This window comes from Haladaptatus sp. CMSO5, from assembly GCF_036689885.1.
Classification (GTDB): Archaea; Halobacteriota; Halobacteria; order Halobacteriales; family Halococcaceae; genus QDMS2.
The window spans coordinates 224,093-447,682 of the sequence record NZ_JBAHVW010000001.1; the positions used below are offsets into that span (position 1 = coordinate 224,093).

Consider the following 223,590-nt stretch of genomic DNA (forward strand, 5'->3'; position numbering starts at 1 on the left):
CAAGTCGTCCCACTCGAAGGTTGCGGGCACGACCGTTGCGCGAGCGGTTCGTTCGAGCACGGCGTAGTCGATGCTCACCGGCTCGACGGCGTCGAAGTTGTGTGGATTTTCGACCAACGGAGCGAGCGGCGTGTCTCTGGCTTCGCGGAGCAGGGCATCTGGCGTCCACGCGAACATCCCGGCGTTCCAGAGAAAGCCGTTTTCGACGTAGTTCGTGGCCGATTCGGCATCCGGCTTTTCGTGAAACGAGGCCACGTCGAAGTAGTCGCCGTGGTCGGCTCCCGGTTCGATGTAGCCGTAGCCGGTGGCCGGGCGCGTTGGCTCGATGCCGATGGTGACGAGCGACCCGGTTTCGGCGGCGACGCGGGCGGCCGTGTTCGCGGTTTCTGTAAAGTCGCCAGTGATGTGGTGGTCGCTCGGGACGCAAAAGAGCACGCAGTCACCGACCTGCTCGCGGATGCGGGCGGCGGCGTAGATAAGCGCGGGGCCGGTGTCTTTGGGTTCTGGTTCGGTGAGCACGGCGGCTTCGGGCGCGTGCTCGTGAATCTCGTCTGCGAACGTCTCGCGCGTGAGGACGTAAAGTTCGTCGGCAAAGGAGAGTCGGTCGACGGTTTGGGCGAGCAGCGAACCGTCACCGAAGTCGAGAAACTGTTTGGGGCGGTGGCTCCGACTCGCGGGGTAGAGTCGTGTGCCCGTGCCGCCTGCGAGGACGAGCGCGACGAGAGGCCGAGTCATGCGAGAACGTCAACGCGGAGGGCGAAAAGTCCTACCGACTCACCTTCAATCACCTGCCGACCTCACTCGTTCGAGAGTCGGCTTCGAACCGAAAGCCCGCCGCGTGACCGGAGCCGACTGAGCCATGGAATGTGACTGCCCTCAGGGTCTATGACACCCAGCCTCGCCATGGCGAGATAGGTTCCAAGCGCAAGCACGTAGACGAGTGGCGTGATGGTTAGTTGCCAGAGCAGGGTCGCGGGAAGGGGAAACCCAATCACCGGAATCCAGAACTGCTTCGTCGCGTGGAGCAGGTAAAATACCGGCAGGTGAAGGAGGTAAATTCCGAGTGCATGTCGGCCCACCGTGGGTAGAATCGTATTCTTCCCCAGCTGTGGGTTCGAGAGCGCGTACGCGAAGATTGCGAGGACGAGGAGTACGGTGGAGATGGTGTACTCCGTCAGATAGACCGTCTGCGTGAGCACGTTCTCACCGATGATGTAACCAATGGCGTACTGCTCTATGAGTTGGGCGCCGAGGAAGAAGCCGACTGCGCCGAGATACAGATGGCTGTGGTTCTCCTTTGGTGTCCACTCCGTTGTTCTGATTGTGTATCCGAGTGCGACGTAGAAGAAGCCAAAGAAGAGAGCGTCTCGGATGCGGAACGGAACGTCCAGAACCATCGGATAGTTCATGCTGAGGATGCCGACGACGTGAAAGAGTGCGGCAACCGGCAACAGATAGCGAATCTTGTCGAATTTGACGAATCCCGAGACGAGTACGATGGAGAAAAACAATGCCGAGAGGAACCACAGCGGGACGGCCTGTGCGTCACCGTAGTACAGGAGGGAGGCTGGAGAGAAGTTGAAAAGGGCATCGCTGAGTTCACTCATCACTGAGGAACCGACGATGGCCGCGACTGCGACTGCGGCTGTGACAGAGACGAGTTTCCCAAACACAAAGATTGAACCGAGTTTCCGACCGGTTCCCCTGACAATGGATTTGACACTGGTGGTGTGCAACTTCGCCCCCAGAAAGAAGCCGGACGTGACGAAAAAGAACGGCACGTCGAATTGGCCGATAGTATCCAACACGAAAAAGACGAGATTTCCGTGCGTTCCAAAGCCGCGAAATGGCTGCACGTGCGCGATAGTAATGAAGAAAATAGCGATTGCTCGCAGTGTGTCGATGCTGTGAATACGTTCTCTCATTGGTTTCAAAAGGTGTACTGAAACGTCACGCACCTCTATTTAAAAGGAGCACGATTCACAAGGAGAAATTATCAGTTTGGATTCATCAAGAGCCGTGCCATAGAGACACACCCCAACCAAAAGACTGCTATCGAATACCATACGCAAATAGATTCAACGCACGCGTTTTATCACGATTTCCTTATGTTTTCGAGGGTAGCTTCGAGACAGCCTCGCGCTCCACGCTTCCCGGACAGAGCGGCGCAAACGTGCCAACAGCGTCAGTCCGCGCCAACAGCGACGTTTTCAGTCAAACTGACGCGACGGCCGCAAGAAGACTCGCTTGACGTACCGAGACCGTCGCCACGTCCATGGTATCAAATTCGGTGTCACGGCCTTGAGACGGGGTGATTGCTGCTCCAGCCATTTGCTGAGGGAGGACGTATGACAGAATTATCAGATCGTCCAACCCCGGAATTTGTCATCAATTGTGTTTTAATGGATAGTCTTTACTTATTGGTTGCTGATAGCATTCAACACAATGGGGCAGAAGCTGAATGCGAGTGGACTCGTCGTCGCCGGTATTGGCTTCTTTCTCACCCGATTCACCGTCACGCTCGCACTGTTCGAGAACCCCGTCCAATTCTATCTCGCAGGTGTGTTGCCACTGACGCTCGGCCTCGGATTGGCCGCCTTCGGCGTCGCACTGGCCGTTTCCGACATCGAACCAGCGCTGGTTCGGACGACGGCGCGCTGGTGTGTCATCGGTGCGGGAACGATGTTGATTCTCGTCATCCTGACGCTGTTAGGCAGGTCCCCCGATGGTATCCCGAGCGTGACGGTGATTCGGTCGCAGGCATATCTGTCGAACTTCCTCATCGGCGGGAGCGTCGGGGGAACCCTCACCGGTTTGTACGCGGCACGAACCCACCGACAGCGCGGGGAACTAGAACAACAGACCAACCGCCTCGTGATACTCAACCGGCTGCTTCGCCACGAGGTACTCAACTCGGTGACGGTGATTCGCGGGTACGCGACGATGAGCAGGGACGAGCATTCAGGGGTTCAGAACGTAATCGAAAAGCGGCTGACTGCCATCGAGCGGACGATAGACGAGGTGAAATATCTCACCCGACGAGCCGGGCAGACCGATGGGTCGATGGAACGCATCGACATAGAACAATCCTTGCAGCAGAGCGTCAAGGCGGTAACCGACCGTCATCCCGAGGCGAGGATTACCATCAAGTCGATTCCAGAACACGCGAAGGTGGTGGCAGACGAACAGCTCGTGCAGGTGTTCACGCACCTTCTCGAGAATGCAGTCGTCCACGGCCACGATGAGACTCCCACCGTCGAGGTGGTAGTGACGAGAAACAGCGTTCGGGTGTCCGTGAGAGACGATGGCCCTGGGCTTCCAGAAAGCCAACAGGCATTGCTTGAGACCGCCGCTATCGAGGAATTCGACGACCCGACGACCGGCTTCGGGCTGAAAATCGTTCGCCTCCTCGTCGAGAACTACCGAGGAACGATAGAGACTGAGAGTGGAGCGCGTGGGACGAAGGTAACCATCGCCCTCCCCCGTGCCAACGAAGCGGCTGCGGGGCTGGAACCAAGCAAAACGGGCGGCGACACCGTACGCCCGACCATCCAGCACCTGCTCGTGACGCTCGTGGCGTCGGTAGCTGCGGGCGTGGTGTTCGGCATCGCGGCGATACTGCTCGGCCGGTCGGTCGCAGGCATCGGCGTCTTTTACGGGAGCGTAAACGGTGTCATCGGCTGGCTCACCCACGAGTTCCACAGCATCGTCTTCGGGTTCGTCTTCGTCAATCTCGTCTCGATGGCCCCAGAACGCTATCAAACCAGCGTTCCTGCCTACGTTGCCATCGGAGCCGCGTGGGGGCTCGTCCTCTGGGTCGTCGCCGCCGGGATCATCGCGCCGATTTGGTTGCGGCTCCTCGGAATCGCGGCACCGATTCCAAACCTCACATTCTGGTCGTTCGTGGCACATCTCGTCTGGGGCGTCTCGCTTGGCGCGCTCACCGCGTGGGGATACAAGTACCTGACCGCGAGGGAGAGCGCAATTCGATAAAGAATAGCTGTAAGTATCGGAGAGAATCAGAAGTCTTCTCTCGTGCCAGAAGGACCCAGAAGACATGCGCGGTCGTGTTGAACCAGCGAGTAAGTCGGTCAACTCAGCAGCAAGCGTTGACCACTTCTACGAACATCTGGCAACCAATCAACGATGGTGAGATTACGATACTTATCCAAGTGGGCCCATTCTGAGATATGGCCCGTCATCGTCTCCATCGCCGTCCTCGTCACCGACGTTAACTGAGATGTGGAATTGGGTCGGCGCGGTTTCAGTGTCAACCTCCCACGTGTCGCACCGCTCTTTAGCCCACTCAGTGGAGACACACACCTGATACTTACCAGGGTTAGGGAACACGTTTTCGACGGTTGTATCCACGCTGTTTGCAGCCAGTGAATAGTGCTCTGTCAGTACGTCAGCTCCCGTGCTCGTCTCTGTGATAGTGACCGTAAGTTCTCGGTTGGTTGCGTCTCGATTCCGTAATTGTAATTGCGGTGATGGGGCTGTAGAGAGGCAGCCGCCAGCAACCGTGAGTGCTGAGGTTCCAAGAATGGAAAGGAGAGGGCGACGTTTCACACCAATTTCTCGAAACTCGATGTATAAGTGTTTTCCAGTGACTGCGGAGAGAACAAATCGTGACGACAATAGTTCGCACAGCTAGTGTCATAGATACACCCGCTGTCTTCGAAACAATTGCTACAACGAATCAATCTCGGCGTCGGTTTACCCACCGCCCTACCACGTTTCGATGATGCCTTCACGGATGTCTTCAAGACAGCCCTGACAGTCCACGCTCTCTGCGTCGAAACAGTGTGGGCGCTGGTCGGCGTCGAGGGTGACGGTGCGGCGTTCGGCGTAGCGTCGGCAGACGAGGTTCATCTCGCGGCCACCGTCCGTCTCCGGAGCGTCCGGAGCACGCGAACGCTCCCCTCGCCCTTCACGATACTCGTGGCGTGCCCGCCCCATCTGGCGGCCCGCCTTGCGAAACTGCTGGCGGATGAGTCGTTCGATGCGCCGCCGATTGCTCATGGCCGGTGATTGGACACGGAGCTACAAAGCGTCACGGGGCGGAGAACTTGTGCGGTGCACTTCCTCGGCTTCGAGCGATGCACTTCGGCTCATCGCCATGGCCCATCGGAGAAGGACCAACTGTCCAGATTCATCGACCCGCCGCCGACGATGTACGCGAGCAGGAACGCGAAGATAGCGACCGTAATGATTATCAGGAATTTGACGAGGGAGGCAGGGATGATGTCAATCACGGGGAACATGGGCAGTGCTCCCACATCCTGTTTCGATGATAATAGGTTTTCAGGTGCTCGTTCGGCATTCGGGCTGCACGGGACAACGCTTTTGGGTCTGCTCCATGAGGTGTCAAACAGGTACCCGATGCTCGTTTCCACCTGTTTCTGACTGGATTCACACTCGACGCCCGAGTTGTCTGCATCCCGTCTGCGCACGTACCGTTTTCAGACCGAGTCACAACCACCACTATGTCACGAACACCGTATTTGCAGACCGAACGCCTCGAGCTTCGACCCGTCACCCGCGACGACGAGGCGTTCCTCAATTCCCACCTGAACCACCCGAAAATCCGCCAGCACATCAGCATCTTCCACACGCCGTACAGCGAGATGGAACAGGCAGACTCCTACGAGGAGTTCCACACCGGCGACGACGTCGTCTCGCTCGTCCTCTGGGACGGCGACGAACGCGTTGGCCACGCCGGACTCATGCCCTTCCACGACCGGAACAAACTCGGCAACCTCGGCTACTGGATTGCGCCCGAATACTGGGGCGAAGGCTATGCCACCGAAGCCGCCGAGACAATCATCCAGTTCGGCTTCGACGAACTCGGCCTCCACCGTATCGACGCGTGGATAGAAGCCCCGAACGAAGGCTCTCGGCACGTCGTCGAAAAGCTCGGCTTCACTCACGAAGGCACCAAGCGAAAGTCCGAATTCACCGGCGGCGAGTGGGTCGACCAAGTCATCTACGGCCTACTCGCCTCTGAGTGGGAACCGGAGGCTTAAGTCCCAAAACGGAATCGCACGAGGGAATCACTTTCAGCCCACTCACCTAACCTTTTATACCATCGGGAACCAACCGTCGTATGTCTCCCATTGAAAACAGGCGGAGACAGTGAAACCCCATGACAGATGTGCACCAGCACGCAGTAGAGATACACGAGCAGTTTTCAGACAAACTAGAGCTGACGGTCGAAGACGTAGCAGAACGTCTCGAAAAACTCGTCGGCGAGTACAAGGTTCCCATCGACGAGGCACGCCGCAGCGTCACGAGCCACTACCTTGACGAAGCGGGCATGGAGCGCGAAGACCTCCGTGGCTCCGGTGGCAACCAAGAAATGCAGATTTCGGAGGTGGACGAACCCGAACAGTGGCTCGACCTGACCGCGAAGGTCGTCGACCTCTGGGACCCGGGCCACGAGTCCATCGGGCAAGTTGGCTTGCTCGGTGACCCGACCGGCACCATCAAGTTCACGAAGTGGGCGAAATCCGACCTCCCCGCTCTCGAAGAAGGGAAGGTCTACCGCTTTTCGAACGTGGTGTCCGACGAGTACCAGGGCCGATTCTCGGTCAAGCTCAACCGGACGACCGGTATCGAGGAATTAGACGAGGACCTCGAAGTCGGTGACAACGAATCCGAAATCGAAGGCGCGATGGTGGACATCCAGAGCGGCAGCGGACTCATCAAGCGGTGCCCCGAGGAGGATTGCACGCGCGTCCTCCAGAACGGACGCTGTTCAGAACACGGCGAGGTCGAAGGCGAGTTCGACCTCCGCATCAAAGGCGTCGTGGACGACGGCATGACCGTCCACGAGACCATCTTCAACAAAGAAGCCACCGAGGAACTGACCGGCATCACCTTAGAGAAGGCAAAGGAGATGGCGATGGACGCACTCGACACGACGATTGTCGCAGACGAGATGCGCGAGAAAGTCCTCGGACGCTACTACCGCATCAGCGGCCCGACACTCGGCCGCTACGTCCTAGCGAATGACTTCGAAGAATTGACCGGCCCAGTCGATGCCGAAGCAGTCCTCATCAAAGCGAGGTCGATGTAACAATGAGTTCCGCACCAACCCGAGAAGTCGCTCGACGGGTTTTCGCCCGCGAGTTCAACGACGCTGGCTACACATTCAAAGAATCGGACGACGAACGCGCCCCAGTCTACCTGCTGCTCCCGACGGGCGAACGCGCAAACCGCGTGTTCATCGTCGGCACGCTCACCGAGAAAGAAGACGTCGGTGAGGACAGCGAGTACTGGCGCGGCCGCGTCGTTGACCCAACCGGGACGTTCTTCGTCTACGCTGGCCAGTATCAGCCAGAAGCCGCGAGCGTCCTCCGTGACGTGGAAGCACCCGCCTACGTTGCGATTGCGGGCAAGCCACGCACCTACGAGACGGACGATGGCTCGATTAACGTCTCCATCCGACCGGAGTCCATCTCCGTCGTCTCCGCCGAAACGCGCGACCGCTGGGTCGTCGAAACTGCAGAACGCACGATGGACCGCATCGAAGCGTTCGACGACGAGACCAACGAGTACGCACGCATGGCAAAAGAGCAGTACGACCTGCCAGTCAGCCGCTACAAACAAGAAGTGCTCACCGCCCTCGAAAGCTTAGACGAGAGCGAAGCGCTCGAAGCCGACGCCGCGTAAGCTCTCGACACGCCTTGGCTGACACTGAGGCTGTGTCGACTTTCGGCCTATTTTCTCGAATCGAGAACTCCCTGTCGCCACGCGACCTCCTGATTGCGGCTACGGCCCGCGCTGCTGGGAAGGAACTCGTCGTCTCTGACGCGGATTTCGATACAGAAAGCCTCAGTATGCTACTCTCCGTCCGGACATTCGGTCCAGAGTAACCGCGGAAACAGCAACTATATTTGCAATGGTGTGACCACACCCAATTTCTCCAACCGTTTTCGAAGCCGTGTGCGGAATACAGAGCCTGTATCCATCATGTCGGATGTATTCAATTCCTCAAGAGCGACCCGACTCACTCGTACCTGAGGTCGTGAGGCCTGGTCAGAGTGAGAGGAGAAACTCAGTCAGGACTCGGTTGAACCGCTCAGGTTCCTCAACGGTGATACAGTGCCCACTCTGTTCGAAGAGTTCGAACCGTGCGTCGGGGATGAGCTCGGCTGCGTATTTCACATTGGCGACACCCCGCCATTTCTCGTCCGCCCCCGCACAGACGAGGGTTGGGACATCGATCTCGGGAAGCACGTCTCGATAGTCTCGCATCAGACCAAGGAGCATCGAACCCTGCACCGACGGGGGCGTTCGGGTTTCTTCGTCGAACATCATGTTCCGGAGGTCCCTCGATGGCGGGTCTTTGAGCAGTGCCTTTATCGACTCGTCAGTGAGTTCCACTGGGTTCGATTGTATCCCATCGAGTGCCGTTCGCATTCCTTCTATCGTGTACGTCCCGAACTCGTATCCCTCTCGCTGAAACGGTGAGGGTTCCATATCGATATCGACCAGCGCACGTATCCTCTCGGTGCCAAACTGATCGACGTACTCCCAGGAGACGAGCGCCCCCATCGACCAGCCGACGACCGTGACGTCGGTCAGATTGAGCTGTTCGAGCAACGCTCGGAGATCGCGGGCATGCTGCGGGAGTGTGTGGCCCGTCTCCGTCTTCTCCGACCTCCCGTGCCCTCGGAAATCGAGCGCAATTGTTCGAAATTCATCGCTGAGTCCGACCAACTGCGGTTCGAAATACCGCAGACCGGCGAACGCTCCGTGAAGAAACACGATCGGTGGCCCCTCGCCAAGTTCCTCGTAATACAGGTCGGCCCCATTACACTGAATGACTGGCATGCTTCATACACCCGTTTCGCCTATACGTAGGTCAGGGCACTCCATAGGCTTTCAGACGGCTTCCTGGATATTAGCCATGTGTCCAGCACATCCACAAGAACCGCCATAATCGCTGTCAGAAGCTGCGTGCAACGTACCGCAGATACATACAGCGAATACATGCATCATTGCAGTTTCGATGCACTGGCCGGCCGATTGTCGGTAGTTCTACTCACGTGATACGTTCGTTGTTCGAGACGCAACACGCGAGTCTTGTTTCGCAATAGTCTCCGAAGCGTGCTATTCGCTCTCAACTCCACTCTGCAGGTGGGCAACCTAACCGTTGTCCAACGGTAGCGCTGAATTCGTGAGCGCTGTTTACTTCTCGCTCGTTGAGCCGGTGATGAGTGACCAGCCACCTTCCACGATGTTGAGCGTCACCAGCAAGCTGGCCACAAGTCCGAGGAACACGACAGGCTCTATGGGTTGGTTCACGATGGACAGGGTGACGAGCGCCGCGACACCCAGCCGGAGAACCACCGACCGGTCTCTCACCGGGTCGAACGTCGTCCGATGGACGGCGATGGTCCCAAGGAGGTAGGTGACAACGCCGGCTACGAGCACCGCCGCGTGGTTCCAGTCAAGCGCATGTCCTGCCGCCGCGGCTTCGACGGTGAACGCGATGCCGATACCGGCAGCGACGATTCCAACATAGACCAAGTAGTGGCTCAGGACGTGTAGCAGCGAGTACTCGCGGACACGTGACCACGCCCCTTTGTCCTCGATGAACGCCCGGTGGAGGAACCATTCATCGACGTGACGGAAATAGGTCCACCACAAGGTCAAGACCACGATGAACCCAAATCCAGCGACGAGCCCGGAGCTGAATCCCCAGTCAGTACCCGAGGTTCCCACGGCGATCGCGATGACGGTCTCCCCCAAGACGAGGATGGTGAACAGGCCGAGCCGTTCGGAGTAGTGAGAGGTGGGTTTCGGTATGGCCTCACTCCCGACGTAAACGAGGGTGGTCGTCGCCAGACCGACCACGAAGGAGAGCCCCCAGATGACGAACCGCCAGGGCTCGGCAACGAGCAGCGATGATGCCCAGACCACGGCACTCGCCGATGTCGAGAGCACGACCGCCCTCGTGAACGGCCGTGAACTACCCCACCCTATCGCTCGCCTAACGGCTCGCGCATGAGGGTGGGGCTTCCTGTTTCCACGACGCGCTTTGCAGACACAACGGTGTCCACAGGGAGCGCAGTCTCCACAGGCGTTGATTCGGAGTGAACCACTCCTACTTCTGCAAGACCGCGAGAAAGGATGTTCCACGCCGCGTTCGCGTCTCTATCCGCCTCAAACCCGCAGGCAGGACAGGAGTGTTCACGGACCCACAGCGGTTTCTCGGTCGAGACACCGCAGGAGGCACACTCTTTGGTCGTCCCGCGCGGATTCACCGCGACAACGTGCGTTCCTTCGCGTTCGCACTTGTATTCGAGCATCCGTAGGAACGTCCCCCACGCCGCTCCCGCCCGGTTGCGGGAGTTGCCCGGCAGTTCGACCAAACCCTTCGCGTCCAAGTCCTCGACGGCCACGAGGTCGTACTCCCGAGCGTAGTAGTTCGAGAGTTTGTGGAGAAAGTCACGTCGTTTCTGTTTCAGGTCGACATGGCGTTCGGCCACCACTCGGCGCTGTTTCTCCCAATTCGCAGAGCCGTGTTCCTTCCGCGAAAGGTCGCATTGGGCGCGTTCAAGCCGCTCCCGCTCGTCGGACAGATCGAGCGATTCGACGGCGGTTCCGTCGGTGTCGTGGGCGTACTTGAGAATCCCCACGTCGATACCGACGCACTTCTCGAGATTCTCCGATTTCGCAGGCGGGTCGTCGGGGGTTTCGACGCCGAGGACAGCGTACCACTTGCCGGTGGGTTCCTGCTTGACCGTGACGGTCTTGACTTCGGCGTTGTCGGGGAGGTCGCGGTGGAAGGTGATGGGAATTTCTCCGAGTTTCGAGAGCCACAGTCGGGTCCGACCGCTCGTGTTCTTGAGCTTGAAGCCGGATTGACTGTAGGTGAAACTGCGGTACTCACCCGGTGCCTTCCACTTGAGCGTCCCGACGCGGTAGCCGTTCTCTTTCCGACCGCGAAGCGTTGAGAGGTTGTCGTACAACCGCTGAACGACTTTCTGAAGCACCTTCGAGTGAACGCCTTTCAGGTCGCTCCACCATTTCTTGAGACTCGGCAGGAGTTTCTGTTCGCTGTATGCTGAGGTGTCGTCGGAGCGGTTGAGCCGGTGGAGGAAGTGGTTGTAGACCTGCCTACAGGTATCGACAGTCCACGCTAACTGTTCTTCGAGGGCGTCTGACGGTCGGAGTCGATACCTGTAGTTGTAGTTCACGAGCGTTCTTTGATGAGTTCGTCAAGTTTCTCTTGGACGAACGAGGACAGACTCAGGTGGTTTTCCTGAATCCACTCCTCTTGGTCGTCGCGGATAGAGATGGTCTTGCGCGTTGCCACACCATAAGTTATGTAAACTGCGTACTAAACGGTTGCGATTGCGTGAGCCTGTGGACCGAGCGTCGAACGTGTTTGAGAGACGTGCGGCGCTGTATCCCCTCCCTACTCGCTCGCTTCGCTCGTTCGTTGAGGAAGGGGCCTTAGCGCCTCAATTCAGGTAATGGTCACCAGACAGGATAACTCCGTGGTACGATGACACCCGCGATGAGAAGACCGTGCGAGACGAATGCGCTGACACTCGTCTAGCCGAATTTATCTGTTTTTTATAACTCTTCGCGGCTGAGTTTCACGCGGCGCTCTTCGAACTCGTCGTCGGAGAGCTCGCCGCGTGCGTACGCCACGCGCAACTCCTCCATTGCGGGATTTCGAGACGCCTGCGATTCAGTTACGCGGCGGAAGACGAGGTAGCCCCCACCGAGCAGAACGAGGAGAAAGACCAGTGGGACGAACATCCCAACGAGTGGCCACCAGCCGCTGGTCGTCCCGTATCCGCCCATCATTCCACCGTAGCCCATCATCCCGCCGAATGCCAGCCCCATCATGAGCAAGGGCAGGACAATGATCGCCCCGAGGATGAGGAGGACGATGGTCGTGGTGTCGAGTCGGTTCGATGACATCGCTATTTACACCGCCGACGCGGATTCGAGTTCGTCAACGACACTGTCTAGGACGCGCTCGAACCGATCGTGAACTTCGGTCGCAATCGAGTCAAGCGCCTCGTTGTCAGCAATGCCAACCAGTTGTTGCGGATCGACCGCGCTCACCACGACCTCGCTATCGTCAGTTTCGTACACGATGACGTTGCAGGGGAGGAGTGCACCGAGTTCGATCTCTTCGGTTAGCCCCTCAAGCGCAAGCCCCGGATTGCACGCCCCGAGAATGCGGTACTGTCGAAATTCTTCGCCGAGTTTTGCTTCGAACGTTGCCTGCACGTCGATATCGCAGAGGACGCCGAATCCTTCGTCTTTGAGCGCGTCAATCGTCGTCTCGACTACTTGGTCGAACGCACCGGCCACGGACACCTGTATTGTGTACCCCACACAATACTCAACACGGTTGCGGGACTTAACTGTGGGGTTTCGACGAGGTTAGCCCGGATGGAATTCGAGACGACACCTGCGGGATTATTTAGCAGGTTCCAGCTGTGCACGCCGCCGTTCGAACTCATCGTCTGAGAGGTCACCGCGGGCGTAGCGTTCTCGAAGAATGGACAGCGGGTCTTCGCTGCGTCCAGCTTCTCGACGCTTCCCGAGCATGACGACGAGGGAGAGTGGAATTGCGAGCAACAGCCCAAGCCAGAGGAGTCCCCAGAGACCCATCGTCCCGCCGAAAACTCCCCAACCACCACCCATCATTCCACCCCCGGAGCTTCCGCCCATGGCAGCCGCCGTGCCAGTCGTCGCGACCAGTAGTGGGACGGCGAGCATCCCAAGTCGACGAGCCGTGCGTCCGATGTGAGCAGTGAGTTGCGTCATTAGTTTGTGTGAGTTGCAGTTTGGATTGAAACGAGCGAATCGAATTGAACGGTTAGCAGTGACCCTGTCCGTACATGCGGCCGTCGTGGCCGTTTTCAGTCATGCCCTGTGCCATCTCGTCGACGGACACACCCATGTGCGATTCCATCCACTGGATGGCACCAGGGCCCATGTGGTCGGTCATCTGCGCTTCCATCCAGGCCACCCAGCCGTCAGCAGTTGCGTCGGAGTGGGGTGCGTCGTCTGCAGCCGTGTCGTTGCCGTGTGCGCTGACCACGGGAGCGGCGAACGCGAGTCCGACGAGTGCGAGCGCCACGAGCAGCCAGCGGCCGAGTTTGAAGTTGGTCATTGTGTTTCTCCTCAAGTACTCGTAGGGCGACTCAGAGGTTATCACGATGGGTGTAAACCCACATAGGAAATCGTCCGAGAGCGTGTATAGACCGTTCTAATCGTTTTTCAGGAATAGAATCGTTCATGCCCACTGAAATCACCGGAGTTGACCTGAATCAGGCGTTACCGAGTGATTCGGCGCTTGAGAGTCGCCAGTAATCCGGGCTGCGTCCTCGATCTCTGCACTGAGTCGCTGCGGTGGGATTTCTCGGTTCCCGAGTCGTCGGCGTCGAGCCGCGCCGCTTCGTAGTCCGCGATCATGTGGGCGACGTGGCGATTACACATAGGAGTAGATACGACGTCCACCTACAAAACTGGTCGACTGGCCTTGTTGGAACTCTCAGCAGGTAAGATACGTTAGCGATGGTGCTGCATACAGGGCCATAATCAGCATGTTCAGTCGAAAGAAGCGTTCGGATTCGCGAACGTGAGGTCACTGGCCTACTGAGAACGAGAGGTGAGAAACTGCGGAAGGACAACACCAACACCGATCAGAACGAGAAAAGCGATGATGAAGGCAGTCTGTTCTCCGACATTAATGGATTCCAGAAGCACCTGTGCGAGATAGGCTATCGGGAGGGCGATAACGACAAAGAGTGCGGTTATCACAGTTTCACGCGAGACCATACCTACAGATAGCGAATAATTGCACTTGTATCTGTGGCCTGGTTGTCATCTAGACGGCTAGTTGGGTCCGACGCGACTCCGCCGCTCTAAGTGGCTCTTACTCGAAGTGAAAGCAGAGGCAAAGCTGCAGACACCCTCTGTATCTTGTCCGTTATTCAGGCCAATCATCGAGAGGCTCAACAGAGCCAGCAGACGACACTAAGGCTAGCGCCTGCTTTGCTGGAGGTCGTCGCTTGGATAAATACGATAGGTCCGCCCCTGGCGCTCGCGGTACAACAGTCCACGTTTCTCGAGGGCACTGACCGTTTGACTGACCTTGCTTTTCGAGAAGTCAGAGCGGTCGCGCAATGCAATCTGCGTAATGCCGGGCGAGGAGAGCACCGGTTCGAGGACACGGCGTTCGTCCTCCGGAAGGAGGTCTAAGATGCGAGCCTCTGGCTGTGATTCCGGATTGGTGAGCCCAGCTGGTTGAGTGTCCGTTTCCGATGAGTCGGCAATCGCAGAACTGGTTTGATTTGCTCTCGCAGTTTGTGAACGGTCGATTCTGTCTATACCAGTGAGGTCGTTGCGAACTGCGAGATATCCGCCGCCGATGACCGCCGAGACGAGGAGGGCCCCAAAGACGTACCAGAGCGGATTCGTGCCGTGAACCACTCCCATCGACGTGCCCATCATCGACCCCATCTCTTCGACCGCTCGTTGCTGCTGATACGCCTGCCAGCTAAGCGCACCACCGACGAGGAGAACGGCAGCGATGAGAAGTCCAACGACTGTGTCGGCACGGCGTCGGTTCATCCATCCCACCTCGATCTGCCGAGAGACTCGTTCATACCTACACGTTGGCGAGACAGCGGTGTAGCAGTTGTGATTGGGAGGGGCAATACTCATAGAGTTGGCCAGAGCAGTCCACACTCCCTTCAAGGGAAAGTCGGGGAGTGCCATCGCCCCATTCAACACGGGCTAAAGCAGCCCACCGTTCACACGCAGGCAGGCTAACGCACCACGGCTGGAATTGCTTCGATTTCAAAGCTAGTGTACCCTACAACCACGTATTCAAAGGGAAAACGCCGATAAAAGTGGGGCGCGTACGTATTCCTGTATGACGACGACCATCACCGTAGAGGGGATGTCCTGTGGCCACTGTGAACAGACCGTAACAGAAGCACTGCAAAGCGTCTCTGGCGTGACCGATGCCACTGCCGACCGTGAGACAGGGCAGGCAAGCGTCGATGGCGACGCCGACGTCTCAGCCCTCGTACAGGCCGTCGAGGACGCTGGCTACACTGCCCACGCCTGAGACCGCACAGAACGTTCGCGGACAATCACCCCGGTCGTTCTCTTTCGAATCACCTCAATCGTACAGTGTCAGGGTTCGGACAGAATAATGTGGAGCGGTACCAATACACAAGCTATGAGCAATCATCCAGATGACGAGCACTCCGGACAAGCGTCACACGAACACGGTACTCACGACTCGCCAGACGAGACCAGCACCAAGCCGGAACGAACGGACGACAATACGCACCACGCGCACGAAGCGCAGTCAGGGCACAGCCACACCGAGATTGAACACGGGAACACCGACGAAGTCGAGCACCCCCACGACGCACGCCACGGTGGGCACATTGACGAGGGGAGCCACACGGCGCACACAGATCACACCGGCCACGAACGGATGTTCCGCCGCCGATTCTGGGTGTCTCTCGTTCTCTCGATTCCAGTCATCTTCTTCAGCGAGTTCATTCAGGATGTCTTTGGCTACACGGCACCGATATTCCCGGGCAGCGTCTGGATCACGCCCGTCCTCTCTGTGATTATCTTCGCCTACGGTGGCGTGCCGTTCCTTTCGATGGCCCGGACGGAAGTCAAGAATCGTGAGCCGGGAATGATGCTGCTCATCTCGCTGGCCATCACCGTCGCGTTCGGCTACTCGCTCGCCAGCCTCGTCCTCCCGGGGACGACGCCCTTTTTCTGGGAACTCGTCACCCTCATCGACATCATGCTGCTTGGCCACTGGATGGAAATGCGCTCGGTTCGGCAAGCTTCCGGGGCGCTTGACGAACTGGCCAAACTCATGCCCGATACCGCAGAACGCCTCACCGAAAGTGGTGAGACAGAGGACGTTCCCGTTTCCGAACTGTCCACGGGCGATGTCGTCCTCGTCCGTCCCGGTGCCTCCGTTCCTGCGGACGGCGAGGTCGTGGACGGCGAGTCATCGGTAGACGAATCGATGATCACCGGCGAATCTCGGCCGGTTGACAAAGAACCTGGCGTAGAGGTCGTCGCTGGCACAGTCAACCAAGACGGCAGTCTCCGCGTTCGCGTGACGAAAACCGGTGACGAGACCGCCCTCGCGGGCATCATGCGTCTGGTCGACGAAGCGCAGCGATCAAAATCCCGAACCCAGTTGCTTGCCGACCGCGCAGCAGGCTGGCTGTTCTACATCGCACTCGCTGTCGCGGCCATTACGGCTGTCGCCTGGGTTCTCGCCACTGGGTTCAACCTCACCGTTCTCGAACGCGTCGTGACCGTCCTCGTCATCGCCTGTCCCCACGCACTCGGCCTGGCCGTCCCGCTCGTCGTTGCGATTAATACCTCCACCGCCGCCCAGAACGGGATGCTCATCCGCGACCGCATCGCCATGGAAGAGGCCCGGAATCTGGATACGGTCATGTTCGACAAAACGGGCACCCTCACGAAAGGCGAGCAGGGCGTCGTCGCCGTTGAGACGGCAGGCGACTGGGATGAACAGCGGGCGTTTGCAGTCGCCGCTGGCGTCGAAGGCGACTCAGAACACATGATTGCCCGCGCCATCCGAAACGCCGCCGCAGAACGTGAGGTCCAACGAGCCAACGTCTCGAACTTCGAAAACCTCCGCGGCCTCGGTGTCAAAGCGACCGTCGACGGTGAAACGGTCCATCTCGGCGGCCCAAATCTAATCGAAAAACTCGGCAGCAAGCGGTCCGCCGAAATCAGCGCATTTGCCAACGACGCTGGCTCGAACGCCCACACGGTCATCTATCTCATCCGCGAGGAGTCCGAGGTCGTAGCAGCGTTCGCGCTCGCGGACGTGATTCGCGAAGAGAGTCGGCAGGCCATCGAGGCGCTGCATGGAATGGGCATCGAGGTGGCGATGCTGACCGGTGACTCCGAAGCCGTCGCGAAAGCGGTTGCCGAGGAACTCGGCATCGACCAGTACTTCGCGGAAGTGCTGCCCGAGGAAAAGGACACGAAAGTAGCCCAACTCCAAGCCGAGGGGAAACTGGTTGCGATGGTCGGCGACGGCGTCAACGACGCGCCCGCGCTTACGCGAGCCGACGTTGGCATTGCCATCGGGTCGGGAACCGACGTTGCCATCGAATCGGGTGACATCATCCTCGTCGATAACAATCCGATGGACGTCGTTCGCCTCATTCGACTGTCGAAGGCGAGCTACCGGAAGATGCAAGAGAATCTCGTGTGGGCAACCGGCTACAACGTGTTCGCGCTCCCGCTCGCCGCCGGGATTCTCGCCCCTATCGGGATTTTACTGTCGCCAGCCATCGGCGCGGTGTTCATGTCGCTCTCGACCATCATCGTCGCCATCAACGCCCGGCGACTCAAGGGGGTCGACCTCACGGCATGACACCTAGTGCAGTTTCAGTCGGTGGACACACAATCGATGCAGGGGAAAAGCGAACATTTCGCTTCGCGTGTAGTGAGACGTATCACGACGACACGCTCGAAATTCCGGTGACGGTGATCAATGGCGAGTCCGAGGGTCCGCGCGTCTTCCTGACCGCAGCCGTCCACGGCGACGAACTCAACGGTGTGAAAATCATCCAAGAAGTCGCAGACCGGTACGAGCCGGCAGACATTCACGGGGCGCTTGTCTGTCTCCACGTACTGAACGTCCCCGGCTTTCTCGCCCAGCAGCGCTACATCCCCATCTACGACGAAGACCTCAATCGCTCGTTCCCCGGTAACGCCCAAGGGACGATGGCAAAGCGGCTCGCAAATACGATTTACGAGGAGTTCATCTCGACGTGCGATCTCGGGCTTGACTTCCACACCTCGACGCGCAACCGCACGACGATGTACCACGTCCGTGCAGATATGCATGACCCGGCCGTCGAACGTCTTGCCCGGGCGTTCGGCACGAGCATAATTCTCGACGGCAAAGGGTCTCGAGGGACGCTCCGACGCGTGGCCTGCAATGCCGGAATCCCGACTGTCACCGTCGAGATGGGGCGCTCACACCGTTTCCAAACAGCGCATCTCGACCGGGCACTCCACTGCATCGCGAGCGTCCTCGCCGAATACGAGGTCTTACCGGACAGACCGGTCTCCTGGCCCGGTTGGACCCGCGTGGTCGCCCGAAATAGTGAGAAAACGTGGCTCCGCGCCGAAACCGGCGGCCTCGTCGAAATGGAGTGGGGGCCACACCCGCTCGTCGAGAAGGGTGCACCACTATTTTCAATCTCTGATCACTTCAAGCAGAGCGTCGAGACGATTCGTGCGCCATCGACCGGGCTCGTCGTTGGCGTCCTCGAAAATGCGGTCGCGTACCCGGGCCACCCGCTGTGTCACTTCGTGAGCGTCGACGAGGAAACCGCCGACATCATCCGCGACGATATCGAACGAGGCGTGTTCGACATCTACCGAGAAGGCGGCTTCCAGTGGCCCGAACCACACTGGTACGCAGAACACGGCAAGCAACCGACCACTGAACACACTAGTGAGACCCCTAGCTCGTGACGGTTGTGTGACCGTCTGACAAATAGTTAAATAGTCTGGACGTTGACCTTCGGTCAATGGGCAACAAGAACAAAACCATCTCGTTTCGCGTCAACGAAGACGCCTTCGAGACGCTTCGGGAGATAGCCGAAGAGCGCGATATCTCGTTGTCTGCGGTGTTTCGCGACTACGTCCAGACGCTCGTCGCCCACGACGGACAGGTGCGCGTCGTCCCCGAACACGAACTCGTAGACAAGACCTCAGACAAAACGACGTTCCCCCCACGCGTCGAAGTGCCAAAGAGCCTCATCCACGACCACGAACGCCTCGAACTGGAGAACAAGCACCTGCGCGACCAACTCGACGACTACAAGCAGTACATCACGCAGCTCCACCAGAAAATCGACGAACTCAACCAGGAGGACGATGAGGAAGTCATCCTCCTCGACGACTTAGACGACGACTTAGAGCACGACCACGGCGAGACGTTCCGCCTCAGCTAATCACTACCGCGACAAGTCGCGCTTTGCCTGACTGAGTTTTGTTTCCATCTCCCGGTTATTCTCAACCCCTGCGAGTTCCTCGGCCGCTTCGAGCGTCCGCACCGAGTCATCCAGAAACGAGAGGATGTCGCCCGCATAGGCGTAGAGCATGTAATCGTCACCCATCACGTCCACAATCGAATCCGGGCCAAGCCCTTGCGCCCGCAGTTCGAGCAAATACGAGATGAACTTGCGCTCAGGATGCCCACAGTACGGATTCGTCTCACAGCCACAATCCAAGAAATCTTCGGCGAAGTCGAGGACGCGCTCCTGGGTCGCATCATCGAGCTTCATGAGCCCCTCGCCCTGGAAGAGAATGTCGAGGGTCGCACCGCTAAACGCGCTCTTTGGGATGTTCGTTCCCAGTTGGGAGGCAATCTGGCGGTGGTTCTTCAGATAGATTTTGTCCGTGATGGCCACGCGTAGTCAGCCGTAGGCGGTTCGAGGCAAAAAGCCACACGGAGTCCGCCCGGAGTCGTAACGTATTTTAGCAAACCAGAATTAGAAAGAGATGCGTGTCCGGGTTGGGGTAGTGGACTATCCTTCAGCCTTGTGGAGGCTGAGACGCGGGTTCGATTCTCGCACCTGGACCTGTCAGCTTTTTGATACAAACTAAGAAGAAGAGAAGAGCGCTACGTCATGCGATTTTCACTCAATCACACTCCGATTAACCTGAAAAGATACGCTGACATATATTAGGTATTAATTCACACACTTCCTTGGAGTGAGCGGAGATTTTCCCGCGAAATATGCCCAAAATCGGCTTTGCGATGGCATGACGGACACAGTGAAATCACGTTATCGAGAGTGTGAGCGTCAGCTCTGGAGTGGTCTTCAGATTCAACGAACCACCTAACAGGGACAATGTGATGCACGTCGGGGTTTCTCCCGAGTTCACCTTTCCCAGTCCCGCAGTGTTTACATTCACTGTCATCCCGTTCGAGTGCCTGCTTCCGAACACGATTCCACCCTGTTCCGTAGTTCCCGAGTGAACCACCGTTCCAGTTTGGGTGTCCCTCACCGCGAAAGGATTGAGAAAGCCACTGACGTCTACACTCCTCACTACAAACGACGACCTCGCCGATGTTACTTGGGTATCGTTCGACTGTCTCAGTACAAACGTCACAGGAGACCGTGCGCTTTCCACCGGTCCAGCGAGGATTTTCAGAACCGCTCAGTGAGGGTGTCGTCTGCCACGAACCGTTTTGAACACAGTCGGGACAGTACAGGCCCCTCTTCATGGAAGGGTAGTAGGTGAATGCAGCATCGCAGAGACGGCAGGTGGCCTCCGATTTCCCGCCTTTGTAATTCGGATTGTTTTCACCTGCGAAGGAAACGCCCTCGTCGTGGCACGCTTTCGAGCAGTATGCTTTCTCGTAGGGAGAATGAAAATCGGTTCCGCAGTGCTTGCAGGTGTTGTTCGGCAGTTTTTCTCCATGGCTTAGTGCATGATGTGCTTTCATACCACGGGAGGTAGAGAACATGCGACCGCAAGTGGGACACGGTGTGTCCGTCATTGCGAGCGTCTCCAGGTTTGGTGGTTGTTCGTAGTTGGTACTCTAGTTCGTTTGTCGTTTGTTACTTCCATCAGGAATCAACAGGCTCGAGTCAACGCGCCTGCACCCCTTGCAGGCGCGTGAAAAACTGGCTCAGAACAAGCACCCGTTCTCCCCCAGCCAAGCGAGGTTCACTCCTGTTGTTTTCTCGCTTAGGTGAATGTCATTGAACGAGGGATTGATTCTGGATTTTCTCGTTGAGCTGGACTTAGAACTCTCCAGAGGCACTTTACCTGAATTTGAACCGCCACAGCCACGAGATTGGCTATTCAACTGTTCGGCTCCGGTTGAGCGAGTTGTAGAAACACGGCCCTTCACACGGCGTCTCGTTGAGAGACGCACCATCACATCCTGCTACTCAAAACCGTTCCTTTGGTTCCAGGGACATTTGGGCAGAAATCTTATGCGTCGCACTGTGGGAGTGTGATTGTGACACAGAACCTCACACGACGACGCGCCCTCTCCAGGCTGGCCGCGATGGGTCTGGTGGCGGCTGGCGTGAGCGTCACCGACGCGGGTACGGTCGCCGCAGACGCATCGTACACGCGAACCGACTTCACCACCGCATCCTGGGACGGTACCGACCTCGTCGGGTCGCTCTACGTCCCCGATTCGGACGGTCCCCACCCTGTCGTCCTCGGGACGCACGGGTGGGGCGGCGACCACGGGAGTCCTGCCGTCGCACGACGGGCTGACGTGTTCGCGAGGAACGACTACGTCTTCTGTGCGTACGACTCACGCGGATTCGGCGAATCGGGTGGCGAGGTCGGCGTAGATGGCCCGAACGAAGTCGCCGACGCGCTTACCTTGCTCGACCAGCTCGCACAGGGTGACGTGGGCGGTGTCTCGGTCGACGTCGAACGCTCCACGAACGGCCCGGTCTGTGCGATGGACGGACTCTCATATGCCGGTGGCATCCAGCTCAACACGATGGCTGTCTCGTCTCCCGACGCAGCCGACGTGTTACTTCCCGATTCGGCTACGTTCGACACCATCGACTTCACCGAAGGGAGTCCGCTCGACGCCGCCGTCCCGCGCTGGGCGTGGCACGACCTCCGGTTCTCGCTCGCACCGCGTGGCGTCGTGAAGGTTGGATGGGACTCACTGTTACTGGCGACGGGTATTGCCGGCGCTCGGGGGCTCACCTCCGGTGACGGCCAACCGTCGATATACGACTTGGAGTACGGCGTCACCGAGGAGGTGCCCGATGCGTTCGTCACGTCGACTGCACAGAACGAATTCGACAGTGAGTCAGCGGCGTTCTATGCGTCCCGTTCGCCGGTATCGAAGACGGCCCTGCTCGAGACGCCGACGCTGCTCATCTCGTCGTGGACCGATACGTTGTTCATCACGAACGAAGCGATCTGGAACTACCACGCGATCCGCGACAACGGCGTGGAATCGAAGTTGGTGCTGTTCCGCGGTGGACACACGTTCGAGGAGACCGCCGATTCGGAGATGAACGCACGGCTCGACTCCCGGGCACTCGAGTTCATCGATGCGCATCTCCGGCGCGACGAGGAGTCTGGCTTCCCGCAGGTGGAGTACTACGAGACCCAGCGTGACACGTGGTCGACGACGAACGACATCGACCCACGGAACACCAAGGAGTGGACCGTGACGTTCTCGGACGCAAAGCTCGACGACCAGACGGTGGTGTACAACAGTATCGCCCCCAGCTCGACGAGTCAATTGACGAGCGAGGAGGAAGATCTCCTCGACGGTGTGACGGCTGTCCACTTCGACTATCTCGTCACAGAGGCCCGTGAACTCCTCGGCGCACCCACCCTCGAACTTGACCTCGAGCCGCTCGGGACCGATCCGCGGCTGTTCGTGAAGGTGTACCACCGCACAGCTGGCGGCGAGACACTCATCCACGACCAAGTCACTCCGGTTCACCAGACCGGCGATGAACGGCGAACAGTCGAGGTGGAGATGACGGCTCTCCAGCGCCGCCTCGCCGTCGGTGACACGCTCCGGGTGACGGTCGCTGCGACCGATGCCGGGTTCTACTCCTCGCGGACGGCCGCCGGGGCACGAATCTACCACGGGAGCGACGACGACTCGCGAGTGACGTTCCCGGTGCAGCCGAGCTGACCTCGGCCCACGACGTTTCGTGCAGACCCGCGACAATGCTTAGCAGATGGAGCGCGCTGTCGCGACCGTCGGCGAACACCCACAGAATCGTTTACAGAGGCCAGGCTGTGAGATTCTATCTCCGACGTTTTCTGACGATTTGACTCGAGACGCGAGTGAGCGGACTATCAGACAAGTTGGGTTGTAGATGGCTGACGACGACGCTGGCACCCACTGTCTTTTCGAAAATCGGAGGCTGGCGATGCCTACTCAGATAATAGGAGCCAGAATATTAGAGTTTGAACTATAATAGTTTGAACTCTAACTTTGAAGTCAAGATGCATCTCCCGAGATAACTGGGAGCGTGGACCGAAATCCAAAAATCGGACGACGGAACTCAATCGGTTCTAGACCCACCCCATGTGACCATTGTATCGTCTTCTGGGTCATGCAAGAGGATTAGAGATACTGAAGTTCCACCATGAAATGACGAGTACGTAAATCACCACCAGCTATCCAATTCGAAAATAGTATGGGCAGAACCTCAACCTATTTGCGTTTGATTTGACCGGAGGGGTTGTAGAGTGTGTGGATTCATTTTCGGATGTTGTACATTACGGGTCGCTTCTCAGCATTGTCATCGGGATTTCTGGCATTGCGATAATTTTCCTCAAAAACTACATTGAGTAATCTTGATTGAGGTCTCAGGGATATAGCCGACTGAAAAACGCTAGCCAATCACTATCAGAGAGTCAGTGGCCACATACATATTTCTAACCCACTGGATATATAGTAGGAGAGGGCGTACTTCCGAATATGCCTGACGATAGCCACGAGACCACCTATCCACAGACTTCAATGACGCGAGGTGAGCGGATTCGTGCCGCTGCACGGACGCTTCGAACCCCCCGCACTGCCTCATGGGTTGCCACAGAAACGGAAGTCTCGGTCAAAACAGCGCAAAAATACCTCGACCAACTTGTTGAGGACAACGTTCTACGAACGATAAAACAAGGTGACCAAACGCTCTACTGTGTCGATCAGCTCATGGCAACCTATCGTGAAATCGCCACACTTCAACGAGAGCAGAGTCGTGAGGAACTGACGAGGGCACTTGAATCGATGCGTGCCAAAATCACCGACTGGAAAGAATCCTACAACGTTGAGACACCTGGCGAACTTCGAGCGAGTATCGCAGATGTTTCCGATGCCGATGAGAGCAGGATGCGGCGCGAAACCGCAAGCGAGTGGGAGCACCTCGCTGACCGCATCCCGGTCGTTCGGGCGGCACTCAACGAATACGACTGGGCGACAGACCGGGACGCCATCCCTGTGTGAGTAGATGGGCCTTTCAGGAACAACCGACAGCTCGGTCTATGAAGGGCTCAGGGATGTCCTCCAGCGGCATCCTGCAATCACGTCAGTCGGATAGGAGCCAGATAGTATCGTCAAGAAATTTATCCGAGCACAAATCGACCCAACCCGTGTTGTGCCGATGACTGGTCCTGAATCACCGCTGCTTGACGTCGAATGGCGATTTTTCCGTGATACACAGCACTTCCGAGTCCACTACGCAGATCCGAACACTGGATTCAACTGTGGATGGCATTGCGATGACGATCATCCTGAACTGGGACAAGTGCACTTCCAGTATAAAAATCCAGAAACGGGAGAGATGAGCTATGAGCGGGCGACGTTCAAGAAATCTGTTCCAACAGAGATACTCTGGGTTGTGCTCGTCCAACTGTTCCAAGATCAAATCCCTCGTCTTACAGGGAAGTACCAAGAGGATTTCTCTGAAGAACTACGTTAGAGTCACACTGCACTCGAAGATAGCGCGTGAGTCAGACGGGGTTTCATAATCGGATTCGTCGCCAGAGCCGCTTCGAGAGTCGTTCTAGACGGGTTTGAATCACGCATCGAGCGTTCAAAATCGGAGTATTTTCCCGCAAGAGATGGGAGAGCCGAGATTCGAGACGTAACTATGAACGGAGTGTGGGAGACAGAAGAAACCTGAAATTGAGGGTTTTCAGGCCACAAGACACCTGAGTAGGGATATGGTAGTACTCAGACGCAACAAAGATGCACTGCGAAGAGATTCCCCAGCCGGAAATCGACGAAATTCACACTTGAAAACCGCCTCGACACGCCGTCTAATGAGTATTCAGCCTGAGCCGCAACTCACTTTTGGACAGGAAAACCACCAGACGTAAACCGATTATGAAAAATTGAGCGGGAAGCCTAACGGATGAGTACAGACCTAATCACAGCAAAACCGCCGTTATAGACCCCACATATACTGATTTCGAGTATACAAGCCACATCCATTATCACGGTATATCTTACTAGCTCCCATTACCACAAACCACACTGCCCTCTACCGGGGAAAACGACCGATTTTGAACATGCAATGAAGCCCTGAGCAACGACTAGCGAACGCACAACCCGATTCTGACGGGTATCACTGATTCTGAAATCGAATCGTCCATCCGTCCAAAGTACGCCAGAAACAGGGCAACCAAACGCTGTTGAGACAAACCTACTCCTCAAATTTCCACAATCGGTTTCCCTCTGGTGGTTTCCCAACTTCGAGCGGAATCACCGAACGTGGAGAGTCCGCAAAACCACCATCCCGTAAAGCCGTTTCACGGGTGTTGAGTCAGTCGCTTTCGGGAGTTTTCAACCTCACAATCGGCGAAGAATCCGGAAGGGAAGAAGTCACAGAGTGAGTGAGCCGAGTGTGGAGGAAAGAGCGTGGAATTGCTGAGGAGGAAGGTATAACCCTAAATATGCTATAGAGCCGTCGAAACCCGAGAATTCGAGTGATCATCCGAGTGTGGAAATGAGGTGTGACCACTCACTTGTAGCCGTCAAACGTACGTTTGAAGTTCCACAATCGGTTTCAGTCGTGCGGTTTTGGGAAATAGCGTCGAATGAGGGGGTAGCGTGTCTGTGACGTGGAGCGTTGTATCATCCCTCAAACCCTGAAATACACCACCTGAACACCTCTATCGTCAAAATTCGAAATATCGAGTTCTCCACTTCTCTCGCAACAATAGGTTCCACACTCAGACCAAAACGCCAACCACACACCTTCTAGCGGGGTTTCAGGCCGATTGTGGAACTCGCCTCGCTGGTCGAGCGGTCCGCACTGGCGCGTTGGGCCGTGTTAGGGGCTTGAAACCGAGTGTGAGAATCGGTACTCGTTCTCCGACAGAGAACCGGTCTGTGTATCGCTCCCGAAACGGTCGTTGAGTGGGTTTTCGAGCTCGCCGTGGGTGGTGTGAATGCAATTACTCAGCCGGTATAGCCCCAGAACTGCTCGTACATGATTCGCTCGGGAGGGACGCCCATCAATTGAAGGATATCCCACAGTCCGCGAACCATCTCAGGAGTGCCACAAAGATAGAAGATAGGAGTCTCTAGTTCGCTCGCAACTGCTTCGACGAGAGACCTATCGACACGCCCCCTGCGACCCGTCCACTCGCTCGCTTCGGGTTCGCGGGTGAGTGTGTGAATCACTTCGAACTGTGGGTTTGACTCGACCAGTGTATCCAGTTCGTCTCGGTAGGCGATTTCATCCGCGGTCCGATTGCTGTAGATGAGCCGGATGGGAATGTCGAGTTGTGTGTCGGTCGCATACTCGGCCATGCCTTTGAGTGGCGTGATGCCGATGCCACCGGCGATGAGGACGGTGTCTCGCTCCGGGTTCAAAATGAAGTGGCCACGAGGACCTTCGACAAGAACCTCGTCTCCGGGTCCGAGGTTCACGAACGCTTGCTTGAAAGCACTCGCTGAAACACGGACGCCGTATTCGAGGTAGTCTCGGGTTGGCGAACTGGCCAGCGACATGGGTCGAGAGTCATCGAATCGCCCTGAGTCTGTAGACGTGTTGAGCGAGAGTCTCGTGAACTGAACCGGTTCGTACACGAATTGGGGATGGCGGCTAGTGCGGATGTGGTGGCTCGTCGGTGTCAATGGTCGAGATTCGAGGACCTCGGCCACGAACGCAAACCCGTGCTCTGATTGTCGAAGTGAGCTGTCGTCGTTCATTACGCTAGAATAGCGCACCGATGACGAAGGACTTGTCTCGGACAGCGGCGGGAAGTCTCCTGGCCGGCGAATGCGAGAGATGAACCCCAGGAGACGAGAATGGAGGCTGTAAGCATTCAGACTCCGCAAGCACGTTCGGGAATAAAACGCCAGGAGATTCACCGTTGGTTCGAGCGAGACGGCCGAATGGCCGCTTTCGGGATGACGGACAGTGGGACCGTGAGTCGAGGGAGGGGACGGAGATATCGCGCTGTTGCAGACACCCTCCCGCAAACGTACAAGCCACGATACGGCGTAAGCATCGGTACTAATGGCAGACGATACGCCAACTCGAACCCTGTTCGCAACCCACTTTATGACGCTTGATGGGGTTGTCGAGAACCCCTCGTGGTCAGCCCCGTTCTGGAACGACGAGATTGCGGCTTTCAAGCAGGAAGAAACGGATCGAACCGACGCCCTGCTGTTGGGTCGAGTGACCTACGAGCAATTCGCAGATGCGTGGCCAACGAGCCCGGATCCGGGTGCAGCGTTCTTTAACCCGGTGAAAAAATACGTCGTTTCGACCACCCGCACCGAGGATATCTGGGAGAATGCGACGTTCATCGGTGATGATGTCCGTGAGACAATCAGCAACCTCAAGGAAGACGGGGGCGGTGACCTGGCGGTTCACGGCAGTATCTCGCTTACGAAGTGGCTCCTCAAGGAGGGTCTCATCGATGAGTTACGGCGCCTCGTCTATCCGGTCGTGCAAGGGAGCGGTAGGCGATTATTCGACGACGTGCCACAGGCTGCGTTTGTCCTCGAACGCAGCGATACCACCAGCAACGGCGTCCTGGCGCTCGTCTACCGACCCAAGAACGAGCGCAGGTCGGCAGAGTCCAATGAAGAATCCAGTGGGACAGACTCGGTTCGCAGATAGCGCTTCAGGCTGGCCTCCCGCGTGTTTCCACGTTGCGAGTGACACAGATCGAACGGCTGTTTCAGTAGGGAAGGTATCGAACCAAGCGGAGTTCAACTACCGCAGTCACAGGCGTGCGCGAAGCGTAAATCAGACCTCTGTCTCAACCATCCGCTCGAAGCGGTCGAGTCCGAGTTCGATGCGTTCGAGGTCGTTCGCGAAACTGAAACGGAGGTATCCTTCTCCGGCGTCGCCGAATGCGCTTCCAGGCGCAGCGACCACGTCGTATTCGAAGAGCAGTCGCTCTGCGACTTCGAGGCTTGACCCCGGAAGCGCGCTCACGTCGACGAACGCGTAGAAGGCGCCTTCGGGTGGCGTCATCGAAACGGTGGGATATTCGTGAATCCGCTCGACGACTGCGTCGCGCCGCCGTTCGAAGGCAGCCTTCATCTCACGAACCGGCCCATCAGGACCGGTGAGCGCGGCGAGCGCAGCGTACTGGGCAGGTGTGTTCACACACGAGGTGGTACTCTCGTGGATCTTCGTTGCGGCCGCGGTCACGGGTTCGGGGCCGCTCAACCACCCGACACGCCACCCCGTCATCGCGTACGTCTTCGAGCAGGAGTCGATGGTCACGACCCGTTCCGGATACTTCGTAATGGCGGCGAGACTCGGCTGAGAACGCTCGTAGGTGAGTTCATGATACACCTCGTCGGCGATGACGTAGGCATCGTGGCTGACGGCCGCCTCGACGACACGCTCCATCGCCGAGACATCGAATACCCGACCGGTCGGGTTCGACGGCGAAGTTAGGACGACAGCGCCGGTTCGGTCGGTGATGGCGTCGATGACTCGATCAGCGTCGAACGCGAAGCCGTCGCCGGAAGCCAATGGGACCTCGACTGGGACGGCGTTCGCCAACCGCGCCTGTGAGAGGGGGTTCGGCCACGCTGGCGTGGGCACGACAACTTCGTCACCAGGGTCGGTTACTGTCAACAGCGTCAGGTAGAGTGCCTCCACGCCGCCGGTGGTCACGACCACGCGGTCGGGCTCTGCGTCGATGTCGCGACTGCGGAGTCCATCGGCGATTGCCTGTCTGAGCGCCCCGATACCGGCGTTGGGCGTGTAGTTCGTCCGACCCTCGCGTGCCGCCGTCACTGCTGCGTCGACGACGTGCGCCGGCGTGGGAAAATCCGGTTCTCCGACTTCGAGGTGGACGAGATCGTCAGCGTCGTGTTCATCTGCTAAGTCGAACAGTCGACGGATCTGTTGGGGCTCAATCTGTGCGACTCGATTCGACACGCCACGATCGGTCATTTGTCATACTGTGTGAACCAGTGTCTTGTCTATTCGGATATCCAGCAACCCGTGACTGAGAAGCCCTGTGTTTTTCCGCTCGCTCGTTGAGGAAGGGGCCTTAGCGCCACACTTCAGGTAATCCGTTACGTCTTCAGGGGACGCGAATCATCAGAAAGACGTGATAATGCACGCCGGAGAAGCGGAGGCGTCATGATCGAAGTGACAATAGCAACGAGAACAATAACAGTATAGAGTGTTGGTGTAAGGACTCCGATGGCTAATCCGACGGCAGCAACGACGATCTCCATTGCTCCGCGAGCATTGAGCCCAATTGCGATACAGAGCGTTTCCGCCCGAGAAAGATCTGTAACCATCGCTCCAAGCGCGACACCCAGAAATTTTCCGAATACGGCGACGACAAGTGTGAGCGCTGCGAGAAGCAGCGTCTCCGGCACGAATAATTCACGTAGCGTCGCCTGTAACCCCGCTGTCGCAAAGAAGATGGGTGCGAACAAGCCGAGCGTCACCATCTGAAACACTCTCGAAGTCTCTGCGTCCAACCGGTCTTTGACGAGGAGTCCGGCGAGGAATGCGCCAAGAACGGGTTCCAGGCCAACGCTGAGAGCCGACCAGGACAACGCGAATCCGAAGACGAGGACCATAGAGAATCCCGTCAATACGGGTGAGCGTGCATGAGCGGACACCACGAAGAGCCTGTTGACGATGCGAGGGCCGAGGACAGCGGCAGCCACGACGAATGCGACGAGGACAACAACTGTTCGAGAAAGTTGGGCGGTGTCGAAATGTCCTACTCGAGCGATGTCTGAGACCACCGTGAGCGCGATCCAGCCGGCGGCATCGATAATGACTGCGGCAGTCACGGTAAGCTGCCCGACCGTTCGATCCATCGCATCAAGGTCGATGAGTACACGTGTCGCGACGGGAACAGCCGAGATGCTGAGCGCTGTTGCAAGAAATAACGCGAGTGAAAAGCGGTGCTCTGCAGCAACGAGATAGGTTTCAGGCAGAAACCAACCGAGAGCGAATCCCAGAAGAAAGGGGACAAGAGAGGCTCCCGCGGCAAGAGCGATTGTCGGCCGCACGTACCGGCGTATCACTGACACGTCGATTTCTGTCCCGGCCAATACGAGAAGGAGGATGAGGCCAATAGAGGCAAGTGCAGACAGGCCTTCTGAAATCGGCACCACAATGGAGGTTACCGAGGGGAAGAGGAGTCCGAGGACAGAGGGACCCAACACCAACCCCGTGAGGAGCTCCCCCACGACTGGTGCGAACCCGAGCCGGTCGGCTGCGATTCCAAGCGCGTGTGCAGTGACGAGCAGGAGAGTGACACCGGAGAGAAAAAGGTAGAGTGTACTCATCTCGCTGGCCATAGGACTAGTAACCGAGTATGAGTGAAATCACTTCGCTCCGACCTGCCAGCTGAATCCAGTGGTGTCCATAACACATACTGGAGCGTCTCCTGTACGATATCGATGCAAGAGTTCTCGTGTCCGACTCGCCGAGCACATACACGTCCTTTTGAGACAGCATCGAAACTAAGACGGACAGCGTTCAAATTCAGAACAGGTTCAATCTATGGATATCACCAGAAGCTGTTCACAACATTCGAAAGTTGCACCGGACGACTACTTCACTGGCGACGTTCGGTTTGACTCGCTATTTGACCCACAGGACGAAGCCCGCGCGGCCGCAGCGAGCGTCACCTTTGAGCCGGGTGCTCGCACTGCGTGGCACACCCATCCGCTGGGACAGCGACTCGTCATCACGAACGGGTGCGGGCTCGTCCAGCGCGAAGGCGGCGAAATCAGGCAAGTCCGTGCAGGCGACGTCGTCTGGTTCCCGCCGGGCGAAAAGCACTGGCACGGCGCGAAACCGGAGAAAGCAATGACCCACATCGCCATCCACGAGGAACTCGATGGGGAGGTCGTCAATTGGCTCGAGCACGTCACCGACGAGGAGTACGACCCAGCGGCAGATAGCTAATACAACTACCACAGCTAGACTGTCGTGCGGTTTTGGAAAATACGTACGAGTGGCAGCCGACATTGTGTGGCTCAGCATACCTGTCGGCTCATATCTTGTCCAGAGAAATCCTTCCAGACGCCCGTTATCGACAATATTCGAGTTTCACATCGGTTCACTCACCCTCGGATTCAGCCTTCCACACGCACCACCAAACGTCGCTCATGACGCTTCGAAGTCGAAGCGAATCACTGTGTTTTCGCGAAGAGGTCGCCCTGTAGGTACTTCAGGCCGGTATCGCAGGCAACGGTGACGACCACGTCGTCTGGGTCGCGCTCGCGTGCGATTTCCACCGTCGCGGCGAGGTTCAACCCCGTGGACAGCCCCGCGAAGAGTCCGTCCGTCTTGGCGACTCGCTGTATCATGGCACGGGCCGCTGCCTCGGATGGCGCACGAACGTCGTCGTAGGGCTCTGTCTCGAAGATGGGTGGATGCACGCCAACGGCGATTCCCTCGATGTGATGTGGTCCAGAGTGGCCCGCACTCAGAAGTGGGGATTCAGCCGGTTCGACGGCGGTTATTCGAGCACCCGCTGGTTTGAGCACCTGTGCGTTCCCGGTCAAGCAGCCACCCGTCCCGTAGGACATCACGAAATCGGTCACGTCGGGACAATCTTCGAGAATTTCTGTGCCCATCTTTGTGTAGCCCTCAAGGAGATACGGGTTCTCGAACTGATGGGTGTGGTACGCGCCGGTTTCTGTTTTCACGTCTTCGACGTATTCCATCATGTCGTCTACGATACCTGGATAGACGCTTCCGTCGGGCGTTTCGTGGACGATGACTGCTGCGCCGAACGCTCGCATCGTCCGAATCTTTTCCTGGGCGAAGCAGTCTGCGGTCACCATCGTCGTCGGATGGTCCATGACGGCGCAGACGAAGGCGAGACTGGAGCCCGTTGACCCACCAGTATACTCGACGACACGTTGACCGGGTTCGAGCAGTCCGTCACGACGTGCTCCTCGAATCATCGCCAGCGCGAACCGGTCTTTCATGCTCCCCGTTGGATTCCCCCCTTCCCACTTCACGAAAATGCGTGCGCCACCCTCTGGACGGATGCCGGGGAGTTCGATGAGCGGCGTGTTTCCAACGGCTTCGATGACGGAGTGGGCGTGCATGCTAGGTACTCGATGCGTGCGCTGAAAAAGACAGGTCTCGGTTCCATCGCATACGAGACACGCCTCGCGTTCGCGGTCATGACGACGTGTGTAGCACGCCAAAACGGAAGAAGGAACCCGAATCTATCACCTTCATCGCGGTAACTGCGACGTTGGGAGGGCGTCTATGCGGTCAGCCTACTGCGTGCACCGGTACCGCTTGCGGAGTGCAACAACGCCACCATCTGCAGCATCCACTTCCTGACAGATGATGGTCAGGTTTCAGTGACCGTGTTGCATACAGGGTGCGTCGTCAGCAACGGGGCCGAACCCTTCGAGAGTCGTTCACCGACGTTCCATACCGAGATACAACACCAGTGTGGCACCCAGATACAGTACCATCCCGCCGACGACACCCCAGGTCAGTATGTTCGACGTGTCGAAGTTATCCCAGGCTCTGAGGACACCAATCAGGACCAGCGTGAATCCCAGCACCTGACTCTGGAGCAGGATCCGGGCAGCACTCCAGCGCGCATCGAGGGCGACAGCGACGTTCACGACACCGAAGAGCGCGAACCACCCTGCCAAGATTCGAGCCGTAAACGGGGAGACGGTCCACGGCCAGACCTCGATCATCAGTTCGGGGATGACGAACAGGGCGACGGCACTGGCTGTGACGACGAGTCCGAGGCCACCACCGAGGACGCGGACGGCTTGAGGAAGCGTGGGCTCACCGGCCGTCAATTCGCCAGTATCGGTCCACCGGTTGTGCGCCCAAACAACGGGAATGAGTACCGGTGTTACTGCGTAGAGAACTACCCAGAGGACGAATGTGAAGTGATTGTGATTGAAATTTTCCCAGTGGAGCACAGTGGCGATTGCCATGAGCCACGTGAAGACGGCGATGCCGAGGAAGACTGGAGCGACAGCGTGCCACGTGTCAACGGTCGAAACGCGATAGAAGAAGTACACGCCTGCTCCGTAGCCAGCACCCATGATGATGGGCGTCATCTCGGGCCGGATCGTCCACGCGAAAAACTCGGTGGTCCGAGCTGGGAGTCCAAATAAGACCAGAAACGCCGCAGCCAGAAACGGGATGATAACGCGCGCAATCCAGCGAGTACTGGGGAACACGCGATCGTCTTGGACCGCGCCATCCCTTCCGCTTCGAAGTGCCGATTTCCAATCGCTCATCGTCCCCTATCCATTCGACTATTGATTGCTTACGTGTTCGCCTCCTAACGATGGATAGAGACTCGGTATTCAGCAGAGAGGTTATATTGCCATCTGAGGGTTTCACGCCGGGTGTAGAACATTGAGAGGCAGGTATCTCCCCGTGACGTGCGTCGAGTGCGACGGAGACTGCGTCTGCTTTTCGGAGGGGCACGACCATCCGCGAATGGGAGTATGGCGTTCGGGGTTGCGCTCACCGCGGCTGGGCTCTCGTCGTCGCTCGTGGCGACGATGGCGGGACAGACGGTCATGGACGGCTTTCTCGATTTGAACGTGAACGTCTGGCTTCGACGGTCGGTAACGCTCGTTGTAGCGAGTAACTAGCGGGTGGAGAGCCTGAATTTGTAGATGACCGAATGGAAAGTGAATAGAGAGGGGCGCAGACAGCGTGCCAGCACGCAGTCGCAACGAGACGCTGACGCAGGGGGAGTCCTCTTTGGAGCCGGAAACCGACGCTAACCGATTGAGCGCTCAGAGCATCGGTGAAGTGACTTCTGCGTGGTAGCTCTCACGCCAGTTTGCGTATTCGACCAGCGCGTTTCTCCCGGCGTCAGTAATCGTGTAGTAGTTCGTGCGGCGGTCGATTGCACCCTTTTCTACGAGTTGCATTTCGACCAGCGTATCGAGGTTGGGGTAGAGCCTGCCGTGGTTGATGTCGCCGAGGTGGGTTTCGAGTTCTGTCTTGATGTCTTGGCCTGAGGGCTTCGTGTGTCCTGCGATGACGGTCAGGAGGTCGCGTTGAAAGCCCGTGAGATTGTGCATTTGCACCATGATACAATACCCATGGTAATGACGATGCTTTGTTAGGAGGGGGTTTCAAGCGCCGTGAGTGTGTTCCAATTCGTTCCATTCGTGGAACGGTTAGTCAAATTACAAGATGGTTTAAGTGGATATCCATGTGGAACAATCCCCGCCAGCGCTGGAATTAACGCAGAAAAAACGGAGGACGCGACTGCCAAGACATTCTTTTGGCCGATGAGAAATCGTATAGATAAGAAGTATGACATTTAAGCCCTCAGCATGCATCTAGGCGTACGGGTGCCACACATGGCAATCAAACAAGCAGATACAGGGGTTCGGGCGGCGTCGGACAAATTCTACAAGGCGTTAGGACAAATGGCAGCCGGTAACGCAGAATCGATGGCAGAGATCTGGTCACATCGAGATGATGTTACGACCATGCATCCGATTGGCGGCCGTGAAGTCGGCTGGGAAGCCGTCAAAGAGCCGTGGAACGCAGTCGCGGGCCTTGCTGAGAAGGGGACGGTTACGCGCAAAGACCAGTTCATCCGCGTCATGGGTGACGTTGCCTACGAACTCACGACCGAGCAGGCTTCGATGACGCTCGGCGGCCAGTCGCTCGACGCAGAATACCGGGCGACCAACATCTACTCCCTCGAAGATGGTGAGTGGAAAATCGTCCACCACCACGCAGACCTAGACCCGAAGTTTGTCGAACTTCTCGAAGGGCTTGAGCGTGGTATATAAGTCAGTCGAATGCATGAAGCGCGTCCGCAGTCTTTTTCGATAGCAGTGAGCCTGAAGGGACAAACTAACCGTTTGAAAAATGAGCGGCCCGCGAGGCGTGACCGGTTACTTGCCGTTGTTGCGCGAAGGCGTCACTTTGAACGTGTAGATGCCGGTCGTCATGTCGCTTGCAACAACGAGGTCACGCGCTTCGTTGTAGTTTGCACCCCACGCGTTCGGGGCCGAGCCGAGCCACGCTGCACCGTTTGCTTCGGCTGCCTTGTCGTCGGTTTCGTAGATATCGACCGGAACCGGGTCGGTCGGGTCGCTCATGTCGTAGACGACCACGCCTTCGTGGTAGCCGCCGTCAACGAGGAGCGTCGTGTCGTCTTTCGAAATAACGTCGTGGTTGTGGGTCGTCCAGTCGTAGGTTTCGCGGTCGTCGTCGCCTTGATATTCGGCGTTCGGTGAGTAGGTGAACCCGATGTGTTTCGGATTCGCCGGCGAGCCGTCGCCCCACCCGATGTCGAAGATGTGCTTGCCACCGGGCCAGCCGTGGCCGATTTCGTCGCCGACGACGGCGAGTCCGCGTTCGGGGTCGTAGTTCGCGTAGTGACAGCTCTCGAAGCCAGGTTTGCCCTGTTCGAGGCGTTCTTCGCTGTAATCTGGCAAGCCTTCGTAATCGAAGCGACCGACTTCCGTGGGTTCTGTCGGCGTGCTCACATCGACGATGACGTAACCATCGAGGCCACCGCCGATATACGCACAGTGCATGAACTCCGTGTCCGGGTCGATGACCAAATCGTGGAGGGCACCAGCCGGGCCTCCTTCACCGAGTTTCGTTGGGTTCCACGGGTCGCTCACATCGAAGATATCGTATCCCGTGTTTGCTTCGTCGTCGTGTCCGCCGTGGGCGTTGGTCGTGTAGACGATGTCCGCATTGGGATGACAGAAGATATTGTGCGTATCTTCTGCGTCCAACCGACCGATTACCGCAGGGTTTTCAGGAGTGGCGTCTCCGTAGCCGTAGTCAATGATTTCGACGCCGCCAACGCCTTCGTCGTCGTTAGGCTCTTGACTGCGATAGTAGAGCCCGTCTCGCGTGTCGAATTTGACGTCCGCATTTCGCGTGTGCTCGGAAGATGGCACACGATGAACCTCGGTTGGCTGTGTCGGATTCGTAATATCGACAAGGAAGCTACCACCTTCGCCAAGGAAGCTCCCGAGGACGGCGAAGTGGCCGTCGCCTCGGACGTCTACTTCGGCGTAGCTTCCGGGTGGGTCAGAGAGCAACGAGTGGCCTAACTTCTTGATGTTGCCTTTTGGCTTCGCTGCGCTGGCGCTCCCGATGCCGAATCCGAGTACACCGCTCGCACCGAGGAGCTTGAGAACCGTTCGCCGTGATGCACCAGTCATGTTATATCTCTAATCAATAGACTCTGGATAAAAATGGTTTTGGGCGAAATGATCCGTGTCGAGTGCTGGCGTGGCGTCGCCCCGGAACCGAAACGAATCGACCCGCGTCACGGAGTGAGATTGGCGTTCTAGCGCCCTGCGTCGGAGAGTTCCATCCCGTGTGGGCGAATGTCCAGATAGAGGCTCGGGGCACCGTTTTCGGAGACGGTCCACGAGTAGGTCTCGTCGAACGTGTCTTCGACAATCACGTGTATCTCGTAGGAACCAGCGGTATCCATCGGATTTAGCATCTGTTGTGACTCACCAGTGGCGAGCCTGATCGTCTCCTCGTAGGCGAGCGACTCGTCCGTACTGTGGTGCACTTCGACGGTGACCACGATCTCTCGGTCGAAGCCGTTTTCGACGGTCACAGTCGCAGGTTCGTCATCGAGGAAGCCGGTACAGCCAGCGAATGTTGCAGCGAACGCTGTCCCTGAGAACGCGAGGAACGTCCGTCGAGTGAGAGTTGGCGTCACATCGACCGTGACGCCTCAAGAGAAGATATAGATTATCTTACACCTAACGTCCATTTCACGATACGTGTGAACATAGGGCGTGAAGATGACGGGGTACAGAACCTGGGTGAGCCATCCAAATGGCGGATATCCCACCGATTTCTCGTTAGGAAGCGGAACAAACCGATTCAGCCGACGTGGCTATACGGGAGAAACCAGTTCAGCAGGTGGTTCGGGGCGGGTCTCCGCCGCCCGCTGAAGCTCGATGATGAACGTTGCCCCCTGTGGCTCTGTATCTTCGATTTCGATGGAGCCGTTGTAGACGGTCATCATCGAATCAGCGAAAAAGAGGCCAAAGCCACTGCCTGTCGATTTGACGTGGCCAGTTTCGCCTCTGCGAAAGATGGCTTGCTTTCGCTCGTCTGGAACCCCCGTGCCGGTGTCAACGATGCGGGTCGTGACCGTGTCGTCGTCAGCCTCCACGCTGACGGTGATGTGCAGGCCTTCGGGGTCGTTGTGTTCGACGGCGTTCGTGAGCAGGTTGCCAATCACTTCGCTCAACAGTTCGTCTGCCCTGACGAACACCTCGTCTTCGACGTGAACCTCGAAGGTTGTGGCCGGATATGTCGATTTGAGTCGGTCGACTTCTGTGTGAATCGTCTCTGAGAGTTCGATTGCGGTGAGTTGGGGTTTGCTGTCCGAGGTGAGCGCGTTGAGAATCGACCGGACGCGCTGGACGATTGTCACGACATCGTCGCTCCACTTGAGAATCGTTTCCGCCTGTTTGCGGTGGTCACCGTCGTCCAGTTCCTCATAGAGGATTTCTGCCCGCCCGCCGACGACGGTCATGCCGTTTAACACATCGTGGCGAAGGATGCTGTTGAAGAACTCGAGTTGGTCGTTTTGATACTCAAGTTGCTCTGCGCGAATGACGGCCCGCTCTGCGAGGCGTTCGCGTTCGATGGCGCGTGCCTCGATGACCCCAATGAGGAGACCGCCCCCAGCGCCGAGACACGACATAAATCGGCCCCATTGGATGTACCCACTGACCTCGTCAAGTGGCGGTGTGACAAACATGACGATGATATTAATCCCGAGGATGACTATCATGCTCGCGAAACACCACAGCACGATTCGCCAGTAACGTTGTGGGTCTATCCAACTCCGTTTGAGCCAGTAGCCACCGAAAAACAGGCCCAGAATTATTGGCATCGTAATCGCCGTATTCGTGAGCAGTTGATAGACCGGCTCCGTTTCCCCCATCGCGTTTACAATCATCCACTCGGCAGGAAACGAGAGGAGAAGCCCTCCACTTAGTCCCATGATGAGATACGGGACTTTCGTAGCGTGTGGAAGTTCCGAGAGGGGAGTGCGAGCCATCGTATGTCATAGTTACCGGTCTGACACATGTACTTTTCCACTATTGTGAAGTTCAAAATTATTTGAATGAGCGCGCTTCGAAAGAACGAGCACGGCAGTCACCAAGCACGACGGCGACAGCACACGGGAGCGCCGGGCAGTTGCCAGAGAGGTTTTAAGCGACGAATTGCTTACTTCGAGTGTGGCGTCCCCGTTCGATATTCTCGGGATTGAGTCGGATGCAGACGAGGCGGAGATTGTCGAAGCGTACAGAGCGCGAGTCAAAGAAGTCCACCCAGACCGTGGTGGCTCTGTCCGCGAGTTCAAAGCCGTCCAGACAGCGTACGCACAGATTGAGGCGGGCTACGATCCCACGACCGAATCAGACAACGAGCAGGCTCCAGAGCCGGCAGAAGACGAGCGCGAAGAGACGAAAGTCGAGTTTCTCAACTACGAGGTGTTCGACGACTTCGGCTGGGAGATTACCGACGCAGAACTGTTCTCGAAAGCCGCGAGTGAAACGCTCATGCCAGCGGATTACGGCGAGCTACTCGCCCACCCGCGCGATTCGCTCTTAGAAAGCGCAGAAGAAGTCGGCTTCTCGTGGCCGTTTGCGTGTCGGGGCGGTGCCTGTGCGAACTGTGCAGTCGCGGTCATCGAAGGCGACATGGAGATGCCGCCAAATCACGTCCTCTCGCCGTCGATGATGGAAAACGGCATTCGCCTCTCGTGTGTGGGGCGGCCGTGTACTGACGAACTCAAAGTCGTGTTCAACGTCAAACACCTGCCCGGGCTCGACGAACTCAAACTGCCCTCACAACGCTTCGAAACAGCAAAAGCAGAGGAATGACGCGTGCTTAGGCGTCGGTTCGGGTGGTGTCTTTTACGTGCTGGCGCAGGCCGTAGAGGAACGGCGCGCCGAGGACGGTTGCGACTCCGCCCGTGACGACTTTCCCAAGCGGCGAGAGCACGGGGTCTGGCCCGTTTCCGACGAGGACGACCCCACGCATACCCTGTTCGCCGTAGGCCGTACACTCGTAGGTGCTGAGGCCGTGGCCGCCGAACTCAACGGCGAAGCGATTGCCCGCGCCCGTGAGGAGGTCGCTGTGATACCCGAGGTCGGGGTCGGCCACGTCGTATGCTTTGTCGCCGACCCACTCCCAGACGACAGTGGTTCCAGGATCGACGTGGATGGCTGCGGGTTCAAAGGCGAACGCGCCGCCATTTCCGTCCGCACCAACGTCGACCGTCACCTGCTCTTTGCCGCGCATATCGACCACTTCGTCGTAGTTGTCCGTCCCCGAGAGCCACCCGTCGAAGGTCTCTTTCGGGGCGGCATCGCCTCCCGCCTCGCCAGCGGCCGCGCCGAGTGCGGCGTCTGCGTCGCCAACGACGAGCGCGCCTTTCATCCCCATCATCTCGTGGGGCGCACAGGCGTAGCGAGTCACGCCCGCGGCGTCGGGGACGAACTCGAACGTCTCGCCCGCGGTCGAGTAGAACTCAGATTCGAACGATCCGTCTTTGGCGACCACGTTGTGCATCCCGCCCTCGCCGGTCCACGTCCAGCGAACGGTGGTTCCGGGGTCTACGCGGACGGCTGCCGGTTCGAAACCGAACGACCCGCCGTTTCCGGCCGAACCGACCGCGATATCGACCGTTCCCTTCCCGCGCAAATCGACGAGTTCGGTCACGTTGTCGGTGTTCGCAAACCACGTTTCGAGGCTCGAATCAGCCTGCGCGGCGACCGGCTGGCTGAGCAGATTCACGCCGAGCGCGCTCCCGGCCGCGACGCCCGCGGTTGCGGCGAGAAAGCGGCGACGGGCGACGGGCAGTTGCGTGTTGTCGGACGCCATCTCTCTCACCCCTCGTACCCCGCGTACTCCATCAGACTGCGGAAGATGTCCGTGTCCATCGCGTCTGTGTAGACGATACCCGTGAGCATGCCGCCGGGGTAGCTGTCACCGTTGCGGACGTGGTCGACCTTGTGGCAGTGGACGAGGTAGATGCCGGGGTCTGCGTCGGCCTCGAACTCGATGGTGTAGCGCTCTGCGGGAGCGACGTTCACCACGTCTTGGAGGAACTGGAGCACCTCTGGCATCGGGCTGCCGTCCTTCTCGACGATCTTGAATCGGTGGTTGTGGATGTGCAGCGGGTGGCTCATGAAGCCCGCGTTCACCCAGTGGATGCGCACGGTGTCACCGGGTTCGACGATGAGCGGCGACCCCGTCTCGGGGTGGAGCGTCGCGGGCGCGGACTTGCCGTTGATGGTGAAGGCATCCGCGTGGCGCGACGAGAGCGAGTACTGGACGTTCTCGCCGCCGTGCTGGCGCGAGAGGCGGGTGTCCCACTCCTTGACCGTCATGAAGTACTCCTTGTCGGCCTCCTCGTACCCCTTCGGGTCAACGCGGAGAATGCCGTACATCCCCATCTCCATGTGCATCGGCGTCTGGTAGTGGCAGTGATAGAGGTGGGTTCCCGGGACGTTCGCCGGGATGGTGTAGGTGTGCGATTCGCCGGGCATGACCGTCACGCCCGTCGTCGTCGGGACGCCGTCGTTCTCCCACGATTTGCGTACGCCGTGGAAGTGAAGCGTGTGGGGAACCTGCATCTCCGAGTTGTCGAGTGTAATCTTCAGTTCTGCACCCTCGGTGCACCGAAGAATCGGGCCGGGAACGCTCGGGACGCCGTCGTCTGCCTGAAACGCCCACGTGACTGGGAGCGTGATGGGGCCGTTCATCGTCTCGCCGGGGTGGATATGGTGGCGCGCCATCACGGACTTGATGGTGACCTCGTGGCCGCGCTCATCTAAGTTCACAACTTCGGGCTTTCCCGTCTCCGGCAGGTCGGGATACGCGCTATTTTGTGAACTCGTGAGCGGAACCGTCCGCGCGGTGGGCTGTGAAACCGCCGTACAGCCCGCGGTTGCAAACAGCCCGGCACTACCGGTCGCGGCGAGGAATTTTCGACGGGAGATGCCAGTTCCAGGTGCACCAATTCTGTCACTCATACAGGTTATTCTACGAAGAAGAGGGTCTTAATCGGGGAAACTGAATCTCAGGGCCTGAGAATAGCGAAAAGCGTGACAGTCTCTTGCACGGTCGGGCGTGGGTGCAGGCTGTGCCCTCACTGTGAAGAGGGTGGTCGGATAGGATTGTATCAATTAACCACAAATTAGCAGTACAGTTTTTGTGACCCTCCACACTGATGTAAGGCACATGGACAACGGCAGGAGTCGGTCGGAGAACGCCTTGTCACCGCCCAGCGAGTGGGTCGCTCCACCGAGCGCGTTCGTCGCACAGGCGAACGTCACAGACGAGGGCATCTACGAAGAGTTCGAGGAGAACTGGCCTGCGTGCTGGGAGCACGCCGCGACACTCCTCGACTGGAACCGTCCCTACGAGCGCGTCCTCGACGACAGCGACGGGTTTCGCTGGTTTCCCGGCGGAAAGCTGAACGCCTCGTACAACTGCGTAGACCGCCACATCGAAGCCGGTCGGAAGAATCAAGCGGCGCTCACCTGGGAGGGCGAACTCGGGGAGACGCGAACCTACACCTATCAGGCGCTTTCGCGCGAGGTGAACGCCTTCGCGGCGGCACTACGAGAGTTGGGCGTCGAAGAAGACGACGTTGTCACCCTCTACATGCCGATGATTCCCGAGTTACCGATTGCGATGCTCGCGTGTGCCAGAATCGGCGCACCGCATTCGGTCGTCTTCGCCGGCTTCTCCGCGGACGCCCTCGCCACGCGAATGGAAGAATCCGGCTCGGAACTCATTGTCACCTGCGATGGCTACTACCGCCGAGGCAACGCCATCACGATGAAAAACACCACGGACAACGCCTGTCTCGCCGTCCCACAGACAGTCGAACAGGTCGTGGTCACCCGCCTCGGCAACGACGATACCCTCGACCGCCACCACGACTACTCCGCGCTCGTCGACGCCCACGAAGGGGAGCGCGTCGAACCCGTCGCCCGCGACGCAGACGACCTCCTCTTTTACATCTACACCTCGGGGACGACCGGCGAGCCAAAAGAGGTGCGCCACACCACCGGCGGCTACCTCTCACACGTCGCGTGGACGGCGCGTTCGGTGCTCGACATCAAACCCGAGGACACCCACTTTTGCTCTGCGGACATCGGCTGGATTACCGGCCACTCCTACATCGTCTACGGCCCGCTCGCCCTCGGCGCGACGACCGTCCTCTACGAGGGCACGCCGAATCAAGCCGAGAAAGACCGGCTCTGGGAGATTATCGAGCGCAACGCGGTGGACATCTTCTACACCGCATCGACCTCCATCCGGACGTTCGTAAAGTGGGGTGCTGAGTACCCAGAAAGCCACGACCTCTCCTCGCTGCGCCTGCTCGGCACCGTTGGTGAGCGCATCGACGCCAACGCGTGGCACTGGTATCACGAACACGTCGGTGGTGGTGCGTGCCCCATCGTTGATACGTGGTGGCAGACCGAGACCGGCGGCATGATGGTCACCACGCTGCCGGGCGTAGACCGGATGAAACCCGGTGCAGTGGGCCGACCACTGCCGGGTATCGACGCCGACATCGTTTCCGAACGCGGCGAGACGGTCGCACCCGGCGAACCCGGACGCCTGCTCATCACGAAGCCGTGGCCGGCGATGCCACAGGGGTTTTGCGATGACGAGTGGGCAGTCACCGACCACGACGCCTACGAGGCGGGCGCGTGGCACTACGTCACCGGCGACCGCGCCGTCGAGACCGACTACATCCAGTTGCTCGGCCGCGAAGACGACGTGGTGAACGTCTCGGGGCATCGAATCGGGACGAAAGAAATCGAGTCGGCCATCGTCGATGTCGAGGGCGTCGCGGAGGCCGCCGCCGTTGCCGGACGACGCGACGTACAAGGGCGAACCATCCACGTCTACGTCACGCCAGAGCGGAACGTCGTCGGCGACGAACAGTTAGAGCAGGCGGTGCGGGATGCCGTTGCGGACGCAATCGGTGAGATTGCCATCCCAGAACGGATTACGTTCGCGCCCGCACTCCCGAAAACGCGATCGGGAAAAATCATGCGTCGGCACTTAGAAGCCATCGCCAACGGCGAGCAACTCGGTGACACGAGCGCGCTTCGCAACCCCGAAGTCGTCGGTGAACTCGAATCCATCGTCGACGAGTGAGCGTTTCGGAGAAATAGAGAAACGCGAAGGAATTTTCCGAGAACGTTCGGGAGAAGCCGCGCGAACAGTCGCAAAACCCGACTGTGGTCCAACAGAATCAGGGAAAGAATTAACTGCAGCTCTTTTGAAAAAGGTGAATGACAGTATGTCCCGCACAGCGCGTTCGACGGTGCTCACGCCCGAGGCGTTCGAGCGGCTGAAGCGAGCGACCGAAACCTACCGCGAAGACCTCGTCGTCACGCTGATGGGGGACGCCGGACTCAGGCCGAGCGAGGTGGTCTGCGTTCACCCGAGAGACCTGTCCACGCGCGAGCGCGGCGGCGGGTCACACGCCCTTTTGACCGTCGGAACCGACCAAGAGAGCCGGGTGGTGTATCTGCGCCCGGCCGCGGCTCACGACCTTCGGAAGTACATCTCGGTGAACGACATCGGCCGAGACGAACCGGTGTTCGACGTGAGCGCACGACGCATCCAGATGCTCGTCTCGGACGTGGCCGCTCGGACGGACGACGCGCGCTTGCAGTCGGTTTCCTCGCGTGATTTACGCCAGTACTTCGCCCATCGCTTGCTAAAAAGAGAGCGCATCCACCCCCAAATCGTGCGGGCGGTCGGCGGGTGGAAGAGCCTCGAAAGCTTAGACCACTACTTCGAACCGCCGAGCGAGGCGGCGATTATCGACGCCTTCACTGCGGAATCGAGGGGCCAGCGCCAGCCCGACCGCCCACCCGCCACACCGCAGGCCGGGGGCGATGCGGAGTTGGGCGACTGCATGGCGACGCTTGGCGCGTCTCTGACGGAGGCGACGACGCGTACGGAGGTCGAACGGGCCACCTGTGAAGCGCTCGCGGGCGTCTACCACACGGCGTGGGTGTGTGACGAACAGGGCGTTCCACGAACCTACGCGAACCACCGCGACGAAGGCGACGTCGACTTACGCGAGGTGGTAGACGAGGCGGGCGGGTTCGACAGCTTCGAACAGGAGGCAGAAACCGTCGTCCTGCGAAACGTCATGACCCACGTCAGCGGGCGGTTGACCGGGTGTGCACTCGTCGTCGCGCCACTCAAATCGAGCGACCGCGTCCACGGCCTGCTCTGTGTGGCCCACCAGACGGTCGAATCCGGAGACCGCGAGTTCGTCGCAGACGTCGGCAGACGAGTTGGTGAGGCCATCACGTCGCTCGAACGCAAACGGCTGTTGCTCGCGGATACGGGCGTCGAGTTGACGTTTCGCAGTACCGATACCGAGGACTTTCTGGTGGCGACCTCCCACGACCTCGGCTGTCGGTTCGAGCTCGAAGGCGCGGTGCCCGTCGAAGCAGACGCCCTGCTGTATTTCGTCACCGTCCGCGACGCGGACGTGCGCGCGGTGCTCGACCGTATTTCGAGCGCGTCGGGCGTCACCGAAGGCCGGCTGATTGGCGACCACAGCACGGGCGCGGTGCTCGAACTCGTCGTGCGCGACCAGACGTTCATCTCTGCGCTCGTAGACCGAAGCGGCACGGCCCAGAAACTCACCGTCGAAGACGGCGTTGCGGAGATTGCGGGCGTGTTCTCTCGGCGCGTCGATATTCGCTCGGTGGTCGAAACCCTCACACAGGAGTTCCCCGAGTCAGAACTGGTCGCAAAACGCGAGATAGAACAGCCGACCCAGACCACGGCGGGCGTCCGACAGGTGATGGAAGACAGTCTCACCGAGAAACAGCGCTCGGTGCTCCGGGCGGCGTACTTCGCTGGCTACTTCGAGTGGCCGCGTGGTTCGACCGCAGAAGAACTCGCGGCGTCGATGGGCGTCTCCTCACCGACACTGCATAACCACCTGCGAAAAGCCCAACAGAAGGTACTCACCGCGGTCATCGAAGATACAGACAGCACCGTCCGCGACGCCTGAACACATACGCAAACCAGACTTTCTTTCGCAGACAGGAAACGGACACTAACTACTTAGAGACGCGACGGCGGGAACGACAGCGCGTCCGTGGCTGTGACTCGCCAGAACGCCAAAAACGACCGCGAAAGCGCCGCATGCGGTTGTGTGTGAACAATTGGGATAGTTAGTTACACCACTTATTAGGGAACATAATGGTTGTTAACTCGGCTCACCATGTCGCACGACACAGACGCCGAACTGGAGGCTCGGTTGGCAGAACAAGAGCGATTCAGCCCGCCTGAATCGTTCGTCGCACAAGCGAACGTCACGGACGAGGGCATCTACGAAGAGTTCGAGGAGAACTGGCCCGAGTGCTGGGAGCAGGCGGCGGCGCTCCTGGACTGGGACGAACCCTACGACACCGTGCTCGACGATTCGAACCCGCCGTTTTTCGAGTGGTTCACGGGCGGCTCGCTCAACGCATCTGCGAACTGCCTCGACCGACACCTCGATGTACGCGGCGACGAAGCCGCCATCGAGTGGATTGGCGAACCGACCGAGGAGGAAAATCGCACCTACACCTATCGGGAGTTACACCGCGAAGTAAACGAGTTCGCCGCCGCACTCAAAGACCTCGGTGTAGCAGAGGATGACGTTGTCACCCTGTACATGCCGATGATTCCCGAGTTGCCGATTGCGATGCTCGCGTGTGCCAGAATCGGCGCACCGCATTCGGTCGTCTTCGCCGGCTTCTCCGCAGACGCCCTCGCCACGCGGATGAACGCCGCAGACTCGGAGTTCCTCGTCACCTGTGACGGCTACTACCGCCGGGGCGACCCCCTCGAACACAAGGAGAAAGCCGACGAGGGGCTTTCGGGCGTCGAACACGCGGTCGAAACCGTCGTCGTCGACCGGCTCGATGACGACTACGACCACCCGATGGAGGCGAATCACCACGACTACGACGACCTCGTGGAGGCACAAGCAGGGATGACGGTCGACCCCGTCTCCCGCGACGCAGAGGACATGTTGTTCCTCATGTACACCTCGGGGACGACGGGCCAGCCAAAGGGCGTCAAACACACCACGGGTGGCTATCTCTCGTGGGCGTCCTGGACCGGCCAAGCCGTCCTCGACATCAAGCCCGAAGACACCTACTTCTGTGCCGCAGACATCGGCTGGATTACCGGCCACTCCTACATCGTCTACGGCCCGCTCGCGCTCGGGACGACCACGATGATGTACGAGGGGACGCCAGACTACCCCGAGAAAGACCGCCTCTGGGAGATCGTAGAGGAGTACGAAGCGAACCAACTCTACACCGCGCCAACGGCGATTCGCGCGTTCATGAAGTGGGGGTCCCAGTACCCAGAAAGCCACGACCTCTCCTCGCTGCGCCTGCTCGGCACCGTCGGTGAACCCATCAACCCACGCGCGTGGAAGTGGTACTACAAGTACATCGGCGGCGAGGAGTGCCCCATCGTCGATACGTGGTGGCAGACCGAGACCGGCGGCATGATGATTACGACGCTGCCCGGCGTCTCCGAGATGTCGCCCGGGTCTGCCGGACCGCCGCTGCCCGGACTCGACGTGCGCATCGTGGACAACGATGGCGAACAGGTCAAACCCGGCCGCGCGGGCTATCTCACGGTGAACAAGCCGTGGCCCGGCATGCTCCGGACGCTGTATCGCAACGACGAGCGCTACATCGACGAGTACTGGCGCACCTATTCTGACGTAGACAGCGACGACCCGGACGACTGGGTGTACTTCCCTGAAGACGGCGCGAAGATTTCTGAAGACGGCTACATCACCGTCCTCGGCCGCGTCGACGACGTCATCAACGTCTCCGGCCACCGCCTCGGGACGATGGAAATCGAATCGGCTATCGTCGGCGTCGAAGGCGTCGCAGAGGCGGCGGTCGTCGGCGGCCACCACGACGTGAAAGGCGAAGCCGTCTACGCATACGTCATCACCGAAGACGGCTACGAGGGCGACGACGCGATGGCAGAACGCATCATCGAAGGCGTCAACTCGGCCATCGGCCCAATCGCCCGCCCAGAGCAGGTCGTCTTCACCCCCGAGTTGCCCAAAACGCGCTCTGGGAAAATCATGCGCCGCCTGCTCGAAGACATCGCAAACGGCGACGAACTCGGAAACACCTCGACGCTCAGAAACCCCGAGATTGTCTCTGAAATCGCGGCGAAGGTAAAGAACGACTGACTCACCAGTCGCGCTTTTTTCACACAATCGGCTCACACGACCACTGCACACTACGACCTATGGAAGAAAAACACACACATGATACGGCGGATGCACCGCGGGTCGAACCCGACGGAGGCACGCTCACGCAGGCTGCAAAGAAACACCGGAACACAGACTACCTAGACGAAGAGGTGAACCTCCTCAAACCGAGCACGCCCTTCATGCGAGACCACCTCAAAGTGGTCTGGGCCAGTTTCGCCATCTGGGCGCTCATCGTCTTCGGCCCGGTGACGGCGACGGCACTCGCCCCTGAAGCGATGACGGTGACGATGCCGGTCATCGGCTTCCCGCTGCACTACTTCCTCATCGCCTTCGGTGCACCGACGGGCGCGCTCATCCTCGCGGCCATCTACGCCCGTCAACGCGATAAACTCGACCAAAAATACGGAATCGAGCACGGCACCACCGGGACCAAGCAGACAAAAAGCAGCAAACAGCGCGATGTAGAGGCCACTGACGGCGGTGTCGAACAATGATACTGCCACTGCAAGCAGAAGCCCTCGACATCTCGTTCAAGCTCGTTCCGGCCATCATCGTCTTCCTGATGATGGCGTCGTTCCTCGTCATCGGCTACATCTTCAAAGTGGCAGACACTGAGGGGATGTGGGTCGCTGGACGGGGCATTGGCAACATCGAGAACGGGATGGCAATCGGCGCGAACTGGATGTCGGCTGCATCCTATCTCGGTCTCGCTGGACTCGTGGCGTTGGCTGGCTTCTACGGGCTCGCGTTCATCGTCGGCTGGACGACCGGCTACTTCGTCCTGCTCATCTTCCTCGCCGCGCAGATGCGTCGGTTCGGGAAGTACACGGCACCCGACTTCGTCGCAGACCGATTCAACTCACCGACGGCGCGTGCGCTCGCAGCATTTACGACGCTCCTCATCGCGTACGTCTACTCGGTCGGACAAGCCCGCGGGATGGGACTCGTCGGCCAGTACGTCTTCGGCCTTGACATCATTCCGATGATTATCGTGATGATGACCATCACGGTCGGCTATCTCGCGCTTTCGGGGATGCTCGGCGCGACGAAGAACATGGCCGTCCAGTACGTCATCCTCATCGTCGCGTTCCTCGCGGGCGTGTACGTCGTTGGCTTCACGCAGGGCTACTCGACGATTCTCCCGCAAATCGAGTATGGCCTGCTCATCAACGAACTGGGTCGCCAGTTCTCAGAACCGTTCCAGAACGCCTCGTACTACATCTGGGTTGCGACGGCGTTCTCGCTCATCTTCGGGACGTGTGGGCTACCCCACGTCCTCGTGCGCTTCTACACGGTCAAAAGCGAGCGGACGGCGCGCTGGTCGACCGTCTGGGGGCTGTTTTTCATCCTCCTGCTGTACTGGGCCGCGCCAGCGATGGCGGCGTTCGGCGTCGACCTCTTCGCAAAAGTCAACAACATCTCGCCTGATGCCGTCTTCAGTGGTGCACAGGCGATGTCCGGCGCGGAAGGCGACGTCATCGTCGTCCTCGCCGCGCAGTTCGCCAACCTGCCGCGCTGGTTCGTCGGCCTCGTGGCTGCCGGTGCGATGGCCGCGGCGATTGCGACCACGGCAGGCCTGTTCATCACGGCGTCGTCGGCGGTTGCACACGACATCTATTCCGAACTCATCAACCAGGACGCAACCCAGCGCCAGCAGGTGCTCATCGGTCGGGCGACCATCATCGGGATTGGCGCACTCGTGACCGTGACCGCGTTCAACCCACCGGCGCTCATCGGTGAGCTCGTCGCCTACGCGTTCTCGCTCGCCGGAACCGTGCTGTTCCCGATGTTCTTCCTCGGTCTCTGGTGGGAGAACACCAACCGAGAGGGCGCACTCGCCGGGATGACCGTCGGGCTGCTCCTCTGGATAACGTCGGTTATCAACAGCGTGCTCCCGGCCTACGTACCGTTCCTCGCAGACATCGCCGGTGGGTCCGGAAACGCGCTCATCCCGATTTACGCCCAGTACGTGCCCCCGATTGGGGCCGCGCTGGTCGGCACGCCGCTCGTCTTCCTCGTCACCATCGCCGTCTCGCTGGTGACGCCGGAACCATCGCTTGAGACGAAACGGATGGTTCGCCAGTGTCACAGCCCAGAACCGATGGGCCAGCAACAGAGCGCAGAAGACATCGTCTCAAGCAGCGGCGGTAAAACGCCCGCTGACGACTAACCATGTACGAGAACATCCTCATTCCGACTGACGGAAGCGACACGGCGAACGTCGCGGTTGCCCACGCCGTCGACCTCGCTGCAACCTACGGTGCCCGACTGCACGCCCTGTACGTCGTCGACATCGACGCGGTGAACTTCGGGCTCGGTACCGAACAGGTAGACCGCATCACACAGGGCAACTTCGGTGAGATGACCGAACTGCAAGAGAAGGCAGACAAGGCGACGGGAGCCGTCGCCGCAGCAGCCGCTGACCACGACGTAGAGGTTCACGAGGAGGTACGCGTCGGCGCGCCACACGACGTCATCGCGGGGTATGCCGATTCGAAGGACATCGACCTCGTCGTGATGGGCAGCCACGGCCGGTCGGGCGTCAAGCGAGCGCTCCTCGGGAGCGTCACCGAGCGCGTCCTCCGAACGACCCACCGCCCAGTGCTCGTCATTGACGAACGAGGTGACGACTGATGGGCGAGGAGGTTTCGGCGAACGGTGGGCTGGTTGCGACCGTCCGAAATCACGTCCACGAGCACCGTGACGGGATGGTCGTCGACCTCGCGTTCGCGCTCTGTTGGGTCACCGTTGTGACCATCCTGTTCGACGTGTTGCAGGGGCCAGAGTGGGCCTACCAACTGTGCCTGCTCTCCGGCGTGATTGCCTACTTCGGCTTTTTCGCCTCGCTCTCGGTCGCAAAACAGGGCCAGTAACCACCACACGCGCTCTTTTTCGGCCGCATTCTCCACTGGAACCGAAGGGGTTCACTGGGAGGGTTTCCCGACCGCTTAACCCGCTCGCCAGACCAGATCTGGGTATGCAAGTCGCACTGTTGACCGTCGGCGACGAACTCCTCGCCGGCGATATCGACAACACGAACGCCTCGTGGCTGGCCCGGCAGTTGGGCGAGCGAGGCGTCTCAGTCGTGCGGATTCTCGTGGTTCCCGATGACGAGGAAGTCATCGCAAACCAGATTCGAGCGTACAGCGACGCCTTCGACGCCGTCATCGTGACCGGCGGCCTCGGCGGGACGCCAGACGACGTGACGATGGCGAGCCTCGCCCGCGCGTTCGACCGCGACCTCGAAGTGAACGACGAGGCGCTTGAAGCGGTCGAAGCGCGTCTCGCCGCAATAGCCGACAAATATCCGGATTTGGACATCGACGCGACCGCAGAGGCGTCGATTCCGGCTGGTTCGCGGGTGCTGATTAACGACGCCGGACTCTCACCCGGGTGCGTGTTGAAAAATGTCTACGCCGTCCCCGGCATCCCCTCGGAGATGAAGGCTATGTTCGAACAGGTCGCAGCCGAGTTCTCGGGTGACATGCAGACGCGGACGCTCTACACGCCGACGCCGGAAGGGCAGTTGCTCTCGGTGCTCACGACGGTCAGAGACGAGTTTGGCGTCGCCGTCGGGTGTTATCCGAATCGCGAGGAAGGGCGAAACCGACTGAAGTTGCGGGGAACAGATGAGAAAGCGCTCGACGCCGCGGCGGCGTGGTTACACGAGGAAATCGAGACGGTCTGATTACTGGGATGGGTCGTCGAACATCTGTGACGGCGGGTCGACGGCGGTTTTGCCCGGGCGAACCTGCGTTGGTCCGCTCGACTGGATGATGTCGAAGGCGGTCATGAGGTCTGTCCGCGAGATGAGGCCGTGGAACGTGCCCATTTCGTCCACGACGAGCAGGCGGCCGATGCCGTGTTGTTGCATCTGCTGGAGCGCGTCAAGGGCGTTGCTCTCAGGCAGAATCGTGTGGAGTTCGTCGCTCATCACATCGGACACCGTATAGGCGTCGCGTTCGACTTCCTTCACTTCGCGGGCGTCAGAGAGCGTGACCATGCCGACGAGGTCGGTGTTTCGCATGACGGGGTAGCCCGTGTGGCGTTCTTCGAACATCCGGCGGAGCAGTTCGGTCACGGAGTTGTCGGGACTCACCGAATCGACCTGGTCTTTTGGCGTCATGATGTCGCTGACACGGACGCCCTCGAAGGCGGCTTTCATCGTCATCTGCTGGCTCTCTGAGGAGGCGCCGATGTAGATGAAAAACGCGATGGCGACCATGAAGATGCCACCGCCACCGAACAGGCCGATCAGGGCGAGGAAGATGGCGAACGCCTTGCCCACCTCGGCGGCGATGCGGGTGGCTTGGGCGTACGGCCGATTGCGCGCGAGCAGAGCACGGAGGACGCGCCCGCCGTCCATCGGAAAGCCCGGCAAGAGGTTGAACGCCGCGAGCGCGAAGTTGGTGAGTGCGAGATAGCCAATGACGAATTTGACCGGGTCGCTGAAGCCGGGAACCGCGACGAGAATGAGGTAGAATATGATGCCCTGTGCGATGCTGACGATGGGGCCAGCGATGGCGATGAGGAGTTCCTGTTTCCAGTTTTCGGGCATCTCGGTGAGTTGGGCAACCCCGCCGAGCAACCAGAGTTTGATGGAGGCGATGGGGAAGCCAAATCGCATGGAGACCAGCGAGTGGCCGAGTTCGTGGAGGACGACGCCGATGAACAGGCCAACCGCGCTCACCGCACCGAGAATCCACGGCATCTGGGTCCCATCGAGGTTTGCGGGGTCGATGGCTGTCCCCCAGAGGCTGTTCAGCGTCCCTGCCCACAGTCCGACCTGCGTCCCGATGAGCCAGGCGAACACGGGAAGTACCAGCAGGAATGTCAGGTCGAGTTTGATCGGGATGCCAAACAGCCGCCCGATCTGGAAACTTCGCATGACTGGGGGTAAGCGCGCAAGCCCCTTAAGAGCGCGTGCCGTGTGACCAATTCTTATCTCACAGGCGGGGCTAAATGGGGTATGACAGACCAGCCAACCCCACTCGTTCGACGCGCCGAAGACATCACCTACGAACCTGTCGGAGCCGCAGCGGGAATGGCAAAAGGCGTCCTCATCAGCGACCAGGAGGGCGCACCACATTTCGCCATTCGCCGGTTCACCCTTGACCCCGGCGCGAGCGTTCCGAAGCACACGAACGAGGTCGAACACGAACAGTACGTCTTAGAGGGCGAGTACGTCGTCGGTATTGGCGACGAGGAGTACACCGTCACTGCGGGCGATTCGCTGTTGATTCCGGCCGGAACGGTCCACTGGTATCGAAACGAAGGCGACGAGCCGGGTGCGTTCCTCTGTGCGGTGCCAAATGGCGACGACACCATCTCCCTCACCGAGTAGCGAGTGACTGAAGTACCCGGGCCTGCGTACATTCGACCGTGTCACAGCAGCTCGCCCGGGTCGACACGCTGTTCCTCCACGAGATTGGCGACTACTATCTCGTCTCCGTCATGCGCGACGGCGAGCGGGTATTTCGCGCCCGACTCGAACTCAAGGAGACGAACGCAGGCCCTCGACCCGCCCGCTTTCGGGTGATTCGCGGCTCCAACGAAGAGCCACGCAGCCCCGACCAGTTCGTCGAAATCGCCCGGCGAGCCAGCCGCATTCGCATCTCAGAGCAGACCTCATCGCACGCCGAAGCAGAACTCCTCGAGATGCTTGACGGCTACCAACTCGAAGCAAAACGCGTGCGAACCTGCCGCATTTGCGCCGGAGAGGGGCGCTATTCGCCGCTCACGAGCGAGACGGCCATCGAAACCGACCGCGAGCACATCTGTCCCGACTGTGCAAAACGCGAGCTAGAGCGCGAACTCTCCTTCCAAGGTGAGTTGACCGCGACCGCCGTCGAACGCCTCGAAGACCTCCTCCTGTCGGTACAGAACTTAGAGCGGATTACGAACCTCCTGAAGGGGAACTTAGACCCCGACCTGACGAAGTTCGACGAGATTTCGGCCACCGTCGAGGACGTAGACCCCGTGACGACAGAGTCACTCAAGATGCATCCGGGCATCAAGAACCTGCTCACAGACCGCTTCGAGACCCTCCTGCCAGTCCAGAGTCTGTCGGTGAGAAACGGCCTGCTCGACGGGAACGACCAGCTCGTCGTGAGTGCAACCGCAACCGGGAAAACGCTCATCGGGGAGATGGCGGGCATCAACAACCACCTCAACAACAAGGGGAAGATGCTGTTTCTCGTCCCGCTCGTCGCGCTCGCAAACCAGAAACACGAGGACTTCAAGAAGCGCTACGGCCACCTCGGCAAGGTCACGATTCGGGTCGGTGCGAGTCGGGTACAGGACAACGGCAATCGCTTTGACCCGAACGCGGACGTGATTGTGGGCACCTACGAAGGCATCGACCACGCACTGCGGACGGGCAAGGACTTGGGCGACATTGGAACGGTCGTGATCGACGAAGTCCACATGTTAGAAGACGAGGGCCGGGGCCACCGCCTCGACGGCCTCATCTCGCGGCTGAAGTACTACTGCGACGAGCGCGCCAAACGCAAGAAATCGTACTCAGGCGCACAGTGGATTTACCTCTCTGCGACCGTCGGAAACCCGAAGTGGCTCGCCAAACAGCTCAGAGCAACGCTCATCGAGTTCGAAGAGCGCCCGGTCCCCATCGAGCGCCACGTCACGTTCGCCTCAGGCGCTGAAAAGCCGCGCATCGAGAACAAACTGGTGCGCCGCGCGTTCGACACGAAATCCTCGAAGGGCTATCGCGGGCAGACGATTATCTTCACCAACTCGCGGCGACGCTGTCACGAGATTACGCGGAAACTGGAGTACAACGCCGCACCGTACCACGCGGGCCTCGACTACAAGCGTCGCAAGAAAGTCGAGAAAATGTTCGCAGAACAGGAACTGGCCGCCGTGGTCACGACCGCGGCGCTCGCGGCGGGGGTTGACTTCCCCGCCTCGCAGGTCATCTTCGACTCGCTCGCCATGGGCATCGAGTGGCTTTCCGTCCAAGAGTTCCACCAGATGCTCGGACGTGCTGGGCGACCTGATTACCACGACAAGGGCGTCGTCTACCTCCTCGTCGAACCTGACGGCTCCTACCACGGCAGCATGGAGCGCTCTGAGGACGAAGTCGCGTTCACGCTGCTGAAAGACGAGATGGAACCCGTCGAAACCCCCTACGACGAGGACGCCGCCGTCGAAGAAACGCTGGCGAACCTCGTCGTCGCCGGAAAAGGCGCAAAGCGACTGAACGACCGCATGCTCGGCGACATTCCGACGAAACACGCGATTGGAAAGCTGTTGCAGTACAACTTCATCGACGGGTTCGAACCGACACCCCTCGGGCGTGCGGTGGCACGTCACTTCCTCTCACCGGGCGAGGCGTTCACCATGTTAGACGGCATTCGGAAGGGCCTCAGTCCGTACGAAATCGTGGCGAACATCGAGTTGCGCGACCCGGAATCCTGACGACCGCACTCTTTTTCCCAGTTGCACCTGACATAGGTGTGTGGTACTTTCAGCGTTGACACCGGGAGCCATGGTGGTTTTTGCCATCATCCTCATCGCACTCGTTCTGTTTGCGACCGAGCCGGTTCCCGTCGACATCACCGCAATCGGCATCATGGTCGCGCTGATGGTACTTGGGCCGCTGACCGGCATCACGCCCGAAGACGGGATTTCTGGCTTTGCGAGTCCGGCAACCGTCACCGTACTCGCGATGTTCGTGCTGAGTTACGGCATCCAGCGAACCGGGGTCATCCAGATGCTCGGGGCGTGGGTGGCGAAGTTCACCCGCGAGAGCGAAGGGCGACAGCTGTTTGCGACCGTCGGCATCGTCGGCCCAATCTCGGGGTTCATCAACAACACCGCGGCGGTGGCGATTCTCCTGCCGATGGTGACGGATTTGGCCCACAAAGGACGCACCTCGCCCTCAAAGCTCCTGATTCCGCTTTCGTATGCCTCGATGTTCGGTGGGATGTTGACCCTGATTGGAACCTCAACCAGCATCCTTGCTTCCGACCTGTCGGCGCGACTGCTCGACCGCCCCTTTACGATGTTCGAGTTCACGCAACTCGGCGCGATTGTGACCGTCGTTGGCGTGCTCTACTTGCTCACAATCGGGCGATTCCTGCTCCCAGAGCGCATCAAACCCGAAGAAGACCTCACCGAAGAGTACGAGATGGCCGAGTACCTGACCGAAGTGGTCGTCCGAGAGGACTCACCCATCATCGGCCAGACGGTGCAAGAAGCGCTCAAAGAGACCGATTTCGACGTTGACTTGATTCAGTTGATTCGCAACGACGCCGTCTTCTTAGAACCGCTCGGCCCGAAGATGATTCAGGCGGGCGATATTTTCGCGGTGCGTACCGACCGACGGACGCTCGTCCAACTGATTGACGCAGAAGGGTTAGACCTCCTTCCCGAGGTGAAAGTCACCGACGAGGAGCTGGAGCAAATCGGTGAGGGGCGCAACCTCATCGAAGTCGTCATCGCACCCTCGTCTGCGCTCGTCGGCCAGTCGCTCTCGACGGCGAACTTCCGACAACGGTATGACGCGACCGTGCTCGCGCTGCGCCGGGGTGGCGAACTCATCCGCCAGCGGATGGACAACTCGCCGCTTCGCGTGGGTGACACGCTGCTCGTCCAAGCGACGGCCGACAGCATCAACCGCCTCAGCCGGAATCGCAACTTCATTATCGCCCAAGAGGTCGAGCGGCCGGACTACCGCGAGTCGAAGATTCCGATTGCCGTCGGCATCGTAACGGGCGTCGTCACCCTCGCCGCCCTCGGCGTGGTGCCCATCGTCGTTTCTGCGCTCGGCGGGGCGGTGGCGATGGTCGCAACGGGCTGTCTCCGCCCGCCGGAGGTGTACGAAGCGGTGCAGTGGGACGTCATCTTCCTGCTCGCGGGCGTGATTCCGCTCGGCATTGCGATGGAGCGCACCGGTGCGGCTGAGTTGCTCGCCAACCTCATCGTGATGTCCGCAGACGTGTTGCCCGCGATTGGCGTGCTCGGGGTGTTCTACATCGGAACCGCACTGCTCACGAACATCATCAGCAACAACGCGAGCGTCGTGCTCATGATTCCGGTGGCGATTCAGGCGGCGGGCGACATCGGCGCGAACGCGTTTTCGTTCGTGCTCGCGGTGACGTTCGCCGCCTCGACGGCGTTCATGACGCCCGTTGGCTACCAGACCAACCTGTTCGTCTACGGCCCGGGCGGCTACAAGTTCATGGACTACGTGAAAGTCGGGACGCCTCTCCAACTCTTGTTCGCCGTCGTGACGACGGTGGGCATCTACATGATCTGGGGCGTGTGAACTACTCGCTAATCGCCCGACGCATAACGAAACCCTTTACAACTGCTGCCGATAAGCCAGTATTGCGGGACCATGGGGTAGCTTGGTATCCTTCAGCGTTTGGGACGCTGTGACCCTGGTTCAAATCCGGGTGGTCCCATAACTTATTCCGCGAACAACACCGACGAGCACCGCGAGGCGTGTGCGAATCACGCCGTGAGAGGATATGATTTTGAAGAGCAGTCGGTTTGAATCCGACGAGACCGAACGTAGTGAGGTCTCGGCTTGGTTCAAATCCGGGTGGTCCCATAATTCTCTCGCGAGCAAATTGGCGAGCGAGAGCTTTCTGATGAGCCGCGGATTTGAAGCAGAGAGCGAGCGATAGCGAGCGACCGTGGTTCAAATCCGGGTGGTCCCACTGAACTTCTGTCGCGAACAAACTCGTGAGCGGAGGTGTTCGTGACGAGCAGCCGATTTGAACGAAGGAGCGACAGCGACTGGCGTTCAAATCCGGGTGGGAACACGCGTGAGAGCGACGATTTGAGCAATCCACTCAGAAACCCGGTTCGGTGCGCTCTACAAGGCCGTCGAAATCAGTATCAAAACTCAACACGGCGTCAATGCCGCGTGACTCGCACTGTGCGAGTATCGTCGCGTCGGTGAAACTCAGGTCGTGGTCGTCGTAGCGTCGGAAGGTTTCGAGCGCTGCCCGAACCTCGTCCGGTTCGACGTGAAGCATGTCGAAGACGGAGGGAAACGGGTCTTCGCCGAGGATACGACGGGCGACGGTGTCCGCAGCGTCAAACGACCCGGTCCGAACACGCGTGAGTGTCACGGTTTCGTCGAGCACGTAGTCATTCGTATACGGTTGTCCGTAGGCTCCGTCGAGCAGGTCCTCGAAGGCTGAGACTGCGCTGTCGTGGCGGTCTGCGTCCGTATCGTGGTGCGCGAAGAACACGCCGGTATCGACAAAGACGCTCATCCGTACAGTACGTCGTCGATGTCATCTTCGGTCGTTGTGACCCCAGAGGAGACCATTCCCGCGTGGAACTGCTCGCGTTCGGAGTCGGTAAGGGGAACGCGTTGCTCACGGAATGAGTCGATGAGGTCTGCTTTGGACTCGATGGCACGTTCGACAAGCCGTGCCAGAATCTCCTGTTGGGTGACTCGGTTCCCAGTTTTCAGCCGAATCTCAGCCTGAAGCCGTTCAAGCTGGGATTTGGTGTCGTCGTCCATCTTTACCGAGGTTGCCATAGTAGTAGTAGTAGTAGAACGTTCTACTGGGTAAATGTTGCTACCACCATTGTGAGTGAGAGAGAATGGGATAGAGACGTCTGCGGTAGAGAGCACCGTGTTTGTGGCCGGGTTCACGTCTGGGAACGTCTGAGCAGAGAGACTACTACGTGGGAGACCAATCATAGAGCATGACAGACCCAGACCTGCTCATTCGACTCGATGTGCTCATCTCGCTGGTCGCCACTCTTGTGGTGTTGTTCACCGTCACGATGCTGTTCGTGGTGAACTTCTACGTCTGGGTGCTGACGGTGCTGTTCGTCGGCGGCTTCGGATACTATACGTACACCGGATACAGGGGCGGAATCGAAGAAGGGAAACAGTCCAGTCAGCTCTGAGCCGCCCGCCACTCGTCTTCGAGGACGCCGTACAGCAGCAAGTCCACGTACTCGTGGTCGATGAACCCGCCGTCGCGGAGGTGGCCTTCTTTGGTGAAGCCGAGGTTTTCAAGCACGCGCTGTGACCCGGTGTTAAAGTCGTAAACGTAGGCGATGAGTTTGTGCAGACGACGGTGGCCAAAGCCGTAGTCGCAGATGAGCGAGACGGCTTCGGTGGCGTAGCCATTACCCCAGTGGTCGGGGGCAATCCAGTAGCCGAGGGTGCCAGAGCCGTGGACGGTGTCGAAGTCGCTCAGGCTGATGAAACCAACGGACTCGCCGTCGACACGAATCAGGAGGCGCACGTCGTCGCTGTCGCTCCACGATTCGTACCACTGTTCTTCCTGTAACTCGTTTACGGGTGCGGCTTTGGCGAGCGAATGCCAGACGCGCGGGTCGTTTGCGTGTTGCTGGATGAAATAGAGGTCGGCGCGCGACACGGTGTGCAACGAGACGGTGTCACCGGAGAGAAAGGCGGGGCCGGGCATCAACGAATCACTGCATGTGGCGAGGTCGGCTTCGTATATAGTGATTCGCCCGAGTGAGATTCACTTTCAGTCCGCCCTTTGCCAAACTACTTAGCCGATGGTGGGGTACATTTCAGTTGAATGGCGCACGCGGAAAACGCAGAGCTCATTGACCGATTCGAAGAGTTCTACCGGAACTACTACCGCGACGCAATCGGGGAACTCGCACAGAAGTACCCCAACGAGCAGCGGTCGCTGTATCTGGATTATCAAGACCTCTACCGCTTCGACCCCGACCTCGCAGACGACTATCAGTCACAGCCGGGCCAACTCCAGCAGTACGCAGAGGAGGCGCTTCGGATGTACGACTTGCCGGTGGACGTGGGTCTCGGCCGGGCGCACATCCGCATCCGCAATCTGCCGGAGGCGACGGACATCCGGAAGATTCGCGCCCGGCATCGTGGCCGACTCATCGCGGTGCAGGGTATCGTCCGAAAGGCAACCGACGTGCGGCCGAAGATTCAGGAGGCCGCCTTTGAGTGTCTGCGCTGTGGGACGCTATCGTTCATCCAGCAGGCGGGTGGCGATTTCCAAGAGCCCCACGAGTGTCAGGGCTGCGAGCGACAGGGGCCGTTTTCGATCAACTTCGACCAGTCTGAGTTCATCGACGCCCAGAAACTCCGGGTACAGGAAAGCCCCGAGGGACTGCGCGGCGGTGAGACGCCCCAGAGCATCGACATCCACATCGAAGACGACATCACAGGGAAGGTTACGGCGGGCGACCACGTCCGCGTGACCGGGATTTTGCACTTAGAACAGCAGGGGAACAATCAAGAGAAGTCCCCGATGTTCGACGTGTACATGGAGGGAAGTTCCATCGTCATCGAAGACGAGCAGTTCGAAGACATGGACATCACCGAGGAGGACAAGAAAGCCATCATCGAACTCTCACAGGATGCGGAGATTTACGAGAAGATGGTCGGTTCGATTGCCCCCTCGATTTTCGGCTACGACCAGGAGAAGTTAGCGATGATTCTCCAGTTGTTCTCGGGCGTGACCAAACACCTCCCCGATGGGTCTCGCATCCGCGGTGACCTGCACATGCTCCTGATTGGTGACCCCGGGACGGGGAAGTCCGCGATGCTCCAGTACATCCGAAACATCGCGCCGCGGTCGGTGTACACCTCCGGGAAGGGGTCGTCCTCTGCGGGTCTCACGGCCGCGGCGGTGCGCGACGACTTCGGCGACGGCCAGCAGTGGACGCTCGAAGCCGGGGCGCTCGTCCTCGCAGACAAGGGGATTGCGGCGGTGGACGAACTCGACAAGATGCGCCCGGAAGACCGCTCTGCGATGCACGAAGCGCTTGAGCAGCAGTCATATCACCCGAGTTCAGAAATCTTGCTTGCTGATGGACGACGTGAGAAAATCGGCGAGTTTGTTGATGCCAAGATGGCAGCCAATCCAGATGCAGTCGTCGATGGAATCAACTGTGAGATTATTTCGGTTGATGATACTCGAGTCCATTCTGTTGATTTCGAGTCGAATAAGACGACGAAACACCCTGTTGACCGAGTCAGCCGCCACGAGGCACCTGACGAGTTCGTGAAAGTGCAGTTTTCGAACGGACGCGAGGTATTGGTCACGCCAGAGCATCCAATGTTCATTGCAGGAAGTGACATTGAGACGGTCGAAGCGCGCGACATTTCGGTCGGTGATTTCGTCCCCGCGCCACGAAAGCTCCCAAACTCTGCGACTGGTGTCACGCTAGCTGACGAACCACTACAGGGGAAAGAAAAAGATGTGCGACTCCCCGAGTCACTTACACCAGATCTCGCCGAACTTCTTGGACTCCTTGTTGCCGAGGGACACTCATATGCTGGCTCAAGCCACGAAATCGGATTCTCAAATCAGGATCAACGGTTACTCGAACGGGCCGCAACACTCGCACGAAACGCGTTTGCAATCGAAAGTACCGACGCAGTAAACGGTGCCGGAACGGTGACAAAGCGGTGGGTCTCAACCAAATTGTACCGATGGTTTGAGGCGAACTTCCCTGAATTCATGCACACGGCCCGCGACAAGAGAATTCCAGCGAAGGTGCTCGGAGCGTCTGAGGAACACATTCGTCGGTTCCTCGTCGGTGCATTCGCAGGTGACGGTGGGGTCGAAAGCGAGGCCATGTCATTTTCGACGGCATCAGAAGGGCTCGCAGAAGACTACGCGGATGCGCTTGCGAAGATCGGCGTTGGTTCCCGCATCCACCATGATATCGCCGAAAATTCGTGGAAAGTATACGTGATGGGCGATTCAACCCGTCAATTCGTCGATGCGGTAGTCGAACAAACAGACAACCGATACGACGATGCTGTGGCGTTTGCAGACCGAAGCGAGGCCACTCCGAGACACCATGACGTAATGCCAACAGACGTGGCACGAGAGATCCGTAACCTGCGGAAACTCGTCGGTCTCAATCTCACCGGGAAGTTCGGTCCGACGCTTGATGAGGGATTCGGCATTCGAGTGGAAACCGTACAGGATGAGATTGCAAAGATTCGCGACCGCGTAAAAGTAGTCAAACGAGAACTCGAAAACGCAACTACCCTCGCTACGATTCGGATGACAATCAACTGGTCCGGTCGTCAGCTCGCAGAACGGTTGGACGGCGTGACGACGAGCACAATTCACTACGCAGAAGCGGGTGGCTATGACGAGCAAGCGCGGGAACAACTGACAAACCGTGCATATGCTACTGTGCAACGAGCTCTCGAAGAAGCTGAACAGCGAATCAGCAAGCTCGAAACAGGATGTGAACTCCGGTACTATCGTGTCACGGACGTGGAGGTCATTCCGAACGCTGGTGAGTACGAAACAGAGTGGGTGTACGACGTAACTGTTGAGCCAACCAATACGTTCGTCAGTCAGGGAGTTGTGCTCCACAACTCGATTTCAGTCTCAAAAGCGGGCATCAACGCGACGCTCAAGTCGCGGTGTTCGCTGCTCGGCGCGGCGAACCCCAAGTACGGTCGATTCGACCCGTACGAGCCGATTGGCGAGCAAATCGACCTCGAACCGGCGCTCATCTCGCGGTTCGACCTCATCTTCACGGTGACGGACAAACCGGATGCAGAGAAGGACACCGAACTCGCAGAGCACATCATCAGAACCAACTACGCCGGCGAACTCCACACCCACCGCACGCACACGAACTCCTCTAACTTCACCGAACAGCAGGTGAACGACGTGACCGAGGAGGTCGCTCCGGTCATCGACGCCGAGTTGCTCCGCAAATACATCGCGTTCGCAAAGCGCACCTGCTACCCGACGATGAGCGACGAGGCGAAGGAGGCCATCCGCGACTTCTACGTCGACCTGCGCTCGAAAGGCGCAGACGAAGACGCACCGGTGCCCGTGACCGCCCGGAAACTCGAAGGGCTGGTGCGGCTCGCAGAGGCGAGTGCGCGGTTGCGTCTCTCTGATACGGTGCACGAAGAGGACGCAGAGCGCGTCATCGAACTCGTCCGGTCGTGTCTACAGGACATTGGGGTTGACCCAGAAACCGGCCAGTTCGACGCGGACGTAGTCGAGACGGGGCGCTCTAAGACCCAGCGTGACCGCGTGAAGAACATCAAGAACCTCATCGCGGAAATCGAAGACGAGTACGAAGACGGCGCGCCAATCGACGTGGTGTTAGACCGCGCAGAGGAGATTGGCATGGACCACTCGAAGGCCGAACACGAAATCGAGAAGCTCAAACAGAAAGGCGAGGTGTACGAACCCCGCACCGACCACCTCCGGACGACGTAGATGGACCGGATTTCTGCCCTCCGGAACATCGAGGACGCGCTCGCCGCCTTCGAGCACGGTGAGATGGATTTAGCGACAATGGAACAGCGGGTCCGAGGCGTGTTGCGCACGTATGCGACCGAGTTTGCAGACAATGCGCTGGCTGCCTACAGAGCATCGGGAGATGCGTCAGTCGATGGATTGGTCGTGGTCGCGGCGTCGAGAGCACAGGCGCGCGAGCGCATCTTGGAGTTGAGTGAACAACCATGCACCTTCACCGTAGAGCGCGTCGACTCGTCGTAATGTCGAAGGTTGAGACGTTCTGAAAAGGCGCAACGATTTTAGTCTTGCCAGTACATGTTACTGAGGAACGAGTTTGAGCCAACAGGAATCACAGGAGCAATCACTCCACAGTACGCTAGCAGATACGGCCAATATACTCCTGTGTACACCACCAATGAGTCCGACGGCGGACGATTCGTGCATAGAGTTGCTGACGCCACCGACGGAGACGGACGTGAACGTCCTGTGGGTTGCCTACTCTCGGACGCCGGATAACTGCCTCACGCACTGGAACCAACACGGGAACGCACAACCAGCAGACATTTCGATTATTAACGTCGGTGATAGCGTGCGGTCGGCCGCCGCGGCCACTGGTGGAACCGGCGGCCCAGGCCCAATCCAGACGGTGGCGAGCGCGGGCGACCTGACTGGACTCGGGATTGCAATCAGCAACGTGCTCTCTCAGTGGGCAGAAACCGACGCCCAAACCGTCGTCTGTTTCGATTCGCTCACGGCGTTGCTCCAGTACGTCGAACCCGAGAAGGCCTACGAGTTTTTACACGTGCTCACGGGACGGCTGTTCGCCGCAGACGCCATTGCCCACTTCCACATCACCTCGGATGCTCACGACGACCAAACCGTTGCGATGCTTCGCTCGCTGTTCGACGCCGAAGTTTCGATTACAGAAGACGACGAGCGCATCGTACTCACTCGCTGACTAGTCGATAATTTTAACAACCAATATTTCTGAAACGAGTAGTGTGCTCCTCGTCGTCACCTACTCTACTGCGGCCCGCCAGACGCTCCGAAACATCTGTCGTGCGCACGATGCCGTCGTGATTCGTCGCTTCGGGCGAGCCGCGCTGTTCGACGCGACCGAACTGGGAGCCTTCCTCGCCTTGCGGCTGCTCGAAAAACACGGCCAAGACGTCCAACTCGCAGAGACAGTGCCGTTCAACGAATTCGACGGTGTTCCGGACCGAGTGCGTGAGGCGGCGAGTGCGTACGAAGCCCGCCCAAATGCGAGTACGCCGTATGCGAAATTCGCCGTCGGAACGACCCATCCTACGCCCGAGGAGATGGCGACGCGCGAGCTATGAAACTGCGGGTGAATGGCAGCCTGTACGAAGGACGCGCGATTGACCTGTCGGCCGAGCCGGTCGAGGCTGAAGCGGTGTGTCGGGCCGTCTCGGGTGACGACGCCGAGATTTCACTGTCGTGTCCCGACCCACAGCCCGTCTACGACCACGTCGGGTACATTCACCCGTCCCTCTCGCTTTCTCGCCGGAGCGCGCTCGCGGCGGCGGCACGGGCGTGTGGCTACACCGCACCACAAGCCGAAGCGGTGCGGGAGGTGCAAATGCAGCTTGAAGCGATTGACCCACCGTCGATGTCGGTCAAAGCAGCACGCAAACGTGCTGCCAAAGCCGGTGACGAGTGCGAGCGGTTACGGGAAGCAGTTGCGGCAAAGCGTGGGCGCGTACAGGCGCTTCGTGACCTCGGGAAAGCGACCGCCGACGCAGAAGCCGCGCTCAGAGAGACGGTCGCGGCACTTTCAGAACAGGAGACAGAGCGCATCGCAGCAGCACAGACGCTCGCCCACGCAGAGAAACAGGCGCGAGCCGCCCGAGACAGCCGCGAGCGACGGATGCGACTTGAAGATAGGAAGGCGAATCTCCGGCGTGAGGCGCGACACGCGCTTGCAGCACAGGTGGAAGCCGAGGTCGAAACCGCACGCGCCCACCTCCCTGTCGACTGTCCACAACCGGTTGCGTCGGCACTCTCGATTGCTCGCGTGGCCCCGGTTCAGGCACCGATTGTGCTTTCTGGAGCGTGGTTCGAGACGGCGACGGCGGCCGCAGATTGGCTCGCTGCACCCGTGGTTCGGCTGTAGTTTAAACCACAAGCCGCAGCCAGTTCCCGCATGGTTGAACTCGAGTGGACGCTGCGCGAACAGGAGGGTGTGTGCCTCGTGGAACTCCGGGTCGCAAATCCCACGAAGACGGCGGTGCGTGTCCGGATTGCAAACGAACTACCAGCACCGCTCTGGCCGCCGCGAAGTGCGGGGCTGCCCGTTTCTGGCTGGGACGACGGTGGCTGGGAAGGCTTGATCGCCGCCGGAACGGCGGTTGCACTCGGGTATGCCGCTCCTGCGCCATCGGTCGAACCCCCGGCGACGGTGGTCTTAGAAGAGCGTACTGAATCAACGGCTGAGACAGCGTACGATTCGCCAAGCGCGGTCGTACAGGCTCTTGGCGACGCCACACCGCCAAGAGACGCCGTTCCCGTCGAGGGAGCGACGGACCCGACCGAACAAAGACAGCCAAACGAGCCGCACGCCAGCGAAGCGCCGTCACCACCAGAGCGGGCTGGCCAGCAGTCACCTCCTGTTTCGCTGCCACCCGCAGTCAGTGAGTGGCTGTCGGCCGTCGAACGCGACGTTGCCCGCGCAGAGCGACTCACTGCGGTCGAAACCGTCCCCGACGCGACAGCCGCGGTCGCGTCCGTCGGTGGCCTCGACGAGGTGCGACAACTCGCTGAGACGACTGCAGAAACGAAGCGCGTGCTCCACTCGCTCAGCAAAGCGACAGCAGCGCTCGAAACGCGACTCGACGAGACAACGATTCCGGTCGAAACCCTCGTGGCGCTCGCATGATTCTCGCAGTTACGGGCGGGAAGGGTGGCGTTGGGAAATCCACGGTTGCCTACAATCTCGGCGCGGAAATCGACGCCGTCGTCGTGGACGCAGACCTCGGAATGGCAGATTTGCCCACCCCTCGCGGGCCTGACCTCCACGATGTCCTCGCGGGGCGGGCAGCGCCTCACGAGGCAGTTGACGACTCAGGTGACGTGACGCTCGTGCCGTGTGGGCGGAGTCTGAACGGTGCACGCGCGGCCGACCCGACAACGTTGGGAAGCGTGGGACGCGCACTCGAAGCCGAGTTCGGTGCTGTGGTCATCGACTGCCCGGCGGGGCTTGCGAGCGATGCTGGCTTGCCGCTGTACGTCGCTGACTGCTGTCTCATCGTGACGACCGCAGCGCCGACGGCGCTCGCAGACGGCCTGCGGACGCGGGCGCTTGCGCGAAAACTGGACGCCGGGTTGTGCGGGGTCGCGCTCAATCGCAGCGGTGAAGGTGCGCCGACCGACCGGGTTGCACGGCTGTTCGGTGCGCCAGTCGTATCGCTTCCAGAGACGGACGCTGCACAGGTGGCACTCGATGCAGCAATTGCGGTGAAAACAGTCGAGTCAAACGGGACGTTTGCCAGACAGATGAACAACCTTGCGCAACTCGTTCACTCCTGTAAGGCGTGAAACGTGGTCCGAAGGGTGACGGGGGTGACGCCAGCCACGGCAGCGGCGTCGGCTTGCGTGAGCGGACAGCCGTGTTCTTTCGAGGCAGTGTAGAGGCAGGCGGCCGCGATGCCGCTCGGATTTTTCCCGCACACGAGTCCCTGTTCGTGGGCGTTTGCGACGAGTTCCCGCCCGCTGCGTTCGACCGCGGCCGAGAGGTCGAGTTCGCTCGCAAATCGCGGGAGGTATTCGGCCGGGTCGATTGGGCCGGTGGGCAAGCCGAGTTCGCGGTTGAGCGCGTCGTAGGCGGCTTTGAGTTCGGCTTCTGACGCCCGGGCGTGGGAGACGACTTCTGCGAGCGTCCGCGAGACGGTGGCCGTCCGGCAGGTCGCGTACACCGTGGCGGCGGCGAAGCCTTCGAGCGAGCGGCCTTGTAGCAAGTCAGCGGACTGGGCGGATTTGAACAGCACGCACGACTGGTCTCGGAGGCTCTCTGGCAGGCCGAGTTGGCTCACGAGTCGGCGGATTTCCGTGAATGCGTAGACGCGATTGCGCTCGCGTTTCGAGGAGATTTTCGCCCGGTTGTGCTGGCGCCGCATCCGGGCGACGCGGCGGCGCTTGCGACCCTTGAGTCGGGTTGAGTAGCCGATTTCCGTCGACAGCCCGCGGTCGTGGCGCGAGCGGGTGAGCGGCGCGCCGGTGCGCTTTCGCGTCTCCTCGCTGTCGGTGAACGCCCGCCACTCGGGGCCGCGGTCGATGCGGTCTTCTGCGACGACGAGCCCACAGCCGGGGCAGAAGGTTTCGTCCGATTCGGTGCGGAGGTGTTCGCTACATTCGGGGCAGTCCTGCGCTGATTGTGCCGAACTCATTACAGTTTGAACTTGGTGCCGAATGGGTATTTAAAGACGGGACGATTTGTCGAAAACCGTCCGAAAGCGGCGCATCGAACCTACCGGTCACCGGTAGGCTACAGTTCTGAAAGCGGTCGAGATTCCACAAACGTGGAAAATTTTTAACTATGATACGTCAGAAGACACACGTATGACACTCTCGGACATCGCCGCCGGGCTGGAGGTGACGACCGAGCAACGCCAGCGCGGGGTTGCGACGGTCGATATCACCGAAACGGCGCTCGCAGACCGGCTCGAACCCGTGGCAGACGACCTGCCCTGTTCTGCCGACGCGGCGGCGACGGTCATAGAGACGTACGCAACCGGCGCGAGCGTGGGCGACTGTGGTCTTGAAGCCAGCGTCGCCCCGGTCACCGCCGCGAAGGTGTTACACCTCGCAGGCGAGGCGACGACGCCACTCAGCCCACAGGGTCGGCAGTTCGTCCGCGACTGGCTGTCTGCAACGCTCTCGCGGGCGGACGCCCTCGCGCTCTCGGGGGCGAGCGACGCCGAGTTTGCCCTCGCGACGTACTGTGAAACCCACGACCCGCTCGCGGCGGTGTGTGAGGCGGCAGAAGGCGCACTCGCGCCGACGGGGTCTGCGAGCGTAGAAAAACGCAACGCGCTCGCGGAGACGATGAGCGACAGCGGCGAGTTCTTCTAGCGAGAAAGCGAGTACGTTTCGAGCAGTCCGGGTTCTTCGAACTCGATCCCGAGGTCGGTGTCGAACAGCGATTCTGCAACGTCAACGACCGACGGCGCAAACTCTCCGTCCTCGGCGGTCGCACAGACCGGTGAATCGGGATCGGTTTCTGGCGATGTTGGAATCAACAGCTCCGTTTCGCGGGCGAACAGCGAGCCATCTGCGCGGTTGGCAATGAGGGAGTCACCGCTCGTGCCCACGTCCTGCAGGCGACCGCGCGTGGGCGAAATCGCGTCCAGTCCGCGTTCGGTGGCAGGCGCGACGAGTGCGACGGCATCGGCTGCCGTGACGGCCGCAACCGCCGGGTTCGAGGCCAGTGGCGGCGTGTCGATGAGGACGACGTCGAACCTGCTGGCGAGGGCTGTTGCGTAGTTCGAGAACTGTTCTGCGGCGGCAGGAGCTTTCGCGCGAGCCAGCTGCTCGAAGGTGGCGTGAGCCGGGGCAATCGAGAGTTGTCCGTCGAGGGCGAGTGGAAGGTCGGAGATGGCGGCTTCAATCGGCTCGTCGCCGGTCACGGCGTCGGTCACGTCCGTTTCGATGGGGCCTGAGACGTACCGCGCCAAGCCCTGCGTTCCGTAGGCGGCGTCGAGGAGTACGACATCGTGGCCGCCGCGGGCGAGCGTCGCACCGAGTTCGAGCGTGAGACGGGTCGTTCCCGCACCACCGACGACACCACAGAGGGCGAGCGACTGCGTCTTCGTATCCATATTTTGAACTACTCAACTAATCGTACAAAAAGGTACGGAGCGTTACTCGGAAGCGGCGCGAATCCCGTCTGCGATGGCGTCAAACTCCTCATCCGTCAGTTCCGGCATGGTTCTGATGATGGAGTGGACGGCCCCGCCGCCGTCGCCCTCGAAGCGCGGGACGATGTGAGCGTGGACGTGTTGTACCTCTTGACCTGCGGCCGTGCCGTTGTTGACGCCGATGTTCGACCCGTCCGCGGAGACGGCTTCTTCGACCGCGGGCGTGAGGTGATACAGCGCCTCGAAGACGGCTTCACCGAGGGCGTCGGGCATGTCTGCCACGGTCCGGTGGTGGGCTTTCGGGATGACGAGCGTGTGGCCTTTCGTGAGTGGATTCACGTCGAGAAACGCCAACACGTTGTCGTCTTCGTACACCGTTCTACTCGGAATCTCTCCAGCGATAATCTTACAGAAAATACAATCGTCGGTCATGCGTTGTGTGTCGCGCGCGGATTTGAAGAAGGTTTCCCGTCTGAGAAATAATCGCGAAACGCATCGTTTTATCGAAGAAGTTAGTGAATTTGTAAATTCGAGAGAGTGGATTCCAGAATTTAAAATCCATGGAGGGTAGCGGCATATAACTGACCGAAATATATAACACCGCACATTACAACATTGTTCAGGAGTAATAATGATGAATGGTCACATGAAACAGAGTACCGAATCACAAGATCAGCCTGCTAGCACGCAGTCTCGACGACGATTCATGCAGGCTGCGGGTGCTGCAGGCCTCCTCTCGGTCGCTGGCTGCCTCGGCGGTGGCGGTGGTAGTGGTGGCGAAGGCACGCTTTCGATTCCCGGCCTCTACGACCAGAGTGGGCCGACCTCAGACGTCGGTCGCCCGACCGCACTCGGCTCACGAGATGCGTTCAAATGGATTAACGAAGAGGGCATCATCGACCAAGAGATCAACCACAACGGGGTCGACTACGCCTACGACGTCGCTCAGGCAAATCAGCAGTACGACGAGTTTACCTCAGACGGGACGCCCCCAATCATCATTGGTTGGGGTACCGCAGACACCGAAGCGCTCGCGCCAAAAGTCGCCCGCGATAAGATTGTGTACATTTCGGCGTCCTACTCCGCGAAACTGCTCACGGAGGAAGCGCCGTACAACTTCTTCGGCAACTTAGACTACACGAGTCAGGCGCGTGCCCACCTGAAGTGGATTGCGGACAACGACCCCGACGGCAAAGTCGCGTTCATCTTCTCTAACACCTCGTTCGGGAAGGCACCCGTCGAAGGCGGGAAGGCATACGCAGAAGAGTTGGGCTTGGAGGTCGGCGACGACATCGACCTGCCGCTCACGGCGAACTCTGCGACGACGCAGCTTCGCAAGGCAAAGGACGACCAAATCGACTACCTCATCCACCAGAACACGGCCGCGCCGATGCAGGTGTTGCTCAAAGACCGCCAGGACGTCTACCCCGAGGTCAACGTCATGGGGCTGACCTACACCGTAGACGAACTCCGCGTCCAAGAGTCACCGGAGACGTTCGAAGGCGTCCGCTACGCGAGTGGGTTCAAGACGTTCGCCGAGGTCATGGAAGGCAGCGGACAGGGTAAAGACGCCATCGAAGCCTCCTTCGAGCGCGAAGGCCGCGACATGGAAGACCCGGGCGTGGCGAACCTCAACTACGTCCGCGGCGTCATCCACGCGATGGTCGCCCTCAAAGGCATCCAGGAAGCCACCAACCTGGACTTAGACCCCTCGATGGGTGAGAACATCCGCTCTGCGATGTTCGAGATCAGCGACTGGGACGTGTTCGGCCTCGCAGAGCCGTTCACCTACGAAGAGGATGACCGTCGACCAACGATGACGGGCCGCATCTACCAAGTCGAAGACGGCGAGATGAAGTTCGACTCGAAGGCCGAACTGCCCCGCCGCGACGACTGGATTGGCCTCTGACGATGACGGCAAGCGAGGCAGAGACGACAGACCGAGCCACAGAAACGGGGCCACCGCCGGTCGTCGAACTCGACAACGCAGAAATCGTCTACGACCGCCACTTCCTCGCCGTCCAAGGCGTCTCGATGGAAGCGAACGAAGGCGACATCATCGCACTCCTCGGCCCGAACGGCGCGGGCAAGAGTACCATCTTGAAGATGATTTCCGGCATCGGCCGCTCCGAGCGTGGCGAGGTGTCTCGGGGACGCATCTACTTCGACGGCGAGGACGTGACCAACTTCGGGACAAACGAGATGGTCTCCCGCGGCGTGACCCACATCCTCGAAGGACGGCGGTCGTTTCGCGACCTGACGGTCGAAGAGAACCTCCGCTGTGGCCTCTACCGACAGGGCCGCCGGTTGCGTTTCAGCGAGGACGACTACGAACTCGCGTTCTCGTATTTCCCGCAGCTACAGGAGATAATGAACCTGAAAGCGGGGTATGCAAGCGGTGGCGAACAGCAGATGCTCGTGATTGCACGCGCGTTGCTCCACCGGCCGCGACTCCTCTTGCTCGATGAGCCATCGCTCGGCCTCGCGCCGAAACTGGTGCGCGACATCTTCGAGACGCTCAAAGAAATCAACGAAAAGGAGAACATCACGATGGTCATCGCAGACCAGAACGCCAAACGCACCCTCGATATCGCAGACTATGGCTATGTTATGGAAAACGGGCAAATCGAGCTTCACGACCCAGCAGACAGCCTCAAGAACCGCGAGGAAATCAAAGAGTTCTACCTCGGCACGAGTCGTGAGGAAGGGCGATATACGGACATTCGCCACTACAAGATTCGCAAACGGTGGACCTGATGGGAGGTGACTCGTGAGCAACGCATCGTTCGACGTTCGAGGCGGCCCACCAGTTCCCCCGGAGGAAGCCGCCCTTGGCTGTAAGGGCATCACCAAAACCTTCGGCGCGGTCACGGCCGTAGACGACGTCACCATCTCAATCCAGAAAGGCGAGTGGGTGTCGATTGTCGGCCCGAACGGCGCGGGAAAGACGAGCCTGCTCAATGTCATCAACGGCTTTTACGAGCCAGACCCCGGCGGACAGGTGTTCCTCGATGGGCAGGACGTGACGAACATGAAGTCCTACCAGCGGGCGCGCCACGGCCTCGGGCGGACGTTCCAGGGCCTCGAACTGTTCGAGAGCGAAGACGTCATCGAGAACGTCATCACGGTCAAGTCAATCAGCCGTCGCCCGAACTTGCTTGAGGCGATGTTGTTCTACTGGCGCGGCCGGGACATCGAGGAGAAAAATATGCGCGATGTCGAGGAGATTATCGACTATCTCGAACTCTGGGAGTATCGCCACAGCCCGATTTCGAGCCTCCCGCTTGGCATTCGTCGGCGGGTAGATTTGGCCCGGGCGCTCGCGCTCGACCCTGACGTGCTCCTCTTAGACGAGGCCATGAGCGGCCTCACCTTCGAGGAGAAGTACGACATGGTGCGCTTTCTGACTGACCTCTACGAAGAGCGCGGCCTGACCGTCGTGATGATCGAACACGACCTCGAAGTCGTCACCGACGTTTCAGACCGGATGATCGTGCTCCAAGAGGGTGCGGTCATCGCCCGTGGGCCGCCAGAGGCGGTCACCGCAGACTCGCTCGTCGCAGAAGTGTACACGGGGGTTGAGTGATGGCCCAAGACGAACTCTCGACCGGCGTGAGCGTAGACCGCGTGGCGAGCGCGCCCGAAGGCGACATCGACATCGTCTCAGACCGCTCGCTGCCCGAGATTCTGTTAGACCACGTCGCAAAACACGGCGACGATATCGCGCTTCGCTGGAAGCAGTTCGGCATCTGGCAAGAGTTCAACTGGACGGCCTACTACGACCGCGTCCGGTGGTTTGCCCTCGGCTTAGAGGAGTACGGCTTCGGTGAAGGCGACGTGCTGTTCACGATTGGCTACAACCGCCCCCACCAGCTGTGGGCGTGGCTTGGCGCACAGTCGCTCGGCGGGATGGCCGCGCCGAACTATCAGGACATGCTCCCCGAGGAAATCGGGAAGCAACTCAACTTGCTTCGCCCGCGCATCGTGTTCGCAGAAGACCAGGAGATGGTCGATAAGGTGCTCTCGGTCGCAGACGACGCACCCGGCTTAGAGACCATCATCTACCGCGACGAACGCGGGATGTTCCGCTACGAACAAGACGACCCGAAAATCGTCAGCTACGCGGAGGTAGAAGCCCGCGGACGCGAACGCTTAGAAAACGGCGAGGTCGATAGCGATTACGTCGCAGAGCGCATCCGCGCCATCGACCCGAACACGCCCGCCATGCTCTCGCCGACGAGTGGGACGACGGGCACGCCAAAGCGGGTGCAACTGTCGCACTTTAACTTCGTGAATCTCGCGAACGCGGCCATCGAAATCGACCCACTCCCGAAGGAATCGGACTACTTCTCGTACCTGCCAATGGCGTGGGTTGGCGAACAGATGATTCTCATCGCCGCCGCGTTCGTCGGCGGGTGGACGGCCAACTTCCCCGAACAAGAGGAAACCGAACGCGAAGACCTCCGCGAGATTGGTCCGGAAATCATCTTCTCGTCGCCGCGCACCTACGAGGCGTGGGTCGCAGACATCAAGGCGAAAATCGAGAACACCACGCGCCTGAAGCGCTGGACCTACGAGAAGGCGATGGCCATCGGCCAGGAGTACACGAAGTACATCACGGGCGAAAAGGCTGGCCAGACGCCGCCCGCAACGCTGCGGGCGAAAAACTGGCTCGCCTACTGGCTGGCCTACCGCCCGATTCTCGACAAAATCGGGCTGAAACGTGCGAAGAACGTCTACACCGGCGGCGGTCCGCTCGGTGAAGAGCACTTCGAATACTACCACGCCCTCGGCGTACGCCTCAAACAGATTTGGGGCCAGTCGGAGGTGTGTGGGTTCGTGACGATGCACCGCGACGGCGACATTCAGGCCGACACGGTCGGCCAAGTGTTCCCGAACGTCGAAGTCGGACTCACCCCCGGTGGCGAACTCGTCGTTCGCGGCCCGGTGGTCACCTCCGGGTACTACAACCAGCCAGAGAAGACGGCGTCGGCCATCGAAGACGGCTGGCTCCACACCGACGACTTCGGCGACATCACCGAAGACGGCCACGTCAAGGTGTTCGACCGGATGGACGACGTGCTCGAACTCGCAGACGGGACGGCAATCGCTCCCATCAGCGTCGAGACGAAGCTCAAGTTCAACCCGTACATCAAAGAGGCGATGATCGTCGGTGACGGCCGCGACTACCTCGCGGCGGTGCTCAACATCCGCTTTGACAACGTCGCAGAGTGGGCAGACCAACGCGACATCCAGTACGCTGGCTACCGCGACCTCACCCAGAAACCCGAGGTACTGGACCTCATCACGGGCGTGGTCGAGGAGACCAACGCCCGTTTAGAAGGCAACGAGATTCGAAAGTTCATCGTCCTGTTCAAGGAGTTCGACCCCGACGACGGCGAACTCACCCGGACGGGGAAGATTCGCCGCAAGGTCGTTGGCGAACGCTACGCCTCGCTCGTGGAGGACATCTACAGCGACAAAGAAGACTGTGAAATCGACATCACCATCACGTATCAGGACGGCCGCGAGACGCGCGAACACGGCGAAATGGCGATTATCGACCTCGACACGGTTGACGAGGAAGAGGTTGCTGCAGACGGAGGGGCAGAATAATGGTTGACGTTCCGGCCCTGTTCGCGACGCTCGTCGCGGGCGTCGGCATCGGTGCAATCTACGCGCTCGTCGCGATGGGCTTTTCGCTCATCTACAAGGTGACGGGCGTGCTCAACTTCGCCCAAGGCCAGCTCGCGCTCGTCGGGGCGTACTTCGTCGCGATTTTCGCCGCGCCGAGCATCATCTGGTTCGTCCCCGCAGGGGTACTCCCGACGCTCGGTGGCGTCGTCGCGCTCGTCGCGACCATCCTCGTCGGCGTGCTGCTTGGCGTGCTGTTAGAGCGGGCCATCTTCCGATTCTTCATCGGAGAACCCGTGCTGTCGGTGATTATCGTCACCCTCGCGTTGGGTGGCATCTTCAGCGGCTTCATCCAGTTCCTCGTCGGCCCGAACTTCCGCGCCTACCCGGAGGCGATATTACCAAACTGGAGCGTGCCGCTCCCGTTCGGGACTGAGATTGGCGGGCCGTTCGCCATTGGCGTCGTGCTCTCGCTGGTCGTCGTCATCGCGCTCATGGTGTTCTTCCGGTACACCGTCACGGGATCGATTCTCCGGGCGGCATCCTCAGACCAGCAAGCGGCGATGGCGCTCGGCGTTTCCATCGAGCGGACGATTATCATCGCGTGGACGCTCTCGATCACGATTACCGCAATCGGGGGCATCCTGCTCGCCATGGCGAACGGCGGGGCTGGCTTCGCCATCGAAACCACGGGCATCATCATCCTCGTGGCGGTAGTGTTCGGCGGGCTTGACAGCGTTCCGGGGGCGTTCCTCGGGGCGATTGTCGTTGGCCTGCTGCGGGAACTCGGGCGCTTTTACGTCGAGGATTTCGTCGGCGCAGGGTTCGCAGAAATCCTGCCGCTCATCTTCCTGCTGTTCATCATCGTCGTGAAACCGTACGGCCTGTTCGGCACCGAACGCATCGAGAGAATCTAACCCATGTACGAACTCAACACACATCGGTCGCTCGTTTCCACCGCGGAGGTGTCGAATGCCCTGCGGTGAGTACTTCACGGACTACGGGTCGCGGATGGGACTGTTTCGCTGGCGCACCCAGCGAATCGCCCTCGTGTTCGGCCTGCCGATTCCGTTCCTCCTCCCGTTCGTGATAGGTGGGGGGACGCTCAATCTGTTCGCCCAGATTTACATCTTTGCGATTGCCGTCCTCGGCTTGAACGTCATTCTCGGCTACGCCGGGGAAATCGTGCTCGCACAGGGGGCGTTCATGGCAATCGGGGCGTACAGCACCTCGCGGATGCTCGGGACGGGCGCTGGCTTACTGCCTGCCATGATCGTCGGTGGCATCATCGCCGCGGGCGTGTCGGTGGCCTTTGGCCTCCCCGCAGTTCGCGTCAAAGGCTTCTACATCGCCATCTCGACGCTCGCCCTGCAGTTCATCGCCGAGTGGTTCTTCCTGAACGACAAGGCGGCGTTCATCCACGGGGGCGTCCAGCAGACTGTTCCCGTAGATGTGGGCCTCCTCGGGAGTTTCATTCGGATTAGCTCGCGGACGGATATCTACTTCCTCGCGCTCATCTCGATGCTGGTGTTCGCGTTGCTGTCGCTCAACTTCAGTCGGACGGGTATCGGGCGGTCGTTCCGTGCGGTCCACGAAAACGACCTCGCCGCGGCCGTCCTCGGCATCAACGTGTTCCGCAACAAGCTGCTCGCGTTCGCCATCGGCGGGTTCATGATTGGCTTTTCGGGCGGCCTCTACGCCGTCTTGATTGGCTTCTTAGACCCGAGTTTCTTCACCATCGAACTGACGCTCCAACACTACGTCATGCTCCTGTTCGGGGGGCTTGGCCGCGTCTGGGGCGCGCTGCTCGGCGTGACGATGGTGGCGATTCTCCTCGACAACCTCCAGGAGTTCTTCAACACCTACGCACCCGACGCGACGTCGTTGATTCCGGTCATCTTCGGAGCCATCATCATCGTCGTGCTCGCCGTCGAGCCAAAGGGGGTGTTGGCTGCGCTCGGCCAACTCAAGGAATACCTGCGCAAGTGGCCATACGCCTATTAGCGAATGGCCACAATCTGAGCGCATGAATCGGACGCAAACCGCCCGCTCTCTTCTCGATAGTTTGCCGTTTCACGAAGCCCACGGCATCGAAATCGTCGAGGTGACCGAAGACACCGCGACGACGCGCATCCCCTTTTCTGACGACCTCGTTGGCAACCCGGACGTGCCCGCCATCCACGGCGGCGTCCTCGCCGCGCTCGTCGACCTGACCGGCGCGGCGCTGTTCGTCGGAAACCTCGGGCGCTACACCCCGACCATCGACATGCGCATCGACTATCTCACCCACGCCGGAGCGGAGACGCTCGTCGGCACCGCCACCCGCGTCCGCGAAGGCGAGTCGATTGGCGTCGCGGACATCGAGATTCGCGCCGGAGACACGGTGTGTGCCGCCGGAATGGGCACGTACAAGCTCTCGACATGACGTTCGCCCCCGCAACCGACGCCCACGTCCACCTGATGCCAGACAGCCTGATGACCGCCATCCGCGGGGCGCTGTACGACGCCGCCGAGTGGGAAATCGACCACCCGACCGACCGCAAGACGATGGAGGCAGAACTCACCGCCGAAGGCGTCGCAAAATACATCGCGCTTCCTTACGCCCACAAACCCGAGATTGCGGCCGAGTTAAACGACTGGGTGCTCGCTCAGTGTGCGGACTCAGAGATGGCTGTGCCGTTCGCCACCGTCCACGGCGACGACGATGTTGGCGAAGTCGTCAAAAGAGCCTTCGAGAAGGGCGCACGCGGCCTCAAGTTCCAGTGTCCGGTGCAGGGCTGTGGCCCCGCAGACCCCCGGCTCGACCCGGCCTTCGAACTGGCTGCCGAATACGACCGGCCCATCATGTTCCACGCCGGCACCGCACCGATGTTCCGCGACAACCCCGCCGTCGGATTCGACCAGTTCGCCCAGTTCGTCGAGACCTATCCCGAGGTACGCGCCTGTTGTGCGCACATGGGCACCTACGACCACGAGGCGTTCATCGAGTGCGCCCGCGAGAACGAACAGGTGTTCTTGGACACGACCGTCGCCATGTCCGCCTCCGCACCCGAGTACATGGACTTCGACCCGGCGGTGATTGATGACGACGTGTTCGAAGACCTTGCTGGCTCGATCATGTACGGTTCTGACTACCCGAACATTCCGTATCCCTACGAAGACGAGCGGACGCACCTGCTCTCGCGTGACCTTTCTGCAGAAGCGTTCGAGCAGTTGTTCCGGGGCGCAGCAGAACGGTTTTTGGGGGAAAATTAATCTCGCGTCCGGGGCTGGGTGCCGGTGAACTCGCGCGGTTTCAGTTCTTCGCGTTTGAGGAAGGCGTTTGCGCGTTCGGTGAACTCGTCTGAGGCCCAGACGTTCGCGGTCATATCGCGGGCCATCTCCTCTGCGAGCAGGCCGAAGTTCGTCCACGGTTTGAGGATGGTTTTGATGGTGCGGTAGGCTTGCGGGCTTTTCGTGTCCACAATCGTCTGGAGCAGTTCAACGGCGTGGGCTTCTGCGTCGCCATCTTCGACCACGCGGTTGATGAGGCCGATGCGTTCGGCTTCCGGCGCGGAGAGGAGCGACCCGGTGAGAAGCATCTCGCGGGCGCGTTTCTCGCCAACGATGAGCGGCAAGAGTTGGACGCCACCCCCTGCAGCAGTCGAGCCGACGCCGACTTCCGGCTGGCCAAAGCGCGCAGAGCGCCCGGCGACGATGAGGTCACAGCCCATCACGAGTTCGTTACCGCCCGCGACGCAGGTGCCTTCGATGGCGGCGACGGCGGGTTTGCCCGTGTCCCTGAGCATGTCGATGGCCTCGAAGTAGGTGGTGAGCCAGCGCGCGCCTTCTTCGAAGGTGAGGCCGTTCAGTTCGCCCAAGTCAGCCCCGGCACAGAAGGTATCGCTTGAGGAGGTGAGGAGAATCCCTTGGACGGACGAATCCTGATCTGCGCGGTCGAACGCGTCGTACAGTTCGAGGACCATCCGCTCGTCTAAGACATTGTGTCGCTCCGGGTTGTCGAGACGGATGGCGGCGAGGCGGTCATCGTCGGCGTGCAGCTCGTACACGATTCGCTCGTAGGACATGGGAAATGCAAACACACCCCAATAGTATAACTCCTCTGCGGGAGTCGATTTCAGCATGCGCGGACTCACTGGAAAAACGGCGTTTGTGACGGGGAGCGGCGGTGGTATCGGACGGGCGATTGCAACGCGACTGGCCGAGGAAGGGGTGACGGTGGCGGTCAACGACATTGACGAAGAGCGGGCCGAAGAGACGGTCGAACAAATCACCGACGCGGGCGGAGAGGCGTTCGCCGCCGTCGCGGACGTGACCGACCTCGACGACGTGCGCGCGGCTATGCAAGCGACCGTTGAGCAGACGGGCAGTCTCGACATACTCGTGAACAACGCTGGCTGGGACCGCATCGAGTGGTTCATGACTCAAGACCCCGCCGTCTGGGACCGCATCATCGACATCAACCTGAAGGGGCAAATCTACTGCTCGCGGGCGGCGGCCGAGCTCATGACCGACCGCGACGACGGCGGGCGAATCATCAACATCGCCTCCGACGCGGGTCGGGTCGGAAGCTCGGGTGAGGCCGTCTACGCCGGGGCGAAAGGCGGGGTGATTGCGTTCACGAAAACGCTCGCCCGCGAACTTGCGCGCAACCAAATCACGTGCAACGTCGTCGCGCCTGGCCCCGCGGACACGCCGCTCACGCGCACCATGCGCGAAGAATCAGACCTCGCAGAGAAGATTCTCGGAAGCATGGCAAAGCAGATTCCGCTCGGCCGGATGACCGAGCCGGAAGACGTGGCAGCGGCGGTCGCCTTCTTCGCCGCAGACGACGCGAGTTTCGTCACCGGACAGGTGCTCTCGGTGTCGGGCGGCCTGACGATGGCTGGATAACTAGTAGCGTTCGTCGACCACCGACGGGCCGTCTTCGAGTTCCTCGACACACTCGACTTCGTTTGGCTTGATGAGCAGGCGGTCTGCGAGTGCGGCGCGGAGTTCCTCCGTGTCCGCCTCGCCCTCACAGACGATGGCGAGGTGGTCGGTCGATTCGGGCCGGGAGACGGTGAGCCGGTAGGTCCCGGTGAGGCCGTCGAAGCCAGCGAGAACGAGGCCGATGGCTTCGGGGTAGAGCTTCACGCCTTTGACCTTCAGGCGGCCGTCGGTACGCCCGATGACGCCGTTTGGGAGCACGACCTTCCCGTCGCGCACGTCAAGGTCAGCGAGGTCGCCGGTGCGATACCGGACGAGCGGCGCGCCCTCCTTTTTCACGTGCGTGACGACGAGTTCGCCGCGGTTGCCCGGTTCGAGCACCTCGCCCGTGTCCGGGTCGATGAGTTCGACCAGCGCGTAGTCTGAAGCGACGTACAGCCCGTCCTCTGCGGCGGTTTCTGCGGCGACAGGGAGAATCTGGCGCGACCCGAAGTAGTCACACGCCGTCTCACAGCCGAGGGCGTCTTTGACCTGCTCGCGCATGCCCGGAATCGACGTGAACGGCTCGCCCGCGCCGATAAAGTGGTCGACCTGCCCGCCCGCCGCGCCGATTTTAAGCGCGTAGCTCGGGTTGCCGATGAGCGCGTCTACCCCGTATTCGTCGATGACGCTCGCGGCCTGTTCTGAGTCGCCCGGACCCAGGGGAATGACCTCTGCGCCGAGTTGTTCTAAGCCGCGATGGATGAGCAGCCCCGTCCCGAACAGGTGGTAGCCAAAGGTGTTGAGGACGCGGTCACCCCGCGAGATACCCGCCTGCTCAAAGAGGGTGGCGTTGACCGCCGCCATGTGGTTCAGGTCTTCGGGCGTGTCGAAAACGGGTTTGAGGTCGTCGCCCATCGGCGTAAAGCAAATCATCGAATCGCCGGGGTAACACGAGCCTTCGGGTGGGTGTGCCTCGAAATCGGCTTCGAGGTCCTCGCCCGAGGTAAAGGGAAGATTTCGGAACTCCTCCCACGAGGACACGGCTTCCGGGTCGATGCCCGCCTCCGCGTAGGTGTCTGCGTAGAACTCGTACGCCGCCACGCGAGAGAGTTGTGCGCGAACCGCCGCAAGCGTCTCGTCGTCGTACATGGTGAGAGATGCGGTGGCATCCCGCATAAAGTCAGAGGGAGGCGCGAAATCGCTCGCGGTCGACGACGCGAAAGACGAGGGCTACCTCGCCGAGCACGCGCCCCCCACTCGAAACCGTCGCGTCGAGAAAGAGCTTCGGCCCGTCTACGTCCGTGAGCCGGGTTTCGACCGTGACCGTCGCGCCGACGGGCGCGGCACTTCGGTGATTGAGACCGACGTACTCGCCAACGGTGCCGGTTCCCTTCGGCAGCAAGCCGTGGAGCGATTCGCGGCCGGTGAACTCGGCAAACGAGACGACGAAGGGCGACCCGAGCACCCGGACGGCTTCCTCGGGCGTGGCGTCTGCGGCGGCGGGTTTCCCGGCGGGGTCTGTCTGCTCGCCAAAGACGGTGGTCGTGTGGTGGGGTTCGACCGTGAACTCGCGGGTGTGGGTGATGTCCTGTTCGCGGAGGCGAGCCAGCGCGTCGTAATCGACGGACATTGTGCGGAGAGACGCCCGCGGGTGAGAAAAATGCGCGGGCACTCAGAGCGCGGCGACCTGCTCGCGGATGGCGTCGAGATACGCCTCGTAAGTGTAGCCGAGCCGCGAGAGCCAGACCGCTTGGTAGGACGGATGGAGGAGTGGAAGTACCGTAACGCCGAGACCCGGGCAGTCGATGGGCGTGAGCACCGCATCGAGAAACCCGTCGAGACGGCGCGACTCCATGGTGAGGACGGTTTTCGTCGCGTGTTTACCGGTCGTCAGCACGGCACGCGGTTGAATCTGTGATAGTTCGGTTTCGAGGTGTGTCCGGCAGTTTTCGAGTTCCGTGTCGGTGGGTGCGCGATTCGACTCACCGTCTTTCGGATAGCACTTGACCGCGTTTGTGTAGTAACACGACTCTGCGTAGCCGAGGTCTGCGACGAGCCGGCGCACCTTCTGGCCCGAGTGTTTCGAGGTGTATGCCATCCCCGTCCAGTTGCCGCCTTTCCACGGTGGTGTGTCAGGGTCGCCCGCAGCGGGCGCTTCTCCCACAACAACGAGGTCGGCGTCGAGCGGCCCGTTGCCCCACGAGATGCACTCGCGCGCTTCGACGAGCGCGGGACAGCGCAGACACGTCGCTGCGAGTTTGTTGCGCGTCGCCGGGTCTGGAAACGCCACCATGCGTGGTGCTACGGTCAGATGGACGGTAACTCCTACAGGTATCGTTCACAGTCGTCAATGAAGCCCCGGAGGATGCGCGCCGCGTCCGGGTCAAATCCCGCGGCAACCCCACAGGACTCACCCTGTGGGAGGTGGACGACGACAGCGTCTTCGAACACGCGGACGGTCGCTTTGAGCGCGTCGTACGGCGACGAGAACGCCGTCGTCCGTGGGACGTCGCCGCGAAGCTGGGACACGATGTCCCGCACAGCGGTCTCGCCCGTTTCGGCGGTCGAATGCAGATACAGCGTCTCATGGCCGTCCTCGTAGGCGGCGACCCACGACAGCGAACTGCCCGCTCGCTGGCGTAAAAATTCAACCAGTTCGAGTGGCTCCACGCTCGCGTGGTGTGCGTAATTCAACTCAGAAGCGATGCGCTCGCTACGTCCCCCAGTCCCCATCTCTGTGTTCATTTCCCCAGTACTATGACGACTGGAAAGACTATCAAAGTAGCTGGAACGTATGAATTTTCTGACAGTCTGTGTAGCTCACTCGGTCAGCGGCAGGATGATGCCGAAAAACAGTGGCACGAGGAGTGCGCCGAGCACGCCAATCACTTCGAGGTCGAAAAACAGCGTTTCTTCCCACGCGGGCAGCGAGGCGTACAGTGCGTGGCCGATGAGTTCGCCGCCCGCACCGAGCGCAAAGAGGCCGAGGCTTGCTAAAAATCCGAATTTCGTCACAGTGGAATAGTCAATCTTCCCGTAGCGTCCCATATCCGCTACTCGGCAGTCTCAGGCTAAAATGTTCTGCGATTGAGTGTGACATACCAGCACGCAAAGTAGATAATACCCCGCCCAATTTGTGTGGATATGAAAGAACTCATCGTCGATCTGGCCGCAGAGCTGTTTGCGGTGTTGCTCTACGCTGTGAGCGCAGGAGCAATCACCACGCTCAGTCTCGCCGCAGAGTTCACGGGCATCGAAAACCTCACCGCGGGCAACCTCACGATGGGGCTGTGGTTCGCGTATATGGGCCTCGTCCTTGGCTACCTCGGCGTCGCCTTAGTCGGCCGCGAAAAGCTGCTTCCGGCGCTGTTCGCGCTCGGAACGAGCGACACCTGAACCTGTTGTGAGTCAATTTTGCAGACGCCTGCCCGAGTGATACCCCTGCGCCGGACAGCCACAGGCCGAACAGTCTAACCGATTCTCCTTTAATGCCTGAGAGGGTTCACCAGTGTATGAGCAGGTTTGCTGACGTCGACGACCAGTACGACCCCGACGCCGTAGAGGAACGGGTGTTCTCCTACTGGGACGACGTTTCCGCCTACGAGCAGACGAAACAGCACCGAGAGGAGGCTGAGACGTTCTTCTTCGTCGATGGCCCACCCTACACCTCCGGGGCGGCCCACATGGGGACGACGTGGAACAAGACGCTGAAAGACGCCACCATCCGCTACAAGCGGATGTGCGGCTACAACGTCACCGACCGCCCCGGCTACGACATGCACGGGCTCCCCATCGAGACGAAAGTCGAGGAGAAACTCGGCTTCGAGAACAAGAAAGACATCGAGGCGTTCGGCATCGAGAACTTCATCGACGAGTGCAAGCAGTTCGCAGACGATAATCTCGAAGGCCTCCAGAACGATTTCAAGTCCTTCGGCGTCTGGATGGACTGGGACAACCCGTACCGCACCGTCTCTCCCGAGTACATGGAAGCCGCGTGGTGGGGCTTCAAGCAGGCCGCAGAGCGCGGGCTGGTCGAACTCGGCAAACGCTCCATCAACCAATGTCCACGCTGTGAGACCGCCATCGCGGACGCAGAGGTGGAGTACGACGAGATTGAATCGCCCTCCATCTACGTCAAGTTCCCCCTCCGCGACCGCGAAGGCTCCCTCGTCATCTGGACGACCACGCCGTGGACCATCCCGGCGAACACGTTCGTCGCGGTTGGCGAAGACATGACCTATCAGGCGGTGAAAGCGACCAAGGACGGTCAAAGCGAGGTGCTCTACCTCGCAGAGCCGTGCGTCGAAGGCGCGCTCAAAGAGGGTCGCTACGACGACTTTGCGGTCGTAGACGAGGTCACGGGCGCGGAGATGGTCGGCTGGGAGTACGACCACCCGCTCGCAGAGGAAGTACCAGACCACGCCGCCTTCGAGGGCGCGGGGCAGGTGTACACCGCAGACTACGTCGAAGCAGACCGCACGGGGCTCGTCCACTCCGCACCCGGCCACGGGCAAGAGGACTTCGAGCGCGGCAAAGAACTCGGCCTCGACATCTTCTGTCCCGTCGCCGGTGACGGGACGTTCACCGAACTCGGCGGCAAGTACGAAGGCGAGTTCGTCCGCGACGCGAACGACGACGTCATCGCCGACTTGGAAGCCAAAAACTTGCTTCTTGCTTCGGGCACGCATCGCCACCGCTACGGCCATTGTTGGCGCTGTGACACGGACATCGTCTTCCTCGCCACCGACCAGTGGTTCATCACGGTCAGCGACATCAAAGACGAACTCTTAGCCAACATCGAAGACTCGGAGTGGCACCCCGACTGGGCGCGCGACAACCGCTTCCGTGACTGGGTGGAAAACGCCCGCGACTGGAACGTCTCCCGACAGCGTTACTGGGGCATCCCCATCCCAATCTGGATGTGTGACGACGCCTCGTGTGGCCACCTGAACGTCGTCGGCACGCGCGAAGAACTCGCAGAACGCGTCCACCAGGACGTAGACCCGAACGAGGTTGACCTCCACCGCCCAGCAGTGGACCCACTCACCATGTCGTGTGCGGAATGTGGCTCTGACGCCCACCGCGTCCCCGACGTGTTCGACGTGTGGCTCGACTCCTCGGTCGCCTCGTGGGGCACGCTCGACTATCCCGGCGAGACCGAACAGTTCGAAGAGCTCTGGCCTGCAGACCTCATCATCGAGGCCCACGACCAGACTCGCGGCTGGTTCTGGTCGCAACTCGGCATGGGTACCGCCGCACTCGGCGAGATTCCGTACAAAGAAGTGCTCATGCACGGCTTCGCAAACGACAAGGACGGCCGCAAGATGTCGAAATCCGTCGGCAACGTCGTCGAACCCCACGAGGCCATCGACCGCCACGGCTCTGACGCCATGCGCCTGTTCCTCCTCTCGGTGAACCCGCAGGGCGAGGACATGCGCTTTTCGTGGGACGAGATGGCGACCATGCAGCGCCACCTCAACATCCTCTGGAACGTCTTCCGCTTCCCGCTGCCGTACATGCGGATGGACGGGTTCGACCCCGAGGCCCAGACCGTCGCCGAACTCACCCTCGAACAGGAAGACCGCTGGCTCCTCTCGCGCCTGCAGACGGTCAAGCAGGCCATGTCCGAGTCGATGGAGGACTTCCGCTACGACCGCGCGGTCGGCACGCTCATCGACTTCATTGTCGAGGATGTCTCCCGGTTCTACATCCAGGTCGTCCGCGAGCGGATGTGGGAAGAAGCCGAGTCCGATTCGAAGACGGCGGCGTACACGACGTTCTACCACGTCCTCTCAGAAGTCGTCTCGCTGCTCTCGCCGTTCGCGCCGTTCATCACCGAAGAGATCTACCAGAATCTCACTGGCGACGAAGGCTACGACACCGTCCACATGTGCGACTGGCCGGAGTACGACCCAGCCCTCCACAACGAGACGTTGGAGTGGGAGATGAAAGTCGTCCGCGCCGTCGAGGAAGCCGGGTCGAACGCCCGCCAGCAAGCAGAGCGCAAACTCCGCTGGCCGGTCACGCGCATCGTCGTTGACGCCGGTGACGACAGCGTGGCAGAGGCCGTTCGCTCGCAGGCGACGCTCGTCGCAGACCGTCTCAACGCCCGCACCATCGAGGTCATCGACCCCGAAGAGTCGTGGGGCGAACTCCACTACAGCGCCGAAGCCGACATGAGCCTCCTCGGACCCGCCTTCGGCGGCGACGCCGGGAAGGTCATGAACGCACTCAACGAGGCGCGCATCGAGGTGCCGTCGCTGTCGGTGCTTGAAGACGCCGTGAGCGAGCAACTCGGCGAGGACATTGAATTGGAAGACGACATGGTCACCTTCGTCACGAAGACGCCAGAAGGCACGAGCGCCGCGCCCTTCTCGCTCGAAGGCGGTTCGCACGGAACGGTGTACGTGGACACCACGCTCACCGAGGACATCGAGAGTGAGGGCTACGCCCGTGAGGTCATCCGCCGCGTCCAAGAGATGCGCAAAGACCTCGACTTAGACTTAGATGCCGCCATCCGCCTCGACTACGACATCGCAGACGAGCGCGTTGCAGACCTCGTCTCGGCGCACAAAGACCTCATCGCAAACGAGGTTCGCGCCACGGACGTGGGCGCAGTCGAAGACGGCCACCGCAAAGAATGGGACGTCGAAGGCGTCACGATGACGCTCGCAATCGAGAAAGCAGACGCTTAGTCAGCTAAGTCATTTTTCGGTTTCTTCGATTTCACCGATTACTGTTGTATTAATCGCCTCGGCAATCGCCGGGGCCACCGTCACGCTGCTCACGGCGCGTTCGATGGTGTCCGTGCCGTAAATCGCTTCGACGCCCGCGCGGGCGAGTTTCGTCTGGGCGTTGCTAGCGAGCATCGGGTGGACGCAGGTGACGAACACGCGATTTGGGGAGCGCCCTTGGAGGATTTCGATGGACTCGCTCATCGTCGAGCCGGTGGCGATGATGTCGTCTACGAGCACCACGTCGCGCCCCGAGACGTCGGTGTCGCTTGGGGTGATGTCTACGTCGCTCCCCGAGAGGCGTTTTTTGACGAAGTAGTCGGTGTCGCCTGCGCCGTGGGCGTCGCGGACGGACGCGGCGAGGTCGATGGCCCCCTCGTCGGGTGCGAGGAAGACCGGTTGGTCGAGGTCTGCAGGGAGGGCGTTTGCGAGGTGTGGCGCGGCGTCAACCGACTCGCAGGGAACGGAGAAAAAGTCACAGAGGAGTTCTTCGTGCGGATTGACGGTGATGACCCGGTCGGTTCCGGTGGAGATGGCGCGGGCCATCGCGCGGGCGGAGACGGGTTCGCCCGCTTTGAACGACTTGTCCTGTCGGCCGTAGCCCATGTACGGGATGACGGTGATGATTTCTTCCGCCCCGGCCTCGCGGGCGGCGTCTTGGAGTTGGAGCAGTTCGACGTGCGCGTCGCTCGAAACGGTCGAGGAGACGATGATGGCGCGCTCAGCGTCGAACGCGCCGACAGACGCGAGCAGTTCACCGTCCGGGAAGTGTTCGGTTTCGGTCATCGCAAGTGGTTCGCCCAGCTCGGCTGCGAGTGCCGCTGCGAGCGCCTGCGACGCCGACCCACTGACAATCATAGTCGAAGGGTACACCCACGGCATCAACCCATTTTCGGTCCACTACAGCACGCAGAGTGCGTGCACGTCACGCAGGCCAAGCGGGTAGGTGCGCCAGCCCTCTCCTGCGTCGAGCAGGAAGGTGCCGTCCACCGTCGCGGCGTAGGTGGCGTCGGCGTAGGCCACGTCTGCGACCTGCCCCGAGACGGGGAGCGAGACGGCGTCCCACTCGTCGTCGTGGGCGTAAAATGTGTCTGCGGTGGCGGCGTGCGCCCCGCCGTCTTCGGCGGTGGCGACCATGTGGAAATCGCCGTCGAGGGCGTCCATCCAGCCGTTCCCGAGGTAGTAGAGGCCGTCTGCGGTGGCGGCGTGTGGCGTTCCGTCGGTTGACACGTCGCGCACCGTGGAGAGTCCGGCTTCGATGCAGTCTGCGGTGGTGACCTGACAGACGCCCGCGTCGGTGGCGACGAGGTTGCTCGAAATCGCGTTGATTCGGGCGTCGAGTTCCGCGATTGTCGTCCAGCCGGCGTCGAAGCGCGCGAGCGTCCCGTCTTCGGCTCCCGCGAGCAGGACGCCGTCGCTGAATCGGACGGCGGTCGCGGGGCCGAAGTCGGTTTCCGTGAAGTCGTCGCCGTCGTGGAGCAGTACGTCTTCGTCCGTGGCGATGGCCACTTGGTCGTCGCTCGTCGCTACGTCCCGGGCGGTACACTGCGCTAAGAGTTCTATTTGTCCGACCTGTTCGCCCGCAAGAGAGACGGCAGCAACGCCAACATCGGTGGCCGCGAGGACGACGGTCTTGCCCGTCTTTTCCCCAAACACCCGTTTTTCCTCGAGGCTTTGCATACCTGACACACGACTCTGCGGCGGTGAAAACGGTTGTGGAACGAGTCAGACCGCCATGATGACCAGCACGAGGCCGATGAAAAGGAATAAACCGCCGGCAAACGGCGCGAAGTCGGTCTGTCCCGCCGACGGTTCGATGCTTCCGGGCTCCTGCATCGACCCCGAGCGAAGCGAGATGGCGACGATGGCGAAAAACTCCGGGTCGCGGATGGCGAGGACGCCCAGTCCGGCGAACACGAGGCCTCCGAGGATGAGCCCGAAGTTGACCATACGACGCCTGCTCGTGGCGACGTGGTAGGTTTTGTGGTGATTGGATGATACGAGTGCGCAGGTAGAGGAACGATTAGGAGCGAAATCGGCGTAGTCCACCTATGGCTCGACTCCATTCGGACACGGTGGCTGCACTCCTCGAACTGGCCGGGCCGAACGCGGATGAGATTCTCACGGAGATGGAACAGCGAGCGACCCGCGAGGGGTTTCCTATCGTCGGCGCAGAAGTTGGCCGGACGCTCGCGCTGTGTGCTCGCCTGCGTGGGACGAAAACCGTGTTCGAACTCGGCTCTGGGTTTGGGTATTCTGCGTACTGGATTGCGCGCGTACTCCCCGAAGAAGGAACGATCACCCTGACCGGCCGAGATGCGGGATTGCTCGCGGATGCGGAGGCCTACTTCGAGCGCGGCAGCCTCGCACAGAAGGCCACATTTGCACAGGGAGATGCCATCACACTCGCGCGCGAAGCACGCGGCCCGTTCAACCTCGTCGTCCTCGACCATAACACCGCAGACTACGTCGAGGGGTTCGAGGCCGTTCGAGACGCCGTCGCGCCGGGTGGGGCGATTATCGCAGATAACGTGCTCAGCACCGACACCGAACAGCCGCTCACCCCCGCAGGCTTGGAGGCGACGCTCTCGGGGGAACCAGCGCCGAACGAGCGCACCCGCGCGGTGGCCGCGTATTTTGACTACGTTTCGCACGCCGACGGGTTCGAGACCTACGCGCTCCCGGTCGGGCAGGGAATCGCCGTGTCCTGTCGAATCTGAGACACCACGCTTCTTTGTACTGGTCGTGCGAGAGTCAAGTATGGCAAACACTCCGACGTTCGAACTGTTCAAAGACGCCGCAGGCGAGTGGCGCTGGCGGCTCGTCGCCTCGAACGGGAACATCATCGCAGACAGCGGCGAAGGCTACCAGACCAAACAGGGCGCAGAACGCGGCATCGAGAGCGTGAAGAAGAACGCCCCACGCGCGGACATCGACGTGCTCGATTGAGCAAATCGACAATCTACCCCTGATTTAGTCGAGTATCGGGGTTTGAGGCCCTCTATCCGGCAAATCCCCCACCACCCGCAAAACATCGGATTTTTGAGCCTCAGCGCTGCTCACACCCGAAATCGCCAAGAAGACGGATAGCTTGTGGATTAAATACGTGACGCGCTTTGTCACGGACGAGACACACTACTCGAGACAGACATGATACGCGTATCATCCGCGTGCTGGAAGGCAGGCGACGAGGAGGGGCGAATCGACAGATGAAACGACAAGCACTCGGTGCGATTGCGGCGACCGTCGCGCTCACGCTGCCGTGGATCGCGGTGTGGCTGGGGCTGATTCCGTCGCTCTCGACGATGGCCACCGTGGCCGTGAGCGGCCTCGCCGTCCTCGGCGCATCCTTCCTGCTCGCGTGGGGGGCAGAAACCGCAGAAAAAGACGTTCCCCGGGCGTTCGCCATCGCCATCTTGGCGGTGCTCGCCGTCGCGCCCGAATACGCGGTTGACGCGCTCTACGCGTGGAACGCAGGCGTGTATGCCGGCACCGAACGCGGTATCGAAGCCGGTAACCTCGCCGTGGCGAACATGACCGGCGCGAACCGCATCCTCATCGGTCTCGGCTGGGCCGGAATCGCGCTGTTCACCATTTTCCGGCGCGGGTCTGGGGACGACCCGGCCGTCGAACGCCGCAGTGGCTTCCTCGCAGACGTGGTGAAACTCGACCGCGACGTCGGCCTCGAAATCGTCTTCCTGCTCGCCGCGACACTCTGGGCGTTCCTCGTCCCGCTCGGCGGCGGCATCGACATCTTCGACATGGCGTTCCTCGTCGGTCTCTACATCACCTACATCCTCATCGTCCTCAAAGGCGACGTGGAGACCGAAGAACACAACGTGGGCGTGCCCGCCTATCTCCAGCAGTTCCCCCGCGGGCCGCGCCTTGCAGCCGTCTTCGTGCTGTTTGCCTACTCCGGGCTGATGATTTTCACCGCCGTCGAACCGTTCGCCCACGGCCTCGAAGAACTCGGCACCGCAGTCGGGATTCCGTCCTTCTTCATGATTCAGTGGATTGCGCCGCTCGCATCTGAGTCGCCCGAACTCATCGTCGTCGCCTACCTCGTGAACAAGGCGCGCTCGACCGCCGGATTCAACGCGCTCATCTCCTCGAAACTCAACCAGTGGACGCTCCTCATCGGGACGCTCGTGGTCGTCTACTCCATCGCACTTGGCACGTACGGCGCACTCCCGTTCGACCAGAAACAGTCGGGCGAAATCTGGCTGACTGCAGCCCAGTCGTTCTTCGCCATCGCCCTGCTCGTGAACTTCGAGATTTCGGTGCGCGAGGCGATTGCCCTTCTCGTGTTGTTCGTCTCGCAGGTCGTCATGGAGTTCCTGCTCATCCGCGACCTCATCACGCTCTCTATTTCGAGCTACGAACTCCTGCTCGCCTACACGGCGCTCTATGTCGTCCTCGGGGGAGCCCTGTTCGTCGCCCGGCGCAAGGCCTTCCGCGGCATCTTGAAACAGACGGCTGGCACCGTGAACGAGGCGCTTGGAAATGAGAGTAGTGGGTCGGTGAGCGCGGACGACTGAATAATACATCGCGACTGCTGTTTTTCACCGACACGGACATGTCATTCAGAGATAATTTATCCATCCCTCAGCGAACGCTTTGTTGTGCACTTGAAAACTCAACGCACCGTTTCGAAAGGGCTTGCGCTGTTTGTGGCGACGGTGGTGGCGTGGGGAATCGCCAATGACATCGCTCCAACGGTGTTGGGACTACTCTGTGGCTACGCATTCGTCTTTGCAGGTGGTTCGGTTCGGGTAGTGTACGACACCGTTCCGAACTACATGGAACTCGGATTCGTCGTGATGGGCGTCGCTGGCGGGGCTGTGTTGCTTGCAGGGGTGAGTCCAGATTTGGCGAAATTCGCGGTCGTCGTCGGTGTGGGCAACGCGCTGTCCCTTCTCTGGGGGCGACGAACACCGGAGGCAACCGGTAGCGAGTAGGGCAAAACAGAGCAAGGTGGTCGGTTTGATATCCCCGTTATTGGTTTATCACGCCGTGCACACCTGACCGTCGAATCCTGCCCGAGACTGCCACACACCCGCCGGAGAACGTCGCAAGGCTTTCAATTGGCCGCCGCTAGGGATTCGACAATGAAAGTATTCGGGTCGAGTGGCACCCGTGGGGTGGCGAACATCGAACTCACGCCCTCGTTCGCCCTGCGCGTCGCCGCGGCCGCTGGAACGGTCTGGAACGCAGACCGCGTCGCCGTTGGCCGAGACACACGAACCACTGGACGGATGTTCGCAGACGCCGCCGCGAGCGGGCTTGCGAGCACCGGGGCGAACGTAGACCGCCTCGGCATCATCCCGACGCCGGGCTTACAGGCATATGCCGAGCGCGAAGGCGTCCCCGGGCTCATGATTACGGCGAGTCACAACCCGCCGGAGTACAACGGCATCAAACTCATCGGTGACGATGGCGTCGAACTCTCGAAACACCAGCTCGAACGCGTCGAGGGCACCATCCTCGGGGAGAAGTTCGACAAGGTAGCGTGGAACGAGACGGGCACCACCCGCGTCGTCGATGGCGCGCGCGATGCGTACGTCGAAGAACTCCTCGACTCGGTCGACCGCGAGGCAATCGCCGCGGCGAACCTGACCGTCGCCCTCGACCCGGGCCACGGCGCGGGCTCTCTCACCAGCCCCGACTTCTTCCGCGAACTCGGCTGTGAGGTCGTGACCGTAAACGCACAACCGGACGGCTACTTCCCCGGACGCGACCCCGAACCCATCCCCGAAAATCTCGCAGACCTCGGCCGCCTCGTCCGCGCGTCGGGTGCGGATATCGGCATCGCCCACGACGGCGACGCAGACCGCGCCATCTTCTACGACGAGAAAGGGCGCTACATCGAAGGTGACGCCACGCTCGCCGCGCTTGCGGAGGCCGAACTCACGCCCGACGACGCCACCGTCTCCGCGGTGAACGTCTCCCAGCGCCTCGTTGACCTGACCACCGAAATCGGTGCGTCGCTCGAACTGACGCCGGTGGGAAGCACGAACATCATCACGCGCATCGAAGAACTCCAACGGGGCGACGTGCACGTCCCAGTCGCCGGAGAGGGCAACGGCGGCGTCTTGTTCCCCGACTATCGGCTTGCCCGTGATGGGGCGTACACTGCCGCGAAGTTCCTCGAACTGCTCGCAGACCGCACCGCGAGCGAGGTCGTAAACCGCTTCGAGGGCTACGAGAACGTCCGGACGAAGATTCACTACGACTCCGACGCCGAGTACGACGCGATGCTGTACGCCGCAGAGCAGCAAGCAGAGAAGGCGTCTGCGGAGCTTTCGACCATCGACGGCTTCCGCCTCGACTACGGCGATGCGTGGGTGCTCGTCCGCCCGAGCGGCACCGAACCGCTCATCCGCATCTACGCCGAGGCACGCGGCATCCACCGCGCACAGGAACTCGCAGACGGGATGTACGACGCACTGATTGCGGCCAAAGAAGAAGCCATCGAAGCCGAGAAAGAAGAAGCGACTCAGTAGACGTCGTCCGGGTCGAACGCCTTTTCACCGACCACCTCACCCGAGAGCGTGCGGTAGAAACACGAGCGATAGCCCGTGTGACAGGCCCCGCCGCCGTCCTGCTGGACGAGGTAGAGTAGGGTGTCGCCATCGCAATCGACGCGAATCTCGGAGACGTGTTGGACGTGGCCGCTGGTTGCCCCCTTCTTCCAGAGTTCGTCGCGCGAACGCGAGTAGTAGTGAGCGAGGCCGGTTTCCTCGGTTTTCGCAACCGCTTGTTCGGTGACGTAGGCGAGCATCAGCACCTCGCCCGTCTCATCGTCCTGTGCGATGGCTGGGAGCAGGCCGTTCTCGTCGAACGCGAGGTCAATCATAGTCGGGAGAAGGGAGGAGGCGGCTTTGAGTCTTTTCACGCGAGTCCGAGCGCCTGCAAGAGCGAATACAGCACGTCGCCGTAGGTGAGCGCGACGAGCAGGCCGACGAACAGCGGGACGATGAACGGCACGCCCGGCGACACCCACACCTCGTCTGCGGTGACGAGTAAGTCGAGTCCCTCGCGCAGTTGGGCGGGCGTGGTGCCGTAGGCCGAGTGGTCGATGTCGTCGAGAAACGCCTGTGCGCCCCACGGGTCGTTTGCGGTGGGGTCTGCGGGGTCGGGTTCGGTCGCTTCGAGTTCGACGCCCCCGTCGGTGAGCGCACCGTCGCCCGGCGGATTCGGCTCTGCGGGAAGCGACCGCGGGTCGCGGTACGTATCAGGGTCGCCTCTGACGGCTTCGAGCGTCAGCCCGCGATAGCGCAGGTACATCCGCAGCGCGTCGATGTCGAGACCGCCGCGGGTAAAGCCCGCGGGCGTTTCGAGCAGGCGGCCATAGGATTGGGTGACTCGCTGCCACGAGACGGGTCTGCCGACGAACATCACCGCAGAGACGTTGCCAGAGAGGGCGTTTCTGAGCGTCAGCACCACCGGATAGAACAGCCCGATGAGGACGGTGTTCGTGAGGATGGTGAGCGAGAAGACGCCAATCGGCGTCCAGGCGTAGGGGAGCACCGTGTCCGCGACGCGATAGACGGGAAACGTCGGAAACAGGACGGCGAGGACGAACATCGCCTTCGCGTCTGCGCCGCCAAAGCCGCCGATGCGCCAGAACAGGTAGCTGAGCGGGATGACGAGGCCGACGCTGAGGCCTGCACGGATGAGGAACAACTGGCGGGCGAACGCGCTGCTGGTGTAGGCGGTGTAGCCGTCCCACGCGAACAGCGAGACGGCGAGGAGTGCGAGGGGAATCCACGTCACGTTCGGCACCCGGCGGGTCTTAATATCGCGCCACGCTGCCCACCCGAGAACCGGAATGATGAGAAGCCGCAGGAGGTCTGGAATCGAAGCGAACACTGACAGAATACGGACACTCAAGCGAGATAAGCGTTTGTGGTGGGCGAGTGCTGTGGCTCACGGCTGTAGCAGCGCGGAAAAGGTTGCAGGGAAGCGTTTAGATGACGCGGTTCTGCAGGTAGTCGAGGTGCTTTGCGTTGTAGACGATTTTGATTTCGTCAGCGGCAGGGCTGCCGATGCAGGTCAGGCGAACGCCCTTCTCCTCGACTTCTTCGTCGGAGAGAATCTGCTGCATGTCCATCTCGATTTCGCCTTCCATGATGATGGCTGCGCAGTTTGCACAGGCACCAGCACGGCACGAGAAAGGCCAGTCGTAGCCCTGTGCCTCTGCTGCTTCGAGGACGTACTCGCCCTGGTTGACTTCGAGGGTACCGTAGTCCTCTGCGTCGAGACCGGCGTCTGCAGCCTGCTCGAAGAGGTCGTCGTCGTCCATGTCCCAGCCCTGGTCGTCCAGTACTTCGTAGTTGAGGTATTCTACCGTGGGCATCATGGCTCGGTTGGGTCGCCTGCTTGTTAGACCTTGCTGTTTGCGAGGTCATGATAAATCAGGCGGGATGCTCACACGAAGGGGGCAAAGCGGAAGAGTAGGTACGAGGCGACGGCGGCGAGCGTCGGCGTGAGCAACCAGAGCATGATGACTTTGCCCGTCGCCTGCGGGTCGAACAGCTCGCTCGCGGTGATGGAGTCGGGTTGCTGTTCGCCAATCTTTGGCACCGTCTCCTCGCGCTCTGCGGTGAGCGCGTTCACCGAGACGCCGCCGTCTTCGGCCGTCGCACCGCCTGCAGTTCCCCTGACCGCGACGCTCGCGGCCTGTGAGATGGTCACGGTTCGGGTGGCGCGCCCCCAGCCGAGGCCGATGATGCACATCGTCGCGCTCACGGCGAGGCTCGCGGGAATGCCGAGGTACGAGAGGCCCGTAATCAGGCTCGCGCTCACGACTTCCACGATGAGCGCGGCGAGAATCGGGAGGTCGGTCAGGTCGTTGCCAACCGTATCGAGGGTGCGCCGGGCGATGGTGAACGCCCCGAGGCCGATTGCGCCCCCGGCGAGCAGGATGCCCTGATTCATCGTGATAGCGCCGTTGCCATACAGCGGCGCGATGGCGTTTGCGACGTTCGACGCGCCCGCAGAGAAGGCCATGTAACAGCCAATGGCGATGACGAGGATGCCGCCGAGGATGTTTCGCGGGCTCACAGTCTCTCCGAAGTGCGGGCGCGGGATGACCCCCGAGCGGTCGAGTTCGATGAACGCGCCGTCGCTTCGGTCTAAGGCGAACCAGTGGTCGAGATAGGGGTAGAGATAGCGCCCGATGACCGCACACACCCAGAAGGCGAGGATGGGCGCGACGAGCCACCAGCTCACGATGTGGCCCATCACGGCCCAGTCGATGCTGCCGGTAGCGACGCCGAGGCCCGCAATCGCGCCGACGGCGGTCATCGAGGTCGAAGCGGGGACGCCAAACAGGTTCGAGATGAGCAGCGCGAGACCGATGAAAAACAGGATGGCGACGCTCGCCGCGAGCGTGAAGTAGTCCTGTGGGACGATTTGGCCGCCCATGGTTTCGACCACGTTGCGGCCCACGGTCCAGCCGCCGAGCAGGGCGAAGCCGGACATCAGCGCGGCAGCGGCGAGTTTCGAGATGACGCGACTGCCAACAGCCGGGCCGAAGGCCACGCCCGTAGAGGAGCCACCGATGTTGAACCCAACAAAGGCAGCGACGAGCAAGCCAACGATGAGCAGCGCGCTAAGCACGTCACATCGATGGTGGCGAGGCGGTTAAACCGTGTCGGCCTCGGAAACGGCCAACGGAGGTATATTGTCGAATGGTGTAACTGGGCTATGATAGAACGGTTGGCGTTCGTCACGGTGTATGTCGAAGACCAGGACGACGCGCTCGACTTCTACACCAACACGCTCGGGTTCGTCCCGCGTGAGGATACGGAGGTCGCACCGGGCGTTCGGTGGGTCACGGTGACCCCATGGGCACAGACGGAAGTGGCAATCGCACTGGAAAAACCACACGACGAGTTTCACGGGCCGGAGACCGCCGCGCGAATGCGCGCCCAAATCGGGAACGCCACGCCGTGGGCCTACGTGGTTCACGACTGTCGGGGCACCATCGAACAACTCGCGGAGGGCAACGTGACGATCCGCCAGCAACCGGCAGAACGGCTGTTCGGCCTCGAAGCCGTCATTGAGGATTTGTACGGCAACCCGCTGGTGTTGGTCGAACCCGACGAGGACGAAGCCGAGTAGCAGTTCCTGCCGAAGCCGAGGGCTTTACGCACACGCCCTCCCCACCTCCGGGCAATGAGCGCATTTCCAGAGTTTCGCGTCATCCCGGCAGTGGACATGCAAGACGGACAGGTCGTCCAGCTCGTCGGCGGCGAGCGCGGCACCGAAAAGACCTACGGCGACCCTGTCGAAGCCGCAGAGAAGTGGATTGCGGCGGGCGCGACCACCCTCCACCTCGTGGACTTAGACGGCGCGTTCGAGGGCGAGCGCCAGAACGCGACGGCCGTCGAAGCCATCCTCGACGCCGTGGACGTGGACGTGCAACTCGGCGGTGGCATTCGCACGGCCGAAGACGCCTTCGACCTGCTCTCGCGGGGCGTTGACCGCGTGATTCTCGGAACCGCCGCTATCGAAAACCCCGAGATTGTCGAGGAGATTAGCGAACAGTATCCGGGCAGCGTGATGGTCTCGCTCGACGCGAAAGGTGGCGAAGTCGTGGTTTCGGGATGGACTGAGGGCACGGGACTCGACCCGGCAGAAGCCGCCAAACGCTACGAGGAACTCGGTGCGGGCGCGATTCTCTTCACCGACGTGGACGTGGAGGGCAGGCTGGAAGGCGTCCAGACTGAGCCGGTGAAACGACTTGCGGAAGCAGTCGAGATTCCAATCGTTGCAAGTGGCGGCGTGGCGACTATCGAGGACGTGGTGGCGCTGCGAGATGCGGGGGCGGACGCCGTCGTGGTCGGGAGTGCGCTGTACGAGGGGCGATTCTCGCTCGCAGACGCGCAGGCGGCGTTGGAGTAAACCCGGATAAACGGAACCACCATGTAGGTGGACAGTCTTTTTCCTGCTATGAGTGAACGCTCGGCGGCCGTCACGCGCGAAACGGCCGAGACGGACATCGAGGTTACCCTCGGAATCGACGGCGAGGGCGAATCCGTCGTGGACACGGGCATCGGCTTTTTCGACCACATGCTCGAAGCATTCGCCACCCACGGGCTGTTCGACCTGACGGTGCGGTGTGACGGCGACTTGGAGATTGACGACCACCACACCGTCGAAGACGTGGCAATCACCCTTGGCCAAGCCTTCGACGAGGCGCTTGGCGACAAACGCGGCATCGTCCGCTATGCAGACCGCAAGGTACCGCTGGACGAGGCCGTCGCCTCCGTCGTCGTTGACATCTCGGGTCGCCCCTACTTCGGCTTCGAAGGCGAGTTCTCCCAAGACCACATCGGGGAGTTCACGAGCCACATGGCAGAGCACTTCGCCATGTCGCTCGCCATGAACGCCGGGCTGACGCTGCACGCGAGCGTCACGGGCGACAACGCCCACCACGAGGTCGAGGCGCTGTTCAAAGCCCTCGCTCGGAGCCTCGACGACGCGACGCGAATCGACGAGCGGCGGACGGACACGCCGAGTACGAAAGGTGCGCTCTGAATGTTCGACGAAATCATGCAGAAGTTCGAGGGCAGCCCGAGCCAGCAGGCGGTCATCCGCCTCCTGCTCGAACGCGGCTTCTCGGTGAACGAACAGGGCCGGGTCGTTTCGGGCGGCATCGAAATCCCGAACACGGGCATCGCCCGCGAGATTGACGTAGACCGCAGAGTCGTAGACGCGACGACCGACGCGATTCTCGCAGACGAGGAACTCAAACGTATCTTCGAGAACATCTCCGCGATTCCGAGCCTGCGCGACCTCGCGCCAGTGCTCGATTTGACCGTGCTTACGGTCGAAGTCGCAGATGCAGACGAACCGGGCATCGTCGCCACGGTGACGGGCCTGCTCGCGGACAACGGCATCTCGATTCGCCAGACCATCAGCGAAGACCCGGAGTTCACCGACGAACCGCGCCTCTACATCATCATGGACGACGAGCTGCCCGGCGACCTCATCAATGAGATTCGTCGCCTGCCGTTCGTCCGGAAAATCGAACTCGAATAGACAACGTTTTTGCCGCCTCTCGCAGTCGAATTGGCAATGGCTGACATTGCGTCTCTTATCGAGGAGTGTGGCGCTGTGAAGTACGGCGAGTTCGAACTGGCGAGCGGCGAGACCTCGACGTACTACGTGGATAAGTATATCTTCGAGACCCAACCGGCGGTGCTCGAAGCGATTGCCGAAGAGATTGCGTCGATGCTCGCAGACAGCGACATAGACGTGATAGCTGGCCCCGAGTTGGGAGCAGTGCCGCTCGTCGCCGCGGTGACGATGAAGACGGGCATCAAGGGTGCGTTCATCCGCAAGGAGGCGAAGGGCTACGGCACCGACACCCGCATCGAGGGAACCATCGAGGAAGGCGACAAGGTGGCGCTCCTCGAAGACGTGACGACGACCGGCGGCACGATTCTCGAAACCGCCCAGTTCGTCGAAACCGAACTCGGCGCAACCGTCTCTCGGCTCATCGTGGTCGTCGACCGCAATCAGGGCGCCGTCGAGAACTTAGCGGAGGGTGGCTTCGACCTCGAAGCCATCGTCCGCGTGGGCGAAGACTTAGACGTCAGTAAGTAACACGTGTGACAAAACCTGCCGCTGAGCCCCCAGTTCGGTCGATGGATTGAATAGAAGCGCCGTAAACGTACACATGGCGACGGACTGAAACGACGCGACCCGTCTACGCCGTCGCAGTCAGAGGCACCATCGAACCACATTCTCTCCCGGAGAGGGCATTGGCCCTCGCTTTTCTCATCTTCTCGTAACGCGTATAGGCGCGGCTGTCGAAGCCATGGGACATGACGACAGACCCGTATCGCACCGTCCGCGGCCGCGGCGAAGCCCGCGTTTCCGTGCGCGGGTCTGAGTTCATCGGCCACGCCATGCCCGCCTCGACCGTCGAGGACGCAGAGGCATTCATCGACGCCGTTTCCGACGAGTACGCAGACGCCACGCACAACGTGCCCGCCTACCGAATACGAGCAGACCCGTTGCGCGAGTGGGAGAGCGACGACGGCGAGCCGACCAACTCCGCCGGGAAGCCCGCGCTCTCCGTCCTGAAACACGAGGAGTTGGAGAACGTCGTCGTCGTGATTACGCGCTACTACGGCGGGACGAACCTCGGCGTTGGTGGGCTTGTTCGCGCCTACTCACAGGCGACAAAGAAAGCGGTCGAGGCGGCGGGTATCAAAGAAGAACGACCCCACGAGCAGGTGTCGATTACCGTCGAATACGACGATTCAGGCACAGTTCGTGGCATCATCGAATCGACGGGCTACGAGTTCGACGCGGCCTACGAGGCGGACGTTTCCTTTTCTGTGCGTACACCGGTTTCTGAAGCCGCGACGCTCCGTGACCGAATTCAAAGTGCGACGAGCGGCCGCGCAAAAATCGAGTGACCGAGTCGTAAATTATGCCGTCGTGTCGGAAGTCGCGCTCGCACCCTCAGCGCGAGGGCCGGCGGCGCGACGGTTCGTGACAACGAGCAAGACGAACAGGATGGCACCCACGCCGCGAAGCGCGAGTTGCACCGTGCCGAGTTCGCCCGTGTTCGCAATCGAGTCTACGACGTTGGTGAGCATCCCGGGAGCCATGAGCAACAGCGCGGAGACGGCGAAGAGGGCGCGGTTTGTTCTGCTGACGTCGGTGTAGAGGTAGCCGATAACCGTGGCACCGAGACCGACGACGCCGATGAACACACCGATAATCGGCAAGACGACTTCGGGGATGAAGAAGCCGAGGTCGAGCACATCAGCCAAGCCAATGACGTGCACTTCCTCGCCCGTCCCGACCCCACGGATGAGCAAGATACCCGGCGAGAGGACGAACGCGAACGGCACGATGGCCTTGTTCAGCGAGAGGCTGAACGCTTCGACCCCGGTTTGGAAGGGATCGGATTTTGCGACACCGGACGCGGCGTAGGCAGCCACGGCCACCGGCGGCGTGATGTCTGCGATGACGCCGAAGTAGAGGATGAACAGGTGGGCTGCGAGAATCGGAATCCCAAAGGAAGTCATCGCTGGCCCGAGCATCGACACCAGAATGATGTAGGTGACGGTGGTCGGCATCCCCATCCCGAGGATGATACACGAGATAGCCGTGATGATCAACAAGAGGACAAACGACGTGCCGGCGACGTTCAAGATAAGCGCCGTCAGATTCGGTCCCAGCCCGGAGGTCGCGATGACGCCGGGGATGATACCGGCTGCGGCCACAGCCACGACAACGGTAGTCGCGGTACGTGCACCGCCGTCCATCGCCTTCAGGATGAAGGTGGCGTACCGTGCGGCCGCAGTGTCCATCAACCGTTCCCGGTTGAGCACTTTGCCGACCGTCTCCGCTGCGTCATCGACTTGGTCATCGTATTCGAGCAGCGGTGCCTCGATGTTCGGCCGGGCGAGCAACGTCGCCACGCCGACGCCGAGCATGATGATGCCGAGCGAGCCGCCAGCGGCGAACAGCGCTTCGACGGCACCTAAGGCTGGCCCCGTCTCACCGAGTGCCGCGCCGACGAGACCCGTTCCCGTGAACAGGTAGGCAGCGAACTGCAGCGCGAACAGGCCAACGATAGAGCCGATGAGCGGGACGCGCGTCCGTTCGTTGTAGGCGGCCACCACCACGATGAGCGCCATGATGGCCAGCAGCGTGAACCACGCAGAGCGGGCCACAGAGAGGCGCACAATGATGAGGTAGTAGAGCAGCAAGCCAAGCGGCAGGAGGTAGAACCAGCCGCTTTTCATGTGGTCACCGACGTTGACGAGGTCAACGCCTTCGACGCCACCGATGTCGAGCCGAGAGGCTTCGAGGTGAACCATCACCCAGACGCCGAAGAAGAAGACGATTGCGGGGATGGCGGCGGCGATAATGACGTCGGGGTACGGCGTCAGCGTGTACTCAACGATGAGGAACGCGGCCGCGCCCATGACGGGCGGGAGAATCTGGCCACCCGAGGAAGCCGAGGCTTCGACCGCCCCCGCGAACTCGGGGCGGTAGCCAGAGCGCTTCATCAGCGGGATGGTGAACGCACCGGTCGTCACCGTGTTCGCAATCGACGACCCGGAGATGGTTCCCATGAAGCCTGAGGCGAGAATCGACGCCTTCGCCGGGCCACCCTTGCGCTTCCCGGTCACGGAGTAGGCGAGGTCGATGAACCATCGACCCGCCCCCGAGGTTTCGAGGAACGCCCCGAACAGGATGAAGATGTAGATAAACTCGAGCGAGACGCGCACGGGAACCCCGAGAATCCCTTGGTCTGTGTACCATAGATTGCGGATGATTTGCCCCCACGACGTGTCCGTAATCGAGAGCACGCCGATGACGGGCGTGTTCGGCGCGATGAGCCAGCCGAACTTCGCATAGACGATGAAAAAGCCCACGATGGCCATCAAGTAGAATCCAAGCGCCCGGCGGGTCGCCTCTAAGACGAGCAAGACGGCGATGATGCCGAGCAGATACGCCCACGACGAGGTGCCAATTATGGGCAGGGCGTCGAGTGGGCCGAGGAACGTGTACACCTCACCGAGCGTGCGACCCGCCGAGAGGCCGACCGCCCGGAGGTTCAAGATTTCCTCGAAGTTCGTGAGGTAGTAGTGGCCCGCGAGCACCGCCAAGAGCACCAACACGAGGTCGAAGGGCGTGATGCGGTCGATGTTTCGGTCGCCCATGAACCAGTAGAAAAAGTTAGCCACGCGGTCTGCAACACCCGCGACCGCGCTGTTCTCGCCCGCAGACTCACGCACCCACGAATGCAGGCGGGCGAGTCGGCCAGAGACGAAGCCATCGCCGGTCGAGGGCGGAAAGAGTAAGAACGCAATCACGAGGGCGAACACGACGTGGATGGCGTTTAGCTGGAGCGACTGGAGCTGGCCAAACCCAACTTCGCCCACGAACGGGAGGGTGACGTTGAACTCAAACCCGCGTGCGGCAAGCCACATCTGATAGGTCGAGAAGGCGAGTGCGATTACCGTGACGACAATCGAGGCGACGCCACGGAGTGACCGCTTTCGTTCGAGTTCCTTTAACAACGCTTCTTGTTCTTCTTCGGATAGTTCGTCTACATCCTCGGGTTCAGCCGGTTGTGTGGTATCAGTCATGGTTCAAGTGAGAGGGCGGTTGAGAGCACAGAGCGGCGCTCTACGGTGATGCGGACGGATTGAGCGTCAGAGAGCGAGACGAGGTCGTACGTCTGGTCACCGACGGTCAAGCGATGAGAGGCGATACGACCCGGCTTGACGTAAAGTTCGTCATACGACCGATTTTCTGGGTTGAATACGAAAAAGCCGTTTTCGGTGTAGACGTCCTCTCGGGCCGGGAGCCCCCAGCCGTACGACTGGAAGCGCATCTCGGTGTTATCAAGGCGCTCGCCGTGGACTTCGTAAATGTCGTACACGGGGGTCTTTTCGACGCTGTGCATGTAGGAAAGGTTCACCGTCGTGTTTTCTTCGACGGGGACGGCCAGTAACTGCTCGCCAGTGTCTGCATCGGAGACGACGAGGACGCGTTCGCCCGGAATCGCTGTCGCAAGCCCTGCACTGCAGACAAGCAAGAGCACGGCAAGCGTCACGAGTTTGTATCGGTGTTGGGGCATTGTCTCAGGAGACAGCAAAGATGAGTGCGCGTTCGAAAGGGTAACAGGTGCTTAGCCGAAGTAAGCGGCTGCACCCTCGTGGAGGTCGATCGACATACCCTCTTGAGCGGATTCCTTGCTGATGAAGTTCTTTTTAATTTCCAGCTCGTCGGTGTGGTCGAAGATTGCCGCGGTCACGCCTTCGACGGTGTCAGCTTCGAGTTCCGCACGCGTTGCGATCATCGCCTGGACGGAGACCGTCTGGCGGTCCTCGCTCACGCCCTGGTACGTGCCGCCGGGGATGGTGTCCTCTGCGTAGAACGGCGCGGCGTCAAGCACCTGCTGGCGGGCGTCGCCCGTGAACGAGACGATTTCGATGTCGTTGTTCGCGGCGAGGTCGGAAATCGCACCGACTGGCCAGCCGCCGACGACGAACGCGGCGTCGATGTCGCCGTTTCTGAGCTGGTCTGCGGCCGTCGAGAAGCCGGCGTTCTGCTCTTCGTAGTCGGTGACGCCGATGGCTTCGAGAATCTGGACAGCGTTGACCTGCGTCCCGGAGCCAAGGTCACCGGTGTTGATGGTCTTGCCTGCGAGATCTGCCGGCTCGGTGATACCCGTCGATTTCAGCGTGACGACGGTGATGGTTTCTGGATAGAGCGTCGCGACGCCGCGGAGGTTCTCCACGGGATTACCCTCGAACGCTTCGATGCCTTCGCCGTTCTTTGCGAAGTAGGCAACGTCGTTCTGGATGAGCGCGAAGTCCGCGTCCCCAGACTGGAGCGACCCGACGTTCTCGACAGATGCACCGGTCGACTGCACCTGCAGCGTGAAGTCGGTGTACTCCTCGACGATGGTCTTGAACTCGTTGGAGAGCGGGAAGTACGTCCCGCCCGTCCCGCCTGCGTGCCAGGAGAGACGGGTCGTGTCGCCACCGCCGCCGGTACAGCCAGCGAGCGCGGCGATACCGGTGGCACCGGCCACCTGCATGAACGTCCGACGGCTTGTGTTCGAACCAGTCGATTGGTTGGAATTGCTATCTGCCATACTGCACCAATGGCGACTCTGAATGAAAAGCTTATTCACTCACGCTGACGATTTGTTATCCTCTATAGATAATTCGGCAAATATGTGTAGGGACATAGATTTGAGGAAATACGGGTACAGAGTTTGAACGCTAGTTCGCAATACACGCGAAACCGAAACTGTAGTGTCACGATTTGGTAGCATTTACTGTTTTATTTGTGACTAGAAAAATTGGTACGCACAACTATATAGAATTTGGATGGTTTGGTTCACCAACAGGAATGTCAGGGCGACTGGCAGCCTGAAAGAGACGGACAAGTGCTCTGTGGGCACACCGACAGCCCCCGAGCGGGGCGGACGCCTGCCGTGGCATATAGAGCGCTCACGAGAAAAACAGGGGTCGGTTTCGGTAGCGATTTCCCATCGAACAGTCGGCTTCCTGCTGGTGGTTTCCACCCGAAATCAGAGGGTTCGATGTGGCGACACCGCGACGCGAGCGGCCACGACAACCGACTCGTGTGACTATCTTTCGCTATAGAGATGAAAGTGGTGGGGTTCGTTCGGAACTTCGGCGCCGGCATCCGAGTTCCCGCAGGCGATTTCCACCCGAAACAGGAGGGTCAGTCGATGATGATTTCGCTCGACCCGTCACCGACGGTTTCAGGGCCGGGTTGCATCTCCAGCTGGTAGCGGGCAATCCACGTCGCAAAACAGTCCGGACAGAGGCGTTGGGCGTCGATCTGCGACCGGTCTACGCTCAGTCGGACGGTTCGCGTCAGGGCATCGGCCACGGCGTCGCCGCAGTCGTCACAGGGAGCAGCATCGCTCATGTCACGAAATCTGGCTGAAAAGATATAAGTATAGATTACTGGGTGCGGAACGCGCGGTCGCCGGCGTCACCGAGCCCGGGGATAATGTAGCCGTCGTCGTCGAGGTAGTCATCGATGGCGACGGTGAGGATGTCCGCTTCGGGAACCGCATCCGCGACGCGAAGCAGGCCTGGCGGCGCGCTCACCGCAGAGAGTACGATGAGGTCCTGTGGGTCTGGCGCGTCTTCGAGGACGTGTTCTAAGACGGTGCACATGGTCGAACCCGTTGCGAGCATCGGGTCTGCGACGATGACCGTGTCGGTTTCCTTGATTTCGGGGAGTTTCACGTAGTCAATCGTGATGGGGAACTCGCCGTCCGCCATCCCGGCTTCCTCGTCGCGTCCGGCGCTGATGACGCCCTGTTTCGCGCGGGGGAACGCTTTGAGGAGGCCCTCGACGAATGGCGTCGCCGCGCGGAGCACGTTGATGATGACGACGTCATCTAAGCCTTTGACGCGCTCGCCGGTCGTCTCCTGCATCGGCGTCTGGATGGTGACGTACTCGGTTTCCATGACGCCGTCGATGATTTCGTAGCCACAGATGCGCCCAAGCTTGACGAGGCCTTTGCGGAAGGCTACCTGTGAGGTCTTCACGTCTCTGAGTTTCGACAGCGTGTCTTTGGCCAGTGCGTGCGTGACGACTTGCGCGTCGCCGCGGTCCTCGATGGTCATTGTTCGTATGGGCAACGCCGATTGCCATAAATGACCGGATGTGACCCACGGACGCGACACTATCGCATGATGACGAGATAGGTGAGCGCGGTCAACACGAGCGCGGCGGTCGCGACGTTCTCAAAGGTGAACGCAAGCAAGTCGATAAACGACGCACCCCAGACGACCACCGTCGCAAACAGCGCCGAGAGAACGAGATTCATCACGAAAAGGACGCGCGGGTCGCCCTGTGACTTCGGACTCATGGCCTTTCTCGCCGTTCCGGTGACTTATACTGTCGGGTGTCTCCGCAGAAACTCGCTGGAATCGGCCGTTTGCCGCAGGTAGTTCCGTGATAATCGATAAGACACATTCTTGGTATGTCATGGCGTATCGTAGGGTATGGCGCTTCGGACTCGTCGCAACCAACCAATAGACCCCGTCCCGTTTCTCGTCGTCCTGTGTACGGCGTTCCTGCTCATCTTCTCTGCGGGGCCGGTGTACGTGCTTTCGCTGGGCGCGCCGATTCATACGGCGGTTGGCGCGTCTATCGCCGTTTTCCTCGGCTGTGGAGCCGTTATCTACTACCAGATGGTCTGGGTGGCCCGCCCCGAACTCGCTGGTGAGGTCCCCGCACAGGCTGTCCTCGAACGCTACTTCTACGGTATCATCGCCGCGTTGCTCGTGATGGTCCTCCTGAGTCTCCCGCTCCTCTAGCGGCCGTGCGCGAGGCACGGACACGCGAGATAGTACTATACACGACGACCCTGAGCACAGAGCTATGGGCCTGCTCGACACGCTCAAAGAAACGTTCGAAGCGTCCACCCAATCGACCAATCGCGGCGGTGGAACCCGAGAATCGAAAGGTGCCTACTGGTGTCACGACTGCGCAGAGCGCATCCTCGACCTGAACGTTGAGGGAGAAACACCGCCTGCGTGTCCCGCGTGCGGTGACGACATGGCGTTCGAGCGCTCGCCCGGTTCGACCGGCTGTGCCTGTTAGGGTTCTGCGAGCACGACGAGGTCGTCGAGTTCCGTCGGCAGTGGATTCTCAAAGGCGTCCCAGTCTGCGGCCATCTCCTCGTCGGTGAGCAAGCAGGCTTCGAGGTTTTCGCGCATGGTGGCTTCCTGTAAGTCGGTGCCGATGAACACGAGTTCCGTGCGTCGGTCGCCCCACTCGTCGTCCCAGTCGAGGTTCGGTCTATTTGCCTTGTAGAGTTCTTGGTCGAGTTCCGACAGACTCGCAATCCACGGCCCCGACACCTCGATTCGCGCGGACGGGCCTGCCTGCCCGAAAACGAGTTTGTTGTCGCCACAGCCTGCCGCCCAGCACGCCCCTTTCGAGCGGATGATGCCCCGTGGCAGGTCGCCGAGGAGGGCTGCGATGCGCGTCGGGTGGAACGGCCGTCGCGCGCGGAAGGTGAACGAAGAGACGCCGTACATCTCCTCGGGGTGGGCGTGGTCGTGGTGGCTGTGGTCGTGTTTGTCGTCTGCGGCGAGTGCCTGTTTCCAGCCCGCCGCGTCGGCCGCCGTCTGCGGGTCGTAGAGGTGCTGACCGAGGAGTTCGTGCGGGTCGAGTGCACCATGCGAGGTGTAGCGAAGTTCCGCGTCCGGGCGGAGGGCGCGAACCAGTTCCGTCACCGTCTCTAACTCCTCGTCGGTGACGAGGTCGGTTTTGTTCAACACGACCAGATTCGAGAACTCGACCTGTTCGATGAGCAGGTCTGAGAGTGGACGGGTGTCCGCGTCGTCGGTGCCACGACGTTCGGCCACGCCCTCACCGCCGAAGGCGTCGAAAAAGAGCCGTGAGTCAACGACGGTGACGAGTGAATCGACGGTATAGAGCGCCGCCGCGCGCGACTCGGTGGTGAACAGCCGGGCGACGGGTTCGGGTTCGCTGATGCCAGAGGACTCGACGACGAGGTGGTCGAAGTCGCGGTTCTGTGCGAGGCGGACGACGGCTTCGTTCAGGTCGTCTTGGAGCTCACAGCAGATACAGCCGTTCGAGAGTTCGGTGACGCCACCGTCTGCGACCGAGAGTTCTGAGTTGTCGCTCACGAGCGCCGCGTCGATGTTGATTTCGCCCATGTCGTTTACGAGCACGGCGATGTCGAGGTCGCCCGCGTTGTGCAGGAGGTGGTTGAGCAAGGTAGTCTTCCCCGCACCGAGGCTCCCCGAGAGAATCGTGACGGGAATGGCGTCCGCGTTCATGCCTGCTTCGTCGCTTGTGGAACACCTTCAGTGTTACCGAGTTGCACGCGGAGGCGACACTGTTTTATCCGACACCACAGGAGGTTGTGAACAGATGACACTCGCAGCGCGGATTGCGGCATTTCGGGAGGTGCTCGAAGAGTGGTTGGCCGGGCTGTATCACGGGATGATTGCCCATCCGGCCTACGAACTCGTAGAGAAGGAAGCAGAGGACGTAGAAGACGACTTCATGCTCGCGTGTTTCCCCGACGCATTTGGCATCCCGAGCCCCATCTCCTACTACACCGCAGAACTCCTGCCGTACTTAGAAGACGAGTTCGAGGCATGGGAGCGGCGCATGTGGGACCGTGGGTCGATGCTCGAACGCAAGGGCCAGCAGTACCACTTCTAACCATGCGCAAATTCGTCTTCTTCGGCGGCAAAGGCGGTGTTGGCAAGACCACCGTCTCCTCTGCGTTCGCGCGCAAGTGTGCGACCGCGGACATGGACACACTGCTGGTTTCGACTGACCCCGCCCATAGCACCTCAGACGTGTTCGACCAGCAGTTTACGGACACGCCGAGTTCGGTCGAGGGCATCCCCAACTTAGACGCGATGGAAATCGACCCCGACGAGGAGGTTTCGAGACATCTCATGGAGACCAAACGCGCGCTCTCAGACCAAGTGAGCGCGGCGATGGTCAACCAAATCGACCGCCAAATCGAGATGGCACACCAGACGCCCGGCGCCTACGAGGCGGCGCTGTTCGACCGGTTCGTAGACGTGATGCGAAACTCCCCGACGTACGACCGCGTCGTGTTCGACACCTCGCCCACGGGCGGCACCCTCCGGTTGCTCTCGCTTCCTGAGTTCCTCGACGGCTGGATTCAACGCCTGCTGCTCAAGCGAAAACAGAGCGTTAAACTGTACGAGCGGGCGGCGATTGGCAACAACGAACCGCGGCGCATGATGGACGGCGACCCCATCATCGAGCGCCTGCAAAAACGAAAGGAGATGTTCGAGTTCGCCACCGAAACGCTCCGCGAGGACGCGGCCTTCTTCCTCGTGTTCAACCCAGACCAGCTCTCGATTCGAGAAAGCGAACGTGCCATTGAGCAACTCGAAAGCCAAGAGTTGCTCGTCGCAGGTCTCGTCGCAAACCGCCTGACGCCGGAACCAGACCCGGACGAAGACGGGCGAGGGGCGCGCTATCTCCGCGACCGTGTGGCGATCGAGCGCGAGCGACTCGAAACCGCACACAAGGTGTTCGGCCCGCCCATCGTCGCGGAAATCGAGACGCGAATCTCCGAAATCAAAGGCGAGTTCCTCACCGACGTTTCGAGCGAATTAGCTATTGATGTGACAGTTTAAAGTTGGAAATAACGAGACGCTTACGCAGACTATTGCACCGGAAGCGACAATCCATCTAGGTAAAACAATAGTTAACCTTTATATACGATTTCTCCATGTTTGAGAATGAGTCACGCAACCATGGTACAGATAATTTGGCTGGTGTTAACATCGCTCATCCTGTTCACCGTCGGCTACCTGGGCTATTCGCGGTACCTCGCCCGGTTCGTTGACCTGGATGACAGTCGTGAAACACCGGCACACAAGTACGAAGACGGGCAAGAGTACGTTCCGGCGAAAAAGCCGGTGCTCCTTGGCCATCACTATTCAAGTATTGCAGGCGGTGCGCCGATTGTCGGCCCCATCACCGCCGCCGCAGTGTGGGGCTGGTTCCCCGCACTGCTCTGGATTGCCATCGGCAACCCGCTTTTAGGCAGTGTTCACGACTTCGTCTCGCTCGCGGCAAGTCTCCGCCACGAGGGGAAGTCCATCGGATACATCATCGGTGAGTACGTCGGCGAGCGCGGCAAGAACATGCTGCTCTGGTTCGCCTTCCTCACCATCATCCTCGTCGTCGCGGTGTTCGCCCTCGTGGTTGGCATCGTGTTCAATGCCTATCCGCAGGCGGCGACTGCGAGTCTGTTGTACATCGCGCTCGCGTTCATTTTCGGGGTGTACCTCTATCAGATGAACCTGCCGTTCCTCCCGGGAACGGTCGTGTTCGTCGCTGGCGTGTTCGCAAGCGTCTGGGTCGGTATCCAGTACCCAATCGCGCTCACGCCGCTCGCCGAGACACCGGCGACGTGGCCGAGCAACGTCATCATCCTGCTGAACGGGCCACTCCCCGTTCCGAACGTCATCAACGCAAACGTCGCGGCGTGGATTCCGATTGTCATGATTTACGCCGCAGCAGCGAGCGTTCTCCCGGTGTGGATGCTCCTGCAACCGCGTGACTACCTCTCCTCGTTCCTGCTCTACGCAGGTGTCGGTGGCGCACTGCTCGCCATCATCGTCGGCACGCTCGGCAGCGCGCTTGGCATCGGCGCAATCACGCCAAGCCAGCCACTCGTCATCAGCGACCAGATTCCGGCGTTCGCCGGGTTCTGGGGGACAACCGGTTCCACGCCATTGTTCCCGTTGCTGTTCATCACCATCGCGTGCGGGACAATCAGCGGGTTCCACTCGCTCGTCTCCTCGGGGACGACCTCGAAACAGCTCCACAAGGAATCTGACGCGCGCGTCATCGGCTACGGTGGCATGCTCGGCGAAGGGCTACTCGCCACCGTCGCGCTCGGGACGATCGCCATCGCTGGCGTGACCGCAGGCGGCGGCATCGGCCGCGCACTGCCGAACTTCGCATCGGGCGGTGGCATCATGCTCACCAGCTTCGGCATCCCAGCGGCCTACGGTGCGCCGTTCATGGGCCTCGTGCTCGTGAGCTTCCTGCTCACCAGTACGGACACCGCCGTGCGCCTCGGGCGCTACATGATGGAAGAAATCGTGGGCACGCCCGAATCGAGCGTCGAATCGTTCGCCGCGAATCGCTACTCGAACGCCGTTATCCAGACCGTCCCCGCTTACGTCCTCATCACGAGTGGGTCGTGGCTCACGCTCTGGCAGCTGTTCGGCGGCGCGAATCAGTTGCTCGCTGCCCTCGCACTCCTGACGGCGACCGTGTGGCTTGCAAACTGGGACGAGAGCAAGCAGCTCATCTCGACGGGCGTCCCGATGGCGGTGATGGTCTCTATCACCATCCTCGGGCTCGGTTGGCTCGCGTTCTACGAGAATATCTACGCCAAGTTCTTGAGCGACGCGTGGATGGCCGAGGCAACACTGAGCGCCCAACTCTCTGCGGTCGTACAGATTGTGTTGGCACTCACACTGATTGGACTCGCACTCGCGCTCGTCCGTATCGGCTACACCAACATCAAAGACGCTCGATCTGGAACCTCCATCGCGCAACCGAGCGACGACTGACGCAGAACCAGTTTTTCTTTTTTCGACCGCTTAGCGCCGCAGCCGTCCAAGCAGGCGCGAGACGAAGCCAGGTTTTTCGAGATCGAGGTCGGCCCACAGCGAAAAGGCCTGTGCGACGTCCGCGCTCTCGCTTGCGACGATATCCTCGCGCTCTGGGGCGACGACGATGAGGCTGATTTCGTAGTGGCCGTAGTAGCCGTATTTGATGAGCGTCCGGTCGCTGAACGTGTCGACAAACGAGCGAACATCCTCGGAGATTTCGGGGACGACGAAGGCGTAGGTGAAATCCGTGCCAAAGTGCGTTTCGTCAGCCGCGATCCACTCGTCTGCGAGGTCGTGAGCCAGCTCAACGGCGCGTTCTAAATCGTCCACCGAGAGCGTCGGCCGGCGTTGGACGAACAGGTGTTCTTCTGACTCGTGGTTGGCGTAGTTGATGGAGGGGTGGAGAAACTGTTTTTGGGTCTGAAGATTCATCCGCCCATACAGCGTGTACGTCTCGCCACGGACGCGCCGGTCTTTTTCGAGGTCGTAGTTGAACATCAGCCGGTCGCTCACCCGGTCTACGTAGGCGTCTTCCCAGTCGGGAACGGCTGGTTCCTCCGGTTCTGGCACCTCGGTCATGGTCGCCTCCCGTCGCGCGCAAACCCGGCTCGAAGATACATGTGTGTGCAGACAGCATGGACGCTAAAAAAGCCCGTCGGGGTTCTCCGAACACCAATAGTTAACATCATCGTCGGCACAGTAGCGTGTAAGAGTGAGTCATGGGAGGGAAAAACGTCGAAACCTGCGGTCGGTGCGCGATGAGTTCCGTCGTGTCGGTCACGACCGACAGCAAAGACAGCGAGGACCGCGAGCGACACGACCCCTTTGGCACCGCTCGCATCGAAGTCGATGACGACGACTTACGGACGGTGTCGCCCGGCGCGTGGCTGTCGGGGCTGCAAACGCGGCTTGACAACCTTGCGACGCGGCTGACCTACGGACGCGACTGATTGTACACCAGCGGTGACGTTTTATACTGGCCCAGCCAAGGCCTGTGCTAAGCGATGGAAGAGAGTATCTCCGGATTCAAACGTCGGGGGTCGTGGGGCGATATCGTCGAACACGGCGAGCGCATCACGCGTGCGCTGCGCGACCTCGGGATAGATGGGGAGGCCTTCGAAGCGTGGGACGAATGGCGGCCAAAGAGCCACGAACGACTCGACGAGGACGTAAGTGAGAAAACCGCGAAGCAAGCCTCCATCAGCGAGGGGCGGGGGGAGAAAGCGGGCAAAGAACCGAACGACGACCTGAAGACAGCGGGCAAGAAGCTGTCTGAGTCCTACGAGAAGTTAGACGACCCGGACGAGGCGATGGGGCGGTGGAACGAATCCATCGACTACGTCGCGCGTGCGGCGGACTCCGCGGGGCGCAAAGCCATCCGCAAGGTCGAAGACACCGTCTATCGCAAGGTCATGACCCAACTCGCACCGTACTACTTCGACAACGAACTCGTGAGCGCGAACCTCCAGCAAACCGCGCGCTTCGAGGCCGAAGAGACGTTCGTCTTCGAGGTGAACGTCAACGACGACGCGGTGAAAGCGCAGGTTTCAGACCTCCTCGCCGAGTACGAAGACACCATCGACCGCTGGCACATCGACACCGAAAAACAGACCGAGACGGTCGAAGCCGCAGAGGGCGTCGAAGCCCCCGAGTCAAAAGGGCGGTCGCGTTCGACGACGAACTGACTGGGTGCGTTTTTTCGCGGACGCGGCGAGATTGGTGGTCAAACGTTCATGAGAAATAGCACCACCGACACGGCGATGCCCGTGAAATGTTCCAGCCGATAGTGTAATACCGACACCGACTGTAGGCCTGCCCAGATGGTCGACGCAGGGACACTCCTGACAGTCGTCGTTGCCGGTGGCGCGAGTTTCTTCATGGCCTGGGCAATCGGAGCCGGTTCCTCAGGCTCGACACCGTTCGCACCCGCCGTCGGAGCGAACGCTATCTCTGTCATGCGCGCCGGATTCATCGTTGGCCTGCTCGGCCTCGCCGGAGCCATCTTACAGGGCGCAAACGTCTCAGAGGCCGTTGGCAGAGAGCTCATCACGGGCGTCTCGCTGTCGCCACTCGCGGCGACGGTCGCCCTGCTCACCGCCGCGACGCTCGTCGCAATCGGTGTGTTCGCGGGATACCCCATCGCCACCGCATTCACCGTGACCGGCGCGGTTGTCGGCGTGGGCCTCGCCGCGGGCGGGAATCCTGCGTGGGCGAAGTACCAGCAGATAACCATCCTCTGGGTGCTCGTGCCCTTTGTCGGCGGCGGGACGGCCTACGCCACCGCACGCCTGCTCAGAAGTCCGAACGTCAACGAAGAACTTGCCGTCCCCGCACTCGCCGGCCTCATCGGCCTCATCCTCGCGAACGTCGAGTTCGCCATCTTTGGGCCGCCCGGCTTCGGTGACTCCTTTGCGGCACTGATGGCAAAGCAGGCGTCAAGCCCGCCGATTTTCGGCATCCCACTCATTCACATTCTCGTCTCGCTGGCCGTGGCGCTCGCCGTGGCACTGTTGCTCGCCCGCGACATCCGCGGGAACAAAGCGCGCGGCCAGCGCCACTTCCTGCTCGCTCTCGGCGGTCTGGTCGCCTTCTCGGCCGGCGGCAGTCAGGTTGGCCTCGCCATCGGCCCGATGCTTCCGCTGCTCGAACCCTACACGGTTCCGCTCACGGCAACGCTCGTCGGCGGCGGGTGTGGCCTCTTACTTGGCAGTTGGACCGGCGCGCCGCGTATGATAAAGGCGCTCGCCCAAGACTACTCCTCGCTCGGGCCGCGGCGGTCGATTGCCGCGCTCATCCCGTCGTTTGCGATTGCCCAAGTTGCGGTGTTCCTCGGCGTTCCCGTCTCGTTCAACGAAATCATCGTGAGTGCCATTATCGGCAGCGGCTATGCGGCACAAAACGCCGGTGTCAGCCGGAAGAAAATGGTGTTTACCGTCCTCGCGTGGATTGGGTCGCTCGCCCTCGCCCTCGGCGTGGGCTACGGGCTGTTTTCCGCCGTTTCGAGCCTATGAGGAGACTTCTTCGGGGTCTGTCTCTTCGAGTTCTTCGTCCGGCGTAATCGAGACGCGGGCTTTCATGATGCGGGTGTTCTCGACCTTCTCAACTTGGATGCGGACGCCGTCGTAGGTGATGACCTCGCCCTCTTCGACGAGCCGACCCACGCGGTTGAAGATGAACCCGGCGATGGTCTCGAACTCCTCGCCTTCGGGCAGGTCGATTTCGAGCGCGTCGTTCACCTCGTCGATGTTGACCTCTCCGCGGACGAGCGCGGTGGTCTCGTCTAAGAACTCGATTGGCTCTTCTTCCTCGCTTTCGAGTATCTCACCGACGATTTCCTCGGTCATGTCCTCGGTGGTCGCAAGCCCTTCGGTCGTCCCGAACTCGTCGATGACGATGACCATGTGCATGCGCTCTTTGCGCATCTCTGCGAGCAGGTCATCGACGTTTTTGGATTCGGGGACGTGGAGAACCGGCTCCAACAGGTCTTCTAAGTTGAGGTTCTCGCCGCCCTCGCCGTAGTTCAGGTCGCGCACGAGGTCGCGGATGTGGACGACGCCAAGGATGTTGTCAAGGCCGCCTTCGTACACGGGAATCCGCGCGTGGCCGCTCTGGACACACGTCTCGATGGCCTCTTCTAAGCTGGCGTCTTTCGGCACGCCAGTCACGTCGAGGCGAGGCGTCATGACCTCCTTTACGATGGTGCTGTTAAAGCGGAAGATGCGCTGGAGCATCTCGTGTTCTTCTTCCTCTAAGACACCTTCGCGCTCGCCGGTTTCGAGCAGGTCTTGGAGTTCTTGGCGGGTGATGTACGAGGTTTCGATGGACGACCGCCCACCAGTCACCTTGTTCACCAGCCGCGTGAGGTAGTCGAAAGTGACGACCAGTGGGAGCAAGATGTACTCAGAGAGCTTGAGCGGACGGGCGATTTTGAGCGCCCACGACTCGGTGTTCTCGACGGCGTAGGACTTCGGCGCACTCTCACCGAACAGCAATACGAGCGCGGTGATACCGAGGGTGGCGATGAGCACCGACTCGCCGCCGGAAAACCCGAGCAACGCGAGCAGCCCCGTCGCAATCGAGGACATGGCGATGTTGGCGATGTTGTTGCCAACGAGAATCGTCACTAACAGCCGATGCGGGTCATCTTTCAGGTCTTTCAGGACGCTCGCGCCGGGTTTGCCGTCTTCGACCAGCGACTCGACGCGGTGGGCGGCGAGCGAGAACATTGCAATCTCCGAAGAGGAGAAGAATGCAGACAGCGCGATGAGCCCGATAATTGCTACAACGCCGAGACCGATGAAGGTCCCATCGGCCACTTGCAACCCGAACACCTCGACGTCGAGGGGGACGGGTGGAGTTGCGACAAGTGGCGTCGTAGCCGCAGATATACCCATTAACGTGTCGCTATTGAGAGTGTGCAGGATTAAGAGTTGTCATACCTCAGTTGAGCGAAGCGCTCTTTGGCGTGACCCCCGAAGTGCGGGTATGTCAGACACTCCGTCGATTACGCTGTACCGGTTGCAGGCTTGTCCGTACTGCGAGCGCGTCGTGCGAAAGCTCCAAGAGTACGATGTCGAATACGACTCGCGGTTCGTCGAGGCGATGCACTCAGAGCGCAACGTCGTCAAGCGCATCAGCGGGAAGCGAACCGTCCCTGCCATCGTCGACGAGGAGACGGGCGTGACCATGTCAGAGAGCGCAAACATCGTCGCGTATCTCGACCGCGTCTACGGCGAGGAGGCAGCCTAATGGTCGATTTCGACGTCGTCGACCTTCCCGAGACAGACCACGTGGACGTCGGCGACACCGCCCCCGACTTCACGCGTCCGCTCGTAAACGAGGAGTACTGGGAGGACGTTGCACTCTCGGACCTGCTCGAAGATGGCCCGGTCCTGCTCGTCTTCCACCCGATGGACGGCGCGTTCCCCGCGACCTACATCTGGAACGAGATTCGCGACCGCAACTGGGGCGACCACCTGCAAGTCGTTGGCCTCTCTATCTCCTCGCCCTACGAGCACAAGACGTTCATCGCAGCACGCGAGATGGACTATCAGCTATTTTCAGACCCCGCAAACGAGGTCGCAGAGTCCTACGGCATCGTGAACGACTTAGACGGGATGGCAGGAATCGAAGAACCGCGCCCCGCCATCTTCCGCATCGACGAAGACGGCACCGTCGACTTCGCGTGGGTCGCCTCCGAGTGGCCAGACTTCCCCGACTACGACGCCGTCGAAGAGGCCATCTCGAACTGAACGATGACGGTCAGTGACGCCGACATTGACCGCGCCGCACGCGCCATCCGCGACGGTGACGTGGTCATTTTCCCGACCGAAACCGTGTACGGGCTCGGAGCCGACGCACTCAACCCCGCCGCCATCGACCGCGTCTTCGAGCTAAAGGGCCGCGCCCGTGACAAGCCGCTCTCGCTCGGCGTGCCCGACGTGGAGACGGCGCTCGCCTACACCACGCCGACCGACCGCGAACGGCGGTTCATGGAACAGTTCCTACCGGGGCCGGTGACGGTCATCGTCGAAGGCAAACCGGTGGTTCCAGACGAACTCACGGGTGGACTCGACAAGGTCGGCATTCGGATTCCCGACCACGAGGTGGCGCTCTCGCTATTGGGCAAAGTCGAGCCAGTGACCGCGACGAGCGCGAATATTAGCGGCCAGCCGAGCGCCCACGTCATCGAAGACATCGATCCGGAACTCCGCGAGGCCGTCGCTGTCGTCCTCGACGCGGGCGAGACCCGCGGCACCGAGAGCACCGTGGTCGACGTGGAGGCTGGAATCATCCACCGGCGCGGCACGCTCGCAGACGACATCGAAGCGTGGCTAGGAGAGCAGTGAGCGCAACGAGCGCGTTTTCACCCCGCATTTGGTGCGAAAGTCACACGCACCACACTTCTCGCGGTTTTTGAGGCGGGGCGGCGGCCCGTCTAACGCGCGGACAGTTCGAAGCGCCCGACGATAGGTCGCTTTTTTGCGAGTCGTCAGGCACACCTCGCGGACGATGCCGTGAGTCGGGTACTCCACGAACGCGCGTTCGACCGGCGTTTCTCGCTCCCACGAGAGGGCCTTCGCCGCGGCGACGGCGTGGACGGTTTGGGGATGCCAGACACCGTTGGGGGGCGGCGATCCAGTGAACACAAGCGAGGGGACAGGCGGGTCGCCAATGACTTTGTGCGCGATGCCACGGGCGTCTTTGCCAGTGAGGAGAACCATCTCGTCAGCGGGGTCAGCGAGTTCATCGAATCGGTCGAATCGTGCGCGTGCGCAGTGTAGATTCGTTCGAAACTGCGTGGGCGTCACGGCGATTTCGGTGGGAAGTTCGTCCACCTCCAACAATTCAGGATACTGAAAGGCCAGTTTCCGTTTCGCAGCAACGTCGGGGGGTGGCGACCGGTCGTCTTCCCGACGCTCGTAGTACAACTGACGCGGGCAGTAGGCGGCGATGGCGAGGTCTCGGAACGTCGGCACAGCCAGTGCTGGTTCCGGAATCGAATATAAATTTCAGGGTGAATGCGGTGGGGTTGCAGAGGGAGGAAAGAATGACGTTATGCGGTACTGTGCGGTTGCAGTGTAGTTGTGGTTGCGGTAGCCCTCAAGCGTTGCACCCGAACGCAAGCGAAGCGAGCGTTCGGCCTTTTTCATGAAAGTTTTTGCGCTGAGCGGTGTGCGAAGCACACCCGAAGCGGAAAAAGTTTCTCTAGAAGGAAACGTTCGACTCCATCCCTTCGGTCGCATCCTCAAGGCCAGTTTCGCGGGTGGATTTGGTCATCGAGGTGCTGAGGTTGGCGTCTAAGACTTCTTCGAAGTCGCTCACGAACCGGTCGCTGACGCGGCGGCGTGCGGCTTGGGCGTTGCTGACGCGCTGAGCGCGGCGAACCGTGGCCTCGTCGGTGTCGAGGTCGGTGGCGATGGTCGTGACTGGGGTGTCTGCGGCGAGCGCGGTGCGGAGGGCGTCAAGGTCGAAGTCGGTGTCCACGTCGCTGTCGCGGACGAGGTGGAGGTCCATGCGCGCGTGGAACACGGTTTCTGGCGTCACGTCGAGCGTGGTGGCGATGGCGTCGTCGGATTCGTCTTCGTAGTAGGCTTCGACGAGGGTGGCGAGTTTCGCGTCCGTGAGTTCCGTCGTGAACGCGTAGCGCTCGCGCATCTTTGCGATGATGGCGGTGAGGCGTTTTCTCACCCCGGTTTTCGACGTGAGCGACCCGCGGCTTGCTTCCTGTTGCTCGGTGACGGTGGTGTCGCCCGCGACCGAGAGGAAGAGATTTCGGAGGGATTCTGTTTTTTCGTCCATGGCTGCGATACCGAGAATGTGAGACCGTCGAAGGGTAAATAGCTGTTGGCGAGCCAAGTCGTCAACCGAAGAATTAACCGTGGTTGACGGGAAGGTGGAAGATGATGTTTGCAGTTGAACTTCCGGGTGAGCGCAGATGAGTGTCGATACGAGCGATGTGAACCTCGTTGGCGACGAAGTCGTGTTGAACGTGGCGCGGGCGGCGCTGATGGCCGCGTTGACCGGCGCGTTCGCGTACATTTCGTTCCCGATTCCGTTTTCGAGCGTGCCGTTTTCGATGCAGGTGCTCGGCGTGTTCCTCGCCGGACTCCTGCTCGGTCCCGTCTGGGGTGGCGCGTCGATGGCGCTCTATCTGCTCGCCGGAGCGGTTGGCGCACCCGTGTTCCAAGGCGGTGCGGCCGGAGTTGGCCACCTGTTCGGGAGCACCGCGGGCTACCTCTGGTCGTACTTGTTCGCGGCCGTTCTCATCGGCTTCATCGCCCACGGCGGCCTCGAAATCAAGCCAGCCGAGGAGCTTCCGGTACCCCGAATGGTGGTTGGCCTCCTCGTCGGGACCGCCGTCATCTACGGCCTTGGCGTCCTCGGCCTCATCGTGATTGCAGACCTCGGTGCGATGGCGGCGCTCACGGCGGGCGCGCTCGTGTTCATCCCCGGTGAGCTGTTGAAAATCGCCGCGGCCGTGGCAATCGTTCGGAGTGACCGTCTCGTCGCCGCATGATTGCGGTCGAGGGTCTCGTCCACCGGTACGCAGGCGTGGCGGCCGTAGACGACGTCTCGCTCTCGATAGCCGATGGCGAGTTTTGCATTCTCGCCGGGCCGAACGGCTCGGGGAAGACGACGCTCGTTCGTCACCTGAACGGCCTGCTCGAACCCGACGAGGGAAGCGTCTGCGTGAACGGAATTTCCGTACAAGACGACCTCGTCGCCGCGCGCGTCGCCGTGGGCATGGTGTTTCAAGACCCGCGCGACGGCTTCGTTGCCGCGACGGTTGGTGAAGACGTGCGCTTTGGCCCGGAGAATTTGGGACTCTCGCACGCAGAAATCGACCGCCGAGTCGAAGCTGCGCTCGCGTCTGTGAACATGGCAGGCCGTGAGGCAGAGCGCATCGACCGGCTCTCGGGCGGCGAACAAGAGCGCGTCGCCATCGCGGGCGCGCTTGCGATGGAACCCGATTTTCTCGTCCTCGACGAACCCTTCACCGGTCTCGACGAACCCGCCCGCCAGTCGGTGCTCGCACGGCTCGAATCCCTCCAAGAAGCCGGGACGGGCATCATCATCGTGACCCACGACCTGCGCGACGTGTTCTCGCTCGCAGACCGCGTCGTGGTGATGAGCGACGGGCAGATTGGGGTCTCTGGCGCGCCGGACGCAGTGCGGTCCGCGCTCTCAGACCTCGGCGTTCGCCCGCCATGTTGACGTACGAACCCGGCGAGTCGTTCGCCCACGCGCTTGACCCGCGAACCAAATTGGCGTTCCAGCTTGCGTTTGCGGTGGCGGCGTTCGCCCACACCACATTCGCGGGGTTGGCGGCGCTGTCGGTCGTCGCGGGCGTCTCGCTGTGGGTGTCGGAGACGCCGCTTTTCGCCGCGTTGCGCGAGTTGCGCATCGTCCTCGCAGTGCTCGTGTTCGCGCCGATACTCGAAGGGCTGGTGCTCGGCCCGCCGTGGTTTTCGATTGCAGAGGCGACAGGCCCGGCGCTCGCCAGTTATCGCGCGGTACTCATCGTGCTCGTCGCGGCGACGTACGTCCGGACGACCCCAGCACGGGCCTCTCGGGCGGCGATTCAGCGCGTAATACCCGGAAAAGCGGGCCAATTTCTCGGGATGGGTGTCTCGCTCGTGTTCCGATTTCTGCCCGTGTTACTCGCGGATATTCGCCGGATGCGGCTGGCGATGCACGCCCGCCTTGGCGACCAGCGCTCGATTCCAGAGCGCGCGAGCATCATCGCGCTGTCTGGCCTCTCGCGGGCGTTCTCGCGCGCGGACACGCTCTCGCTAGCGCTCCGAGCGCGGTGTTTCGCGTGGAATCCGACGCTCCCACGGCTACGCTTTGCGCGCCGCGACGTGCCCGGACTGGTGGCGGCGGCGGGGTTGGTGGCCGTCGCCTTTGTATAAACTTTAACTAAATTGTTCATTTACGAAGACGGAGCCACGGCTAGGCTTGCGTGGGTGACAAGACTTAAGCGCGTATTGTTCCACGGTGATTATAGATGACACTCCTCCTTCAGGCGGGAGCAACGCAGACGCGGCCAACGTTTTGGCAGATCAGCCCAGTCGGCGAGGTGCTGTTCTACTATCTGGCCGCCGTCGTCGTCGCCGTGTTCCTCTACGGCGTCTACGACCGCTTTGCCCGCTACACCCGAGGCACGGACGACTGGTTCGAGCGCCTCGACGACCTTCCGGGGCGCATCGTGAGCGCCGTGAAAATCGTCGGCTCGAACGAGAAACAGTTCAATAGAGACCTCTATGGCGGCGTGATGCACGCCTTCATCATGTGGGGCTTTCTGACGCTGCTCATCGGGACGACCATTCTCGCCATCGACATGGACATCTGGACGAAGGCGCTCGGCCAACCGTCCTTTTTCGTAAACGAGTTCTACCTCTCGTACTCGCTCGTGATGGACGCCCTTGGCTTCCTGTTCGTCATCGGTATCGGCATGGCGCTCTACCGGCGCTACGCCGTCCGCAAAGACCGCCTCTGGGGCAAACACACCTCGCTCGAAGACGACCTCTTCATCTGGACGCTGTTCCTGCTCGGCGTCGGTGGCTACCTCACCGAGGGTATCCGTATCCTCGCACAGGACTTCCCCGGCTTCGAGACCGTGAGCTTCGTCGGCTGGTTCGTCGCAGACGTGCTCCGGGTGGCAGGCATGACGCCAGAACAGGCGCTTGCGCTCTACCCGCTTTCGTGGTGGAGCCACGCGCTGCTCGCGCTCGTCTTCGTCGCCGCGGTGCCGTACGCGAAGCCGTTCCACATGATTTCGAGTTTCGCAAACGTCGTCACCCGCGACGAGATGGCGGGCAAACGGCTTCCCGGCGTACCCGAAGACGCCAGCCCGGACGAGATCGGCGCGTCCTCGATTGACGACTTCTCGTGGAAGCAGATCCTCGACCAGGACGCGTGTACGAAGTGTGGTCGGTGTTCGTCGGTCTGCCCGGCGAATGCGTCCGGCCGCCCGCTCGACCCACGCGACGTGATTCTCGACCTGAAATCCTACCGTGAAGGTCTCGACGCTGGCACCACCGAAGAGATGCCGATCATCGCAGACGGTGGCACGAGCGTCATCGACAGCCACACGATGGAGTCGTGTATGGCGTGTATGGCCTGCATGGACGCCTGCCCGGTCGAAATCGAACACCTCTCCTCCTTTACGGAGATGAACCGGCGGCTCACCGAATCGGGCCAGATGTCCGAGAACGTTCAGGAAGCCATGATGAACATCTTCTCGAACGGCAACTCCTTCGGTGACCCACAGCGCAAACGCGCAGACTGGACCGACCAGTTGGACTTCGAGATTCCGGACGCGCGCGAGGAACCCGTCGAGTACCTCTGGTACGTCGGTGACTACCCAAGCTACGACGAGCGCAACAAGCGCGTCGCCCGCGCCCTCGCCACCATCTTCCACGAGTCCGGCGTGAGCTTCGGGATTCTCTACGACGACGAGCAAAACGACGGCAACGACGTGCGCCGCGTCGGTGAGGAAGGCCTCTACGAGATGCTCACCGAGGACAACATCGCCGCCTTCGAGGACTGTGAGTTCGAGAAGGTCGTCTGTACCGACCCCCACTCCTACAACACGTTCAAAAACGAGTACCCGGACTTCGGCTGGGGCGGCGAAGTGTACCACTACACGCAAGTGGTCGAAGAACTCGTGAATTCGGGTACCCTCGGCCTTCAGGGCACCGAACTCGACTACACCGTCACGTACCACGACCCGTGTCACCTCGGGCGGTACAACGACGAGTACGAGGCACCCCGCGAAGTCATCCGCGCGACGGGCGTGATGCTCGATGAGATGCCGCGCAACCGCAGCAATTCGTTCTGTTGTGGCGGCGGGGGCGGCGGTCTCTGGATGGACTTCGAAGAGACCTCGAAACCGAGCGAAGAGCGCATCCGCGAGGCGCTTGAGGACACCGACACCGGCAGCGCCGTCGAGAAGTTCGTCGTCGCCTGCCCGATGTGCATGACGATGTACGAAGACGGCCGCAAGACCGGCGACTTCGAAGACGACATCGACGTCGTGGACATCTCCGAACTCGTCGTCGAAGCGCTCGGGGCAATGGACAAAGCGAACCTCTAATCGGCCCCTCGTTGTCCGATTTCTTACAGAAAGGTTGTTCTGCTGATTTTTAAGTGAACGCTGTCCGCATGTGTAGACATGGATTCTCGTATTCGTGAGCAAGCAGCGGTCATCGTCAATCACTCGACGGGCGTCGAACAGGGAGACAACGTCATCATCACCGGCTCTCCCGAGTCAGAAGACCTCATCGTCGCCGTCTCAGAGCTGTGTGGCGAGATTGGGGCGACCACTGAGGTCAAGATAAGCAGCGAGCGAGCGACGCGCGCCTACATGCGAGCGGTCGATGAAGACGATATCACGCTGAACGAGATGGCCCTCGCGGGAATCGAGGCCGCAGACGTGTTCATCGCCATCCGCGGGCAGTCGAACATGAACGAGCAAAGCGACGTCCCGCCGAAGAAAAACCAGAAGAAAGCAGCCGAGAACCGCGAGATTCAGGAAGCCTACTTAGAAAAGCGCTGGAACCTCACACAGTTCCCGACGAAAGCCGGGGCGCAGAAAGCAGAGATGTCCACGGACGCCTACGAAAACTTCGTCTTCAGCGCGGTCAACAAAGACTGGGACGCCGTCAAAGAACACCAAGCGCAACTGGTCGAGATTCTCGAAGACGCAGATGAAGTCCACATCAAATCCGGCGACACGACGGACGTGACCATGTCAATCAAGGGCAATCTCGTGCTCAACGACAACGGCGAGCACAACATGCCCGGCGGCGAGGTGTTCACCGCGCCCGTCCCCGATTCCGTCGAAGGAGAAGTGCTGTTCGACCTGCCCGTGATGGTCCAGGGCCGGGAAGTCAACGGCGCGTGGCTCAAGTTCGAAAACGGCGAGGTCGTGGAGTTCACAGCAGACAAGAACGAAGACGTACTCGAAGCACTCCTCGAAACCGACGACGGGGCGCGTCGGCTTGGCGAGTTGGGGATTGGGATGAACCGAGACATCGACCAGTTCACCTACAACATGCTCTTTGACGAAAAGATGGGCGACACCGTCCACATGGCCGTCGGCCGCGCCTACGACGACACCGTTGGTGAGGGCAACGAACGGAACGATTCGGTCGTGCACACCGACATGATTGTGGACATGAGCGAGGACTCGTTCATCACGGTGGATGGCGAGGTTATCCAGCGCAACGGCACGTTCATCTTCGAAGACGGATTCGAAGCATAACAGCGAGTTTCACTTTTACTTTCACCGTGCCCGTGGCGGACGCTTAATGGCCTGTCTGGTGCAGATTTCGTATGGATTCTCGCATCCGTGAGCACGCCGAAGTCATCGTCTCGCATTCCACTGAAATCGAACGCGGCGACAACGTCATCGTGAGTGGGTCGCCCGAATCGGAAGCTCTCCTCGTCGCCATCGCAGAGCGGTGCGGTGAGATTGGGGCGACGGCCATCACGCGAATGGCGAGCTATCGCGCACAGCGCGCCTACAAACGAGCTATCGACCCGGAAGACATCGAGGAAGACGAGATGACGCGCGCCCAGTTCGAGGCCGCAGACGTGTTGATTCTCGTGCGCGCGCCGTCGAACATGACAGCACAGAGTGATGTACCTCCCGAGGTGAACCAGCGAAAAGCGCAGGCGGACAAGGCCGTGAGAGAGGCCTATCTCGACACGCAGTGGGTAATCACACAGTACCCGACGGCAGCGGGCGCGCAAAAAGCCGAGATGAGCACCGACGCCTACGAGTCGTTCGTCTGGGACGCCATCAACAGAAACTGGGACGCCCAGCGCACCCACCAACAGCAGTTAGCAGACATCCTCGACGACGGGGAATCGGTGCGGATACGGGCGGGCGAGCGAACCGACCTCACCATGTCCATCGCCGGAAACGGCGCGCTCAACGACCACGGCGAGCACAACATGCCCGGCGGCGAAGTCGCCACAGTTCCCGTCTGCGATTCGGTCGAAGGCGAAGTGCTGTTCGACCTGCCCGTGCTGGTCCAAGGCAGAGAGTTGACCGACGTCTGGCTCCGATTCGAGGCCGGGGTCGTGGTCGAACACGCAGCCGAGAAAAACGAGGAGGTGCTTGACTCGTTGCTTGAGACCGACGAGGGCGCGCGCCGCCTTGGCGAGTTGGGGATTGGGATGAACCGCGACATCGACCAGTTCACCTACAACATGCTGTTCGACGAAAAAATGGGCGACACCATCCACCTCGCGCTCGGACAGGCGTTAGCTGAGTGCGTCGGGGCGGAAAACGCGTTCAACGACTCGGTGGTGCACACCGACATGCTCGTAGACATGAGCGAAGACGCGGTTCTCGAAATCGATGGCGAGGTCGTCCAGCGAGACGGCGTGTTCCGGTGGGAAGACGGATTCGAGGGCTGAGACGCATCCTTATCTTTCACAGACACCTCCCTCAAGCATGGCAGCGAAACGTGTGGGAATTCTCGGGAGCGGGGACGTTGGACAGGCACTCGGTCGCGGCTTTGCCCGCCACGGCTACGAGGTCATGCTCGGCACACGCAGCCCCGACAAACTCACCGAATGGGTCGAAGAAGTGGACGATGCCGGGTCGGTTGGCTCGTTCGCAGAGGCGGCCGCGTTTGGTGACATCGTCGTACTCGCGCTGAACGGCGAGGGTGCCGAGAACGCCCTTGAGATGGCTGGCCCCGAAAACTTCGCGGGCAAACTCGTCCTCGACGCGACGAATCCGCTCGATTTCTCCGCGGGGATGCCACCCCACCTCTTTACCGGCGGCCAGGACTCACTTGGCGAGCGGATTCAGGCAAGACTCCCGGACGCCCGCGTCGTGAAGTGCTTTAACACGGTGACGAACGCCCAGATGGTTGACCCGGAATTTGAGGGCGAAACGCCGAACATGTTCATCTGCGGGAACGATGAGGGGGCGAAAGCAGAAACCGACGACCTGCTCAAAGAACTCGGCTGGCCCGGCGCGTTCGACGTGGGCGACATCACCGCGGCGCGCTATCTCGAAGCGCTCGTGCCGCTCTGGGTGCGGGCTGGAAGCGAACTCGACACCTACATGCACGCGTTTACGGTCGTAAAGTAGCCAACTACCCGAGTGCGTAGAGCCAGCCGTCGTTGAGCGCCACGTAGAGTCGGTCGTGGGCGGGAACGAGCGTCGCCCGAAGTGGTACATCGAGGCGCTCACGGAGCGACAGCTCGCGCGTCCAGCGAGTCGACCCGGCTGTGAGGCCGGTGAGCAAGCCGTGTTCAGTTGCGAGCGCGACAGTCTGATTGGCGGCGACAAGCGGCGAGGCGACGCCGCCGTTGAGAAACGACCGCCACTGTACGTCGCCAGTCGATGCGTCGAGGCCGGTCACGCGGCCCGAAGCGTCTGCGAGAGTGACGGCGTCTGCGGTCACGCACGGACACGAGAGACCGATTTTCTCACCGAGCGCGCGCTCCCACACGCGCGTACTATCGGTTTCGAACACGCTGAGACCGCTCGCCGTGGTGGCGTAGACGCGACCGTTCGCCACGACGGGCGGGCGCGTGAGCGGAGCGGAAAGCCGACGCCGCCAGCGAACCTCGCCGGTCGCTGCGGTAAGCGAGACGAGTTCGCCGCCGTCTGCGACGAATACGGATTCGTCGTGGAGCGCCGCCCGTGGCCCGTCGGTTCGCGCGACGATGGACGTGGTCCACTGGCGGTCGCCGTCGTGGCTAAACGACGAAACGCCGCCGTTTGGCGCGGCCGTGAGCACCACAATCCGGTCGTCGGTGACGACGGGCGGGCCGTGGGCGGCGCTGTCGAGAAAGTTCGTCCAGCGGGTGTCGCCGGTTTCTTTCTCGAACTTCGCAAGTCTCGGGCCGGACGGACCACTCGCCGTGACGAGGAGGCCGTCTTCGGTGACCGCGAGGCCGCTCACCGTTTTGTGCGAAAAGTCGTGCGACCAGAGTTGGTCGCCATCGGGTGCAGAAAGCGCCGTCACCCGTGAGTACGCCGCGGCGTAGACGGTGTCCGTGTCGGTGACGACGTGCGGGCTGACCGACCCGCCCGTCGTCGGTGCGAGGTGGCGAGTCCACGCCTCGGCTTGATTCTGGAGTGGGTCAGAAGCCGGGTTTTGCCCCGTCCCTGCTGGGCCAAACCCAGCCATTGGCCACGGTGCAGTCGCCGTGAACTCCGCGACTGGGTCGGGCGGCGGTGACGTCGTCCGCCCGCCAACACAGCCACAAACCCCAACACTGCCCACCAAAGAGAGAAACCCCCTACGTTGCATTATTGACAACTTCGTGGGTCGGTCAGTAAAGCGTGTTGAAATGTCAAAGAGCTATTTCACCGACCACGCGGCGTGTTACCATTCGTCTTCTAAGATGGCGTAGTAGCGCGTATCGACGAACTCGCCGTCGTCGTACTCCTCATCGCGGTGGGTGCCCTCGTGGGTGAAGCCAAGTTTCTCCCAGATGCGCTGGGAGGCGGGATTCGTTTCGAGCACGCGCGTCTGCACGCGGTGAAGACGCTGTTCTGCGAAGGCAAAGTCGAGGATGAGCCGTGAGGCGGCCGTCCCGTAGCCGGTGCCGTGGAACTCGGGGTCGACCCAGATGGCAATCTCGGCGTGGCCCTCACGGCGGGCGACTTTGAACAGCGTAATCATGCCGACCGGCGTGTGCTCGTCGGGCGTGCAAATCAGCAGGTGAAACGAGTCGTCTTCTTTCGAAATGTGGTCTTCGAAGTACTGGCGCGTCTCGGCCATCGTCCGGGGAATGGTCGAGGTGAGCGGGCGGCGCACCGCGGGGTTGTTGATGTTGCGATTCATGAACGACAGGTCGTCTTCAGAAACCGTACAGAGCACCACGTCGTCGCCAAGAAGGAATGGGTCGCCAGGCATATTGGAAAGTTGACCAGTGTGATGAAAGCCGTTTCGAGATGCAAGCACCCATCCGAGAACCCTTTTAGCGTTCCTCACCCACGTGCGCACATGAACCTCACCCACCGGCCACGCCGTCTGCGAACCGACGGTGTGCGTCCCCTCGTGCGCGAAACCGAGCTGTCTGCGAGCGACCTCATCACGCCCGTGTTCGTTGATGCGACCATCGATGAACGAGTAGCGATTCAGTCGATGCCGGGCCACGAGCGCGTGCCACTCGATGAGATTGTAAATCGCGTCGAAGAGGTCAGAGAGACGGGCGTCGAAGCCATCATGCTGTTCGGCATTCCGCAGTCGAAAGACCCCGACGGTTCGCGGGCGTGGGCCGAAGACGGCGTGATTCAGGAGGCGACCCGCCGGATTACTGCGGAGACGGACGCCTACGTCATGACCGACATCTGCCTCTGTGAGTACACCGACCACGGCCACTGCGGGCCGCTTGAGGAGGGCGCACCCGAACACGCGCACATGACGGTGGACAACGACGCAACCCTGCCGTTGCTCCAGAAAATCGCCGTCTCGCACGCCGAAGCCGGAGCCGAGATGGTCGCTCCGAGCGGGATGATGGACGGGATGGTTGGCGCGATTCGAGAGGGACTGGACGAAGCCGGGCACACTGACGTGTCGATTATGGCGTACTCCGCGAAGTACCAGAGCGCGTTCTACGGGCCGTTTCGGGACGCGGCGGACGGCGCGCCCTCCTTTGGTGACCGGCGTCACTACCAGATGGACCCGGCGAACAAGCGCGAGGCGCTCCGCGAGGCCACGCTCGACGCCGAGCAAGGGGCAGACATCCTGATGGTGAAACCCGCCCTGCCGTATCTCGATATCGTCTCCGACCTGCGCCGAGAGTTCGACCACCCGATTGCGGCGTACAACGTGAGCGGCGAGTATGCGATGCTCCACGCCGCCGCGGAGAAGGGGTGGCTGAATCTCGAAGCGGTCGCCTACGAATCGTTGCTCTCGGTAAAACGTGCGGGGGCAGACCTGATTCTCACCTACTTCGCCGAAGACCTCGCAGACCGGCTCTGAGGCGCGTCACGCGCGCCACGCGACGACAGCGCCACGAACGACAGTGGACAATTGTCCAGCTTTTTACTGGACGAACCGCTACTTTTGTGAAAGAGAATAACCTTAAATAGATAATAGTATCCCTAATATTCGTCGTTCGTCATTTTATGCATTCTGGAAATTGTGATTGTCAACTATAACTTTTATATACCCAGTGATAGTCAACTTCAAGCGTGATTTGGAACACTAAACACGAGGTTTGGGGCGGATTGGTGGGTGAATGTCCAGTGGCATGCGCAGGAATTGAACCATGACGGTACCACTGGCACTCGACCCAGCGGTCATCGCCCAAGGTGTGAACAACACCTGGATTCTGATGGTCTCGTTCCTCATCTTCTTCATGCAGGCGGGCTTCGCCCTGCTCGAAGTCGGGCAGGTTCGCGCGAAGAACGTCGGAAACGTCCTGATGAAGAATATGATGGACTGGTCGCTTGGCGTCCTCGTCTACTTCTTCGCCGGACTCGCCATCGCGAGCATCGCGGCGGGACTCACCTCCAGTGGGTCGTACAACATCGCAGAGGCGTTCGCGTACATCAACAACCCCGACGCGTGGATTGGCTGGCTGTTCGGCGCGGTGTTCGCCATGACCGCAGCCACCATCGTCTCGGGCGCGGTCGCAGAGCGCATCAAGTTCAAGGCATACGTCTTCTACTCGGTCGGCATCACCGCCGTTGTCTACCCCGTGATTCAGGGCTTCGCGTGGGGCGGCGGCCTGCTGTCTGCTGACGGGTTTATCGGCGCGGCGCTCGGCGTTGGCTACTTAGACTTCGCGGGCGCGACGGTCGTCCACATGCTCGGCGGCGTCGCTGGGCTCGTGGCCGCCTACATGGTCGGCCCACGCCGCGGCCGGTTCGACGAGAAGGGCAACAGCATCCCGATTCCGGGCCACTCGATCACCTTCGCGGTGCTCGGCACGCTTATCCTCGCCTTCGGCTGGTACGGCTTCAACGTCGGCACGCAGGCCGCCGTCCTCGAAGTCGCCGCAGACGGCGAATCACTCGTCTACAACGGCGCAGCGCTCGGGCGCGTCGCCCTCGTGACGACCCTCGGCATGGGCGCCGGTGCGGTCGCCGCCTCACTCATGACGACGTACACCGAAGGCAAGCCCGACCCACTGTTCACCGCAAACGGCCTGCTCGCGGGCCTCGTTGGCGTGACCGGTGCGGTTCCCCACGTCACGTGGTGGGGCGGCATCATCATCGGCCTGCTCGCCGGTGCACAGGCTCCGCTCGTCTACCGCTTCGTCGTAGACAAGCTGAAAATCGACGACGTGTGTGGGGTCTTCCCGGTTCACGGTAGCGCCGGGGCGCTCGGCACGTTCCTGATTCCCGTCTTCGCCGTGGGTGGCTTCTCGGCCACCCAACTGCTGATGCAGGGCGTTGGCATCGTCGTCATCGCCGCCTGGACCATCGTCACGACAGTCATCATCTTCAAAATCGCAGACGCTGCGGTCGGCCTCAACGTCAGCGAAGAAGAGGAACTCGAAGGACTCGACCAGGGCGAACACGGCATCTCCGCGTACCCAGAGTTCGTTGGCAACAACAACCCAGACCGCGCGCTCGCCGGTGTGAGCACGGACGGTGGCGTCCGCACGGATGGAGGGAAGACCGATGAGTGAGACCCCGAACGACGGTGGCATCAAACTCGTCATGGCGTACATCCGCCCCGACAAGCTCGGCGACGTGAAAAAGGCGCTCGCGGAAGTCGGCGCACCGAGCATCTCGGTGACGAACGTCAGCGGCCGGGGCAGTCAACCCGCCAAGAAAGGGCAGTGGCGCGGCGAAGAGTACACGGTCGACCTCCACCAGAAGGTCAAAGTCGAGTGTATCGTCGCCGACATCCCCGCAGAAACCGTCGTTGAGGCCATCGTCGAGGGTGCGAGTACCGGCCAACCGGGTGACGGCAAGGTGTTCGTCCTTCCGGTCGAGGAGGCCGTCCAGATTCGCACGGGCCTCGAAGGGACAGAGGCGGTCTGAGGGACCACCGCTTGCGCGCACCACCGCGCGCACACTGAGGGAGGGAGAGGGGCTCAGAGAGAATCGACAGCGGGCGACACTTTTTGCGAAACGTCTCACACGCAGGCGGTGAAACAGCCAAAAATACAGCTGGTTTACATTCCCAACATCTGTGGCAACATTTGTCCTGCCAATGGACAAAATACATCCTTATATCACTCTTATCCGTTTGTAATTTGCGCGTTTGTCGAGTTATCCTCCAAAAATAGGTGTTTTTTCAACGCCAACACATATGTATGGCCATACCATGGCAAACTACTGTGACTCAGTACAGTAACGCACGTTTCACTGCGGATTTAGTGGGCGAACGGGCACATACACACGAAAAACCATTACAGATGGCGGAGGAAACATGCTGACGCTTCCACTGCAGGTAGATCCGGCAGTCATCGTAGAGGGCGTCAATCTGCTGTGGGTGCTGGTTGGCACCTTCCTCATCTTCTTCATGCACGCCGGCTTTGCCATGCTCGAAGCCGGACAGGTGCGCTCGAAGAACGTCGCAAACCAGCTCACGAAGAACATGTTGACGTGGAGCGTCGGCGTCATAGTCTTCTTCCTCGTTGGCGCGGCTGTTTCGACCATCGTCGGTGACATCACCGGGGGCAGCGCGTACTCGGTTGGCGGGGCGTTCGCAGACACGCTCTCGCCTGCGAGTAGTAACGCATGGGTCGGTTGGCTGTTCGGCGCGGTGTTCGCCATGACCGCAGCCACCATCGTCTCGGGCGCGGTCGCAGGCCGGTGTAAACTCCGTGCCTACGTGGCCTACACCATCCTGCTCGCCGCCATCATCTACCCAGTCGTCGTCGGCTTCACGTGGGCCGGTGGCATGCTCGCCGCGCTTGGTTTCCACGACTTCGCCGGCGGCATGATCGTCCACGGCATGGGCGGCATTGCGGGCCTCACCGCGGCGTGGATTATCGGCCCGCGCCTCGACCGCTTCAACGCAGACGGCAGCGCGAACGTCATCCCCGGCCACTCCGTGACGTTCGCGGTGCTCGGCACGCTCATCCTCGCCTTCGGCTGGTACGGCTTCAACGTCGCCACCGCGGCAACGGTGTTCGCCGTCGAAGACGGCCAACTCGTCCTCGGCGCGTTTCAGTCGGTCGGTCGGGTCGCGCTCATCACCACCCTCGGGATGGCTGCGGGCGCAATCGGTGCGGGCGGACTCTCACTCATCCGGACGAAGAAAGTAGACACGCTCTACGTGGCAAACGGCATGCTCGCCGGACTCGTCGCCATCACGAGCAGCGCAGACGACCTCGTCTGGACCGGCGGCCTCATCATTGGCCTGCTCGCGGGCGCACAGCTCCCGCTTGTCTTCGAGTTCTTAGAAAAGCGCCTCCAAATCGACGACGTGTGTGCGGTGTTCCCCGTCCACGGCTCTGCGGGCATCCTCGGTGCGATTCTCTACCCCTTCTTCGCCGTCTCGGGCTTCTCCGTAAGCCAGCTCATCGCCCAACTCGCGGGCGTCGGCGTCATCGCCGTCTGGACGATTGCCGCGACGGTCGTCGTCTTCGGCGTCATCAAGGCGCTCGGTGAAGCGCGCGTGAGCGCAGAACACGAGCGCGAAGGCCTCGACATCTCCGAACACGGCGTGGACACCTACCCCGAATTCGGCCAGCCAGACACCCTGACCGATGGTGGTATCCGGACGGACGGCGGAGTGTGTGACGATGAGTGACACGGCAAACGACGGGCAGATTAAGCTCGTCATGGCGTACATCCGCCCCGACAAGCTCGGCGACGTGAAAAAAGCACTCTCCGAGGCGGGCGCGCCCAGTATTTCGGTGACGAACGTGAGCGGCCGGGGAAGCCAACCCGCCAAGAAAGGGCAGTGGCGCGGCGAAGAGTACACCGTTGACCTCCACCAGAAGGTCAAAGTCGAGTGTATCGTCGCCGACATCCCCGCAGAAACCGTCGTGAGCGCGATTCAGGAGGCGGCGAACACCGGGCAGCCGGGCGACGGGAAAATCTTCGTCCTTCCGGTCGAGGAAGCCGTCCAGATTCGCACGGGCAAGCGCGGCCGCGACGCGGTCTAGACCAGTCTCTTCGGGCTCTTTTCCGCCTGCTCCCTAACAGGTCAGCCCAAACAAATAACTCGCTCGTCCAGTATGCTTTCGTAGTGACAAAAGCCCCTCCACAGCCGTGGCACTTGCTTTTCGTCGTCGGCACGCGACCAGAGATTATCAAGATGTCACCGGTCATTCGCGCAGCCGAGGCCCACGACGACGTGACGTTCACGATTTGCCACACGAACCAACACTACGACGAGGAGATGAGTGCCGTGTTTTTCGAGACGCTCGGGCTTTCGAATCCGGCCGAAAATCTCGGCGTTGGGAGCGGCGGCCACGCTCAACAAACCGCAGACGCGCTCACCGAAATCGACAGCCTGCTCGATATCTACGAGCCTGACGTGGTCGTTGCACAGGGAGACACGAATGCGGTGCTCTCTGCGGCACTCGCCACGAGCAAAGCCCCAGCCCTGTTCGCACACGTCGAAGCCGGCCTCCGAAGCGGCGACCAAGCGATGCCAGAGGAAGTAAATCGGGCGCTCGCAGACGACGTGGCAGACTTGCTGTTCGCTCCAACCGAAACCGCCCGAGAGAACCTCCAGAATGAGGGTATCGAAGACGGGGTGTTCGTGACTGGAAACACCATCGTAGACGCCTGCGAGGAGAACCTCGCTATCGCCAAGCGCAAATCGACGATTCACGACGCGCTCTCGCTTGAGGAACCCTACGCCGTGGCGACGATTCATCGACCGCGAAACACCGATTCGACTGCCCGGCTCCACGCCATTCTGTCGGCGCTTGCGTCACTGCCGTTCCCCGTGGTGCTCCCAGCCCATCCGCGCGTCGCCGCGAAAATCGACACCTGGAGCGAGGGAGACCCGACGGCGCTCACGGTCACAGAACCGCTCGACTACGTCGATTTCCTTAGCCTCCTCGCAGACGCCCGCGTGGTCGTGACCGATTCGGGTGGCGTCCAAGAGGAAGCGTCCATTCTCGAGGTGCCCTGTCTCACCGTCAGGCCGAACACCGAACGCCCCGAAACCGTCGCCCACGGCGTAAACGAGTTGGTAACACCCGATGCCCTCGGCGACCGCCTCAGAACCCTGTTCGAGGATGCCGAGGCGCGGGCGGCGATGCGCGGTGCGCCGACCCTCTACGGCGACGGCACCGCTGGTACCCAGATTATCGACCGTATCTGCACCGCACTCGAACCACCGGGTCAGCGAGCGACCGCCACCGCCGAATAACAAACACAGTCAATGCACATTTGCATGGTTCTCGCGCAAACGTACCCGCCAGACGTGCGTATCGAAAAAGAAGTCGCCTCGCTCACGGAGGCAGGGCACACGGTCACGCTCCTGTGCCGAGGCGAATCCGGCGCACCGACGCGCGAGCACGCAGACGGGATGGACATCGTCCGAATCGAAGAGGGATCGCTCACCGCGAAAACACGGCGACTGACGAGCGCGGCGGTCAATCTGTTCGCAAACGTTCACCCGCTCTGGGTGCGCGAACTCGACGCGCTCGTCGCCGAAACAGACGCAGACGCCATCCACGTCCACGATCTCCCGCTCGTCCGAGAGGGAGTCATCGTCGGGAATCGAGCGGGGATTCCCGTCGTCGCAGACCTCCACGAGAACTACCCCGAGGCACTCCGACTGTGGCGAGAACCCCATTCGGTGAAGACCGTCCTCGACGACCCCGAGTTCGCGGTCCACTGGGCACTCAAACCCGTTTCACGCTACAAGCGCATCGAACGGCGGTGTGTGAAAGCCGTAGACCACGTCGTGACCGTCACCGAAGAGGCAGCAACCCACTACCATCACGACTGCGCCCTCTCGCCGTTTCGTTCGACCGTCGTCTCGAACACGGTCAATCTCGACTGGTTCACCGGCGACGAAACCCCCGTTCCCGGCTACGAAGACGAGTTCGTCATCAGCTACGTCGGGACGTTCGGCGTCCACCGGGGGCTGACGACCGCGGTGAAAGCGCTGGAAACCATCGTCACCAACGTCCCGAACGCGCGGCTCCTGCTCGTTGGCGCTGGCGCAGAACCCTACGAGAACGAACTGCGCGAACTCGCAGCACGTCACGGCGTGACAGACCGGGTTACGTTCACTGGGTGGGTTGACTTCGCTGACTTCCCGGCGTACATGGCGGCGAGCGACGTGTGTCTCGTCCCCCACGCCTCGACCCCCCACACGAACACCACCATCCCCCACAAACTGTTTCAGTACATGGCGATGGCGAAACCGGTCATCGTGACGGATCTCCCGCCGCTCGCTCGCGTGGTCAAAGATGCCGACGCTGGCCGGGTCGTCGAAGCAGGAGACGCCACCGCACTCGCGGAGGCGGCCTGCGCGCTCGCCGCGGCTCCAGACGAAGCCACGCGGCTCGGAAAAAACGGGAGGGACGCGGTCGAACACCGCTACAACTGGGAGCGCGAAGGTGAGAAACTCGTGGCGATGTACGAGCGGTTAGTTGCAGACGAGTGAGGGCTACGTGGTGCCGTCACCGAGCACGGAGACGCGAAAGCCAGCCTGCTCCCACTGAGTCTGGTCGATGAGTGCGCGCGTGTCAACGACGGTTTTCGTCGCCATCTGTGCACTGACTGACGATGGGTCGAGCGTTTCGAACTCGCTGTGGTCGGTGAGGATGACGATGCAATCGCTTTCTGCGACCGCCGAGTCGAGTGGTTCTGGTTCCACGACGAATTCGGTGACGAACGGGTCGTAGACGCGAATTTCGTAGCCGAGTCCGGTGAGGAGTTCGACGAGCCGTTTTGCCGGCGTCCTGCGGGTGTCGCCAACGTCTGCCTTGTAGGCCGCGCCGAACAGCGTGACCGTCGCCCTCGTGTCGTCTGAAAGCACCGACCGAATCAGGCGGACGACGTGGCCTGCCATCGAGGAGTTCACCTCGCGGGCCAACGAGATGAGTCGGTCGTGGGTCGCGTGCTGCGAGAGGAACTGTGGGTCGACGGGGATGCAGTGGCCGCCAACACCCGGCCCGGCGCGGTGGACGTTCACTCGCGGATGCTCGTTTGCGAGCGCTGTGGCTTCGTGTCCGTCGAGGGAGAACTCCTCTGCAATGAGCGCGAACTCGTTTGCCAGCGCGATGTTCACGTCACGAAAGGTGTTTTCGACGAGTTTGACGAACTCGGCGGTTCGGGGCGTCGTCGTGCGAATTGCGCCGTCTACGAACGAGTCGTAGAACGCGACGGCGTGAGTTATCGATGCCTCGTCTGTGCCGCCAACGACGCGGTTGTTCTGCGTGATTTCTGTGAGGGTGTCACCCGGACTCGCCCGTTCGGGGCAGTAGGCGAGGTGAAACTCCCCGACGGAGAGTCCGCTATCTTCGAGAATTGGCGCGATGAGTCGCTCGGTCGTTCCCGGCGGCACCGTCGATTCGAGAATTACGAGGTCGCCCGCATCGAGCGTCGGGACGACCATCTCTGCTGCCGCGCGGATGTAGCTCAAATCCGCAACCCGGCTCTCGGTGTGAACCGGTGTTGGTGTGACGATGACATAGATATCCGCGTCAACAACGCTCGTGTGGGCCGAAAATCGGTCTGTGACCGCTGCATAGAGGTCGTCGATACCCGGTTCGGAGACCGGAACGTCGCCGTCGTTGAGCGCGGCGACGTGGTCGGCATCGATATCCACGCCGACCACGTCGTGTGATTGGGCGGCGAGCAGGGCAGTTGGGAGGCCAACGTGGCCAAGCCCAAGGACGCACACACGCGCGTCGGAAGCCAGTTGTTCTGCGCTCATCGGAACGGCCCGTCCGCGTCGAGGAGATTGGTGAGCGCCATGATGTACGAGCCAACTTCGTAGGCTCCCTTGTACATCTGGTCGGGGACGTCCATGTGACCATCTCGGGTCATGAATCGCATTGGGACGCCGAGGCCGCTCAGCTCTGTGAGGTCTGCGTCGAGCGCGTTGGTTCCGTATATCCACGCCATGGCCTCACCGACTGCGCGGTCGTAGTCACGCTCACCACCGGCGGCATAGTAGTGGGTGACGGCGTTCACGAAGAACGTCTGGTGACACTCGTACAGGAAGTCCCAGTGTGGCGGACGGCGGTCGAAAAAGTCGATGACGAACTCCGTCCAGCCGCGAATCGGCTGAGCGACGTCCTCCCAGATGAACGCACCGTCTGCCTGCATTCGCTCGTCGATAGTGTAGTCCAACACGAGTTCGAGGCTGTCTAAGTAGCCCGTCTTGCCCGTCACCTCGATGGCGCGGGCCATCCCCCAGATAGTGTACATCTGATTCTGATGGCGGCGGGTCGTGCCGTTGTCGAACTGGAAGGTTCCAGAGGGTGGGTCGAGCCGTTCGTTGATCTCCCAGAGCGCGTCCTCGATGGCGTCGAGCACGTCCTCGTCGCCGGTCTGTTCGTAGAGGTACGACCAGCCGTAGGCGAGCAGGCTGTCCTCCGCGTGAGAGAAGTCAAACGCCTCGCGCGAGTAGTCGAACAGCGTGCGTGCCATCTCAGCATACTCCTCCTCGAAGACGGAATCAGCGAGCGCGTAGCTCAGGATGAGCGGGCCGATACCGTAACTGGGCATTCCGATTCGGCTGGGGTCGTCTGCGAGTTTGTCCTCAAAGTAGGCGAGTTGGTCGCGCAGCTTCTGGTCTACGGCGTCGGTTCCTCGCTCGGAGACGCGCCACTGCATCGCCCCCATGAGCGCGAACGGGGCGTAGCGCCACTGGATGGTGTCGTCGCGGGTCCACGAGAGGTCCGCCGGGCCCGCCGGGGCGTGTTCCCCGGTGTCGATGGAGTAGTCGAGACCGCGGATGAACTTCGAGTCGTGTGTATCCCAGAAACCGTTGTCCTCGGCCGGACGAAACAGGCACTCAAGGGCCCTTTCGAGCGAGTCGTCGTACTCCATGGGTTTCGCGCCGAGCACGAGATACGCCGCCTCGTTCCAGCGGTCGCGTTCGGTGAGTTCCTTCGTGGCGCGCCATGAGAAGTCCACGAACGGTTCTTGCATCGTGGTCGGCAGCGACTTCACGATGCGGTGGATGCGGTCTGGGTACTGGAACACGAGGTCGTAATCGACCAGTTGCCAGTCGGGCGCGATGATGTCGAGCGCCTCGTCGGGTTCGTAGTAGCGAAAGCGGTTGCGCCCACGGGTGGCGTACGGCGAGCGGGGCGTCGGGACAGAAAACGAAAAGAGGCCGTCCGATTCGAGGACGCGGTTGACCTCCGCGGTGAGGTGGTCGATGTCGAGGAACTTCCAGTCGTACGGCCCAATTGAGACGGCGGCGTCGAAGTGGTCGTCCGGAAACGGGAGGTCGGGTTTCTCAGGGTCTGTGACCTCGTATCTGTCTACGTCATCACCGAGAATGTCACGGGCGTGGTCGATTGCGTCGGGCGAAAAGTCAACGCGGGCGACTGCTTCAGCCTGCAACCCGGCGGTGACGTTCGACTCTGAGGCGATGTCGAGCACCCGTGTTCGCTCGCCGAGTTGTTCCCAGGCGTTCAGTCGCTCTGCATCCCTGAGATACTGGATTTCCGGACTCGCCGGCGGTTGCTTGACCCATCGCTGGAGGACTTTGTCTCGCATTCGTTTCGACAGTGGAGTCACACACCGTAAGTGTCACGGCCAAGACCACTTGCAAACGCGCCGAGGGCGCGCGAAGACGGACACGGGCGGTCAGCGGTAGCCGAGGTCTTCGAGTCGGTCGAGGACGGCATCATCCATCGGCGTTTCGTCCCCGTCCGCGGCCACGGAAACGGCACCGAGAGCGGTGTCGAACTCGGTTCTCACCCACGAGGGTACCGACGACGTGTCAGGCGGTCTCGATTGCCAGCACGGTCTGTCGTGGTCGAGTTCGACCGCCTGCTCGACACCGAGACTGTCCCATTCGTATTTCGTCTCGCCGTCGTACACACAGCGGATGCGTCGGGTCCAGTACGCAGGGTCGGTTTCTCGAAGCGGGTCGTTTCCGGGCGTCATCGCGAGCACCTCCGCGGGGATGCGGTCTGCGGTCACGTCAGGCGTTTCGTCGTGCGCCAGCCCCGCGAGCAAGCGACGGAGTTCGAGATGAGAGACATAGTCGGATTCGACGGCGTCGTAACCGGCAGGCGGATTGATGATGAGCAACGGAACGTGCAGGACCCCTTCCGTGAGACTCGTGATGTGCCCGAGGTGCCCGTCGTCTTCGGGCAGTGCGAGGTTCTCGCCGTGGTCTGCCGTGATAACGACAGTAGTCTCACGGTCGGTCGCGGCGAGGACGTCGCTCACGAACTCGTCGACGACGCGGTCGAGGTACGCAATCGACGCGCCGTAGAGGTCGCGATACCAGCCGAGCTGTCGGTCGGTTTCGGGCGACGGCTCCACCGCGTCCCACGTCTGGAGTGGGCGAGACGACCAGCCCGTGGGCACGTCGTAGCTGTCACGGTCGTAGCCCAGCGTGTCGCGGTGGGGTTCGTGCCCCTCCATGAAGTTCACGAACAAGAAGTAGGGGTCGTCGCGGCCGTGGATTCGAGAGCGGGCCGCTCGACACGCCGACCTCGCCCCGTCGTCGAAGAGGGTCGGGAAATTCGAGAGTGGGCCGTTTCGCGAGAGGTGCTGGAGTTGGGCGGCAACGGTGTTCGCAACGCTTTTTGCCGTCTCGGGGTGGGCGAGGCAGGCGCGAAGGACGGCGGCGTATCGCGCCAGCCCCGGCTCGGTTTCTTCTGTGATGAACGTCGAGGCGTCGAGCGCGTCGGGGTAGCGGTGGTCGCGGGTGATGTCCACGAACTCGTCGAAGATGGCGTCGAAGCCGTAGGCCGATCCGGCGTAGATGTTCGAACTCACGCCGAGAAAGTGGTGGTCGGGCAGGTCGTCGCGAATGGTCTCACGCGCTGAGAGGGCGTCGAGACGCGGGTTTTTCGCGTGTATCCCGTGTTCGTGGGGGAGGTCGCCGGTGACCATGCTCGCGTGGCTCGGCACGCTCCAGCAACTGGCCGCGCGACACTGCTCGAAGGTGACGTCAGCCCGGTCCTGCAGGCGCGTCGAAAACCGGTCGAAAAAGTCCTTCCTGACCGTGTCGAGACAGCACAGGACGACGTTTCGTGACATGCAGCTACTCGACGCAAAGCGGGCGACTCGCATAAGCCCACGGGCAGTCAGAACAGGCCGCTTCCGAGCAAGCGTTCGCGCATGGTGACGTTGGTCAGAATGACGCCACCGTACACGAGCGCACCGACGGCGACGAGCGCGAACAGGCCGAGTTCGTTGCCAAGCGGGAAGACGCCGGCCAACGCGGCGACGACGACGCCCATGACGACCGCGCCGCCAGCCTGCCACGCGAGCGTGACGTAATTGACGCGTATCTCGATGTACTGGCGGAGATAGTAGACCTGCGAGACGGCGGCGACGGTTGCCGTGGTGAAGGTTGCGACGGCCGCACCAAGCATGCCGAACGGCGGCACGAGGATGAGGTTGAGCACGACGTTCGCGCCAAGGGTGAGGATGTTCGTCCAGAAGACGTGTTCGGGCTGGTCAATCCCGAACAGCGTGTTCTGTGTGATGTTCTTCACACCCTCTGAAATCTGCCCGGTGAGGAGGATGAGGAGGATGGTGGTTCCGGCGCTGTAGCCATAGAGGGTCTGGAGCAGCGAATCACCGATGAGGTATGCGCCGATGAGCGCGGGAAACACGAGGATGAGTGCGAACGAGAGCCCCTGCGTGAACCCGCGTTCGACGCGGTAGAGTTGGCCCGCCTCGTGCCAGCGCGTCATCGACGGGGCGAGCGAGATGCCGATGACTTGGGCAGCCAGAAGCGTGACCGCACTCAGCATCCAGACCGTCTCGTAGATGCCGACCGCGGCTTTGGTGGCGAATGCGGCGAGGACGAGCGTGTCAGCCCAGTTGTAGGCGAGTGAACTGACGTTCATCCCGACGGTGTACTTAGAGAAGTCAAAGAGGCTCGTGAGCGTCGTGAGTGTGGGCACCGAAAACGAGGTTTCGAGGACGGCGTAGGAGGCGATTCCCTTGAGGACGTTCCCGGAGATCCGCCCGACGACGAGGGCGAGGACGCCCCAGCCTGCAACGAGGAGGGCGACGCTAATCGCGAGGCGGCTAATCTGGTCGAGCAGTTCTAACACTGCCGTCGTCGCGACGCGGTTTTCGCCCTTGAGGGCGGAGCTGAGTAGGTTCGAACTGACGGCAATCGCAACCCCTGCAACCGCGAGCGGTGCTGCGGCAGCGAGGCCGACGTAGTCAGTCAAGTGCGGGCCAAACAGCAACAACAAGCCACCCGCGATGGCGAACGGAACGATGAGTAAGACAAACGACCCCGAGAGATATCTCCCTCGCTCGTGGTCGGTTGTCGCCTGATTCATCCGCTTGACCACGGCCCCCGGCAGGCCGAATTTCGAGAACACGCCGGTCACACTCACCACGGTAACGAAGGTGAAGTAGACGCCGAGACCCTCCGCTCCAAGCTGTTGGGCGAAGTAGATGACGCTCACGAATCCGAGCAACTGAGAGAGGATTCGCGACCCGAACAGCGCGATGCTCGCGCGGTCTACCTCACCCATCGTGTGCCATCACTCCGAACGCGACCAGGCCGGTCATTGCCTGCATGCTCAGTCGACCGGCCCCTTTGCTCTTTCGTCCACGAGTCACGAAAATCGACCTGCGGCACCGCCGCGGGCAACAGAATTAAGCCGCCACCGCCGAAGTCCACAGGAAATGCACGTCTGCATGGTGCTCCGAAAGGAGTTTCCGCGAGACATCCGCGTCGCAAAAGAGGCGCGCGCCCTGCAGGCCGCTGGTCACGAAGTGACGCTCATCTGTCGCACATCAGCCGAGAAGCCAGCCCGCGAGACCGTCGACGGCATCGATGTGTGGCGTTTTTCCGAACACGACCAGTCTCCACTGAGACGCCAACGCCAGACGTTGCAGTACCTCGTGACGTTCGTCCATCCCTTCTGGAAACGCGCCATCGAAACCGTCCACGAATCGAAGTCAATCGACGCCATCCACGTCCACGACCTCCCGCTCGTGGGCACGGGACTCGCCGTCGGCGACGACCGCAGCGTCCCGGTGGTTGCAGACCTCCACGAGAACTACCCCGAGGCCATCCGACAGTGGCGTCGGATGCACAGCGTCGAAGACGTGGTGACGAATGTTGGGTTGCTCACGAAGTACGCCGCCCTGTCCATACGGCGGTGGAAGCGACTCGAACGAAACTGCGTCCAGCGCGCAGACGGCGTCCTTGCCGTCTGCGAGGAGGCAAAAGCCCACTACGTGACCGATTGTGGGGCCGACACCGACTCGGTCGCTATCGTCGGAAACACGGTCGACCGAACCCACTTCGACACCGACGCGAAGCCCGTCGCTGGGTTCGAAGACGAGTTTGTCATCAGCTACGTCGGCAAGTTTGCCCCTCACCGCGGCCTCGAACCTGTGGTCGAAGGGTTCGCCGCAGTCCGCGACCGACTTCCGAACAGCCGCATGCTCATTGTTGGCGCGCCCGGAAGCGCCGAGTATGGCAGTCGATTCGACGCCTTCTGCGAGCTCCACGGCGTGATGGATGCGATGACGTTCACCGGGTGGGTCGATTTCGAGGCGGTGCCCGCCTACATGGCGGCGAGCGACGTGTGTCTCGTCCCCCACGCCTCGACCCCCCACACGAACACCACCATCCCCCACAAACTGTTCCAGTACATGGCGATGGGCAAACCCGTGCTCGTCTCCGACGTGCCACCGTTAGAGCGCGTCGTCGGTGAAACGGGTGCTGGCGTTGTTGCGACAGCCGACGACGCAGACGCGATGGCGGCCGCACTGCTCGAACTTGGCACTGACCAAGAGCGAGCGGCGCAGTGGGGGGAGAATGGCCGCAGAGCCGTAGCAGAGCGGTACAACTGGATGCACGATGCGAAAACGTTGCGAGAGACGTACGACTCGCTCTCCTGAGTTTAGCCGAGTAGGTAGCGGAGCCACCGATGTTCGGCGGCGACTGCCGATTGCTCTAGCTTTGCATCGAGGCCAGCGATGCGGCCCGCGCCGAACGCGGAGAGACAACCGAGCGCGAGGATGTAGATGATGTGTTGATCCACAAGGATGCCGTTCGAGAGCGGGAGGCTACTCGCCCAGAACATCGCCATCATCGCGCTCGCCCAGAGTGCACTCCAGCGGACAAACGCGCCGAGCAAGAGGCAAAGGCCGGTGAGGGTGAGGCCCCATTGGACGAGTAAATCGACGGCAGGGATCGTGGCGAGGGTGGGCCAGAGGGTGGAAAACGGGTTACCGGCCGGAACGGCGTTTTCGAGGTAGCCAGCGGCTGTCCACGTCGGGTCGGTGACCTTGGTGATGCCGCCATAGAAGAATACCCACCCGAGGGTGACGCGGAGCACGACGAGCGCCGGAGCGGCGAGGAAACTCGTAGAGAACGCGTTGCCGTGGCCGGTCGCCACTGAGCGATCAGGAGCCATGTTCAGACCTCCGTGCCGGTTGCGGTTTGGTGTCGGTACGTGAAATGCGTGCCATTAACGGGTAGCGCATATTTTTAGACGCGTCTAAAGATATTATTAGTGTTACGGAAACAATTGATTCGTGTTGGAGGATAGTGAAGTTCCCAAATTCTCCCCTTCGGTGGCTGAGTGTCAGCAGCGGGCAGAAACAGACGTACCGAGTTGAGAACGGGAATTGTTATAAATTGTATTCTGCTATACTAAATTCGGATGTGGACGTGCGGTCGCGCGTGGAAATTCGCGCGAGAGACAGCGATAAAGGTGGCTGACCCCGAATAACGGGATAATGGAGTGGGAAGCGCCGGGAGTAGCGTTGCACGCAGCGACGACGGCGACAGACCTGTCGCTGGTTGCAGTCGTCGCGCTCGCGTCGATTGGGGGTGCGCTCTTGCTCGGACTCTCCCTCGCCGCGTTTCTTCGCCGGCAGTCGCGGCCGTACCTGCTCGTCGCCCTCGCGCTTGCGGCGCTCGTCGCCCGGTCGGTCGTCGCAACACTCGCGATGACGGGCACGGTCGATACGAACGTCCACCACCTGCTCGAACACGGCTTCGACGTGGCGCTCGTCGCCCTCGTCATCGGCGCGGTGTACTACGCGCGGACGATTTCACAGGAGGCTGTCTGATGGCCCACCAACGTGACCGCATCTTCGCCCACATCGACACCCACGCGGGGTTGCACTTCAACGAGCTGGCGCGCCAACTCGACTTGGCCCCCGGACAGGTGCAGTACCACACCCGGAAACTGGAGCACCAAGGGAAAATCGTCGCGGAGTCGCTGTTCGGCCAGACACACTATTTTACCACCGGCTACGACCCGTGGGAGCGCAGAACGCTCGCGCTGTTTCGCCGCGAGACCGCCCGTGACGTGCTGGTTTACCTGCTCGAACACGGCCCCTCGCGGCCGAATGCGGTGGCTGACGCGCTCGACATTGCGCGGAGTACGCTCGAATGGCACCTCGATAACCTCGTCGAGGCAGCGATTGTCGAAAAGCGCCGCGACGAGCAAAATCGCGTTACGCTCGCGCTGTGTCGGCCAGCTGAGACGGCGCGACTGCTTGGTTCGATTACGCCATCGCTCCCCGACCGGTTCGTAGACCGATTCATCAGGTTGGTCGATTCGTTCCTCGCGGAGTGAGAGAGTCAGTTCTTTCGTCCCCGAGCGAGAAGCCCCGGCCATGAACGAGTCGAACTCGCGCGCACTCTACGACCGGGCACTGTCGGTGCTCCCCGGCGGGGTCAACTCACCAGTCCGGGCAACCAGACCGTATCCCTTCTTCATCAATCGCGGCGACGGCGGCCACGTCATCGACGCGGACGGCAACCGCTACATCGACTTTGTGAACGGCTATGGCCCGCTTTTGCTGGGTCACGACCTGCCAGAGCAGGTGACCGCAGCCATCCAGCGCACCGTCGCCGAAGGCCCGATGTTTGGCGCGCCGACCGAAGTCGAAGTCGAGCACGCAGAGTTCATCGCCCGCCACGTCCCGAGCGTCGAGATGGTGCGCTTTGTCAACAGCGGCACGGAAGCGACGGTGTCTGCGGTGCGACTGGCTCGCGGCTACACCGGTCGCGACAAAATCGTCGTCATGCAAGGCGGCTACCACGGCGCACAGGAATCGACGCTCGTCAAAGGCGACGCGTCGGAGGCCGCCCCATCGAGTCCGGGCATCCCGGCCGAGTTCGCCGCGAAGTCGATTCCCGTCCCGTTCAACGACGAGGAGGCGATCCGCGAGGTGTTCGACGCCCACGGCGACGAGATTGCGGCGGTGATAGCCGAACCAATTCTCGGCAACTACGGCATCGTTCCGCCCGTCGAGGGTTACCTCGAATCGCTCCGGGCGATTACCGAAAATCACGGCAGCCTGCTGATCCTCGACGAGGTCATCACCGGCTTTCGCGTTGGCGGCCTCGGATGTGCACAGGGGAAATTCGGCATCGACCCCGACCTCACGACGTTCGGCAAGGTCATCGGCGGCGGGTTCCCTGTCGGCGCAATCGGCGGCAAAGTCGAAATCATGGAGCAGTTCACCCCGTCTGGCGACGTGTTCCAAGCCGGGACGTTCTCGGGCCACCCCGTGACGATGGCTGCGGGGCTTGAAACCCTGAAATTCGCCGCCGAGAACAAGGTGTACGACCACATCAACGCGCTCGGCGACCAACTGCGTCGGGGGCTCACGGACCTCGTCGAAGACCAGGCCCCGTCGTACACCGTGGCGGGCACCGACAGCATGTTCAAGCTCATCTTCACCCGCGACGCGCCCGACTCGTGGGACGGCCACTGCGAGGCTGGGTGTACCCAGAACCCCGACTGCCCGCGGTATTCGACCTGTCCGAAAAACGGCGGCGACGTGAAAGCCGCAGAGACCGACCGCTGGGAACGCCTGTTCTGGCCGAAGATGAAAGAACAGGGTATCTTCCTCACGGCCAATCAGTTCGAATCCCAGTTCGTGAGCTACGCGCACACGGAAGAAGACATCGAGCAGACGCTCGAAGCGTACAAACACGCGCTGTAGCGTTTTTTGTAGGCAGCCTATTGCACTGGCGTCGCGGTCACCGCCTGACCCCGAACGAATGTGCTTTTGCACGTCGAACGCAGAGAGCCACGTAATGACTACCGAGAAGACGACGATTCGCCTAGCCACGCGAGGCTCTGACCTTGCGCTGCGACAGGCGAGCATCGTCAAGACGGCGCTCGAAGACCGCCGTCACGAGGTCGAACTCGTGGAGGTGGAGACCACGGGCGACCAACTCGAAGACGCCCTCATCCACCAACTGGGCAAGACGGGCGCGTTCGTCCGCAGTCTGGACGAAAAAGTGCTCGACGGCGAGGTTGACGCCGCCGTCCACTCGATGAAAGACATGCCGACCGAGATGCCTGAAAATCTCGTCGTCGCGGGCGTCCCCCAGCGCACCCACCCCGGCGACGTGCTCGTGACCGAGGACGGGAGCGAGTTGAACGAACTCCCGCAGGGCGCGGTCGTCGGCACGTCGAGTCTCCGGCGCAAAGCCCAGCTGCTCGCGGGACGCCCTGACCTGCAGGTCGAACCCATCCGCGGCAACGTCGATACCCGCGTCCAGAAGCTGTTTGCCACCCGTTTGCAGAAAGAGCACGAACAGCGCATGGAGGCAGAGCACGCGCGCAAAGGGAATCTCGACAATCCCGACTACGAAAACGAGTACCGCCGGAACTTCGAACAGTGGTTCAACGACCTCTCCGAGTTCGAAAAGGGCGTCCTCGAATACGACCCAGAGCCGCGCTACGACGCGCTCGTGATGGCCGAAGCCGGCCTCGTGCGCTCCGGGTTAGACGAGAAAGTCAACATGAAGCGCCTGCCGATGACCTCGTTCGTTCCTGCGCCCGGCCAAGGTGCGATTGCGGTCACCGCCCTCGACGGCGAACTGGGCGACTTCCTCCACAAGAAACTCGACCATCCTCGAACGCGCGTCGAGACGACGGTCGAGCGAACCATTCTCGCGGAACTGAACGGCGGGTGTATCGCGCCAATCGGCGTCCACGCCGTCGTGCAAGGCGCACACGTCCACACGACCGTTCGCGTGCTGAGTCAGGATGGTGAAGACACGATTTCCGTGACCCGCGATTTGAAAATCGAACGCCACCCCGTCCAAGCCCGCGACCTTGCCCACGAACTCGCAGACCGAGGGGCGCGCGAACTCGTCGAGGAAGCAAAGCGCGCACTCGACAGCGAGGAATAACATGACGGGGAAGGTCTATCTCGTCGGCAGCGGCCCGGGCGACCCCGAGTTGCTGACCGTCAAAGCCCGCCGCCTGCTCGATGAAGCCGACGTCGTCCTCCACGACAAACTGCCCGGCCCGGAAATCATCGACCTCATTCCCGAAGCCCGACGCGAGGACGTGGGCAAGCGCGCCGGCGGCGAGTGGACGCCCCAAGAGTACACGAACAACCGGCTGGTCGAACTTGCCCGCGAGGGGAAAACCGTCGTGCGACTCAAAGGCGGCGACCCATTCGTGTTCGGCCGCGGCGGCGAGGAGATGGAACACCTTGCCGAGAATGAAATTCCGTTCGAAATCGTCCCCGGCGTGACTTCGACGATTGGCGGGCCGGGCGTCGCGGGCATCCCCGTCACCCACCGCGACCACGCCTCAAGCGTTTCGTTCGTCACGGGTCACGAAGACCCGACAAAAGAGGAATCGGCGGTCAACTGGCAGGCGCTCGCGGACACCGGCGGCACAATTGTCGTCGTGATGGGCGTCGGCAAGCTCCCGAACTACACGAAGGCACTGCTCGAAGCGGGCATGGCCCCTGATACTCCCGTCGCACTCATCGAACGCGCGACGTGGCCCGACATGCGCGTGGCGATGGGCACGCTCGACACCATCGTCAACGTGCGCGACGAAGAAGGCATCAAACCGCCCGCAATCACCGTGATTGGTGAAGTCGCCGCGACCCGCGAGAAGGTACAGGAGTTCCTCCGATGATTGCCGTCTTCCGTCCCGATGACGGCCGCCTCGCAGCAGCAGTCAAATTCATCGAATCGCTCGGTGCAACCGCGCTTGGCGACGCCATGCTCGAAGTCCGCCCGACCGGAACCGCGCCCCGCGAAGATGCCGACTTCTCGATTCTCACGAGCAAGACCGGCGTCGAACTTGCGAACCAAACGGGCTGGAACGCGCAGGGAACCATCTGCGCGGTGGGCGAGGGAACCGCCAGCCGACTCCGCGACTTCGAGTATCCCGTCCACCGCATCCCCGACGAATTTTCGTCTGCCGGATTGGTCGAAGAACTTGCTGCCGACGTGGACGGCGCGCGCGTCGAAGTCGCCAGAAGCGACCACGGCAGCCCTGTCCTCACCGACGGTCTCGAAGCCGCCGGAGCCTACGTCCACGAGACGATTCTGTACGAACTCGTGCGTCCTGAGGGTGCCGGAAGTTCCGCAGAGGCGGCCGCCGCAGGCGAGCTTTCCGGCGCGATTTTTACCTCCTCGCTGATGGTCCAGAACTTCTTGGACGCCGCCGAAGCCCGCGGAATTCGCAGTGAAGCACTGGCGGGCCTGAACGACGCGGTAGTCGGCGTCATTGGCGAACCCACGAAATCGACGGCCGAGGGACTTGGAATCGCAGTCGACGTGGTGCCTGAAAAGGCGGATTTCGAGACGCTCGCGCGGGCAGTCGTCGCGGCGTCTGCAAACTAACTGTTCTGCTCGCAGCAAGCGAGTCTTTAAACGGGATACCGCCCCAACCATGGATAATGGCCGGTCCCGTCCCCGAACTCGAAGCCCGCGCCGAGGCGTGCGCTGACCGTCTCCGCGAGGCGGACAAAGTGCTGCTCGCCTCGCACATCGACGCAGACGGACTCACGAGCGCAGCGATAGCTTCTCGCGCGCTCGAACGCGCGGAGATTCCCTTCGAGACGGTGTTCAAAAAGCAACTGGACGAGACCGAAATCGCCTCGATTGCGGCGTGTGACTACGAGACGGTTCTGTTTACTGACTTCGGCAGCGGGCAACTCGACGCGATTGGCGCTCACGAGGAGGCGGGCGATTTTACGCCGATAATCGCAGACCACCACCAGCCCGCAGAGACCGAGACAGCGTTCCATCTGAATCCGCTGTTGTTCGGGTTGGATGGAGCCTCGGAACTTTCGGGTGCGGGCGCGGCGTACGTGCTCGCGCGAGCCTTAGGGGGTAGCGAGGTGCGAAGCACCTCGGAAAACGCAAGCGGGCAAAGCCCGCGCGCGGACAATCGAGACTTGGCCGCCCTCGCCGTCGTCGGCGCGGTAGGCGACATGCAAGCCACCGACGGCGAGTTGCTGGGCGCGAACGCGAACATCGTGGCAGAGGGCGTCGAAGTCGGCGTCCTCGACACCGGCACCGACCTCACCTTTTATGGGAAACAGACGCGACCGCTCCCGAAGCTCCTCGAATACGCGAGCGACATCAACATCCCCGGGATTTCGAACTCAGAGCGCGGGGCGCACAACTTCCTCTCAAAGCTTGACCTCGACTTGAAAGACGGGAACGAGTGGCGGCGCTGGGTTGACCTGTCGCTCGACGAGCGCCAGACACTTGCGAGTGCGTTGCTCAAACACGCCATCAGCCGTGGCGTGCCCGCAGACCGGATTCAGAGTTTGGTGGGCACGTCCTATACGCTCGCCACAGAGGACGAGGGGACGGAACTGCGCGACCCGAGTGAGTTTTCGACACTGCTCAACGCCACCGCCCGCTACGACCGCGCGGACGTGGGACTCGCTGTCTGTCTCGGGGACCGCGAAGGGGCACTCGACCGTGCGCGAAAACTGCTCTCGAATCACCGTCGAAATCTCTCGGATGGTCTGCGCTGGGTCACCGAGGAGGGCGTGAATCGGGAAGAACACATCCAGTGGTTCCACGCGGGCGACCGCATCCGCGAGACGATTGTCGGCATCATCGCGGGGATGGCCGTGGGCGCAGACGGCATCGACCGCGGCGTGCCCATCTTCGCGTTCGCAGACAAGACTGACGAACCCGAGGAGGTGAAGGTCTCTGCGCGCGGGTCGCCCGCGCTCGTCCGCAAGGGGCTCGACCTCTCGGTGGTCATTGGCGAGGCGGCGCGGTCGGTCGGCGGCGACGGTGGCGGCCACAACGTCGCGGCGGGTGCGACCGTCCCGAAGGGCAAAGAGCAGGCGTTCATCGCGGAAGCAGACCGCCTCGTCGGAGAGCAGTTGTCCTGACCGGCTGTGAAACGGCCGCATCACTGATACGCATCCTCGCGCGAAAGGTGATATGCGTCTCGTACAGGTGTTCGTTCCAAGCGAACACCGGGCTTCCGTCGAGGACATCCTCGACGACGAAAATATCGATTCTATCTCGACGGTCGAAGAGGGCACGGGCGACGGCATGGTCTTTCATTTTCCCCTCCCACCACAGGCGGTCGAGCACGTCTTAGACCGACTCGAAGAAGCCGGGATTGAACGCGAAGAGTACACGGTTGTGTTGAACGCAGAGACGGTGCACACGCCGCGATTCAGCGAGCTCGAAGCACAGTACATCGAGGGAACCGACGAAAACGACCGCATCGCAAGCGAAGAGATTCGGACGAAGGCGCGCAACATGCACCCGAATCCAGTGACGTACTACGCGATGACGGTGCTCTCTGCGCTCGTGGCGACGGCAGGGCTGTTGCTCAACTCACCGGCCATCGTCGTCGGGTCGATGGTCATCGCCCCGCAGGTTGGCTCTGCGCTGACCGCGAGCGTCGGTGCCGTCCTCGACGACCGGAAAATGTTCGCAGAGGGCATGCGCGCGCAGGTGTATGGGCTGGCGCTCGCCATCGTTGGCGCGGCCGCTTTCGGGTGGGTGTTGAAGTCGGCGGCGTTCATGCCAACCGCGCTCGACGTCGAGACGGTCGACCAGATTAGCCAACGCATCTCGCCGGGCTTTCTCTCGTTTATCGTCGGTATCAGCGCGGGGGCGGCGGGCGCGTTCGGGCTGGCAACGGCGCTTCCCGCCTCACTCATCGGTGTCATGATTGCTGCCGCGCTCATCCCCGCCGCCGCGGCGGTGGGAATTGGTATTGCGTGGGGGTACCCAACGGTCGCCGCTGGGGCGTTCGTCCTGCTCATCATGAACGCGGCGGCGATCAATCTCTCCGGGTTTGCCGTGTTGCGCTATCTCGGCTACCGGCCGGGTCGGGTCGAAAACGGCGACATCGGGCGACCGTCGATTGGTGCGATTGCGGCGGCCGTCCTCGTCGTGAGTTCGCTCGCCGTCGCCGGAGCCGTGACGACTCAACAGGTTTCGTTCGAGAACACGGTCAACAGCGACGTCGAAAACATCCTGTCACAGACGGAGTACCGCGAACTCGAACTCGTTCGCGTCGATACGTCGATTACGGACGCAGGACTGCTCACCGACGAACAGCAAGTCACCGTTGTCATCCGTCGCCCGCCTGACCGGGCGTATTCGGGGTTGGCACCCGCAATCGCGAGTGCCGTCGCAACGCACACAGACCAGAAAGTCGTCGTCGAAATCACCTACGTCGAGCAGGAACGCTACACCCAATCGTCGTGACTGAAAAACTCAGAGACTCGCGTTCGGGCCGAGTTGGCCAACCACCGATGCGAGATACGTGGACATTCCGCCGGGGACGCCATCCAACCCTTTGGTGAACACGGGTGTTCCCGGCGAACGGGTTTCGAGCGTGGTGAGCCACGCGGCGCGTTGTTCTTCTGAGAGCCCGCCGCCAAGGACGACGGCGTCAAAGTAGCCCTGTTGCCAGACGGCATCGATATCGCCGTGGCTGTGGATACCGTCTACATCGTAGCCCGCTTCTCTGAGGTCTCGCACGAGGGACGTGGTGATGTCGAAATCACGCCCCACGATGAGAATTCTCGGCATTACTGTCTGCATAGCGCCCCCACCGAGTTCACGCTCGGCTACTAGGCTATTCGCACGGTGAGAAATTCTCTGTTTCGCTCACACGCCAGCGAGCAGTCAGGTCTGGCCAGCCGGGAGACGCTCGCTTGAATGCAGCTCACCGCCTGAAAATTCGATGCGATAACAGTCCGGTATCGAAAGTCTGTTGCGCCAAAACTCGACGTCGAAGCGGTCGTCGTAGTGGTTCAAAATGAGCGTGAGGAGGTTGCCGTGGATGCCGACGACGTGGTCTCCCGCGTGGGCGTAGAGCACGGCTTCGAGTGCGGACACACCCCGCGCCTGGGCTTCGTGGTTCGACTCGCCGCCCGGCCACGCAAAGTCCCAGTCAGCCCAGACGGCGTCAATTGCGCGTTGGAAGGTTTCGCCAATCGCCTCCACTGGCCCATCGGTCAGTTGGCGCTCGTGGAAGTGGCAACGATCACGACGGGAAGGTCGTGGTCGGCGGCGATTGGCTCGACCGTCTGGACGGCGCGAGCGTAGGGACTGGAGTAACTGTGTCGATGGGGCAGTCAGTGAGCGTTGCAGCAAGGTTGGCGGCTGCCTCGTGGCCTGCGGCGGAGAGCGGGTGGGTGGCTTCTCGATTGGGAAGCCACGGCGAGTGGGCGTGGCGAACGAAGTAGACGATGGTCATCGACGGCAGGAGTCGTGAATCGACCAAAAAGCCACCGACGGGCGTTGTGCCGGGAGCTCACGCAGCCGGCGTGAGAGGTCGCAGACGGAATTTTATATCGCAATATACAGTTTATTCCCAGCCTGTTTTGCCAGTGGATATCGGCGTGAAACACCCTGAGAAGGCGGAATTTGCGGATAACGCGGCTCACACGAGCCGCATCTCGAAAATTGCCAGTTGAACAAACGATGGCCGCGAACGTTTTTATCCCACGGGTAGGATGCCCAACCAATGAACCGACCGTTGAGCGCCATCGCGGGAGGGGCCGCCGGTATGGCCCTGCTTTCGGTGATGCTCGTCATGTTCGAAGTGGAGACGCGGTCGCAAATCGGGCTGTTCGACGTGATTGCTCGATTCGTTGGCCTTCCCGGGCAAACGGCGCTTGGCTTCATCCTGTTTGCCCTCGCGGGCATCTTCGCCTGGCCCCTCCTGTTCATCTCGCTCGAAAACTATCTGCCGCTGTGGCCTGACCCCGCCGTCCGCGGGATGGGCTTTGCCGTCGCCTTCTGGGTCATCTTCATCGTGCTCGGCAGAGGGAGCCTCACAGGCCCCATCTTGCTGATGTACGGCGTCACCACCCTGCTTGCCCACCTCGCCTACGGCTTCACGCTCGGCGCAGTGTACGCGAGCCTCTCGGAGTCCCATCAATGAACCCAACCGTCCTGTTCGTCGCCGCGTGTATCTCACTCGCCACGCTCGCCCTCCTCAGAACAACCGGCTCAAAGCGCCTGCTCACCGACGGCGGGTTTATCGAATCGGCAGAGACAGCGACCCGTGAGAAACCGGCTGGACTCCTTCGGTGGATTACCACCGTGGATCACGCCGACATCGGGTTGCTCTATTTGCTGCTCGCCACCGTGGCTGGGCTGTGGGGTGGCATCGACGCGCTCATGATGCGCACCGAGTTGCTCACCGCAGAAACGACGGTGTGGAGTGCAGAGACGTACAACGCGCTGTTCACCACCCACGGCATCACGATGCTGTTTTTCTTCGCCACGCCCGTGTTCACGGGGATTGCGAACTACTTCATCCCGACGCTCGTGGGCGCAGACGACATGGCGTTCCCCCGTGTGAACGCCATCGCGTTCTGGTTGCTGCCGCCCGCGCTATTGCTCGTACGCGCGGGGCTGATTACGGAAGTCATCGCCAAAGTGCTCGCGCCGCTTGGCTTCCCGACGGCGGCGCTGTTCGCCATCAAGCCGCCGACGATTGGCTGGACGATGTACACACCAATGTCGCGTGCGGTGGCGAATCCGGAGGTTGACCTGTTCTTGTTGGGTCTCCATCTCTCGGGGATTGCCACCGTGATGGCGGCCATAAACATCATCGTCACCATCGTCGAAGAACGCGATTCGAGCATCATCAACTGGGCGAACCTCGATATCTTCTCGTGGACGATGCTCACCGCGAGCGGCCTCATCATCTTCGCGTTCCCCCTGCTCGGGAGTGCCATGATTATGCTCCTGCTCGACCGGAACTTCGGGACGTTCTTCTACTCGCTCGAAGCCGGTGGCCCCGCCCTCTGGCAACACCTGTTCTGGTTCTTCGGCCACCCAGAAGTGTACATCCTCGTCCTCCCGGCGTTTGGCATCGTGAGCTACATTCTCCCCAAATTCGCGGGACGCAAGCTGTTCGGGTTCAAGTTCGTCGTCTACTCGACGCTCGCCATCGGCGTACTCTCGTTCGGTGTGTGGGCCCACCACATGTTCACCACCGGAATGGACCCCCGGTTGCGCGCGTCGTTCATGGCCGTCTCACTGGCCATTGCCATCCCGAGCGCCGTGAAAACCTTCAACTGGATTACCACGCTCTACAACGGGAAAATTCGGCTGACCGCGCCGATGATCTTCTGCGTCGGTGGGATTTCGACGTTCATCATCGGCGGGGTCACGGGCGTCTTCCTCGCCTCGATTCCAGTTGACCTCCTGCTCCACGACACCTACTACGTCGTCGGGCACTTCCACCTGATTCTGGTGGGCATCATCGTGTTCGCCATGTTCGCGGCGAGCTACTACTGGTATCCCATCCTCACCGGGCGAATGTTCAACCAGCGGCTGGCCCGGGCGCACGCGTGGGTGAGCATCCTCGGCACGTTCCTCACCTTCAGCCCGATGTTGTTGATGGGATTGGCCGGGCTCCCCCGGCGGTATGCTGCCTACCCCGAAGTGTTCGTCCCGCTCCAGCGCGCCGCCACCGTGGGCGCGCTCATCCTCTTCCTTGGGGTGGGGATGTGGCTCTGGAACATGATACAGTCGTATCGCGTTGGCGACGTGGTCGAAGACGCAGACGTGTGGAACCTGAAGGAGACGAACCAGTTCGGGCGCGAGTGGGAGTGGTTCGAAGAGCGGTTAGACAGGAAATGAGGCGGGTTCGCGGCCGCTAGCAGCGAGTCTCCATATCGAGGGACTGCGCGTGATAAATGGAATAGGACGATATACAATCCGGAGGGGTGTACCACGACACTTCGATGCACGGCAGCAGCATCTCTCGACCTTCGTTGATTCGGCCAATTTTTATCCGCCGTTCTCCTTTCACCAGCCATGACCGAGTTCGACCCGGAGAAGTTCGAGGACAAGTACGTCCACTACTTCCCCCAACTCCAGCAGGCGTACAAGTCGGCGTTCAACCGCATGAACGACGAGTACGACTCTCAACTCATCCACGCCATCGACCAACAAGTGTTGAACGAGAGCGAACCGTTCTACGAGGGCGACGGCGAGTTCCGCATCGACCTCCCAGAAAACCCCCACGAGCGCGTGACCGCGGTCATCGTCGACGACGAGAAACTGGATGCTGTTCTCTCGGCGTATCTCGACTACATCAACGAAGAACTCAAAGCCGTCTTCGACCTCCGCGAATAACCGAAGACCAAACATCTAAGGAGAATCGTCCCATAGCCGCGACCATGAGCACGGAATCCAGAGAGCCAGAAGACGACTTAGAAGAGCGCGTTATGAACTTCCTGCGGCGCAACTTCCCGCAGATTCAGATGCACGGCGGCAGTGCGGCCATCCAAGACATCAACCGCGAAGAGGGCTCGGTCACGGTCTCCCTCGGCGGTGCGTGCAGTGGCTGTGGCATCTCGCCGATGACGATTCAGGCGATCAAGAGCCGGATGGTCAAAGAGATTCCCGAAATCAACCAAGTCCACGCCACCACCGGCATGGACGGCATGGACGAGGGAATGGGCCACGGCATGACGCCGAACTTCCCCGGCGACGACGACAGCGACGAAAACGAAGGCCCACAGGCTCCGTTCTAACCGGTCTTCTGGCTCACGCACCCCGTGCGTGACGCTTCTCCCACGCTTTTAGCAAGTTCGTGAGCGACGCGTTCACTGGGACGGGAACGGCTCCCGCGTGCGCGACGATGTAGCCGTTGATGGCGTCGATTTCCGTCCGCCGGTCTAAGCGAATGTCTTGGAACATCGACGACGTGTTTTCAGCCGTGGCCGCTGCGACTGCTTCGACCGCAGCGACGGCGGCGGCTTCGGTGAGGTCGATACCCAGCGACTGGGCGACCCGGGCGGTTTCGCGGGCGGCTTCAGTTGCCAGCTCGTGTGCCGGCCCGTCAAGGATCTCGCCGTTTTCGATGCGCGCGAGGGCAGTAACGGGATTGATTCCCGCATTCACCGCGAGTTTCTCCCACCGGCGAAGCGGCATGTCGGCGGCGACGGTGGTGACGATTCCGGCCGTCTCGAACGCCTCGCCAACGCGGGCTGCGAGCGGGGCGTTCCCGCCGCCCGGCATGCCGAGCACTACGTCGCCGATGCCGGTACAGTAAACGTGGCCCGGTTCCGGGTTCACCGCGCCGTAGGTGCACGTCCCAGCGAGGATGGGACAATCGAGCAGCGCGCTGAGGGTTTCCTCGTTTCCCATCCCATTTTGCAGAGTGAGCAGGGCGTCTGCAGAACAGTCCGCGAGGGCGCGTGCCGCCGCCTCGGTGTCGAAGGCCTTGACGGTGACGACGACGAGGTCTGTGCTCGTGGGAACGGTCGTGCCCGCCTCGGGGTGGACGGTGAAATCGAACGCGCCGCCGAGGTGGAGTCCCGACTCACGCACGGCCTGCATGTGCGGGTCGCGTCCGACGAACGTCACGTCGTGTTCGCGGGCGAGAAGGCCGCCAATGAGACTGCCCAAACTCCCCGCGCCGAACACGACAATATCCATACCGGGAGTGGCCCCGGAGAGAAAATCAGTCTTCCGTGTAGTAGTAGAGGTCCTCTTTCGGTGCGTCACACGACGGGCAGGTGTCGGGAAGGTCATCTTTGATGTCCCCCATCTCGCCACACGAGAAACAGCGCCACATCAACTCGCCTTCACCGAACTCGTGGCCTGCCCGAAGGTGCTCAATTGAGAGGCCGCCGGGGCCGTCGTTCGTGGTGACGTAGAAGCCGTGTTCGTCGAACCCGCGAATTGTCCCGAGTTTCTCGCCACCTTCGTCGTACACGTCAAGGCCGAACGGGAGTTTCTTCTCAGCGTGTGTTTGTTCAGTGTCACCCATACCCACGACATTCGCTCGCTGACGGGATAAAACGCCACGTTAGTCGCTAAAACAGTCAGGATTGGCAGAATGAGTTCGGGCAGAAGCAGTGCGAATGCGGTGCGGATGTTGTGCGGTTGCGGAGGCGGTTGCGGTAGCGAGTCAGTGCGGTGGCGGTTGCTGTTGCGGAAGCCGTTAAGTGCGGCATCCGAACGCGCCAGCGGCGCGTTCGGCCTTTTTCATGAACGTTTTTGCCAGCGGGGGTCGCAACGCGACCCCCCGCCGGAAAAAGGTTCTACATGAAATCAGAAATCTTCGACGCCTTGTTTTTGTCATTCTCGAACACCGAACGAATCGACTGGTCGAGGATGTCGAGACGCTGTTTGGTGTACTCGCGTGCGCCATACTCGTCTGCGACGCGGATGGCGGTGTCCACGTACTTTTTCACGGAGCCTTCGTGGACAGTGAGGTTGACCCGGCCGCCACACTCGTTGCAGTCACCAGAGAGCGGGAACCGCCGGAACTTCTTGCCGCAGTCGAGACACCGGGTTTTCTGGCGTGAGAAGGCCCGGAGGTTGCCGATGATGTCGGGCATGAAGTGGTACTCGATGACGCGCTCTGCGACGTCGGTTTCATCGACGGCCCGAAGCTTTCGCGCGAGTTCGAGTTGCGCCTCCATCTTGTCCATCATCGACCCGAGCGTTTTGTACGCAGAGAGGTCGGGGCCGAGCGCGATGTTTGAGGTGTCGTGGGTGTGGCGAAACTCGGTGTACTCGCGGTCGGTTCCAAGATTCTCCTCTGCGATTTTGATGTCCACGTCGCCGGGGTCTGCCATCTCGCGGGTCGCCTCGTAGAACTCGCGGGGATAGCGGTCCACGATGTCCATGTTGTGCGCCTCGTCGTCGATTTCCGAGGGGTCGATGCGCGAGGACATGACGAGCGGAGCGTCCATGCGGCCGCCGCGCTTGTTCGGAAGGTACTGCTTCGAGAAGTTGAGCAGGCCGTCCATGAGGAGCATGACGCAATCTTCATCCCCGTCACAGTTTCTTCGCTTCGCGGCGTGAAAATAAGGGTGGGCATAGCCGACGGCTGCACTCGTAAAGCCAATCACGCGGCCGACGACGGCGGCACTCGTGTGGGGAGCCATCCCGAAGACGAGTTCGCCGACCAAATCCTGCCGGTCTTCGAACTCGTAGAACGGTTCGAGGTCGTAGTACTGGGCCAGCAGGTCATCGACAAAGCCGCCGATGCGGAGCATGTGTTCTGCCGCGCCATCTGAGAGGACGATGTCCTGCACTCGTAATTCGACCACTTGGTCGTCATGTTCGAGGGGGTCGCCGTTCATGTCCTCGTAGTAGCCGAGTTCGCGCAGTTGGTCGGCGGTGACGTCGAGTTCGTCCGCGCGGACGGCGGTGACGGGCAGGTCGGTCATGTCGTAGCGGACGGTGCCGTCTTTGAACACGGAGACGCCGTTTTTGCTCCGGAGGATGCCCTTCTCCATCGGTTCGGGCGTCTTGTGTTTCGACGTGAGGCCTTTCACGCCTTTCAGGATGTCAAAGGAGGTCTCGCGTTCGCCCACGTTATCGAGGGCGTTGCGATACTCCTCGCGGATGTTGACCGGGCGGCGCCATTCACTGGAGGCTTCCTTGCCACAGCGCGGGCACTCTGCACGGCCTGCTTCGTCGGGTTCGACCTCGATTTCACAGCTCCAACACTCGTACTGGGGTTGGGTCGAACTCTGACACTTCGGGCACTTGTTTTTGAACGTGATTTCGCCACAGGCGGTGCAGGTGCGCTTGCCTACGGTGACTTCGACCTCGCCGCGGACGGCGTTGCGGTCGGCGAAGTGGTTCGCGGCTTCCGAAACCGAGCGCTGGTTGCCCCCGGCCTCACCAATCGGGAACAGGGTGTGAACCGCCGGACTCAGGTCGCGCTTTTCCGATTTTTCGGGCCGCCCCATGCGGTTCCCGATGCGGGTCGGCGCGCGTTCTTGGAGGGTGAACGGAGCGACTTCGTTCACGGCTTTGTGTGCATTTGGCCAGTTTCGGGATTCAGCAGAGAGGTCGTCCCATTGTTTGTCTAACTCCTCGCTGAGGCCGAGCGACGCGACGAACGGTTTCCACGTCGGGATGCGAATCTCCTCTGGGCCCTGTGAGTGCTCGATGAGGAGCCATTCGAGCGCCTGTCTCGCGTCGTCCGTGTTCGGCACGTAGAGCGCCCCGTCATCGAGATACCCCTGCGAAACTGTGTCTGCGAGCGTTTCGAACTGCTCGACGGTGAGGTCGTGCCAGAGGTAGGTGTAGTCGGGATGCAGTGGCGCGTCGTACGCCTCGGCCCACGCGAGCGCTTGGGCTGGGTCAGGGTGTTCTACGTCTACGCGCGCGTCGTCTGCGAGCGCTTGGACATCTGCGCCCGCGTGCTCGAAGTCCTGAATCCACCACTCGTAGACATACGACGCGGGAATCAACTCGTGGTTGTTCTCGACGAACTCGCCGAAGTTGACGAGGTACTCCCCGAGGTCTAAGATTTCGACCACACCATTACGGAGTTTCAGCGCCTCTGCGGGGTCATCAATGCGGCGCACGTCCCCGTTTGCGAGTTTGACCGTGGGGCCTTCGATGGAGTCAACGGGAATCACGCCGCCTGCTTTCCCGGGGCGTTCGGTCTTGATTTGGGTGCCCGTTGCGAGGAAGTCGTCTACGACGTGCATCGTGGCGGGCTGGACGCCCGCGGTTGCGAAGCCGTGGTTGCGCGAGCGGCCGTAGCGCAGGCGAAAGCCGCCGGGCATGCTCGGGTGGGAAAAGACGGGGCGGCCCGCAATCAGGTCGCGCAGAAACTTGGTCTTGGGTTTGGCGCGCGGTGGCCCGTCGACTTCTGGTTCCGGCTCGGGTACGGCCTCCTCGTCTGCGTCTGCGATCTCTGTGGGCTCTTCGTCAGTTTCCTCCTCCCCGTCGTCTTTGCCAATGGTGCCGTCGATGAGGTCATCGAGCCACGGCCAGTCGATTTCGTCGAGTGCGGAGGTGTAACGCTTGATTTTCGGCGCTTTCTGGGCAATCCCTTCACCGAGGACGAGACACATCCCACCGCGAGGGTTGTTCGTGCCGACGCGCTCTAAGTCGCGAAACCCGGAGACCTCCTCGCTGCCGGTTGCCTCCCCGTCTAAGCAGATGGGGCAGTTTCGGGCGATGAACTTCGTCTCTTTGGGCTTTGGCGTGTACTGGAGGCCGGTCTCTTTGTCGTAGAGTTCGAGTTCTTCTGCGTAGCGTTCAACCTCGTCGTCGCGCGGTTTGTACTGGTCGATGCCGATGAGCGCGCGGGTGTAGTCTGCGACGAGCACGGACAGTGCTTGTGCCGTCCCACCCGCAGAGCGAATCGGGCCGGCGTAAAACACGCGGACGTACTCGCTGCCGTCGTCGTTCGGGACGATTTCGACGCGGTCGATGCCCTCGATGGGTGCGGCGACCACGCCTTCGGTGAGGAGGGCAACCGCCGTCCTGACCGCGCCTTCGATTTTTCCTTCGCGGGTTTCGTAGTCACCGACTTTGCCGTCTGCGAAGTCTTTGGCGAGTTCGAGCGCCGCCTCCTCACGGCTCATCTGGTCTTCGAGTTCGCGGACGCGGGCGGCGACCCCGTCGATGCCGAGGATGTTCTCGACGCGGTCTGCCATGTCTTTGGCAATCGGAATCTCGACTTCGGGTTTGGGGTCGTTGCCCTGCTCTTTTGCCTTCGTCGCGAGCGCCATCGCCTCGTCTAAGCGGTTTTCGAGCGTCTCGAAGTAGCGCTCGTCTTCCGGCCTCATAGCGGCCAGAGGTCGAGTTCCGTGGTGTCGTCAAAGGTTCGTTCGAGCGGTTCCTCGAAGGTTTTCACGTACACCTCACCGGCGAACACGGTGCCCGCGTTGAGGTGGCCAGCGAGGCTCTCGCCGTCCGCCCGCGAAAGGACGGCGTGGGTGTGGGCGAAGCGCTCGTCGTCGAGCCACGAGATGTTGCCCACGCAGGCGGCGACTTCGAGCGGTTCGTCGAATTCGACGGGATAGTACTCCGTGTCGGTCTGGTCGTAGAACCAGACTTCTGCGTCCTGCACCGCACCGAGTCCGAAAAAGAACGCTGCGTCGATGCCTTCGGCGGCGGCGAGCGATTCGAGCTCTTCGCGCCAGTCGGCACCCGTCTCTAAGCGAGTGACGAACTCGCGGGCGGTGGAGACTTCCCGATAGTGCATACGCTCGCCACGGTGGCGGCGATGAAAAATGTACAGGTCTGTGCGCGGGGAGTGAGGTTGAAAGAAGGTGTGTGGGTTATGCCCAGGCCGAGAGTGTCACGGTGTTGTTGACCGGACACGATACCCATGCGTCATCACGGCAAATGTCGGCAATGATGAGTCGGGAGATGCTCCCCGCTTCATCGACCGAGGCCATAACCTCGGCTTCGTCAAAGACCGGTTCCGACCGAGCCGTAATGTCCGGTGCCATACTATGCTATATCATAACAAACAATATAAACGCTCCGAATTGGGACGGCACGGTACGCAGTGTCACGGGGCTATCGCCATCATCTTTTACGATTAATCGACGGAGTTCTTAGCGCACGCGCGGACGGGTGAACTGTCTACTTTCAAGAGGTAGCGATAGGTGAAGTGCAAATTTTACCCTACGACAGGTATATTCCCAAAAAGCGTTAAGACAAATCTGTGCTTAATGCCATGTCAAAGTATACCAAAACCGTGCTACCGGACGGCATGGGACGCCACAGCGAAACAGCGGTAAATTTATCGGGTAACAAAGGAAAGGAGCAGATGGATGACAGACAGTAACAGCCTCAACCGACGTCGCTTCCTGCAAGCGACGGGTGCAGCTGCGACCGCGATGGCACTTGCCGGATGTACCGGCGGTGGCGGTGACGAAGAAACGACGACCACCGGCGGCGAGACCACCGACGGCGGCGACACGACGACGACGGAGGAGATGGAGGCCCAGACGGGTGGAACCCTCAACCTCATCAACTCCACGATGACGACGCTCGACCCAATCAAGGCCACAGACACGGCGTCGGGCCGCGTCATTCGTCAGATCTTCGACAACCTCATGATCTACCCGAACGGGGAGACGGCGGTTGTCCAGAGCCTCGCAGAAGACTATACCACGAACGACGACTTCACGCAGTATACGTTCACGCTCAAAGACGCCACGTACCACGACGGGTCGCAGGTCACAGCGGCTGACTTCGTCTACTCCTGGGAGCGCCTCGCGGCCTCCGAGAACTCGCGGCGTACCTACTTCATTCTCGACTCGCTCGGCATGGTCCACGAGACCGACTCCGACGATGCCTACGTGCCCGGCTCGATTTCCGCGGAAGCGACGAGCGACACCGAACTCACCTTCGAGCTTGAGCAGGCATTCGCGTCCACCCTCGCGATGCTCGCCTACACCTCCTTCGCCTGCATTCCAGAAGGCATCGTTGGCGACATCGAGGGCTACGACGGTGAGATGGAACACAGCGAATTCGCAACGAGCAACCCAATCGGCTGTGGGCCGTTCAAGTTCGGCAACTGGGACCAGGGTTCGAACGCCTCGGTCACGCGCTACGAGGACTACCACGGCGAGAAGGCCTACCTCGACAGCGTCAACTGGGAAATCATCGAAGACGACAACGCGGCGTACGAGTGGTCGATGGACAAGAAGTCCGACTTCCTCTCCATTCCGACCCCACAGTACGACCCCGGCCTCGTCTCCGTTGACAACACCGACGACCTCGGCCGCGACATCGGTACCTACGGTCCCGTCCGCAACGGCGAGACGGTCAACTACGTCCGCGTGCCAGAGATTTCGACCTTCTACTTCGGCTTCAACACGGCAAGCGTGCCAAAGCCAGTCCGTCAGGCAGTCGCCTACGTGACCAACCAGAAAGAGTTCGCAGAGCAGGTGTTCAAGAGCCGCGTCGCACCGGCGTACCACCTCACGCCACCGCTCATCTACCCAGGTGCAGGGAACGCGTACAACACCCACGCAGAAGAGAGCTACCCGTACGGCTACAACCAAGCAGACGTACAGGGCGCACAGCAGGTCATGGAAGAAGCCGGCTACGGCGAGGACAACCGCTACAGCCTGACCTTCACCCACTACACCTCCGAGACGTGGAGCCAGATTGCAGAGATCCTCCAGGGTCGTCTCGGCGCAGCCTACATCGACCTCGAAATCGAGCAGGCAGAGTTCGCCGCGATGCTCGAGCGCGGTCGCAACGGCAACTTAGAAGCCTACACCCTCGGCTGGATCGCTGACTGGCCGGGTGCAGACAACTTCCTGCAGCTCATCTACCCACCACGCACGGACACCTCCCAAGAGGGGCCACTCTCCTACACGAACTGGAGCGGCACCGAGGCGTCCGACCGCGCAGAAGAAGCCTTCCAGCGCGTCCTCGACAACCGCGCCCCAACGGAAGAAGCAGAGCAAATCCGTAACGAAGCGTACGTCGAGATGGAAGAAGCAAACTGGGAGGACGTCGTGTTCGTCAACACGTTCCACAACCTCCGCGAGCGCTTCTACTACAACAACGTTCACGTGCCAGTGTTCGGTGGCATGGGGACCTCGCGTCAGATGCTTAACCGCACCTGGAAAGAGCAGTAATTTCTACCCGCTCGTTTCCGTTTTTTCGCACTGCTGAACGCTGTTAGCGTGCTTCGGGAACGAAAGAGATAATTGCCGTAACAGGTAACCAAACAATAGCCTACAGCATTAATTATGACTTATACACAACGACACGGGGGTGACCAATCGTGAGTCGCTGGAGCTACTTCCTCCGGCGGGTGCTGCTCGCGATTCCTATCCTCGTGTTCTCGACCTCCATCACCTTCCTGATTATCCGGGTAGGGCCGGTCGACCCGGTCGCGTCGATTCTCGGGCCGACAGGATCTGCAGAAGCATACCACGAGATTGCCGTCCGCCTCGGCCTCGAAACAGTAAGCGGTGAGCCAGTGCCCATCTGGGAACAGTACTTCCAATTCCTCTGGGACCTGTTCACCTTCAACCTCGGGCAGTCCTGGGTCATCAGCCCTGACACCACCGTCTACCAAGTCATCGCCACGCGTGCGCCGCGCACCATCTGGCTCGGCTTCTGGTCGGTCCTGATTGCCATCTTCATTGGCATCCCGCTCGGTTTTTACGCCGGACTCCACCCAAACACCTGGAGCGACTACATCGCCTCGTTCGGAGGGATTGTCTGGCGGGCGATGCCGAACTTCTGGCTCGCCGTGATTCTGGTGAGTCTGCTCACCCAGTCACAGAAGGTTCTGTTCGGCTTCAACTGGAGTGCGTGGATCGTCGAAACGAACATCATTCGCTCTCCTGAACTCACGAACCTCTCAGACCCGAGCCGATTGCTCGCGGCGGTCAAACAGATTATGCCCGCCGCGCTGGTGCTCGGGTCGTCTTCGATGGGTAACGAGATGCGTATTGGCCGGACGGCGGTGTTAGAGACCATCAATTCGAACTACGTCGAAACAGCGCGCGCAAAGGGACTGCCCCGGCGCGCAATCGTCTGGAAACACGTGTTCAGAAACGCGCTCATCCCGCTCGTCCCCATCATCACGGGTGAGGCGTTCTTGCTCATCGGTGGTTCCGTGCTCGTCGAAACCGTCTTCGCCATCAACGGGATTGGCAAGCTGTTCTTCGACGCAACCGTCCAAGGCGACCTCCCACTCGTGGGGTCGCTCATGTACATCTTCATCCTGCTTACGCTCTCTGTGAACATCCTGCAGGACTTCCTGTACACCGTCATCGACCCACGAGTCGGCTACGATAACAACTAACAATGAGCCAAAACAGTGTAACAGAAGACGTACCGCTTCTCCAGCGTGTCAGGGAGAACCCGCGTCCTGCACTCATCTGGGGTTCCATCATGGCACTCCTGTTCGTGCTCGAATTCGGGGCGGTTGCGACGACCGTGCTCGGGTTCATCTCGTCGGTGATAGCTGCGATTCCGGGCGGTACTGGCGCGTCGCTCGCTGCCGCATTCAAAGATGCCTCGGCCAGTGCCGCACAGATTCCAACGCTCACCTCGCGGGAACTCATCCCGAATCAGGGCTATCAGGAATCGGCAAACGGCCCGTGGGTGAACACCTTCCTCGGGCTCGAACCCAAGTGGGCGTGGCTCATCCGCGTGTTGCTCACCTACACTTACGCCTTCACGTTCCTCGCGTGGGTGCTCGTCGGCTACAAGGTGTTCCGCGACAACTACCGCTACGCAGACTGGACGCCACGCGACGACGTGGTGCGCCGGATGAAAAACCACCGGTGGGGCCAGTTCGGCTTCATCATCGTGTTCCTGTTCGTGATTATGGCGGTGTTCGCGCCAACGCTCGGCCCAACGACGTTCGACGAGAACATCGACCGACCGTACGAAAATCAGTTCAAGTACTTCAACGAAGACACCCAGTCCGTCCAAGAGGCGTTCGTCGGTGACGCGAACCTGATGACCGCCTCGCGCGGGGCGGGGAGTACGAACATCCAGCCGTGGCAGTACGACGAATTCGGCAGGTTCCATCCGTTTGGCACCATGCCAACACCCGGACAGGACTTGTTTACCTTCATGGTACACGGGGCGCGGGTGTCGCTGTTTATCGGCCTCGTCTCCATCAGCCTGAGTACGTTCCTCGCGGCTGGCTTTGGCCTGCTCACGGCGTACTACAAGGGGCTGGTTGACCTCGCAACGGTTGTGGCGAGCGACTCCATCATGAGTCTGCCACAACTGCTCATCCTCATCTTGCTCTCGGTGGTGTTCCAAGACCACTGGCTGTCGAGCATCTACAACGGCGGCTTGCTGATTGCGCTCATCTTCGCCGGGACGGGCTGGCCGTTCCTCTGGCGCGCGATCCGCGGGCCTGCGTTCCAGGTCTCAGAGCAAGAGTGGGTTGACGCCGCCCGCAGCTACGGGCAGCGCTCGACCGTGACGATGAAAAAGCACATGCTGCCGTACATCCTCGGCTACCTGCTCATCTACGGCTCGATGACGCTCGGTGGCATCATCATCGGCACCTCTGCGCTGTCGTTCCTCGGGCTTGGCATCTCGCCGCCAACCCCTGAATGGGGCAGCGCCATCAGCGCCGGACAGAACTACGTGACCACCGATGCGTGGCACGTCTCGCTCATCCCCGGCCTACTCATCGTGCTCGTCGTGACCGCGTTCAACGCGCTCGGTGACGGCATCCGCGACTCACTCGACCCCAAAAGTGGTGTTGGTGACGACACCGGTGGTGAGGCTGCTGCCGCCGCCGGAGGTGGTGGTGGATGAGTTCCATGGACGAACTCGAACAGTCCACCCAGCGAGAGACGGGCGAGCCCGTCCTCGACGTCAGCAACCTGCGGACGGCGTTCTTCACTGACAAGGAGGTCATCCGCGCGGTCGACGGCATCAGCTTCGACATCCGCGAAGGCGAAACCGTCGGCATCGTCGGTGAGTCCGGTTCAGGGAAGTCGGTGACCGCCCGCTCGATTATGGGCATCGTCGACTCACCCGGCCGAATCTTAGACGGGTCGTCGATTCGCTTCAAGGGCGAAGAGCTGGTTGGGAAAACCGAGGCCGAGTACCGCAAGATTCGCGGGCCCGGCATCTCGATGATTTTCCAAGACCCGCTCACCTCGCTCAACCCGGTGTACACCGTCGGGAACCAGATCAAGGAAGTGCTTCGCCTCCACCGCGGCCTGCGCGGCCACGAGGCGACCGAAGAGGCCGTCCGCCTGCTCGAAGCCGTGAGCATTCCGGACGCCCGCCGTCGCGTTGACGAGTACCCCCACCAGTTCTCTGGAGGGATGCGCCAGCGTGCGGTCATCGCGATGGCACTGGCGAGCAAGCCAGAGCTCATCATCGCAGACGAGCCAACCACGGCGCTCGACGTGACGATTCAGGCCCAGATTCTCGAACTCTTAGAGGAGATTCAAGAAGAACGCGGCCTCTCTATCATGTTCATCACCCACGACATGGGTGTCATCGCGGAGATTGCAGACCGCGTGAACGTGATGTACGCGGGCGAAATCATCGAGTCCGCACCGGTCGAAGAGCTGTTTGGCGACCCCAAACACCCCTACACCGAGGGGCTGCTCGAAAGCATTCCGGGCCGCCATCCGGGCGAAGATCGGCTTCGCACCATCAAAGGCGAGGTGCCGACGCCGAACGAACCGGCGACCTACTGTCGGTTCGCACCGCGCTGCCCGAAGGCGTTCGATGAGTGTAACTCGGTCCACCCGGTGTCGGTCCCGATTCACGAATCGGCAGACAACCACACCGCCGCCTGTCTCCTGTATCCCGAGGACGGGACGCGGGAGGACGCAGTCGAAACCCACCGCGCGCGAAGCGAGGTGTATGAACAATGAGCAGTGAAACCGCAAGCGAGTTCGAGACGACCGTCGCAACGGGCCAGACGCTGGTCGAGGTTAACGAATTAAAGACCTACTATGAGAGCAGCGGGCTGTTCAGTGGGAACCCCGTCAAAGCAGTTGACGGCGTCAACTTCGAAATCAAGAAAGGCGAAACGCTCGGTCTCGTCGGCGAGTCCGGCTGTGGGAAAACCACGCTTGGCCGCACGCTCGTTCGCTTAGAGAAGGCGACCGGTGGCGAGGTCAAGTACAAAGGGACGGACATCACGAAACTGTCTGGCTCCGACCTGAAAAACTGGCGGCGCAACGCCCAGATTGTCTTCCAGGACCCAGAGTCCAGCCTCAACGACCGCATGACGGTCGGGGAGATCATCCGCGAGCCACTCGACGTACACGAGATTGGCACGCCCCGCGACCGCCGGGATAAGGTGCGAAACCTGCTCGAAACCGTTGGCCTGCGCGAGGAGCACTACTTCCGCTATCCCCACCAGTTCTCCGGTGGCCAGCGCCAGCGCATCGGCATCGCCCGCGCGCTCGCGCTCGAACCGGAATTCGTCGTACTCGACGAACCCGTCTCGGCGCTCGACGTGTCTGTGCAGGCGAAGATTCTGAACCTGCTTGATGACTTACAGCAAGAGTTCGGGCTGACGTATCTGTTCATCGCCCACGACCTCTCTGTGGTGCGTCACATCTGTGACCGAACCGCGGTGATGTACCTCGGCCACATCATGGAGATTGGCGATACAGAAGAGCTGTTCACCGACCCGGCGAACCCGTACACGCTCTCGTTGCTGTCTGCGATTCCAGATCCGAATCCGACGGTTGAACGCGAGCGCATCACGCTCCGTGGGACGCCACCGAGCCCGCGTGACCCGCCGAAGGGCTGTCCGTTCAGCACGCGGTGTCCGACGAAGATTCGCCCGCCAAAGTACGAAGACTTAGACGACGAAGTGTGGAGTGGCATCGAGTTACTCCGCGAAATCGTTCGTGAGCGCACGCGCGCAGACAAGTCGATTGGTGAGCGTGCCCGCGAAGTGCTTGGCATGGAGACGCGGTTTTCGAACATCGAGGAGATAAACCGCGAGGTGTTTGGCGACCTCGAAGTGCCCGCGGAGATTCGCACCCACCTCACCGAAGCGGAGGAACTCGTCGCAAGCGGCAATGAGAAAGACGCCGCTGCCTACCTTCGCGCGGAGTTCGGCAGCATCTGTGACGGCGTGGTCCCCGAAGACGCACAGCGCGCAAACGGCGACGCAGACACCATCAAACCCGAACAGCTTTCGGTGAGCGAGTCGGGCCGTCTGAGCCTGTGTCATCGCCACAAAGCCGAGTATCAGGAACCGTCTGAGTACTTAGACGAACACATCTTCGCTCGATGAGCACCGAGCCGTCACTGCGAACCCAGCAAGCGATCGATGCGCTGGTGTACGTCGGTGCGGTGACGCTCGTCCTCTTCTCGATTTCTGCGCTCGTGAGCTTCGGCCTCGGCGGCGGCTGGCCGGGCGTGAAGAACTTGCTGTTCGTGCTCGGCTTTCTAGCCTTCGGCGTCGCTGCCTTCCAGTTGCGGCCAAGCGCGCCGTGGAAAGACGAGAGCGATACGAGTCGGGACGAAACGCCCTTCGAACGGCTGACCTACCGCGTGCCGCCGCTCAAAGGGACGACCCTGCCGGTAAACGACCGGATGCGGGGGTCGACGAAGCTGTTTCTCGCAAGCCTCCTGACGCTTCTCGTCTCGCTCGTGATGGAGTTTGGCTTGGGGATTGGTGCCTAGAGTCAACAACTTTTACCGGGAGTAGCGGTCTAGAGCGAGTATGCCCGAACACGGAGACGACCAACAGGAGTACGCAGACCGGCTGGCCCAGGACGCAGACGTGCTGAAAAACGGCTGGACGGCCACCATCGACGAGATGAAAGCCATGGCCGCAGCATACGAAGACCAGGGCTGGAACGCGTACTACGTCGCCGCGGGTCACACCGCGACCGAGCCACCAGACGCCGGGCCAAAAGGTCGCTTCGGTCTCGTCCACGTCATCCCCGGCAACTACGCAGACGACTTCGTCGAAACGTTCGAAGCAGGCGAGTTCTCGACCTACGACGTGTTCCGCAAGGAGATGGACGGCCACGTGTTTTTCGTCACCAAACTGCTCGATGAACCCTCGAAAAATGCCATCTTCATCGCCGGGCAGTACGAACTCTGGAATGCGGGCAACCTCGTCTCCCACGCGATGGAAGCAGGCGAAATCTACACCCACGTCCAGAAACTCGACGGCACGATGCTCGGCTCGTTCAAACACGACGACCCGGCCAAGTTCTTCCCGCACGCAGCAGACTTCAAACAGCACTACGGCGCGATGGGCGACCAACAACCAGACGTGAGCGGACGGGCCGTAAGCGCGGAGGAAGTCGAAGCGATGCAAGAGCAGTCTGAAGAATAAGGGTTCCAGCGGAAACGAGGGGGTTTCGGGACTTTTAGTCGTCGTGGCAGGTGGACGTGACAGTTCTCCCGTCGCGTTCGTTTCGTGGGTATGACCTGCATGCCCAAGGTGGAAGTACTTAGTACCTGCATGGCGCAAGTAACAGACAATGAAAGTCTCTGATGCGATGACGCCGCGTGACTCGCTCGTGACGGTGGAGTTACCCGGCACGCGAGATGACGTGCTCGAATATCTCCAAGAGCGCAAGTTTTCCTCGGTGCCGGTCATCAAGCAGACCGACGACGGCGAGGAGTTTCGCGGTCTCGTCTCGCGTGAAGCCCTGATTACAGACCCGGACGAAGACCAGCTTGCACTGCTCGTCGAAGAAGTGCCGACGACGCAGGCAGACGCCGACATCACCGACGTTGCCGAGTTGATGATTGCAGAAGGTGCCCGCCGCATCCCCGTCGTGGACGGCCAGCTTGAGGGCATCGTCACCGTGACCGACGTGGTTCGCGCCATCGCCGCCGGTGACGCCCCCGGCGAGATGGAAGTCGGCGAGCTCTACGAATACCGCGTCAACACCGTGTACGCAGATTCGCCGCTGCGCGTCTGTGAGCGCGAACTGTCCTACGCCGACGAAGCCTACGGCATCGTCCTCGACGACGAGGCCGAGGTCGCGGGTATCATCACCGAAGTGGACATCCTGAACGTCGCACGCGTGGTCGAAGGCGAGGACGGCACGGGCGACTCCATCGCCAATGAGGACGACGAGTGGATGTGGGAGGGCATTAAGGCGACGGGCAACCGCTATCTGCCGACCCGCAACGTCGAACTGCCAAGCGGCCCGGTCAGCGAGTTCATGAGCGACGACCTGAAGACGATTGGCCGCCGGCGCACCGCACAGGACGCGGCGAAGCTGATGCGCAACGAAGACATCGAACAGATTCCGGTCATGAGCGGCGACGAACTCATCGGCATCGTCCGCGACATGGACCTCCTCATCGCCTGTCTCCAATGAGCTCTGACGCAGAACGACTCTCGGAACTCGCAAAGCGCCGCGGCTTCTATTTCCCCGCTTCGGGTGCCTACGGCGGCGTCGCCGGCTTCTACGTCTACGGCCCGCAGGGTGCGGCCTTAAAGCGCAACCTCGAAGACACCTGGCGCGACCAGTTCGTCGTCAAAGAGGGCCACGAGGAAATCGACGCGCCGACCATCATGCCCGAGCCGGTGTTCGAAGCCTCCGGCCACTTAGATGGGTTCGACGACATGATCGTCGAATGCCCGGAGTGTGGCGAGAGTCACCGCGCAGACCACCTCGTCGAGGACAACACGGACATCGAGGAAGCAGAGAGCTACTCGCCCGAAGAGGTTGCAGAACTGATTGCTGAATACGACCTCGAATGCCCGTCGTGTCACGCGAAACTCGCGGGCACCGAAGTGTCAGAGTTTAACCTCATGTTCGGCACGAACATCGGCCCGGGTTCGTCGTCGCCGGGCTACCTGCGCCCCGAGACGGCACAGGGTATCTTCGTAGAGTTCCCGCGTCTCAAAGAGTACGCCCGCAACACGCTTCCGTTCGGCGTCGCGCAGATTGGCACGGCCTACCGCAACGAGATTAGCCCACGGCGTGGCCTGATTCGCGTGCGTGAGTTCACGCAGGCGGAACTCGAACACTTCATCGACCCCGAAGCGGACGAGCCACCGCTCCACCGCGTCGCGGACGTGGAAGTGACGCTCTATCCGGCGGCCCAGCAGCAAGCAGACGGCCAGGAGTACGTGACCATGACCGTGGGCGATGCCGTCGAACAGGGCGTCATCGAGAGCGCGTGGGTTGGCTACTACCTCGGCGTCGCCGCGGGCTGGTACGAGCGCATCGGCGTGGACATGGACCGGTTCCGGTATCGTCAGCACCTCGCGGGCGAGCGCGCCCACTACGCGAGCGACTGCTGGGACGCAGAAGCCGAGTTGGACGGCAACTGGGTCGAAATCACCGGGTTCGCCTACCGAGGCGACTACGACCTCTCGCACCACGGCGCGCACTCGGGCGAAGAGTTCACCATCTTCAAGCAGTACGACGAGCCGAAGACGGTCGAACGCGCCGTCGTAGACCCCGACATGGCCTACCTCGGTCCTGAGTACGGCTCTGCGGCTGGTCAGATTGTCGAAGAACTCGAAGCGCTCGCCGCCCGCGACCGCTCGGCATTCGACGGCGACGATGTGACCGTCGAAGTCGATGGTGAAGCGTACACCATTCCCGTCGAGAAAACCGGCTTCGCCGTCGAAGAACAGACCGAGTCGGGCGAGCACATCACGCCTCACGTCGTCGAACCGTCGTTCGGCGTGGGTCGCATCGTCCACACCGTCCTCGAACACGCGATGACCGAGGACGAAGTCGATGGCGAGGAGCGAACGTTCCTCAAACTCGTCCCCGAGCTCGCGCCGACGAACGTCGCCGTCTTCCCGCTGATGGACCGCGACGGCATGGGCGAACAGGCCCACGAAATCGCAGACACCCTCCGTCAGTACGGCCTGTCCGCTGCGTACGACGATTCCGGTAACATCGGTCGCCGGTATCGCAGACAGGACGAAATCGGCACGCCGTTTTGCGTGACCGTGGACTACGAATCGCTCGAAGACGGCACGGTGACCGTCCGTGAACGCGACACGACCGCCCAGGCCCGCGTCGCCATTGCCGACCTCCCCGAACTCCTGCTCGCGCTCCGCGCAGGCGACCGTTCGTTTGACGACCTCTGATGGACGACGAAATCGAACGCCGACTCATCCACGCCTCGGGCATTTTCGCCCCCCTCTCGTACTGGCTAGGCGTGCTCACCTGGCAGCAGTTGGGCTACGCGCTCATCGCCGGGTCGGTGGTCGTGTTGTTTCTCGAAATCGTCCGCCTCATCGTCGGCCTCGACTGGAAAATCTACGACGACCTGACCCGCGAGTACGAGAAGGACAATTTGGCAGGATATGCGCTCTACGTCTGGGGCGTCACCGCGGTTGCGCTCGTGTTCGAACCGCGGATTGCGATTCCCGCCATGTTGATGCTCTCGATTGGCGACCCAATCAGCGGGATTCTCGGCTCCGGTGAACTGCGGGCTGCCAAACAGGCGTACGTCCTGCTCGCGATGTTCGGCGTCTGTCTGTTCATCGCGGTGTGGTCGGTTCCGTTCGTCGTCGCCGTCTGCGGCGCGCTCGCCGCAACCATCGCAGACGGCGTGAAACCCGTCATCGCGGGGTACGTCATCGACGACAACCTCACGATTCCACTCGGCTCTGCGGTGACGATGTACCTCGCGCTCACCTACCTGCCAAGTGCGGTGCAGAATCTGTCGTTCCTGCTCTGAAAGCAGTAATCTTCTTGTGAAGGCGGTGAAATTTGTCGGCTATGACCACCCCGAAAACGCGACGCTCTGCGCTGAAAGCGGTAGCGACGGGTGTGCTCGCGGTGACAGCGGGCTGTCTCAACCTCGAAGGCATCGAAGGCGGCAAGCTAACCGTCCGGTGGGCCGACGACCCGCCGGAAGACGCGACCGTGGTGGCGATGGCAGACGAGCACGTCTCCGAGGTCGTCATCCTCCAGTCAACGCTCCAGCGCGTCTCAGCAGAGAATCCCCAAGAGATGGTCACGTTGAATCGCGGCCAGTACGCCGAAATGACCGACGCGCTCTCCGAGGTGCCACGCTACGACGGCACGGCGGCTGGCTACTATCTGCGCCGTGACGAACAGGTGTATCGGCTCAACTACAGCCCGTTCTGTACGAGCGTGCCGGGTGTCGAATCGCGGAAAAACGGGCGGTGTGTGGTCGGTTCCTCAGACAGCAACCCCGAGCCATCGCTCGACCGTCTTTGAATAGCGCATCGCCATCGTCCCCAAGATGCTCATGACGAGCACGTAGCCGACGCCAATCGCGGGAATCGTCTCGCTCAACACGAGCGACCCCCCGGCCGTGGCGGCGATGGCAGCGACGACGAGCGAAAACTCGCCGCGGGCAATCATGGCGAGTGAGACACGAATCGACCGACGGCGACCGAGATTGTAGCGCTGGCCGCTCACGTAGCCCGAGAGCAGTTTGCTCGCAGTGGTCAAGACGACGAGCACGAGCACGGGCACAGCGACCGTCGCCAGGAGCCGAGGGTCGGTGCCGAGCCCAATCGAGAAGAAGAACACGGCGGCGTAGAGGTCGCGCTCGGAGGAGATGATGCGTTCGATGCGGTGGGCGTGGGAGGTCGTGCCGAACGCCGCGCCGATGAAGAAAGCGGCGACGGCTTCGCTCACGCCGAAAGCGAGGGCAAGCCCGCCGGCGAAAACGATAGCACCCACCACGCGGAGCAAGAACAGTTCGGACGATTGCACGTCAAGCAGGCGTTCGACGAGCGGCTGGCCGCGGGCGGCGAGGGCGACGAGCACGACAAGGAACGCCCCAGACCGCGCGAGCGACGCGCCGATGGAGGCGAGGCCGCCGTCGCCAAAGGCGAGGGCGGTGAGGATGGCGAGATAGACGGCGAGGATGATGTCTTCGAAGACGAGCACGCCGAGGATGGTTTCGCTCTCGGGGTCTGCAATCCACCCGAGGTCGACGAGCGTTTTCGTGATAATCGCACTCGAAGACGCGTAGACGATTCCTGCGAGGAAAAACGTCTCAAGCAGCGAGAAGCCAAGGGCGAACCCGGCGACGATGCCGATACCGAAGTTCACGACGAAATCGACGCCACCGGCGATACCGAGCTTGCGACCCGCCTGTATCAGCCGGTCGAAGCTGAATTCGAGGCCGATGAAAAAGAGCAAGAAGACGATTCCGAGTTCCGCGAGCAGGCTGATGAACTCCCGCGTCTCGATGAGCGTGAGCGACTGGCCCGCGATATCGGGCGCGAAGGGGCCGATGAGGATGCCAAAGAGGATATAGGCGGGAATCACCGACTGGCCGAACCGGCTTGCGACGCTGCCACCGACGGCGAGAACGGCGAACACGACGCCTGCTTCGAGGAGGAGGTTTCCGGCTGACGCAGCCGCCATCTTAGGCCCCGGCCGAGAGGAGTTGGTTGAGCGCGGTGACCTGTTCGCGCGTGCCGAGGGCGACGAGGTAGTCGCCGGGTTCGATGGTCGTCGTCTCGGGGTCGGGGTTCGGGATGGTGTCCTCTGCGCGTTGGATGGCGATGACGGAGGCCCCCGTGTGCGCGCGGATGCCGGAGTCAGCGAGCGTGGTTCCGGCGAGTGGCGAGTTCTCGGGAACCGCTTCCCAGTTGATGATGGCATTGCCGAGCGGGACAGAGAGGTTTTCGACGGCCACGGATTCGAAGTACGCGCCTTCGAGAATCGCGCCGAAGTGGCGGGCGCGCTGGCTGTCTAAGTCGAACAGCTTTTGGCTGTCTGCATCCGGATTCGGTCGGTAGAACACCTCTCGGCGGCCGTCGTGGTGGATGAGAGTGATGAGTCGCGCCCCACCACTGAGTTCGAGTTCGAACTTTCGCCCCACGCCCGGGATATCAGATTCGTAAACCGTCATACGAGAGCCTTCGCAGGAGAGACCAATAAGCAGTCGGCCACTTTCACCCCGCTACACGAACCCTTAACCGGCGGCACGGCAAATTTTCTGGAAATGGCGGCGACCGACCAGCAAGCCTACGTAGACCACCCATTGCTCCGACCGTCGGTCATCGAGCGCCGACTCTACCAAATCGAACTCGCCGGTGACGCTCAATCTGACCACACGCTCGTGTGTCTGCCAACCGGCCTCGGGAAGACCACCGTGAGCCTGCTCGTCACCGCCCAACGCCTCCACCAGCACGGCGGCAAGTCCGTGTTGCTCGCGCCGACGAAGCCACTGGTGCAACAACACGCCGAATTCTACCGGATGGCCCTCGACATCCCCGACGAAGAAATCGTCGTGTTCACGGGCGAGGTTCGCCCGGACGACCGCGTCTCCCTCTGGCAGGACGCGACGATTATCATTGCAACCCCACAGGTCATCGAAAACGACCTCGTCGGCAGCCGGATTTCTCTCGCCGACGTGACCCACCTCACCTTCGACGAGTGTCACCGCGCGACCGGCGACTACGCCTACTGCTACATCGCAGAGCGGTATCACGCCGACGCAGAGGAGCCGCTCGTGACGGGGATGAGCGCGTCGCCGGGTGGCGATGCTGAGGAGATTCTCACCGTCTGCCAGAACCTCGGCCTCTCGAACGTGGCGGTCAAAGGCGAGGGCGATTCTGACGTAGACGAGTACACCCACGACACGGAAGTCGAGTGGAAGAACGTCCAAGTGCCGAAGGAAATCCTCGAAATCCGCGACGGGATGAACGAGATTGTCAAAGATAGGCTTGAGAAACTGAAACAGCTTGGCGTCCTGAAGTCCGCGCGCGTAGACATTTCGCGAAAGGAGTTGTTCGCCGCCCAGCGCGAACTCCAGAAACTCATCCGCAACGACCAGTCTGAGGGGTACAAAGGCATGAGCGTCCACGCCGAAGTGATGAAGCTCAAACACGCCGTCGAAGTCGTCGAATCCCAAGGCGTCGAATCGCTCATCGCCTACTTCGAGCGCCTGCGCAACGAAGCGCGTTCGTCGGGCGCATCGAAGGCTAGTCAGCGCCTCGTCTCAGAACCAAAGATTCGCGAAGCGATGCGGAAAGCCCGCGAGTACGACGGTCTGCACCCGAAGCTCTCCCAGACGCGGATGCTGATAGCAGAGACCCTCGGCATCAAAGACGGCGAGCGTGTCATCGTGTTCACCGAGTACCGCGACACCGCAGAGACGCTCGTGGAGTTCCTCTCCGCGCACTTTTCGGTGCGGAAGTTCGTCGGACAGGGCGACCGCGAAGGCTCCGACGGGATGACCCAAAAAGAGCAACAAGAGACGCTCGACGCCTTCCGCAGCGGCGAGTTCGAAGTGCTCGTTTCTACCTCCGTTGCAGAAGAAGGGCTTGACGTGCCCGAGGTCGATTTGGTGCTGTTCTACGAACCCGTCCCGAAGGGGATTCGCTCGATTCAGCGCAAAGGGCGGACCGGCCGACAGGCAGAGGGTCGTGTCGTCGTCCTCATCGCCAAGAACACGCGCGACGAGGCGTTTTTCTGGAAATCCCGACAGGAGGAGTCGAAGATGCAAGACGAGTTGCAGAAGCTGAAAAGGATTGTCGCGGACTTAGAGACGGAACTCGGCCAGCACGCCCTGAGCGAGTTTGCGAGCGCGGAAACCGGGACAGAGAGCGCGGCGGTGAAAGCCGAGACCAACGGCGGGAGCGAGGCGAAAAAGAACGTCCAACCGGCGCTTACGGATTTTGCGGAGGCGAAAAAAGAGAAAGGAGAGAGCGAATACGACGACCCTGAGAAGGACGTGCCGCGGGCGGGCGGCGTCAAAGACGAGAACTCCATCGAAATCGTCGCAGACCAGCGCGAACTCGACTCGACCATCGCCCGCGACCTCTCGAAGCGCGACGGCGTGAAAATTCGCTTAGAGACGCTCGAAGTCGGTGACTACGTACTCTCAGACCGTGTCGTCGTTGAGCGCAAATCGGTCTCTGACTTCCTCGATACGCTCACCGGAGGCGACCGCTCGATGTTCGAGCAGGTGGGCGACGCGGCGCGCTACTACGGCCGCCCGGTCGTCATCATCGAAGGCGAGAACCTCTACGGCGAGCGCAACGTCCACCCGAACGCGATTCGCGGCGCGCTCGCGTCGCTCGCCATCGACTTCGGCGCGAGTGTGTTGCGAACTGAAGACCAGAAAGACACGGCTGACCTGCTCCAAGTGATTGCCTCGCGCGAGCAGAAAACCGACCAGCGCGAAGTGAGCGTCCACGGCAAGAAGACGAAGAAAACGCTCACCGAACAACAGGAGTACGTCGTCGCGTCGATTGCGGACATCGGCCCGGTGACCGCGCGGGCGTTGCTGTCTGCCTTTGGGACGGTCGAAGCCGTGATGGAAGCCACCGAGGAGGAGTTGATGGAAGTGAAGGGTGTTGGCAAGGTGACGGCCGAACGGATTCGAGAAGTGGTGGGCAGCGACTACTCGAAGAAGAACTAACGGCTCGCTTTTTTCACGGCGGCAAGGGCGTCTGCGGCTTCGTGGGCGGCTTCGAGGTACTCTTTCGTGCGCCCAACGTCGTCTTCCTGTTCTGCAGCAGTCGTGAGTTTGGTGAGCGTGCGGACGAGCGACTGCTGGGCTTGGCTGAGGTCTGCAGCCTGTGTGGACGGTGACTTTCGCTGTGCGGGCTGTGTAGGCACGCGCGCGATTTCGGTCGCTTGCTCGTCGAGGTCGTCCATCGCGGAGTCGGCCGCTTGTGTGGCGGCTTCGAGTTCGTCTGCCTTTGCCTCGGCGGCCGCCTGTTCGACCGGGTGTTCGCCGTTTTCCGCCTCTTGCGGGGCGGGTTGCGGTTGGGACTGCTGTGTTTGCTGTGCCTGTTGGGCTTGCTGTGCCTGCGCGTCGCTTGCCTCCTGTCTGTTGCCCTCGCAAGTCGCACAGAACTCCTGGCCCTGATAGCGGAAGATGGGGTCGCCACAGGTGTCACAGTGTTTGTTGGTCATGGTCGCGCCCTTGAGCAACAGCTCGCTCATGCGCTCGGTCTCTTTGCGATTCGCTTCATCCTTCTTGAACTGTTCGCGGAGGCGTTGGCGTTCTGCCTCTTTGTCGAACCCACTCATATCTGAGTGCACGCACGCAATCTCAAAAAGGCCTCCGACGAAGTTTGCGGCGACATTTTCCCGCAAGTAGGCCACGGTTTCGAAGCGTTTAACCCGGAAACAGAGAGTGATTCAGGTATTATGGCGAAAGTTAGCATAGTCGGTGCTGCAGGCACGGTCGGCGCCGCTGCTGGGTACAACCTCGCGCTTCGCGACGTGGTAGACGAACTCGTCTTCGTGGACATCCCGAAGATGGAAGACAAAACGGTCGGCCAGGCCGCGGACACGAACCACGGCATCGCGTACGACTCGAACACGCGTGTCGTCCAGGGCGACTACTCGGCCACCGAAGGCTCCGACGTCGTCGTCATCACGGCTGGCATCCCACGCAAACCGGGCCAGACCCGCATCGACCTCGCAGGCGACAACGCGCCCATCATGGAGGATATCGGCTCCTCGCTCGCCGAGTACAACGACGACTTCATCAGCGTCACCACGTCCAACCCGGTTGACCTGCTGAACCGCCACCTCTACGAAACCGGCGACCGCGCCCGCGAGCAGGTCATTGGCTTCGGCGGCCGCCTCGACTCCGCGCGCTTCCGCTACGTCCTCAGCGACCGTTTCGACGTGCCCGTCAAAAACGTCGAAGCCACCATCCTCGGTGAGCACGGCGACGCACAGGTGCCCGTGTTCTCGAAGGTGCGCATCAACGGCGCAGACCCTGCGTTCTCGAGCGACGAGAAAGACGAGATTCTCGCAGACCTGAAGGAGTCCGCGATGAACGTCATCGAGCGCAAGGGCGCAACCCAGTGGGGCCCCGCAACGGGCGTCGCCCACATGGTCGAAGCCATCCTCAACGACACCGGCGCAGTGCTCCCCGCGAGCGTCGCCCTCGACGGCGAGTACGGTCACGACGACGTCGGCCTCGGCGTCCCCGTCAAACTCGGCGCAAACGGCGTCGAAGAAGTCGTTGACTGGAACCTGAACGAGCTCGAACGCGAGCAGCTCGGCGCGGCCGCAGACAAACTCTCTGAGCAGTACGAGAAAATCAGCTAAGCCGGTTCACCCTGCCAGTTTTTTCGCGCCTACGCCACAGAGTGGCAACGCTCAGGCTTGTCGCTGGTCGTCGGTTCTGCCGCGTGGCTCGTCCGGAACGGGCACGCCGATGAGTGCCGCCCATTCTTCGAGATGCCGGTGTTCGCGTCGCTGTGCCATTCTCTCACCCGATTCACAATAGGTTCAGCCGAGAATATAATCGTTTTGTCAATTCACCCGAGACGAGTCTGACACTCGTCGGTCAAGGGGTGAAAGCGGACCGACCGAGAAGCAGCGTGAATCGGCGGCTCAGGGGATGAGCTGTTCGCCGTCGTCGTCATAGATTGTGATGGCATCAACGGGACAGACGCGGGCGGCGAACTTCGCGTCGAACTCCTCGTCTGCTGGTACGTCGCGGACGAACACGTCTTCATCCACTTCCTCTCCCTCAAGCAGGTCTGCTTTGCCCGCCGTCTCGTCGCGGGCGAACCCTTCCTCCCATTCGGCAACGCACTGGAACATGCCAATGCAGGTGTCGCGGTCGAACTCGACTTTCATGGCCTGCGCTTTGGCCGATTCGGTAATAGGGTTGACGGAGCGTGCGACAGTTTAAACGGCAAGACGCGAGAAAGGAGAGTAATGGATGTCGCGGACCTCACTGGCGTACCCGAGTGGTTCCCGGGCCACTTACAGGACGCCGGAATCGAATCGCTCTACCCGCCACAGGGCAAGGCAGTCGAAGCCGGTATCACGGACGGCCAAAGCATCGTCGCAAGCGTGCCAACGGCGAGCGGCAAGACGCTCATCGCCCAACTCGGCATGCTCGCGAGCGTCGAACGCGGCGGGAAAGCACTCTATATCGTTCCCCTGCGGGCGCTCGCAAGCGAGAAAAAAGCCGAGTTCGAGCAGTTCGAGCAGTACGGCCTGACGGTCGGTGTCTCGACGGGCAACTACGAATCCGACGGCGAATGGCTTGGGAAGTGCGACATCATCGTCGCCACCAGTGAGAAAGTCGACTCGCTCGTCCGCAATGGCGCACCGTGGATAGACGACCTGAGCTGTGCGGTCGCAGACGAAGTCCACCTCGTCGACGACCGTAGCCGCGGCCCGACGCTCGAAGTCACCCTTGCTAAACTCCGCCAGCGAAATCCCGGCCTGCAGACGGTGGCGCTCTCTGCGACCGTTGGCAACCCCGAAGACATCGCTGAGTGGCTGGACGCGACGCTTATCGACTCCGATTGGCGACCCATCGAGTTACAGAAGGGCGTCCACTACGGACAGGCACTCCACTTAGAAGACGGCACCCAGCGGTCGCTCCCGGTGAAAAACGGCGAAAAGCCGACCGCCGCCATCGTCAAAGATACGCTCGCAGACGAGGGGTCGACGCTCGTGTTCGTCAACTCGCGACGGAATGCGGAGGCGGCGGCACGACGACTCGCGGGTGCGGTCGAGGACTTCCTCAGCGCAGACGAACGCCGAAAGCTCGCGGCCCTCGCCAAAGAGATTCGTGACATCTCCGACACCGAAACGAGCGACAACCTCGCGGACGCGGTGAAAAAGGGCGCGGCGTTCCACCACGCCGGGCTGACGACCGAACACCGAACGGCCGTCGAAGACGCCTTCCGCGACCGCCTCATCAAGGTCGTCTCCGCGACGCCGACGCTCGCTGCGGGTGTCAACACACCGAGTCGCCGCGTTATCGTGCGCGACTGGCGGCGCTACGACGGCACGCTCGGAGGAATGAAGCCGCTCTCAGTGCTCGAAGTCCACCAGATGTGTGGGCGCGCGGGCAGGCCGGGACTCGACCCCCACGGCGAGGCCGTGTTGCTCGCCAATTCGCACGACGAACTCGACGAACTGTTCGACCGCTACATCTGGACTGGCCCCGAAAACGTGCGCTCGAAGTTGGCCGCAGAGCCCGCGATGCGCACCCACATCCTTGCGACCGTCGCCTCCGGATTCGCAGACTCCAGACAGGGACTGCTCGACTTCTTAGACCAGACGCTCTATGCGACCCAGACGACAGAACAGGGGCGCATCGAACAGGTGCTCGACAACGTCCTCGACTACCTCGAAGTGAACGGCTTCTTAGAACGCGAGGGCGACGACATGTTCGCCACGAGCATCGGCCACACCGTCTCGCGGCTGTATCTCGACCCGATGAGCGCCGCAGAAATCATCGACGGACTGCGGGCCACAGACGAGCGCCCGACCGCCTTCGGGCTGTACCACCTCGTGAGCCGGACGCCGAACATGTACCAACTCTACTTGCGCTCTGGCGACCGCGAGCAGTACACAGAGGAGTGTTACGAGCGTGAACGCGAGTACCTTGGGCGAGTCCCAAGTGAGTTCGACGCCGGGCCGTTCGAAGACTGGCTTGCGGCCCACAAGACGGCCCGCATGATGGAAGATTGGGCGAGCGAGGAGGACGAAGACCGCATCACCGACCGCTACGGCATCGGGCCGGGCGACATTCGTGGGAAGGTCGAAACCGCAGACTGGTTGCTCGGGGCCGCAGAGCGACTCGCAGGCGAACTTGACTTGCAGTGGGCACCCGCCATCCGCGAGGCCAGAAAGCGCGTCCAGTACGGCGTAAGCGAAGAACTCCTCGACCTCGCAGGCGTGCGCGGCGTGGGGAGAAAACGCGCCCGGCGGCTCTACAAAGCTGGAATCACGACGCGCGCCGAGTTGCGAAACGCAGACAAAGCCGTCGTGCTCGGCGCGCTTCGAGGGCGGCGCAAAACCGCAGAGAACATCCTCGAAAACGCGGGTCGACAGGACGCGTCGATGAGCGGTATCGACCCCGACGCCGAAGCGAAAGCCCGCGTGACGCGCGCCACGGGCGGGGAGGAACCCACCGACACCGAAGAAGACCAGGCGACGTTTGGTGATTTCTGATGCGGGTTGTCGAAGGAACCGCGACCATCGACGACATCACCGAGTTCGTCACCAGCCTCCAAGCCATCGGCGTGGAGACGGGGTGTACGATTCAGGCGTTCGACGCGCGCTACGTCGTGAGCGAGGCGCACCTCCGGCGGGCGGTCGAACTCGCAGACCGTGCGTTTGCGCGCGGCGAGAACGTCGCGGACGACCGTGCGGTCGAAATCCTACTCTACGTCGCCGCACGCCGCCAGATAAACCGGGCGCTCGAAGTCGGCGCGAACGAAGGCGAGTGCGACCTCGTCGTACTCGTGGTCGAAGACGGAGCCGGCGACGAAGCGGCCGCAGCAGGAGAGGTCGAAGCCCTGCTCACCGAAAGCGCAACGCTCGGGCGCTACGACGAAGCGCTCGTCTGCGACCTGTTCGATATTGGGGACACAGAGCGCGCTGCCTCGGGAGCACCGCTCGAAGCACTCGTCCTCGAACGCGTTGCGCTGCTCGACGTGTCGAAGTAGGCGAAAGCGGCTTTTTACTGTCACACCGCATAGATGAGCGTATGCCGTCGCTTCACGATCCGGTAGCACTCGGCGGCGTCACGCTCCCGAATCGGCTGTATCGCGCACCACTGCTCGAATGTGCGGGCAACGGTCCGGATACACCAGCGATACTGCGCCGAAAGCTCGAACCAGCCGCAGCGTCGGGCGTGGGACTCATCTTTCAGGGCGCGACTATCGTCCGCGGAGAGGGTGGGTGTGCCGCCCCGGGGATGACGCGCGTCCACGACCCGGCGTTCGTCTCGGAACTCACGGAAGTGACTGACACGATTCACGACCACGGGTCGCACATTTTCATCCAACTCGAACACGGCGGACTCAGGAGTATGGAGACATGGCACGCGGGCTATCGTGCAGAACATCCGAATCTTACGCAGTTGGCGGTGTCGAAACCGCCGGGATTCCTCCGGGCACTCGACCGGTTGGGTGTGTTTTCGTATACGCCTCACGTCCTTTCGACCGACGAGGTGTACGACTTGGCCGCGGATTTCGGACGGGCGGCGGGCCACGCCGTCGATGCGGGCTACGACGGCATCCACCTCGCCGGGGCGAACATGGGCATCATCCAGCAGTTCCTCTCGCCGTACTACAACCGGCGAACCGACGAGTTCGCAGATGGGTTTCGCTTCCTCGAAACCGTGTACGACGAGATTCGCACGCACGCGGGGGACGTACCGCTCGTCACGAAGATTCCGGCGGAGACGGCCGCCCCGTGGTTTGTTCGGCGGAAACTGTCGGTCGAAGACGGCATTGAATTGGCCAAACGCGCGGCAAACCTCGGCTTCGACGCGCTCGTACCGGTCGAGGTTTCGACGTTCTGGGACATGAGCATTGTTCGGGGGCGGTTCCCGGCGCGGGCGTGGCACCTCGAACAGCTCGAACCGGGCTACGAGGAAGTGTTCGGCGGGCGCATGCGGGCGCGCGCGGTCGAGATGGGCAATCGACTGCAAGCCCGGCGGTTTTCGGACGCGGAAGGCTGGAACGAGTCGTTCTGTCGGACGGTTCGCGCAGCGGTCGATGTGCCCGTACTCATGGAAGGGGGTGTGCGGACGCGCCCACAAATCGACCGACTGCTGTCGTCTGGCGCGTGCGACATGGCCGGGATGGCGCGGCCGTTTTACGCAGAGCCGCGGCTTGCGGCGCGATTGCTTGCCGATGCGGAAAGCGCGGTGGTGTGTGCGAGTTGCAACAACTGTACGATTCCCCAAGTGACGGGTGCAGACGGGGTGTGTCGGACGCCGAGCGTTCTCAGGCGGCGCGGCGAGTTCGAGCACGCGGGCGCGTACGACCCCAAGTAGCCGGTTTCCAAAGTCTCATACGTCGTCCTTTCGGAGCATTTTCAAGATGAGTTCTTCCGAACCGACATCACAGCGCGTCTCGCTTCCAATCGAAGATGAGCGCGTTTCTGTGCGATATTTCGAAGCCGGTGAGGGGCCGCCAGTCGTGTTGCTCCACGGCATCGGCCTCGACGCTGCCACCGTTTCGTGGCGACACACGATTCCAGCGTTGGCAGAGACCCACCGCGTCTACGCGCTCGACTTCCCCGGCCACGGCGAGAGTGAGAAGCCACGACGGTGCTACACGACTGCGTACTACCGCGAGGTGCTGTCGGCGTTTTTAGACGAACTCGACATCGATGCGCCAACGCTCGTCGGCATCTCCATGGGTGGGGCGGTGGCGCTTGGTCACGCGCTCGAAGAAGCGGTCGAGAAACTCGTGCTCGTGGACAGCCACGGGCTTGGCCGGGACGCCCCGTGGCGACTTCCGGCGTCGATGGCGCTCTGGACGCCCGGCTTTGGCCCGCTGTGGTGGGCTGGCACGACGAGCACGCACCTGTCGGTCAGAGAGAGTCTGCGCGGGTTTACCACCAATCGAAGCAGCGAGTTCGTAAACGACGTGTTCGACGCGGCAAGCGACCCGGCCGTTGGCGAGACGCTGTCGAGTTGGCAGCGCAGTGAGTTCCTGTTCAATGGGTTTCTCACGAACTACGTAGACGAGTTGGCCGAGGTTGACGTACCGACGCTGGTGGTCCACGGCGAAGACGACCCGCTGTTTCCGGTGCGCTGGTCGGTGCGTGCGGCGGAGGAGATTCAGGAGAGCACGCTCTCCGTGTTCGAAGACTGCGGTCATTGGCCGCCGCGAGAGCGGCCAGCCGCATTCAATGAAGTGATTCGGGCGTTTCTAACGCCCGAGACAGAAGCCGTACAGGCTTAGACGTCAGGGCGTTTATCAAGGAGGACAACGGCTTCGCCGTCGACGATGGTGTCGTCGCCATCGGTGACGATGGTCGAGAGTCGGTAGCGGTAGTCCCCGAGGTCCTCGACGATTTCTACTTCCGCAGTGATGCGGTCACCGATTCGGACGGGGTTACGGAACTCCACGTCCTGTGAGAGGTAGATGACGAGCCCCGGAAGCCGGGCGAGGGCGGCGCTGATGAGGCCAGCGGCGAGCGTCCCGTGGACGATACGGCCTTTGAAGCGGGTTTTCTCTGCGTAGGGCTTGTCGAGGTGGAGGCGGTTCGTGTCGCCGCTCGCGCGGGCGAACTCGATGACATCCGCTTCGGTGATGGTTTTCGTAAAACGAACTTTGTCACCGATGTCGAGGGCGTCGCGGTGGTCTGCGGTGACTTCGACGTCCCAGCCCTCGAGGTCGACCCCGGCGAGGGCGTGTACGTCTTCAGTCTCCGGAACGGTTGTCGTGCCGTTGGTCGGCACGGTTGGAACCCCAAAGGCGGCAAGGGTGGCCCGGTTTGCCTCTATCGCGCTGTTGAACAGTCGAGTAGATGTTTTCATCCACGTTTCAGCCAAAGACTGATGCCGCGGTTCAGAACTCATTGATACTTGCGATTCGTTCTCACACATCATAAAGTATTGTGTTGAGATACACAACGGAACCCACCCGAAACCATTGAATGGTATTGGATGGTATCGAAGGGAATCTTTATCCCCTTGGAGGGAGTAGGTGGTGATGAGCAATGACCGAGAATGACGAGATGATGTGGACGCCGGCGCAGTTCGCCCGGCAGTTCCAGCAGGCGAGCCAGCAGGCGCTCGACCAACAGCAAGACTACGTACAGTCGATGTTGGGGGCGAGCACGGGGTCGGGGCTTTCCGGTCTCTCGCAACTTGGCGCGATGAGCATGGGCATGGCGACGTTCAAGACCCGTGTCCAGAGCGGGGGACGCATTAGCATCCCCGACGCAGAGCGCGAAGCGCTCGATATCCAAGAAGGAGACATCGTTCAAACCGTCGTCATTCCGGTCAAACGCAACAGAGAGGACTAATCATGAGTCAATACACCACGCCCGTTTCGGCAGCATTCGAGATGCAGCGCACGATGATCAACCAGAGCCAGCGCATGGCAGAGCAGTCTGTCGCCTTCCAGAAGAGCATGGGTAAGCTCTTCCTCAACGGCTTAGAGAGCCAGAAGTCCGCCCAGCAGTCGGGCGTTGCCTTCACGAAGGCCGCACTCCACAGCTACTTCGACGCCATCGAGGCGACGATTCCTGGCTCCCGCGGCAACGTAGAGCAGGTCCGCGACATCGTTGACGAGCAGTTCGAAACGCTCTCCGAAGGGCACTCCGAACTCTACGAGGGCGTCGAACAGGAGTTCGAACGCAGCCTCGAAAACTACGACGATCTCTCAGAAGAGTACCTGAACGCGCTCAAAGAGCAGACGACGCTCGTGCTCGAGAACGCAGAGGATATGGAAGCCCAGACGGTCGAAGCCGTCGAGCGCTTCGAGTCCCAGGCAGAGGAGTTCCAGGAGCAGGCCCGCGAGCAGCTCGACGCCTAAACCGACGAATCATTTTTCACCGCGGTCACCCGATTATTTACCATGAGTAACATGAGCCAAAACGACATGCAAGCACAGTGGAGTCAGTTCGTAGAACAGTGGAACGAGAGCGTCGCGCGCTCGTTCGAACAGAACATGGAAGCGCAGTCTGCGTTTATGGACGCCTGGGCAGACGCCTTCGAAGGCTCCGTGCCTGACGAAGAGCAGTTGAACCAGGGGATGAAAGGCTACACCCGGGCCTACGAGGTCTGGATGGACGCCGCAGAGCGCATGATGACGCGCGCAGGCGACGTGGCCGAAGGCGAAGACGTCGACATGACCGAGTTCCGCGACATCTGGCTCCAGAGCGCCAACAAGGCGTTCAAAGAAGTCATGAGCACCTCGGCGTTCGCCGCCGGAACCGGCCAGTTCGTCGAGACGATGATGGAAGCGCGAAAGCAGGCAGACGCCGCGAGCGAGGAAGCCCTCCAAGAATGGGGCTTTGCCACCCGCAGTGACGTGATGGAAGTCGGCGAGCGACTCGTCGAACTCGAACGCCGCCAGCAGCGCGTCGAAGAGAAGTTAGACCAGCTCCTAGAGGAGAACTGAGATGTCCTATACGAACCCGCTCGCAGCGACACTCGACCTCCAGCGGCGCGCCTTCGAAGCCGCGACCCAAGGCTTCGAGAAGGGCGAAATCGCTCCCGAACAGCTCGAGCGAATGCTCGAAGTTGACGTGGGCGAGACGCCGAGCGAGGTCGTTTACACGGAGAACAAACTCGAATTGCTCCACTACGAGTCGCGGACCGACGAGCAGCACAAGGTTCCGATTCTCATCGTGTACGCGCTCATCAACCGGCCGTACATCTTAGACCTCCAGCCAGACCGCAGCGTGGTTCGCCACCTGCTCGATGCAGGCCACGACGTCTACCTCATCGACTGGAACGAGCCATCCCGAATGGACGCCCACCTGACGCTCGACGACTACGTCAACCGCTACATCGAAAACTGCGTTGACGTTGTGCGCGAGCGCTCGGGCCAGGATTCCATCAACATCCTCGGCTACTGCATGGGCGGCACCATGAGCGCGATGTACGCCGCACTCCACCCCGAGAAGGTGCGCAACCTCGGGCTGATGGCCGCGGGGCTGTGTTTCCGCGACACCGGCGGCGTTCTCGAAATGTGGGGCGACGAGAAGTACTACTCGCCGTCTGACGTGACCGACACGTTTGGCAACATGCCAAGCGACATGCTCGACATCGGCTTTGCGCTGATGGACCCCGTTGACAACTACGTCAACAAGTACGTCCGGCTGTTCGACAATCTCGAAAACGAAGACTTCATCGAGAACTTCGGCCGGATGGAGCAGTGGCTTTCTGACGGCATCGACGTTGCAGGAAAGACCTACGTCCAGTTCTTAGAGGACATCTACCAGCAGAACAAGCTCTACAAAAACGAGCTCGAGCTGAACGGCAAGCGCGTCGACCTCACGAACATCGACATGCCCGTCCTCCAAATCATGGGCGAGTACGACCACCTCATCCCACCGGAGTCCTCGAAGCCGTTCAACGACGTCATCGCAAGCGACGACACGGAAACCTTCGAGTTCCCGACGGGCCACATCGGCCTCTCGGTCTCGGGCAGCTCCCACCGCGACCTCTGGCCGCGCGTGAGCGAGTGGTACCTCGAACGCTCGCAGGTCGAAGAAGAAGCCGACGAGGAACCGGAAGCAGCCGAGCCGGACGCTGACAAACCTGTGGCTGAAGAATCGGACGCCGACGCAGAAGCAGAGTCGGCAGCCGAATCGATGGACGAAGACGAAGCGGCGACCATCGAAATCGAAGACACGGGGGACGCAGACACCCAGCAGTCGAGTCTCGTCTCGGACGACGAGGCAGCGGCGGACGTCGAAACCGTAGACGGCATCGGCCCAACCTACGCAGACCGCCTGCGCGAGGCCGGCATCAAGACCGTCACCGACCTCGCCGTCGCAGACGTAGAGACGCTCGCGGAGATTGCAGAGGTCTCACAGTCCCGGGCACAGGCCTGGAAAGACCAACTCTAAGCAATCCATTTCTTTTCTGCCGCCGAAGTGTGAGCTATGCTCACAACCCAAACCTGCCTGGTGACCGGAAGCTCTCGGGGCATCGGTCGCGGGATTGCACTCGATTTGGCGAGCCACGGCGCGACGGTGGTGGTGAACTACCGGTCGAGTGAAGCCGAGGCCGCGACCGTGGTCGAAGAAATCGAAGCGAACGGCGGAACCGCCATCTCGATGCAGTGTGACGTCTCTGACTACGACGAGGTCGCCGCGATGTGCGAGCGCGTCCACGACCGCGTTGGCCCCATCGACGTGCTCGTGAACAACGCGGGCATCACAGTGGACAAGACGTTCACCAACATGACGCGCGAAGACTGGGACGCAGTCATGGACGTGAACTTAGGCGGGGTGTTCAACAGCACGAACTGCTTTTTCGACGACCTCCTCGACGCAGAACACGGCCGACTCATCAACATCTCGAGCGTCGTTGGCCAGCAGGGGAACTACGGGCAAGCGAACTACGCGACCACGAAAAGCGGGCTGTTCGGGTTCACACGGACGATTGCCCTCGAAATGGCGCGGTCTGGCTCGACGGCCAACTGCGTCGCGCCCGGCTTCGTCAAGACCGACATGCTCGACATCGTCCCGTCGGAGGTGCAAGAGAAAATCCTCGGGCGCATCCCCTTGGGCCGGTTCGCCAGCGTCGAGGACATCACGGGCATGGTGAGCTACGTGGCCAGCCCAAAATCTGCGTACATGACCGGACAGGTGCTCTCGGTCAACGGCGGCATGGACTGGTAGCGTGCCTCGCGCGAGAGCTTTTTTGTGTCTGGTTGCTTTCACTGAGCCATGCGAGTGAGTGTCATCGGTGGGAGCACGGTCGATGAGCCGACCTACGAGACGGCGGTCGAAGTCGGCAGAGAACTCGGGCGACGCGGCCATACGGTCATCTGTGGCGGACTCGGTGGCGTGATGGAAGCGGTCTGTCGCGGCGCGCGCGAGGAGGGCGGGCACACGATTGGTATTCTCTCGGGGACAGACCCGGCTGCGGCAAACGACTACGTCGACACGGCGCTCGCGACGGGCTTGGGAAACGCGCGAAATGTCCTCGTCGTGATGAACGGGACGGGCGTCATTGCAATTGACGGTCATTACGGAACCCTGTCAGAAATCGCGCACGCCCTTGATTTCGGAAAGCCCGTCTGTGGACTCAACACGCACGATATCGACGGAATTGAAACAGTAAATTCACCAACCCAGGCCGTTGCGTACCTCGAAGAGATTGTCTTGTGACGCAATGTCGAGAGAAAAAGGTAATGTATCTGTCCATCACAGAGTAACAAAAGAGATGACTGTTCGGATTGGAAATGTGACAGAGGTGTGCAATGAGCGGCAGTGAAAATGCCACTAGTGACGCAGATTTCCACGACGCCGTTGAGTCACTCGAGCAGTTGGGGCTCACGACCTACGAGGCAAAGGTGTTCATCACCCTCCAGCGGCTGCGGACGGGAACCGCCCGCGAGGTGAACGACGCGACGAGCGTGCCGCGCTCGCAGGTGTACGCCACCGCAGAGAGCCTCGAATCGCAGGGGCTCATCGAGATTCAACAATCGAATCCGATTACGTACAAGCCCGTAGACATCACGGAGGCCCGCGAACTGCTCACAGAACGCTTCGAGCGAGAGCAAAATCGCGCGTTCAGCTACGTCGAACAAGCGATTTCAGAGGGGACGGGCATCGAAGAGCGCGAAGACATCTGGACGATAAGTGGGGCGGCCCGCATCAACAATCGCGCGGTGAGCCTCATCGAGACAGCGAACGACCGCCTCATTCTCGGCACCGGCGACACCCGACACTTCCCACCCGAGGTGTGCGAGGCGCTCGCGTCGGCCGACGCGCGCGGAGTTTCAGTGAGCGTCCTCAGCGACGACGGCGGCGTCAACGAGATTGCACGCGACCTCGGCGTGGCCACCGAGCCAGCGCGTGGCTATCGCCCGAGCGACGACCAGACCGGCCGTATCTTGCTCGGTGACGACGACATCATCTTACTCTCGGTTTCGACCTATCGCTCGGGCGAGGAAGCGGGACTCTGGAGTGCGAACACCGAGTTTGCGACCATCCTCATGCAGGTCGTCGAAGCCGGGCTGTACGAAGGCTTCTGACGTGTTCGGTCGCCAAAAAATCCGCCATCGGCAACTACTTTGCACCGGAAGCGAGTGACTGTGTATCAATGGCATACGAGACACTTCTCGTGGAGCACGATGCTGGTCGTGTCACGGTAACGCTGAATCGCCCGGAGAAACTGAACGCGATGACCGGCGAGATGTTCGTCGAACTGCGCGCGCTGTTTCGGGAGTTAGCAGACGAGGACGTAGACGTGGTGACGATTCGCGGTGCGGGCGACCACTTCTCTGCGGGTGTGGACATGTCCGGTGTCCCTGAGTGGGCAGAGCAGAAGCCAATCGACGTGCGCGACAACCTCGAAGTCGTCCACGATGCGCTCAGAACCCTTGAGGCGCTCGACGCGCCCATCGTCGCCGCCATCGACGGCTACGCGCTCGGCGGCGGCCTCGAACTCACGCTTGCCTGTGATATTCGCGTGGCGAGCCACCGGGCGCAGTTCGGCCTCCCTGAAGCGAACGTCGGTCTCGCCATGGATTTAGGCGGGTCACAGAAGCTCCCCGGCATGATTGGCGAGGGGATGACCAAGTGGCTCATCATGACGGGCAAGAACATCGACGCAGACCGGGCCTACGACGTAGGCCTCGTCGAACAGGTCGCAGACGCAGGCGAGTTCGATGCGATGGTCGCAGACTTAGAGGACACGCTCGCAGAGAAACCGACCTACGTGCTCGGCATCGCAAAGCGTCAGGTGCACTCGGTGCGCCCGCTCAATCTCGATGAATCGATGAATCAGGCGCTTCATCACGCGCTCACGGCGTATCAAGAAGACGAGACCCAAAAGCTCGTTACGGACTTTTTAGACCGTTAGGCGTCTCGGCCAATCATTCCGAGGGCTTTCATCGATAGCACCTTTTCGTCGTTTTGATTGTACGTCGAGAGTTCGTAGGTGACGTTCCCGCGCGTCGGGTCGTTTTCTGCGGGCGAGGTTTCGAGCACTTCGATACGCACAGAGAGGGTGTCGCCCGGTCTGACCGGTTGGAGCCAGCGCAGTTCATCGACACCGGCCGCACCGAGGCTCGCGGTTTTGTTCATGAAGTTATCGACGAGCAAGCGCATCGTCACCGAACAGGTCTGCCACCCGCTTGCGATGAGGCCGCCGAACATCGTGTCCGCGGCTGCTTCGGCACTGACGTGGAATGGCTGGGGGTCGTACTCCTCTGCAAACTCAATGATTTCGGCTTCGGTGAGCGTGTGACTGCCGAATTCGAAGGTCTGCCCCGGTTCGAACTCCTCGAAGGAGGCGGGAATCATGTAGCAGTCGCTTCTCGCCTTGCGCACCTAAACATGTGGGATGTGGTAACTCACTACCCCTTTGTTTCCACTGGAACTGTGGCCGTTTCAGTCGATGAACGGTCGAAAAATAGCCAGAACGGCCAGCTACGAGGGGTTGCAGTCGAAATGAAGGGGTTCGAGAACGCGTACCACGTTAGATGAGTTCGCGCAGGTGGTCTGCGAAGCCGGTCGAGTCGCGGACGTTGCGAAGAATGATTTCGAGGTGCCCACTCCCGCCGGCGGCGATTTGGACGTTTCCGAGTCCGACGACGGTTTCGAGCAGCGACCGGTTCTCTTGGATCCCCCTGACCTTAGAAAGCGGGAGTTCCTTGCGGACGAGCGAGAGGAATCGGTACTCGCTGATGACTCGCTCGTTGGTCAGGTAGTAGGTCGTAAGCGAGTTCGCCCAGTAGGTGAACAGCCCCTGTGAGAACAACACCAGCCCGAGGATGAGCGCCACGAGCGGGTAGACGAGCGGCTCTTGGGTGAAGTAGGTGAGATACGTCGCAACCGAGAGAAAGACGAAGCCACCGGTGAGCCGGACGGTCGCGACGCGCTGAGTCGGATGGCGTCGGTCGATGATGTACTCGTTGGCGCTGAGTTGCACCGCGGCTGGGGCCGTCCGCTGGACGTACGCGCCGATGGCGACGATGATGAGGCCAAACACCACCAGCGCCCAGCCGAGCAGTTGCGGGTAGACGAGGGTGGTCATGCCGAGTAGAATCCGCCCACCGCCGATGAGAAACGGCAGGGAGATGAGCACGCTCCAGATGAGCGGTGCGCCGCGGGCCATCAGCGCCCCCTCGTGAGTTCGACCAGCACGCCGATGATGGAGACGACCAGCCCGATGATGGCGAGCGTTTCGGGGTCGGTCAGTCCGCGGTCGCCGCTACTCAGGAAGCCCCGGTCTTCTGCGAGGTCGTTCGACGACCGGCTTGCGGTTGCCTCCGCCCCGAACGATTCGGTGGTCACGGCCTCACTCGTGGGCTGGGGCGTGTTCTGGCTCTCGGTCACGACGACGGTCGACTGTTCGGTCGGCACGGTTTCGGGGATGAAATCGACGTAGAACCAGATGTTATCGACATACTCGACCTGCTCTGTTGCGGGGTTCCACCGCGAGAGTGTGAGGTTGAACAGCTCCTCGCCGTAGCCGAAACTGTCCGGTGAGACGGTGTACCACGCGGTGTAGGAGTTGCCATCGTTCACTATCACCCAGTCGGTACAGCTTTCTGCGTAGGTATCGGTCGCCAAGCAGAGGAAGTAGTAGTCGTAGCCAGGGTCGGCGTCGAACTCGTAGATGATGAAAAAGCCTTCAGACGAATGGACGTACGGCACGCCGTCTGTGCGCGTCGTGAACCCATCGCCATCGTGGACGAGCGCGTCACCCGAGAGCCACACCGTGAGGTGGTGACTTTGGTAGATGAACAGAACGTCATCATCCTGTGCGGCGACCGGAGCCACCACGACGCTGAGTGCTATTCCAACGACCAGTACACCTATCAGCGGACGATACAGTCGTCTCACCGCCCCTCGAAGCACTGTTGTTCCCCACTAGATACGTCAGAACCATCGAAAACTGTTTGCGTGGGAAAGTCACGCAAAGTCGTGGCACCAAAACCATATTTTCGACTGCGCAGCGTTACGTATTCACAAGACACGAGAATGCAGATAGGCGATATTCAGGGCGTTTTACACTCGAAATAAGGGGGTTCGCACTCGCACGGGGAGGCCGCGGGCTCAGGGGCGCGAGTTCGTGAGGACGTGCCCTGCAACCGCGGGTCGGGCGAGTCTCGAGAGAACGAGAGCGCGATTCGAAATAGTCCCACGCAGATTCGAACTGCGGTCGTCAGCCCCAGAAGCTGACAGGATTGGCCACTACCCCATGGGACTCCTTGCTGCACACATCGGTAGACTGTGCCCCTTTGTAAGCGTTGCGCGTTCGTCCGCGGTGTGTCAGTGGGTTTCGCACGGACGAACGTGCATATATCGACGGCTACTTATGCCCAACCTATGCAGTACCGTGTATGTACGTTGGACGATTCATCGTCATCGGGCCAGACATCGGTGCGTATCGCGTTTCCTCCCGCTCGTTTCCGAACCGCCAGGTCGTAGACCGTGAGGGGACGCTCACCGTCGCCCCAACCGCCGACGCAGAACCGACGGACAACCCCTACGTCTCGTACAACTGCCTGCGCATCGCGGGCGACACCGCCGTCGTCGGCAACGGATCGCACGTAGACCCTATCACCGAGAAAATCGAACGCGGCTACCCCGCCCGCGACGCACTCGTGGAAGCCCTCCTGGCGATGGACTACGAGAAAGACAGCTACAACACCCCGCGCATCGCCGGCACCGTAGGCGAGCGAAGTTACATCGGCACCGTCCGCAGCGACGCGCTCATCGTGAAAGAAGTGGCCGAACCGACTCTCGTCGCCACCTACGAGAGCGACACCCCCGAATCCTACCCGTTCAACACCAAAGTCGCCACAGAAGCCGCGAAAGCCGTCTACGACGCGGACTTAGAACACGCTGTCTGTGCCGCCGCCGTCGCCCGCACCGAAAGCGGGTTCGAGACGGCCATCGAGAACGGGAACTAAACCCTCGCGTCACCTTTTTTCAGTATGAAACTCGGCGTCATCGCTGACGTACACAGCAACCTCGTCGCCTTAGAAGCCGTCATGGAGGCGATGCCCGCGGTCGATGCGCTCGTCTGTGCTGGTGACGTGGTCGGCTACAACCCGTGGCCCGGCGAATGTATCGACCTGCTCAGAGCGAACGACTGTGTCTCGATTATGGGCAACCACGACCGCGCCGTCGTGACCGGCACGACCGACCACTTCAACGGGATGGCCCGGGCGGGGGTGCGCTACGCAGCGCGTGTCCTGTCGAGCGACCAGTTCGAGTGGCTTGCCGCCCTCCCACCAACGCGCACCGAGTGTGCTGGGCGAGTGAAACTCGTCCACGGCCACCCGGACGACCCCGACCGCTACACCTACCCCGACCTGTTCGACGCCGCGATGCTCCGCGGCGAGGACGTGCTCGTGACCGGCCACACCCACGTCCAGGGCCACCGCACCTTCGAGGAGGGAGTCGTGTTGAATCCCGGCAGCGTCGGCCAGCCCCGCGACGGCGACCCGCGCGCCGCCTTTGCCGTGGTCGATGTGGAAACAATGAGCGTCGATGAACGGCGCGTCAGCTACGACATCGACGCGGTCGAGGAGAAAGTGAACGCAGTCGGACTGCCAGAAGATATCGCCACCCGACTGCGCCGCGGTCGATAATCAGACCGGGCGGAGTTCCGCAGAGAAGTGGCGCAGTTCTTTCATCGGCGGTTCAGAGACGATTTCGAGCCCCGACACCGAGTCGCGTCGCTCGTAGACGCCTGCGACAGTGTCTGCGATGTGCTCTAAGTGTTCGCGGTGGTAGGTGCGCCGCGGGATGGCGAGGCGGACGAGTTCCGGGCGGTTGGTGCCGGGGAAGGCAAAGCTCCCGAGTTCGACGCCGCGGACGCCGCCCTCGCGGTAGAGTTCGCAGGCGAGCGCCTGTCCGGGGAACTGGCCGAGCGGGATGTGCGGGAAGAAGCCTTCTGCGTCGAGGTAGACGGCGTGGCCGCCTGCGGGGAGGTAGACGGGGAGGTCAGCCGCATCGAGAAGCGTGGCGAGTTCCTGGACTTGGCCGACGCGCGATTCGATGTACTCCTGCGTGACCGCCTCGCGAAGCCCCTGTGCCATGGCTTCAATATCGCGTCCGGCGAGGCCGCCGTAGGTCGAAAAGCCCTCATAGAGGATGGCGCGCTGGCGGGCGTGTTCGAAGAGAGTCTCATCGCGGCAGGCGACGAAGCCGCCGATGTTCACGAGCGCGTCTTTCTTCCCGCTCATGACGAGCGCGTCGGCGTAGGAGAGTTCCTCGCGGGCGATTTCTGCGACCGAGTGGTTCGCGTAGTCGGCCTCGCGCTGCTGGATAAAGTAGGCGTTTTCGGCGAATCGGCAGGCGTCCATGACGAACGTGGCGTCGATGTCGGCTGCGAACTCGCTGACGGCGCGGATGTTTTCCATGCTCACCGGCTGGCCGGCCGTCGAGTTGTTGGTGATGGTGAGGATGACGACGGGGACGGCGTCTTCGCCGTGTTCTTCGACCACGGCCCAGCCCTTGTCGAGGTCGAAGTTGCCCTTGAACGGCTCGTCCGATTGCAGCTCCATCGCGCCGTCTACGGGGCAGTCAACGGCTTCTGCACCGGCGTTTGCGACGTGGGCGCGCGTCGTGTCGAAGTGCGTGTTGTTCGGGACGACGTCGCCGGCTTCGAGGAGCGTCCCGTAGAGGACGTTCTCTGCGCCGCGTCCTTGGTGGGTCGGGACGACGTACTCCATGCCCATCACGTCAGAGACGGCGTCTTGGAGGTTGTCGAAGCTCCGGCTACCGGCGTAGGCTTCGTCACCGAGCATCATCGCCGCCCACTGTTTCGCGCTCATCGTGCCCGTGCCCGAGTCGGTGAGCAGGTCGATGTACACGTCTTCTGAGGGGAGGTTGAACATGTTGTAGCCAGCGCGTTCGAGATTTTCCTCTCGAACCTCGCGTGATGGCAGGTGAATCGGCTCTACCATCTTCGATTTGTACGCAGTCATGGCAAGAAAGGGCACAGGGAGCACCATAATTTCACGCATTCAACAGTGAACACTCCCGCGTCTCGGTGGGAGGCAATGCGCAAATTTGGGTACTGCTGTCTACAATTCGAGGCGGCTCAGAAGTCAGACTGGATGGCCTTGAGCGCGGACTCTCGAACGTCCCAATCGACGAACACGCCGACGGACGAGGCGCTCGTGATGATGTCGTGAATCGAGATGTGCGCGTCGGCGAGCGGGCCGATGATATCGCGGACGACGCCGGGTTCGCTCATCAGACCGCCGGTGACGCGGATGACCGCGATGTCGTCTTCGACCGTCACGCTCGACAACAGTTCTTCTTCGACAACGCACTCGTGAAGCACTTTTTCTGCCTCAGATGCCCGGTCTGCGGCGATGTAGAACGTCACCGAGTCCATGCCGCTTGCGACGGCGTCGATGTTGATGTCCGCCTCGCCAAGCGTCTGTGAGAGCGTGGCGAGAATCCCGGGCTTATTACGAATCGAACGCCCGGCGACCGTGATGCACGCGAGGCGCGTCTCGCGCAGGTCGATGATGTTCTCGAACTGGCCTTCGATGCTCGTCCCGCCAGAGAGGAGGTCACCGTGTTGGTAGTGGACGACGCGAACGTCTAAGTTCTCGTCTTTGTAGGTGAGCGCGCTCGGGGCGACGACTTCAGCGCCGCGAAACGAGAGGTCGCGCAGCTCGTCGACCGTAATCTGGGAGACGTTGCGTGCGCCTTCGACGACGCGTGGGTCACCGGTCATGACGCCTTCGACGTCGGTGACGATGACGACCTGGTCTGCGCCGGTGTACTTGCCGAGCATCACCGCTGTCGTGTCACTGCCACCGCGGCCGAGCGTGGTGACGTTGCCCGCGTGGTCTTGGGCGAGAAAGCCCGTGATGACGGGGACGACATCGTCCATCGTTTTTGCGAGTGCTTCGGCGTTTGCTTTCGTGACGTCTACGTCCACCTCGCCGTGTTCGTCGGTGATGATTGGCCAGCCCTCGCTGCCGGGTTCGAGAAACACTGCATTGACGCCGCGGGCAGTGAGGGCGGCTTTCAGCATTCGGACGCTGGTGCGCTCGCCCATACTCACGATTTCTGCGCGGTCTGCCTCACCGGCTTCGAACGTGATTTCGTCGAGCAGGTCGTCCGTCGTAGATCCCATCGCGCTCGCGACGACGGCGATTTCGTGGCCCGCAGCCACTGCAGCCGCTATCGAATCGGCTGCTCGATTGATTCGGTCACCGCTGCCGAGGCTGGTGCCGCCGAACTTTGCAACTACGCGCATGCTACCACCGTATGCGTGTGAACGTGACTCATTGGACCCTCTTTATGAGTCGCGCGAGATAACCTTGTTCATCCTCCGAATGCTTGCCGTCTGTCACATTTAGCCCGTATCGTCGGGCCGATCGGTGTGCTGGTCGTCAGTTTCGGCGTCTGCATGGTCAGGTGTGTTTTCGTCGGTTTCTGTCGCCTTCGCCGCGCTCTTTGCTTGCTCTTCTTCGGGGTCGAACGTCACCATGCCAAGCCCGGAGGTGTACTCGTAGGTGTGCCACTCGGGGATGACGAGCACGCCGTTCATCTTGCGGATGCGAATCTGCTTTAACAGCGTTTCTGGGACGAGTTTTTCGGTGAGCCGCAGGTCGATAACGCCATCGACGGCGTACGCCAAGTCGTGGGGGAACAGCGATTCCTCGGTGACGACCGTCGCCCCGGCGTAGACGGGGACGAACCGGCCTTTGCACACGTCTGCGCGAATCGTGCGGACGAACTCGTAGGCTCTGACGGGTTGGACGAGCGCACCGAACTCGGTGAGCGAGTCGATGAGCACAAGCCCCGAGTCCACGAGGTTGTGGTTTTCGAGGCAGTTGTCGAGTTTGTTCGTCACCTCGTCTATGTCCGTCGGGTCGCGGATGGTCGTCGTCGCCTTCTCTGCGACGCGGTGGAGGTGTTGGTTCCACTCGTTCATGCGCTCGTACATCCGTGCTCGCGTCGAGAGCCGGTAGGTGAAACAATCGAGGATGTGGAGTTGGTCGCGCTCTAAGTAGGGCAGGACGTTCCACTCGAAAGTGAGAAACTGCTGGACAATCGAGCCGGGCGGTTCCTGAAAGCTCACGATAATCGCGGATTCGTCCCGTTGGAGGGTGCGCCAGATGAGTTCGGCCTGCAACGCACGGTCACGGGTGCCCGCAGGCCCCGACAGAAGGACGAAAGCGTTGCGTGGTGCGCCCTGTGGAAGACTGGTGTTGAGTGCAGACACGCCGGGGTCGAACCACATGAAGCCGTGAGATTCGGTGAAAACGTACGCGCTCGTTTCGAGCGCCTCACGACACGCCTGAGAGCAAAATTGGTACTCAGACTCCTCAACACTGGCCACGACCGGTGTCTCCGGGATGAGATGGCGGCAGAAATCACACCGCGGCTCCTGCTCCTCAGCATGCCCAGTGGTATCATCTACCATGACAATCCTACGGAGCGAGGCGACAAGAACCAACCGGGTCAGGGATTTAATGTATCTCCATGCGAACTGAGGGCTATGGACGTGCGGGACGCCGTCGAAGACGATGCAGGCACACTGGCAGAAATGACCGGTTCGCCAAGCGATGTCATGCGGAACCTGATTCACGACCGCAGTGTGCGCGTCGCAGAGGACGAAGGCGACATCATCGGGTTCGTGAGCTTCGACGCAGAACAACAAACCGTGTACGTCACCCAACTCTCGGGTGAAATGACCGTCGCAAAACGATTGCTCGACGAACCGCTCAGATTCGCGACCAAAGAGCAGATGAGCGTCGAACTCCTCGTGCCGGAAGACCAAAACCCGATTCTTGATGCCGCAGACAGCGTCGGGTTCAGCCGCGTTGGGAGGGGGCCACGATTCGATTCAGTGCCGACGGTCAAGTTTCGCAAAGACCCTAATTGAACGAGCGAATCGTCATTTCGAGCGTGTCTAAGTCGACGATAGGCGCGAAGCCGGAGTCCGGGTTGATGTTCACACTTTTCTGGAAATCCGTCTGTGCCTGCCAACAGCCGCTGTTGAGCGCAAGCACGTTGTGGTACATTCCGTAGCCGAGTTTGTGGACGTGACCGGTGTGGAAGATGTCCGGGACTTCGTCGATGACGAGATAGTCCTTCTCTTCGGGTGCAACCCGCGTGTGACCGCCGTACTGTGGCGCGACGTGGCGCTTTTTCAGGAGTTGGTACATCGCCTTGTGTGGCTCTTCGTAGCTGGCTTTGTCCGCGGGAAGTTCTGCGATGACCTCGTCGAGTGACACGCCGTGGTACATCAACACGGACACGCCTTCGAGCGTGACGACGGAGGGGTTCGACGCAATCTGTGCGTCGTGGGCGGTCATAATATCTCTGAGTTCGTCGGAAAACCCGGGTTGGGGTTCTGCGAGGCGCACCGCGTCGTGATTGCCCGGAATCATCACGATTTCCATATCGCCGGGCACCTCCTTCAGGTACTCAGAGAACTCCTCGTACTGGTCGTAGATGTCGATAATGGTGAGTTCCTCGTCCTGATTCGGGTAGATGCCGACGCCCTCCACCATGTCGCCCGCGATACACAGATACTCGACGTGTTCTGCCTCCTCGGTGTGGAGCCAGTGGGCGAAATCACTCCACGCGTCGGCCATGAACTCCTGGCTGCCGACGTGCACGTCGCTGATGAGCGCCGCCTGTACGTGGCGGTCTGCGGTCGAGGGCTTGTGGGTGCGCGGGATGTCCGGGAAGTAGAGCGATTCGACAAACAAGATACCTGCGTCGTCAGAGAGCGTTCCGTCCACGGCGATGACTTCGTCGAGTAAAATCTCGTCGACGAGGTCTGCGAGCGGTCGGTCTTTCATCACGAGACACGGGAACACGCCGTTCGTGTCCTCAAGCTCGATTATCCAGTGGCCGTTGGCGGTCGAACGCACGTCACTGACCATCCCGATGATGCCCGCCTCGCTGTTTCCGGGCATGGACTTGAGCGCGCGCGTCGTGCGGTGGTTCACGCGCGAGCGGAGTTTTGCAGACAGCCGCTCGTAACGGTCGCGAAACACGGCGACGAAGTCCTCGTATCGCCCCGTTCCGGTGCTCTCGCCGGTCATATCGTTCGCAATCTGAAGCGAGCGAAGCGAGTGGTCGACCGTCCGCTCGAACGCTTCGGGCGCGGTTTCGACTGGAGTCGAATCCGAGACACTATCGACCGCAGTCTGCACATCTGCAGTGGAAGCAGAGGGGTCACTCTGGTCGAGGATAGCCCGGACGTGGGCGGCGGTGAGTTTGAGCGCATCCGCAGGGAGCGTATCGAGCGCAAGAGTGAGCGTGCGCGTCGGATCGGCCGAACTCGCGATGAGGGTGACCGCTTCGCGTTCAGCGTTGTATCCCCGGCTGACGAGTTCGCTGACGACGCGGGCGTCGCTCTCTAAAGGCACATCTGTCTGTCTTCGGGGAGTGCCAAAAGTATAGCGAACCACTAGCGGATCAAAGCCAAACGTTGAAACGACCACCCTGCGAACGACCGCTAATGAGTGTCCCGGGTGACCGACCCGACGAAGAGCCGTCCGGAGTCGTCGGATGGCTTCGATGGCTTGCAACCACCGACCACGAGGGGGTTGCCTACGCCCGCGAACTGCTCGTGAGCGTGGGCGCAGTCGTCCTCGTCGGGCTCATCTTGTTCGCCGTGAGCGGCATCTGGCCGCCGATGGTCGCCGTCGAAAGTGGTAGTATGGAGCCCAACATGATGACGGGCGACCTCGTATTCGTGATGGAAGAACACCGCTTTGCGGCGGGTGAAGCCTACGACGAAACGGGGGTTGTGACCAACGCCATTGGCGCACACACGGAGTACGTCAAATTCAACAACTACGGCGACGTCATCGTGTTCCAGCCCAACGGCAACAGCGGAACGACCCCGATTATCCACCGGGCGATGTTCCACGTAAACGAGAGCGAAAACTGGTACACCAAGGCGAACCCCGACTACATCCAAGGGGCACAAAACTGCGAGCAACTCGCCCACTGCCCTGCCCCGAATGACGGCTTCGTCACGAAAGGCGACGCAAACAGCATCTACGACCAAGTCGGCAACCAGAACCCCGTCCGCCCGTCGTGGGTGATTGGCACCGCGGAGTTCCGCATCCCGATTCTCGGCAACATCCGGCTGTGGGTTTCAGAGACGTTCTCGCTGTTCGGCGGGATGGTTGCATTCGGACGGCCACGGCTGTTCGCCTGAGCAGTCTGTAAAACCCGTTTTTGCTTCGGACTCGCTTGCTTAGTTATCGAACCGCGCTTGGACGAACGGTTGGACGTCGCCTATCTCGCTGAGGCGCGAATCTGAGAGGAGGACAGCTTCCGTTTCGTCGATTGGCACAGACAAGCTGATTTCTTTCGTGCGGCCGTAGCGCCCCTTGCTCACGACGACGGCGTTTACGATGCCGAGCATGTCGAGTTCGCTGATGAGGTCGGTGACGCGGCGCTGAGTGAGGATGTCGGCGTCGATTTCGCCACACAGGCGCTTGTAAATGTTGTACACCTCGCCCGTGTTGATGTTGTGGACGCCGTTTTTCTCGAGCATGATAGTCGAGAAGAGTACGAGTTTCGACTGCGTTGGAAGGGTGCGGACGACTTCGACCACGCGGTCGAGTTCGATTTTGTCCTGGGCTTTGCGGACGTGTTTCTCCTCTACGCGGTCTATCTGGTCGCGCTCTGCGAGTTCGCCCGCCGTCCGAAGCAGGTCGAGCGCGCGGCGTGCGTCACCGTGTTCCTGGGCGGCGAACGCCGCACACAGTGGAATCACGTCGTCAGAAAGTGAGTCGGGCTTGAACGACACGTCCGCCCGGTGTTGGAGGATGTCGCGCAGTTGATTCGCGTCGTACGGCGGGAAGACGATTTCTTCTTCGCCAAGCGAGGATTTCACGCGCGGGTCGAGGAAGTCGGTGAACTTGAGGTCGTTCGAGATGCCGATAATCGAGATGCGGGAGTTGTCGAGTTCCGAGTTCATCCGCGAGAGATTGTAGAGGGTGTCATCGCCGGATTTCTCGACGAGTTTGTCGATTTCGTCGAGCATGATGACGACGACGCGCTCGTTGTAATCGACGGCTTCGAAGAAGGTGGTGTAGACGCGGTCGGTTGGCCACCCGGTCATCGGCACGGGCTCGAACGACGCGAGGTCGTCTTCGAGTACCGACAGGCGCTCGTCGAGCGCGTCGAGCGAGGCAAACCGAGTCTCTTCGAGTGCCGCAGAGTCATCGGCCGCGCGCTCGCGCAACGACTCCAAGCGGTCGAGTTTGTCTTCGATGACCTGCTCGTTTTTCTCGATGAACTTGTTCGCGAGCTGCGCGAGCACGCGATACTGGGTGTCGGTCACCTCGCAGTTGATGTACTCGACCTCACACGGCACTTCGTACTTCTGTGAGGTGGTTTCGAGTTCTTTCGAGACGAACTTCGCACTCGCCGTCTTGCCGGTTCCGGTTTTGCCGTAGATGAGGATGTTAGACGGCGTCTCCCCGCGCAGTGCGGCGACGAGAATCGTCGCCATGTTGTTGATCTGCTCTACACGGTGGGGGAGTTTGTGCGGCGTGTACGACGGGCGGAGCACCTCCTTGTTCTCGAAGATTGGCTCACCGCTCAAGAGGTCGTCAAACAGCCCTTGTGACGCCTCTTCCGGGTCTTCGAGGCCGTGGTCGTCTAAGACGACGTCGTCTAAATCCACGTCGAACTCTCGACTGGTGTCTGTGTCGTCAGTACCGCCATCCGTGTGTGTTTCGTCAGGTGCCATCGATTATCTCCCCTATCTTTCGGGTGGAACTGATACGACGGCCCGGGAGAGAAGCCCGCAGCCGCCCTAGAGACGCCTTTCCGGCGAGTAGATTCGTGTTCGCACGTCCACTTGATGCAGACGAACCAGAGGTAGAATATCTATTAAAGGTTGTGCTTTGCGGAGGACTGAACTGGTGGAAATCGACGTAAATCGGCTGACAGCGCCTCACTCTGGATGGATTTTGGATTGGCAGTAAGTAGTGAGCCTGAAGGGTGGTGTTTCAACTCGAACGGCCCGCAATCAGTTGTGAGCCGCCGATCACCTGCCCGCGAGAGACGAGAACAAGTGAACTAGACGGGTGAGTGCCAACAGAATCGACGACCGAACGGTCCGGCTGACACGCTCGAATAGGGTCTGGAGGTGAAACGAAGGTCGGGGTCGGAAACAGGTGAATATCTCCGGTTGGTCGTGGAGTGATGGATTCGTGCCCGAGTCAGTTGTGGTGACCCGTCTCGACCGCGCACCCGAGATTTGACCACAGAAACAGCATGGTTCGACCGGAAACAGAGGGGTTGTGGTTGCAGTTTCTCTAGTGAGACTAGGTTGCACTAGAAGAGAAGGGGTTGAATGATGAAGTGCTAGAAGAGAATCTAGGATAATCCGAGTCTTGTGAGTGTGTGACATGGTCGGTTCGAGGGCAGGCTAGTGGTTCGTCTGTGAGGAGGTCAGTGAAGATGTCACTGGAGATGGACGAGTGGTCAGCCGGGAAGGGATGCCCCCCACCCCTTTGTTTCCGGTGGAACGAGAAAAAGGAGGGGAGGGGGTCGAGCGGGAGTCTCTATAAAGAGGTATCTTTATATGATAGATAGTTCAACCACAACCGTAGTAGAGAAAGTCGTGCTGTTTGTTGTGTTGGTGCTAGTGGAATTAACTGGAACTGACCAGTCCATCCTCACCCACTCGGGTCGCTCCACTCGAAACAAAGGGGTGGGGGGATAGATTCCTGTCTTCGCTTCACTTCGACATCGGCTAACCGCTTGATTTGCTGGCTGAGAACGCTCTTTCCTCCACAATTCATATTCCCTATTCTCGCCCACTCCATTAACAATCACTAGAAATCCGGTGCGCCACCCCGTCTAGTTCAGGTGGAGTCGGGTGTGTTGTGCCCCCACACTGTCGTGTGCCACTCGACCTAGCTGTTTTTCGCGGCAAGTATCGCAGCCCCACTCACTTCGCTCATGGCTCAACGACTGGTCAACAGTCAGTCAAAACAGAATTAAGACATATACTCACCAGAACCCCCTCATTTCGAGTGGAAACCCGCCTGAGCGGCGTATTCTCCCGATTCCGTGGCCATCGCGCCGTCTCGTTTGGGACACCGAAACACCCTTGAGGCCACCGTCCGTCGATTGTCTATAAATCCAGACACATGTCTGACGCACGCTTAAGTGAGTTCAGAGTGCTTCTATGTTCAGAAGCACCCTTGACTACGATATATTCCGAGGGAGCGGGAGAATAGGATGGGATTATTTGCCGAATTACGAGATAGCATCTCACGAGTTACAGATCAGTTGTTCTCCGGCTCTGAGCCGAAACGCATTGGCATCTATGGGCCGCCAAACGCGGGCAAGACGACGCTCGCAAATCGCATCGCTCGCGATTGGACTGGCGACGCCATCGGGCCGGAGAGTCACATTCCACACGAAACGCGCCGCGCGCGGAGGAAAGAGAACGTCGAGATAAAGCGCAACGGGAAGTCCGTGACCATCGACATCGTGGACACGCCAGGTGTCACGACGAAGGTCGATTACAAGGAGTTCTTAGAGCACGACATGGAGAAAGACGACGCGGTTCGTCGCTCCCGCGAGGCCACCGAAGGCGTCGCAGAGGCCATGCACTGGCTGCGCGAAGACGTCGATGGCGTCATCTACGTCCTCGACAGCTCGACCGACCCATTCACGCAGGTGAACACGATGCTGATCGGCATCATCGAGAGCCAGAAGCTCCCGGTGCTCATTCTCGCGAACAAGACGGACTTAGACGAATCGAACGTCCAGCGCATTCGTAATGCGTTCCCTCAACACGAGACAATCCCACTGTCGGCGCTTGAAGGAGAGAACATGGACGAAGTGTACGACAAGATTTCGGACTACTTCGGGTGATTAGGATGGCAGAAGCAACCAACAAAGACGGCGTGCAAATCGACCTGTTCAGCGGCGAGCGCATGGACAGGCTCACGAGCATGGAGAAAATTCGGACCATCTTAGATGGCGTCCATGCGGGCAATATTGTGATTCTCGAAGAGGGACTCTCACCTGCAGAGGAGTCAAAACTCATTGAAGTGACGATGACCGAGATCAGTCCGGATGAGTTCAACGGCATCGAAATCGAGACGTATCCGAAGCAGGATGCCTCCGACGGCAGCCTGTTAGACCGGCTCATGGGGCGGCGTTCGACGGCGAAACTCACGGTCATTGGCCCAGCGAACCGCATCGAAACGCTGCACAAAGACGAGAGTCTCATCAGCGCCCTCGTCACTCGGCAATAATGCCACACCAGTGTACGGCCTGTGGCCACGAGTTCAGTGACGGCTCGAAGGAGATGCTCTCTGGCTGTCCAGACTGTGGCGGCAACAAGTTCCAGTTCTATCCGTCTGGCTCCGCGCCCGACCCGGCAGATCAGCCACCGGAACGCGAGTCCTCGGTGACCGAATCGGTTGGGAAGGCGACCACGAAAGTGCGCGACTGGGTGCGCAGAGACGAAAAACCAGCCCCGACTGCCGCCGCTTCGAGTGCACCCGAAGAGGAGGACATCATCGAAGCACCGGTCGAAACCGTCGATGACCGCGAAGACCGCGCCCAAGCAAGCGCACGCGGCGAGATGGTGACGCCGGACGAACTTCCCGAAAAACCACAGAAACCGCCCGCAGAGGGTCGCGTCGTTGGCAGTCCGAAAGAAGAGCGACCGTCGATGGAACAGCTCCGCGAGGAGCTAAACGACCAGTTCGAGAGCATCAAAATTCTCGAACCCGGCCAGTACGAACTCAACTTGATGGAACTGTACGACCGCGAGGAGTACATCATTGCGCTTCAAGAAAACGGCCGCTACATCATCGAAGTGCCAGAGACGTGGATTGGCGGGCGCGACGAAGACGAGACGTAATCGCGCGATTCCACCCGAAACCCTCCCCTTTTCTCCCATCTTGTTCTCGACTTCGCGTTGGTAGCCACGCATCCAACCGTTTCCTTCAGGGGCTCGCCGTCAGTCGTCGCCGCGAACTGAAGGTTTTAACCGCTCGCACGGAAACAGACGCGGTATGAGTCAGGCAACCAAGATTGTGGTCACGACCGTCGGCGTTTCAGCACTTCTTGCACTCGGTCTTATCGCGAGTCTCGCGCTTGCGTAATGTTCGACGCGCGTGATCTTTCCCGGGCGCTCGCAGCCGTTCGTGACGAGTACGCCCCCGGAGCGGTGGTGCTTGAGTGCGAACAGGATTTCGAGACGCTCGCCCCCGACCAGGCAGAAAGCCTCGGCCTCCTCGTGGATTCACTCTCGCCAACCAGCTATCCGAGTGAGTGGCTTCCCGACGACGCGCCACACCTCCTTAGCCAGTACGCGAGCACGACGTTCACCATCGGGATGCCGGGTGACGGCAGCGTGGTGTGGACGCGCCAGACCGAGCCACCGCTCGTGTTCGTGAAAGCGCGCACGCAGGGGTCGCCCGAGGCGTTTATCGACTTCCTCATCGCCGAAGCGTTCGTCGAACTCAGCACGGGCGAGCCAGAACACTTCCTGCCGTTTTTCGGGGAGTCCTACCGCGACCTCGACGCTGCGCTCGACCTCGGCCCCGTCGATACCTACCAGATTGCCGCGGCGTTGTACGACGCGTATCTCGGACTCCAGACGCGCGAGGTCTTTGAATCATGGGAAACCACCCATCCCGAGCTGTTCGACGCGTGGGAAGACGCCGGCGAACGAATGGAACCTCGCCTGTCGGGACTCTCCCGTGAGGTGGCCCTTGGAAAAACGGAGTTCGCGGCGGCGACCGAATACGCCTGTAGCGCGGTGAAACATGGGCTCTCGCTTCCCGCACCGTTTGGCGCGTTGGATACGCAGGCCTACCGCGAACACGGTGCGCCCTACGCGGTCAAGTGGGCTGAAAAAACGATTGCGCGACTGCGTGAAGACTGAGTTAGAACTCGCCTTCGACGTTGCCGTTTTCATCGAGCGTGATGATGCCGTCGAACAGGTCGCGGTACGCGGTGACCACGTCTTGGTCGTGGACTTCTTCTGCGAGGTGGAACAGGCCCACAGCGTCGTGTTCTTTGAGGAGTTCGAGGAGTTCTTTGACGGCCTCGCGGGCGCGCTCGTCGTCGGCGTAGTAGGCCATCTCGGTGACCGAATCGACGCTCACGCGGAGTTTGTTGCCGTCGTGGCGCTCTAAGAATTTGCGGGTCTCGCGGACGATACCGTCCAAATCGTCGGGCGAGGAGACGTAGTGGATGCCCTTCCCGCTGCGTCGAGAGTAGCCGCGTTCGATGGAGAGTGCGTCTAGAATCTCAGTTTTCCCGCGATCGACGCCGTAGTATTCGAGTTTCTGCTCGACTTCGCGTGCGGTGGTGCGCGTTGAGATAACGAGGATGTAGTCGGTGTCGGTGTTCAGAAAGTCGGTGTCGATGCGGTCTGTTTCACCCGTACTCGGGTGCAAAAGCAGGAGTCCTGTGCCGCCCGGGATGGAATCTGGCGTGTTTTCGACTGCAAGGGCGTAATCCATATCGCCAAAAAGCAACCGGCGATACCTTAAGCCTGCGGGTGTGGTTGACCTGTCGCTTAGAACACACTGTCTGCGGTCGCCGCGCCGACAACGCTGAAAATTGCGCCGACGGAGATGGCTTTTGCCGTCACTTCGTAGCGCGCGTTCACGGCGAGGTCGGAGAGGAACGTCTGTGGGGCGGCAAACGCCATGGCGAGAATGATGACCGACCCGAAGGCAACGAGCATGAGCGAGAGGAATCGAATCGGAATTCCCGCCACGTCCGCCTCGCGGTCCGGGTCGCGGCCGTCGTCTGCTTTGTACAGCGCGCCGTAGCCAATAGCAAAGACGAGCGAGAGCGTCACGAGGCCGTGCCAAATCGTCATATTTCTCGCAAGCACCCAGACCTCTTCGGTGACGACGAACGGGCCTGCGAGCAGGAATCCGCCCACCAGTTGCTGCGCCGAATCAGCGAGGGCGTACCGGCGCGTTCTCCCGACCATATTCTCTCTCGGCGTCGAAGCCGGTTAAACGCCCGGGCATCACGTCGAATCCGTTTAGGTTCCCCACTTCATTTGTCGTCGTATGAGCATTCGCCAAGAGTTCGATGCGTGGGCCACAGACGGCCGTGACAAAGGGATGGAAGACCGCCACTGGCACACGGCGAAACACGCCCTCGCCCGTATGCCAGTCGAGCCGGGCGACACGATTCTCGACCTCGGGACGGGCAGCGGCTACGCCGTGCGCGCCCTGCGCGAGACGAAAGGCGCGGGTCGCACCTACGGCCTCGATGGCTCGCCCGAGATGGCCCGAAACGCCCGCAGCTACACCGATTCACTCGACTCTGGGTACGTTGTTGGCGATTTCGACGACCTCCCGTTTGCCGACAACAGCGTCGACCACGTCTGGACGATGGAGGCGTTCTACTACGCGAAAGACCCCCACAGCACCCTCCGAGAGGTCGCCCGTGTGCTCAAACCCGGCGGGACGTTCTACTGTGCGGTGAACTACTACGAAGAGAACGTCCACTCGCACCACTGGCAAGACAACATCGCAGTCGAAATGACCCGCTGGACGCGCGACCAGTACCGCGCGGCCTTCCGCGAGGCGGGCCTGTACGTCGCAGCACAAGACCACATCGGTGACTTCGACGTCGAAATTCCCGACGAAGACGCCTTCCCCTACGAGGGATTCGATACCCGCGCGGACATGGTCGAACGCTATCGCGAACTCGGGACGCTCTTGACCGTTGGCGTCGCCCACTGACCTCGATAAATCGGCCGCATCACCCGGATGAACCCCTTCATTTCGACTGCAAATCTGCCGCTACATGTGCGTACACACCCGGTGTGCGCTCTCGATTTATACCTAGTATTTTATTACTTGCCGACTGACTGTTGGTGTGTCACACAGCGGCCAGCGCCAGTACGTTCTCGCCGGGTTAGTTACGCTCATCGCGTTGCTCGCCGCGGTTTTGCTCGCGGACGTGGTCGCCACGGTGTTTTTCGCCATCACGGTGGCCTACGTCCTGTTCCCCCTTCGAGAGCGGCTCGTCACCCACCACCTCAAACCACGCTACGCGAGCGCCCTTGCGACGGTTATCGCCTTTCTGAGCCTCGTTGGGTTGCTCGCGCCGATTGGCATCGTCATCTACCTCCGTCGCCTCCAACTCGCTGAGTTCATCCAGAACCTCCCGCCCGAAATCGTGCTTCGCTACAGCGAGTTTTTCTACGTCATTCGCACTGAAGACGCGATTCTTTATGCGAACAACACGCTGACTCACCTCGCCATCACCGGGGTTCAAGCCGCGCCGGTGCTCGCGCTCAAAGCCGCGCTGTTCACCTTTCTCGTGTTCGCCATCCTTCTCCAGCCACGCGGCGTCGCGGCCGCCATCTTCCGCCCCATTCCACCTGCGTACCACGACATCGTCATCGCGCTCCACGAGCGCATTCGCGACACGCTGTTTGCGATTTACATCTTACAGGGGGCGACTGCGCTCGGGACGTTCGTCCTCGCACTCATCGTGTTTTTCCTCCTCGGCTACGAGTCGTTTTTCGCGCTCGCCGTCATCGCGGGTATCTTCCAATTCATCCCCATCGTCGGCCCGAGCGTGTTGGTGGTGGCACTCACTGCCTATCAGGTGAGCATTGGCGATGTGAACGCGGCCCTTGCCGTGTTCGTGCTTGGCCTCATCGTTATCGCGTTCATCCCCGACGCGCTCATTCGCCCGCGGCTTGCAGAGCGAACCGCAGACCTGCCGGGAAGCCTCTATTTCATCGGGTTCGTCGGCGGCATCCTCAGCGTGGGTGTGATGGGCTTCATCGCCGGGCCGCTCGTCATCGCGGTGTTCGTCGAGGCAATTGACTTGCTCTCAGACCGGCAGATGCGACAGGGGTCGCTGTTTTAACTGTCCGATTCGATTTCCATCCCACGTGCTTCCCATTCGGTGAGGCTTCCTTCGTAAAACGAGAGGTCGGCGAAGCCAAGCCATGTGAGCACGAGGTAGGTGTGGCTGATACGCCGGGCGGTGTTGCAGTAGAGGATGACCGGCTTTTCGGGGACGATGCCTTTCGCTTCGAGTATCTCGGACGCTGTTTCGGGCGCGACGATGCCGCGGGTTTCATCGTCTACCAGCTCGCGCCAGTCGAGTTGCACCGCGCCTTCGATGTGGCCTTCTTCGTACTCCCACTGCTCGCGCGTGTCGATGATGACGGTGTCGGTGCCGATGGCGGCGGCCACCTCGTCTGCGCCAATCAGCGGTCGGTCGTCGGGGATGGTCGCCTCGTAGTCGCTCGGCGTTGGCTCACGTTGCTCGCTCGTCGTCTCGTAGTCGAGTTGCCACGCGCTGAAATCGCCAGAGAGGAGGTGGAGCTTTGCAGGGTCGTGGCCGTAGAGTGCTGCGGTCACGAGAAACCGGGCGGCGAACACGCCGTGGGTGTCGTCGTAGGCGACGATGTGGTCGTCGCGGGAGATGCCTGCGTCCTGCATGAGTTTTGAAAACGGCTCCGCGCCGGGGAGCATGCCTTCGTCGCCCCCGTCTTCGTCGCGGAAACTGTCGTAGGGGATGTTCACGGCTCCGGGGAGGTGGCCAATCCCACCGAACTCCCACGCGTCGCGTACGTCCACGAGGGCTACGTCGGCCAGTCGTTCGGCAACCCACGCCGCCGAAACGATGGTTTCGTCCATACAGAATGGCACGCGGGGTTACGCTTTAACCTTCGTCCTGCGCGTGAATTACCCGCGAGTTCGGAGTTGCGGAGAATGTTGCAACAGGGACGGCGATTGACTCTAACGGCCTCTGTGAGACTGTGTTTGGCGGTGGAACACCAGTACCGCGCCGAACGCCACGAGCGTACAGCCCACACCGAGGCTGAGAACGTTCTGACTGAGGCCGTAGTATCCCGGAACGGCGAGCAGTTGTGCCACCCCAAATAAGACGGAGCCACTCCCACCGACGTTCCGAGCGCGCATAAAAAATACTTCATTTATACTATTGTAAAAATACCGCTTTCACCACCGTGTCTGCAGGCGGTCTCTGGTTGTGTGAAATCTGATATCTCTGCAATACCAGAACGTGTTACCGCAACTCCCGACTTCTGTGCGGACGCGTTCTAACCACCAATTCCGTGGAGACGCAGGCCCACACTGCTGTTCACCCGTATTTTCGCACGCTGTGTCGCGTCACGCATGCCGGTGATATTTGTTGGGAGGCGTGAGGAGGGGCCGGACCTGCCTTGAGTGGTACTACTATGTGCGTCGCTCGCCTACGTATAGGCGCAATCATGAGCGATTACGCAAAAGACGTCCTTGTCTCCGCAGACTGGGTGGAGAGCCACTTAGATGAGTTCCAGAGCGACGACCCTGCCTATCGACTGGTCGAGGTCGACGTAGACACGGAAGCCTACGAAGACGCCCACGCGCCGGGCGCGGTTGGCTTCAACTGGGAGACGCAGCTCCAAGACCAGGTCCAGCGAGACATCCTCGAAAAGGAAGACTTCGAGAGCCTGCTTGGGAGCCACGGCATCACCGAAGATACGACGGTCGTCCTCTACGGCGACAACTCGAACTGGTTCGCCGCCTACACCTACTGGCAGTTCAAGTACTACGGCCACGAAGACGTGCGCCTCCTGAACGGTGGCCGCGACTACTGGGTCGAAAACGACTACCCAACCACCGACGAAGTCCCCGAGTTCAGCGAGCAGACGTACACCGCGCGCGGTCCGTTCGAGGGCATTCGCGCCTACCGCACGGACGTAGAGAAGGCCATCGACCGCGGCGTTCCACTCGTCGACGTTCGTAGCCCAGAAGAGTTCTCTGGCGAGATTCTCGCCCCACCTGGACTCCAGGAGACCGCCCAGCGCGGCGGCCACATCCCCGGCGCGTCGAACATCTCGTGGGCCGCGACGGTCACCGACGACGGCACGTTCAAGTCCGCAGACGAACTCCGCGAACTCTACGAGAGTCAGGGCATCAAAAACGACCAGGAGGTCGTCACCTACTGCCGTATTGGTGAACGCTCCTCGATTGCGTGGTTCGCCCTCTCCGAACTCCTCGGCTACGACAGCGTCGTGAACTACGACGGCTCGTGGACCGAGTGGGGCAACCTCGTCGACGCCCCAATCGAGCGCGGCAACTAAGCGACAGACACTCCGTTTTTTCTGCTGATATTCGGCCACTGCGTGCGGTGCGGCCCGTTCTCCGCGACCGATGGATAAATCCGACGAGCAATCGTAGAGAATGCTATGACTCCGGAGGACTTCCTCGACACCGTCCGTGAGGAGAACAAGACACCGCTGTCCCGGCTTGGCTCCTCGAAGGCGCTGTACGCCGACACCCATGGCGAACTCGACAAGATACCCGTCTTGAAAGCCGCCGCGACCGCAGAACACGCCGCCGCAGAGACGTTCGAGGCGTGGGCCGACTCGGAGGAAGCCGATACCGCCCGCGCCGTCTTCGAGGCCGCCGCCGCGGACGAGTACGACCACTACGAGCAGGTCGTCGGGAAACTCGGCGACGCGGATGTCGGTGATCGCGTGCCAGCGATTCAGGACTATCTCCGCGATCTCGACGAGTCGATTCCTCGCCTCGGGGGCTTCTGTGGCCGCGTGCTCGCTGCCCGCGCCTCGAAAAAGCAGTTGGTCGGCTTCTTCGTCGGCAAGGCAGACCCAAAAACGTCGCAGTTGTTCCGCGACCTCGCGAGCGACTTAGACGACCAAGAGGAACAGGCGGTTGCCGCCCTCGGTGACCTCTGTGAGACAGAGGAAGACTGGGCGCTCGCCCTTGACGCCGCGAGCGAGGCGCTGCAGGCGGCCTATGGCGAATACACCGACGCCCTCGAAAGCATGGGTGTGAACCCGAAACCGGTCTGCTGAACCTTCAGTCTCGGCAGAATACAGCTTCATTTTCCTCGCCGTCGTTTGAGCTAGTATGCCACACAACAACCATCATCGGTGTGCGCGCTGTGGCCGCGACTTCTCGAACCGCCTGCTGCTCGACGACCACGTCAAACGTCGCCATCCGCGCGAGGACGCGCTCTGGTGGGTGGCCGCAGAACGCCCGAACGACTTGCCGTTCGAGTACTGACGCCTGCCGCTTCGTGAACGTTTTTTACGACACTCTGTGACACACTTACGTGTGAGTCTCTGGTCTGACCCGTCACGACGCCGTTGGCTGGTGTGGGGTACCCTCGCGGTCGCGTTCCTCCTCGTGAGTCTCTACCGGCTCTCGACTGCCGTGCTCGCAGAGGAGCTGATGCGCGCGTTCGACACCACGGGCGCGAGCCTCGGAACCCTGCACGCCGCGTTTTTCTACATCTACGCGTCCCTGCAACTGCCGTCGGGCGTGCTCGTAGACCGCGCTGGCATCCGCAAGACGGCGACGATTGCCGTCCTCGTGATGAGTGTCGGCGCACTCTCGTTCGCGGTCGCTGACACCTACGTGCTTGCCTTCGTGAGCCGTGCGCTGCTCGGCCTCGGCGCGTCGGTCATCTACATCTCCATCCTCCGGTTTGTCGCAAACTGGTATCGGGCGACGGAGTTTGCCACGATGAACGGCCTGACCGTCGGCTTTTCTGGCCTCGGCGGCATCCTCGCGACGACACCGCTCGCGCTCGCGGTCACAACCGTTGGCTGGCGCGAGACGGTCATGGCACTCGGGGGGCTTGGCTTTTTCCTCGCTATCGCAATCTACCTGCTCGCTCGCGACACCCCCAAACAGGCGGGGCTCGAACCAATCGACGGCGTCCCGTCCTCACCGTCTCTTTCGCTTTCTGACGTTGCATCGAATCTCAAAGGCGTCCTCAGCGAACGCGAAACGTGGCTCGCAGGCACGATGTTGTTCTGTGTCATCGGCGTCAATATCACGCTGCTTGGGCTGTGGGGCGTTCCTTTCGTCGTCCAGCAGTACGGCGTCTCGGTCACGACGGCGTCCACCTACACCCTTCTCGGGAGCGTCGGGCTGGTCATCGGGCCGCCGACGTTCGGGTGGATATCCGACCGCCTCGAAAACCGGACGGCGATTCTCGTCGTTGCGGGGGTTGCCTACACGGCCATTATCGGCGTCGTTGTCGTGTTTGGCGCGCCACCGCTCGCCTTCGTCGCGCTCATGTTCTTCCTGTTGGGCTTCCTCATGGGTGGCTTCGCGATTGCCTACACGGTCATCAAAGAACGCCACGACAGCGCCGCAAGCGGCGTCTCGACGGGGACGGTCAACACAATCGCGTACTCGGGTGCCGCGGTATTTCCCACCGTGATGGGCATCGCACTCGACGCCTACTGGACGGGCGAGACGGTTGCCGGGTCGCGCATCTACACGGACCTCGGCTACCGAGTGGCGTTCACCATCGCGATGGCAGCCGGGGCGATTTCTCTGCTCTGTGCCCTCTCGTTGCACGTCCGGAAACACGGCTGGTCGTCGCTCACGTCCTCGACAGGCGGCGTGCTCTGAGCGGGCACACAGGTCAAGTGGCTTGGGGCCCAACACCTGCCAATGAGTGATTCCGGCCCGCTTTCTCCCGACAAACCGGGAAAGGGGCGACCGTTTCGGGTGGACGCGCCGTTCGACCCCGCGGGTGACCAACCCGAGGCAATCGAGCAACTCGCGGCGGGGTTCCGCGGGGGGATGGATCGCCAGACCCTGCTCGGGGTGACCGGCTCTGGGAAGACCAACACCGTGAGCTGGGTCGTAGAAGAAATCCAGAAGCCGACGCTCGTCATCGCCCACAACAAGACGCTCGCCGCCCAATTGTACGAGGAGTTCAAGAACCTCTTTCCGGACAACGCGGTGGAGTACTTCGTCTCCTACTACGACTACTACCAGCCCGAAGCGTACATCGAACAGACCGACACGTACATCGACAAAGACGCCTCCATCAACGAGGAAATCGACCGCTTGCGCCACTCTGCGACGCGCTCGCTGCTGACGCGCGACGACGTGATTGTCGTGGCCTCGGTCTCTGCGATTTACGGCCTCGGTGACCCGAATAACTACGAGTCGATGGCGCTGCGCTTGGAGGAGGGCCAGCAGTTAGACCGCGACGAGGTTCTCAAGCGACTGGTCGACCTGAACTACGACCGCAACGACGTTGACTTCACGAACGGGACGTTCCGGGTGCGCGGCGACACCCTCGAAGTGTTCCCGATGTACGGCCGCTATGCCGTCCGCATCGAGTTCTGGGGCGACGAAATCGACCGGATGCTGAAGGTCGATACGCTTGAGGGCGAGGTCAAGAGCACGGAACCGGCCGTCCTCATCCACCCCGCAGAGCACTACTCGATTCCCGAAGAGCGCTTAGAACAAGCAATCTCCGAAATCGAAGACCTCCTCGCAGACCGCATCAGCTACTTCCAGCGCAAGGGCGACCTCATCGCCGCCCAGCGCATCGAAGAGCGCACCACTTTCGACCTAGAGATGATGCGCGAGACAGGCTACTGTTCTGGCATCGAGAACTACTCTGTGCATCTCGACAACCGCACCGTGGGCGACCCGCCGTACACGCTGCTCGACTACTTCCCCGACGACTTTCTGACGGTCATTGACGAATCGCACGTCACTCTCCCGCAAATCAAAGGCCAGTTCGCGGGTGACAAATCGCGTAAGGACTCGCTCGTCGGCAACGGCTTCCGGTTGCCCACGGCCTACGACAACCGCCCGCTCACCTTCGAGGAGTTCCAGGAGAAGACGGCGAAAACGCTGTTCGTGAGCGCGACGCCTGCGGATTACGAGCGCGAGCACTCAGACCAGATTGTCGAACAAATCGTCCGGCCAACCCACCTCGTTGACCCAAAAGTGGAAATTTCACCCGCCGAGGGACAGGTCGAGGACCTGCTCAACCGCATCGCAGAACGCACCGAACGCGACGAGCGCGTGCTCGTGACCACGCTCACGAAGCGGATGGCAGAAGATCTGACCGAGTACTTCGAGGAGGCAGGCGTCGCCGTCGAGTACATGCACGACGAGACGGACACGCTCGAACGCCACGAGTTGATTCGTGGGCTTCGCCTCGGAGAGTTCGACGTGCTCGTTGGTATCAACCTCCTGCGCGAGGGCCTCGACATTCCCGAAGTCTCACTCGTCGCCGTCCTCGACGCAGACCAGCAGGGCTTCTTGCGGTCTTCGACCACGCTCATCCAGACGATGGGGCGGGCCGCCCGCAACGTAAACGGCGAGGTCATCCTCTACGCCGATAACGTGACCGACGCGATGCGCACGGCAATCGACGAGACCCAGCGCCGCCGGGAGATTCAGACACGCTTCAACGAAGACCACGGCTTCGAGCCGAAAACCATCGAGAAGGACGTGGGGAAGACGAGCCTGCCGGGAAGCAAGAAAAAACAGCGCAACGTCGCCCGCGTCACGCCCGAAACCGACGACGAAGCACTCGACCTCATCTTCGAACTCGAAGACCGGATGCAGGAGGCGGCGGACAATCTGGAGTTCGAGTTGGCGGCTGATATCCGCGACCGGATTCACAAACTCAGAAAGGAGTTCGACCTCGGTGCCGACGACGGTGTCCCCGCGCCCGGTGAAGTCTAGTTCAGCGTTTGGACCTCGTCGGTGAGGTCACTTGGCTCTGAGACCGGGCCGTTTACGAACAGTGCGTGGCCCATAATGCCGATTGCAGCAAGTCCCGCGAGCGTCACGCTCGTCGTGAGCGCCATCGTCGTGAGTACCCCGACACCGACGCCGAGGCTCATCGCCAGCGCGATTCCCACCAACACGAGATCGTAGTACTGCCACGTGTAGCTCATGTCCGCGTGTCGCGTCTCGATTCATGAAAATGCTGGGGCTGTACAGGAGCACTTGCACTCACCGCCCCGAATAACAACTAAACTTGTATTAGTGAAACTAATATTGGAAAGGTTTAACCGTCCTGCCGGGACACCACAGTATACACTACAGCCGCAGCCGCTCTCGGTTTCGAGCGGTGGTTAGCTCGCGCTCACGAGTGGTTACACTCGACCGACGCCGCGGCTGATTTTGAGACATGACACACCACCATTCACCTCCACACACCGACACCCTTCGTTCGATACTCGACCGACCCAGTCTCGGAGACCGCCTCCCGGCTGACCTGCGTGACGACCTCGTTGCCGAGGCAGAACGCAGCCTCTCGCCGGAAGCCGACCGCGAGCAACTGTACACGGTTCTCATCCAGTCACTCCTCGCGCGCAGTGAGCACGAACCGGGCTTCGAAGCCCTCGCTGCTACCCTGTTTCGGGACCGATGCTACGAGCAGGTACTCGGCCACACGGTGGGAAGCGACGCCTTCACCGAAGCCTACCGCGCCCACTTCAGAGACAGCATCCGCGAGGGCATCGCTCGGGATGTTTTCGATGAACGCCTCGGTGAGTACAATCTTCAGGAACTCGCAGATTGCCTTGTTCCAGTCCGTGACGTAGACCTCGGCTACCAGGCGCTCGAAACGCTCACGAGCGACTCCTTCTTGCGAACGACAGGCGGAGAGCCACCCGAACTCCCCCAGACGTGCTGGATGCGCGTGGCGATGACGCTCGCCCTTCCCGAGGACGAACAGCGCAGAATCGACCACGCCGTCGATTACTACGACGTGCTCTCGACGATTGACTGGTAGGTCAGACTGCCCGCGAGTAGACAACTTCCCCCACCGTCTCTTCACCCATCTTCACGCTCCCCGACCCCGACTGTTCGAAGCCCATCCGGGTGAACAGCGTCCGCGCCATTTCGTCGCTTTCGACTACGATGGCCTTCATCTCGGGAACGTTCGAATCGCGCATGTCGTCACGGAGACGTTCGTAGAGCCGGTAGCCAATCCCCTCGTCCCAGCGGTCGGGATGAGTGTACAGGCGAACGATGTCACCTTCGTCGTCGTCCACATAACCATGGCAGAAGCCGACGACACCGCCGTCGTCTGCAACGAGGAAGTCAGTCTCGGGCTGATCAAGAATGGCTTGGAGTGAACTTTCCGAATACCACTCCTCGACGGTTCGGGAAATGGTTTCTCCGTCGATGGCGTCCGCGTAGGTGGCCTTCCATGCGGCGTGGGCCATGGCCTTGATGCCAGCGAAATCGTCAGGGGTTGCGGGTCGAATCTCCATACAGTCCTGTCGCTCCGTGCGGGCTTGAGTAGGGAAGAAACGCTACCGATGTTGGACAAACTCCAGCAGATTTGTGATGGATTGTGCGACAGTCTGCGTTAATCGAGCGCGGCGGCGAGTTCCTTCCGGCGTTGGCGGCGCTGTTCGAGCGCGAGGTCCCTGAGTCCCGCCTGTTTCGTCGTCGGGCAATCGAGGTTCGGCACGACGGTTGGCTGTTCGTCCCCATCGAGCGCTACGAAGGTGAAAAACGAGGTTGCCGTCTGCTTGCACTCGCCTTTCTGCGGGCGTTCTGCTGAGACGTTCACTTTCACGTCCATACTCGTTCGGCCGGTGTCGAACACGTACGCTTCAATAGTGACGATGTCGCCGAGGTCGATAGCGCCCGTGAAATCGACGTGGTCCATCGACGCGGTGACGACTTGTCCTTCGCAAAATCGCCGCGCCGCTATTGCCCCACAGATGTCCATCCAGTGGAGGACAGAACCGCCGAGCGCGCGGCCCAAATTGTTCGTGTCGTTCGGCATCAGAATCTCGCTCATCTCCGTGAACGACGCATCGAGCGTGGTCTGGTCGCCTTCCATACCGGCCCGTCTCACGCACCACGCTTAAAACAAATGTAGTTGTCCTACCGAAAGTCAGTTTGTATCTTCGACGGTCACTTCGTGTTGGTTCACTTCTGTGGTCTCGACCTGCTGGAGAATCTCGTCGATGTCGTCCAGTCCGAGCAGCTCGCGGGTTTCTGCGTCGAAGGCTTGGCTCAGCAGCTCTTCACCGCCCTCGCTCACGTCGCTCCCAGTCAGGTGTTTGCCGTAACGCCCAACGAGCGAGGTGAGTTCTTGGGGCATGATGTATGTGGTCGAGGGGCTCGTCCCGATGGCTTCGAGCGATTCTAAGCCCTTATCGAGGACGGCACGCTCACCCATCGACTCTGCGGCCCGCGCCCGGAGCGTCGTCGCAATCGCGTCGCCTTGGGCTTCGAGCATCTGGGCCTGTTTTTCCCCTTGTGCGCGGATAACCGAGGAGCTTTTGTCCCCTTGCGCCCGCTCGATGGAACTCCGGCGTTCCCCTTGGGCTTCGAGAATCATCGCCCGGCGGCGGCGTTCTGCGGAGGTCTGTTCTTCCATCGCGGCGACCACGTCTTGGCTCGGCGTGATGGCTTGCACCTCGACTGCTTCGACGCGGACGCCCCACGCGTCGGTCGGCCCCTCTAACTCGCGGCGGATGCGGTCGTTGATTTCGCGTCGCCGGGAGAGCGTGTCGTCAAGCGCCATATCCCCGAGCACCGCTCGCAGCGTGGTCTGCGCCAGATTCGACGTGGCGCGCATGTAGTCGTCCACTTCGAGGAACGCCCGCTTTGCGTCGGTCACGCGGAGGTAGATGACGGCGTTTGCGACGACCGGCGAGTTGTCGCGCGTGATGGCCTCCTGTGAGGGCACGTCCATCGTCTGGGTGCGCATGTCAAAGGCGTAGGTCTGGGAGACGAACGGCGGGACAAACCGGATGCCGGGACCGAGCAGTTCGCGGAACTCACCGAAGATGGTGAGCGCCTGCTTTTCGTAGGCTTGGACGATGACGACCGACTTTGCGACGATGACGGCGGCTGCACCGAGCGCGAGGATGCCGAGAATCGCGGTGGTGTCGAGGACGCTCAGAAAGCCGAGGATGAAAAACGCGGCGACGACGAGGGCTACGATTCGCCCGATGCCGCTCAGGTCGGGGCCCGTAGAGCGCTTTCCGAGTTCGTAGAAGAAACTGTCCATACCCTCGATTCTCGTGTCACTGAGTTAATTGTTGGCCCGCTTACTGCAGTCGGCGCTTGATGGTCTCTGCCCGCGATTTCCCGACGCCAGAGACGGTTTGCAACTCGCGCACTGAGGCGGCTTTGATGCCATCGACGCTCCCGAACCGCCGGAGGAGTCGCTTCCTGAGTTCGGGACCGACACCCGGGATATCGTCGAGAACGGTTTTCACCTCGTCGCGGAGCGTCTGGTGGTACTGCACCGCAAAGCGATGCGATTCATCGCGCACGCGCTGGAGCAGGTGGAGTTGCGGTGCGTTCGACGGCCAGTCGAAGGTGCCATCGGGCGTTATCACGAGTTCCTCGGCCTTTGCGAGCGCAATCGCGGGCACGTCCCAGCCGGTCTCAGCGAGCGCCTCGCGCGCCGCGTTCAACTGCCCTTCCCCGCCGTCGATGAGCAGGAGGTCGGGGTCGGGGCGGTCGTCTCTGCCCGAGACGGCGCGGGCTGCCCGCCACCGGACGAGGTCGTGCATGTTCGCGTAGTCGTCGTTCGTGTCGGTGAGTTTTTTCCGGCGGTAGCCCGATTTCTCGGGAGAGCCATCGACGAACGTGACGTTGCTTCCGACGACGGCTTTGCCCTGTGCGTGGCTCACATCGAACCCCTCGATGCGGCGGATGCGCCCCGTGCCGAGGGCGTCACCGAGCGCTCTCCCCTCGTCAGTGGCAGGCGATCGGCGGGCGTTTTTCAGCGCTAAATCAACGAGCGTCGCCTCCCTTCCCGCCCCCGGCACCCGCACCGAGACGCCCTCTGCCTCCAGCCACCGGTCGAGTTCCGGGTCTTCGTGGCGCTCGGGCAGCAAAATTGCGTCCGGTAACTCGCGTTCGGCGTAGAACTGCGGGATGAACGCGGCGAGGACGGCTGCCACCCGTTCTTCGCCACCTTCTGGGGCGGTCATCGTGTACTGTTTTCGCTCCACGAGCTGGCCGCGTTCGCTGTGGAGGCGGGCAACCGTGGCGGTCTCGCCTTCGATGACCACGCCGAGGACGTCCACGACCATCTCGCTGCCCGATTTGGCGACGACATCGCCGCCACCGCCGTGGAACCGTTTGGCGGCTTCGAGGCGGTCTCTGAGGTTGGCGGCGCGCTCGAACTCCCGGTTCAGCGAGGCGCGCTCCATCTCGGCTTCGAGCGGTTCGGTGAGGATGCCGCTTTCACCTTCGAAAAATCGAATGACAGCGTCGACGTCCCCGACGTAGGCGTCCTCGGTGATTTCGCCGGTACACGGCGCGGTGCACAGCCCGATGTTGAAGTCGATACACGGGCGGGTTCGGCCTGCGAACTTGTGGTCAGAACACCCGCGGATGCCGTAGGTTTCGCGGATGGCCTTCACCACTGCATCGACGCGTCGGCGGTCGGTGTACGGCCCGAAGACGGTCGCGCCAGCCTCGGGGTCGCGCGTGACTTCGATGCGCGGGAACTGGTGGCCCGTGAGTTGGACCAGTGGATAGGATTTGTCGTCTTTCAGCCGGACGTTGTACTTCGGTTGGTGGCGCTTTATGAGATTCGCTTCGAGCAGTAATGCCTGCGTCTCGGTGTCGGTGACGGCGTAGTCGATCGTTTCTGCCAACTCGACCATCTGACCGATGCGGTAGCTCCGGGGGTCTGCGTACGACCGCACCCGAGCGCGCAGGTTGACCGCTTTTCCGACGTAGAGCGTGGTACCGCCCGCTAAAAACTGGTAGACACCGGGCTCGGTGGGCAGTGTTGCAGCCTGCTCACGGAGGGCGGCCACGTCCATACCTGACTCGAACATCTCGAAGCGTTTCAACCGTTCGCTACCGTGGGATACAAGCACAGGGCGGTCTGACCACCCGACATGACCGATTCGCTGCGCCTCTGGCTCGTCCACCGAACCTACGACGACAAGGGACTCATTTCGCTCGTGTACGCCACCGAGGACGGAACTCGCCATCTCCCGAAAGAGCGGGCGGCGAGCGCACTCGGTCGGATTCCGGTGACCGCGGCCATCGACGTAGACCCGAGCGACGTGTATCCCGTCGAAGACGAAGCAACCCGTGAGCGATACGAGAAGGAAGCGACGCGGATGGCAGCGCGTCACAACCCCACGGACGAGGTGTGACACAAAATTTTTCACTCGCTCAACACATGAGCCACTATGGCCGCTATTGAACTGACCGATGTCACCAAGCGATACGGTGACACGGTCGCCCTGAAACAACTCTCGTTACGTGTCGAGCAAGGCGAAATTTATGGCTTTCTCGGCCCGAACGGGGCGGGGAAATCGACGACCATCAACCTCCTCTTAGACTTCATCCGCCCAACGGCCGGCACGGTCACCGTGCTCGGCCACGACGCCCAACAAGAGAGCCTCGCCGTCCGCCAGAACACGGGCGTCCTCCCCGAAGGCTTCTCCGTGTACAACCGCCTCACCGGGCGCAAGCACGTCGAGTTCGCCATCGAGTCGAAAAACGCAACCGACGACCCGGACGCACTGCTCAAACGCGTCGGGCTTGCAGGCGACGGCGACCGCAAAGCAGGCGGCTACTCGAAAGGGATGCGCCAGCGTCTCGCCCTCGCCATGGCTATCGCGGGCAGTCCAGACCTCCTCATCTTAGACGAACCCTCCACTGGTCTCGACCCGAACGGTGCACGCGAAATGCGCCGCATCATCACCGAAGAGCGCGACCGCGGCGCGACCGTGTTCTTCTCCAGTCACATCTTAGAGCAGGTCGAAGCCATCTGCGACCGCGTGGGGATTCTCAGACAGGGTGAACTCGTCGCAGAGGACACCCTCGACGCCCTGCGCGACGAGACCGACGCCGGAACCACCCTCGTCATCACGGTCGGTGCGCTCCCCAACGAAGCACTCGCCGCCGTGCGCGACCTCGCTGGGGTCATCGACGTGACCCACGACGAGGACACGCTCACCGTTTCGTGTGAAGACGGGAGCAAGACGCGCGTCCTCACCACGCTCGAAGACAACGGCGCGACCGTCCAAGACTTCTCGACCAAAGAAGCCTCACTCGAAGACCTGTTCGCCTCGTACACGGAGGTGTCCGCATGAGCGTCGTCACCGTCGCCAAAAAGGACTTCGCGGACGCCATCCGCTCGAAAGTGCTGCTCGCACTTGCCACGCTGTTCGTCCTGTTCGCGGGCGGTGCGGCCTACATCTTTGCTGAATTCTTCAGTGGAGCGAACGAAGCCATCTCTGCGGTCGGATTCATCGTGTTCTTGCTCGGGCCGGTTGGCACGCTCGTCCCGCTTACGGGCCTCATCGTCGGCTACAAAGCCATCGTCGGTGAGCGAGAGAGCGGGAGTCTCAAGTTCCTGCTCGCGCTGCCCCACACCCGCCGTGACGTCGTGCTCGGCAAGGTGGTCGGTCGCTCTGGCGTGCTCGCCACGGCGATTCTCGCGGGCTTCGCCCTCGCCGCCGTCATCGCGATTGCCCTCTACAGTTCGTTCTCACCCGCGACGTTCCTCGGGTTCACCGCCCTCACGCTCTTGTTCGGTGCGGTGTTCGTGAGCGTCGGCGTTGGCATCTCCGCTTCGACCAGTTCCTCCTCGAAGGCAACCGCCGCCGTCATCGGCTTTTTCCTCCTGTTCGAGTTCCTCTGGGGGCTCATCCCAACGCTCCTCAACTACGCCATCACCGGGAGCTTCGGCTTCCGAGGGCCACCGCCGAGCTGGTATCAGTTCCTGACGAACATTAGCCCGAGCGCCGCGTTCGGCAACGCAATCAAGCTCGTGCTCCCGGCCGACGCCGGAGTCTCGATGCCCGGACAAGTCACGTCCGTCTTTGCCGAAGGCTGGTTCGGCCTGCTCATCCTCTTCGCGTGGGCGCTCATCCCGCTCGCACTTGGCTATCTCCGCTTCGAGCGCGCAGACCTCTAAGCCACACACCTTTTGTTTCGGCCGGCGTGTCCCCACCAATGCACCTTGCTGAAGGCGACACGCACACCTACGAACGCACCTTCACCCACGCGGACGTCCGCCAGTTTGGCGAGCTAT

General features: G+C 61.0%; 235 protein-coding genes, 3 tRNA genes and 2 pseudogenes (2 of these 240 only partly in view). 144 read left to right on the plus strand and 96 right to left on the minus strand.

The features are described from left to right. Both V5N12_RS01160 and V5N12_RS01165 read right to left on the minus strand, forming a co-directional pair. Positions 1-735 carry the 5' portion of a mannose-1-phosphate guanylyltransferase gene (locus tag V5N12_RS01160; protein WP_332897320.1) on the minus strand. The gene continues 246 nt to the left of window position 1, outside the view, so only the first 735 of its 981 coding nucleotides appear in the window; it begins with the start codon at positions 733-735; its stop codon lies off the left edge, out of view. A gap of 62 nt (positions 736-797) precedes the next feature. Then, positions 798-1,925 carry an acyltransferase gene (locus V5N12_RS01165; protein ID WP_332897321.1) on the minus strand — a complete coding sequence of 376 codons (1,128 nt, stop codon included), beginning with the start codon at positions 1,923-1,925 and terminating at the stop codon, positions 798-800. A gap of 520 nt (positions 1,926-2,445) precedes the next feature. On the opposite strand from V5N12_RS01165, the gene V5N12_RS01170 reads away from it, so the two are divergent. After that, positions 2,446-3,993 carry an ATP-binding protein gene (locus tag V5N12_RS01170; protein WP_332897322.1) on the plus strand — a complete coding sequence of 516 codons (1,548 nt, stop codon included), beginning with the start codon at positions 2,446-2,448 and terminating at the stop codon, positions 3,991-3,993. Between the two features lie 735 nt (positions 3,994-4,728). Here V5N12_RS01170 and V5N12_RS01175 read toward each other — a convergent pair. After that, on the minus strand, positions 4,729-5,022 hold the full coding sequence (locus V5N12_RS01175) for a DUF7091 family protein (RefSeq protein ID WP_332897323.1): 294 nt from the start codon (positions 5,020-5,022) through the stop codon (positions 4,729-4,731). 89 nt (positions 5,023-5,111) lie between these two features. After that, positions 5,112-5,264 (minus strand): hypothetical protein, encoded by a 153-nt coding sequence (locus V5N12_RS01180; protein ID WP_332897324.1) that lies wholly within the window; start codon positions 5,262-5,264, stop codon positions 5,112-5,114. A gap of 222 nt (positions 5,265-5,486) precedes the next feature. Here V5N12_RS01180 and V5N12_RS01185 point away from each other — a divergent pair, with 222 nt between their 5' ends. The 3 genes from V5N12_RS01185 (at position 5,487) to V5N12_RS01195 (ending at position 7,674) form a co-directional block, all read left to right on the plus strand. After that, positions 5,487-6,026: a GNAT family N-acetyltransferase gene (locus V5N12_RS01185; RefSeq protein ID WP_332897325.1), complete on the plus strand. Its 540-nt coding sequence runs from the start codon at positions 5,487-5,489 to the stop codon at positions 6,024-6,026. Between the two features lie 119 nt (positions 6,027-6,145). Continuing rightward, complete coding sequence (locus tag V5N12_RS01190; RefSeq protein ID WP_332897326.1) at positions 6,146-7,078, plus strand: replication factor A; 933 nt, start codon at positions 6,146-6,148, stop codon at positions 7,076-7,078. A 2-nt stretch (positions 7,079-7,080) separates the two neighbouring features. Beyond that, positions 7,081-7,674, plus strand: a complete 594-nt coding sequence (locus tag V5N12_RS01195) for an RPA family protein (RefSeq protein WP_332897327.1) — start codon at positions 7,081-7,083, stop codon at positions 7,672-7,674. Between the two features lie 366 nt (positions 7,675-8,040). Here the strand turns inward: V5N12_RS01195 and V5N12_RS01200 are convergent, their stop codons facing one another. The 10 genes from V5N12_RS01200 to V5N12_RS01245 form a co-directional block, all read right to left on the minus strand. Then, positions 8,041-8,838 carry an alpha/beta fold hydrolase gene (locus tag V5N12_RS01200; RefSeq protein WP_332897328.1) on the minus strand — a complete coding sequence of 266 codons (798 nt, stop codon included), beginning with the start codon at positions 8,836-8,838 and terminating at the stop codon, positions 8,041-8,043. Positions 8,839-9,195: 357 nt separating this feature from the next. After that, entirely contained in the window at positions 9,196-10,098 is a 903-nt protein-coding gene (locus V5N12_RS01205; protein ID WP_332900060.1) for a low temperature requirement protein A, read from the minus strand. Continuing rightward, the gene (locus V5N12_RS01210; RefSeq protein WP_332897329.1) at positions 9,990-11,210 is read right to left on the minus strand and encodes an RNA-guided endonuclease InsQ/TnpB family protein; all 1,221 of its coding nucleotides are present in this window, start codon (positions 11,208-11,210) and stop codon (positions 9,990-9,992) included. The genes V5N12_RS01205 and V5N12_RS01210 overlap by 109 nt, the downstream gene beginning before the upstream one ends. Continuing rightward, complete coding sequence (locus V5N12_RS01215; RefSeq protein WP_332897330.1) at positions 11,207-11,329, minus strand: hypothetical protein; 123 nt, start codon at positions 11,327-11,329, stop codon at positions 11,207-11,209. The genes V5N12_RS01210 and V5N12_RS01215 overlap by 4 nt, the downstream gene beginning before the upstream one ends. Positions 11,330-11,592: 263 nt before the next feature. Next, positions 11,593-11,946 (minus strand): SHOCT domain-containing protein, encoded by a 354-nt coding sequence (locus V5N12_RS01220; protein WP_332897331.1) that lies wholly within the window; start codon positions 11,944-11,946, stop codon positions 11,593-11,595. Between the two features lie 6 nt (positions 11,947-11,952). Then, on the minus strand, positions 11,953-12,369 hold the full coding sequence (locus V5N12_RS01225; RefSeq protein WP_332897332.1) for a DUF302 domain-containing protein: 417 nt from the start codon (positions 12,367-12,369) through the stop codon (positions 11,953-11,955). Between the two features lie 84 nt (positions 12,370-12,453). Continuing rightward, the gene (locus V5N12_RS01230; RefSeq protein WP_332897333.1) at positions 12,454-12,804 is read right to left on the minus strand and encodes an SHOCT domain-containing protein; all 351 of its coding nucleotides are present in this window, start codon (positions 12,802-12,804) and stop codon (positions 12,454-12,456) included. 52 nt (positions 12,805-12,856) lie between these two features. Beyond that, positions 12,857-13,153: a hypothetical protein gene (locus V5N12_RS01235; protein WP_332897334.1), complete on the minus strand. Its 297-nt coding sequence runs from the start codon at positions 13,151-13,153 to the stop codon at positions 12,857-12,859. 482 nt (positions 13,154-13,635) lie between these two features. Next, on the minus strand, positions 13,636-13,821 hold the full coding sequence (locus V5N12_RS01240) for a hypothetical protein (protein ID WP_332897335.1): 186 nt from the start codon (positions 13,819-13,821) through the stop codon (positions 13,636-13,638). Positions 13,822-14,025: 204 nt separating this feature from the next. Next, entirely contained in the window at positions 14,026-14,616 is a 591-nt protein-coding gene (locus V5N12_RS01245) for a helix-turn-helix transcriptional regulator (RefSeq protein ID WP_332897336.1), read from the minus strand. Between the two features lie 304 nt (positions 14,617-14,920). Between V5N12_RS01245 and V5N12_RS01250 the strand changes: the two genes are divergently transcribed. From V5N12_RS01250 to V5N12_RS01265, 4 genes are all read left to right on the plus strand, one after another. Next, on the plus strand, positions 14,921-15,118 hold the full coding sequence (locus V5N12_RS01250; RefSeq protein WP_332897337.1) for a heavy-metal-associated domain-containing protein: 198 nt from the start codon (positions 14,921-14,923) through the stop codon (positions 15,116-15,118). A gap of 114 nt (positions 15,119-15,232) precedes the next feature. Then, a complete protein-coding gene (locus tag V5N12_RS01255) occupies positions 15,233-17,446 on the plus strand; it encodes a heavy metal translocating P-type ATPase (protein ID WP_442904918.1) in 2,214 nt (737 codons plus the stop codon). Continuing rightward, positions 17,443-18,558, plus strand: coding sequence for a succinylglutamate desuccinylase/aspartoacylase family protein (locus tag V5N12_RS01260; protein ID WP_332897338.1), 1,116 nt, complete (start codon positions 17,443-17,445; stop codon positions 18,556-18,558). The genes V5N12_RS01255 and V5N12_RS01260 overlap by 4 nt, the downstream gene beginning before the upstream one ends. A gap of 56 nt (positions 18,559-18,614) precedes the next feature. After that, positions 18,615-19,040, plus strand: coding sequence for a ribbon-helix-helix protein, CopG family (locus tag V5N12_RS01265; protein WP_332897339.1), 426 nt, complete (start codon positions 18,615-18,617; stop codon positions 19,038-19,040). A gap of 3 nt (positions 19,041-19,043) precedes the next feature. On the opposite strand, the gene V5N12_RS01270 is transcribed toward V5N12_RS01265, so the two are convergent. Then, complete coding sequence (locus V5N12_RS01270; protein ID WP_332897340.1) at positions 19,044-19,499, minus strand: DUF5814 domain-containing protein; 456 nt, start codon at positions 19,497-19,499, stop codon at positions 19,044-19,046. 98 nt (positions 19,500-19,597) lie between these two features. Between V5N12_RS01270 and V5N12_RS01275 the strand changes: the two genes are divergently transcribed. Next, positions 19,598-19,670 (plus strand) — tRNA-His (locus tag V5N12_RS01275). Positions 19,671-19,786: 116 nt separating this feature from the next. Here V5N12_RS01275 and V5N12_RS01280 read toward each other — a convergent pair. Then, positions 19,787-20,596 carry an HNH endonuclease gene (locus V5N12_RS01280; protein WP_332897341.1) on the minus strand — a complete coding sequence of 270 codons (810 nt, stop codon included), beginning with the start codon at positions 20,594-20,596 and terminating at the stop codon, positions 19,787-19,789. Between the two features lie 199 nt (positions 20,597-20,795). On the opposite strand from V5N12_RS01280, the pseudogene V5N12_RS17110 reads away from it, so the two are divergent. From V5N12_RS17110 to V5N12_RS01290, 3 genes and pseudogenes are all read left to right on the plus strand, one after another. Continuing rightward, positions 20,796-20,934 (plus strand): annotated as a pseudogene (locus V5N12_RS17110) (winged-helix domain-containing protein); the annotation flags it as partial. 130 nt (positions 20,935-21,064) lie between these two features. Then, positions 21,065-22,732: a CocE/NonD family hydrolase gene (locus tag V5N12_RS01285; RefSeq protein ID WP_332897342.1), complete on the plus strand. Its 1,668-nt coding sequence runs from the start codon at positions 21,065-21,067 to the stop codon at positions 22,730-22,732. 795 nt (positions 22,733-23,527) lie between these two features. Then, positions 23,528-24,049: a DUF7342 family protein gene (locus tag V5N12_RS01290; RefSeq protein WP_332897343.1), complete on the plus strand. Its 522-nt coding sequence runs from the start codon at positions 23,528-23,530 to the stop codon at positions 24,047-24,049. A gap of 1,959 nt (positions 24,050-26,008) precedes the next feature. Here V5N12_RS01290 and V5N12_RS01295 read toward each other — a convergent pair. Next, entirely contained in the window at positions 26,009-26,563 is a 555-nt protein-coding gene (locus tag V5N12_RS01295; RefSeq protein ID WP_332897344.1) for a ferredoxin--NADP reductase, read from the minus strand. 511 nt (positions 26,564-27,074) lie between these two features. Between V5N12_RS01295 and V5N12_RS01300 the strand changes: the two genes are divergently transcribed. Then, entirely contained in the window at positions 27,075-27,683 is a 609-nt protein-coding gene (locus tag V5N12_RS01300; protein ID WP_332897345.1) for a dihydrofolate reductase family protein, read from the plus strand. A gap of 129 nt (positions 27,684-27,812) precedes the next feature. Here the strand turns inward: V5N12_RS01300 and V5N12_RS01305 are convergent, their stop codons facing one another. Both V5N12_RS01305 and V5N12_RS01310 read right to left on the minus strand, forming a co-directional pair. Next, positions 27,813-28,979 (minus strand): pyridoxal phosphate-dependent aminotransferase, encoded by a 1,167-nt coding sequence (locus tag V5N12_RS01305; protein WP_332897346.1) that lies wholly within the window; start codon positions 28,977-28,979, stop codon positions 27,813-27,815. 125 nt (positions 28,980-29,104) lie between these two features. Beyond that, positions 29,105-30,355 (minus strand): cation:proton antiporter, encoded by a 1,251-nt coding sequence (locus V5N12_RS01310; protein ID WP_332897347.1) that lies wholly within the window; start codon positions 30,353-30,355, stop codon positions 29,105-29,107. A gap of 205 nt (positions 30,356-30,560) precedes the next feature. Between V5N12_RS01310 and V5N12_RS01315 the strand changes: the two genes are divergently transcribed. Next, the gene (locus V5N12_RS01315; protein WP_332897348.1) at positions 30,561-30,968 is read left to right on the plus strand and encodes a (R)-mandelonitrile lyase; all 408 of its coding nucleotides are present in this window, start codon (positions 30,561-30,563) and stop codon (positions 30,966-30,968) included. 227 nt (positions 30,969-31,195) lie between these two features. Here the strand turns inward: V5N12_RS01315 and V5N12_RS01320 are convergent, their stop codons facing one another. Both V5N12_RS01320 and V5N12_RS01325 read right to left on the minus strand, forming a co-directional pair. After that, positions 31,196-32,122: a PLP-dependent cysteine synthase family protein gene (locus V5N12_RS01320; RefSeq protein WP_332897349.1), complete on the minus strand. Its 927-nt coding sequence runs from the start codon at positions 32,120-32,122 to the stop codon at positions 31,196-31,198. 324 nt (positions 32,123-32,446) lie between these two features. Next, entirely contained in the window at positions 32,447-33,295 is an 849-nt protein-coding gene (locus V5N12_RS01325) for a hypothetical protein (RefSeq protein ID WP_332897350.1), read from the minus strand. A gap of 201 nt (positions 33,296-33,496) precedes the next feature. On the opposite strand from V5N12_RS01325, the pseudogene V5N12_RS01330 reads away from it, so the two are divergent. Next, positions 33,497-33,643 (plus strand): annotated as a pseudogene (locus V5N12_RS01330) (divalent metal cation transporter); the annotation flags it as partial. A 162-nt stretch (positions 33,644-33,805) separates the two neighbouring features. Here the strand turns inward: V5N12_RS01330 and V5N12_RS01335 are convergent. Further along, complete coding sequence (locus tag V5N12_RS01335; protein WP_332897352.1) at positions 33,806-34,096, minus strand: PadR family transcriptional regulator; 291 nt, start codon at positions 34,094-34,096, stop codon at positions 33,806-33,808. Between the two features lie 285 nt (positions 34,097-34,381). Between V5N12_RS01335 and V5N12_RS01340 the strand changes: the two genes are divergently transcribed. Further along, positions 34,382-34,822: a YybH family protein gene (locus tag V5N12_RS01340; RefSeq protein WP_332897353.1), complete on the plus strand. Its 441-nt coding sequence runs from the start codon at positions 34,382-34,384 to the stop codon at positions 34,820-34,822. Between the two features lie 105 nt (positions 34,823-34,927). Here the strand turns inward: V5N12_RS01340 and V5N12_RS01345 are convergent, their stop codons facing one another. From V5N12_RS01345 to V5N12_RS01355, 3 genes are all read right to left on the minus strand, one after another. Beyond that, positions 34,928-36,217, minus strand: a complete 1,290-nt coding sequence (locus tag V5N12_RS01345; protein ID WP_332897354.1) for an LVIVD repeat-containing protein — start codon at positions 36,215-36,217, stop codon at positions 34,928-34,930. Between the two features lie 128 nt (positions 36,218-36,345). Further along, positions 36,346-36,732 (minus strand): hypothetical protein, encoded by a 387-nt coding sequence (locus V5N12_RS01350; protein ID WP_332897355.1) that lies wholly within the window; start codon positions 36,730-36,732, stop codon positions 36,346-36,348. Between the two features lie 180 nt (positions 36,733-36,912). Further along, on the minus strand, positions 36,913-38,091 hold the full coding sequence (locus tag V5N12_RS01355) for a sensor histidine kinase (RefSeq protein WP_332897356.1): 1,179 nt from the start codon (positions 38,089-38,091) through the stop codon (positions 36,913-36,915). A 181-nt stretch (positions 38,092-38,272) separates the two neighbouring features. On the opposite strand from V5N12_RS01355, the gene fer (V5N12_RS01360) reads away from it, so the two are divergent. Beyond that, a complete protein-coding gene (gene fer / locus V5N12_RS01360) occupies positions 38,273-38,920 on the plus strand; it encodes a ferredoxin Fer (RefSeq protein ID WP_332897357.1) in 648 nt (215 codons plus the stop codon). A gap of 7 nt (positions 38,921-38,927) precedes the next feature. Here fer (V5N12_RS01360) and V5N12_RS01365 read toward each other — a convergent pair whose 3' ends face one another. Then, positions 38,928-39,923 (minus strand): halocyanin domain-containing protein, encoded by a 996-nt coding sequence (locus V5N12_RS01365; protein ID WP_332897358.1) that lies wholly within the window; start codon positions 39,921-39,923, stop codon positions 38,928-38,930. A gap of 5 nt (positions 39,924-39,928) precedes the next feature. Beyond that, positions 39,929-41,077 (minus strand): multicopper oxidase domain-containing protein, encoded by a 1,149-nt coding sequence (locus tag V5N12_RS01370; protein ID WP_332897359.1) that lies wholly within the window; start codon positions 41,075-41,077, stop codon positions 39,929-39,931. 208 nt (positions 41,078-41,285) lie between these two features. Between V5N12_RS01370 and acs (V5N12_RS01375) the strand changes: the two genes are divergently transcribed. The 8 genes from acs (V5N12_RS01375) to V5N12_RS01410 all read left to right on the plus strand — a co-directional run bounded on the left by acs (V5N12_RS01375) (position 41,286) and on the right by V5N12_RS01410 (position 51,025). Further along, on the plus strand, positions 41,286-43,223 hold the full coding sequence (gene acs, locus V5N12_RS01375; protein ID WP_332897360.1) for an acetate--CoA ligase: 1,938 nt from the start codon (positions 41,286-41,288) through the stop codon (positions 43,221-43,223). 145 nt (positions 43,224-43,368) lie between these two features. Continuing rightward, on the plus strand, positions 43,369-45,111 hold the full coding sequence (locus tag V5N12_RS01380) for a bacterio-opsin activator domain-containing protein (RefSeq protein ID WP_332897361.1): 1,743 nt from the start codon (positions 43,369-43,371) through the stop codon (positions 45,109-45,111). A gap of 213 nt (positions 45,112-45,324) precedes the next feature. Next, positions 45,325-47,313 (plus strand): acetate--CoA ligase, encoded by a 1,989-nt coding sequence (gene acs, locus V5N12_RS01385; RefSeq protein WP_332897362.1) that lies wholly within the window; start codon positions 45,325-45,327, stop codon positions 47,311-47,313. 59 nt (positions 47,314-47,372) lie between these two features. Then, positions 47,373-47,831, plus strand: coding sequence for a DUF4212 domain-containing protein (locus V5N12_RS01390; RefSeq protein ID WP_332897363.1), 459 nt, complete (start codon positions 47,373-47,375; stop codon positions 47,829-47,831). Next, positions 47,828-49,507 (plus strand): sodium:solute symporter family transporter, encoded by a 1,680-nt coding sequence (locus V5N12_RS01395; RefSeq protein ID WP_332897364.1) that lies wholly within the window; start codon positions 47,828-47,830, stop codon positions 49,505-49,507. Before V5N12_RS01390 ends, V5N12_RS01395 begins: the two co-directional genes overlap by 4 nt. 2 nt (positions 49,508-49,509) lie before the next feature. Further along, a complete protein-coding gene (locus V5N12_RS01400; protein ID WP_332897365.1) occupies positions 49,510-49,971 on the plus strand; it encodes a universal stress protein in 462 nt (153 codons plus the stop codon). After that, entirely contained in the window at positions 49,971-50,210 is a 240-nt protein-coding gene (locus V5N12_RS01405; RefSeq protein ID WP_332897366.1) for a hypothetical protein, read from the plus strand. Before V5N12_RS01400 ends, V5N12_RS01405 begins: the two co-directional genes overlap by 1 nt. 104 nt (positions 50,211-50,314) lie before the next feature. Continuing rightward, a complete protein-coding gene (locus tag V5N12_RS01410; RefSeq protein ID WP_332897367.1) occupies positions 50,315-51,025 on the plus strand; it encodes a competence/damage-inducible protein A in 711 nt (236 codons plus the stop codon). Here V5N12_RS01410 and V5N12_RS01415 read toward each other — a convergent pair whose 3' ends face one another. Then, a complete protein-coding gene (locus tag V5N12_RS01415) occupies positions 51,026-52,225 on the minus strand; it encodes a CBS domain-containing protein (RefSeq protein WP_332897368.1) in 1,200 nt (399 codons plus the stop codon). Positions 52,226-52,306: 81 nt separating this feature from the next. On the opposite strand from V5N12_RS01415, the gene V5N12_RS01420 reads away from it, so the two are divergent. From V5N12_RS01420 to V5N12_RS01435, 4 genes are all read left to right on the plus strand, one after another. Further along, a complete protein-coding gene (locus tag V5N12_RS01420; RefSeq protein WP_332897369.1) occupies positions 52,307-52,681 on the plus strand; it encodes a cupin domain-containing protein in 375 nt (124 codons plus the stop codon). Positions 52,682-52,719: 38 nt separating this feature from the next. Beyond that, on the plus strand, positions 52,720-54,774 hold the full coding sequence (locus tag V5N12_RS01425; RefSeq protein WP_332897370.1) for a DEAD/DEAH box helicase: 2,055 nt from the start codon (positions 52,720-52,722) through the stop codon (positions 54,772-54,774). Positions 54,775-54,844: 70 nt separating this feature from the next. Next, on the plus strand, positions 54,845-56,626 hold the full coding sequence (locus V5N12_RS01430; protein WP_332900062.1) for an SLC13 family permease: 1,782 nt from the start codon (positions 54,845-54,847) through the stop codon (positions 56,624-56,626). 66 nt (positions 56,627-56,692) lie between these two features. Beyond that, positions 56,693-56,765, plus strand: a tRNA-Pro gene (locus tag V5N12_RS01435). A gap of 393 nt (positions 56,766-57,158) precedes the next feature. On the opposite strand, the gene V5N12_RS01440 is transcribed toward V5N12_RS01435, so the two are convergent. Together V5N12_RS01440 and V5N12_RS01445 are read right to left on the minus strand one after the other, a co-directional pair. Further along, positions 57,159-57,587, minus strand: a complete 429-nt coding sequence (locus tag V5N12_RS01440; protein WP_332897371.1) for a type II toxin-antitoxin system VapC family toxin — start codon at positions 57,585-57,587, stop codon at positions 57,159-57,161. Further along, the gene (locus V5N12_RS01445; RefSeq protein WP_332897372.1) at positions 57,584-57,859 is read right to left on the minus strand and encodes a hypothetical protein; all 276 of its coding nucleotides are present in this window, start codon (positions 57,857-57,859) and stop codon (positions 57,584-57,586) included. Before V5N12_RS01445 ends, V5N12_RS01440 begins: the two co-directional genes overlap by 4 nt. 170 nt (positions 57,860-58,029) lie before the next feature. Between V5N12_RS01445 and V5N12_RS01450 the strand changes: the two genes are divergently transcribed. Beyond that, positions 58,030-58,236, plus strand: coding sequence for a hypothetical protein (locus tag V5N12_RS01450; RefSeq protein WP_332897373.1), 207 nt, complete (start codon positions 58,030-58,032; stop codon positions 58,234-58,236). Here the strand turns inward: V5N12_RS01450 and V5N12_RS01455 are convergent. Beyond that, positions 58,227-58,763: a GNAT family N-acetyltransferase gene (locus V5N12_RS01455; protein ID WP_332897374.1), complete on the minus strand. Its 537-nt coding sequence runs from the start codon at positions 58,761-58,763 to the stop codon at positions 58,227-58,229. The two genes, V5N12_RS01450 and V5N12_RS01455, sit on opposite strands and share 10 nt — an antisense overlap. Positions 58,764-58,883: 120 nt before the next feature. Between V5N12_RS01455 and V5N12_RS01460 the strand changes: the two genes are divergently transcribed. From V5N12_RS01460 to V5N12_RS01490, 7 genes are all read left to right on the plus strand, one after another. Further along, a complete protein-coding gene (locus V5N12_RS01460) occupies positions 58,884-62,546 on the plus strand; it encodes an LAGLIDADG family homing endonuclease (RefSeq protein ID WP_332897375.1) in 3,663 nt (1,220 codons plus the stop codon). After that, positions 62,547-62,828, plus strand: coding sequence for a DUF7854 family protein (locus V5N12_RS01465; protein ID WP_332897376.1), 282 nt, complete (start codon positions 62,547-62,549; stop codon positions 62,826-62,828). Between the two features lie 73 nt (positions 62,829-62,901). Further along, complete coding sequence (locus tag V5N12_RS01470) at positions 62,902-63,525, plus strand: DUF7504 family protein (RefSeq protein WP_442904919.1); 624 nt, start codon at positions 62,902-62,904, stop codon at positions 63,523-63,525. A gap of 43 nt (positions 63,526-63,568) precedes the next feature. Then, a complete protein-coding gene (locus V5N12_RS01475) occupies positions 63,569-63,907 on the plus strand; it encodes a DUF7855 family protein (protein ID WP_332897378.1) in 339 nt (112 codons plus the stop codon). Further along, a complete protein-coding gene (locus tag V5N12_RS01480; RefSeq protein WP_332897379.1) occupies positions 63,904-64,701 on the plus strand; it encodes a DUF7856 family protein in 798 nt (265 codons plus the stop codon). The genes V5N12_RS01475 and V5N12_RS01480 overlap by 4 nt, the downstream gene beginning before the upstream one ends. A gap of 30 nt (positions 64,702-64,731) precedes the next feature. Beyond that, on the plus strand, positions 64,732-65,463 hold the full coding sequence (locus V5N12_RS01485; protein WP_332897380.1) for a DUF7857 domain-containing protein: 732 nt from the start codon (positions 64,732-64,734) through the stop codon (positions 65,461-65,463). Then, positions 65,460-66,122, plus strand: a complete 663-nt coding sequence (locus V5N12_RS01490; protein WP_332897381.1) for a MinD/ParA family ATP-binding protein — start codon at positions 65,460-65,462, stop codon at positions 66,120-66,122. Before V5N12_RS01485 ends, V5N12_RS01490 begins: the two co-directional genes overlap by 4 nt. Here the strand turns inward: V5N12_RS01490 and V5N12_RS01495 are convergent. Next, a complete protein-coding gene (locus tag V5N12_RS01495; protein WP_332897382.1) occupies positions 66,104-66,970 on the minus strand; it encodes a transcription initiation factor IIB in 867 nt (288 codons plus the stop codon). The genes V5N12_RS01490 and V5N12_RS01495 overlap by 19 nt on opposite strands. Positions 66,971-67,142: 172 nt before the next feature. On the opposite strand from V5N12_RS01495, the gene V5N12_RS01500 reads away from it, so the two are divergent. Beyond that, entirely contained in the window at positions 67,143-67,655 is a 513-nt protein-coding gene (locus V5N12_RS01500; RefSeq protein ID WP_332897383.1) for a DUF7858 family protein, read from the plus strand. Here the strand turns inward: V5N12_RS01500 and V5N12_RS01505 are convergent. Then, positions 67,652-68,401 (minus strand): AAA family ATPase, encoded by a 750-nt coding sequence (locus V5N12_RS01505; RefSeq protein WP_332897384.1) that lies wholly within the window; start codon positions 68,399-68,401, stop codon positions 67,652-67,654. The two genes, V5N12_RS01500 and V5N12_RS01505, sit on opposite strands and share 4 nt — an antisense overlap. Before the next feature lie 42 nt (positions 68,402-68,443). Further along, positions 68,444-68,872 carry an HIT family protein gene (locus V5N12_RS01510; RefSeq protein ID WP_332897385.1) on the minus strand — a complete coding sequence of 143 codons (429 nt, stop codon included), beginning with the start codon at positions 68,870-68,872 and terminating at the stop codon, positions 68,444-68,446. Positions 68,873-69,086: 214 nt separating this feature from the next. Here V5N12_RS01510 and V5N12_RS01515 point away from each other — a divergent pair, with 214 nt between their 5' ends. The 8 genes from V5N12_RS01515 to V5N12_RS01550 are packed head-to-tail and all read left to right on the plus strand — an operon-like array spanning position 69,087 to position 77,329. Beyond that, positions 69,087-70,349: an ABC transporter substrate-binding protein gene (locus tag V5N12_RS01515; protein ID WP_332897386.1), complete on the plus strand. Its 1,263-nt coding sequence runs from the start codon at positions 69,087-69,089 to the stop codon at positions 70,347-70,349. Between the two features lie 2 nt (positions 70,350-70,351). Continuing rightward, positions 70,352-71,197 (plus strand): ABC transporter ATP-binding protein, encoded by an 846-nt coding sequence (locus tag V5N12_RS01520; RefSeq protein ID WP_332897387.1) that lies wholly within the window; start codon positions 70,352-70,354, stop codon positions 71,195-71,197. 13 nt (positions 71,198-71,210) lie between these two features. Further along, on the plus strand, positions 71,211-72,026 hold the full coding sequence (locus V5N12_RS01525; RefSeq protein WP_332897388.1) for an ABC transporter ATP-binding protein: 816 nt from the start codon (positions 71,211-71,213) through the stop codon (positions 72,024-72,026). Next, entirely contained in the window at positions 72,026-74,056 is a 2,031-nt protein-coding gene (locus V5N12_RS01530) for an AMP-binding protein (RefSeq protein WP_332897389.1), read from the plus strand. The genes V5N12_RS01525 and V5N12_RS01530 overlap by 1 nt, the downstream gene beginning before the upstream one ends. Further along, the gene (locus V5N12_RS01535; protein ID WP_332897390.1) at positions 74,056-74,991 is read left to right on the plus strand and encodes a branched-chain amino acid ABC transporter permease; all 936 of its coding nucleotides are present in this window, start codon (positions 74,056-74,058) and stop codon (positions 74,989-74,991) included. Before V5N12_RS01530 ends, V5N12_RS01535 begins: the two co-directional genes overlap by 1 nt. Positions 74,992-75,046: 55 nt before the next feature. Further along, positions 75,047-76,078 carry a branched-chain amino acid ABC transporter permease gene (locus V5N12_RS01540; protein ID WP_332897391.1) on the plus strand — a complete coding sequence of 344 codons (1,032 nt, stop codon included), beginning with the start codon at positions 75,047-75,049 and terminating at the stop codon, positions 76,076-76,078. 22 nt (positions 76,079-76,100) lie between these two features. Next, a complete protein-coding gene (locus tag V5N12_RS01545; protein ID WP_332897392.1) occupies positions 76,101-76,499 on the plus strand; it encodes a PaaI family thioesterase in 399 nt (132 codons plus the stop codon). Further along, positions 76,496-77,329: an amidohydrolase family protein gene (locus V5N12_RS01550; protein WP_332897393.1), complete on the plus strand. Its 834-nt coding sequence runs from the start codon at positions 76,496-76,498 to the stop codon at positions 77,327-77,329. Before V5N12_RS01545 ends, V5N12_RS01550 begins: the two co-directional genes overlap by 4 nt. On the opposite strand, the gene V5N12_RS01555 is transcribed toward V5N12_RS01550, so the two are convergent. Next, entirely contained in the window at positions 77,326-78,141 is an 816-nt protein-coding gene (locus V5N12_RS01555; RefSeq protein WP_332897394.1) for an enoyl-CoA hydratase/isomerase family protein, read from the minus strand. The genes V5N12_RS01550 and V5N12_RS01555 overlap by 4 nt on opposite strands. A gap of 55 nt (positions 78,142-78,196) precedes the next feature. Here V5N12_RS01555 and V5N12_RS01560 point away from each other — a divergent pair, with 55 nt between their 5' ends. After that, on the plus strand, positions 78,197-78,967 hold the full coding sequence (locus tag V5N12_RS01560; protein ID WP_332897395.1) for an SDR family NAD(P)-dependent oxidoreductase: 771 nt from the start codon (positions 78,197-78,199) through the stop codon (positions 78,965-78,967). Here the strand turns inward: V5N12_RS01560 and V5N12_RS01565 are convergent, their stop codons facing one another. The 5 genes from V5N12_RS01565 to V5N12_RS01585 all read right to left on the minus strand — a co-directional run bounded on the left by V5N12_RS01565 (position 78,968) and on the right by V5N12_RS01585 (position 82,033). After that, positions 78,968-80,134 (minus strand): phenylacetate--CoA ligase family protein, encoded by a 1,167-nt coding sequence (locus tag V5N12_RS01565; protein WP_332897396.1) that lies wholly within the window; start codon positions 80,132-80,134, stop codon positions 78,968-78,970. It abuts the gene before it with no gap. 31 nt (positions 80,135-80,165) lie between these two features. Next, entirely contained in the window at positions 80,166-80,615 is a 450-nt protein-coding gene (locus V5N12_RS01570) for a thioesterase family protein (protein WP_332897397.1), read from the minus strand. Positions 80,616-80,657: 42 nt separating this feature from the next. Then, positions 80,658-81,278 carry a uracil-DNA glycosylase gene (locus tag V5N12_RS01575; protein WP_332897398.1) on the minus strand — a complete coding sequence of 207 codons (621 nt, stop codon included), beginning with the start codon at positions 81,276-81,278 and terminating at the stop codon, positions 80,658-80,660. A gap of 32 nt (positions 81,279-81,310) precedes the next feature. Further along, on the minus strand, positions 81,311-81,718 hold the full coding sequence (locus V5N12_RS01580; RefSeq protein ID WP_332897399.1) for a hypothetical protein: 408 nt from the start codon (positions 81,716-81,718) through the stop codon (positions 81,311-81,313). 87 nt (positions 81,719-81,805) lie between these two features. Then, positions 81,806-82,033 (minus strand): DUF7860 family protein, encoded by a 228-nt coding sequence (locus V5N12_RS01585; protein WP_332897400.1) that lies wholly within the window; start codon positions 82,031-82,033, stop codon positions 81,806-81,808. Positions 82,034-82,129: 96 nt separating this feature from the next. Between V5N12_RS01585 and V5N12_RS01590 the strand changes: the two genes are divergently transcribed. Together V5N12_RS01590 and ileS are read left to right on the plus strand one after the other, a co-directional pair. Beyond that, positions 82,130-82,381, plus strand: a complete 252-nt coding sequence (locus tag V5N12_RS01590; protein ID WP_332897401.1) for a hypothetical protein — start codon at positions 82,130-82,132, stop codon at positions 82,379-82,381. A gap of 116 nt (positions 82,382-82,497) precedes the next feature. Further along, positions 82,498-85,680: an isoleucine--tRNA ligase gene (gene ileS / locus V5N12_RS01595; protein ID WP_332897402.1), complete on the plus strand. Its 3,183-nt coding sequence runs from the start codon at positions 82,498-82,500 to the stop codon at positions 85,678-85,680. Between the two features lie 9 nt (positions 85,681-85,689). Here ileS and V5N12_RS01600 read toward each other — a convergent pair whose 3' ends face one another. Genes V5N12_RS01600 through V5N12_RS01610 form a run of 3 tightly spaced genes read right to left on the minus strand, consistent with a single transcriptional unit; the run spans position 85,690 to position 87,669 of the window. Then, positions 85,690-86,577 carry a ribose-phosphate diphosphokinase gene (locus V5N12_RS01600; RefSeq protein WP_332897403.1) on the minus strand — a complete coding sequence of 296 codons (888 nt, stop codon included), beginning with the start codon at positions 86,575-86,577 and terminating at the stop codon, positions 85,690-85,692. Between the two features lie 42 nt (positions 86,578-86,619). Continuing rightward, the gene (locus V5N12_RS01605; protein ID WP_332897404.1) at positions 86,620-87,399 is read right to left on the minus strand and encodes an HVO_0234 family beta-propeller protein; all 780 of its coding nucleotides are present in this window, start codon (positions 87,397-87,399) and stop codon (positions 86,620-86,622) included. Positions 87,400-87,444: 45 nt separating this feature from the next. Beyond that, a complete protein-coding gene (locus V5N12_RS01610) occupies positions 87,445-87,669 on the minus strand; it encodes a hypothetical protein (RefSeq protein WP_332897405.1) in 225 nt (74 codons plus the stop codon). A gap of 101 nt (positions 87,670-87,770) precedes the next feature. Here V5N12_RS01610 and V5N12_RS01615 point away from each other — a divergent pair, with 101 nt between their 5' ends. From V5N12_RS01615 to glmM, 5 genes are all read left to right on the plus strand, one after another. Then, the gene (locus V5N12_RS01615) at positions 87,771-88,439 is read left to right on the plus strand and encodes an O-methyltransferase (protein WP_332897406.1); all 669 of its coding nucleotides are present in this window, start codon (positions 87,771-87,773) and stop codon (positions 88,437-88,439) included. A 40-nt stretch (positions 88,440-88,479) separates the two neighbouring features. Then, positions 88,480-88,668, plus strand: a complete 189-nt coding sequence (locus tag V5N12_RS01620; RefSeq protein WP_332897407.1) for an HVO_2922 family protein — start codon at positions 88,480-88,482, stop codon at positions 88,666-88,668. Between the two features lie 260 nt (positions 88,669-88,928). Continuing rightward, positions 88,929-90,257, plus strand: a complete 1,329-nt coding sequence (locus V5N12_RS01625) for a sodium:calcium antiporter (protein ID WP_332897408.1) — start codon at positions 88,929-88,931, stop codon at positions 90,255-90,257. Positions 90,258-90,341: 84 nt separating this feature from the next. Next, the gene (locus V5N12_RS01630; RefSeq protein WP_332897409.1) at positions 90,342-90,677 is read left to right on the plus strand and encodes a hypothetical protein; all 336 of its coding nucleotides are present in this window, start codon (positions 90,342-90,344) and stop codon (positions 90,675-90,677) included. Positions 90,678-90,827: 150 nt separating this feature from the next. Then, complete coding sequence (glmM, locus tag V5N12_RS01635; protein ID WP_332897410.1) at positions 90,828-92,222, plus strand: phosphoglucosamine mutase; 1,395 nt, start codon at positions 90,828-90,830, stop codon at positions 92,220-92,222. Here the strand turns inward: glmM and hisI are convergent. From hisI to V5N12_RS01655, 4 genes are all read right to left on the minus strand, one after another. After that, positions 92,216-92,575, minus strand: a complete 360-nt coding sequence (gene hisI / locus V5N12_RS01640; protein ID WP_332897411.1) for a phosphoribosyl-AMP cyclohydrolase — start codon at positions 92,573-92,575, stop codon at positions 92,216-92,218. The genes glmM and hisI overlap by 7 nt on opposite strands. Before the next feature lie 35 nt (positions 92,576-92,610). Beyond that, complete coding sequence (locus V5N12_RS01645) at positions 92,611-93,591, minus strand: A24 family peptidase (RefSeq protein ID WP_332897412.1); 981 nt, start codon at positions 93,589-93,591, stop codon at positions 92,611-92,613. A 97-nt stretch (positions 93,592-93,688) separates the two neighbouring features. After that, complete coding sequence (fer, locus tag V5N12_RS01650) at positions 93,689-94,078, minus strand: ferredoxin Fer (RefSeq protein WP_332897413.1); 390 nt, start codon at positions 94,076-94,078, stop codon at positions 93,689-93,691. A 71-nt stretch (positions 94,079-94,149) separates the two neighbouring features. Continuing rightward, on the minus strand, positions 94,150-95,343 hold the full coding sequence (locus tag V5N12_RS01655; RefSeq protein ID WP_332897414.1) for an inorganic phosphate transporter: 1,194 nt from the start codon (positions 95,341-95,343) through the stop codon (positions 94,150-94,152). A gap of 87 nt (positions 95,344-95,430) precedes the next feature. Here V5N12_RS01655 and V5N12_RS01660 point away from each other — a divergent pair, with 87 nt between their 5' ends. The 6 genes from V5N12_RS01660 (at position 95,431) to V5N12_RS01685 (ending at position 99,158) form a co-directional block, all read left to right on the plus strand. Further along, positions 95,431-95,847: a VOC family protein gene (locus V5N12_RS01660; protein ID WP_332897415.1), complete on the plus strand. Its 417-nt coding sequence runs from the start codon at positions 95,431-95,433 to the stop codon at positions 95,845-95,847. Positions 95,848-95,901: 54 nt separating this feature from the next. Beyond that, positions 95,902-96,630 (plus strand): 1-(5-phosphoribosyl)-5-[(5-phosphoribosylamino)methylideneamino]imidazole-4-carboxamide isomerase, encoded by a 729-nt coding sequence (gene hisA, locus V5N12_RS01665; protein ID WP_332897416.1) that lies wholly within the window; start codon positions 95,902-95,904, stop codon positions 96,628-96,630. A gap of 48 nt (positions 96,631-96,678) precedes the next feature. Continuing rightward, on the plus strand, positions 96,679-97,266 hold the full coding sequence (gene hisB / locus V5N12_RS01670; protein WP_332897417.1) for an imidazoleglycerol-phosphate dehydratase HisB: 588 nt from the start codon (positions 96,679-96,681) through the stop codon (positions 97,264-97,266). Further along, positions 97,267-97,770, plus strand: a complete 504-nt coding sequence (locus V5N12_RS01675; protein WP_332897418.1) for an ACT domain-containing protein — start codon at positions 97,267-97,269, stop codon at positions 97,768-97,770. A 36-nt stretch (positions 97,771-97,806) separates the two neighbouring features. Beyond that, positions 97,807-98,337 carry an orotate phosphoribosyltransferase gene (gene pyrE / locus V5N12_RS01680; RefSeq protein WP_332897419.1) on the plus strand — a complete coding sequence of 177 codons (531 nt, stop codon included), beginning with the start codon at positions 97,807-97,809 and terminating at the stop codon, positions 98,335-98,337. 221 nt (positions 98,338-98,558) lie between these two features. Beyond that, complete coding sequence (locus V5N12_RS01685; RefSeq protein WP_332897420.1) at positions 98,559-99,158, plus strand: IMPACT family protein; 600 nt, start codon at positions 98,559-98,561, stop codon at positions 99,156-99,158. Positions 99,159-99,170: 12 nt separating this feature from the next. Here V5N12_RS01685 and V5N12_RS01690 read toward each other — a convergent pair whose 3' ends face one another. From V5N12_RS01690 to V5N12_RS01715, 6 genes are all read right to left on the minus strand, one after another. Beyond that, on the minus strand, positions 99,171-101,852 hold the full coding sequence (locus V5N12_RS01690) for a TRAP transporter permease (protein ID WP_332897421.1): 2,682 nt from the start codon (positions 101,850-101,852) through the stop codon (positions 99,171-99,173). Further along, positions 101,849-102,346: a DUF1850 domain-containing protein gene (locus tag V5N12_RS01695; RefSeq protein WP_332897422.1), complete on the minus strand. Its 498-nt coding sequence runs from the start codon at positions 102,344-102,346 to the stop codon at positions 101,849-101,851. The genes V5N12_RS01690 and V5N12_RS01695 overlap by 4 nt, the downstream gene beginning before the upstream one ends. A gap of 51 nt (positions 102,347-102,397) precedes the next feature. Continuing rightward, complete coding sequence (locus V5N12_RS01700; RefSeq protein WP_332897423.1) at positions 102,398-103,369, minus strand: TAXI family TRAP transporter solute-binding subunit; 972 nt, start codon at positions 103,367-103,369, stop codon at positions 102,398-102,400. A gap of 599 nt (positions 103,370-103,968) precedes the next feature. Continuing rightward, complete coding sequence (locus V5N12_RS01705) at positions 103,969-104,178, minus strand: DUF7569 family protein (RefSeq protein WP_332897424.1); 210 nt, start codon at positions 104,176-104,178, stop codon at positions 103,969-103,971. A gap of 35 nt (positions 104,179-104,213) precedes the next feature. Next, complete coding sequence (gene upp / locus V5N12_RS01710; RefSeq protein WP_332897425.1) at positions 104,214-104,888, minus strand: uracil phosphoribosyltransferase; 675 nt, start codon at positions 104,886-104,888, stop codon at positions 104,214-104,216. A gap of 59 nt (positions 104,889-104,947) precedes the next feature. Continuing rightward, a complete protein-coding gene (locus V5N12_RS01715; protein ID WP_332897426.1) occupies positions 104,948-105,133 on the minus strand; it encodes a hypothetical protein in 186 nt (61 codons plus the stop codon). Positions 105,134-105,269: 136 nt separating this feature from the next. Between V5N12_RS01715 and V5N12_RS01720 the strand changes: the two genes are divergently transcribed. After that, complete coding sequence (locus tag V5N12_RS01720) at positions 105,270-105,584, plus strand: hypothetical protein (protein WP_332897427.1); 315 nt, start codon at positions 105,270-105,272, stop codon at positions 105,582-105,584. Between the two features lie 64 nt (positions 105,585-105,648). Beyond that, the gene (locus V5N12_RS01725; protein ID WP_332897428.1) at positions 105,649-105,870 is read left to right on the plus strand and encodes a hypothetical protein; all 222 of its coding nucleotides are present in this window, start codon (positions 105,649-105,651) and stop codon (positions 105,868-105,870) included. Here V5N12_RS01725 and V5N12_RS01730 read toward each other — a convergent pair. Next, positions 105,867-107,078: a CobW family GTP-binding protein gene (locus V5N12_RS01730; RefSeq protein WP_332897429.1), complete on the minus strand. Its 1,212-nt coding sequence runs from the start codon at positions 107,076-107,078 to the stop codon at positions 105,867-105,869. The genes V5N12_RS01725 and V5N12_RS01730 overlap by 4 nt on opposite strands. A gap of 94 nt (positions 107,079-107,172) precedes the next feature. Here V5N12_RS01730 and V5N12_RS01735 point away from each other — a divergent pair, with 94 nt between their 5' ends. From V5N12_RS01735 to V5N12_RS01745, 3 genes are all read left to right on the plus strand, one after another. Beyond that, the gene (locus tag V5N12_RS01735; RefSeq protein ID WP_332897430.1) at positions 107,173-107,469 is read left to right on the plus strand and encodes a hypothetical protein; all 297 of its coding nucleotides are present in this window, start codon (positions 107,173-107,175) and stop codon (positions 107,467-107,469) included. Positions 107,470-107,471: 2 nt separating this feature from the next. Beyond that, positions 107,472-108,428, plus strand: coding sequence for an ArsA family ATPase (locus tag V5N12_RS01740; RefSeq protein ID WP_332897431.1), 957 nt, complete (start codon positions 107,472-107,474; stop codon positions 108,426-108,428). Positions 108,429-108,548: 120 nt separating this feature from the next. After that, positions 108,549-110,384 (plus strand): carbon starvation CstA family protein, encoded by a 1,836-nt coding sequence (locus V5N12_RS01745; RefSeq protein WP_332900063.1) that lies wholly within the window; start codon positions 108,549-108,551, stop codon positions 110,382-110,384. A 30-nt stretch (positions 110,385-110,414) separates the two neighbouring features. Here the strand turns inward: V5N12_RS01745 and V5N12_RS01750 are convergent, their stop codons facing one another. After that, complete coding sequence (locus V5N12_RS01750; RefSeq protein WP_332897432.1) at positions 110,415-111,005, minus strand: hypothetical protein; 591 nt, start codon at positions 111,003-111,005, stop codon at positions 110,415-110,417. Between the two features lie 179 nt (positions 111,006-111,184). On the opposite strand from V5N12_RS01750, the gene V5N12_RS01755 reads away from it, so the two are divergent. The 3 genes from V5N12_RS01755 to V5N12_RS01765 all read left to right on the plus strand — a co-directional run bounded on the left by V5N12_RS01755 (position 111,185) and on the right by V5N12_RS01765 (position 113,437). Continuing rightward, on the plus strand, positions 111,185-111,376 hold the full coding sequence (locus tag V5N12_RS01755) for a hypothetical protein (RefSeq protein ID WP_332897433.1): 192 nt from the start codon (positions 111,185-111,187) through the stop codon (positions 111,374-111,376). A gap of 54 nt (positions 111,377-111,430) precedes the next feature. Then, positions 111,431-112,111 (plus strand): DUF5828 family protein, encoded by a 681-nt coding sequence (locus V5N12_RS01760; RefSeq protein WP_332897434.1) that lies wholly within the window; start codon positions 111,431-111,433, stop codon positions 112,109-112,111. Between the two features lie 135 nt (positions 112,112-112,246). Further along, positions 112,247-113,437 (plus strand): inorganic phosphate transporter, encoded by a 1,191-nt coding sequence (locus V5N12_RS01765; protein WP_332897435.1) that lies wholly within the window; start codon positions 112,247-112,249, stop codon positions 113,435-113,437. Here V5N12_RS01765 and V5N12_RS01770 read toward each other — a convergent pair. After that, positions 113,432-114,820, minus strand: coding sequence for a hemolysin family protein (locus tag V5N12_RS01770; RefSeq protein ID WP_332897436.1), 1,389 nt, complete (start codon positions 114,818-114,820; stop codon positions 113,432-113,434). The genes V5N12_RS01765 and V5N12_RS01770 overlap by 6 nt on opposite strands. 91 nt (positions 114,821-114,911) lie before the next feature. Here V5N12_RS01770 and V5N12_RS01775 point away from each other — a divergent pair, with 91 nt between their 5' ends. Genes V5N12_RS01775 through V5N12_RS01785 form a run of 3 tightly spaced genes read left to right on the plus strand, consistent with a single transcriptional unit; the run spans position 114,912 to position 116,275 of the window. After that, positions 114,912-115,175 (plus strand): glutaredoxin family protein, encoded by a 264-nt coding sequence (locus tag V5N12_RS01775; RefSeq protein ID WP_332897437.1) that lies wholly within the window; start codon positions 114,912-114,914, stop codon positions 115,173-115,175. Next, positions 115,175-115,678 (plus strand): redoxin domain-containing protein, encoded by a 504-nt coding sequence (locus V5N12_RS01780; RefSeq protein ID WP_332897438.1) that lies wholly within the window; start codon positions 115,175-115,177, stop codon positions 115,676-115,678. The genes V5N12_RS01775 and V5N12_RS01780 overlap by 1 nt, the downstream gene beginning before the upstream one ends. Before the next feature lie 3 nt (positions 115,679-115,681). Continuing rightward, complete coding sequence (locus V5N12_RS01785) at positions 115,682-116,275, plus strand: L-threonylcarbamoyladenylate synthase (protein ID WP_332897439.1); 594 nt, start codon at positions 115,682-115,684, stop codon at positions 116,273-116,275. On the opposite strand, the gene V5N12_RS01790 is transcribed toward V5N12_RS01785, so the two are convergent. Next, positions 116,261-116,905 carry a CRISPR-associated protein Cas4 gene (locus V5N12_RS01790; RefSeq protein WP_332897440.1) on the minus strand — a complete coding sequence of 215 codons (645 nt, stop codon included), beginning with the start codon at positions 116,903-116,905 and terminating at the stop codon, positions 116,261-116,263. The two genes, V5N12_RS01785 and V5N12_RS01790, sit on opposite strands and share 15 nt — an antisense overlap. A 229-nt stretch (positions 116,906-117,134) precedes the next feature. Beyond that, positions 117,135-117,728 carry a conditioned medium-induced protein 4 gene (locus V5N12_RS01795; protein WP_332897441.1) on the minus strand — a complete coding sequence of 198 codons (594 nt, stop codon included), beginning with the start codon at positions 117,726-117,728 and terminating at the stop codon, positions 117,135-117,137. A gap of 136 nt (positions 117,729-117,864) precedes the next feature. On the opposite strand from V5N12_RS01795, the gene V5N12_RS01800 reads away from it, so the two are divergent. The 7 genes from V5N12_RS01800 (at position 117,865) to V5N12_RS01830 (ending at position 125,046) form a co-directional block, all read left to right on the plus strand. Then, the gene (locus tag V5N12_RS01800) at positions 117,865-118,446 is read left to right on the plus strand and encodes a biotin transporter BioY (protein WP_332897442.1); all 582 of its coding nucleotides are present in this window, start codon (positions 117,865-117,867) and stop codon (positions 118,444-118,446) included. After that, positions 118,443-119,144, plus strand: a complete 702-nt coding sequence (locus V5N12_RS01805; protein ID WP_332897443.1) for an energy-coupling factor ABC transporter ATP-binding protein — start codon at positions 118,443-118,445, stop codon at positions 119,142-119,144. The genes V5N12_RS01800 and V5N12_RS01805 overlap by 4 nt, the downstream gene beginning before the upstream one ends. Next, positions 119,138-119,842 carry an energy-coupling factor transporter transmembrane component T family protein gene (locus tag V5N12_RS01810; protein ID WP_332897444.1) on the plus strand — a complete coding sequence of 235 codons (705 nt, stop codon included), beginning with the start codon at positions 119,138-119,140 and terminating at the stop codon, positions 119,840-119,842. Before V5N12_RS01805 ends, V5N12_RS01810 begins: the two co-directional genes overlap by 7 nt. A gap of 95 nt (positions 119,843-119,937) precedes the next feature. After that, positions 119,938-122,028 (plus strand): heterodisulfide reductase-related iron-sulfur binding cluster, encoded by a 2,091-nt coding sequence (locus tag V5N12_RS01815; RefSeq protein WP_332897445.1) that lies wholly within the window; start codon positions 119,938-119,940, stop codon positions 122,026-122,028. Positions 122,029-122,106: 78 nt separating this feature from the next. Then, positions 122,107-123,198, plus strand: coding sequence for an aminopeptidase (locus tag V5N12_RS01820; RefSeq protein WP_332897446.1), 1,092 nt, complete (start codon positions 122,107-122,109; stop codon positions 123,196-123,198). 71 nt (positions 123,199-123,269) lie between these two features. Next, positions 123,270-124,361, plus strand: coding sequence for an aminopeptidase (locus V5N12_RS01825; RefSeq protein WP_332897447.1), 1,092 nt, complete (start codon positions 123,270-123,272; stop codon positions 124,359-124,361). Positions 124,362-124,398: 37 nt separating this feature from the next. Then, entirely contained in the window at positions 124,399-125,046 is a 648-nt protein-coding gene (locus V5N12_RS01830) for an NADPH-dependent F420 reductase (protein ID WP_332897448.1), read from the plus strand. Positions 125,047-125,050: 4 nt separating this feature from the next. Here the strand turns inward: V5N12_RS01830 and V5N12_RS01835 are convergent, their stop codons facing one another. Together V5N12_RS01835 and V5N12_RS01840 are read right to left on the minus strand one after the other, a co-directional pair. Beyond that, positions 125,051-126,217 (minus strand): PQQ-binding-like beta-propeller repeat protein, encoded by a 1,167-nt coding sequence (locus V5N12_RS01835; RefSeq protein ID WP_332897449.1) that lies wholly within the window; start codon positions 126,215-126,217, stop codon positions 125,051-125,053. A 75-nt stretch (positions 126,218-126,292) separates the two neighbouring features. Then, the gene (locus tag V5N12_RS01840) at positions 126,293-126,826 is read right to left on the minus strand and encodes a GNAT family N-acetyltransferase (RefSeq protein ID WP_332897450.1); all 534 of its coding nucleotides are present in this window, start codon (positions 126,824-126,826) and stop codon (positions 126,293-126,295) included. A gap of 90 nt (positions 126,827-126,916) precedes the next feature. Between V5N12_RS01840 and hemB the strand changes: the two genes are divergently transcribed. The 7 genes from hemB (at position 126,917) to V5N12_RS01875 (ending at position 134,458) form a co-directional block, all read left to right on the plus strand. After that, positions 126,917-127,897 (plus strand): porphobilinogen synthase, encoded by a 981-nt coding sequence (gene hemB / locus V5N12_RS01845; protein ID WP_332897451.1) that lies wholly within the window; start codon positions 126,917-126,919, stop codon positions 127,895-127,897. A gap of 289 nt (positions 127,898-128,186) precedes the next feature. Beyond that, positions 128,187-129,554, plus strand: a complete 1,368-nt coding sequence (locus V5N12_RS01850; RefSeq protein ID WP_332897452.1) for an ammonium transporter — start codon at positions 128,187-128,189, stop codon at positions 129,552-129,554. Further along, complete coding sequence (locus V5N12_RS01855) at positions 129,547-129,912, plus strand: P-II family nitrogen regulator (protein WP_332897453.1); 366 nt, start codon at positions 129,547-129,549, stop codon at positions 129,910-129,912. Before V5N12_RS01850 ends, V5N12_RS01855 begins: the two co-directional genes overlap by 8 nt. 391 nt (positions 129,913-130,303) lie before the next feature. Beyond that, complete coding sequence (locus V5N12_RS01860; protein WP_332897454.1) at positions 130,304-131,632, plus strand: ammonium transporter; 1,329 nt, start codon at positions 130,304-130,306, stop codon at positions 131,630-131,632. Further along, a complete protein-coding gene (locus V5N12_RS01865) occupies positions 131,625-131,990 on the plus strand; it encodes a P-II family nitrogen regulator (protein WP_332897455.1) in 366 nt (121 codons plus the stop codon). The genes V5N12_RS01860 and V5N12_RS01865 overlap by 8 nt, the downstream gene beginning before the upstream one ends. An 83-nt stretch (positions 131,991-132,073) precedes the next feature. Beyond that, entirely contained in the window at positions 132,074-133,210 is a 1,137-nt protein-coding gene (wecB, locus tag V5N12_RS01870; protein WP_332897456.1) for a non-hydrolyzing UDP-N-acetylglucosamine 2-epimerase, read from the plus strand. Positions 133,211-133,234: 24 nt separating this feature from the next. Beyond that, positions 133,235-134,458 carry a glycosyltransferase family 4 protein gene (locus V5N12_RS01875; RefSeq protein WP_332897457.1) on the plus strand — a complete coding sequence of 408 codons (1,224 nt, stop codon included), beginning with the start codon at positions 133,235-133,237 and terminating at the stop codon, positions 134,456-134,458. Positions 134,459-134,461: 3 nt separating this feature from the next. Here the strand turns inward: V5N12_RS01875 and V5N12_RS01880 are convergent, their stop codons facing one another. The 4 genes from V5N12_RS01880 to V5N12_RS01895 form a co-directional block, all read right to left on the minus strand. Continuing rightward, positions 134,462-135,733, minus strand: coding sequence for a nucleotide sugar dehydrogenase (locus tag V5N12_RS01880; protein ID WP_332897458.1), 1,272 nt, complete (start codon positions 135,731-135,733; stop codon positions 134,462-134,464). Continuing rightward, on the minus strand, positions 135,730-137,532 hold the full coding sequence (locus tag V5N12_RS01885) for a class I SAM-dependent methyltransferase (protein ID WP_332897459.1): 1,803 nt from the start codon (positions 137,530-137,532) through the stop codon (positions 135,730-135,732). The genes V5N12_RS01880 and V5N12_RS01885 overlap by 4 nt, the downstream gene beginning before the upstream one ends. Before the next feature lie 90 nt (positions 137,533-137,622). After that, the gene (locus V5N12_RS01890; protein ID WP_332897460.1) at positions 137,623-139,032 is read right to left on the minus strand and encodes a sulfatase-like hydrolase/transferase; all 1,410 of its coding nucleotides are present in this window, start codon (positions 139,030-139,032) and stop codon (positions 137,623-137,625) included. Positions 139,033-139,079: 47 nt separating this feature from the next. Beyond that, positions 139,080-140,495 (minus strand): oligosaccharide flippase family protein, encoded by a 1,416-nt coding sequence (locus V5N12_RS01895; protein WP_332897461.1) that lies wholly within the window; start codon positions 140,493-140,495, stop codon positions 139,080-139,082. Between the two features lie 154 nt (positions 140,496-140,649). Here V5N12_RS01895 and V5N12_RS01900 point away from each other — a divergent pair, with 154 nt between their 5' ends. Beyond that, positions 140,650-141,876, plus strand: coding sequence for a glycosyltransferase family 4 protein (locus tag V5N12_RS01900; protein ID WP_332897462.1), 1,227 nt, complete (start codon positions 140,650-140,652; stop codon positions 141,874-141,876). A 2-nt stretch (positions 141,877-141,878) separates the two neighbouring features. Here V5N12_RS01900 and V5N12_RS01905 read toward each other — a convergent pair whose 3' ends face one another. Then, positions 141,879-142,394 carry a DoxX family membrane protein gene (locus tag V5N12_RS01905; protein ID WP_332897463.1) on the minus strand — a complete coding sequence of 172 codons (516 nt, stop codon included), beginning with the start codon at positions 142,392-142,394 and terminating at the stop codon, positions 141,879-141,881. A 325-nt stretch (positions 142,395-142,719) separates the two neighbouring features. Between V5N12_RS01905 and V5N12_RS01910 the strand changes: the two genes are divergently transcribed. The 8 genes from V5N12_RS01910 to V5N12_RS01945 all read left to right on the plus strand — a co-directional run bounded on the left by V5N12_RS01910 (position 142,720) and on the right by V5N12_RS01945 (position 150,460). Beyond that, positions 142,720-143,055 carry a DUF7471 family protein gene (locus tag V5N12_RS01910; RefSeq protein WP_332897464.1) on the plus strand — a complete coding sequence of 112 codons (336 nt, stop codon included), beginning with the start codon at positions 142,720-142,722 and terminating at the stop codon, positions 143,053-143,055. Further along, a complete protein-coding gene (locus V5N12_RS01915; RefSeq protein ID WP_332897465.1) occupies positions 143,055-143,567 on the plus strand; it encodes a winged helix-turn-helix transcriptional regulator in 513 nt (170 codons plus the stop codon). Before V5N12_RS01910 ends, V5N12_RS01915 begins: the two co-directional genes overlap by 1 nt. 40 nt (positions 143,568-143,607) lie before the next feature. Then, a complete protein-coding gene (hemL, locus tag V5N12_RS01920) occupies positions 143,608-144,945 on the plus strand; it encodes a glutamate-1-semialdehyde 2,1-aminomutase (RefSeq protein WP_332897466.1) in 1,338 nt (445 codons plus the stop codon). A 94-nt stretch (positions 144,946-145,039) separates the two neighbouring features. After that, positions 145,040-146,146: a hydroxymethylbilane synthase gene (gene hemC, locus V5N12_RS01925; RefSeq protein WP_332897467.1), complete on the plus strand. Its 1,107-nt coding sequence runs from the start codon at positions 145,040-145,042 to the stop codon at positions 146,144-146,146. Position 146,147: 1 nt separating this feature from the next. Then, positions 146,148-146,891 (plus strand): uroporphyrinogen-III C-methyltransferase, encoded by a 744-nt coding sequence (gene cobA, locus V5N12_RS01930; RefSeq protein WP_332897468.1) that lies wholly within the window; start codon positions 146,148-146,150, stop codon positions 146,889-146,891. After that, positions 146,888-147,604 carry a uroporphyrinogen-III synthase gene (locus V5N12_RS01935; protein ID WP_332897469.1) on the plus strand — a complete coding sequence of 239 codons (717 nt, stop codon included), beginning with the start codon at positions 146,888-146,890 and terminating at the stop codon, positions 147,602-147,604. Before cobA ends, V5N12_RS01935 begins: the two co-directional genes overlap by 4 nt. Before the next feature lie 56 nt (positions 147,605-147,660). Further along, positions 147,661-149,121: a DHH family phosphoesterase gene (locus V5N12_RS01940; protein WP_332897470.1), complete on the plus strand. Its 1,461-nt coding sequence runs from the start codon at positions 147,661-147,663 to the stop codon at positions 149,119-149,121. Positions 149,122-149,173: 52 nt separating this feature from the next. Next, on the plus strand, positions 149,174-150,460 hold the full coding sequence (locus V5N12_RS01945; RefSeq protein ID WP_332897471.1) for a TIGR00341 family protein: 1,287 nt from the start codon (positions 149,174-149,176) through the stop codon (positions 150,458-150,460). A 9-nt stretch (positions 150,461-150,469) separates the two neighbouring features. On the opposite strand, the gene V5N12_RS01950 is transcribed toward V5N12_RS01945, so the two are convergent. From V5N12_RS01950 to V5N12_RS17115, 3 genes are all read right to left on the minus strand, one after another. Further along, positions 150,470-150,787, minus strand: a complete 318-nt coding sequence (locus V5N12_RS01950) for a hypothetical protein (protein ID WP_332897472.1) — start codon at positions 150,785-150,787, stop codon at positions 150,470-150,472. Between the two features lie 96 nt (positions 150,788-150,883). Next, positions 150,884-151,204: a histidine phosphatase family protein gene (locus V5N12_RS01955; protein ID WP_332897473.1), complete on the minus strand. Its 321-nt coding sequence runs from the start codon at positions 151,202-151,204 to the stop codon at positions 150,884-150,886. Positions 151,205-151,215: 11 nt separating this feature from the next. Next, a complete protein-coding gene (locus V5N12_RS17115; RefSeq protein ID WP_442904949.1) occupies positions 151,216-151,335 on the minus strand; it encodes a histidine phosphatase family protein in 120 nt (39 codons plus the stop codon). Positions 151,336-151,727: 392 nt separating this feature from the next. Between V5N12_RS17115 and V5N12_RS01965 the strand changes: the two genes are divergently transcribed. The 4 genes from V5N12_RS01965 (at position 151,728) to V5N12_RS01980 (ending at position 154,758) form a co-directional block, all read left to right on the plus strand. Further along, the gene (locus V5N12_RS01965) at positions 151,728-152,147 is read left to right on the plus strand and encodes a DUF6789 family protein (RefSeq protein ID WP_332897475.1); all 420 of its coding nucleotides are present in this window, start codon (positions 151,728-151,730) and stop codon (positions 152,145-152,147) included. After that, positions 152,144-153,859: a cbb3-type cytochrome c oxidase subunit I gene (locus tag V5N12_RS01970; protein ID WP_332897476.1), complete on the plus strand. Its 1,716-nt coding sequence runs from the start codon at positions 152,144-152,146 to the stop codon at positions 153,857-153,859. Before V5N12_RS01965 ends, V5N12_RS01970 begins: the two co-directional genes overlap by 4 nt. 177 nt (positions 153,860-154,036) lie before the next feature. Continuing rightward, complete coding sequence (locus V5N12_RS01975) at positions 154,037-154,357, plus strand: DUF5783 family protein (protein WP_332897477.1); 321 nt, start codon at positions 154,037-154,039, stop codon at positions 154,355-154,357. Positions 154,358-154,401: 44 nt separating this feature from the next. Then, positions 154,402-154,758 carry a NifU family protein gene (locus V5N12_RS01980; protein ID WP_332897478.1) on the plus strand — a complete coding sequence of 119 codons (357 nt, stop codon included), beginning with the start codon at positions 154,402-154,404 and terminating at the stop codon, positions 154,756-154,758. A gap of 13 nt (positions 154,759-154,771) precedes the next feature. Here V5N12_RS01980 and V5N12_RS01985 read toward each other — a convergent pair whose 3' ends face one another. The 5 genes from V5N12_RS01985 to V5N12_RS02005 all read right to left on the minus strand — a co-directional run bounded on the left by V5N12_RS01985 (position 154,772) and on the right by V5N12_RS02005 (position 160,446). Further along, positions 154,772-155,665 (minus strand): ketopantoate reductase family protein, encoded by an 894-nt coding sequence (locus V5N12_RS01985; protein ID WP_332897479.1) that lies wholly within the window; start codon positions 155,663-155,665, stop codon positions 154,772-154,774. 25 nt (positions 155,666-155,690) lie between these two features. Continuing rightward, positions 155,691-155,999 carry a DUF7130 family rubredoxin-like protein gene (locus V5N12_RS01990; RefSeq protein ID WP_332897480.1) on the minus strand — a complete coding sequence of 103 codons (309 nt, stop codon included), beginning with the start codon at positions 155,997-155,999 and terminating at the stop codon, positions 155,691-155,693. Between the two features lie 274 nt (positions 156,000-156,273). Further along, complete coding sequence (locus V5N12_RS01995; protein WP_332897481.1) at positions 156,274-159,777, minus strand: DNA polymerase II large subunit; 3,504 nt, start codon at positions 159,775-159,777, stop codon at positions 156,274-156,276. Further along, positions 159,774-160,196: a PPC domain-containing DNA-binding protein gene (locus V5N12_RS02000; protein WP_332897482.1), complete on the minus strand. Its 423-nt coding sequence runs from the start codon at positions 160,194-160,196 to the stop codon at positions 159,774-159,776. The genes V5N12_RS01995 and V5N12_RS02000 overlap by 4 nt, the downstream gene beginning before the upstream one ends. Before the next feature lie 76 nt (positions 160,197-160,272). Further along, the gene (locus V5N12_RS02005; RefSeq protein ID WP_332897483.1) at positions 160,273-160,446 is read right to left on the minus strand and encodes a DUF7556 family protein; all 174 of its coding nucleotides are present in this window, start codon (positions 160,444-160,446) and stop codon (positions 160,273-160,275) included. A gap of 327 nt (positions 160,447-160,773) precedes the next feature. Here V5N12_RS02005 and V5N12_RS02010 point away from each other — a divergent pair, with 327 nt between their 5' ends. The 11 genes from V5N12_RS02010 (at position 160,774) to V5N12_RS02060 (ending at position 172,614) form a co-directional block, all read left to right on the plus strand. Further along, the gene (locus V5N12_RS02010; protein WP_332897484.1) at positions 160,774-162,597 is read left to right on the plus strand and encodes an ABC transporter substrate-binding protein; all 1,824 of its coding nucleotides are present in this window, start codon (positions 160,774-160,776) and stop codon (positions 162,595-162,597) included. 149 nt (positions 162,598-162,746) lie between these two features. Then, positions 162,747-163,778, plus strand: a complete 1,032-nt coding sequence (locus tag V5N12_RS02015; protein ID WP_332897485.1) for an ABC transporter permease — start codon at positions 162,747-162,749, stop codon at positions 163,776-163,778. 2 nt (positions 163,779-163,780) lie between these two features. Next, positions 163,781-165,259, plus strand: coding sequence for an ABC transporter permease (locus V5N12_RS02020; protein WP_332897486.1), 1,479 nt, complete (start codon positions 163,781-163,783; stop codon positions 165,257-165,259). After that, positions 165,256-166,338: an ABC transporter ATP-binding protein gene (locus V5N12_RS02025; RefSeq protein ID WP_332897487.1), complete on the plus strand. Its 1,083-nt coding sequence runs from the start codon at positions 165,256-165,258 to the stop codon at positions 166,336-166,338. The genes V5N12_RS02020 and V5N12_RS02025 overlap by 4 nt, the downstream gene beginning before the upstream one ends. After that, a complete protein-coding gene (locus V5N12_RS02030; RefSeq protein ID WP_332897488.1) occupies positions 166,335-167,720 on the plus strand; it encodes an ABC transporter ATP-binding protein in 1,386 nt (461 codons plus the stop codon). The genes V5N12_RS02025 and V5N12_RS02030 overlap by 4 nt, the downstream gene beginning before the upstream one ends. Beyond that, the gene (locus V5N12_RS02035; RefSeq protein WP_332897489.1) at positions 167,717-168,112 is read left to right on the plus strand and encodes a DUF7555 family protein; all 396 of its coding nucleotides are present in this window, start codon (positions 167,717-167,719) and stop codon (positions 168,110-168,112) included. The genes V5N12_RS02030 and V5N12_RS02035 overlap by 4 nt, the downstream gene beginning before the upstream one ends. Before the next feature lie 40 nt (positions 168,113-168,152). Further along, positions 168,153-168,776 carry a DUF7529 family protein gene (locus tag V5N12_RS02040; RefSeq protein WP_332897490.1) on the plus strand — a complete coding sequence of 208 codons (624 nt, stop codon included), beginning with the start codon at positions 168,153-168,155 and terminating at the stop codon, positions 168,774-168,776. Positions 168,777-168,924: 148 nt separating this feature from the next. Beyond that, positions 168,925-169,776: a CBS domain-containing protein gene (locus V5N12_RS02045; RefSeq protein ID WP_332897491.1), complete on the plus strand. Its 852-nt coding sequence runs from the start codon at positions 168,925-168,927 to the stop codon at positions 169,774-169,776. Further along, on the plus strand, positions 169,773-171,512 hold the full coding sequence (gene glyS, locus V5N12_RS02050) for a glycine--tRNA ligase (protein ID WP_332897492.1): 1,740 nt from the start codon (positions 169,773-169,775) through the stop codon (positions 171,510-171,512). Before V5N12_RS02045 ends, glyS begins: the two co-directional genes overlap by 4 nt. After that, entirely contained in the window at positions 171,512-172,108 is a 597-nt protein-coding gene (locus V5N12_RS02055) for a diacylglycerol/polyprenol kinase family protein (RefSeq protein WP_332897493.1), read from the plus strand. The genes glyS and V5N12_RS02055 overlap by 1 nt, the downstream gene beginning before the upstream one ends. 41 nt (positions 172,109-172,149) lie before the next feature. After that, positions 172,150-172,614, plus strand: a complete 465-nt coding sequence (locus V5N12_RS02060; protein ID WP_332897494.1) for a hypothetical protein — start codon at positions 172,150-172,152, stop codon at positions 172,612-172,614. On the opposite strand, the gene V5N12_RS02065 is transcribed toward V5N12_RS02060, so the two are convergent. Together V5N12_RS02065 and V5N12_RS02070 are read right to left on the minus strand one after the other, a co-directional pair. Continuing rightward, the gene (locus tag V5N12_RS02065; RefSeq protein ID WP_332897495.1) at positions 172,576-173,778 is read right to left on the minus strand and encodes a cation:proton antiporter; all 1,203 of its coding nucleotides are present in this window, start codon (positions 173,776-173,778) and stop codon (positions 172,576-172,578) included. The genes V5N12_RS02060 and V5N12_RS02065 overlap by 39 nt on opposite strands. A gap of 1 nt (position 173,779) precedes the next feature. Continuing rightward, a complete protein-coding gene (locus tag V5N12_RS02070) occupies positions 173,780-174,268 on the minus strand; it encodes a cation:proton antiporter regulatory subunit (protein ID WP_332897496.1) in 489 nt (162 codons plus the stop codon). A 93-nt stretch (positions 174,269-174,361) separates the two neighbouring features. On the opposite strand from V5N12_RS02070, the gene V5N12_RS02075 reads away from it, so the two are divergent. After that, positions 174,362-176,785 carry a DEAD/DEAH box helicase gene (locus tag V5N12_RS02075; protein WP_332897497.1) on the plus strand — a complete coding sequence of 808 codons (2,424 nt, stop codon included), beginning with the start codon at positions 174,362-174,364 and terminating at the stop codon, positions 176,783-176,785. On the opposite strand, the gene V5N12_RS02080 is transcribed toward V5N12_RS02075, so the two are convergent. Beyond that, positions 176,782-177,402, minus strand: a complete 621-nt coding sequence (locus V5N12_RS02080; protein WP_332897498.1) for an Sjogren's syndrome/scleroderma autoantigen 1 family protein — start codon at positions 177,400-177,402, stop codon at positions 176,782-176,784. The two genes, V5N12_RS02075 and V5N12_RS02080, sit on opposite strands and share 4 nt — an antisense overlap. Before the next feature lie 120 nt (positions 177,403-177,522). Here V5N12_RS02080 and mdh point away from each other — a divergent pair, with 120 nt between their 5' ends. Continuing rightward, positions 177,523-178,437, plus strand: coding sequence for a malate dehydrogenase (gene mdh, locus V5N12_RS02085; protein WP_332897499.1), 915 nt, complete (start codon positions 177,523-177,525; stop codon positions 178,435-178,437). 288 nt (positions 178,438-178,725) lie between these two features. Here mdh and V5N12_RS02090 read toward each other — a convergent pair whose 3' ends face one another. Beyond that, positions 178,726-178,974 carry a ferredoxin gene (locus V5N12_RS02090; RefSeq protein ID WP_332897500.1) on the minus strand — a complete coding sequence of 83 codons (249 nt, stop codon included), beginning with the start codon at positions 178,972-178,974 and terminating at the stop codon, positions 178,726-178,728. Positions 178,975-179,055: 81 nt separating this feature from the next. Between V5N12_RS02090 and V5N12_RS02095 the strand changes: the two genes are divergently transcribed. The 4 genes from V5N12_RS02095 to V5N12_RS02110 are packed head-to-tail and all read left to right on the plus strand — an operon-like array spanning position 179,056 to position 184,064. Beyond that, positions 179,056-181,314, plus strand: coding sequence for an ATP-dependent DNA helicase (locus V5N12_RS02095; protein WP_332897501.1), 2,259 nt, complete (start codon positions 179,056-179,058; stop codon positions 181,312-181,314). Further along, a complete protein-coding gene (cgi121, locus tag V5N12_RS02100) occupies positions 181,314-181,811 on the plus strand; it encodes a KEOPS complex subunit Cgi121 (protein ID WP_332897502.1) in 498 nt (165 codons plus the stop codon). Before V5N12_RS02095 ends, cgi121 begins: the two co-directional genes overlap by 1 nt. Positions 181,812-181,852: 41 nt before the next feature. Then, entirely contained in the window at positions 181,853-183,148 is a 1,296-nt protein-coding gene (locus tag V5N12_RS02105) for an oxidoreductase (RefSeq protein ID WP_332897503.1), read from the plus strand. Positions 183,149-183,194: 46 nt separating this feature from the next. Further along, positions 183,195-184,064, plus strand: coding sequence for an alpha/beta fold hydrolase (locus V5N12_RS02110; RefSeq protein ID WP_332897504.1), 870 nt, complete (start codon positions 183,195-183,197; stop codon positions 184,062-184,064). On the opposite strand, the gene V5N12_RS02115 is transcribed toward V5N12_RS02110, so the two are convergent. Further along, the gene (locus tag V5N12_RS02115) at positions 184,061-184,684 is read right to left on the minus strand and encodes a MaoC family dehydratase (RefSeq protein ID WP_332897505.1); all 624 of its coding nucleotides are present in this window, start codon (positions 184,682-184,684) and stop codon (positions 184,061-184,063) included. The genes V5N12_RS02110 and V5N12_RS02115 overlap by 4 nt on opposite strands. A gap of 140 nt (positions 184,685-184,824) precedes the next feature. On the opposite strand from V5N12_RS02115, the gene V5N12_RS02120 reads away from it, so the two are divergent. From V5N12_RS02120 to V5N12_RS02155, 8 genes are all read left to right on the plus strand, one after another. Further along, complete coding sequence (locus V5N12_RS02120; RefSeq protein WP_332897506.1) at positions 184,825-185,133, plus strand: AbrB/MazE/SpoVT family DNA-binding domain-containing protein; 309 nt, start codon at positions 184,825-184,827, stop codon at positions 185,131-185,133. A gap of 2 nt (positions 185,134-185,135) precedes the next feature. Next, complete coding sequence (locus V5N12_RS02125; RefSeq protein ID WP_332897507.1) at positions 185,136-185,645, plus strand: hypothetical protein; 510 nt, start codon at positions 185,136-185,138, stop codon at positions 185,643-185,645. Between the two features lie 42 nt (positions 185,646-185,687). Beyond that, on the plus strand, positions 185,688-186,233 hold the full coding sequence (locus tag V5N12_RS02130; RefSeq protein ID WP_332897508.1) for a poly(R)-hydroxyalkanoic acid synthase subunit PhaE: 546 nt from the start codon (positions 185,688-185,690) through the stop codon (positions 186,231-186,233). A 1-nt stretch (position 186,234) separates the two neighbouring features. After that, the gene (phaC, locus tag V5N12_RS02135; RefSeq protein WP_332897509.1) at positions 186,235-187,689 is read left to right on the plus strand and encodes a class III poly(R)-hydroxyalkanoic acid synthase subunit PhaC; all 1,455 of its coding nucleotides are present in this window, start codon (positions 186,235-186,237) and stop codon (positions 187,687-187,689) included. A 36-nt stretch (positions 187,690-187,725) separates the two neighbouring features. After that, on the plus strand, positions 187,726-188,466 hold the full coding sequence (locus tag V5N12_RS02140) for a beta-ketoacyl-ACP reductase (protein WP_332897510.1): 741 nt from the start codon (positions 187,726-187,728) through the stop codon (positions 188,464-188,466). Between the two features lie 48 nt (positions 188,467-188,514). After that, positions 188,515-188,958, plus strand: a complete 444-nt coding sequence (locus V5N12_RS02145; protein WP_332897511.1) for a TIGR00725 family protein — start codon at positions 188,515-188,517, stop codon at positions 188,956-188,958. Between the two features lie 92 nt (positions 188,959-189,050). Beyond that, entirely contained in the window at positions 189,051-189,827 is a 777-nt protein-coding gene (locus tag V5N12_RS02150) for a TrmB family transcriptional regulator (RefSeq protein WP_332897512.1), read from the plus strand. A 68-nt stretch (positions 189,828-189,895) separates the two neighbouring features. Continuing rightward, on the plus strand, positions 189,896-190,657 hold the full coding sequence (locus V5N12_RS02155) for an enoyl-CoA hydratase/isomerase family protein (protein WP_332897513.1): 762 nt from the start codon (positions 189,896-189,898) through the stop codon (positions 190,655-190,657). Here V5N12_RS02155 and V5N12_RS02160 read toward each other — a convergent pair. From V5N12_RS02160 to V5N12_RS02175, 4 genes are all read right to left on the minus strand, one after another. Further along, positions 190,654-191,127 (minus strand): MaoC family dehydratase, encoded by a 474-nt coding sequence (locus V5N12_RS02160; RefSeq protein ID WP_442904920.1) that lies wholly within the window; start codon positions 191,125-191,127, stop codon positions 190,654-190,656. The two genes, V5N12_RS02155 and V5N12_RS02160, sit on opposite strands and share 4 nt — an antisense overlap. Positions 191,128-191,275: 148 nt before the next feature. Then, positions 191,276-191,914 (minus strand): PH domain-containing protein, encoded by a 639-nt coding sequence (locus V5N12_RS02165; RefSeq protein WP_332897514.1) that lies wholly within the window; start codon positions 191,912-191,914, stop codon positions 191,276-191,278. Further along, positions 191,914-192,585: a hypothetical protein gene (locus V5N12_RS02170; RefSeq protein WP_332897515.1), complete on the minus strand. Its 672-nt coding sequence runs from the start codon at positions 192,583-192,585 to the stop codon at positions 191,914-191,916. The genes V5N12_RS02165 and V5N12_RS02170 overlap by 1 nt, the downstream gene beginning before the upstream one ends. 353 nt (positions 192,586-192,938) lie before the next feature. Then, positions 192,939-193,011: transfer RNA gene (locus V5N12_RS02175), tRNA-Gln, on the minus strand. A gap of 134 nt (positions 193,012-193,145) precedes the next feature. Between V5N12_RS02175 and V5N12_RS02180 the strand changes: the two genes are divergently transcribed. Both V5N12_RS02180 and V5N12_RS02185 read left to right on the plus strand, forming a co-directional pair. Continuing rightward, a complete protein-coding gene (locus tag V5N12_RS02180) occupies positions 193,146-193,718 on the plus strand; it encodes an IMP cyclohydrolase (RefSeq protein WP_332897516.1) in 573 nt (190 codons plus the stop codon). 24 nt (positions 193,719-193,742) lie between these two features. Beyond that, entirely contained in the window at positions 193,743-194,402 is a 660-nt protein-coding gene (locus V5N12_RS02185) for a metallophosphoesterase family protein (protein WP_332897517.1), read from the plus strand. On the opposite strand, the gene V5N12_RS02190 is transcribed toward V5N12_RS02185, so the two are convergent. The 3 genes from V5N12_RS02190 to V5N12_RS02200 form a co-directional block, all read right to left on the minus strand. Continuing rightward, positions 194,403-195,743: a tryptophanase gene (locus tag V5N12_RS02190; protein ID WP_332897518.1), complete on the minus strand. Its 1,341-nt coding sequence runs from the start codon at positions 195,741-195,743 to the stop codon at positions 194,403-194,405. A gap of 116 nt (positions 195,744-195,859) precedes the next feature. After that, positions 195,860-197,035 carry an aspartate kinase gene (locus V5N12_RS02195; protein ID WP_332897519.1) on the minus strand — a complete coding sequence of 392 codons (1,176 nt, stop codon included), beginning with the start codon at positions 197,033-197,035 and terminating at the stop codon, positions 195,860-195,862. Positions 197,036-197,134: 99 nt separating this feature from the next. Continuing rightward, positions 197,135-198,208, minus strand: coding sequence for an ATPase domain-containing protein (locus V5N12_RS02200; protein ID WP_332897520.1), 1,074 nt, complete (start codon positions 198,206-198,208; stop codon positions 197,135-197,137). Positions 198,209-198,283: 75 nt separating this feature from the next. On the opposite strand from V5N12_RS02200, the gene V5N12_RS02205 reads away from it, so the two are divergent. Continuing rightward, positions 198,284-198,670 carry a hypothetical protein gene (locus V5N12_RS02205; protein ID WP_332897521.1) on the plus strand — a complete coding sequence of 129 codons (387 nt, stop codon included), beginning with the start codon at positions 198,284-198,286 and terminating at the stop codon, positions 198,668-198,670. On the opposite strand, the gene V5N12_RS02210 is transcribed toward V5N12_RS02205, so the two are convergent. Then, positions 198,663-200,168: a DNA-directed DNA polymerase II small subunit gene (locus V5N12_RS02210; protein ID WP_332897522.1), complete on the minus strand. Its 1,506-nt coding sequence runs from the start codon at positions 200,166-200,168 to the stop codon at positions 198,663-198,665. The genes V5N12_RS02205 and V5N12_RS02210 overlap by 8 nt on opposite strands. A gap of 92 nt (positions 200,169-200,260) precedes the next feature. On the opposite strand from V5N12_RS02210, the gene V5N12_RS02215 reads away from it, so the two are divergent. Then, positions 200,261-200,968 carry a S26 family signal peptidase gene (locus V5N12_RS02215; protein ID WP_332897523.1) on the plus strand — a complete coding sequence of 236 codons (708 nt, stop codon included), beginning with the start codon at positions 200,261-200,263 and terminating at the stop codon, positions 200,966-200,968. A gap of 39 nt (positions 200,969-201,007) precedes the next feature. Here the strand turns inward: V5N12_RS02215 and V5N12_RS02220 are convergent, their stop codons facing one another. Next, entirely contained in the window at positions 201,008-202,513 is a 1,506-nt protein-coding gene (locus V5N12_RS02220) for a Cdc6/Cdc18 family protein (protein WP_332897524.1), read from the minus strand. A 1,502-nt stretch (positions 202,514-204,015) separates the two neighbouring features. Between V5N12_RS02220 and V5N12_RS02225 the strand changes: the two genes are divergently transcribed. The 5 genes from V5N12_RS02225 (at position 204,016) to V5N12_RS02240 (ending at position 206,686) form a co-directional block, all read left to right on the plus strand. Beyond that, a complete protein-coding gene (locus tag V5N12_RS02225; protein WP_332897525.1) occupies positions 204,016-204,657 on the plus strand; it encodes an Era-like GTP-binding protein in 642 nt (213 codons plus the stop codon). Between the two features lie 5 nt (positions 204,658-204,662). Continuing rightward, a complete protein-coding gene (locus tag V5N12_RS02230; RefSeq protein ID WP_332897526.1) occupies positions 204,663-205,043 on the plus strand; it encodes a DUF2073 domain-containing protein in 381 nt (126 codons plus the stop codon). Further along, entirely contained in the window at positions 205,043-205,657 is a 615-nt protein-coding gene (locus V5N12_RS02235) for an OapC/ArvC family zinc-ribbon domain-containing protein (protein WP_332897527.1), read from the plus strand. The genes V5N12_RS02230 and V5N12_RS02235 overlap by 1 nt, the downstream gene beginning before the upstream one ends. Positions 205,658-205,811: 154 nt before the next feature. After that, positions 205,812-205,901 (plus strand): hypothetical protein, encoded by a 90-nt coding sequence (locus V5N12_RS17120; protein WP_442904921.1) that lies wholly within the window; start codon positions 205,812-205,814, stop codon positions 205,899-205,901. Continuing rightward, a complete protein-coding gene (locus V5N12_RS02240; RefSeq protein ID WP_332897528.1) occupies positions 205,901-206,686 on the plus strand; it encodes a DUF7089 family protein in 786 nt (261 codons plus the stop codon). Before V5N12_RS17120 ends, V5N12_RS02240 begins: the two co-directional genes overlap by 1 nt. A 1-nt stretch (position 206,687) precedes the next feature. Here V5N12_RS02240 and V5N12_RS02245 read toward each other — a convergent pair whose 3' ends face one another. Both V5N12_RS02245 and V5N12_RS02250 read right to left on the minus strand, forming a co-directional pair. Further along, positions 206,688-207,269, minus strand: coding sequence for a DUF7090 family protein (locus tag V5N12_RS02245; protein WP_332897529.1), 582 nt, complete (start codon positions 207,267-207,269; stop codon positions 206,688-206,690). A gap of 56 nt (positions 207,270-207,325) precedes the next feature. After that, positions 207,326-207,751, minus strand: a complete 426-nt coding sequence (locus tag V5N12_RS02250) for a DUF2391 family protein (RefSeq protein WP_332897530.1) — start codon at positions 207,749-207,751, stop codon at positions 207,326-207,328. A gap of 82 nt (positions 207,752-207,833) precedes the next feature. Here V5N12_RS02250 and V5N12_RS02255 point away from each other — a divergent pair, with 82 nt between their 5' ends. Beyond that, positions 207,834-208,514 (plus strand): class I SAM-dependent methyltransferase, encoded by a 681-nt coding sequence (locus tag V5N12_RS02255; protein WP_332897531.1) that lies wholly within the window; start codon positions 207,834-207,836, stop codon positions 208,512-208,514. 136 nt (positions 208,515-208,650) lie between these two features. Continuing rightward, complete coding sequence (locus V5N12_RS02260; RefSeq protein WP_332897532.1) at positions 208,651-209,655, plus strand: AI-2E family transporter; 1,005 nt, start codon at positions 208,651-208,653, stop codon at positions 209,653-209,655. Here the strand turns inward: V5N12_RS02260 and V5N12_RS02265 are convergent. Together V5N12_RS02265 and V5N12_RS02270 are read right to left on the minus strand one after the other, a co-directional pair. Next, positions 209,652-210,434, minus strand: a complete 783-nt coding sequence (locus V5N12_RS02265; RefSeq protein ID WP_332897533.1) for a sulfurtransferase — start codon at positions 210,432-210,434, stop codon at positions 209,652-209,654. The two genes, V5N12_RS02260 and V5N12_RS02265, sit on opposite strands and share 4 nt — an antisense overlap. 102 nt (positions 210,435-210,536) lie before the next feature. Further along, positions 210,537-210,719: a hypothetical protein gene (locus tag V5N12_RS02270; RefSeq protein ID WP_332897534.1), complete on the minus strand. Its 183-nt coding sequence runs from the start codon at positions 210,717-210,719 to the stop codon at positions 210,537-210,539. A 311-nt stretch (positions 210,720-211,030) separates the two neighbouring features. On the opposite strand from V5N12_RS02270, the gene V5N12_RS02275 reads away from it, so the two are divergent. The 5 genes from V5N12_RS02275 to uvrB all read left to right on the plus strand — a co-directional run bounded on the left by V5N12_RS02275 (position 211,031) and on the right by uvrB (position 216,281). Further along, the gene (locus V5N12_RS02275) at positions 211,031-211,885 is read left to right on the plus strand and encodes a sulfurtransferase (RefSeq protein ID WP_332897535.1); all 855 of its coding nucleotides are present in this window, start codon (positions 211,031-211,033) and stop codon (positions 211,883-211,885) included. 105 nt (positions 211,886-211,990) lie between these two features. Beyond that, on the plus strand, positions 211,991-212,620 hold the full coding sequence (locus tag V5N12_RS02280) for a rubrerythrin family protein (protein WP_332897536.1): 630 nt from the start codon (positions 211,991-211,993) through the stop codon (positions 212,618-212,620). 55 nt (positions 212,621-212,675) lie between these two features. Further along, a complete protein-coding gene (locus tag V5N12_RS02285) occupies positions 212,676-212,831 on the plus strand; it encodes a hypothetical protein (RefSeq protein WP_332897537.1) in 156 nt (51 codons plus the stop codon). A 51-nt stretch (positions 212,832-212,882) separates the two neighbouring features. Next, positions 212,883-214,193, plus strand: a complete 1,311-nt coding sequence (locus V5N12_RS02290; protein ID WP_332897538.1) for an MFS transporter — start codon at positions 212,883-212,885, stop codon at positions 214,191-214,193. A 42-nt stretch (positions 214,194-214,235) separates the two neighbouring features. Beyond that, positions 214,236-216,281, plus strand: coding sequence for an excinuclease ABC subunit UvrB (uvrB, locus tag V5N12_RS02295; RefSeq protein ID WP_332897539.1), 2,046 nt, complete (start codon positions 214,236-214,238; stop codon positions 216,279-216,281). Here uvrB and V5N12_RS02300 read toward each other — a convergent pair. Then, positions 216,278-216,496, minus strand: a complete 219-nt coding sequence (locus tag V5N12_RS02300; RefSeq protein ID WP_332897540.1) for a hypothetical protein — start codon at positions 216,494-216,496, stop codon at positions 216,278-216,280. The genes uvrB and V5N12_RS02300 overlap by 4 nt on opposite strands. A gap of 236 nt (positions 216,497-216,732) precedes the next feature. Between V5N12_RS02300 and V5N12_RS02305 the strand changes: the two genes are divergently transcribed. Further along, a complete protein-coding gene (locus tag V5N12_RS02305; protein ID WP_332897541.1) occupies positions 216,733-217,338 on the plus strand; it encodes a ribonucleotide reductase N-terminal alpha domain-containing protein in 606 nt (201 codons plus the stop codon). 1 nt (position 217,339) lies between these two features. Here V5N12_RS02305 and V5N12_RS02310 read toward each other — a convergent pair whose 3' ends face one another. The 4 genes from V5N12_RS02310 to V5N12_RS02325 form a co-directional block, all read right to left on the minus strand. After that, positions 217,340-217,822: a GNAT family N-acetyltransferase gene (locus tag V5N12_RS02310; protein ID WP_332897542.1), complete on the minus strand. Its 483-nt coding sequence runs from the start codon at positions 217,820-217,822 to the stop codon at positions 217,340-217,342. A gap of 98 nt (positions 217,823-217,920) precedes the next feature. Beyond that, on the minus strand, positions 217,921-218,403 hold the full coding sequence (locus V5N12_RS02315; protein ID WP_332897543.1) for an acyl-CoA thioesterase: 483 nt from the start codon (positions 218,401-218,403) through the stop codon (positions 217,921-217,923). Between the two features lie 54 nt (positions 218,404-218,457). After that, entirely contained in the window at positions 218,458-219,582 is a 1,125-nt protein-coding gene (locus V5N12_RS02320; RefSeq protein WP_332897544.1) for an SPFH domain-containing protein, read from the minus strand. Positions 219,583-219,622: 40 nt separating this feature from the next. After that, positions 219,623-221,359: an excinuclease ABC subunit C gene (locus V5N12_RS02325; protein WP_332897545.1), complete on the minus strand. Its 1,737-nt coding sequence runs from the start codon at positions 221,357-221,359 to the stop codon at positions 219,623-219,625. 78 nt (positions 221,360-221,437) lie between these two features. Between V5N12_RS02325 and V5N12_RS02330 the strand changes: the two genes are divergently transcribed. The 4 genes in view from V5N12_RS02330 to V5N12_RS02345 are tightly spaced (at most 38 nt apart) and all read left to right on the plus strand, a layout consistent with a single transcriptional unit that may run on beyond the window. Then, positions 221,438-221,701, plus strand: coding sequence for a hypothetical protein (locus V5N12_RS02330; protein ID WP_332897546.1), 264 nt, complete (start codon positions 221,438-221,440; stop codon positions 221,699-221,701). Between the two features lie 36 nt (positions 221,702-221,737). Next, on the plus strand, positions 221,738-222,646 hold the full coding sequence (locus tag V5N12_RS02335; protein ID WP_332897547.1) for an ABC transporter ATP-binding protein: 909 nt from the start codon (positions 221,738-221,740) through the stop codon (positions 222,644-222,646). Continuing rightward, a complete protein-coding gene (locus tag V5N12_RS02340; RefSeq protein WP_332897548.1) occupies positions 222,643-223,473 on the plus strand; it encodes an ABC transporter permease subunit in 831 nt (276 codons plus the stop codon). Before V5N12_RS02335 ends, V5N12_RS02340 begins: the two co-directional genes overlap by 4 nt. Before the next feature lie 38 nt (positions 223,474-223,511). Then, on the plus strand, positions 223,512-223,590 hold the 5' end (the start) of the coding sequence (locus V5N12_RS02345) for a dehydratase (protein ID WP_332897549.1). Its footprint extends 302 nt past the window's final position; 79 of the gene's 381 nt are visible here — the first part of the coding sequence; its start codon is at positions 223,512-223,514; its stop codon lies beyond the right edge, outside the window.

Excerpts from the sequence above, each read along its gene's own strand:
- V5N12_RS01970 (WP_332897476.1), top strand. The coding sequence starts at position 152,144 with ATGAACCCAACCGTCCTGTTCGTCGCCGCGTGTATCTCACTCGCCACG.
- V5N12_RS02230 (WP_332897526.1), top strand. The coding sequence starts at position 204,663 with ATGGCAGAAGCAACCAACAAAGACGGCGTGCAAATCGACCTGTTCAGC.
- V5N12_RS02340 (WP_332897548.1), top strand. The coding sequence starts at position 222,643 with ATGAGCGTCGTCACCGTCGCCAAAAAGGACTTCGCGGACGCCATCCGC.
- V5N12_RS01465 (WP_332897376.1), top strand. The coding sequence starts at position 62,547 with ATGGACCGGATTTCTGCCCTCCGGAACATCGAGGACGCGCTCGCCGCC.
- V5N12_RS01325 (WP_332897350.1), bottom strand. The coding sequence starts at position 33,295 with ATGAGCGATTGGAAATCGGCACTTCGAAGCGGAAGGGATGGCGCGGTC.
- V5N12_RS01775 (WP_332897437.1), top strand. The coding sequence starts at position 114,912 with ATGTCAGACACTCCGTCGATTACGCTGTACCGGTTGCAGGCTTGTCCG.
- V5N12_RS01335 (WP_332897352.1), bottom strand. The coding sequence starts at position 34,096 with ATGCACAATCTCACGGGCTTTCAACGCGACCTCCTGACCGTCATCGCA.
- V5N12_RS01905 (WP_332897463.1), bottom strand. The coding sequence starts at position 142,394 with ATGGCTCCTGATCGCTCAGTGGCGACCGGCCACGGCAACGCGTTCTCT.
- V5N12_RS01875 (WP_332897457.1), top strand. The coding sequence starts at position 133,235 with ATGGTTCTCGCGCAAACGTACCCGCCAGACGTGCGTATCGAAAAAGAA.
- V5N12_RS01785 (WP_332897439.1), top strand. The coding sequence starts at position 115,682 with ATGACGGTCAGTGACGCCGACATTGACCGCGCCGCACGCGCCATCCGC.
- V5N12_RS02035 (WP_332897489.1), top strand. The coding sequence starts at position 167,717 with ATGAGCACCGAGCCGTCACTGCGAACCCAGCAAGCGATCGATGCGCTG.
- V5N12_RS02310 (WP_332897542.1), bottom strand. The coding sequence starts at position 217,822 with ATGGAGATTCGACCCGCAACCCCTGACGATTTCGCTGGCATCAAGGCC.
- V5N12_RS01545 (WP_332897392.1), top strand. The coding sequence starts at position 76,101 with ATGAATCGGACGCAAACCGCCCGCTCTCTTCTCGATAGTTTGCCGTTT.
- V5N12_RS01945 (WP_332897471.1), top strand. The coding sequence starts at position 149,174 with ATGCGTCTCGTACAGGTGTTCGTTCCAAGCGAACACCGGGCTTCCGTC.
- V5N12_RS01515 (WP_332897386.1), top strand. The coding sequence starts at position 69,087 with ATGAAACAGAGTACCGAATCACAAGATCAGCCTGCTAGCACGCAGTCT.
- V5N12_RS02095 (WP_332897501.1), top strand. The coding sequence starts at position 179,056 with ATGGATGTCGCGGACCTCACTGGCGTACCCGAGTGGTTCCCGGGCCAC.
- V5N12_RS01310 (WP_332897347.1), bottom strand. The coding sequence starts at position 30,355 with ATGGCCAGCGAGATGAGTACACTCTACCTTTTTCTCTCCGGTGTCACT.
- phaC (WP_332897509.1), top strand. The coding sequence starts at position 186,235 with ATGTCCTATACGAACCCGCTCGCAGCGACACTCGACCTCCAGCGGCGC.
- V5N12_RS01400 (WP_332897365.1), top strand. The coding sequence starts at position 49,510 with ATGTACGAGAACATCCTCATTCCGACTGACGGAAGCGACACGGCGAAC.
- V5N12_RS01820 (WP_332897446.1), top strand. The coding sequence starts at position 122,107 with ATGGATTCTCGTATTCGTGAGCAAGCAGCGGTCATCGTCAATCACTCG.
- V5N12_RS01880 (WP_332897458.1), bottom strand. The coding sequence starts at position 135,733 with ATGAGCGCAGAACAACTGGCTTCCGACGCGCGTGTGTGCGTCCTTGGG.
- V5N12_RS02105 (WP_332897503.1), top strand. The coding sequence starts at position 181,853 with ATGCCGTCGCTTCACGATCCGGTAGCACTCGGCGGCGTCACGCTCCCG.
- V5N12_RS02205 (WP_332897521.1), top strand. The coding sequence starts at position 198,284 with ATGGACGTGCGGGACGCCGTCGAAGACGATGCAGGCACACTGGCAGAA.
- pyrE (WP_332897419.1), top strand. The coding sequence starts at position 97,807 with ATGGCTGACATTGCGTCTCTTATCGAGGAGTGTGGCGCTGTGAAGTAC.
- V5N12_RS01740 (WP_332897431.1), top strand. The coding sequence starts at position 107,472 with ATGCGCAAATTCGTCTTCTTCGGCGGCAAAGGCGGTGTTGGCAAGACC.
- hisI (WP_332897411.1), bottom strand. The coding sequence starts at position 92,575 with ATGATTGACCTCGCGTTCGACGAGAACGGCCTGCTCCCAGCCATCGCA.
- V5N12_RS01280 (WP_332897341.1), bottom strand. The coding sequence starts at position 20,596 with ATGACGGACACACCGTGTCCCACTTGCGGTCGCATGTTCTCTACCTCC.
- V5N12_RS02245 (WP_332897529.1), bottom strand. The coding sequence starts at position 207,269 with ATGGATTACGCCCTTGCAGTCGAAAACACGCCAGATTCCATCCCGGGC.
- V5N12_RS01560 (WP_332897395.1), top strand. The coding sequence starts at position 78,197 with ATGCGCGGACTCACTGGAAAAACGGCGTTTGTGACGGGGAGCGGCGGT.
- V5N12_RS01700 (WP_332897423.1), bottom strand. The coding sequence starts at position 103,369 with ATGGCAGATAGCAATTCCAACCAATCGACTGGTTCGAACACAAGCCGT.
- V5N12_RS02280 (WP_332897536.1), top strand. The coding sequence starts at position 211,991 with ATGACTCCGGAGGACTTCCTCGACACCGTCCGTGAGGAGAACAAGACA.
- V5N12_RS01240 (WP_332897335.1), bottom strand. The coding sequence starts at position 13,821 with ATGGTCTCGCGTGAAACTGTGATAACCGCACTCTTTGTCGTTATCGCC.
- V5N12_RS01675 (WP_332897418.1), top strand. The coding sequence starts at position 97,267 with ATGTTCGACGAAATCATGCAGAAGTTCGAGGGCAGCCCGAGCCAGCAG.
- V5N12_RS01295 (WP_332897344.1), bottom strand. The coding sequence starts at position 26,563 with ATGTCGCTGGCCAGTTCGCCAACCCGAGACTACCTCGAATACGGCGTC.
- V5N12_RS01600 (WP_332897403.1), bottom strand. The coding sequence starts at position 86,577 with ATGATTGTCAGTGGGTCGGCGTCGCAGGCGCTCGCAGCGGCACTCGCA.
- V5N12_RS01200 (WP_332897328.1), bottom strand. The coding sequence starts at position 8,838 with ATGCCAGTCATTCAGTGTAATGGGGCCGACCTGTATTACGAGGAACTT.
- V5N12_RS01995 (WP_332897481.1), bottom strand. The coding sequence starts at position 159,777 with ATGAGGCCGGAAGACGAGCGCTACTTCGAGACGCTCGAAAACCGCTTA.
- V5N12_RS01405 (WP_332897366.1), top strand. The coding sequence starts at position 49,971 with ATGGGCGAGGAGGTTTCGGCGAACGGTGGGCTGGTTGCGACCGTCCGA.
- V5N12_RS02250 (WP_332897530.1), bottom strand. The coding sequence starts at position 207,751 with ATGGTCGGGAGAACGCGCCGGTACGCCCTCGCTGATTCGGCGCAGCAA.
- V5N12_RS01300 (WP_332897345.1), top strand. The coding sequence starts at position 27,075 with ATGGCAGACGATACGCCAACTCGAACCCTGTTCGCAACCCACTTTATG.
- V5N12_RS01490 (WP_332897381.1), top strand. The coding sequence starts at position 65,460 with ATGATTCTCGCAGTTACGGGCGGGAAGGGTGGCGTTGGGAAATCCACG.
- V5N12_RS01805 (WP_332897443.1), top strand. The coding sequence starts at position 118,443 with ATGATTGCGGTCGAGGGTCTCGTCCACCGGTACGCAGGCGTGGCGGCC.
- V5N12_RS02330 (WP_332897546.1), top strand. The coding sequence starts at position 221,438 with ATGACCGATTCGCTGCGCCTCTGGCTCGTCCACCGAACCTACGACGAC.
- V5N12_RS01765 (WP_332897435.1), top strand. The coding sequence starts at position 112,247 with ATGGTCGACGCAGGGACACTCCTGACAGTCGTCGTTGCCGGTGGCGCG.
- V5N12_RS01715 (WP_332897426.1), bottom strand. The coding sequence starts at position 105,133 with ATGAGTCCGAAGTCACAGGGCGACCCGCGCGTCCTTTTCGTGATGAAT.
- V5N12_RS02025 (WP_332897487.1), top strand. The coding sequence starts at position 165,256 with ATGAGTTCCATGGACGAACTCGAACAGTCCACCCAGCGAGAGACGGGC.
- V5N12_RS02325 (WP_332897545.1), bottom strand. The coding sequence starts at position 221,359 with ATGGACGTGGCCGCCCTCCGTGAGCAGGCTGCAACACTGCCCACCGAG.
- glyS (WP_332897492.1), top strand. The coding sequence starts at position 169,773 with ATGAGCTCTGACGCAGAACGACTCTCGGAACTCGCAAAGCGCCGCGGC.
- V5N12_RS01255 (WP_442904918.1), top strand. The coding sequence starts at position 15,233 with ATGAGCAATCATCCAGATGACGAGCACTCCGGACAAGCGTCACACGAA.
- V5N12_RS01585 (WP_332897400.1), bottom strand. The coding sequence starts at position 82,033 with ATGGGACGCTACGGGAAGATTGACTATTCCACTGTGACGAAATTCGGA.
- V5N12_RS01480 (WP_332897379.1), top strand. The coding sequence starts at position 63,904 with ATGAAACTGCGGGTGAATGGCAGCCTGTACGAAGGACGCGCGATTGAC.
- V5N12_RS01750 (WP_332897432.1), bottom strand. The coding sequence starts at position 111,005 with ATGACCGAGGTGCCAGAACCGGAGGAACCAGCCGTTCCCGACTGGGAA.
- V5N12_RS02090 (WP_332897500.1), bottom strand. The coding sequence starts at position 178,974 with ATGAAAGTCGAGTTCGACCGCGACACCTGCATTGGCATGTTCCAGTGC.
- V5N12_RS01795 (WP_332897441.1), bottom strand. The coding sequence starts at position 117,728 with ATGGACGAAAAAACAGAATCCCTCCGAAATCTCTTCCTCTCGGTCGCG.
- V5N12_RS02190 (WP_332897518.1), bottom strand. The coding sequence starts at position 195,743 with ATGACTGCGTACAAATCGAAGATGGTAGAGCCGATTCACCTGCCATCA.
- V5N12_RS01780 (WP_332897438.1), top strand. The coding sequence starts at position 115,175 with ATGGTCGATTTCGACGTCGTCGACCTTCCCGAGACAGACCACGTGGAC.
- V5N12_RS01865 (WP_332897455.1), top strand. The coding sequence starts at position 131,625 with ATGAGTGACACGGCAAACGACGGGCAGATTAAGCTCGTCATGGCGTAC.
- V5N12_RS01565 (WP_332897396.1), bottom strand. The coding sequence starts at position 80,134 with ATGTACGACGACGAGACGCTTGCGGCGGTTCGCGCACAACTCTCTCGC.
- mdh (WP_332897499.1), top strand. The coding sequence starts at position 177,523 with ATGGCGAAAGTTAGCATAGTCGGTGCTGCAGGCACGGTCGGCGCCGCT.
- V5N12_RS02305 (WP_332897541.1), top strand. The coding sequence starts at position 216,733 with ATGACACACCACCATTCACCTCCACACACCGACACCCTTCGTTCGATA.
- V5N12_RS01690 (WP_332897421.1), bottom strand. The coding sequence starts at position 101,852 with ATGACTGATACCACACAACCGGCTGAACCCGAGGATGTAGACGAACTA.
- cobA (WP_332897468.1), top strand. The coding sequence starts at position 146,148 with ATGACGGGGAAGGTCTATCTCGTCGGCAGCGGCCCGGGCGACCCCGAG.
- upp (WP_332897425.1), bottom strand. The coding sequence starts at position 104,888 with ATGACCATCGAGGACCGCGGCGACGCGCAAGTCGTCACGCACGCACTG.
- V5N12_RS01755 (WP_332897433.1), top strand. The coding sequence starts at position 111,185 with ATGAGTTCCGTCGTGTCGGTCACGACCGACAGCAAAGACAGCGAGGAC.
- V5N12_RS02240 (WP_332897528.1), top strand. The coding sequence starts at position 205,901 with ATGTTCGACGCGCGTGATCTTTCCCGGGCGCTCGCAGCCGTTCGTGAC.
- V5N12_RS01440 (WP_332897371.1), bottom strand. The coding sequence starts at position 57,587 with ATGAGCGTCTTTGTCGATACCGGCGTGTTCTTCGCGCACCACGATACG.
- V5N12_RS01500 (WP_332897383.1), top strand. The coding sequence starts at position 67,143 with ATGACACTCTCGGACATCGCCGCCGGGCTGGAGGTGACGACCGAGCAA.
- V5N12_RS01520 (WP_332897387.1), top strand. The coding sequence starts at position 70,352 with ATGACGGCAAGCGAGGCAGAGACGACAGACCGAGCCACAGAAACGGGG.
- V5N12_RS01180 (WP_332897324.1), bottom strand. The coding sequence starts at position 5,264 with ATGTTCCCCGTGATTGACATCATCCCTGCCTCCCTCGTCAAATTCCTG.
- V5N12_RS01495 (WP_332897382.1), bottom strand. The coding sequence starts at position 66,970 with ATGAGTTCGGCACAATCAGCGCAGGACTGCCCCGAATGTAGCGAACAC.
- V5N12_RS02225 (WP_332897525.1), top strand. The coding sequence starts at position 204,016 with ATGGGATTATTTGCCGAATTACGAGATAGCATCTCACGAGTTACAGAT.
- acs (WP_332897362.1), top strand. The coding sequence starts at position 45,325 with ATGTCGCACGACACAGACGCCGAACTGGAGGCTCGGTTGGCAGAACAA.
- V5N12_RS02220 (WP_332897524.1), bottom strand. The coding sequence starts at position 202,513 with ATGGCACCTGACGAAACACACACGGATGGCGGTACTGACGACACAGAC.
- V5N12_RS01610 (WP_332897405.1), bottom strand. The coding sequence starts at position 87,669 with ATGGTCAACTTCGGGCTCATCCTCGGAGGCCTCGTGTTCGCCGGACTG.
- V5N12_RS01975 (WP_332897477.1), top strand. The coding sequence starts at position 154,037 with ATGACCGAGTTCGACCCGGAGAAGTTCGAGGACAAGTACGTCCACTAC.
- V5N12_RS01760 (WP_332897434.1), top strand. The coding sequence starts at position 111,431 with ATGGAAGAGAGTATCTCCGGATTCAAACGTCGGGGGTCGTGGGGCGAT.
- V5N12_RS01965 (WP_332897475.1), top strand. The coding sequence starts at position 151,728 with ATGAACCGACCGTTGAGCGCCATCGCGGGAGGGGCCGCCGGTATGGCC.
- V5N12_RS01530 (WP_332897389.1), top strand. The coding sequence starts at position 72,026 with ATGGCCCAAGACGAACTCTCGACCGGCGTGAGCGTAGACCGCGTGGCG.
- V5N12_RS01250 (WP_332897337.1), top strand. The coding sequence starts at position 14,921 with ATGACGACGACCATCACCGTAGAGGGGATGTCCTGTGGCCACTGTGAA.
- V5N12_RS02005 (WP_332897483.1), bottom strand. The coding sequence starts at position 160,446 with ATGGCACCGGACATTACGGCTCGGTCGGAACCGGTCTTTGACGAAGCC.
- V5N12_RS01860 (WP_332897454.1), top strand. The coding sequence starts at position 130,304 with ATGCTGACGCTTCCACTGCAGGTAGATCCGGCAGTCATCGTAGAGGGC.
- V5N12_RS01895 (WP_332897461.1), bottom strand. The coding sequence starts at position 140,495 with ATGGGTGAGGTAGACCGCGCGAGCATCGCGCTGTTCGGGTCGCGAATC.
- V5N12_RS02020 (WP_332897486.1), top strand. The coding sequence starts at position 163,781 with ATGAGCCAAAACAGTGTAACAGAAGACGTACCGCTTCTCCAGCGTGTC.
- V5N12_RS02155 (WP_332897513.1), top strand. The coding sequence starts at position 189,896 with ATGGCATACGAGACACTTCTCGTGGAGCACGATGCTGGTCGTGTCACG.
- V5N12_RS01165 (WP_332897321.1), bottom strand. The coding sequence starts at position 1,925 with ATGAGAGAACGTATTCACAGCATCGACACACTGCGAGCAATCGCTATT.
- V5N12_RS01810 (WP_332897444.1), top strand. The coding sequence starts at position 119,138 with ATGTTGACGTACGAACCCGGCGAGTCGTTCGCCCACGCGCTTGACCCG.
- V5N12_RS01705 (WP_332897424.1), bottom strand. The coding sequence starts at position 104,178 with ATGAGCGATGCTGCTCCCTGTGACGACTGCGGCGACGCCGTGGCCGAT.
- V5N12_RS02145 (WP_332897511.1), top strand. The coding sequence starts at position 188,515 with ATGCGAGTGAGTGTCATCGGTGGGAGCACGGTCGATGAGCCGACCTAC.
- V5N12_RS02075 (WP_332897497.1), top strand. The coding sequence starts at position 174,362 with ATGGCGGCGACCGACCAGCAAGCCTACGTAGACCACCCATTGCTCCGA.
- V5N12_RS02320 (WP_332897544.1), bottom strand. The coding sequence starts at position 219,582 with ATGGACAGTTTCTTCTACGAACTCGGAAAGCGCTCTACGGGCCCCGAC.
- V5N12_RS01305 (WP_332897346.1), bottom strand. The coding sequence starts at position 28,979 with ATGACCGATCGTGGCGTGTCGAATCGAGTCGCACAGATTGAGCCCCAA.
- V5N12_RS02195 (WP_332897519.1), bottom strand. The coding sequence starts at position 197,035 with ATGCGCGTAGTTGCAAAGTTCGGCGGCACCAGCCTCGGCAGCGGTGAC.
- V5N12_RS02285 (WP_332897537.1), top strand. The coding sequence starts at position 212,676 with ATGCCACACAACAACCATCATCGGTGTGCGCGCTGTGGCCGCGACTTC.
- V5N12_RS01825 (WP_332897447.1), top strand. The coding sequence starts at position 123,270 with ATGGATTCTCGCATCCGTGAGCACGCCGAAGTCATCGTCTCGCATTCC.
- V5N12_RS01290 (WP_332897343.1), top strand. The coding sequence starts at position 23,528 with ATGCCTGACGATAGCCACGAGACCACCTATCCACAGACTTCAATGACG.
- V5N12_RS01660 (WP_332897415.1), top strand. The coding sequence starts at position 95,431 with ATGATAGAACGGTTGGCGTTCGTCACGGTGTATGTCGAAGACCAGGAC.
- V5N12_RS01195 (WP_332897327.1), top strand. The coding sequence starts at position 7,081 with ATGAGTTCCGCACCAACCCGAGAAGTCGCTCGACGGGTTTTCGCCCGC.
- V5N12_RS01980 (WP_332897478.1), top strand. The coding sequence starts at position 154,402 with ATGAGCACGGAATCCAGAGAGCCAGAAGACGACTTAGAAGAGCGCGTT.
- V5N12_RS01770 (WP_332897436.1), bottom strand. The coding sequence starts at position 114,820 with ATGGGTATATCTGCGGCTACGACGCCACTTGTCGCAACTCCACCCGTC.
- V5N12_RS01950 (WP_332897472.1), bottom strand. The coding sequence starts at position 150,787 with ATGCCGAGAATTCTCATCGTGGGGCGTGATTTCGACATCACCACGTCC.
- V5N12_RS01430 (WP_332900062.1), top strand. The coding sequence starts at position 54,845 with ATGGTGGTTTTTGCCATCATCCTCATCGCACTCGTTCTGTTTGCGACC.
- V5N12_RS01910 (WP_332897464.1), top strand. The coding sequence starts at position 142,720 with ATGGAGTGGGAAGCGCCGGGAGTAGCGTTGCACGCAGCGACGACGGCG.
- V5N12_RS01725 (WP_332897428.1), top strand. The coding sequence starts at position 105,649 with ATGGGCCTGCTCGACACGCTCAAAGAAACGTTCGAAGCGTCCACCCAA.
- acs (WP_332897360.1), top strand. The coding sequence starts at position 41,286 with ATGGACAACGGCAGGAGTCGGTCGGAGAACGCCTTGTCACCGCCCAGC.
- V5N12_RS01855 (WP_332897453.1), top strand. The coding sequence starts at position 129,547 with ATGAGTGAGACCCCGAACGACGGTGGCATCAAACTCGTCATGGCGTAC.
- V5N12_RS01355 (WP_332897356.1), bottom strand. The coding sequence starts at position 38,091 with ATGGCTCGCACTCCCCTCTCGGAACTTCCACACGCTACGAAAGTCCCG.
- V5N12_RS01185 (WP_332897325.1), top strand. The coding sequence starts at position 5,487 with ATGTCACGAACACCGTATTTGCAGACCGAACGCCTCGAGCTTCGACCC.
- V5N12_RS01190 (WP_332897326.1), top strand. The coding sequence starts at position 6,146 with ATGACAGATGTGCACCAGCACGCAGTAGAGATACACGAGCAGTTTTCA.
- hemL (WP_332897466.1), top strand. The coding sequence starts at position 143,608 with ATGAACGAGTCGAACTCGCGCGCACTCTACGACCGGGCACTGTCGGTG.
- V5N12_RS01985 (WP_332897479.1), bottom strand. The coding sequence starts at position 155,665 with ATGGATATTGTCGTGTTCGGCGCGGGGAGTTTGGGCAGTCTCATTGGC.
- hemB (WP_332897451.1), top strand. The coding sequence starts at position 126,917 with ATGAACCTCACCCACCGGCCACGCCGTCTGCGAACCGACGGTGTGCGT.
- V5N12_RS01365 (WP_332897358.1), bottom strand. The coding sequence starts at position 39,923 with ATGGCGTCCGACAACACGCAACTGCCCGTCGCCCGTCGCCGCTTTCTC.
- V5N12_RS02000 (WP_332897482.1), bottom strand. The coding sequence starts at position 160,196 with ATGCACTATCGGGAAGTCTCCACCGCCCGCGAGTTCGTCACTCGCTTA.
- V5N12_RS01835 (WP_332897449.1), bottom strand. The coding sequence starts at position 126,217 with ATGCAACGTAGGGGGTTTCTCTCTTTGGTGGGCAGTGTTGGGGTTTGT.
- V5N12_RS01550 (WP_332897393.1), top strand. The coding sequence starts at position 76,496 with ATGACGTTCGCCCCCGCAACCGACGCCCACGTCCACCTGATGCCAGAC.
- V5N12_RS01695 (WP_332897422.1), bottom strand. The coding sequence starts at position 102,346 with ATGCCCCAACACCGATACAAACTCGTGACGCTTGCCGTGCTCTTGCTT.
- V5N12_RS01850 (WP_332897452.1), top strand. The coding sequence starts at position 128,187 with ATGACGGTACCACTGGCACTCGACCCAGCGGTCATCGCCCAAGGTGTG.
- V5N12_RS01340 (WP_332897353.1), top strand. The coding sequence starts at position 34,382 with ATGGCAATCAAACAAGCAGATACAGGGGTTCGGGCGGCGTCGGACAAA.
- uvrB (WP_332897539.1), top strand. The coding sequence starts at position 214,236 with ATGAGTGATTCCGGCCCGCTTTCTCCCGACAAACCGGGAAAGGGGCGA.
- V5N12_RS01535 (WP_332897390.1), top strand. The coding sequence starts at position 74,056 with ATGGTTGACGTTCCGGCCCTGTTCGCGACGCTCGTCGCGGGCGTCGGC.
- V5N12_RS01815 (WP_332897445.1), top strand. The coding sequence starts at position 119,938 with ATGACACTCCTCCTTCAGGCGGGAGCAACGCAGACGCGGCCAACGTTT.
- V5N12_RS01170 (WP_332897322.1), top strand. The coding sequence starts at position 2,446 with ATGGGGCAGAAGCTGAATGCGAGTGGACTCGTCGTCGCCGGTATTGGC.
- V5N12_RS01685 (WP_332897420.1), top strand. The coding sequence starts at position 98,559 with ATGACGACAGACCCGTATCGCACCGTCCGCGGCCGCGGCGAAGCCCGC.
- V5N12_RS02180 (WP_332897516.1), top strand. The coding sequence starts at position 193,146 with ATGTACGTTGGACGATTCATCGTCATCGGGCCAGACATCGGTGCGTAT.
- V5N12_RS01625 (WP_332897408.1), top strand. The coding sequence starts at position 88,929 with ATGAAACGACAAGCACTCGGTGCGATTGCGGCGACCGTCGCGCTCACG.
- V5N12_RS01590 (WP_332897401.1), top strand. The coding sequence starts at position 82,130 with ATGAAAGAACTCATCGTCGATCTGGCCGCAGAGCTGTTTGCGGTGTTG.
- V5N12_RS02150 (WP_332897512.1), top strand. The coding sequence starts at position 189,051 with ATGAGCGGCAGTGAAAATGCCACTAGTGACGCAGATTTCCACGACGCC.
- V5N12_RS17120 (WP_442904921.1), top strand. The coding sequence starts at position 205,812 with ATGAGTCAGGCAACCAAGATTGTGGTCACGACCGTCGGCGTTTCAGCA.
- V5N12_RS01260 (WP_332897338.1), top strand. The coding sequence starts at position 17,443 with ATGACACCTAGTGCAGTTTCAGTCGGTGGACACACAATCGATGCAGGG.
- V5N12_RS02115 (WP_332897505.1), bottom strand. The coding sequence starts at position 184,684 with ATGAGTTCTGAACCGCGGCATCAGTCTTTGGCTGAAACGTGGATGAAA.
- V5N12_RS02030 (WP_332897488.1), top strand. The coding sequence starts at position 166,335 with ATGAGCAGTGAAACCGCAAGCGAGTTCGAGACGACCGTCGCAACGGGC.
- V5N12_RS02215 (WP_332897523.1), top strand. The coding sequence starts at position 200,261 with ATGAGTGTCCCGGGTGACCGACCCGACGAAGAGCCGTCCGGAGTCGTC.
- V5N12_RS01540 (WP_332897391.1), top strand. The coding sequence starts at position 75,047 with ATGCCCTGCGGTGAGTACTTCACGGACTACGGGTCGCGGATGGGACTG.
- V5N12_RS02335 (WP_332897547.1), top strand. The coding sequence starts at position 221,738 with ATGGCCGCTATTGAACTGACCGATGTCACCAAGCGATACGGTGACACG.
- V5N12_RS02070 (WP_332897496.1), bottom strand. The coding sequence starts at position 174,268 with ATGACGGTTTACGAATCTGATATCCCGGGCGTGGGGCGAAAGTTCGAA.
- V5N12_RS02140 (WP_332897510.1), top strand. The coding sequence starts at position 187,726 with ATGCTCACAACCCAAACCTGCCTGGTGACCGGAAGCTCTCGGGGCATC.
- glmM (WP_332897410.1), top strand. The coding sequence starts at position 90,828 with ATGAAAGTATTCGGGTCGAGTGGCACCCGTGGGGTGGCGAACATCGAA.
- V5N12_RS02265 (WP_332897533.1), bottom strand. The coding sequence starts at position 210,434 with ATGGACGAAACCATCGTTTCGGCGGCGTGGGTTGCCGAACGACTGGCC.
- V5N12_RS01745 (WP_332900063.1), top strand. The coding sequence starts at position 108,549 with ATGGTACAGATAATTTGGCTGGTGTTAACATCGCTCATCCTGTTCACC.
- hisA (WP_332897416.1), top strand. The coding sequence starts at position 95,902 with ATGAGCGCATTTCCAGAGTTTCGCGTCATCCCGGCAGTGGACATGCAA.
- V5N12_RS02255 (WP_332897531.1), top strand. The coding sequence starts at position 207,834 with ATGAGCATTCGCCAAGAGTTCGATGCGTGGGCCACAGACGGCCGTGAC.
- V5N12_RS01935 (WP_332897469.1), top strand. The coding sequence starts at position 146,888 with ATGATTGCCGTCTTCCGTCCCGATGACGGCCGCCTCGCAGCAGCAGTC.
- V5N12_RS01175 (WP_332897323.1), bottom strand. The coding sequence starts at position 5,022 with ATGAGCAATCGGCGGCGCATCGAACGACTCATCCGCCAGCAGTTTCGC.
- V5N12_RS01415 (WP_332897368.1), bottom strand. The coding sequence starts at position 52,225 with ATGCGAAGTTTCCAGATCGGGCGGCTGTTTGGCATCCCGATCAAACTC.
- V5N12_RS02010 (WP_332897484.1), top strand. The coding sequence starts at position 160,774 with ATGACAGACAGTAACAGCCTCAACCGACGTCGCTTCCTGCAAGCGACG.
- V5N12_RS02165 (WP_332897514.1), bottom strand. The coding sequence starts at position 191,914 with ATGGCCCGCGGCGCACCGCTCATCTGGAGCGTGCTCATCTCCCTGCCG.
- V5N12_RS01605 (WP_332897404.1), bottom strand. The coding sequence starts at position 87,399 with ATGCAAAGCCTCGAGGAAAAACGGGTGTTTGGGGAAAAGACGGGCAAG.
- V5N12_RS01510 (WP_332897385.1), bottom strand. The coding sequence starts at position 68,872 with ATGACCGACGATTGTATTTTCTGTAAGATTATCGCTGGAGAGATTCCG.
- V5N12_RS01830 (WP_332897448.1), top strand. The coding sequence starts at position 124,399 with ATGGCAGCGAAACGTGTGGGAATTCTCGGGAGCGGGGACGTTGGACAG.
- V5N12_RS02120 (WP_332897506.1), top strand. The coding sequence starts at position 184,825 with ATGACCGAGAATGACGAGATGATGTGGACGCCGGCGCAGTTCGCCCGG.
- V5N12_RS01445 (WP_332897372.1), bottom strand. The coding sequence starts at position 57,859 with ATGGCAACCTCGGTAAAGATGGACGACGACACCAAATCCCAGCTTGAA.
- V5N12_RS02315 (WP_332897543.1), bottom strand. The coding sequence starts at position 218,403 with ATGGAAGGCGACCAGACCACGCTCGATGCGTCGTTCACGGAGATGAGC.
- V5N12_RS02200 (WP_332897520.1), bottom strand. The coding sequence starts at position 198,208 with ATGGTAGATGATACCACTGGGCATGCTGAGGAGCAGGAGCCGCGGTGT.
- fer (WP_332897413.1), bottom strand. The coding sequence starts at position 94,078 with ATGCCCACGGTAGAATACCTCAACTACGAAGTACTGGACGACCAGGGC.
- V5N12_RS01730 (WP_332897429.1), bottom strand. The coding sequence starts at position 107,078 with ATGAACGCGGACGCCATTCCCGTCACGATTCTCTCGGGGAGCCTCGGT.
- V5N12_RS01410 (WP_332897367.1), top strand. The coding sequence starts at position 50,315 with ATGCAAGTCGCACTGTTGACCGTCGGCGACGAACTCCTCGCCGGCGAT.
- V5N12_RS02060 (WP_332897494.1), top strand. The coding sequence starts at position 172,150 with ATGACCACCCCGAAAACGCGACGCTCTGCGCTGAAAGCGGTAGCGACG.
- V5N12_RS02130 (WP_332897508.1), top strand. The coding sequence starts at position 185,688 with ATGAGTAACATGAGCCAAAACGACATGCAAGCACAGTGGAGTCAGTTC.
- cgi121 (WP_332897502.1), top strand. The coding sequence starts at position 181,314 with ATGCGGGTTGTCGAAGGAACCGCGACCATCGACGACATCACCGAGTTC.
- V5N12_RS01800 (WP_332897442.1), top strand. The coding sequence starts at position 117,865 with ATGAGTGTCGATACGAGCGATGTGAACCTCGTTGGCGACGAAGTCGTG.
- V5N12_RS01615 (WP_332897406.1), top strand. The coding sequence starts at position 87,771 with ATGGCTCGACTCCATTCGGACACGGTGGCTGCACTCCTCGAACTGGCC.
- V5N12_RS01735 (WP_332897430.1), top strand. The coding sequence starts at position 107,173 with ATGACACTCGCAGCGCGGATTGCGGCATTTCGGGAGGTGCTCGAAGAG.
- V5N12_RS01460 (WP_332897375.1), top strand. The coding sequence starts at position 58,884 with ATGGCGCACGCGGAAAACGCAGAGCTCATTGACCGATTCGAAGAGTTC.
- V5N12_RS01915 (WP_332897465.1), top strand. The coding sequence starts at position 143,055 with ATGGCCCACCAACGTGACCGCATCTTCGCCCACATCGACACCCACGCG.
- V5N12_RS02080 (WP_332897498.1), bottom strand. The coding sequence starts at position 177,402 with ATGAGTGGGTTCGACAAAGAGGCAGAACGCCAACGCCTCCGCGAACAG.
- V5N12_RS01580 (WP_332897399.1), bottom strand. The coding sequence starts at position 81,718 with ATGGGGACTGGGGGACGTAGCGAGCGCATCGCTTCTGAGTTGAATTAC.
- V5N12_RS01890 (WP_332897460.1), bottom strand. The coding sequence starts at position 139,032 with ATGTCACGAAACGTCGTCCTGTGCTGTCTCGACACGGTCAGGAAGGAC.
- V5N12_RS01420 (WP_332897369.1), top strand. The coding sequence starts at position 52,307 with ATGACAGACCAGCCAACCCCACTCGTTCGACGCGCCGAAGACATCACC.
- V5N12_RS01940 (WP_332897470.1), top strand. The coding sequence starts at position 147,661 with ATGGCCGGTCCCGTCCCCGAACTCGAAGCCCGCGCCGAGGCGTGCGCT.
- V5N12_RS01505 (WP_332897384.1), bottom strand. The coding sequence starts at position 68,401 with ATGGATACGAAGACGCAGTCGCTCGCCCTCTGTGGTGTCGTCGGTGGT.
- V5N12_RS01235 (WP_332897334.1), bottom strand. The coding sequence starts at position 13,153 with ATGACCAACTTCAAACTCGGCCGCTGGCTGCTCGTGGCGCTCGCACTC.
- V5N12_RS01840 (WP_332897450.1), bottom strand. The coding sequence starts at position 126,826 with ATGCCTGGCGACCCATTCCTTCTTGGCGACGACGTGGTGCTCTGTACG.
- V5N12_RS01380 (WP_332897361.1), top strand. The coding sequence starts at position 43,369 with ATGTCCCGCACAGCGCGTTCGACGGTGCTCACGCCCGAGGCGTTCGAG.
- V5N12_RS02275 (WP_332897535.1), top strand. The coding sequence starts at position 211,031 with ATGAGCGATTACGCAAAAGACGTCCTTGTCTCCGCAGACTGGGTGGAG.
- V5N12_RS01455 (WP_332897374.1), bottom strand. The coding sequence starts at position 58,763 with ATGCCCGGCCCCGCCTTTCTCTCCGGTGACACCGTCTCGTTGCACACC.
- V5N12_RS01900 (WP_332897462.1), top strand. The coding sequence starts at position 140,650 with ATGCACGTCTGCATGGTGCTCCGAAAGGAGTTTCCGCGAGACATCCGC.
- V5N12_RS02235 (WP_332897527.1), top strand. The coding sequence starts at position 205,043 with ATGCCACACCAGTGTACGGCCTGTGGCCACGAGTTCAGTGACGGCTCG.
- V5N12_RS02045 (WP_332897491.1), top strand. The coding sequence starts at position 168,925 with ATGAAAGTCTCTGATGCGATGACGCCGCGTGACTCGCTCGTGACGGTG.
- V5N12_RS02055 (WP_332897493.1), top strand. The coding sequence starts at position 171,512 with ATGGACGACGAAATCGAACGCCGACTCATCCACGCCTCGGGCATTTTC.
- V5N12_RS01220 (WP_332897331.1), bottom strand. The coding sequence starts at position 11,946 with ATGTCATCGAACCGACTCGACACCACGACCATCGTCCTCCTCATCCTC.
- V5N12_RS01575 (WP_332897398.1), bottom strand. The coding sequence starts at position 81,278 with ATGGTGGCGTTTCCAGACCCGGCGACGCGCAACAAACTCGCAGCGACG.
- V5N12_RS01885 (WP_332897459.1), bottom strand. The coding sequence starts at position 137,532 with ATGCGAGACAAAGTCCTCCAGCGATGGGTCAAGCAACCGCCGGCGAGT.
- V5N12_RS02270 (WP_332897534.1), bottom strand. The coding sequence starts at position 210,719 with ATGCGCGCTCGGAACGTCGGTGGGAGTGGCTCCGTCTTATTTGGGGTG.
- V5N12_RS01620 (WP_332897407.1), top strand. The coding sequence starts at position 88,480 with ATGGCAAACACTCCGACGTTCGAACTGTTCAAAGACGCCGCAGGCGAG.
- V5N12_RS01315 (WP_332897348.1), top strand. The coding sequence starts at position 30,561 with ATGGATATCACCAGAAGCTGTTCACAACATTCGAAAGTTGCACCGGAC.
- V5N12_RS01370 (WP_332897359.1), bottom strand. The coding sequence starts at position 41,077 with ATGAGTGACAGAATTGGTGCACCTGGAACTGGCATCTCCCGTCGAAAA.
- V5N12_RS01390 (WP_332897363.1), top strand. The coding sequence starts at position 47,373 with ATGGAAGAAAAACACACACATGATACGGCGGATGCACCGCGGGTCGAA.
- V5N12_RS01230 (WP_332897333.1), bottom strand. The coding sequence starts at position 12,804 with ATGACGCAACTCACTGCTCACATCGGACGCACGGCTCGTCGACTTGGG.
- V5N12_RS02300 (WP_332897540.1), bottom strand. The coding sequence starts at position 216,496 with ATGAGCTACACGTGGCAGTACTACGATCTCGTGTTGGTGGGAATCGCG.
- hemC (WP_332897467.1), top strand. The coding sequence starts at position 145,040 with ATGACTACCGAGAAGACGACGATTCGCCTAGCCACGCGAGGCTCTGAC.
- V5N12_RS01720 (WP_332897427.1), top strand. The coding sequence starts at position 105,270 with ATGGCGCTTCGGACTCGTCGCAACCAACCAATAGACCCCGTCCCGTTT.
- V5N12_RS01320 (WP_332897349.1), bottom strand. The coding sequence starts at position 32,122 with ATGCACGCCCACTCCGTCATCGAAGCCGTTGGAAACACGCCGCTCATC.
- hisB (WP_332897417.1), top strand. The coding sequence starts at position 96,679 with ATGAGTGAACGCTCGGCGGCCGTCACGCGCGAAACGGCCGAGACGGAC.
- V5N12_RS01245 (WP_332897336.1), bottom strand. The coding sequence starts at position 14,616 with ATGAACCGACGCCGTGCCGACACAGTCGTTGGACTTCTCATCGCTGCC.
- V5N12_RS01345 (WP_332897354.1), bottom strand. The coding sequence starts at position 36,217 with ATGACTGGTGCATCACGGCGAACGGTTCTCAAGCTCCTCGGTGCGAGC.
- ileS (WP_332897402.1), top strand. The coding sequence starts at position 82,498 with ATGAGCAGGTTTGCTGACGTCGACGACCAGTACGACCCCGACGCCGTA.
- V5N12_RS02065 (WP_332897495.1), bottom strand. The coding sequence starts at position 173,778 with ATGGCGGCTGCGTCAGCCGGAAACCTCCTCCTCGAAGCAGGCGTCGTG.
- V5N12_RS01395 (WP_332897364.1), top strand. The coding sequence starts at position 47,828 with ATGATACTGCCACTGCAAGCAGAAGCCCTCGACATCTCGTTCAAGCTC.
- V5N12_RS01450 (WP_332897373.1), top strand. The coding sequence starts at position 58,030 with ATGACAGACCCAGACCTGCTCATTCGACTCGATGTGCTCATCTCGCTG.
- V5N12_RS02185 (WP_332897517.1), top strand. The coding sequence starts at position 193,743 with ATGAAACTCGGCGTCATCGCTGACGTACACAGCAACCTCGTCGCCTTA.
- V5N12_RS02040 (WP_332897490.1), top strand. The coding sequence starts at position 168,153 with ATGCCCGAACACGGAGACGACCAACAGGAGTACGCAGACCGGCTGGCC.
- V5N12_RS02110 (WP_332897504.1), top strand. The coding sequence starts at position 183,195 with ATGAGTTCTTCCGAACCGACATCACAGCGCGTCTCGCTTCCAATCGAA.
- V5N12_RS01485 (WP_332897380.1), top strand. The coding sequence starts at position 64,732 with ATGGTTGAACTCGAGTGGACGCTGCGCGAACAGGAGGGTGTGTGCCTC.
- V5N12_RS01570 (WP_332897397.1), bottom strand. The coding sequence starts at position 80,615 with ATGTCCGTCGATTACGACGCGCTGGCTCGCCTCCGCGAACAGGACATC.
- V5N12_RS02125 (WP_332897507.1), top strand. The coding sequence starts at position 185,136 with ATGAGTCAATACACCACGCCCGTTTCGGCAGCATTCGAGATGCAGCGC.
- V5N12_RS01990 (WP_332897480.1), bottom strand. The coding sequence starts at position 155,999 with ATGGGTGACACTGAACAAACACACGCTGAGAAGAAACTCCCGTTCGGC.
- V5N12_RS01555 (WP_332897394.1), bottom strand. The coding sequence starts at position 78,141 with ATGTCCTACGAGCGAATCGTGTACGAGCTGCACGCCGACGATGACCGC.
- V5N12_RS01265 (WP_332897339.1), top strand. The coding sequence starts at position 18,615 with ATGGGCAACAAGAACAAAACCATCTCGTTTCGCGTCAACGAAGACGCC.